Source organism: Spirosoma knui (genome assembly GCF_054780635.1).
Genome location: NZ_BAAGVY010000004.1, coordinates 230,687 through 409,693, shown reverse-complemented (window position 1 = coordinate 409,693; position 179,007 = coordinate 230,687). Strand labels below are relative to the sequence as shown.

The 179,007-nt window shown below is 50.5% G+C and carries 144 protein-coding genes and 2 rRNA genes (1 of these 146 running past the window's edge); 86 read left to right on the top strand and 60 right to left on the bottom strand.

What is annotated here, in order from left to right; all coding sequences use genetic code 11:
- The 4 genes from ACYVIY_RS12340 to ACYVIY_RS12325 all read left to right on the top strand — a co-directional run.
- A 23S ribosomal RNA gene (locus ACYVIY_RS12340) occupies positions 1-108 on the top strand; the annotation flags it as partial.
- A gap of 124 nt (positions 109-232) precedes the next feature.
- Positions 233-343, top strand: a 5S ribosomal RNA gene (gene rrf, locus ACYVIY_RS12335).
- Positions 344-484: 141 nt separating this feature from the next.
- Positions 485-970, top strand: coding sequence for a (2Fe-2S)-binding protein (locus ACYVIY_RS12330; protein ID WP_460976658.1), 486 nt, complete (start codon positions 485-487; stop codon positions 968-970).
- Between the two features lie 2 nt (positions 971-972).
- Complete coding sequence (locus ACYVIY_RS12325) at positions 973-3,129, top strand: xanthine dehydrogenase family protein molybdopterin-binding subunit (protein WP_460976657.1); 2,157 nt, start codon at positions 973-975, stop codon at positions 3,127-3,129.
- 83 nt (positions 3,130-3,212) lie between these two features.
- On the opposite strand, the gene ACYVIY_RS12320 is transcribed toward ACYVIY_RS12325, so the two are convergent.
- Entirely contained in the window at positions 3,213-3,587 is a 375-nt protein-coding gene (locus ACYVIY_RS12320) for a hypothetical protein (RefSeq protein WP_460976656.1), read from the bottom strand.
- A 241-nt stretch (positions 3,588-3,828) separates the two neighbouring features.
- Here ACYVIY_RS12320 and ACYVIY_RS12315 point away from each other — a divergent pair, with 241 nt between their 5' ends.
- Positions 3,829-4,362 carry a GNAT family N-acetyltransferase gene (locus ACYVIY_RS12315; protein WP_460976655.1) on the top strand — a complete coding sequence of 178 codons (534 nt, stop codon included), beginning with the start codon at positions 3,829-3,831 and terminating at the stop codon, positions 4,360-4,362.
- 52 nt (positions 4,363-4,414) lie between these two features.
- Positions 4,415-4,936 (top strand): RidA family protein, encoded by a 522-nt coding sequence (locus ACYVIY_RS12310; protein ID WP_460976654.1) that lies wholly within the window; start codon positions 4,415-4,417, stop codon positions 4,934-4,936.
- Between the two features lie 100 nt (positions 4,937-5,036).
- Here the strand turns inward: ACYVIY_RS12310 and ACYVIY_RS12305 are convergent, their stop codons facing one another.
- Together ACYVIY_RS12305 and ACYVIY_RS12300 are read right to left on the bottom strand one after the other, a co-directional pair.
- Complete coding sequence (locus ACYVIY_RS12305; protein WP_460976653.1) at positions 5,037-5,357, bottom strand: 2Fe-2S iron-sulfur cluster-binding protein; 321 nt, start codon at positions 5,355-5,357, stop codon at positions 5,037-5,039.
- Positions 5,358-5,418: 61 nt separating this feature from the next.
- Positions 5,419-6,423 carry an NAD(P)/FAD-dependent oxidoreductase gene (locus ACYVIY_RS12300; RefSeq protein ID WP_460976652.1) on the bottom strand — a complete coding sequence of 335 codons (1,005 nt, stop codon included), beginning with the start codon at positions 6,421-6,423 and terminating at the stop codon, positions 5,419-5,421.
- A gap of 475 nt (positions 6,424-6,898) precedes the next feature.
- Between ACYVIY_RS12300 and ACYVIY_RS12295 the strand changes: the two genes are divergently transcribed.
- On the top strand, positions 6,899-7,663 hold the full coding sequence (locus tag ACYVIY_RS12295) for a cupin (RefSeq protein WP_460976651.1): 765 nt from the start codon (positions 6,899-6,901) through the stop codon (positions 7,661-7,663).
- A gap of 19 nt (positions 7,664-7,682) precedes the next feature.
- On the opposite strand, the gene ACYVIY_RS12290 is transcribed toward ACYVIY_RS12295, so the two are convergent.
- Together ACYVIY_RS12290 and ACYVIY_RS12285 are read right to left on the bottom strand one after the other, a co-directional pair.
- Entirely contained in the window at positions 7,683-8,828 is a 1,146-nt protein-coding gene (locus tag ACYVIY_RS12290; protein WP_460976650.1) for a glycoside hydrolase family 5 protein, read from the bottom strand.
- 72 nt (positions 8,829-8,900) lie between these two features.
- Positions 8,901-11,036 (bottom strand): alpha-amylase family protein, encoded by a 2,136-nt coding sequence (locus ACYVIY_RS12285; RefSeq protein ID WP_460976649.1) that lies wholly within the window; start codon positions 11,034-11,036, stop codon positions 8,901-8,903.
- A gap of 298 nt (positions 11,037-11,334) precedes the next feature.
- On the opposite strand from ACYVIY_RS12285, the gene ACYVIY_RS12280 reads away from it, so the two are divergent.
- Positions 11,335-12,702 carry a PQQ-dependent sugar dehydrogenase gene (locus ACYVIY_RS12280; protein ID WP_460976648.1) on the top strand — a complete coding sequence of 456 codons (1,368 nt, stop codon included), beginning with the start codon at positions 11,335-11,337 and terminating at the stop codon, positions 12,700-12,702.
- Positions 12,703-12,786: 84 nt separating this feature from the next.
- Here ACYVIY_RS12280 and ACYVIY_RS12275 read toward each other — a convergent pair whose 3' ends face one another.
- Positions 12,787-13,431 carry an HAD hydrolase-like protein gene (locus ACYVIY_RS12275; protein ID WP_460976647.1) on the bottom strand — a complete coding sequence of 215 codons (645 nt, stop codon included), beginning with the start codon at positions 13,429-13,431 and terminating at the stop codon, positions 12,787-12,789.
- Between the two features lie 424 nt (positions 13,432-13,855).
- On the opposite strand from ACYVIY_RS12275, the gene ACYVIY_RS12270 reads away from it, so the two are divergent.
- Both ACYVIY_RS12270 and ACYVIY_RS12265 read left to right on the top strand, forming a co-directional pair.
- Positions 13,856-14,233, top strand: a complete 378-nt coding sequence (locus ACYVIY_RS12270; RefSeq protein ID WP_460976646.1) for a T9SS type A sorting domain-containing protein — start codon at positions 13,856-13,858, stop codon at positions 14,231-14,233.
- A 276-nt stretch (positions 14,234-14,509) separates the two neighbouring features.
- Positions 14,510-14,761 (top strand): hypothetical protein, encoded by a 252-nt coding sequence (locus ACYVIY_RS12265; RefSeq protein ID WP_460976645.1) that lies wholly within the window; start codon positions 14,510-14,512, stop codon positions 14,759-14,761.
- Positions 14,762-14,828: 67 nt separating this feature from the next.
- Here ACYVIY_RS12265 and ACYVIY_RS12260 read toward each other — a convergent pair whose 3' ends face one another.
- The gene (locus ACYVIY_RS12260) at positions 14,829-15,239 is read right to left on the bottom strand and encodes a DoxX family protein (RefSeq protein ID WP_460976644.1); all 411 of its coding nucleotides are present in this window, start codon (positions 15,237-15,239) and stop codon (positions 14,829-14,831) included.
- A gap of 225 nt (positions 15,240-15,464) precedes the next feature.
- Between ACYVIY_RS12260 and ACYVIY_RS12255 the strand changes: the two genes are divergently transcribed.
- The 12 genes from ACYVIY_RS12255 (at position 15,465) to ACYVIY_RS12200 (ending at position 29,360) form a co-directional block, all read left to right on the top strand.
- Positions 15,465-15,920 carry a GNAT family N-acetyltransferase gene (locus tag ACYVIY_RS12255; RefSeq protein WP_460976643.1) on the top strand — a complete coding sequence of 152 codons (456 nt, stop codon included), beginning with the start codon at positions 15,465-15,467 and terminating at the stop codon, positions 15,918-15,920.
- A 270-nt stretch (positions 15,921-16,190) separates the two neighbouring features.
- The gene (locus ACYVIY_RS12250) at positions 16,191-16,511 is read left to right on the top strand and encodes a hypothetical protein (protein ID WP_460976642.1); all 321 of its coding nucleotides are present in this window, start codon (positions 16,191-16,193) and stop codon (positions 16,509-16,511) included.
- A 176-nt stretch (positions 16,512-16,687) separates the two neighbouring features.
- On the top strand, positions 16,688-17,500 hold the full coding sequence (locus ACYVIY_RS12245; RefSeq protein WP_460976641.1) for an alpha/beta fold hydrolase: 813 nt from the start codon (positions 16,688-16,690) through the stop codon (positions 17,498-17,500).
- Positions 17,501-17,521: 21 nt separating this feature from the next.
- Entirely contained in the window at positions 17,522-19,858 is a 2,337-nt protein-coding gene (locus ACYVIY_RS12240) for a PAS domain-containing sensor histidine kinase (protein ID WP_460976640.1), read from the top strand.
- A 109-nt stretch (positions 19,859-19,967) separates the two neighbouring features.
- Entirely contained in the window at positions 19,968-21,566 is a 1,599-nt protein-coding gene (locus ACYVIY_RS12235; RefSeq protein ID WP_460976639.1) for a serine hydrolase domain-containing protein, read from the top strand.
- Between the two features lie 197 nt (positions 21,567-21,763).
- A complete protein-coding gene (locus ACYVIY_RS12230; RefSeq protein ID WP_460976660.1) occupies positions 21,764-22,969 on the top strand; it encodes an aminotransferase class V-fold PLP-dependent enzyme in 1,206 nt (401 codons plus the stop codon).
- Positions 22,970-23,054: 85 nt separating this feature from the next.
- Positions 23,055-23,609 (top strand): GreA/GreB family elongation factor, encoded by a 555-nt coding sequence (locus ACYVIY_RS12225; protein WP_460976638.1) that lies wholly within the window; start codon positions 23,055-23,057, stop codon positions 23,607-23,609.
- A gap of 74 nt (positions 23,610-23,683) precedes the next feature.
- On the top strand, positions 23,684-25,207 hold the full coding sequence (locus ACYVIY_RS12220) for a T9SS type B sorting domain-containing protein (RefSeq protein ID WP_460976637.1): 1,524 nt from the start codon (positions 23,684-23,686) through the stop codon (positions 25,205-25,207).
- 97 nt (positions 25,208-25,304) lie between these two features.
- Positions 25,305-26,627 (top strand): PQQ-dependent sugar dehydrogenase, encoded by a 1,323-nt coding sequence (locus tag ACYVIY_RS12215; RefSeq protein ID WP_460976636.1) that lies wholly within the window; start codon positions 25,305-25,307, stop codon positions 26,625-26,627.
- A gap of 126 nt (positions 26,628-26,753) precedes the next feature.
- Entirely contained in the window at positions 26,754-27,833 is a 1,080-nt protein-coding gene (locus ACYVIY_RS12210) for a Gfo/Idh/MocA family protein (protein WP_460976635.1), read from the top strand.
- A gap of 118 nt (positions 27,834-27,951) precedes the next feature.
- Positions 27,952-28,950: a phosphotransferase enzyme family protein gene (locus ACYVIY_RS12205; protein ID WP_460976634.1), complete on the top strand. Its 999-nt coding sequence runs from the start codon at positions 27,952-27,954 to the stop codon at positions 28,948-28,950.
- Positions 28,951-29,216: 266 nt separating this feature from the next.
- Complete coding sequence (locus tag ACYVIY_RS12200; protein WP_460976633.1) at positions 29,217-29,360, top strand: hypothetical protein; 144 nt, start codon at positions 29,217-29,219, stop codon at positions 29,358-29,360.
- Between the two features lie 51 nt (positions 29,361-29,411).
- Here the strand turns inward: ACYVIY_RS12200 and ACYVIY_RS12195 are convergent, their stop codons facing one another.
- Positions 29,412-30,074: a Rossmann-fold NAD(P)-binding domain-containing protein gene (locus tag ACYVIY_RS12195; protein WP_460976632.1), complete on the bottom strand. Its 663-nt coding sequence runs from the start codon at positions 30,072-30,074 to the stop codon at positions 29,412-29,414.
- 221 nt (positions 30,075-30,295) lie between these two features.
- The gene (locus ACYVIY_RS12190; RefSeq protein WP_460976631.1) at positions 30,296-30,652 is read right to left on the bottom strand and encodes an MmcQ/YjbR family DNA-binding protein; all 357 of its coding nucleotides are present in this window, start codon (positions 30,650-30,652) and stop codon (positions 30,296-30,298) included.
- 261 nt (positions 30,653-30,913) lie between these two features.
- Here ACYVIY_RS12190 and ACYVIY_RS12185 point away from each other — a divergent pair, with 261 nt between their 5' ends.
- The gene (locus tag ACYVIY_RS12185) at positions 30,914-32,911 is read left to right on the top strand and encodes a S9 family peptidase (RefSeq protein WP_460976630.1); all 1,998 of its coding nucleotides are present in this window, start codon (positions 30,914-30,916) and stop codon (positions 32,909-32,911) included.
- Between the two features lie 89 nt (positions 32,912-33,000).
- Here ACYVIY_RS12185 and aac(6') read toward each other — a convergent pair whose 3' ends face one another.
- From aac(6') to ACYVIY_RS12165, 4 genes are read right to left on the bottom strand one after another with little or no spacing between them, the layout of a single operon-like run.
- Entirely contained in the window at positions 33,001-33,444 is a 444-nt protein-coding gene (gene aac(6'), locus ACYVIY_RS12180; protein ID WP_460976629.1) for an aminoglycoside 6'-N-acetyltransferase, read from the bottom strand.
- A 50-nt stretch (positions 33,445-33,494) separates the two neighbouring features.
- Entirely contained in the window at positions 33,495-34,745 is a 1,251-nt protein-coding gene (locus ACYVIY_RS12175) for an RNA polymerase sigma factor (protein WP_460976628.1), read from the bottom strand.
- A 57-nt stretch (positions 34,746-34,802) separates the two neighbouring features.
- Positions 34,803-35,135, bottom strand: coding sequence for a YciI family protein (locus ACYVIY_RS12170; protein ID WP_460976627.1), 333 nt, complete (start codon positions 35,133-35,135; stop codon positions 34,803-34,805).
- 30 nt (positions 35,136-35,165) lie between these two features.
- The gene (locus ACYVIY_RS12165; RefSeq protein WP_460976626.1) at positions 35,166-35,594 is read right to left on the bottom strand and encodes a DoxX family protein; all 429 of its coding nucleotides are present in this window, start codon (positions 35,592-35,594) and stop codon (positions 35,166-35,168) included.
- A gap of 262 nt (positions 35,595-35,856) precedes the next feature.
- Here ACYVIY_RS12165 and ACYVIY_RS12160 point away from each other — a divergent pair, with 262 nt between their 5' ends.
- The 11 genes from ACYVIY_RS12160 to ACYVIY_RS12110 all read left to right on the top strand — a co-directional run bounded on the left by ACYVIY_RS12160 (position 35,857) and on the right by ACYVIY_RS12110 (position 56,450).
- Positions 35,857-37,299 (top strand): Gfo/Idh/MocA family protein, encoded by a 1,443-nt coding sequence (locus ACYVIY_RS12160; RefSeq protein ID WP_460976625.1) that lies wholly within the window; start codon positions 35,857-35,859, stop codon positions 37,297-37,299.
- A gap of 385 nt (positions 37,300-37,684) precedes the next feature.
- A complete protein-coding gene (locus ACYVIY_RS12155; protein ID WP_460976624.1) occupies positions 37,685-38,656 on the top strand; it encodes a methylenetetrahydrofolate reductase in 972 nt (323 codons plus the stop codon).
- Between the two features lie 400 nt (positions 38,657-39,056).
- Entirely contained in the window at positions 39,057-40,418 is a 1,362-nt protein-coding gene (locus ACYVIY_RS12150) for an amidohydrolase family protein (RefSeq protein ID WP_460976623.1), read from the top strand.
- Between the two features lie 236 nt (positions 40,419-40,654).
- The gene (locus ACYVIY_RS12145) at positions 40,655-41,917 is read left to right on the top strand and encodes an MFS transporter (protein WP_460976622.1); all 1,263 of its coding nucleotides are present in this window, start codon (positions 40,655-40,657) and stop codon (positions 41,915-41,917) included.
- 135 nt (positions 41,918-42,052) lie between these two features.
- Positions 42,053-43,555, top strand: coding sequence for an L-fucose/L-arabinose isomerase family protein (locus ACYVIY_RS12140; RefSeq protein WP_460976621.1), 1,503 nt, complete (start codon positions 42,053-42,055; stop codon positions 43,553-43,555).
- 34 nt (positions 43,556-43,589) lie between these two features.
- Complete coding sequence (locus ACYVIY_RS12135) at positions 43,590-46,790, top strand: SusC/RagA family TonB-linked outer membrane protein (protein ID WP_460976620.1); 3,201 nt, start codon at positions 43,590-43,592, stop codon at positions 46,788-46,790.
- Between the two features lie 12 nt (positions 46,791-46,802).
- Complete coding sequence (locus ACYVIY_RS12130) at positions 46,803-48,239, top strand: RagB/SusD family nutrient uptake outer membrane protein (RefSeq protein WP_460976619.1); 1,437 nt, start codon at positions 46,803-46,805, stop codon at positions 48,237-48,239.
- Positions 48,240-48,265: 26 nt separating this feature from the next.
- Positions 48,266-49,501: a GDSL-type esterase/lipase family protein gene (locus tag ACYVIY_RS12125; RefSeq protein ID WP_460976618.1), complete on the top strand. Its 1,236-nt coding sequence runs from the start codon at positions 48,266-48,268 to the stop codon at positions 49,499-49,501.
- 9 nt (positions 49,502-49,510) lie between these two features.
- Positions 49,511-52,996, top strand: a complete 3,486-nt coding sequence (locus ACYVIY_RS12120; RefSeq protein ID WP_460976617.1) for a PVC-type heme-binding CxxCH protein — start codon at positions 49,511-49,513, stop codon at positions 52,994-52,996.
- A 99-nt stretch (positions 52,997-53,095) separates the two neighbouring features.
- Positions 53,096-55,636: a hypothetical protein gene (locus ACYVIY_RS12115; RefSeq protein WP_460976616.1), complete on the top strand. Its 2,541-nt coding sequence runs from the start codon at positions 53,096-53,098 to the stop codon at positions 55,634-55,636.
- 103 nt (positions 55,637-55,739) lie between these two features.
- A complete protein-coding gene (locus ACYVIY_RS12110) occupies positions 55,740-56,450 on the top strand; it encodes an SGNH/GDSL hydrolase family protein (protein ID WP_460976615.1) in 711 nt (236 codons plus the stop codon).
- A gap of 21 nt (positions 56,451-56,471) precedes the next feature.
- Here the strand turns inward: ACYVIY_RS12110 and ACYVIY_RS12105 are convergent, their stop codons facing one another.
- The gene (locus ACYVIY_RS12105) at positions 56,472-57,275 is read right to left on the bottom strand and encodes a GntR family transcriptional regulator (protein WP_460976614.1); all 804 of its coding nucleotides are present in this window, start codon (positions 57,273-57,275) and stop codon (positions 56,472-56,474) included.
- Positions 57,276-57,509: 234 nt separating this feature from the next.
- Between ACYVIY_RS12105 and ACYVIY_RS12100 the strand changes: the two genes are divergently transcribed.
- A complete protein-coding gene (locus ACYVIY_RS12100; protein WP_460976613.1) occupies positions 57,510-58,238 on the top strand; it encodes a membrane or secreted protein in 729 nt (242 codons plus the stop codon).
- 141 nt (positions 58,239-58,379) lie between these two features.
- On the top strand, positions 58,380-59,210 hold the full coding sequence (locus ACYVIY_RS12095) for an arylamine N-acetyltransferase family protein (protein ID WP_460976612.1): 831 nt from the start codon (positions 58,380-58,382) through the stop codon (positions 59,208-59,210).
- Positions 59,211-59,341: 131 nt separating this feature from the next.
- Here ACYVIY_RS12095 and ACYVIY_RS12090 read toward each other — a convergent pair whose 3' ends face one another.
- The 3 genes from ACYVIY_RS12090 to ACYVIY_RS12080 all read right to left on the bottom strand — a co-directional run bounded on the left by ACYVIY_RS12090 (position 59,342) and on the right by ACYVIY_RS12080 (position 61,945).
- A complete protein-coding gene (locus ACYVIY_RS12090; RefSeq protein ID WP_460976611.1) occupies positions 59,342-59,716 on the bottom strand; it encodes a hypothetical protein in 375 nt (124 codons plus the stop codon).
- A gap of 401 nt (positions 59,717-60,117) precedes the next feature.
- Positions 60,118-60,573 (bottom strand): hypothetical protein, encoded by a 456-nt coding sequence (locus ACYVIY_RS12085; protein WP_460976610.1) that lies wholly within the window; start codon positions 60,571-60,573, stop codon positions 60,118-60,120.
- 136 nt (positions 60,574-60,709) lie between these two features.
- Positions 60,710-61,945 (bottom strand): multidrug effflux MFS transporter, encoded by a 1,236-nt coding sequence (locus tag ACYVIY_RS12080; RefSeq protein WP_460976609.1) that lies wholly within the window; start codon positions 61,943-61,945, stop codon positions 60,710-60,712.
- A gap of 239 nt (positions 61,946-62,184) precedes the next feature.
- Between ACYVIY_RS12080 and ACYVIY_RS12075 the strand changes: the two genes are divergently transcribed.
- Entirely contained in the window at positions 62,185-62,976 is a 792-nt protein-coding gene (locus tag ACYVIY_RS12075; RefSeq protein ID WP_460976608.1) for a 3-keto-disaccharide hydrolase, read from the top strand.
- A gap of 61 nt (positions 62,977-63,037) precedes the next feature.
- Here the strand turns inward: ACYVIY_RS12075 and ACYVIY_RS12070 are convergent, their stop codons facing one another.
- Complete coding sequence (locus ACYVIY_RS12070; protein WP_460976607.1) at positions 63,038-63,253, bottom strand: DUF4926 domain-containing protein; 216 nt, start codon at positions 63,251-63,253, stop codon at positions 63,038-63,040.
- Positions 63,254-63,263: 10 nt separating this feature from the next.
- Positions 63,264-63,602, bottom strand: a complete 339-nt coding sequence (locus ACYVIY_RS12065) for a DUF6883 domain-containing protein (RefSeq protein WP_460976606.1) — start codon at positions 63,600-63,602, stop codon at positions 63,264-63,266.
- 126 nt (positions 63,603-63,728) lie between these two features.
- Between ACYVIY_RS12065 and ACYVIY_RS12060 the strand changes: the two genes are divergently transcribed.
- The 3 genes from ACYVIY_RS12060 to ACYVIY_RS12050 all read left to right on the top strand — a co-directional run bounded on the left by ACYVIY_RS12060 (position 63,729) and on the right by ACYVIY_RS12050 (position 65,363).
- Entirely contained in the window at positions 63,729-64,466 is a 738-nt protein-coding gene (locus ACYVIY_RS12060; protein WP_460976605.1) for a glycoside hydrolase family 5 protein, read from the top strand.
- An 87-nt stretch (positions 64,467-64,553) separates the two neighbouring features.
- Positions 64,554-64,742, top strand: coding sequence for a hypothetical protein (locus ACYVIY_RS12055; protein WP_460976604.1), 189 nt, complete (start codon positions 64,554-64,556; stop codon positions 64,740-64,742).
- Positions 64,743-64,892: 150 nt separating this feature from the next.
- The gene (locus ACYVIY_RS12050) at positions 64,893-65,363 is read left to right on the top strand and encodes a VOC family protein (protein WP_460976603.1); all 471 of its coding nucleotides are present in this window, start codon (positions 64,893-64,895) and stop codon (positions 65,361-65,363) included.
- Between the two features lie 129 nt (positions 65,364-65,492).
- On the opposite strand, the gene ACYVIY_RS12045 is transcribed toward ACYVIY_RS12050, so the two are convergent.
- The 6 genes from ACYVIY_RS12045 to ACYVIY_RS12020 form a co-directional block, all read right to left on the bottom strand.
- Positions 65,493-65,705, bottom strand: a complete 213-nt coding sequence (locus ACYVIY_RS12045; RefSeq protein WP_460976659.1) for a helix-turn-helix domain-containing protein — start codon at positions 65,703-65,705, stop codon at positions 65,493-65,495.
- Positions 65,706-66,065: 360 nt separating this feature from the next.
- Complete coding sequence (locus ACYVIY_RS12040) at positions 66,066-68,516, bottom strand: TonB-dependent receptor domain-containing protein (protein ID WP_460976602.1); 2,451 nt, start codon at positions 68,514-68,516, stop codon at positions 66,066-66,068.
- A gap of 194 nt (positions 68,517-68,710) precedes the next feature.
- Complete coding sequence (locus tag ACYVIY_RS12035) at positions 68,711-69,163, bottom strand: OsmC family protein (RefSeq protein WP_460976601.1); 453 nt, start codon at positions 69,161-69,163, stop codon at positions 68,711-68,713.
- A gap of 640 nt (positions 69,164-69,803) precedes the next feature.
- Positions 69,804-70,082 (bottom strand): hypothetical protein, encoded by a 279-nt coding sequence (locus tag ACYVIY_RS12030; protein ID WP_460976600.1) that lies wholly within the window; start codon positions 70,080-70,082, stop codon positions 69,804-69,806.
- A gap of 323 nt (positions 70,083-70,405) precedes the next feature.
- Positions 70,406-71,713 carry an NAD(P)/FAD-dependent oxidoreductase gene (locus tag ACYVIY_RS12025; protein ID WP_460976599.1) on the bottom strand — a complete coding sequence of 436 codons (1,308 nt, stop codon included), beginning with the start codon at positions 71,711-71,713 and terminating at the stop codon, positions 70,406-70,408.
- 11 nt (positions 71,714-71,724) lie between these two features.
- Positions 71,725-72,813, bottom strand: a complete 1,089-nt coding sequence (locus tag ACYVIY_RS12020) for a polysaccharide biosynthesis protein (protein WP_460976598.1) — start codon at positions 72,811-72,813, stop codon at positions 71,725-71,727.
- Positions 72,814-73,219: 406 nt separating this feature from the next.
- Between ACYVIY_RS12020 and ACYVIY_RS12015 the strand changes: the two genes are divergently transcribed.
- Together ACYVIY_RS12015 and add are read left to right on the top strand one after the other, a co-directional pair.
- Positions 73,220-74,608 (top strand): vanadium-dependent haloperoxidase, encoded by a 1,389-nt coding sequence (locus ACYVIY_RS12015; protein ID WP_460976597.1) that lies wholly within the window; start codon positions 73,220-73,222, stop codon positions 74,606-74,608.
- Positions 74,609-74,756: 148 nt separating this feature from the next.
- Positions 74,757-75,809, top strand: coding sequence for an adenosine deaminase (gene add / locus ACYVIY_RS12010; protein ID WP_460976596.1), 1,053 nt, complete (start codon positions 74,757-74,759; stop codon positions 75,807-75,809).
- Between the two features lie 289 nt (positions 75,810-76,098).
- On the opposite strand, the gene ACYVIY_RS12005 is transcribed toward add, so the two are convergent.
- The 3 genes from ACYVIY_RS12005 to ACYVIY_RS11995 all read right to left on the bottom strand — a co-directional run bounded on the left by ACYVIY_RS12005 (position 76,099) and on the right by ACYVIY_RS11995 (position 79,646).
- A complete protein-coding gene (locus tag ACYVIY_RS12005; protein WP_460976595.1) occupies positions 76,099-76,782 on the bottom strand; it encodes a helix-turn-helix transcriptional regulator in 684 nt (227 codons plus the stop codon).
- A gap of 456 nt (positions 76,783-77,238) precedes the next feature.
- Positions 77,239-78,372, bottom strand: coding sequence for an FAD-dependent monooxygenase (locus tag ACYVIY_RS12000; RefSeq protein ID WP_460976594.1), 1,134 nt, complete (start codon positions 78,370-78,372; stop codon positions 77,239-77,241).
- Between the two features lie 299 nt (positions 78,373-78,671).
- Positions 78,672-79,646, bottom strand: a complete 975-nt coding sequence (locus tag ACYVIY_RS11995) for a helix-turn-helix transcriptional regulator (protein WP_460976593.1) — start codon at positions 79,644-79,646, stop codon at positions 78,672-78,674.
- 105 nt (positions 79,647-79,751) lie between these two features.
- On the opposite strand from ACYVIY_RS11995, the gene ACYVIY_RS11990 reads away from it, so the two are divergent.
- Positions 79,752-80,516, top strand: a complete 765-nt coding sequence (locus ACYVIY_RS11990; RefSeq protein ID WP_460976592.1) for a cupin domain-containing protein — start codon at positions 79,752-79,754, stop codon at positions 80,514-80,516.
- Between the two features lie 66 nt (positions 80,517-80,582).
- Here ACYVIY_RS11990 and ACYVIY_RS11985 read toward each other — a convergent pair whose 3' ends face one another.
- Positions 80,583-81,722, bottom strand: a complete 1,140-nt coding sequence (locus ACYVIY_RS11985) for an acetamidase/formamidase family protein (RefSeq protein ID WP_460976591.1) — start codon at positions 81,720-81,722, stop codon at positions 80,583-80,585.
- Between the two features lie 239 nt (positions 81,723-81,961).
- Between ACYVIY_RS11985 and ACYVIY_RS11980 the strand changes: the two genes are divergently transcribed.
- The 4 genes from ACYVIY_RS11980 to ACYVIY_RS11965 all read left to right on the top strand — a co-directional run bounded on the left by ACYVIY_RS11980 (position 81,962) and on the right by ACYVIY_RS11965 (position 86,379).
- Complete coding sequence (locus ACYVIY_RS11980; protein ID WP_460976590.1) at positions 81,962-83,071, top strand: alpha/beta hydrolase; 1,110 nt, start codon at positions 81,962-81,964, stop codon at positions 83,069-83,071.
- 155 nt (positions 83,072-83,226) lie between these two features.
- On the top strand, positions 83,227-83,730 hold the full coding sequence (locus tag ACYVIY_RS11975) for a hypothetical protein (RefSeq protein WP_460976589.1): 504 nt from the start codon (positions 83,227-83,229) through the stop codon (positions 83,728-83,730).
- Positions 83,731-83,896: 166 nt separating this feature from the next.
- A complete protein-coding gene (locus tag ACYVIY_RS11970) occupies positions 83,897-84,349 on the top strand; it encodes a DoxX family protein (protein WP_460976588.1) in 453 nt (150 codons plus the stop codon).
- A 404-nt stretch (positions 84,350-84,753) separates the two neighbouring features.
- Positions 84,754-86,379: an ABC-F family ATP-binding cassette domain-containing protein gene (locus ACYVIY_RS11965; RefSeq protein ID WP_460976587.1), complete on the top strand. Its 1,626-nt coding sequence runs from the start codon at positions 84,754-84,756 to the stop codon at positions 86,377-86,379.
- A gap of 59 nt (positions 86,380-86,438) precedes the next feature.
- Here the strand turns inward: ACYVIY_RS11965 and ACYVIY_RS11960 are convergent, their stop codons facing one another.
- Together ACYVIY_RS11960 and ACYVIY_RS11955 are read right to left on the bottom strand one after the other, a co-directional pair.
- On the bottom strand, positions 86,439-86,831 hold the full coding sequence (locus ACYVIY_RS11960; RefSeq protein WP_460976586.1) for a DUF5991 domain-containing protein: 393 nt from the start codon (positions 86,829-86,831) through the stop codon (positions 86,439-86,441).
- A gap of 40 nt (positions 86,832-86,871) precedes the next feature.
- Entirely contained in the window at positions 86,872-87,132 is a 261-nt protein-coding gene (locus ACYVIY_RS11955; RefSeq protein WP_460976585.1) for a hypothetical protein, read from the bottom strand.
- 310 nt (positions 87,133-87,442) lie between these two features.
- Between ACYVIY_RS11955 and ACYVIY_RS11950 the strand changes: the two genes are divergently transcribed.
- Positions 87,443-88,084: an FISUMP domain-containing protein gene (locus ACYVIY_RS11950; protein ID WP_460976584.1), complete on the top strand. Its 642-nt coding sequence runs from the start codon at positions 87,443-87,445 to the stop codon at positions 88,082-88,084.
- A gap of 461 nt (positions 88,085-88,545) precedes the next feature.
- Positions 88,546-91,110, top strand: a complete 2,565-nt coding sequence (locus ACYVIY_RS11945) for a family 20 glycosylhydrolase (RefSeq protein ID WP_460976583.1) — start codon at positions 88,546-88,548, stop codon at positions 91,108-91,110.
- Between the two features lie 212 nt (positions 91,111-91,322).
- On the opposite strand, the gene ACYVIY_RS11940 is transcribed toward ACYVIY_RS11945, so the two are convergent.
- Together ACYVIY_RS11940 and ACYVIY_RS11935 are read right to left on the bottom strand one after the other, a co-directional pair.
- Positions 91,323-92,249, bottom strand: coding sequence for an SGNH/GDSL hydrolase family protein (locus ACYVIY_RS11940; protein WP_460976582.1), 927 nt, complete (start codon positions 92,247-92,249; stop codon positions 91,323-91,325).
- 29 nt (positions 92,250-92,278) lie between these two features.
- Entirely contained in the window at positions 92,279-93,106 is an 828-nt protein-coding gene (locus tag ACYVIY_RS11935) for an alpha/beta hydrolase (RefSeq protein WP_460976581.1), read from the bottom strand.
- Positions 93,107-93,377: 271 nt separating this feature from the next.
- Between ACYVIY_RS11935 and ACYVIY_RS11930 the strand changes: the two genes are divergently transcribed.
- The gene (locus ACYVIY_RS11930) at positions 93,378-95,540 is read left to right on the top strand and encodes a beta strand repeat-containing protein (protein WP_460976580.1); all 2,163 of its coding nucleotides are present in this window, start codon (positions 93,378-93,380) and stop codon (positions 95,538-95,540) included.
- A gap of 749 nt (positions 95,541-96,289) precedes the next feature.
- On the opposite strand, the gene ACYVIY_RS11925 is transcribed toward ACYVIY_RS11930, so the two are convergent.
- On the bottom strand, positions 96,290-96,634 hold the full coding sequence (locus ACYVIY_RS11925) for a winged helix-turn-helix transcriptional regulator (protein ID WP_460976579.1): 345 nt from the start codon (positions 96,632-96,634) through the stop codon (positions 96,290-96,292).
- Positions 96,635-96,771: 137 nt separating this feature from the next.
- Between ACYVIY_RS11925 and ACYVIY_RS11920 the strand changes: the two genes are divergently transcribed.
- The 21 genes from ACYVIY_RS11920 to ACYVIY_RS11820 all read left to right on the top strand — a co-directional run bounded on the left by ACYVIY_RS11920 (position 96,772) and on the right by ACYVIY_RS11820 (position 125,679).
- The gene (locus tag ACYVIY_RS11920; protein WP_460976578.1) at positions 96,772-97,401 is read left to right on the top strand and encodes a nitroreductase family protein; all 630 of its coding nucleotides are present in this window, start codon (positions 96,772-96,774) and stop codon (positions 97,399-97,401) included.
- A 1,429-nt stretch (positions 97,402-98,830) separates the two neighbouring features.
- On the top strand, positions 98,831-99,559 hold the full coding sequence (locus ACYVIY_RS11915; protein ID WP_460976577.1) for an acetylxylan esterase: 729 nt from the start codon (positions 98,831-98,833) through the stop codon (positions 99,557-99,559).
- A 53-nt stretch (positions 99,560-99,612) separates the two neighbouring features.
- A complete protein-coding gene (locus ACYVIY_RS11910) occupies positions 99,613-101,061 on the top strand; it encodes a family 43 glycosylhydrolase (protein ID WP_460976576.1) in 1,449 nt (482 codons plus the stop codon).
- Positions 101,062-101,082: 21 nt separating this feature from the next.
- Positions 101,083-101,541 carry a hypothetical protein gene (locus tag ACYVIY_RS11905; protein ID WP_460976575.1) on the top strand — a complete coding sequence of 153 codons (459 nt, stop codon included), beginning with the start codon at positions 101,083-101,085 and terminating at the stop codon, positions 101,539-101,541.
- Between the two features lie 345 nt (positions 101,542-101,886).
- Positions 101,887-104,415, top strand: a complete 2,529-nt coding sequence (locus tag ACYVIY_RS11900) for a glycoside hydrolase family 9 protein (protein WP_460976574.1) — start codon at positions 101,887-101,889, stop codon at positions 104,413-104,415.
- A 1,588-nt stretch (positions 104,416-106,003) separates the two neighbouring features.
- Complete coding sequence (locus ACYVIY_RS11895) at positions 106,004-108,421, top strand: ATP-binding protein (protein WP_460976573.1); 2,418 nt, start codon at positions 106,004-106,006, stop codon at positions 108,419-108,421.
- A 56-nt stretch (positions 108,422-108,477) separates the two neighbouring features.
- A complete protein-coding gene (locus tag ACYVIY_RS11890) occupies positions 108,478-110,424 on the top strand; it encodes a response regulator (protein ID WP_460976572.1) in 1,947 nt (648 codons plus the stop codon).
- Positions 110,425-110,935: 511 nt separating this feature from the next.
- The gene (locus ACYVIY_RS11885; RefSeq protein ID WP_460976571.1) at positions 110,936-111,433 is read left to right on the top strand and encodes a Cif family virulence factor; all 498 of its coding nucleotides are present in this window, start codon (positions 110,936-110,938) and stop codon (positions 111,431-111,433) included.
- 127 nt (positions 111,434-111,560) lie between these two features.
- Positions 111,561-112,124 (top strand): hypothetical protein, encoded by a 564-nt coding sequence (locus ACYVIY_RS11880; protein WP_460976570.1) that lies wholly within the window; start codon positions 111,561-111,563, stop codon positions 112,122-112,124.
- Between the two features lie 17 nt (positions 112,125-112,141).
- Positions 112,142-112,693: a hypothetical protein gene (locus ACYVIY_RS11875; RefSeq protein ID WP_460976569.1), complete on the top strand. Its 552-nt coding sequence runs from the start codon at positions 112,142-112,144 to the stop codon at positions 112,691-112,693.
- Positions 112,690-113,622 (top strand): alpha/beta hydrolase, encoded by a 933-nt coding sequence (locus ACYVIY_RS11870; RefSeq protein WP_460976568.1) that lies wholly within the window; start codon positions 112,690-112,692, stop codon positions 113,620-113,622. Before ACYVIY_RS11875 ends, ACYVIY_RS11870 begins: the two co-directional genes overlap by 4 nt.
- A 46-nt stretch (positions 113,623-113,668) precedes the next feature.
- Complete coding sequence (locus ACYVIY_RS11865) at positions 113,669-114,328, top strand: hypothetical protein (RefSeq protein ID WP_460976567.1); 660 nt, start codon at positions 113,669-113,671, stop codon at positions 114,326-114,328.
- 6 nt (positions 114,329-114,334) lie between these two features.
- Complete coding sequence (locus tag ACYVIY_RS11860; RefSeq protein WP_460976566.1) at positions 114,335-114,499, top strand: hypothetical protein; 165 nt, start codon at positions 114,335-114,337, stop codon at positions 114,497-114,499.
- A gap of 74 nt (positions 114,500-114,573) precedes the next feature.
- Positions 114,574-115,290, top strand: a complete 717-nt coding sequence (locus tag ACYVIY_RS11855; RefSeq protein ID WP_460976565.1) for a hypothetical protein — start codon at positions 114,574-114,576, stop codon at positions 115,288-115,290.
- Between the two features lie 12 nt (positions 115,291-115,302).
- Positions 115,303-115,932, top strand: a complete 630-nt coding sequence (locus ACYVIY_RS11850) for a hypothetical protein (RefSeq protein WP_460976564.1) — start codon at positions 115,303-115,305, stop codon at positions 115,930-115,932.
- Between the two features lie 213 nt (positions 115,933-116,145).
- Positions 116,146-117,114: an alpha/beta fold hydrolase gene (locus ACYVIY_RS11845; RefSeq protein ID WP_460976563.1), complete on the top strand. Its 969-nt coding sequence runs from the start codon at positions 116,146-116,148 to the stop codon at positions 117,112-117,114.
- Positions 117,115-117,150: 36 nt separating this feature from the next.
- Positions 117,151-120,150: a hybrid sensor histidine kinase/response regulator transcription factor gene (locus tag ACYVIY_RS11840; RefSeq protein WP_460976562.1), complete on the top strand. Its 3,000-nt coding sequence runs from the start codon at positions 117,151-117,153 to the stop codon at positions 120,148-120,150.
- A gap of 113 nt (positions 120,151-120,263) precedes the next feature.
- The gene (locus ACYVIY_RS11835; RefSeq protein WP_460976561.1) at positions 120,264-120,641 is read left to right on the top strand and encodes a hypothetical protein; all 378 of its coding nucleotides are present in this window, start codon (positions 120,264-120,266) and stop codon (positions 120,639-120,641) included.
- A complete protein-coding gene (locus ACYVIY_RS11830) occupies positions 120,638-121,612 on the top strand; it encodes a cytochrome-c peroxidase (protein WP_460976560.1) in 975 nt (324 codons plus the stop codon). Before ACYVIY_RS11835 ends, ACYVIY_RS11830 begins: the two co-directional genes overlap by 4 nt.
- Positions 121,613-121,636: 24 nt before the next feature.
- Positions 121,637-124,588, top strand: coding sequence for a hybrid sensor histidine kinase/response regulator transcription factor (locus ACYVIY_RS11825; protein ID WP_460976559.1), 2,952 nt, complete (start codon positions 121,637-121,639; stop codon positions 124,586-124,588).
- Positions 124,589-124,773: 185 nt separating this feature from the next.
- The gene (locus tag ACYVIY_RS11820; RefSeq protein WP_460976558.1) at positions 124,774-125,679 is read left to right on the top strand and encodes an alpha/beta hydrolase; all 906 of its coding nucleotides are present in this window, start codon (positions 124,774-124,776) and stop codon (positions 125,677-125,679) included.
- A 494-nt stretch (positions 125,680-126,173) separates the two neighbouring features.
- On the opposite strand, the gene ACYVIY_RS11815 is transcribed toward ACYVIY_RS11820, so the two are convergent.
- A complete protein-coding gene (locus tag ACYVIY_RS11815) occupies positions 126,174-126,875 on the bottom strand; it encodes a hypothetical protein (protein ID WP_460976557.1) in 702 nt (233 codons plus the stop codon).
- Between the two features lie 367 nt (positions 126,876-127,242).
- On the opposite strand from ACYVIY_RS11815, the gene ACYVIY_RS11810 reads away from it, so the two are divergent.
- Positions 127,243-128,214 (top strand): aldo/keto reductase, encoded by a 972-nt coding sequence (locus ACYVIY_RS11810; protein WP_460976556.1) that lies wholly within the window; start codon positions 127,243-127,245, stop codon positions 128,212-128,214.
- On the top strand, positions 128,215-129,042 hold the full coding sequence (locus ACYVIY_RS11805) for a helix-turn-helix domain-containing protein (protein ID WP_460976555.1): 828 nt from the start codon (positions 128,215-128,217) through the stop codon (positions 129,040-129,042).
- Positions 129,043-129,155: 113 nt separating this feature from the next.
- On the opposite strand, the gene ACYVIY_RS11800 is transcribed toward ACYVIY_RS11805, so the two are convergent.
- Positions 129,156-131,003, bottom strand: a complete 1,848-nt coding sequence (locus tag ACYVIY_RS11800) for an outer membrane protein assembly factor BamB family protein (RefSeq protein ID WP_460976554.1) — start codon at positions 131,001-131,003, stop codon at positions 129,156-129,158.
- Between the two features lie 422 nt (positions 131,004-131,425).
- Between ACYVIY_RS11800 and ACYVIY_RS11795 the strand changes: the two genes are divergently transcribed.
- Positions 131,426-132,232: a DUF2490 domain-containing protein gene (locus ACYVIY_RS11795; RefSeq protein ID WP_460976553.1), complete on the top strand. Its 807-nt coding sequence runs from the start codon at positions 131,426-131,428 to the stop codon at positions 132,230-132,232.
- 8 nt (positions 132,233-132,240) lie between these two features.
- Here ACYVIY_RS11795 and ACYVIY_RS11790 read toward each other — a convergent pair whose 3' ends face one another.
- Positions 132,241-132,957, bottom strand: a complete 717-nt coding sequence (locus ACYVIY_RS11790) for a DUF5020 family protein (RefSeq protein WP_460976552.1) — start codon at positions 132,955-132,957, stop codon at positions 132,241-132,243.
- A gap of 149 nt (positions 132,958-133,106) precedes the next feature.
- Here ACYVIY_RS11790 and ACYVIY_RS11785 point away from each other — a divergent pair, with 149 nt between their 5' ends.
- On the top strand, positions 133,107-134,279 hold the full coding sequence (locus ACYVIY_RS11785) for a hypothetical protein (RefSeq protein ID WP_460976551.1): 1,173 nt from the start codon (positions 133,107-133,109) through the stop codon (positions 134,277-134,279).
- Positions 134,280-134,381: 102 nt separating this feature from the next.
- Here ACYVIY_RS11785 and ACYVIY_RS11780 read toward each other — a convergent pair whose 3' ends face one another.
- Both ACYVIY_RS11780 and ACYVIY_RS11775 read right to left on the bottom strand, forming a co-directional pair.
- On the bottom strand, positions 134,382-135,497 hold the full coding sequence (locus ACYVIY_RS11780; RefSeq protein WP_460976550.1) for a glycoside hydrolase family 18 protein: 1,116 nt from the start codon (positions 135,495-135,497) through the stop codon (positions 134,382-134,384).
- An 89-nt stretch (positions 135,498-135,586) separates the two neighbouring features.
- Positions 135,587-136,327 carry an SDR family oxidoreductase gene (locus ACYVIY_RS11775; protein WP_460976549.1) on the bottom strand — a complete coding sequence of 247 codons (741 nt, stop codon included), beginning with the start codon at positions 136,325-136,327 and terminating at the stop codon, positions 135,587-135,589.
- A gap of 283 nt (positions 136,328-136,610) precedes the next feature.
- On the opposite strand from ACYVIY_RS11775, the gene ACYVIY_RS11770 reads away from it, so the two are divergent.
- Together ACYVIY_RS11770 and ACYVIY_RS11765 are read left to right on the top strand one after the other, a co-directional pair.
- Positions 136,611-137,042, top strand: a complete 432-nt coding sequence (locus ACYVIY_RS11770; RefSeq protein ID WP_460976548.1) for a VOC family protein — start codon at positions 136,611-136,613, stop codon at positions 137,040-137,042.
- Positions 137,043-137,401: 359 nt separating this feature from the next.
- Positions 137,402-139,171 carry an arylsulfatase gene (locus tag ACYVIY_RS11765; protein WP_460976547.1) on the top strand — a complete coding sequence of 590 codons (1,770 nt, stop codon included), beginning with the start codon at positions 137,402-137,404 and terminating at the stop codon, positions 139,169-139,171.
- Between the two features lie 215 nt (positions 139,172-139,386).
- On the opposite strand, the gene ACYVIY_RS11760 is transcribed toward ACYVIY_RS11765, so the two are convergent.
- From ACYVIY_RS11760 to ACYVIY_RS11750, 3 genes are all read right to left on the bottom strand, one after another.
- Complete coding sequence (locus ACYVIY_RS11760; RefSeq protein WP_460976546.1) at positions 139,387-139,971, bottom strand: hypothetical protein; 585 nt, start codon at positions 139,969-139,971, stop codon at positions 139,387-139,389.
- 9 nt (positions 139,972-139,980) lie between these two features.
- Positions 139,981-140,343, bottom strand: a complete 363-nt coding sequence (locus tag ACYVIY_RS11755; protein ID WP_460976545.1) for a hypothetical protein — start codon at positions 140,341-140,343, stop codon at positions 139,981-139,983.
- 90 nt (positions 140,344-140,433) lie between these two features.
- Positions 140,434-140,847 carry a DUF805 domain-containing protein gene (locus ACYVIY_RS11750; RefSeq protein ID WP_460976544.1) on the bottom strand — a complete coding sequence of 138 codons (414 nt, stop codon included), beginning with the start codon at positions 140,845-140,847 and terminating at the stop codon, positions 140,434-140,436.
- A 458-nt stretch (positions 140,848-141,305) separates the two neighbouring features.
- Between ACYVIY_RS11750 and ACYVIY_RS11745 the strand changes: the two genes are divergently transcribed.
- Entirely contained in the window at positions 141,306-141,752 is a 447-nt protein-coding gene (locus ACYVIY_RS11745) for a DUF3592 domain-containing protein (protein ID WP_460976543.1), read from the top strand.
- Here ACYVIY_RS11745 and ACYVIY_RS11740 read toward each other — a convergent pair.
- The 3 genes from ACYVIY_RS11740 to nhaD form a co-directional block, all read right to left on the bottom strand.
- Positions 141,749-142,453, bottom strand: coding sequence for an NAD(P)H-binding protein (locus ACYVIY_RS11740; RefSeq protein WP_460976541.1), 705 nt, complete (start codon positions 142,451-142,453; stop codon positions 141,749-141,751). The two genes, ACYVIY_RS11745 and ACYVIY_RS11740, sit on opposite strands and share 4 nt — an antisense overlap.
- 259 nt (positions 142,454-142,712) lie before the next feature.
- A complete protein-coding gene (locus tag ACYVIY_RS11735) occupies positions 142,713-143,687 on the bottom strand; it encodes a hypothetical protein (protein ID WP_460976540.1) in 975 nt (324 codons plus the stop codon).
- A 167-nt stretch (positions 143,688-143,854) separates the two neighbouring features.
- Entirely contained in the window at positions 143,855-145,147 is a 1,293-nt protein-coding gene (gene nhaD / locus ACYVIY_RS11730) for a sodium:proton antiporter NhaD (protein WP_460976539.1), read from the bottom strand.
- 33 nt (positions 145,148-145,180) lie between these two features.
- Here nhaD and ACYVIY_RS11725 point away from each other — a divergent pair, with 33 nt between their 5' ends.
- The gene (locus ACYVIY_RS11725) at positions 145,181-145,513 is read left to right on the top strand and encodes a hypothetical protein (RefSeq protein ID WP_460976538.1); all 333 of its coding nucleotides are present in this window, start codon (positions 145,181-145,183) and stop codon (positions 145,511-145,513) included.
- Positions 145,514-145,522: 9 nt separating this feature from the next.
- Here ACYVIY_RS11725 and ACYVIY_RS11720 read toward each other — a convergent pair whose 3' ends face one another.
- Positions 145,523-146,701: a cation:proton antiporter gene (locus ACYVIY_RS11720; RefSeq protein WP_460976537.1), complete on the bottom strand. Its 1,179-nt coding sequence runs from the start codon at positions 146,699-146,701 to the stop codon at positions 145,523-145,525.
- Positions 146,702-147,016: 315 nt separating this feature from the next.
- Between ACYVIY_RS11720 and ACYVIY_RS11715 the strand changes: the two genes are divergently transcribed.
- Entirely contained in the window at positions 147,017-148,891 is a 1,875-nt protein-coding gene (locus ACYVIY_RS11715; RefSeq protein ID WP_460976536.1) for a M1 family metallopeptidase, read from the top strand.
- Positions 148,892-149,277: 386 nt separating this feature from the next.
- On the top strand, positions 149,278-149,466 hold the full coding sequence (locus ACYVIY_RS11710; RefSeq protein WP_460976535.1) for a hypothetical protein: 189 nt from the start codon (positions 149,278-149,280) through the stop codon (positions 149,464-149,466).
- A 43-nt stretch (positions 149,467-149,509) separates the two neighbouring features.
- Here the strand turns inward: ACYVIY_RS11710 and ACYVIY_RS11705 are convergent, their stop codons facing one another.
- The 7 genes from ACYVIY_RS11705 to ACYVIY_RS11675 all read right to left on the bottom strand — a co-directional run bounded on the left by ACYVIY_RS11705 (position 149,510) and on the right by ACYVIY_RS11675 (position 161,885).
- The gene (locus tag ACYVIY_RS11705; protein ID WP_460976534.1) at positions 149,510-152,266 is read right to left on the bottom strand and encodes a vWA domain-containing protein; all 2,757 of its coding nucleotides are present in this window, start codon (positions 152,264-152,266) and stop codon (positions 149,510-149,512) included.
- Positions 152,267-152,492: 226 nt separating this feature from the next.
- Complete coding sequence (locus ACYVIY_RS11700) at positions 152,493-154,925, bottom strand: hypothetical protein (protein ID WP_460976533.1); 2,433 nt, start codon at positions 154,923-154,925, stop codon at positions 152,493-152,495.
- Positions 154,888-155,964 (bottom strand): hypothetical protein, encoded by a 1,077-nt coding sequence (locus ACYVIY_RS11695; RefSeq protein WP_460976532.1) that lies wholly within the window; start codon positions 155,962-155,964, stop codon positions 154,888-154,890. Before ACYVIY_RS11695 ends, ACYVIY_RS11700 begins: the two co-directional genes overlap by 38 nt.
- A gap of 438 nt (positions 155,965-156,402) precedes the next feature.
- Positions 156,403-158,499, bottom strand: coding sequence for an acylase (locus ACYVIY_RS11690; RefSeq protein ID WP_460976531.1), 2,097 nt, complete (start codon positions 158,497-158,499; stop codon positions 156,403-156,405).
- 62 nt (positions 158,500-158,561) lie between these two features.
- On the bottom strand, positions 158,562-160,961 hold the full coding sequence (locus ACYVIY_RS11685) for an ABC transporter permease (protein WP_460976530.1): 2,400 nt from the start codon (positions 160,959-160,961) through the stop codon (positions 158,562-158,564).
- A gap of 53 nt (positions 160,962-161,014) precedes the next feature.
- Entirely contained in the window at positions 161,015-161,515 is a 501-nt protein-coding gene (locus tag ACYVIY_RS11680) for a hypothetical protein (RefSeq protein WP_460976529.1), read from the bottom strand.
- Between the two features lie 10 nt (positions 161,516-161,525).
- On the bottom strand, positions 161,526-161,885 hold the full coding sequence (locus ACYVIY_RS11675; RefSeq protein WP_460976528.1) for a PadR family transcriptional regulator: 360 nt from the start codon (positions 161,883-161,885) through the stop codon (positions 161,526-161,528).
- A gap of 464 nt (positions 161,886-162,349) precedes the next feature.
- Between ACYVIY_RS11675 and ACYVIY_RS11670 the strand changes: the two genes are divergently transcribed.
- Genes ACYVIY_RS11670 through ACYVIY_RS11660 form a run of 3 tightly spaced genes read left to right on the top strand, consistent with a single transcriptional unit; the run spans position 162,350 to position 166,596 of the window.
- On the top strand, positions 162,350-163,849 hold the full coding sequence (locus ACYVIY_RS11670) for an ankyrin repeat domain-containing protein (RefSeq protein WP_460976527.1): 1,500 nt from the start codon (positions 162,350-162,352) through the stop codon (positions 163,847-163,849).
- A gap of 3 nt (positions 163,850-163,852) precedes the next feature.
- Positions 163,853-164,356 (top strand): DUF2271 domain-containing protein, encoded by a 504-nt coding sequence (locus ACYVIY_RS11665; protein ID WP_460976526.1) that lies wholly within the window; start codon positions 163,853-163,855, stop codon positions 164,354-164,356.
- A 44-nt stretch (positions 164,357-164,400) separates the two neighbouring features.
- On the top strand, positions 164,401-166,596 hold the full coding sequence (locus ACYVIY_RS11660; protein ID WP_460976525.1) for a PepSY domain-containing protein: 2,196 nt from the start codon (positions 164,401-164,403) through the stop codon (positions 166,594-166,596).
- A gap of 9 nt (positions 166,597-166,605) precedes the next feature.
- Here ACYVIY_RS11660 and ACYVIY_RS11655 read toward each other — a convergent pair whose 3' ends face one another.
- Positions 166,606-167,592 carry an FAD:protein FMN transferase gene (locus ACYVIY_RS11655; RefSeq protein WP_460976524.1) on the bottom strand — a complete coding sequence of 329 codons (987 nt, stop codon included), beginning with the start codon at positions 167,590-167,592 and terminating at the stop codon, positions 166,606-166,608.
- 369 nt (positions 167,593-167,961) lie between these two features.
- On the opposite strand from ACYVIY_RS11655, the gene ACYVIY_RS11650 reads away from it, so the two are divergent.
- Positions 167,962-168,993, top strand: coding sequence for a phosphotransferase (locus tag ACYVIY_RS11650; RefSeq protein WP_460976523.1), 1,032 nt, complete (start codon positions 167,962-167,964; stop codon positions 168,991-168,993).
- 16 nt (positions 168,994-169,009) lie between these two features.
- On the opposite strand, the gene ACYVIY_RS11645 is transcribed toward ACYVIY_RS11650, so the two are convergent.
- The 3 genes from ACYVIY_RS11645 to ACYVIY_RS11635 all read right to left on the bottom strand — a co-directional run bounded on the left by ACYVIY_RS11645 (position 169,010) and on the right by ACYVIY_RS11635 (position 174,040).
- The gene (locus ACYVIY_RS11645; protein ID WP_460976522.1) at positions 169,010-169,993 is read right to left on the bottom strand and encodes a nucleoside hydrolase; all 984 of its coding nucleotides are present in this window, start codon (positions 169,991-169,993) and stop codon (positions 169,010-169,012) included.
- A gap of 125 nt (positions 169,994-170,118) precedes the next feature.
- On the bottom strand, positions 170,119-173,142 hold the full coding sequence (locus tag ACYVIY_RS11640) for a TonB-dependent receptor (RefSeq protein WP_460976521.1): 3,024 nt from the start codon (positions 173,140-173,142) through the stop codon (positions 170,119-170,121).
- A gap of 217 nt (positions 173,143-173,359) precedes the next feature.
- Positions 173,360-174,040, bottom strand: coding sequence for a DUF2064 domain-containing protein (locus tag ACYVIY_RS11635; RefSeq protein WP_460976520.1), 681 nt, complete (start codon positions 174,038-174,040; stop codon positions 173,360-173,362).
- Positions 174,041-174,237: 197 nt separating this feature from the next.
- On the opposite strand from ACYVIY_RS11635, the gene ACYVIY_RS11630 reads away from it, so the two are divergent.
- Positions 174,238-175,242, top strand: a complete 1,005-nt coding sequence (locus tag ACYVIY_RS11630) for a glycoside hydrolase family 113 (RefSeq protein ID WP_460976519.1) — start codon at positions 174,238-174,240, stop codon at positions 175,240-175,242.
- A gap of 163 nt (positions 175,243-175,405) precedes the next feature.
- Here the strand turns inward: ACYVIY_RS11630 and ACYVIY_RS11625 are convergent, their stop codons facing one another.
- The 3 genes in view from ACYVIY_RS11625 to ACYVIY_RS11615 are tightly spaced (at most 22 nt apart) and all read right to left on the bottom strand, a layout consistent with a single transcriptional unit that may run on beyond the window.
- Positions 175,406-176,971: a 4Fe-4S binding protein gene (locus ACYVIY_RS11625; RefSeq protein WP_460976518.1), complete on the bottom strand. Its 1,566-nt coding sequence runs from the start codon at positions 176,969-176,971 to the stop codon at positions 175,406-175,408.
- A gap of 12 nt (positions 176,972-176,983) precedes the next feature.
- On the bottom strand, positions 176,984-178,342 hold the full coding sequence (locus tag ACYVIY_RS11620) for an NAD(P)/FAD-dependent oxidoreductase (protein ID WP_460976517.1): 1,359 nt from the start codon (positions 178,340-178,342) through the stop codon (positions 176,984-176,986).
- Positions 178,343-178,364: 22 nt separating this feature from the next.
- A protein-coding gene (locus ACYVIY_RS11615) for a DUF547 domain-containing protein (RefSeq protein WP_460976516.1) crosses the window boundary here: on the bottom strand, positions 178,365-179,007 show its 3' portion. It continues 116 nt past the right edge of the window; 643 of the gene's 759 nt are visible here — the last part of the coding sequence; its start codon lies beyond the right edge, outside the window — the gene reads right to left on this strand; the stop codon is at positions 178,365-178,367.

The window sequence follows — 179,007 nt, the reverse complement described above, 5'->3', positions numbered from 1 at the left end:
AGTCATCTACGAAAGGGTTGTGCGAGACGAGCACGTGGATAGGCGGCAGGTGCAGGGGCAGAGATGTCTAGAGCTGAGCCGTACTAATGAGCCCGGGCGCGAGTTTATTGTTTATGGGTACGACTTGAGCGAGTCGAGTACAGAAGTGAATCACCAGGTCTTTCTCTGTGGGGCAAACGACAAAGGATCTTGTTGGCTGGGGTAAGACCTAGCTGACGAAGGGAACATACAGGTTGGTGCTGGTAAGGCGGGTGAACACCTCTTCCATTCCGAACAGAGCCGTTAAGCCCCGTACTGCCGATGGTACTGCTGTCACAAGCGGGAGAGTAGGAAGGTGCCACCTGATGTCATTGAGCGAGTGAGAGCTCACCCTAGCGGGTGGGCTCTTCTCGTTTATAGGGGTTTTGCGGAGAAACCGAGTGTATGTATACAGGCAATTTTATCATTTTTTGTATCTTGCTTCATATTAAACCCTGTCAGACTGATGGCTCTTTTTAAACTGCAAGTAAACGGTAAAAGCTATCAAGCCGATGTTGAGCCTGATACACCACTTCTATGGGTACTTCGTGATCATTTTGGACTTGTTGGTACTAAATATGGATGTGGCATTGCCCAATGCGGAGCTTGTACAGTGCATCTAAATGGAGAAGCTACTCGTTCCTGTGTGCTACCAGTATCTGCAGTAGGTACTGGTAAAGTCACTACAATTGAAGGTTTGTCAAAAAATGGTGATCATCCTGTGCAACTTGCCTGGGATAAGGTCGACGTGCCCCAATGCGGGTATTGCCAGGCTGGCCAGATTATGACGGCCGCTGCTTTGTTAAAACGTACTCCTAAACCAACGACTGAGCAGATTGATGCGACAATGACGGGTAACTTATGCCGGTGTGGTACGTATCACCGCATTCGGGAAGCCGTTAAAGTAGCTGCAGCGTCCACAGCAAAAACGAAAACCTCAAAATCCAAATAGCAATGGCAACCCTTTCTAATCCAGGCCGAAGAAATTTTTTGAAGCTTGCGGCAGCAGCCGGGGGCGGTCTGTTTATTGGATTTAACTGGCTTGAATCCGAAGCCGCTACGTCGGCGGTGCTACGTGGTGGAGGAGTGGCCGCAGGTACTGATTTCAACAGCTATCTTTCTATAAATCCCCAGGGTATTATCACGATTTTGTCGCCTAACCCGGAAGTGGGACAGGGTATCAAAACCGCATTCCCAATTATTGTTGCGGAAGAGTTAGATGCTGACTGGACGAAGGTAGTTGTAGAGCAGGCTCCTTTAGATACGAAAAAGTTTGAACGTCAGGTTGCCGGGGGAAGTGGCTCTATACCGCATTCCTGGGAACGACTGCGCAAAGCGGGTGCTACGGCTCGATTGATGTTGATGGAAGCGGCCGCTAAGCGATGGAATGTGCCTGCCTCGGAATGTTCAACGGATAAAGGATTTGTACTACATGCGTCGAGTAATCGTAAGCTGAGCTACGGTGAGTTGGCAACAGAAGCTTCTCAAGTAGCCGTACCGATTAATGTGAAACTGAAAGATACGAAGGACTTTAAGCTGATAGGTAGTACGATAAAGAACGTAGATAATCCGAAAATCATAACGGGTAAGCCTTTATTCGGATTAGACGTTTACCGCGATGGAATGCTGTTTGCCATGATTCAGCGGCCTGGGTTCGGTTATAAACTCAAATCTGTTGACTCGAAAGCTGCCAAAGCAATGTCTGGTGTTGTCGATGTTGTTACGTTCGACAATAACGTTGCGGTTGTTGGTAAATCCACCTGGCAGGTGAAAAAAGCCAAAGACGCGCTGAAAATAGAGTGGGAGAAAGCCGATAATCTGGAAAGCACGGCTGATCATAATCGATTGTTTAAAGAACTACTCGATAGTAGAGAAGCCACCGTTCGACGTAAAGACGGAGATGTTGATGCTGCCTTTAAAAGTGCAGCCAAGGTAGTCACGGCTGAATATCAGTGCCCCTTCTTACCTCATAACCCGCTGGAGCCCATGAACTTTTTTGCTCATGTGCGACCCGATGGAGTAGAACTCATTGGCCCAACGCAGACACCTGAACTGGCTCGCAATGAAACGGCCAAGTTGTTAGGTATATCACCTGATAAAGTAACCGTTGAGCTAACGCGAATGGGCGGTGGATTTGGACGTCGGTTAAAGGCGGATTACGTTATTGAAGCCGTACAGGTATCGAAGTTAGTAAAGGCACCGGTAAAACTGATCTGGACGCGCGAAGACGACATGACCGGCGGTAGCTACCGACCAGCTGTTCGGTATCGCTTTGAGGCTGCTCTGGACGCACAAGGCAATATGATCGGCTATAAGCTGCGGGGGGTAAGCATCAACGCGGGTAACTCGACGCGCGAAGATAACTTCCCCTCGGGAGCGGTTGACAATCTGCTAATCGATAGCGTTGACCATAAATCACCAATTACAACAGGTCCCTGGCGGGCTCCAATCACAAATTTCTTAGCCTTCGCTGAGCAATCGTTCATTGATGAAGTTGCCCAGGCTGCTGGCAAAGATCCGGTGCAATTCCGGTTAGAATTGCTCGACAAGGCCAAGCAAAAGCCAGTCGGCGCTATTAAATACGACATCGACCGGATGAAAGGGGTTATTCAGCTAGCCGCTGAAAAATCTGGCTGGGGTAAGAAAAAGAATTCGGACGGTCGGCCCGTGTCACAAGGCTTCAGCGTCTACTTTTCGCACCGTTCCTACGTAGCGCAGGTGGGCGAAGTGGTGATGGAAAAAGGAAAACCGGTTCTGCAAAAAGTGTATTCAGTCGCTGATTGCGGTGTCGTCGTCAATCAGAGCGGAGCCCGGCAACAAGTCGCGGGTTGTATCGTCGACGGAATTGGCCATGCTATGTACGGTAACATTACGTTCAAAGACGGAATCCCCGAGCAGAAGAATTTCAACGAATTTCGCCTGATCCGGCTCAATGAAATCCCCGATGTAGAAGTTCACTTTGTGGATAACGGAATTGAGCCTACTGGCTTAGGCGAACCGTCGCTGCCCCCAGCGGGCGGAGCCGTTGCTAATGCAATTTTTAAAGCAACGGGTAAGCGGTTACGCAGTCAGCCTTTCGTTGAGGAAACTATATTCAAAGGCGTATCATAAAAAATTGCCTAATGCGAAAACGAAGAGCGCCAGGAAATCTTTCCTGGCGCTCTTCGTTTTCGCATTACGTACAGATGGTACGTTTACTGAATCGCAACCAGGCGGGCGGTCTCCTGAACGGGAGCCGTCGCTATTTTTAGTTGTTTACGTATGCTTCCCTCGGCGGATTTCACCTCAATCTCGTATTCGCCGTCGGTCAGGTCGTTTAAGTGGAAGAGGATTGCGTAGTTTTCATGCTTTTTGCCGAGCTTCTGTTGGTACAATACCTCGTTTTGTTGATTGCGAAGCAGAATAACAACGGGCGTATCGACTGCCTTGGTGACAGAAAGACGGATTTGATTATTAACGGTTACAAAAGCACTGGTATTAAAAGACAGCGCCTTTGGGTTGGTTGGGTTCATCAACGTAGCCGCGCTTAAAAGGATTGAACCAATTAGTGTAGTGAATGTCGGGAACATGATCGTGTAGTGTTTAAAGTCTAGAGATGTTTGGTTGTTTACTGTTCGTTTAGGATGAGCCAAACGTTGTGCCAGTTAAATAAGGCACTGATTATCAAAGTATTGTTATTGTGCCAGTTCACTACAGTTGTACGTATACGGACAAGAGCTGTTCACTTGCGGACAAACAGGCGGACATTTCAACGCTATCTTTTCCATCGTATTTACGATTGTGCCGGACTAGCGAATATCTTTGCCCGCTATGAACACTGAATTGATTAAAGCTTCTACTGAACAGGATATTCCGGCCTTAAATGACTTGGTAAACAGTGCGTATCGGGGAGATAGCTCCCGTAAAGGCTGGACTACCGAAGCTGATTTACTCGGCGGCATTCGAACCGATGAAGATGGGTTGCGAACTATGTTACAAAACCCTGGGGCCACCATTCTTAAATATGAAGAGGATGGTCAACTGCTCGGATGCGTGTATCTGGAGAAAAAAGGAGAAGAACTTTATTTAGGTATGCTGACTGTTTCACCCGAAGCGCAGGCCAACGGTATTGGTAAACACTTGCTGTCGGCGGCCGAACAGGTAGCATTAGCGCAAGGTTGCCAGCGCATGACAATGACCGTTATCTCCCAACGACACGAGCTGATCAGCTGGTACGAACGACGAGGGTATGAGCGAACGGGCGAAGTTCAACCGTTTCCGATGGACGACCCCCGCTTTGGCTTACCCAAGCAACCTCTGGAGTTTATAGTGATGAAAAAAAGTTTGATTAACGGAGCTATCTAGATTATTCTCCTACGTCGTTAACAACCTCATTTAATTATCTTATTCATTTATAATGCTTCTTATACGTAGTATTCTGTTGTTTGTCTTGTTTTTGTTGGGGCAGACAACCATGGCGCAAACAGCCGAACAAAATCTAAAAAGCCAGGGTATTACGTTGTACCCGCCCAGTAAGCCGTTAGCCAATTATGTAAAAGCTGTGCGAACGGGGAATCTTGTGTTCCTGGCCGGACACGTATCCACTCGGGCTGATGGCTCAGGGATTACGGGGAAGCTAGGAAAAGATGTAACTGTTGAACAAGGATATGAAGCCGCCAAAATTGCGACTATAGGATTACTGTCGACGCTGAAGGCTGAAGTTGGTGATCTTAACCGGGTTAAGCGGATCGTTAAAGTGACTGGGTTCGTAAACTCCACGCCTGATTTTGGCGATCAGCCAAAGGTAATTAACGGGTGTTCTGATCTGCTGGTAGCGGTATTCGGCGAAAAAGGCAAACATGCCCGTTCGGCGGTGGGTATGGGATCGCTTCCCTCCAATTATGCTGTAGAAATTGAGCTGATCGTAGAAGTTGAGTAAGCTCTACGATACGTAACAATGGAATGAATACGTACCTGTAACTCATGAAAAAGGAGGTCGTTTATGACCTCCTTTTTTAATCCTTCGATGGGATAAACGCTTATTGTTCTTCGCCCCGAATTCGGAATATACCACCCTCCAGCGATTCATCGACCCGAATCTGGCACGCAAGTCGGCTGTCAAATCCAGCGTCGGGGAGGGTGTCAAGCATATCTAACTCGGCATCCTGAGCAGCGGGTAAAGCGTCGAATCCTTCCAGTACCTGAACGTGGCAGGTCGCGCAAAGTGCCATGCCCCCGCACGTTGCCAGGATGTTGTATTCCGACGCTTTCAGCACTTCCATCAGGCTCAGATTAATGCCTTCCGGAATCTCTAGCGGCTGGCGTTCGCCGTTACGATCTTCTACTATGAAATTTATCATGTCATTGCTTGCCGTCAGGTAGTCATGCATTGTAAATGATACATGATTACCTGATGAGTAGTTAGAATGTTGGTACGCCGTTGACGGTCGTGTATTTAAAGCTCAATTTCTGATTTGGATACACGTATCTAAAGGCGCTCTGGCACATCAGGGCAGCCTCATGGAATCCACATAAAATTAGCTTGAGCTTGCCGGGATACGTATTGATGTCGCCGATGGCGTAGATCCGCTCGACATTGGTAGAGTAATCAGTCGTATCGACGGTAATCGCTGCCTTGTCAATGTTTAGCCCCCAGTCCGCAATGGGGCCCAGCTTTGGCGTAAGGCCAAACAAGGGAATCAGGTTATCGGCGGGGAGGGTCGTTACGGTTTTGTCTTTCGCCGTAATGCTAACCTCCTGCAAGTGCCCGTTGCCATGGATGCTGGTGATGTTCGATTGCAAAACCAGGTTGATTTTTCCTTCCTTAGCCAGTTCGAACACCTTCTCGGCCGAATCAGGAGCACCCCGGAACGTATCGCTCCGGTGAACGAGGGTAACTTCCTGCGCTACGTTGGCTAAGAAAACCGTCCAGTCGAGAGCGGAGTCGCCACCGCCCGCCAGTACGACCCGACGATCGCGCAACTGTTCCGGATTTTTAACCATATACGCTACGCCCTTACCTTCAAATTGTTCCAAGTTTTCGATTTCTGGTTTGCGAGGCTCAAAGCAGCCCAGGCCACCGGCGATGACAACGACTTGGCAATGCACGGCCGTTCCGTCGTTTGTTGTGATGATAAAGGACTCGTCGGGCTGGCGTTCCAGCGTTTCTACCCGTTCGCCTAACGTAAAGGTTGGATGGAACGGCTCAATCTGCTCCATCAGGTTGTCGACCAGCATCTGCGCATTGATGGACGGATAGCCCGGGATATCGTAGATCGGTTTTTGCGGATAGATCTCGGAAAGCTGACCGCCCACCTGTGGTAATGCGTCGATCAGATGGCAGCGCATTTTTAACAAACCCGCTTCAAAAACGGCAAACAGACCGACCGGGCCCGCGCCAATGATGCAAATATCTGTAGTAATCATGTTGTTTACGAAGTTCAACCACGGAGCCTATAACACTTCTTTGAAAGCCGTTATCAGATAAGCCCCACAGTATAGAACGAGCTAGTGACGTGAATAATTCGAGGGCAAAGCTAGAGCTGAAGCCGCTTCTAAGGATATGATAAATCGTGATGAGGGATAACTGGAGGGAATGGTTGGAGGAGCCAACGCAAAGCCGGGCACTCAAACAAATGCCCGAGCAGCTATAGTATGCACTTCCACCTATCCTGTTCTATGACGAAAATTATTATGAAAAATAGCATGAGTTCCATTTCATCATGCACAATGAAAGCTCAGACGAAGCGTTTTAATTCTGTTATGCTTCTCGTGCCTCAGCGGATCAACTGCTGAGGCTTTTTTATGCCTTGCTTTCAAGGTGTGGTCAATGAGTAATTTGCTGTTCATTAGGTTAAGGAGCGTAATTGCTTTCTCTATAAATCACGCTTCTCCGACGCTTATGAAACCCGCCCTGCTGTTCTGGATATTCGTTTTGATGGGACGTTCTGCTTTCGCGCAGGTCGTTGTCTCAACGGTATATACCTGGGGTAAGGCACCGGTCGAAAACCAGGCGGGTTATGCCGAGCGGACGTTACTGGAGGGAACGGCAAAGGGGTTTTCGGCTATAAGCTTACAGGCGGTAACGCTGCCCGCCAATCAGCCCGCGCAGCCTGCCCAACAGCTTGATGAGGAGGCTCTGCTGATAGTTAAGGAAGGCGAACTAACCTTGACTATCGAGCAGACGAGAAAAACGCTCGGGCCAGGCAGCGTGGTCATTATAATGCCGGGTGACTTTTTCCGGCTAGACAACAAAAGTCTGCAACCGCTTACGTACTACTTCCTCAGGTCTACCTCGAACGAAGTGCCTGATCTGGATTTGTACCGGCTGGCGGGTGGTTCGTTCTGGGTTGACGGGCGTGAGGAATCTCCCGGTTCCCTTAGTCAAAGCCGTATTCGCCCACTCTTCGAAGGGGGGACCATAATGGCCAAACGCCTTAAGATCGAAAGGGCAACGCTTGCTCCGGGGGCATCTGACAACACGTCTCCATCCAAGTCCGCAATAAAAATGCTGGTTATGCTGGAAAATGCGGCTCTGGCTACAATTGATGGCGTAGCGCACAAGGCGCAGTCGGGTGATGTTGTGTTTGTGGGAGCCGACGTAGCGTATTCGGTCCAGAATGCTAGCCAGGCCCCCTGCACGTATTTATCGCTCGAATTCGAATAGCCCCTGCTAGACTGAATGCTCAGTATTTTAGTAGCAAGTTCAGCAGCTTACGGTCTAGTTTATGGCCGTACCAGTCTTCGTACGCTACGTCGGTGCGTTTGGAGTCCAGAATACCGAAGTCGCCGATATACTCCCAGAGCGCAAAGCCAATGCCATTGCTCGACAGAATATCAAGCACATCGCCAAACCAGGCCAGAAATACGTCGTGGGGCGTTTTGTTCCAGCTGCCACATTCGCCACAGTGAACGCCAACCCCTTGTTTAACTAAATCGATCCAGGGCTTGTAATACGTTTCGAGCATCTGTCGGCTCAGGTACTGATCGCCAACCTGCCCTGGCCATTTAGGTGTCGGCAAATTATCCGGGTCTTTGTTAGCCCAGGGCGCTTTATAGTGGGAAATAATGCCCGGATGATACCCCCGGCAGCTCTGCGCGATATTCAGATCCGTGATTTCTGGAATGACCGAATTCCCGACATTATTCCCGTCGGCGATGATCAGATGATTCGGGTTTTCTTTCCGAATCGCCTGAGAAGCTGCCAGCGCCAGCTTTCGATAGGCGTCGCCGGGTACCGAGCTGCGCTTCGAATGCTGGTCGTTCATGTCGGCCCGCATACTCGGCTCGTTGAGGAGGTCGAAGCTAATCTTGTCGGAGGAAACGTTTTTATACCGTTTCGCCCACATATTCCAGTGAAAACAGAAGGCGTCCAGCGCTGATTGGTCGGTCCACAGGTTATAGGGCTCATTGAATCCGGCATTGATGCAATAACCAGGAGCGCGGTGGAGGTTCAGACTGACGTGTAGCTTTTGCTGATGCGCCAGTTCGACTAACGTAGCGATACGGTCGACAGCCCGCTCGTCAATGTGGTACACCTCGTCGGGTGTAATATTTCGACGACGATCAAAATTGAGGTAGTACGGGTAAGCGATGGGGATGCGGACGAAATCGAAACCCCAGTCACTCATCCACTGCAACTGTTCTTTGGTCGTAGGCGTACGTGTAGAGGCTGGGTTGGGCGAAAAGAAATCCAGCAGGTTAAAGCCTTTCCACTTGGGCAGCTTGTTTTTGCTGACCTGCTGAAACGGTAATGCGTGCAGATCAGTAAACGGTGCACTTAAGGCAGTGGCCAGAGCGCCCGAGGTTTTTAAGAATGTTCTTCGTTGCATGTTGACGACAAATTAGCAGGAGAAAAATAGGCTTTAACCGCAAGGATACGTAGCGTATACTGGATGAAACGATCAGCGATCCATCACCAGGCCATCGAAGCGATCTAGCTTTTTCAACGTAAACTTCACCAAACCCTTTTCCCACGTAAACTTGATCGGTTGACCCGTAGCCATCGAAAACACCTTAGAGGGGTTGAAGTCGCTGCGTACCTGAAACGTAAGATCGTAGAGCGGTAACGGCGCGAAGTACGTATTACCACTAAAACCGGTGAGATTGACCAGGTGCAGAATCAGTCCGTCGGTTGTTGGTTTAGCTAACGCGCCCGGCACATTTTTGCGATACTCCTGCAAAATCACTTCGACCCGTTCGGGTGCGCTGGTCGTTACCAGCGAATGGGCATCGGGCAAAACGAGGTCAATGGCGTCCAGGAGCAGATTTTTGTGTTCCTGATAGCCGTGCATGTAATACAGTCGGCCGAGATTAATGGGCAGGATAAGGTTCTTGCTTGGACCGTACTGCTTTAAGGCCATGGCCTGATAACCGGTTGGGTCGTGACCGCCAATGATCTCCGGCGGTCCGGGTCGGCCTTTCGCCAGAATGGGCAGATACGTAGCGTCCGCTCCTTTGAAGTCATACAAGCCCAGATTAAACTTCCAGAAAAGCATCTTTTGCTGCTTGAATCGCTTGAACACCGCCTTGTTATCCGGGTTGAGATAAAACCCAGTACCATCGTGATCTTTATTCACGACTTTGGCCCCGAACAATTCAGCCAGCACTTCGGGCTGGTCGAAGAGCGTCCGGTTGGTAGCAATCAGGCTCGTTCCCTGGCGACTGGCTTCTTTGAGCACCCGAACCGATTCGGCGTTGAGGTACGTAATCTCCGGTAAGATCAGCAGCTTGTATTTTTTTAGTTGCTGAGTCAGGTTCCCAAGCTGAGCATCTTCGATAATGTCGAATGGAATGTGCGCTTCTTTTAGCATCAACTGGATGCCCCGGTACTCCTGCATCGGCTCTCCACTGGGCCAGGAGCCTGGCGCGATCACGGCGATGTTCGCCACGGACGTATAGCGGCCAAAATACGGCTCATGCTTTTTGTGGTAGGCGTAAATCTGCCGGATGATGTCGTAATTCCGTTCGTCTTCGTAGCCGCGCATATCGCCCATCATACTCATATCGAGACCCGAGCCATTGGCAATATTCTCGTAGAGCCGTATGGCCACTTCTTCGGGCTCAACCGCGTTGTAGCGCGACTGAAACGAAATCTGCTGAATGCTGGCGTTGCTGATTACGTGATCGGGAAAGGAGTGTACCGCATTGTTGACGTTATCCGAAGCGGTATAAGGCCAGTAAGGCAGGCTCGTGTTCGACTGGGATTCGTGCCGGATAATGTCGACGTACTTGTCGGAGTAGGTACAGATGGCAATCTGATTGCTCTTCGAGTGGACCAGTTCATGGAGCCGTTTTGACCACTCTTCGGTCGTAAACTTTTTGAACGCCTGATATTTCTGAAAGACCGGGTCGGCTTTATTTTCTTCAATGGGTAACGTCAGCCCACTACTGTACTCGGCGAAGCGTTTTTTATCATACTCGTTCTGATCGATACCGTGGTATTTGCCTTCGTACGGGTTATTGACCTGATAGCCGGGCATATTCAAGAAAATACCGTCGATTGGGTACCGGTTCATCACTTCTTCGATGATGCGGAATGCCCGATCCTGTACGTACGGCGCGTTGATCGACACAACGTACATATCCGTATTGATGATCCGCTCGCCTTTGGGCGATACGTAACACCAGTCGGGATGTGCCTTGAAAATGCTTTCGTGGACGCGACTGAAGTCAAACCGTACGATTACCCGAATCCCGTTCTGGTGGCATTTGCTGATAACGTCGCCCAGCATGTTGGGCTTCATGTGCGGATTGGTGTAGTGAAAGTCGAGCTGAGTCGGGAAAAAGGCCATAATGCCGCCCGCGTTGATCAGCAACGTATTGGCCGAAGCCTTCTTAAGATCGTCCAGCAGCGAATCCGGATTCAGAGTAGCAGCTTCGTAGGCGGGCAGATTGGTTTGAATAACGCGCAGGTTGTTTTGCTTCCACCAGGGCGCATTCGTCGATTTTTTGGTTGCCGGGTTCGTTTTCTGCTGGCCAATCGTGGGGATATTGAGAGACAGTAGAAAAGAGAGATAAATAAAGAAGTATTTATACATAGCGGGTTCGGGAAAGGGGTGAAATTAAGGCTATGTCCTCCCGAAAACAAAGTAGCCTCCCCATACACAGCCGCGATTGGCCAGATTTGAACCAGCAAACCCAACTTCATTCTGTCATTAGCAATGGATAATGTAATATGAATTGGCGGAGCAGTATAACTCTGATTGGGGCAGTAGATAACTATTGATTGGATATCTTTTTGAGGTTTCGTAAACTTAAGCGTAGCCGAAACCGCTAAGTGTAGCCGAATCGAACGAAATTTTGACACGGATTAGGCAGAAAATTTTACTCCTGGTTATGAAAACTAGTTACGTCCGTACACCGTGGGCGATCCGTCCACACAAATCCGTTTTAGAGCGATTCGGCTGGTTACCGGGTCTGTTCGTCGCCTTGCTTATACTAGCTCGGGTTAGCCATGCACAAACCCTGCCCGCCAATTTCAGCCAGGTAGCGGTGGCGAGTGGCCTGGGCGCACCAACCGTCATTGCCTTTGCTCCCGATGGACGCCTGTTTATCGCGCAGCAGAATGGCGTACTACGCGTCGTTAAAAATGGTACGCTACTTCCCACTCCATTCCTTCAGCTTCCGGTTGAGGTTAATGGCGAACGGGGCCTGCTGGGGATTGCCTTCGATCCCGATTTTGCCACCAACAAGTTTATCTACCTGTATTACACCGTCCCGGCGGGGGCGGTAGCGGTTCATAATCGAATCAGTCGGTTCACGGCTAACGGCGACGTAGCGTTAGCGGGCAGCGAGTCAATCATTCTGGAACTGAACTCCCTCAGTAGGGCCACAAATCATAATGGCGGCTCGATGGTGTTCGGAGCCGATAAGAAGCTATACGTGGGTGTTGGTGAAAATGCGTACCCGCCCCACGCCCAGGACCTCACTAATTATCTGGGCAAAGTATTACGGATTAATCCGGATGGGAGTGTACCGGCGGGTAATCCATTTACGGACGGCAATGAAGCTAAGCAACGGATCTGGGCGTATGGGTTGCGAAACCCCTACACGCTGGCGGTGCAACCCGGAACGGGCCGACTTTTCGTGAACGATGTGGGGCAGGAAGTCTGGGAAGAAATCAACGACGCCACGACCGCCGGAGCCAATTTCGGCTGGCCTTCGGCGGAGGGCGTCAGCACGAATCCAGCGTTTAAAAACCCGGTCTACGCCTATACGCACGGCGGGGGCGACGGAACCGGTTGCGCCATCACGGGCGGAGTGTTTTTCAATCCTGCGTCCACTACGTATCCCGCCAGCTACATCGGTACGTATTTCTTTCAGGATTTTTGCAGCAACTGGATCAACGTACTCGATTTGTCGGGGCCGACACCCGTCCGCTCTTCGTTTGCCACCAATGTGCCCGGCAACGCCCTCAGCGTTACGGTTGGCCCCGACGGAAATCTGTATTACGCGAGCCGCATCGCTGGTAGCGTTTTTAAAGTAATTTATACGGGTACCACCTGCCAGACTATTAAGGACGGCAACTGGCACGACGCTACGGTATGGTCCTGTGGGCGGATTCCGACGTTAAATGATAAAGCTACCGTTCGGCACGCACTGACCATTGGCTCGAGTACAGTTGGGCAGGCGCATCAGGTGCAATATGAAGCCGGTGGGCGGTTGGCGTTTGCAACTGGTGCTCAGCTTACACTCGGTAAGTAAGGTACGTAGCGTATTAATCTTCGGGAACGTACCAAACCAGGCGTTCAGCAAAAAATAGCGAAGAATCAGCTCGTATTGATTCGCTTAGTTCTTCCCCGAGTCACCAAGCACCGTCGACAGAATTTCGTCTACTGTGGCAAAAAACAGCGTATTCGACTGCGCTTGCAGAATGTCGGCCCGCGTGTACCCCCAGGCAACTCCGCCAAAGGTTAACGATGCTTTACTGGCGGCTTCAATATCTCGGAGTTCATCGCCAATGCAAAGCGTTTCGGCCGACGTAACGCCACTTTTCGTTACTACTCTTTTGAATTTGCGCGGTTTGCCGAATAAGGCCGAACCACATTCATAATGATTGATGAGGGCAGCATGACGGGGGCCTAATACCCGACGAACATTTTCGGCAGAGTTCGAACTCACGATCGCCAGTTGGACGCCCTGCGCTGACAGTTGCTCTAATAAAGCCGGAATGTCCGCAAACAACGTAATCTGGTCAATATCCTGGGCCATCAGCCGAATAAACGACCGGGCCACAAACGGAATCTTCCAGGCAGGAAGCTTACTGTGCTTCATCATCTGACGCGCATCAAGTCCACGTAACTGGTCGACCTGGTCCAACTCAATCTGTTCAAAATTGTATTGTCTAGCCAATACATTCACGGTGCGCAGGAAATAAGGAAACGAGTCGGCCAACGTACCATCGAAATCGAAAATTACTAGTTTGTAATTCATTGTAGTGTTCACTTGTAATGTCGTAAAAACGTCTTGAAAGAGGGTAGATAAACTGGCTAACAGGATTGGGCAATACCGCCGTGATGGGCTGAATTAAACCGGGAATACTCAGCTCGACGTAAGGTACCAGTTTACTATGACAGGATTGAACGGCCACAAAATTATTGGGTTTTCTTAGACCGAGATGGCTTAACGCGGCCCTATACCAGCGGCAATTATTAAACGGTTTTGTCCGTCCAACGCCCTAAACAGTTCAAGTGCCAAAAACAACCACTCTTCACGTGAAAGGTCGGATTCAACCGATATCCGTAGCACGTGCCGGTAGCCCGCTATAGTTTTGACTCATCAATCAGGGACAACTAATCGACTCTGAACTGATCTAAAACTAAATCTGCCACAAGGCCAACCTTTAACAACAATCACTATGAAAACGCTATTCGCTTCCTTACTTATTGCTTTGACTACCAACGCCTTCGCTACGCCTGACGATAAGGCTACGGCTCCAGCTTCGTTCCAATCCTCCGTATACGTATCGACAACCAACGGCATCCGCGTAGCGGTAGATAAAGAGAAAGGTCAGACCGTGCAGATTCGATTAGTTGATGAAAAAGGCCGCGTAGTTGCGACCGAATCGATCGCCAAAAAGCAAAGCCAGTTCCGGGGCCGTTTCGACGTAAACAAATTGCCAGACGGCCATTACACGCTGGAAATTACTGATGGTTCGGCCGTTGAGACGCGTGGCATTGATGTAGTGACGAACGCGCCAACACCAAGTGCTAACCGGGTTATATCGCTCCTGTAACGGTCGGGCCCATTGTTCCGCAATCGCCAACACTCGGCGTACCAATCAGATATAGTAAGCAGACAGCTACATGAACAAACGCCAGGTAGAGCCAAAACTCTTTACCTGGCGTTTCTTATGAAAAAGCAGATAGTTCGAAAGAAATTGAAACGGGTATGCTACGTAATGCTTCGGAACGTTAGTAAACAAAAGAAGTTTATGCCGCTTATCAGGCTCCACCTTTTAGCGGGTTTCTTCGCATATGCTTAGCTTTGCTGCAATCGATACACTTTATTTATGATTACTAAAGTATTACGTTTTGGCGTGCTCGTCCTGATGATCGGTTGTAAGAAAGATGATGTATGTTATGAATGCGTTACAACCACATCCCGATACGTATCAGCGACTAGTCCTAATGCGATTACGCGGGATACGGTCATCCAGTGCGGTAAGTCGAACATGGAACAATACGTGAGAGCAAACTCGCTGTCAACGCCCGGTGGAGGATCGACTGTTTCCAAAACGGTTGACTGCTCCCAAAAGCCATAGCGCTGAACGGATTCTTTACGTAGTGTGAACGTTTGGTAAGAATCCGTCCAGGCTGTTCCTGCTTGTCTTACTGCACCCCCGCCATCCTGACGGATTGGGGGATGTTTACATCGGCTGACCGGGCTAGTTTGTGGTAATAGACATAGGAGCTTATTACCAGAACTACCAGGATCAGAAGCGGCAGGCCCATAGTGAGTCCGGCGCCGACCGAAACATGCGAGTAAATAGCCCCAATCAGGTCGAACAGTAAACCAGCGTAGGCCCATTCTTTGAGTCGTTGATAACCCGGAATCAGAATAGCCACAATGCCCAGTAGTTTCGCTACGCCCAGAAACGGAACCAAGTAGGCGGGATAACCCAACTGCGTTACGTGTGCAACGGCCTCGGGTGCCGACATGGCATCGAAAATAGAGCCCAAGCCCAGCACGGCTGCCATTAATCCGGTTAATATCCAGTACACTACTTTCGTCGTTTTCATGATTCTTATGTTTAGTTTTATGAAGCTAAGGTAGCCTCATTTCTGCCCGAATAGGGGGTACGATTCCGGCAATATAGCGGGGTAATTGCGACACTAAAAAATAGAGGAATGCACGGTCAAAACAGGCCGAACGTGCGCGGTCTGGCAGGTCAAACGAAAGTATTTTGTTAAGAGCTTCAGACGAAACGAATTGGTATGAGAGTCATGTAATACGTGTCGTAAAGTATGGAACTAACCTATAGATTGGCCCTAGAGTCGGACCTGGCGGACATTGTCAGTATGCTGGCCGATGATCCCTTAGGAGCGCAACGCGAAGCCGTTAATACGTCGTTACTGGATGCCTACCGGCAGGCGTTTCGAATCATTGCCAGCGACAGGCAACAGGAGTTGACCGTTGTTGAAGTCGATCAGGAAATCGTTGCGACATTTCAGCTTAGCTTCATTCAGTACTTAACGTATCAGGGGGGCATACGAGCACAGATAGAAGCTGTTCGTGTCAAAGCAACGTACCGAGGGCAGGGGATAGGAACCCAACTTTTTCAGTACGCCATTCAACGGGCAAAAGAAAAAGGCGCCCACCTGGTTCAGCTAACGACCGATAAGAAACGACCTGAAGCGAAGCGATTTTATGAGTCATTGGGCTTTATTGCCTCACACGAAGGGATGAAACTTCACGTGTAGGTTCTCTTGACGTACAGTGTGTGAAATGCGTTCGAATGGCGAATGAGTAAAAGTGAGTACTGCTGGAAATTGAAAGCAAACGTATGGGCTACGATGGCGTGGTACGTTAGAAATCAGACGACGGCAAATGCATATGTACAGACCGCTGACCAAAGGCCAGTAAATCAGATTCTGCGTTTCACAGAAGACCATCCATATAGTTACAATATATTTAGGTCCTGCACCGAATACCTTCTTAAGGTCTGTTTACGTTGTTCAGTTCTTTTCGTTATGGAAACATCTGCCAGTCGGCCTATGCTCTATTTTGCGGTAAGTGAGCCTTTACCGTCCCCGTTAAACACCAAAATGCCAGCCGGAGCCAGTTGGCGGTATGGTTCGCACAAGGTACGTAACCTGAACCATGCTCTCGAATTCTTAAGTGCTTTTAAATCGCTGAACTGGTTGATTCACCAGGCCTGGGTAATCGATACCGATGGGTTCAAGCTGACCATTCCTCCGGAACATATTGATGAACGACTGGTTAATCAAGTGAATAATCTACCTGATTTTCAGGATAATATTAGTAATATTGTTTTTCATACGTTATATTAAAATACCGTCCCGTTCAACGGATCCAGTATATTGATTGTTAAAACTAATTCAGGCTTTTAATGACGGGCCTGGTGATTGGGTGTTGCCTGGAACGGCTGTTACTCAATCGACTACATAATCTCACGGGTTGCTCACCGTGTTAATCTGGTTTACGCGACCCGCCACTTAGAAAGCCTATGAATCAGCACGTAATGACCCGCAACAATGTAAACGTTTCGGGTAAAGGCACGCAGCCTATGCTGCTGGCGCATGGGTTTGGGTGTGATCAGCACATGTGGCAGTATATAACCCCCGCTTTTGAAGACGACTACCGGCTGATTCTTTTCGATTACGTTGGTTCGGGGGGCTCTGATCTTAATTCGTATAGCCTTGAGCGTTACAGCAGCCTGAACGGATACGCGCAGGATGTTCTCGACATCTGCGAGGCTCTGGATTTACGGAACATCATCTTCGTGGGGCATTCCGTTAGCAGTATGATTGGGGCGTTGGCGGCTATCCAGCAGCCCGATCGCTTCGAGCGACTAATCATGATTGGACCTTCTCCCCGTTACATCAATGATACCGGGTATATAGGTGGGTTTGAACGGGCCGACATCGAAGAACTGCTGACGCTGATGGACCACAACTATATTGGCTGGGCGCATACGCTGGCCCCCGCCATTATGGGCAATCCTGATCGTCCGGCACTGGGCCAGGAGTTAACGGATGGTTTCTGTTCCACCGATCCGATCATTGCCCGCCAGTTCGCCCGCATTACGTTTCTGTCCGACAACCGCACGGATCTGTCGGCATTACAGGTGAATTCGCTCATTATGCAATGCGACGACGACCTGATTGCGCCTGTATCCGTTGGTGAATATACTCATCAGCAATTGGCGAACAGTTCAATACGTTACCTGAAGGCTACGGGGCATTGCCCCCACGTAAGCGCTCCGGCCGAAACGATTGCCATTATGAAGGAGTACCTTCAGGAGGCCCAGCCAGCCTAACGGTAGTTTTTAGCACTTACCATGGATGACTTAATCAATCAAGTGCCGTGCGGAATCTTTTCGTTCTCCGATCAGGGCATATTGGTAACCATAAATACTACTGCCAGCCAGCACGTAGGGTATCCGGCTGATGCGTTGATTGGTCAGCCGCTCAATCGGATACTGACCCTGGCCAGCCGGTTGTTTTATCAGACGCATCTGGCCCCGATGATCAACCTGCACGGACGGGTGGATGAAATATCATTAATGCTGTTGACCGCTGACGGTACGTCTATGCCGGTCCTGCTTAACGCCGTTCGGCTGGAGAACGAAGGCGAATGGGTTACGAACTGCGCGTATTTGCCCGTACGGCAGCGTCACGAATACGAATCTGAACTCATCAAAGCACGGAAAGCTACGCAGGAAAGCGAAGCCCGTTTCCGGAACATGATTGCCCAGGCACCCGTAGCGATTGGAGTTCTGGAAGGCGAGGAGCTGGTTGTCGAATCGGCTAATGAGCAATTGCTGCGGTTATGGGGCAAATCAATCACCGTACTCGGATTGCCTTTGCTCGAAGCCTTGCCCGAAGTGAAAGATCAGGGCTTCGTCGACCTGTTACTGGGCGTCTATCGAACCGGAGGGTCCTATTACGGGTTCGAAGAACTGGCTCGTCTGCACCGGAACGGTCAACTGGAAGACGCTTATTTCAACTTCGTCTACGCACCAGTACGTAACGACGACCTAACCATCCGGGGCGTTATGGTTGTGGCGACCGAAGTAACCGCGCAGGTCAAAGCGAAAAAAGAGTTGAAAGTCAGCGAGAAACGCTTTCGGAACCTGATCGACGAGGCACCAATGGCTACCGCGCTTTACGTCGGTCGCGACCTGGTTATTGAACTGGCCAACGCACCCATGATTACCATGTGGGGAAAAGATACTTCCGTAATCGGGCGTACCCTGCCCCAGGCACTGCCTGAACTAGAAGGGCAGCCTTTTCTGCATCTGCTGGACGAGGTTTATACAACCGGCATTGCCTACCAGACCGATGAACAAAAGATGGATCTGGTCGTGGATGGTCGGCTACAGTCGTTTTACGTCAACTTCATGTACAAGCCCCTGCTCAATGCGCAGGGCCAGGTGTATGCCATCCTGAATATGGCCGTCGATATTTCGAACATGGTGCTGGCCCGGCAGAAGTTAAAAGAAGCCGAGCAAAACCTGTGGCAGGCGGTCGATCTGGCGGAGTTGGGTACGTTCGTTATTGATCCGGCTGCGAACCGCATTGAGATGTCGCCCCGCTTCAGAACCTGGTTGGGTTATAAGCCACAAGACGAACCTTCGCTCACGGAAGCACTACGTACCATCATCGATCAGGGACCAGTTGAAGCCGCCATTCAGGAAGCGTTCAGGCGCGGCATCAACGCGACCATCGACATCGAGCACCGCCTGAAGAACCCTCAGACAAACCGGGTAGGAGTATACCACACTCAGGCGCGGGTAATTACCGACACCGACGAAAAAAGGCCGGTAATGATCGGTACCTCGCAGGATATTACGGTTCGGAAACAGGTTGAGCAGGAGCTGGAACGGCAGGTTGCCGAACGGACGCAGTTGCTTCAGGAGGCCAATCGGGATCTGAAACGGTCTAACGACAACCTGCAACAGTTCGCCTACGTAGCCAGCCACGATTTGCAGGAGCCGCTCCGTAAAATTCAGTCGTTCGGCGATCTGCTCATGGCCAACTACAGCGACCAACTGGGCAGCGGGACCGATTATCTACAGCGGATGCAGACGGCCGCCCGGCGCATGTCAGGGCTGATTAAAGATTTGCTGGCCTTTTCGCGTATTACGACGCAGCAGGAAACCACCGAGCCGGTATCGCTGGCAGAAACTGTGGCCAGGGTTGAGGAGGATCTGGATATGGCCATTCGGGAGTCGAACGCACGTATCGACACGGCGGAACTGCCAACCATCCGGGGCGATGAGTCGCAACTGCGGCAGCTGTTTCAGAATCTGTTGAGTAACGCCATCAAATTTCGCAGTACCGATACGTCGGGAAACCCGGTACATCCGATTATCCGCATCGATTATCACCGGAAGGCAGCTACCGATCTACCGGTATCGGTTAAACCAGCCCGACAAGCCCAATTCTATCATTCCATCAGCGTAGCCGACAACGGCATTGGCTTCGACGATAAATACGTTGACCGCATCTTTCAGGTCTTTCAGCGGCTCCATGGACGTAGTGAATACACGGGTACAGGGATTGGCCTGGCCATCTGCCAGAAAGTAGTGGCCAATCACGGCGGAGCCATCACCGCCACCAGTCAGCCGGGGAAGGGGACCACCTTTTACGTGTACCTGCCAATAGAGGAGTAATCGATCAAAGCCAGGGATTCGCCACGTAGTCCGTTTAAGTTAATCGGTTTGGCCGCCAGGCGCGTCTTTAGGCGACAATCGCTTATCTTGGCCTTTATTCTCTCAGGCCATGATCAAACGAATACTTCCTCTCAGTTTCCTCCTGTTTGCTACGTTGGGCAGCTACGCCCAAACCAAATCTGCCGGTGGCCGTGCGCCCTCCCGGACGGTTACGTCGGTCAATACGTATCAGCCACCCGTGTTTGCCGATGCCGACCGGCTGAAGAAAATTGAAGCCGCTTTTCCCGTTGTTGACAAACTCTTCAAGGATCACGCGGCCCGGCGCAATTTTCCGGGGTTAGCCTACGGCATTGTGGTCGATGGAAAGCTGGTGTATGCTGGCAGTACGGGTTATACCGACGTAGCGAAAAAGACACCGGCTACGCCTAAGTCGCTGTTTCGGATTGCTTCCATGACCAAGAGCCTGACGGCTATGGCTATTCTGCACCTGCGCGATCAGGGAAAACTGCGGCTCGACGATCCAGTTGAACAGTACATTCCTGCCATGAAGCAGATGACGTACCTCACCGCCGATTCGCCGTTGATAACGATCCGTAACCTGATGACACATTCGGCCGGTTTCCCCGAAGATAACCCGTGGGGAGATCGTCAGCTTGCCGATTCCGACGCCGAGCTGATTAACCTCATTAAAGGTGGCCTAACGAACTCCAACGCGCCGAGCGTAGCGTATGAGTACAGCAACCTGGGTTTTGCCATGCTGGGCAACATCATCACGAACGTATCGGGTAAGCCCTACCAGCAGTACATCACCGAAACCATCCTGAAGCCATTAGGTATGAACCAGACCGTTTGGGAGTACACAAAAGCTCCTGCCGATCTGCTGGCGCATGGGTACCGGTATGTTGACGGTAATTGGGTTGAGGAAGCGCTTTTGCACGATGGCTCCTGGGGCGCAATGGGTGGTCTGATTACGTCGATTGAGGATTTTAGTAAGTACGTTGCCCTACATCTGGCCGCATGGCCACCCCGTAGCGACGTTGATAACGGCCGTAGCGACGGACCGCCCGTTAAACGTAGTTCGGTGCGCGAAATGCAGCAGCCGTGGATGTTCTCAGGCCTGTATCCGGAAGCTAAAACGCCGTCGGGTACGATTTGTGCCACAACGACGGCCTACGGATACGGACTAGGCTGGGGGAAGAACTGCGAAGGCAAAGTAAACGTCGGCCACAGTGGCGGTTTGCCGGGTTTTGGCAGCCAATGGCGCATTTTGCCCGATTACGGAATCGGGGTTATTTCGTACGCCAACCTGACCTATGCCGGAACCGGGGGTGTCAATACCGCTGTGCTCGATACGCTGGTGTCTATAGCTGGGTTAAAACCGCGTCAGTTGCCTGTCTCGCCTATTTTGAACCAACGCAAAGCTGAGCTAGTAAAGCTGCTGCCTGATTGGACAAACGCCGAAAAGAGCGGCATCTTCGCCGAGAACTTCTTTCCCGACCAGTCGGCGGAACGGCGTCGAAAAACGGTTCAGGAACTCTATACGAAGGCCGGATCGATTAAGAAGGTAGGGGAGCTGATTCCCGAAAATCAGCTACGTGGCCATTTTCTGCTGGAGGGCGAAAAAGCGAATATTGACGTATTTTTTACCCTGACACCCGAAAATCCAGCGTTAATCCAACAGCTCGACTTCCGCGAGGTAAAGCCGTAATGTTTTCTTTTTTGTCATCTCAACGCCCGGAGAGACCCTCTGTATTTAAATAGTTGCCGTGAGAAGATCTCTCCTGGCGTCGAGATGACAAAAAGGAGCTCCTCTCAAAACCTCACCACATCATTACTATGTCGAACCTATCAAAGCGCCAATTCTTGAAAACAATCGCTGGGACAACCGGTTTGTCGGCGCTGCCCATGCTGGGTTGGGAGAAAGCCTTTGCGGCAGTAGCCAATCTGTCGCCTACAGAATTAGCCGGAAAGAATGACTTCTGGGAGGAGATTCGGGACGCTTATCCTGTCACGAAAGACTTTATTCAACTCGAGAATGGCTATTACTCGTTGGCCGCGCAGGAGGTACTTGACAGCTACCAGAAGCACATCAAGCGAATCAATACAGTGTCGTCGTACTACATGCGGACGCGGCAGCTCGACGATAAGTTGGAATCGCGTAAGCAGTTAGCTGAGTTGCTGGGCTGCTCACCCGAAGAGGTAATTATTACCCGAAACACCACAGAATCGCTGGATACGGTCATCGCGGGTATTGACTGGAAAGCGGGCGACGAAGCGGTGATGGCCGAGCAGGACTACGGCGCTATGCTCGACATGTTTAAATTACAGGCACGCCGGTATGGCATGGTTAACCGGGTCATTTCGTTACCAAACCATCCTAAGTCGGATGAGGAGATTGTACAAGTATACGAGAACGCCATTACGTCTAAAACGCGTATGCTGATGGTCTGTCATCTGGTGAATATTACGGGGCAGATTATGCCCGTTCGTAAGATTGTCGAGATGGCGCACCGGCATAAGGTTGAGGTGCTTGTGGATGGGGCTCATGCGTTTGGTCATCTGGATTTCCAAATTACTGACCTGGGCGGTTGTGATTACTACGGGAGTAGTCTACATAAATGGTTGGGAACACCGTTGGGCGCGGGCCTGCTCTATGTGCGCAAAGACAAGATCAATCCACTCTGGCCGATGTTCGGTGATTCGAGCGTGGCGGACGATGATATCCGGAAGCTCAATCATACGGGTACGCATCCCCTAGCAACCGACCTGGCTATTCAGGATGCCATTCGGTTTCATAAACGAATTGGTATTGCCCGCAAAGAAGCTCGCTTGCGCTACCTGCAACGTTACTGGACCGATCAGGTCCGCAAACACCCCGCCATTGTGCTGAATACCCCCGGAGATGCGGCTCGTTCCTGCGCTATTGCCAACGTCGGAGTGCAGGGTAAAAAGCCGGGTGAGTTAGCTAAGCTGCTGTTCGATCGGTATAAAATTTTTACCGTCGCCATTGACTATGCGGGTGTGCATGGCGTTCGGGTTACGCCACATCTGTACACGACAACACAAGAGCTGGATACATTCATAAAGGCGCTACAGGAGATAGCTGGCTGACTTGGTATCAGCTTTATAGCGTTACGGGAGTGGCTCAGTAAACAACCGCTTGCTGGCATCGTTTTAAAAGAAAGCGAACCCAAGTATGAGCAGGGCATTCTTAAAAAACGAAACGGCTGATGACCCGGTTGTGATTCCAGCGCGGTCACCCTTGCCGCCCGGTGTTCCAAACTACGTAACGTCCCGTGGTCTTGTCCTGTTGCGGACCGAGCTGAGCGAGCTCGAGACAGAACGTGCCCATTTGCAGGCCGGTGATAGAGACGACAGCGACCGAACCCGGCAGCTGGCCGAAGTGAATGGACGTATCGGTGCCCTCAACCAACGTATCGCCAGTGCCAAGCTTGTCGACGCGCACACGCAGCCGCACGATGAAGTCCGGTTTGGGGCAAGCGTTACGTTGCGAACCCGTCAGGTCGGCACATCGGGCACAACCGCTACCGACCCAGAACGTCAGATTACTATTGTCGGCGTTGACGAGGCTGATGCTGCGCAGGGGCGAGTTGCATTCACGGCCCCCATTGCCCGTGCGATGCAGGGAAAGCGGGTCGGTGATGAGGTCGCGTTACGTACCGGACGTGGCGAACAACTCATGGAAGTAATTGCCATATCTTATCTTGAATCAGACCATAGTTCGCTATAAATCATGTAATTTAGAGGCTTCGCTGCTCAACAGAGTTACATACTATCGGAACGCAGAGCTGCAAATCTCCTACTATGTCAGGAACGCTGATTCGGACGATTTTTTGGCTGTTCGCGCTTCTCCCCGGCGTGGCGATGAGTCAGGAGTTTATCCCGAACGGAAGCTTTGAAACCTACGACAACTGCCCCCGTCAGGACAATTTGCTCAGCGAAGCCGCTCCCTGGTACAACCCCAATCAGGCGACTCCCGATTTTTACCACCGCTGTTTCCCCACAACACAGATTGAGGTGCCACCCCGAACTGGTCAAGGGTTAGGTCGTTTTTTTTTCGATCAAGGATGGGCCGAGTATATGGCAACCCCGCTAACCAAGCCGCTGGAAGCCGGAGAGTGCTATTTTTTTCGGATGTACGTCGCTTCAAAAACGCCAAATCAGTACCTCCCTCAAACCCTCGGCGCTTACTTTTCGGATAAGCCCGTTACCCGAGTTGATAAAGGGTTATTGGGCGTTAAGCCCCAGATTGTGGATGCCTCGGCTAAGACAGTTACGAAAGCGTCTCAATGGGAAGCCATAACGGGCTACATCAGAGCTAGTGGAACTGAGCGTTACGTTACCATCGGCAGCTTTAATCAACTGCCCGCTTTCCTGGGCTTTTATTACGTATTTATTGACGATATATCGCTGGTGCCGATCAAGCTTGAGTTGGGAAAAGACACGACATTGTGCGGCCGGAAAAGTACGTATTTGTTGAACGGAGAAACGCCCGGCGCTACCGAATATCGTTGGCAGGATGGCAGCCGGTCGTCTACATTTTTAGTGACCCGACCCGGTAAATACTGGGTTACCGCCACTACGCCATGTAAGGTTGTCTCTGATACGATTAACGTCGAATATAGCCTTGATTTTGACCTGGGGGCCGATACCACCCTCTGCAATGAACAGTCCATTACGCTCAACGTGCCGCCCGGAGCCGATACGTACCGCTGGCAGGATGGGTCGTCGCAAAACACGTATCAGGTCAATCAGTCGGGGCGGTATAACGTACAGGTAACGCAGGCGAGTTGTGTGGTGAAAGACACAATTCAGGTTCGGTTCATTCGTCGTCCTCAGTTGGAGCTTGGTCCGAACAAGGAGCTGTGCGGAGCGGAGGTCTTTACCATCAACCCCACTTATGCCGAGGGGACGTTTAGCTGGCAGGATGGTGTTACGTCGGTCGAGCGGGTGGTGAAAAGTTCGGGGGTTTACCGGGCGAGTGTGCGTAACGACTGCGCTACCGTTACCGATTCGGTTGAGGTCGGCTATGGCGACTGTGATTGCGTAATTTACGCACCCAACAGCTTCACCCCGAATGCCGACGGCATGAACGACATTTTTTTGCCGTATGGCTGTGGCGACATTACGATTACGTCCCTGGCGATTTTCAACCGCTGGGGCGAGGTTATTTTTCAGACCAGTACCGAGCCGTTCCGCTGGGACGGCCTGTATCAGAATCTGCTTTGCCCGAGTGGGGTCTATGCCTGGCGGGTAAATTATGACTTGCGACAGCGTAACACCGTGAGTCACAAACAACAGCAGGGAGCTATCACGCTCGTTCGTTAGTTTTCGCGGCTACCCGCTAGTATTTTCCACCCCAAAATCGCTTACTAAGGGTGACGTAAACTCCCTCGCAGCTTGCTGTGCCCAATCAAACCGATGTATGAATAAACCTTCGTTAACGCTCACCTGCCTGCTGGCGGGTCTGACCGCTTTGAGCAGTCTGGGCGCTACGCATACCGGCAAACATCCTCGTCCGGTACCTACCAAAAAGAACGCAATCGCGGCTGCCGATCTGAAATTGCCCGCTGGTTTTGCCGCCACGATTGTGGCCGAAGACTTAGGCGCTACGCGGCACATCGCCGTTACTAAATCCGGCGATATCTACGTAAAGCTGGGAAAGCTGAAAGATGGCAAAGGCATTTACCGTTTGCGGGATACCGACAAAGACGGGGTTATCGACGAACGCGTTGGCTTTGGCGATTACCCCGGCACCGGAATCTATATTAAAAACGGCTACCTCTACGCATCGTCGAACTCAGGTATTTATCGGTATAAACTGAACGACAAAGGCGAGGTTAGCAATCCCGATCAACCCGAGTTGCTGGTATCCGGGCTGCGCGTGAAAACCCGGGATCAGTCGAAGTCAATTGCCATTGACGATAAAGACAATATCTATGTAAACATTGCGTCGGATAACGATGCGTGCCGCGAAGCCGGAACCGGCAAAGGAATGATGCCCTGTCCGCTGCTCGATTCGGCGGCTGGTATCTGGCAGTTCAAAGCCAACAAACCGAATCAGGCCTTTTCCGACGGGGTTCGCTACGCAACCGGCTTAAAGAATGTAGTGGGCCTTGATTGGAATCCCAAAACCAATTCGCTGTTTGTCGTACAGCACGGGCGGGGCCAATTCCATGACTTCTACCCGCAGTACTACACGGCGAAGCAAAGTGCTGAACTACCCGCCGAAACGATGTACGAAGTGCACAAGGGCGACGATGCTGGCTGGCCGTACATCTACTACGATCACATTCAGAAAAAGAAAATTGTAGCCCCTGAATACGGCGGAGACGGTAAGAAAACGGGTGGCGAAAAGACCATCAATCCAGTGGCTGCTTTTCCGGCGCACTTAGGGCCAAACGGGCTGCTGTTTTACACAGGTACGGCGTTCCCCGAGAAATACCGGAATGGTGCATTTGTCGCTTTCCACAGCCAGTCAGCCGAGTTGCACAAAGGGTATATGGTGGCGTTTGTTCCCTTCAAAAACGGGAAGCCGTCGGGCAACTGGGAGATTTTTGCCGATAACTTCGCCGGAACGGACCTCGTTAAGCCAACCGGCCCGGTTCAGCACCGCCCCTGTGGACTGGCGCAAGGCCCCGACGGCTCGCTATACATAACGGACGATATGAACGGAACACTGTTCCGGATTGCTTACAAAGGACCGGTCGCCAGTTCGAAAGCATCGGCCGCGTCGAACAAAAAATAAACCCGCTAACCAGTACCTGGCGATAGTAAACCATCAACCCCGAACGGAGGTATAGTGCCTCTGTTCGGGGTGTTGCTTATTTTTGTCCATCAGCATTCTTTAATTTGCGAGTCAAATTTGAATTTCATGTCAAGTACAACCCCAATTCGGGTCCTTGTTGTCGGTTGCGGTAACATGGGCGCATCGCACGCACAGGCGTATCAATTGCTGGACGGTTTCCAGATTTGTGGAATCGTATCCACCGGAAAAAGTAAAGAAGTGCTCAACGAAAAGCTGGGGGGCGGTTATCCCTTGTTCAGCGATTACGCCACAGCCCTGGCCGAAACGAAGCCTGATGCCGTTTGCATTTCAACGTATCCCGATACGCACGAAGCGTTCGCCATCATGGCCTTTGAACAAGGTTGCCATGTATTTATCGAAAAACCCGTTGCCGATACGGTTGAAGGGGCTAAGCGTGTTTTGGAAGCCGCCAATAAGGCCGGTAAAAAACTGGTTGTTGGCTATATCCTCCGCCATCATCCATCCTGGGAAAAGTTTGTTGAAGTGGCCCAGAGCCTTGGTAAGCCGCTGGTGATGCGGATGAACCTCAACCAGCAAAGCCACGGAACCATGTGGACCGTTCACCGCAACCTGATGAAATCACTGAGCCCAATCGTTGACTGTGGTGTGCACTACATCGACGTAATGTGCCAGATGACCCGCTCAAAACCGCTGCAGGTAAATGCGATCGGGGCCCGCTTAACCAACGACATTCCAGCCGACAACTACAATTACGGCCAGTTGCAGATTCGCTTTGAAGACGGTTCGGTCGGCTGGTACGAAGCGGGTTGGGGACCGATGATGAGCGAAACCGCCTTTTTCGTGAAAGACGTAATTGGACCGGATGGCTGTGTGTCGATTGTGGCTAAAAACGCTGGGGCCGCTGGTAAATCGGACAATGTTGATTCACACACGAAGACGGAATCGCTGCGGGTACACCGCGCTAAATTGAATCCGGACGATCAGTTTGCCGAAGCTGATACCTGGATTGATATGCAGGACGAACCCGATCACCAGGAGTTGTGCAACCGCGAACAACGCTATTTCCTGAAAGCCATTCAGGAAGATATTGACCTGACCGATCATATGCAGGATGCCGTAAACAGTCTGCAAATCGCTTTCGCCTGTGACGAATCAGTGCGAACTGGCCAACCAGTTATGTTATAACTGAGAGAGTAGCGTCAGCAACTACTATTTAACTGTTCATAAAACAGTACAGTACAAATAAGCCTCCGGTCAATAACGGCCGGAGGCTTGTTGCTTATCACCACCTCACTATTTTAATATGCAACTGTTTCCTACTCAATACTCTACCTTGTCAGCTTCTGCCTTACGAGACAGTCTGGAGAACAGCTATGGACTTCGTGATATGCATTGCCGACTGCTCCTCCGGGGCGTTAGCGATACGTATATTCTGGAAGGGGCTGAAAGCAAATACATTTTCAAGGTGTACCGCGATGCGCACCGGCGTCTGAATGAGATAAAAGGGGAGGTAGAGCTGCTGAACGTACTGAAAGAAAGAGGAGCGAACGTATCACACCCGATTCGAGACTTGAATGGCGAACAAATTCAAGCGTTTAATGCTGCTGAAGGCGTGCGACATGGTGTTTTGTTTAGCTACGCCATTGGGAAAAATGTATATGATCTGTCGGATAATCAATTACACATTGTGGGCCGGGAAATGGCCTTTAACCACAACATCACGTCGCAGATTGACTTACAGCACGAACGTAAACCATACACCACTGAGACTACACTTACTCGGCCACTAAAACTCATTGAACCGGCTTTTTCCGATTACCAGGAGGGATATGCGTACCTCGCCGAAGTTGCTCAGCAGGTAATGAAGAAAATGGAGTCGTTCGATACGTCTAGATTTAGCGTTGGCTATTGCCACTACGACTATCTTCCTAAAAACTTCCATTTCGATCAGGATGATACGTTCACCTTGTTCGACTTCGATTTTGCGGGTAAGGGCTTTCTGATGAATGACTTGGTCTCATTCCTGGTTCACTTCTTCTTCCACTCGATTTATGGTAAAATCAGCAAAGAGGAAGCCGACCGTCAGTTTAACGTGTTTCTCGATGCCTATAAAGACGTAAGGCCGTTGTCGGACGAAGAGATTGAATCCATTCCGTACCTGGGCATCATGTTCTGGGTCTTCTACCTAGGCTTTGCTTACGAGAACTTTGATGATTGGTCGAACACCTTTTTCGGACCGCGGTACCTACGCGATCGGGTAGGGATTATCAAACGATTTGCCGAGCTGTATTGCCGATTTTAATGATTGCTTATTTCACTAAGGGGCTGATAATCTTATTGGTTTGGTGTTTATCTTTAGCTTACTTTATAAATTTTACCGACTTATATTTTCCTCACCTCTAATCCATTTCGAATATGTTCGCACGTGTCATCCAAGTTTCGTTGAAGCCTGACACTATCAACGAGGCTACCCGTTATTTCCGAGATTCTGTTGGGCCAGCGCTCAAGCAGATCGATGGTTTTAAGAATAGTCGTTTCCTCACAAACCCATCGACCAACAAATGTCTAATGGTAACACTGTGGGAATCGGAACAGCATCGACAAGACGCCGAAACCAGCGGCTTTCTACAGGATGTGCTTAAGAATATGGGCCAGTATTTTGCCGGTTCGCCAACCGTCGATTATTACGAGGTCGGCGTTCAGGTCATGTAAGCCGGGCGTTGGGCATGGCCTGTGTCAGTTGTTTCACAGGCCATGACTATTTTACGCTTTTGCGAGCTGGACAATGTCTTTCACTTCAAGGATTGGCTTTTTATACCCTTTCGTTACGGTGTTGATCATGGCTCGTCCAAGTTCTTGTAACGTAGAGAAACCCGTCGGGTATACCGCTCGGCCAATGGGGTAAATCCATTCTAGAAACCGGTAATAGCCCTTCACGTTTTTGGCTCCCTTGGAGGCTTTCAGAAACCCTGGGCGGAAGTTGTACACGTTTTTGAACGGCAGCCGCATCAGGTCGTTTTCGGTTTTGCCTTTCACCCTGGCCCATCTAAGCGAGCCCTGCTCGGTGCTGTCGGTGCCCGCTCCTGATACGTAGCAGAACGTCATATCAGTATTGAGTCTTGAGAGAGTTTGGGCGACGTGCAGGGTTAAATCATACGTCAGACGGTAATACTCGGACTCTTTCATGCCCACCGACGATACGCCCAGGCAGAAAAAACAGGCATTGTAGCCGGTTAGCTGACTCTCGATGGGGGAGAGGTCAAAAAAATTAGCATGAACTATTTCTTTTAACTTCGGATGCGATACGCCCCCCGGTTTTCGGTTAATAATCAACACCTGCTCAACATCGGGATGCCGAAGACATTCCTGTAATACGCCCTCACCAACCATGCCGGTTGTACCGGTAATTATTGCTCTAATCTTCATAGCCGCGTATTAAAATAGTTGCGTAAGTCACTCGGCCTAAACAGGTAGACGAGACTTTTTAGGTCGATTTACTCTGTAACGTGATTTGTGGATTAATGGCTAACGTAGCACTTCTTTTACCTGCCAGTCAGTTACCCCGGCAAGGATTTATAACGTACCGAAATGCCAGCCTATGAACTCCTTGTTGTACGCTTTGTTTTTGGGCCTGCTTCGGTGAACTCTTAGAGTTGTTCGTCTTCACCGGTTCGGATGAGAGCCGCCAGCTTTTTAGGCGCGACCTCACAGTAAGCAGCTTTTAAAGCGTCGAGCAGCGTTTCTTCAGGAACCTTCGGCAGACTTACGAGTGTCCAACCCGATTTGCCCCATTTATTCGGAACGGGGTAGATAACGGTTTTATCAAACGCGCAGAAAAGATCCTGATCTATTGAAGATAGCTTCAGACAGGCCCGTTGCTCGTTCGCGTTGAGGGTTGCTACAACCTTCTTCGCCACTTTGAAGGACGTAATGCCCGCATGGGGCTGTTCTGTAATCTGGGGCAGCGACAAAACCAGTTGCCGAAACGTATCAATGTCAACCATATTAAAAGGGGGTTGGGAAGAACCGGTGAAGCAGCTAGCCGCACATAAGCAGGGACAGCGACGCATGCCAACCGGCGGTAAGCCTGCTTCGACGGGAAGATAAGCCGGAAAACGCGAACGGCCTAGCAACGGATACGTAGTGTAACACCCTATAAATAGTAGCCTGCGGAACTTCAACTCAGGAGAATACCAGACGGAGGAGTACTTGAAATTTACGTCGAGGTTGTATATTTAAAGCTTAATCTCGTCTTACGCAGTTACATGAAACGACTTTTTCTGCTCTTATTAGCAGCCGGTCCGGTTCTGGCGCAGTCGCCAGCCAAACGTCCGATCAACTCCTCGGATGTGTATCGTTTGCAGACCATCAGCGATCCGCAGGTGTCGCCCGAAGGCGATTGGGTAGCATTTGTTCAATCGTCGGTCGACAAAGAGAAAGACAAGCGCAATGCTGACATCTGGATGATTAGCTGGGATGGTAAGCAGTCGGTGCAGCTAACCAGCAGCCCCGATGGTGAATCGTCACCCCGCTGGAGTCCGGATGGCCGATACCTGTCGTTCATTTCGGGAAGAAACGGCGAGAAGAATGCACAGCTCTGGCTGATGGATCGGCGCGGTGGTGAAGGTAAAAAGCTAACCGACCTTAAAGGCGATCTGGAAGGCTACGAATGGGCACCCGACGGCAAAAAAATAGCCCTGGTCATTCGTGACAAAGACTATTCCGATTCGGCGAAAAGTAAGGTACGGACGCCGTTTGTGATCGATCGTTATAAGTTCAAGGAAGACATGAAAGGCTACCTTGATCGGCGGGCCGCGCACCTGTACCTGTTCGATGTAGCAACTAAAACGCTGGATACGCTGACTAAGGGGCAATACAATGAGGCCACGCCGGTCTGGAGTCCCGATGGACAGCGCATTGCGTTCACCAGCAACCGCACCCCCGATCCGGACCGGAATGAAAACACCGACATCTGGGTCATCGACGCCAAACGGAACGCAACTCCAAAGCAGTTGACTAATTGGCCGGGACGTGACAATCAGCCCGTTTGGAGTCCTGATGGACAGCGCATTGCGTACGTACGGTCGACGGCATCTACTAATTTCATCATGTACGATCAGCCAATTCTGGCGGTGGTATCGAGTCAGGGAGGAGAGCCAACATTGCTGTCGACGTCATTGGACCGTCCGGTACGTAACCCGCACTGGACCGCTGATGGGCAGGCGATTGGAGTGCTGGTTGACGACGACCGCCGGACGTATCTGGGAACGTACTCGCTGGATGGCAAACTAACCAAACTTGGCGTTGGCGACCGGGCCTTCTCCGATCTGGAAGCGCACCCAAAAGGCGGCTGGGCTACCCTGATGAGCGAGCCGCAACTACCAACCGAATTATATGCACTCGAAAACGGAAATATCCGTCGGCTGACGGCCATTCAGGATGCATTTGTCGCGCCTTTGGCTCTGGCGTCGGTGGAAGGGTTTACGTCGAAAAGCAAAGACGGTACGCAGGTGTCGAACCTGTTGTTCCGCCCGGCCAATGCCTCGGCTGGTCAGAAACTAGCGACAATACTGTTTATCCATGGTGGACCCGTAGCGCAAGATAATTTTGCCTTTGACCTGACTCGCCAGATACTGGCATCGGGCGGTTATGCGGTCGCTGCCGTTAACTATCGGGGCAGCAACGGTCGCGGACTGGCGTATTGCAAAGCGATTTATGGTGACTGGGGAAACAAAGAAGTAGCCGATATTCTGGGGGCTGCCGATCACCTCGTTGCTAAAAACATTGCGGATCCAACGAAACTCGGCATTGGTGGCTGGAGCTACGGCGGTATTCTGACTAATTACACGATTGCGACTGACCCACGTTTTAAAGCAGCAGCCAGCGGAGCTGGTAGTTCGTTGCAGACGACGATGTATGGCTCCGATCAATACGTGAATCAGTACGAGAACGAATTAGGTTTACCATGGAAGAACGCTGAGAAGTGGGTTAACCTGTCGTATCCGTTCTTTAAAGCGGATCGCATCAAAACACCGACGTTGTTTATGGGTGGCGAGAAGGATTTTAACGTACCGGTGGCCGGTAGCGAGCAAATGTATCAGGCGCTTAAAACGCAGGGCGTATCGACCCAGCTTATCATTTACCCCGGTCAGTACCATGGTATTACGGTGCCAAGCTACCAGAAAGACCGGTTCGATCGGTATTTGCAGTGGTTTGATCAGTACCTGAAAGCGCCAGTTGCAGCATTGCATACCCAGAAATAGGAGTCGCGTGTAGGAAAGCACGCGTTTATGTTAAATGCTTCGCGTCAAGTACCCCTCCCAACCTCTGCTAGAAGGTTGGGAGGGGTATTTTACTGTAATGGCTTAATAAAGAAAATGGTACGTTCCTCTTCCCGAAAGCCGACTTTGCTATGGAACTCGGCGCTGGCGGTGTTGTCGATTAAGGCATCGGAAGCCAGCTCCCGACAGCCCTGCTCCTGCGCCCACTGTTCGGCCCGTTCAATTAACTGCCGACCGATGCCTTGTTGCTGGTACGCTGGGCGAACGTATAGGCCTTCTACATAAGCCACCGGTTTTTGGGTAGCCCCCGGTACGTAGTCGTAGCGAAGCGACAGATTCATAAAACCGATGGCTGTTCCTGACTCATCGTGAACAATAAACGCCGTCTCCCTGGGTGATTGAGCAATGGCATGTGTTACGTCTGCCATCTCTTCGGGTTCGTAGTCTGGCCATAACTCAAGAGCCAATTGGTGCCAAACATTGAAATCGCTTTCCGTTACGGGTAGAATCGTCATAATCAATTATCTAAGAATTGGTCTATTTAGCCGGTTAAGATAATGCATGCTTAACGTAGCTCATCTAGTTTTTGCTGAATGGTCTGCCGATCGGTGTGGGTTTTCGCCAATGCATAGGCCTGCTGAAAATGAATCTTTGCCTGCGATGGCTCCGCTTCCCGGTATAACTCACCTAACAAGACATGGTAGAGGTGGTTCGTTTCGAGGTGTAAGTGTTTGGCCGCCCCCAGGGCAACAACTCGTCCCTTTACCTTATAAAGCGCATACATTCGGTTAAGGGCGACGCTGGGCGAGTTGTTAATCAACAAAAGCTGGTCATATAGCTCTAAAATGGACGTCCACTTTTCGGGCGTATCCTCCTTGAAACAGTGCCAGGAGGCTATGCGGGCTTCTAAATGGTACGTGCTCAACTCATCGCCCTGAAACGACTTTTCGAGATAAACGAACCCCTGCCGAATCAATGCCGTATCCCACAAGCTATCATCCTGCTGTTCATACAAAACCAGCGAATCGTCATTTATTTGTCCATCATGGATACGACGGGCTTCAAAGCGGGAGGCATGGAAGCACATGAGGGCGAGTAATGCGTTAGTTTTAGGGCTATCGGTTTGTTCATACTCGGTTAGCATAACGGCCAGGCGCATCGCTTCCAGGCACACATCTTTCTGCAAAGCCCGTTTTTGCGTCTTTGAGTAATAGCCTTCGTTGAATAGCAAGTAGATGACGTGTAACACCCGATCTAATCGACGAACCAATTCGCTTGCAGCAGGTAACTCCATCGTGACATTAGCTGCGCGCAGTTTTTCTTTGGCTCGAAACAGACGTTTATTTATAGTCTCTTTGTTCGACAAAAAGGCTTCGGCAATTTTGTCAATGCCAAAGCCGCACAAAATCCGCAGGGCTAAACCGATCTGCGCTTCACCGGCAATTAAGGGTGTGCAAATGGCGAACAACATTTGCAACTGGCTATCGCGAATGGTTTGCGCAGACAGCGTTAACGAGTCCCAGTCGTCATCAGTGCTCTCGCTCGCTGTTAACTGAGGCAATACCTTTTCTTCCAATAGCTTATGCCGTCTGAAGTGATACAGCGTTTTTTGTTTGGCGACCACATAAAGCCAGGCTGTTGGATTAGCTGGTAGGCCTTGAATACCCCAGGTCTCGGCCGCCAACAGAAACGTTTCGCTAACGATGTCTTCGGCCAGTTCGATATGCTCCAGACCAAACCGACGGCTAATAACGGCTACCAGCTTTGTGAACTCCTGTTGAAACAGCTGCTTAAGCGATTCCTGTGCGTTCTCCATACTCGTTATTGCCCTATTCCGTGTGTATCGGAACAGGGCAATGAATTTTACCGACTGTTATAGCATTCGCCTGATTTCGACGCTACCCTGCGCATCCAGAGCTGGACAGCCGTGTGCCAGGGCAGCAGCTGCTGCCAGGCTCTCGGCTTTGACAATCATATAACTGCCTAGGCGCTCTTTTACTTCAACGAACGGACCATCGGTGACTAGCCCATCAGCCCTTACTACTTTACCTTCGGTAGCTAGACGCGCTCCTGTACTGACCAAGCCCTGATCTACCAAGCCTCCCACCCATGTCTGCCACCGCTTGGCAAGAGCCTGGAATTCGCTGGGTGAAAGCTGGCTGGTATCATAGCTTGGTTGACGAAACAATAACATGAACTCACTCATAATCAATTAACGGTTTGGTATTGGCGCGCGTTAAGCGTGTTCTAAAATAGGCTTCTTATCAAAGCTAACGTTTATTCGGCGATTAGCGGGCCGGAGATACCATGATACAACGGTCAGCACCGCAAAGGTGAAAGCACCTGAGGTTTGTAGTACGTCGTCGCCAGAAAAAATATGGGACATAACACCTCCGGTCAACAGGAAAAAAAAGCCAGCATACGCCCACTCTTTTAATAGACGGTAGCCGGGTAGCAACAAAATGGGCGCTCCTACCATTTTCCAGGCGCCAATAATATACATCGTGTACAAGGGGTACCCCAGACGAATGAAACCGTCTGTGTTAAACTTAGCGTGTATGAATTGCGCAAAGCCACCCGCAAACATGCCCAGGGCTAATAAGACGGTCGTTATCCAATACCCAATGTGTTTTTCTGAGTTCGTTTTACTCCTTTCAGTTGCCATATTGTTAGGTTGTTTTGGTTTACACCCTTACAATGACTGACTCATCCGGAATTGGACATTGTAGCCCTTAATTTTTTACATCAATTACATCTTTGTCTGTAGTTGAGCTTCACCAGTGCCCAATTGGGGTTGGCAGCGAGCAGAAAATAGGTAGCAGGGGGTAGGTCGGCGGGAAATATTTAGTTATTTTGGGACGTCTTTTGGCGCAACCTTAGACCTGACGGTTGTGACTTAACTTGATTATCCCAAACCGAATACCTTAATGAAAAACAAGGAACAGGAGACCTCCGGTAACGCGGATAAATCGCAGGGCGCGGGGGCATCTCGGCGGTCGTTTCTCAAAGCTATTGGTATTGCCGGTACTGCGGCAGCCACTGCTCCGGCTGCACTGGCCGAGACAAAGGCTTCAGCCCCTCAGTATTTAAATCTGATAAAAAGCCACGCCAGCACGGCTGCCAATGAGAAGGTACGTATTGCCCTCATCGGTACGGGGGGAATGGGCATTGGCGACACGCAGACGGCGCTGCTGGTGAATGGTGTTGAGATGGTGGCGGCCTGCGATCTGTACGATGGTCGTTTGCGCCGGGCGAAAGAGCTTTGGGGCGATGGCCTGACCGTTACCCGCGACTACCGCGAACTACTGGACCGGAAAGACATTGATGCCGTTATCAACGCCACAACGGACCACTGGCATGAGAAAATCTCGTCCGACGCCATGCGCAAAGGCAAGCACGTCTACTGCGAAAAGCCGATGGTGCAGAAGTTCGAAGACGGCCATACCCTGATTAAAGTGTCGAAGGAAACGGGCAAGGTGTTTCAGGTGGGTAGCCAGTTCGCCAGTTCGATCATTGTGGCGAAAGCTAAAGAACTGCTGAAAGCGGGCGATATTGGTGAACTGGTGTTTGCCGAAGCGCAGTACGACCGCCATAGTGCAATGGGAGCCTGGCAATACTCGATTCCGCCTGATGCGTCTCCGCAAACGGTCGATTGGGAAACGTACCTGGGCTCTGCCCCGAAACGCCCCTGGGATCCGCTCCGATTCTTCCGCTGGCGGAATTATCAGGATTATGGGACGGGTATCGCCGGAGACTTGTATGTACACCTACTTACAACCCTGCATACCATTACGGGCTCGAAAGGGCCAAATCGTGTGTATTCCAGTGGGGGAACGCGCTACTGGAAAGACGGCCGCGACGTACCCGATATCCAACTGAGCATTTACGACTATCCCAAAACGGCCGAGCACCCAGAGTTTAATCTCACTACGCGCTCTAACTTCGTGGACGGTGGGGGCGGTGGCTACCTGGTTCGTCTGGTCGGTACGGAAGGGGATCTGTCGCTGGGCTGGGATAGCCTGACAGTACGTAAGAACAAGTTTCCGAAAGCTCCGGGCATGTCGGTCGATAATTTCCCGAAAGACCAGAAAGAACTGTTCATTGCTGAATACAACAAAATGTATCCGCAGCATTCCGAAATGGAAGGACCGAAAGAGTTCAAGTATACGGTACCTAAAGATTACAAAGGCGACCGATACGAGCACTTTGTCAACTTCTTTAATTCGGTGCGCGATAACAAGCCGAACATCGAAGATGCTACGTTCGGCCTCCGTGCCTGCGGACCAACGCAGTGCGGTAACATGAGCTTTGCCCAAAAGAAAGTGGTGAGCTGGGACCCCGTCAGCATGAAGATTGGAAACGCGGTTTAACCCAAGTCAATACGAACGAACAGCGCCTTGTGAATCTCACAAGGCGCTGTTCGCTTTATAAATAGATAGGCTAGCAGCATCCATCTAAAATTTCAAGTGTTCGTTCCTAGACCGTGTCTTATTTACTCAGGTGTAGATGCAACACGACAACTGCGGTACTCTGTGAAACAGCGATGCGGGACATGATTTAGTGCGGCTTACTAACAGAAGTGAGCGTCCGAAACCTGTCATTTTCAGCAAACGAATCGTTCGTGAATGTGGATTGGGTTTGATAAAAAGCTACCGCTGTAGCTATTTTTGTTTTTTTACTCATCAGCGAAGTGCTACGTGTACTTCTTCTACCATCTGACGCTGACCCAAGCTTACCGAAGACAAACGCCTGACAATGTTTCTAGAGAAGATTAAATCCGCAGAATCAGGTGTGATGCTATACGGCATCACACCACCCAAAGACAGTACGCCACCTGAACGAGTCGCTGAGATCGCTCAAAAAACCGTTGAACGACTCGCCAGCTTGGATATTGATGCACTTGTGGTGTATGATGTACAGGATGAATCAGCCCGGACGACAGAAGAAAGGCCTTTTCCGTTTTTAACAGCGCTTGATCCGCTCGGTTTTGCCTCCGGCTATCTAGGGGCTTTATCCATTCCTAAAATAATCTATCGCCCTGCTGGTAAATTTACGAACGAAGAACTAACGGATTGGCTGGAAGCGATTCACGAGCGTAACTTCTATCCTGTTTTTGTTGGGGTGCCAGCACCAGACTTTCCCGTAAAAACCAGCCTTGCGCAAGCGTACGAGATCTGGCGTAAGCACCAGGATACGTCCGTTATCGGTGCAGTAACGATTCCTGAACGGCATAACCTGCTGAACGACGAGGATGTCAGAATACTCGATAAGATGAGTTGTGGGGTATCGTACTTCATTTCGCAATGTGTGTTTAATCTTGATTATGCCAAACAGGTTGTTGAAGACCTGTCTGTCCGCTGTAGCCGACAGCAGACCCTACCACCGACAATCATTTTCACGCTTACCGCCTGCGGATCGGTAAAAACGCTCCACTTTATGGAATGGTTAGGTATTCACGTACCGGATGAATTGAAGGAAGAGCTAAAGGTGTCGGAGGATATTCTTGAAAAATCGGTCAAGTTATGCTTTGATATTGCCTCTGCGCTGACCACGTTCTGTATCGAACGGGCTATCCCTTTCGGCTTTAACATCGAAAGTGTTTCTATTCGGAAAGCCGAAATTGAAGCTTCTATTGATCTGGCAAATCGAATAGGGCAGATGCTTAAGGATAAAGGCGTCAGGAAGTCGGCTGGAGAGCGTGAAGTAGCGAATGCCAATCCATTATAATGGCCGTAGTGTTGAGATGACAGGCTATGTCATAATAGAGAAATAAGGAGAGAAGCAGGACTAACTTTTCATTAAAAGCTATAAAGGGGATTTGAAAGCCAGAACCCATTTGTAGCTTTTTGCATATACAGTTCCTTCTATATTCAAAGCGCTTTGAGGTCTCCTTACATATAGTTACAAAGGCACCAGATCACCACTATTCGTAAGAACGACTGGATGACTCGCTTTGTAAAGGGGAGCTAACTTGCTAGTTTACAAGGAAAATCAGTTGTTTACCAACCGAATAATTTGTAGTTAAGGAATTCCGATGTGGAACAGGCCAGCGTTAGTACCGTTTCGTTAGATTTGCTTCCTCTCCGTGCGGGATGCTCAGATTTGTTCCTTAAACCTTTGGTAGCTAATGCGTAATTTCCTCTTCTTGCTGCTCATAGCACTAACCTCTACTGCCTTTGCGCAGGAGTTGATTAGTAATCGCCAGCGCGACATTATCTTTCGGGGCGTCAATGTAATACCGATGGATCGGGAGCGGGTAATCGAAAATCAGACCGTTGTCGTCCGAGATGGGAAGATTACCGCTATGGGTGATGCGAAAAGCGTGAAGGTGGCTAACAACGCATTTGTTATCGATGCCAAGGGTAAGTACCTGACACCCGGCTGGGCCGAGATGCACGCCCACGTACCGCCAATCGACGAGATTGAGCCCATGAAAGAGGTGCTTATCCTGTACCTCACCAACGGTATCACCACCATTCGGGGTATGCTGGGCCACCCCAGGCACCTCGAACTACGTCGTAAAATTAACAGCGGGGAGATACTCGGCCCACACTTCTACGCAACAGGACCGTCATTTAACGGGCAAACGGTGAAAACAGCGGAGCGTGGTGCCGAAATGGTACGTGAGCAAAAAGCGGCTGGGTACGATTTCCTAAAACTGCATCCAGGACTAACCAAAGAGACCTTCCCGGCCATTGCCAAAACTGCGCACGAGGTAGGCATTCCCTTTGTCGGGCATGTCTCGTTTAATGTTGGTGTCTGGCGGGCTATCGACGCGAAGTACTCGTCTATTGATCATTTAGACGGTTTTATTGAAGCCATTACGCCCGGTGTTGATACGCTGGCTGAGCAGGAAACCGGTTTGTTTGGGTCGTGGATCGCCTACCGGGCCGACGCGTCTCAGATTCCAAAATTGGTAAAGGGATTGCGCGAAAAACAGATTCGGGTAGTGCCCACGCAGGCGCTGGCCGAGCGTTGGCTCTCGCTCTTACCGGCTGACGCGTTTGCCAATGATCCGGAGATGAAGTACATGAAACCCCAGCAGGTACAAAGCTGGATGAAGGCCAAGAATGACTATAACAACAATCCCAACTTCTCGAAGGACCACGCCGAAAAGCTGATACAAATTCGCCGGAAACTGATTTTAGCATGCCAGAAAAATGGCGTTGAACTGCTGTTGGGCTCCGATGCTCCACAGGTGATGAACGTGCCGGGTTTCTCCATTCATAACGAAATGAAATACATGGTCGACGCCGGTTTAACGCCCTATGAAACCTTGCGAACCGGCACCGTTAACGTAGCAAACTACCTGAACAAGCCTGACCGTGGCGTCATCAAAACAGGGAACGTATCGGATCTGGTGCTGCTGAGTGGCAATCCCTTGAAAGACATCAGTCAAACCCGAAACATCGAGGGCGTGATGATGGAGACAAACTGGCTCTCGAAGGCATACATCCAGAGTGAGTTAAAGAAGCTGGAAAAAAAGTAAGCGCGCGGTCACTACGTATGCTCAGCTTTTGACGACTTAATCAACTAATACTTATTCCAGGTCCATCCACGGTTCCTTCAACGAACCCATGCAAGCAAGTCAGGAATAGCTGCATACGCTACGTGGTGTGTCTTGTAAGGGTTTATTTCTATTTGATTGAAAAATAATACCATCCTATTGATTTTTAACTTTCTGTAGTTATATCTTTGTGTACGCTTACTTAGTGCGTTAAGGTTATGCGGAGAAACATACGTTGGTTAATCGTCGGTCTGCTCTTTATTGCAACCGGGCTGAGCTTTCTGGATCGGCAGGTTTTGTCCATTGCCATCATTAAGATCCAGAAAGAGCTGCAAATCACGGATGTTCAGTATGGTATGGTCAATACCAGTTTTCTGATCAGCTATGCGCTCATGTTCACGCTCGGCGGCTGGCTCATTGACCGTCTTGGCGGCAAGCTAGGCTTAGCGCTTTCGGTAGGCGTATGGTCAATTGCGAATAGTTTACACGCAGTCGTTACTAGTTTTTCTCAACTGGTGACCTTTCGTTTTTTCCTGGGTGCGGGCGAAGGTGGCTGCTTTCCGGGGGCCGCCTGGACGGTTTACCGCTGGTTCGACAAGAAAGAGCGCGCCTTAGCAAATGGCATTGCTATTGGCGGGTCAGCCATTGGGGCGGTGGTTGCTCCCCCGCTGACCATCTGGCTGTCGTCGCATTACGGGTGGCGCGGTGGCTTTCTTATTCCCGGCCTGATCGGCATTGCCTGGGTAATCGTTTGGTTACTGATTCCCTGGAAGAAAGAGAACATGGCGGCTCTGACCGACAGCGAACCTGTACAAACAAAGCATACGGTTTCTTTCCTGACCTTACTTTCCAAGCGGCCTACCTGGGTGTTCATCGTGATTCGGTTCTTGCTAGACCCCGTTTTTTACTTCATGATGTTCTGGATTCCGAAATACCTGAGTTCGGTACGTAACGTCTCCTTTGAGCAGATTGGTAATTTGTTCTGGATTCCGTTTCTGGCGCTGGGAGTCGCCAATATAATAGGTGGCTGGTTCTCTGGTCAGCTTATCGCCAGACGGTATTCGATCAACAAAGCCCGAAAAACGGTGATGGGGCTGGCGGCATTACTGACCTTATTAACACCAGCTATTGAATGGGTCGGGTCAGTTGAGGTTGCCATTGGGCTGATGGCCGTGTTTATGTTTGCCCACGGATTCTGGATTACAAACTACATCACGGCAATCTCCGATATGTTCGGTCAGCAGGCTACGTCTACCGTGGTGGGTTTGTCTGGAACAGCCGGAGCCGTTTCGGGGCTGCTGTTAAATCCGCTGATGGGCGTCATTATTCAGCAGTATTCCTATCGTCCGCTCTGGATTGCCTCGGGTCTGCTTTATCCTTTCGCGTTCATTTTGCTGATTGTTCTGATTCCTACCATCAAAGCCTTACCGTTGAACGAGAAGCAGGATGAGATCATCTCCAGCCCAGCCCCATCGATGTAGGCCAAACAGGTTGAGTATTTAACAAAAGAACCGCCGTATAGGACATCAACTCGCTCCTGCTGCTGAGGTAGATAACTTGTCTAAAATTTAACTTAGTGCACTAACTAGTTTAGGTGAAGGCACAAATACCACTATATGGAAAAATATACACTCAATGATGTCGTGTCTGCACCGCAGCCTCAGGCAGGCTTTGTAAAGCGAACGCCAACCCAGGCTCGGATTGGCGTATTCGGCGTAGGCTATTTTAAATACTGGGCACAGTTTGAAGGGCTGCTGGACGATCTGCTGAAAAAGCAGGACGTATTTATCGAGCGAATTGCGTCGATGAGCCCGGCACAAATCATTGACTTTGGCCTGGTCGACGACGTAACGAAAGCTTATGAACTGGTGCCGAAGCTTAATGCCGCTAACCTGGACCTGATTTTCTGCGATATGCTCACCTACGCTACGTCCAGTACGTTCGGGGCCATCATCAAAAGCATTGAGGTGCCGATTGTGCTGGTCGCCCTTCAGCCCGACAAGGCAATGGACTATAGCCGGGCGTCTACGTATATGCAACTGTACAACGACGATATCTGCGCCTTACCTGAGTTTGCGGGCGTCGCGGTCCGAATGGGTAAGAAAGTACCCCAAATGATCATCGGTACGTTGTACGATGACCCGGCCGCTGATGCTGAGATCGCCGAATACTGCCGGATTGCCGCCGTGCTGCATGATCTGAAAACGGCCAGGATTGGTCATATCGGTCACCCCATCGAAGCCATGCTCGACATGCATTCCGATTCGACGATGCTAACGGCTCACTTTGGAGCGCACATTGTGCAGTGCGAAGCCCACGAAATCGTTACGCATTACCACCAGGCTACGGATGCTGAGATAAAGGCCGTTAAAGTGCGTATTCTTGATTTTTTTGATACGCCCGATCCCGTTTCAGACCCTATATCCGAAAAGCTGCGGGAGTCCGATCTGCACATTGCGGCTCAGGTGGCCGTTGCCCTGGAGAAATTCGTTAAGGCGAAGAAGCTGGATGGTTTAGCCTATTATTATGATGGGCCGGATAATAGCGATACCCGGACGGTAATGTCGAACCTGATTGTCGGTAACTCGCTGCTTCAGGGGGCCGGATTCCCGATGTGTGGCGAGTCGGATCTCAAAACCTGTATCGCCATGCTGATCATGGAACGACTGGGCATTGGCGGCAGTTTCGCCGAGTTCCATCCGGTCGATTTCAAAGAGGATTTCGTGCTGGTCGGCCACGATGGGCCGCATAACATCGCCATTGCCGAAGGGCAACCGGTGCTGCGCAGCTTAAAGAAATACCACGGCAAACCCGGCTTTGGGGCGGGGGTCGAGTTCAAGATCAAAGAAGGACCGATCACCATGCTAAGCATCAACTCGACCTACGAAGGCAAAATGAAATTCATTATTGCCGAAGGTGAGTCGATTGTCGGACCGATTCCGCCAACGGGCAATACCAATACCCGCGGCTTTTTTAAGCCCGATGTCCGAACGTTTCTGAAACGCTGGATCAGCGAAGGACCAACGCATCACTTCGCGCTGGGGGTAGGGCATCATGCCCAAACGATCCAGAAGATTGCCGACTACCTCAAGGTCGAATCGGTGATCATCAATGGGTGAAATTCGGAACCTCTTAAACCTTAATCTTTTACGCATGAACAATTTTTTATTTTGTCGCCTGCGTCTCCTTGTTATCGGGAGTATGCTCAGTGTGTTGGCAGCGGTTACCGTCGTATCTGCTCAATCGGCCAAAGGGTTGGTGAGCGGTAAAATCACAGCGGCTGAAGATGGCGAAGCCCTGGTTGGCGCAACGGTTACGGAAAAAGGAACCACGAACGGCACGACCTCCGACGTCAACGGTACGTTTCGACTGAACGTTGCCGCCAATGCAACGCTGGTTGTCAGTTTTATTGGCTATGCTCCGCAGGAACTGACCGTTAATGGCCGCTCGACGATCAACGTATCGTTAAAAACGGATCAACAGCAACTCCAGGATGTGGTTGTGGTCGGTTACGGAACGCAGCGTAAGAAAGATTTGACGGGCTCGATTGTGAATCTGACCAGCAAAGACCTGGTTCCGGTTCCATCTGCCACGAGCGTCGACCAGATGTTGCAGGGTAAAGTGGCAGGCGTGCAGATTACGCAAACGTCGGGTGCGCCAGGCGGTAATGTCAACGTAGTGGTGCGGGGCATCAGCTCGATTACGGGCGGTAACTCACCTTTGTACGTAGTGGATGGATACGCGATTGGAACCGGTGGGGGAGGCTCTGATCTCAGCACATTCGCGTCGAACTCGTACTCGGCGAGCGGCATTGCCAATAGCAGCAGCACCAACCGGATCAATCCGTTAAGTACCATAAATCCGGCGGATATTGAATCGATTCAGGTTTTGAAAGATGCATCGGCAACGGCTATTTATGGATCGCGGGGCGCTAATGGCGTCGTGATTATTACAACCAAGCGGGGCAAGCTGGGCAAACCGACGATTAGCTTTGAGCACTCGACTGGGATTCAGGAGTTAGCCAAAAAGCTAAAGTTGTTGTCACCCCGTCAGTACGCTGAGTACGTTGCCGAGGGCCGGGATAATGCCTGGGTTTTCTCGGGTGGGAAGGCAACGGACCCTAATAACGTACGTAGTACCGCTACGCAGGTAAAGCCCGAGTTTCGGAACTTAGATCAACTTGCCAACACGGGCTACGGTACCGACTGGCAGGATGTGATCTTTCAGCAGGGACTCGTGCAGAACTATCAGCTGTCGGCCAGTGGCACCAGTAAAGATGTGGGGTACTACGTATCGGGTGGTTTTTTCGATCAGAAAGGCATCATTATCGGATCGAATTTTAAGAAGTTCACCCTACGTACCAACATCGATGCCCATCTGACCGAACGCCTGAAGTTAGGCGCTTCGTTTTCGGGTGCGCATTCCTACGGCGATTTTGCCAGAGCCGAAGGGCACCTGCAACATCGGGGACTGATTTCCGCTGCCCTGGCCAGCGATCCGACGATTCCGGTCTACAATCCCGATGGTACGCCCTATTCCGAGTTTTCGAGCCCAACGGGCATTCCGGTGGAAAATCCGGTGGTTATTGCGGCCGAGTTTTCCGATAAACGCAATAACTCCAACGTATTTACGAACAACTATCTACAATACGAATTTGCGCCCGGCCTGGTGTTCAAAACGTCGGTCGGCGTCAACTATTCCAATAACATAACCCGCTTATGGAAATCATCGAAGGTTGGTTTGGCGACCAGCCGGACGGGGGCCGCCACGGCTGGCGTTACGGAGATTAAAAGCCTGAACTGGCTGAACGAGAATACCCTGAACTACCGGCATAAGTACGGCGATAAGCACGATCTCGATGCGTTGGTTGGGTTCACGGTCCAGAAGAACACAGACGAGATTTTGCAGGCGGGGGCCACCGATTTTCCAACCGACGACGTACCGTATTTAGCCGCCGGTGCCGTTACGTCTGGCACGAATTACAAAAGTGAATGGTCGATGATGTCGTGGCTGGCGCGGGTCAACTATACGTTGGCGGGTAAATACCTGTTTACAGCCACGATTCGTGCCGACGGTAGCTCACGCTTTGGTTCTCAGAACCGCTGGGGTACATTCCCGTCATTCTCGGCTGCCTATCGCCTGTCTGATGAATCGTTTATGAAGTCGGTCGCCTTTATCAGCGATCTGAAACTTCGGGCCAGCTACGGTATATCCGGCAATAACCTGATTCCCAATTATGCCAGTCAGGGCCTGCTGGGTATCCAACGAAATGTGCAGAACGGGCAGGTCGTATCGGGCGTTGTTCCGACGAGTTTAGCCAACAATGTACTCACCTGGGAGCAGTCGGTTCAAACGAACGTTGGCCTAGATCTGTCGCTATTCCAGAATCGCCTGTCATTTGTTGTGGATGCCTACCGCTCGTATAAAAAGAATCTCTTGCTGAACGTAATTCTACCGGCTGCGTCGGGCTTTTCGAGTTCGGTTCAGAACATCGGACAGGTTGAGAATAAGGGCCTTGAGCTCACCATCAACTCCCAGAATATCAACAAAGGTCCGTTTCAGTGGAGCACCGATTTTAACATCAGCTGGAACCGCAACAAAGTGCTGGCCCTAAATTCAGAAACGGCTCGTATTCAAACGTCCGACTATCAGGTTGCGCAGGTTGGTTACCCAATTTCCAGCTTCCGGTTGCTCAACATTCTGGGCGTGTTTCAGAGTCAGGAAGAAGTCAATAACAGTCCGAAACAGCACCCACGCGTGCAGCCGGGCGACTATCGCTACCAGGATGCGAACGGTGACGGAACCATCACGGCCGCTGACCGGACCATCGTCGGCAATCCCTGGCCCGATTTTACGTGGGGGTTCGGCAACCGGCTCTCGTATAAGAACCTAAGCCTGAACATCAACGTAAATGGCTCGCAGGGCAACGAAATCTACTTCCAGGGTGGTGAGGTGTCGCTGAACGGTGCCGGGGTGCAAAACCAGCTGGCGAGCATGAACGACCGCTGGCGTTCGGTGGAAAGTCCCGGTGCGGGGCTGTACTCGCGGGCGATACGTAATGACTACGCCTTTGGGTTCAGTGCGGCCACCACCAAGTACTTGTTCGATGGTTCGTTTGTCCGGATTCGGAATGTGAATCTGGCGTATGCCTTTCCGCAGCCGCTGACCACGAAACTCAAACTACAGGCCTTTTCGGTCTATGCCGATGTAACGAACCTGTTCACCTTCACGAAGTACCCCGGCTATGACCCCGAAGGCAGCACAACCGGCGACAATGTTGCCCGCAGCGGTATCGACTTCTTCGCCTACCCGAACCCACGCACCTACACTCTTGGCCTTCGTATCACGCTATAAGCCTATCTGGTTATGAGAAAGAAACTAATCCTCCTCCTGCTCCTGGCGACGTCGACGTTCTCCTGCAAAGATTTTCTGGCCCTAACGCCGGAATATCAGATCAGCGATCAAACGTTTTACAAAAACCAGAACGATTTTGCGACGGCGCTGACGGGTGTTTACAGTACGTTCCGGGGCATGTTCAGCAGCAGTGTCCTGTATATGACGGAGCTGACAACCGACAATACCGAGATCCAGTGGTCGTCGCCCTCGACGGATGAGATGCAGATGGACCAGAACGCCGTTACGGCAACCAATACGTATGTACAGAGCGTCTGGAATACCTGTCTATACACCATCTCCCGGAGCAATGCCATTCTGAATCGCATCGACGGCGTTAATTTTGATCAGGCTGCCAAAGACCAGATTAAGGGTGAAGCCAGATTTTTACGGGCGTATGCGTACTTCTATCTGGTCCGGTTGTATGGAAATGCGCCGATCATCACGCAGACATTCAGCAGCCCGGCTCAGGTAGCGTCAGCCGATCTGGCCCTGAAACCCCGCGACGAAGTGTATAAAGTGATACTGGCCGATCTGGCGGAAGCTGAAACGTTGCTCCCCGCTACGCTCAATACCGATAAGACCAGAGCTTCCCGAATGACGGTGAAATCGCTGCTGGGTAAAGTGCACCTGACCCTGAAAAATTACGATCAGGCAGCCACGAAGCTCAAAGAAGTAGTTGATGCGAAGTCGTACTCACTGGTGCCGAACTATCAGGCCCTGTTCACCAACGGCAACAACAACCTGGCCGAGTCGATTTTTGAAATTCAATACGTATCGGGCCGGAGTATGGGAAATAACTATTCGGCGATTTTTACGCCCGCCATTACCAGTATGGCTATTTTTTCGAACAACCTACAAGGGGCGGGCCGGATTACGCCTACGCTGGACCTGTTCAAAGCCTACGAGGCTGGTGATGCCCGTAAGACTGTATCCGTAAATGACTCCGTTACGTTGATCGGCGGTAAAAAGTCGTACAGTCGCTATGGGCTTAAATTCGTTGATTTCAAAGCCATCGACCTGTCAGACGGTAGCGTTACGTTTATTCCGCTCCGCTATGCCGATGTGGTATTAATGTATGCTGAAGTGCTCAACGAACAGGGTAAAACCGCCGATGCGCTGCCTTATATTAATTTGGTGAGAACGCGGGCAAAACTCCCTAATCTGGCCAGCACCAGCCAGGCCGATGTACGATTGGCGCTCGAAAAAGAGCGACAGGTAGAGTTTCTCTACGAAGGTCATCGCTGGTTCGATCTGGTTCGGACCGGAAGAGCGCAAACGGTCATGAATGCGCATTACGCGAACCTGAAGCTCTCGTTCAGGCTGGATGATTTTGAACTTGTTTTCCCGATTCCGCAAAACGAGGTTGACCTCAACCCAACCGTAGTAAAGCAAAACCCCGGCTATTAAACCAACAGCACACAAGCGAATTACCTATGCGAAAACCGACCAAATCAGGCTTACTTTTCTTTTTGCTGATAAGTGTTTTAAGTAGATTAGGCTTCAGCCAGACCACCGAAGCATTTGAGCTGAAATCGGGCGACCGGGGCACGCCTGACCGGGTGGTTTTTCTGGGTAATTCGCTGATGGAAGATGACGTACAGTTTGGCTATCTCGAACTGGCCTTAACGACGCGTTTCCCGAATCGGAACGTAACGTTTCGAAACATTGGCTGGTCGGGAGATAACGTATTTGGCGAAGCGCGTAGCTACGTAACGACTCCGCCCTCGCCTTACGAACTGCTCATTCAGCAACTCACCAATGCCAAACCCACGGTGGTGTTTCTGGCCTATGGTGGGGTTGAAGCGCAGGATGGTGAAGCCGGGTTAGGGCGGTTCAAACAAGGGCTGAATCGATTGATGGATAAGATAGATTCGCTGGGAGCCAGAACGGTGCTGGTATCGCCGATTCCGGTGTTGTTGCCCATGTCGGATAACGTAACGCAACGGAACGCGGCTTTGGAAAGCTATGCATCGGCTATTGCACAAACGGCGGCTGAACGGAAAAAACGCTACGTTGATCTGTTCAAACCAATTCAGGAAGCAGGCAAACAGGCGGTAATTACCGACGATGGTATCCACCTCAACGAAACGGGCTACTATTATCTGGCTACGGCGTTGGAGAAAGGCCTGGGGCTACCAGCACGTAACCCCGGAATTACCATCGACGTAGCGAAAAAATCGGTCGAATCGGCCACGCCGACGAAGCTGCTGAACGTCGATAAGTCGGGGGCAAACGTACGCTTTACTGTTGATGAATCGTACCTGCCGCTGCCGGCACCGAAGCAGGATGGAAAAGCTATAGCCGTTGATAACGGACAGAAACTGACGATAACGGGTTTGAAAAAGGGATTTTATACACTGACCGTCGATAACGACGAGGTAATTACCGCTTCAGCTAAGCAATGGGCCGAGGGGGTTACGCTCAGGCAGGGGCCTTCGTTTACGCGGTCAGCCGAATTGCAGACGCTCATCCAGAAAAAGAATGAACTGCATTTCTTCCAGTATCGCCCCCTGAATCAGACGTACATTATTGGGTTCCGTTCTTACGAGCAGGGCCGTCATAAAAAAGGGCTGGAAGAGCAGAGCTATATTATTACCTGGCTTGAAGGGCAGCTAGCTGCCACGAACCAACCCAACCCCGCAACGTATCAACTTACCCAGCTAAAGTAACCCGCCACCATGCTACGTATTCGTTCCGTACGACCCTTAGCTTTACTTCGTAAAAGCCTGATTATCCCGGCGCTCGTGCTGACAACGGCATTAGTCAATCAGGATAAAAACGCCGACGTGCCTGATGCCGACGTTCAGAAAGAACTCGAATCGTTCAAGATTGCCGATGGGTTTGAGGTGACGTTGTTTGCCGCCGAACCGCTGGTTGCCAAGCCGATTCAAATGAACTGGGATGCCGAAGGCCGGTTGTGGGTGGTGAGCAGTACGGCCTATCCGCACCTGAAAACGGGCGAACAGGCCAATGATAAGATTTTTGTGCTGGAAGATACCAACGGCGACGGTAAGGCGGATAAGTCAACCATTTTTGCCGAAGGCCTGCTCACGCCAACGGGAATTCTGCCCGGCGATGGCGGGGTGTACGTAGCCAACTCGACCGAAATTCTACATTTCGCCGATACCGACGGCGATGGTAAAGCCGACAAAAAACGTCGGGTTCTAAGCGGTTTTGGTACCGCCGATACCCACCACCTGATTCATACGTTTCGCTGGGGGCTAGAAGGAAGTTTGTATTTTAACCAGTCGATTTACATCTACAGCCACGTCGAAACGCCGTCGGGTATCAAACGGCTCGAAGGTGGTGGCGTCTGGCAATTACGTCCCAACGAGCGCGAACTCGATGTGTACGCCAAAGGGCTGATTAATCCGTGGGGCTTGCAGTTTTCGCGCTGGGGCAATTCTTTCCTGACGGATGGGGCTGGAGGTGAGGGGATTAACTATGCCTTTCCCGGTGCTACCTTCGTAACAGCACCCGGTGCCGAGCGTATTTTGCGTGGACTGAACCCCGGCCAGCCGAAACACAGCGGACTGGATATTATCACCGGAAAGCACATGCCGGATGCCTGGCAGGAACGTTTGATTACGAACGACTTTCGGGCCAACCGCATTAATAGTTTTAAACTTGAAGAACAGGGCAGTGGCTTCGTATCGAAACAACAGGACGATCTGCTCTGGACCAACCACGTAGCGTTTCGTCCGGTCGATATTTCGATGGGTCCCGATGGAGCGATCTACGTAGCGGACTGGTACAACCCGATTATTCAGCACGGTGAAGTCGATTTTCACGACCCGCGTCGCGACCAGCAGCACGGACGTATCTGGCGGATTGTGGCGAAAAACCGACCGCTGGTAAAGAAGCCGGATCTGGCAAAAGCATCCGTTACTGAACTGCTCGATGCGCTACGTCAGCCGGAGGACTGGACGCGCTTGCAGGCTAAACAAACGCTGAAACGTCGGCCCTGGCAGGAAGTTATTCCGGCGCTGGATAAATGGGTGAGCGAATTAGACAAAAACGCGGCTGATTACGAACACGTATTGCTCGAAGGGCTCTGGACGTATCAAACGCTTAACGCCGTCAATGAGTCAATACTACGTTCGCTGCTCAACGCTAAAGATCACAATGCGCGGGCCGCTGCATTACGGGCTTTTCAGTTGTGGCATGGCAAACTGAAGGATGAAGCTGCCTTACTATCGAAAGCCGTTCAGGATCCGCACCCGCGCGTTCGGCTCGAAGCGGTGGTGGCGCTGCGGAAAGTCAATTCGGCTGATGCGGCCCGTTCGGCTCTTACAGCACTCGACCAGCCCATGGACGAATTTCTGGATTTTGCTCTCTGGCAAACCGTTCGTGAACTCGAACCGAAGTGGGCCAGCAAGTTAAAGAGCGAACCAAACTTTTTGGGCGATGGCAAAAAAACAGTATTTGCGCTGAAATCGGTAAGCAGTGCCGAAGCCATTGCGCAGCTGACGCAGCTTTATCAGAAAGGTCAGGTACCCGAAGCATATCAGAAGGATGTGCTGGCATCGATTGCGAAATGGGGCAAGGTGGCTGAACTGAATACGGTATTCGACATGGCCGTTCAAAACGCGCAGGATAAACAAACTGCCGCTCGATTGAGTGCGTTGGCTGATGCCGCCCGTCAACGGAACCTGAAACCATCGAACGAGCTAAACCGCATTGCTAATTTTCTAACTAGCAGCGATCAGGAGGTTACTACCAACGCAATTCGGCTGGTGGGTCTGTGGCGGATGGAAGCGCTAAGCGACCGACTTGTTACGTTAATTCGGCAAGGAGAAAAGCCGATCAAAAAAGTGGCTTTGGGCGCACTGGCAACCATCGGAACCGACAAAACGCGCAAGCTTCTTACCGATATGAGCGGCCCGAAAAATCCCGCCGACTTACGGATGCTGGCAACGGCCCAACTGGTGTGGTCAGATCCAACAGAAGCAGCACATATTGGCAGTGATTTGCTACGTACGCTGCCTGCCGAAACCGATGCAACCGAATTGTTTCAGGCGTTTTTTGCGTCGAAAAACGGTACCCAGGCCTTGGCCGATGCCATAGCCGCCAAAAAGATTTCGGAGTCGTTTGCCAAAACCGGCCGTCAACTGATGGTGCGGGGAATGCCCTGGAATCGGCAGAAAACCGACGAGACATTAGCTCTGCAAAAAGCACTCGAAAACTCCGGTGGTACGTTGCCCATGGAGCAAATGCCGCAGGAACTGAACGAGCAGGAAATCACGTCACTGGCTACTCAGGTTCGGCAATCGGCCGATCCGATGCTGGGCGAGAAAGTGTTTCGGAAGCAGGAATTGCTTTGCCAGACCTGCCACGCGCTGGGCGGAGCGGGCGGACGTATCGGTCCGGATTTGAGCAGTTTAGGTACCAGCTCACCCATCGAAACCATTATCCGGTCGGTGCTGTACCCCACGGTGTCCATTAAGGAAGGCTACGAATTGCAACGTATCGTGAAGAAAGACGGTACGGAAATGATGGCGTATCTGGTCAGTAATGGTACGTCGGAAGTAGTGGTGCGCGACGTATCGGGTACGGAAATCGCCATCCCGAAAAATCAGATTATAACCGTCGAAAAGACGCCCGGTTCCCTGATGCCTCCCGGCTTAACGGCTGGCCTGGACAGGCAGGAGTTTGTTAACCTGATTGGCTTCCTGTCGAAAATTGGCGAGTCGGGGCAGTTCCGCGTTCCGACAACCCGGTTCGTCCGGCGTTGGAATACCCTTTCGGATAGTAAGGATCTGGCCCGGAAAGTAGCGCAGGATGCGGGCTACGTAGCGAAAGACAACGGTAAACTAGCTGCTATGCCCATTTACAGCAATGTGTCGGGCGGATTGCCCGTCGATGAGCTTCCGGTCGTGGAGGTGAGCCCGGGCAAACGCTACAGCTTTGTCCGGTTCGATATGGAAGTGGTCAGCAAAGGAAACGTCGATATGGATTTCAGTTCAACCGCCGGGATAACGGCTTGGGCTGGACAGAAACCGTTGAAGGTGAACGCGAAAGGCGTAACGGCAGACCTGCCACAAGGCATGCAGACCATTACGCTGGCCATCGACAGAGCGCAGTTTAAAGACGGGAAACTGGCTATTCAGCTTCAAGATGCCCAGCAATCGCCCGCCCAAATTCGACTCACTATGGGACGCTAGAAGCCGCTATTCTTAACTAGTTTTTGAGCCTGATTTTTACCTGCCGAAAGCCTTGGTTTTCGGCAGGACAGGAACGTTTTTGTCTAAACTTTTTGACGTATGCGTACGCAAATCATCGGTTTTGTGAGTGCCCTGAGTATTGCCATTTTCGGCTTTACGACCAGTATCGATACGCCTAATCTGGACAACTCGACGTTACGGGGTAAAAACTTCAATAACGTAACGCTCGAACTGTCGCTCAAGCCGTTCAAAAAGAACGACAAAGCCTACATTCAGCAGGTAGCTACGGAATTGTTCACGCAATGGGCGTCGCTGCTGCGGCATACCGATACGGTGTCGGTGATGATGTGGACGTCCGACGGTTCAGAAATCCTGGATTATACCGGCAAGATGAATCAGCCGCTCGAATGGGCCAGGTACATGGGCAATCCCAACACCAACCACGAAGTGGGTTCGAGCCCAGCCGATCTGTCGCTGCACCAGCGCGCGCTGCTGTACATGGACAATCCGCCTGCCTATACGTACGGCGATCTGAAATTCATTGTGCAGGCATTGAAAGAAGCCGGGCAACGCATAACCGGAAAACCGGTACGTATCGGCGCTACGTTCGATCCGGGGCCGGAGTTTGCCAGATCGGACTTTAAGTATAAAAAGCATCCCGAAATTCTGGGCGGCAATGCCATGGGTCACAAAACCATGGTGAGTTGCTACGCTACGTTGAATGCCGACAGTCAGCCGTATGCGGGTTTCCCGAAAGGTATTCCGGCCAACACGCCATTCGGTACGTTTTTGGGCCGCCAAAGTCAGCATTTTCTGACCGATATGGGATACGATTTTATTTGGCTCAGCAATGGGTTTGGGTTTGGGGTAGAAGGCTGGTCATCAACGGGTGCTATTTTCAACGGGAAAGAATTTGCCGCCGAAAAGCTGGCGAATACGCGTGAGCTGATCGCGGGTTTCTGGAATCTGTTTCGAAAAGAATGCCCTGGTTTTCAAATTCAGACGCGCGGAACAAACCTGTCGACCGGAGCGGATCTGGCCCGTGATGGCGTTGATTTAAAACAGATTTACGGCGGGAAATACAACATGCTGCCACCGCCCAATTCTCCCTGGGCCGCGCTCGACGGCGACTTCGGACTGGAAATGGTCGGCTATATGTCGCGGATGGCCGAGCTACCCGACGAGCGGTATCTGTTCCGGTATTACACGCATGACCCATGGTGGGTAAACAGCCCCTGGCTCGACCGTTACGGACAGGAGCCGCACGACATTTACCTGCCGATGGCAGTGGCACGGATCAACGCAAAGGGCGAAATCAAACTGCCGACGCACCTGAATTTCCTGACTGCCGACAATACGTACGGCGAAATGCCCGCGCAGGTGCCCGATGAAGTGACGCCCCACATTTTGAAAGCCCGCTACGATTCGCCAACCGCACCGGGGCCGCTGGTTTGGGTGTACCCGTTTGAGGAATACCATACGTGGGCTTACAAAGACGGCAAACGCCTGCCCGAGATTTACTACGGTGACTGGCTTATTCGTCAGGCCATCAACAACGGTTTCCCGCTGAACACAATCATATCGACCAGCTCGTTCCAGAAAGTTGTTACGTCGAAACCCACATTTTTCAATGAATCCGTGCTCGTGAGCATCGTACCGGATGCGGGTTCGTCGCTTGAAAAATCACTAATCGATTTCGTACAGAACGGAGGTAAACTGCTCGTCTACGGTCCTGCCGATCATGCTGGTCCCGCGTTTCTGAATCTGCTGAATTTGCAGAATGGAACGGCGCTGGAAGGCGATTTTCAGGTCAATTCTCGAATTACGTTCGACAAGCTGACGAAAGCGTATCCCAGCAAAATCACGCATCAGGCGTTGTTTTCGGGCGGTGGCGTTGCTACGTCGGTGAAGGACAAAGCTGACAAATCGACCAATGTACTGACGAAAATGACGCAGGGCAGCAACAGCCGCGACGTCGTCTGGACACGTAGCAAATCCGAGTGGAAAGGCGGTAAAGTAGCGTACGTGCGTGGCACCAACTCCAGCAAATTTACGGGTGGCAAACTCCTGACTCCCGATAATCCCGACGAACTATTTACCGGGCCGCTGCTGATGCGTTACGTACTGAACGAGTTTGGTCTGGATTACCGAATCGACAAACGAAATCCGTCGGTCAAAAATCCGGTACTGACCATTTCACGTAGCAGCAATGGCTTTTTCTTCTCCGGCTATTGCCCGAACACGACCATTACGCATCGGTTCAAAATGCCGCAGGGTGCGCCTATACTGACGGGCTACGAAACCGAGCTGGCCGATGGCTATTCGGTGTATAACCTGCCTAAAGCGTGGCATCGGGAAAGCCGGTTCTTTATTGATCAGACGGACGGAATAATCTCGTGTCAGGAAATGACGTCGGGTGTGCAGCACATGAAACGTTGTGTAAAGCTGACGGGCCTGAAAAACGCGACGGTACGTATCTATCCCGATGAGGGCGTTACCGACAAGGGACTGAATGTCTATACGAACACGGGCTATCCGTGGGGGAAAAAGCCGCAGGCTGCGTTTAAGCCCGGCGATAAAAAGTTGGGTAATCATTACGTTGTCGAAAACGCAACGGGTGATCTGGTGGTGTTCTGGTAAACGATGGGCTACAAAGGTACCCCCTGGAAACAGGTGCCGCTTATTGAATCCGGCTTACTGGGGCTCGTTACGATCCAGTTGGTGAAACAACGAAAGATGCTCCATGACAACTAGACTATCTGTATTCATAACCGTTCTGCTGATCGGCCTGTCGTCCGGATTGCAGGCGCAGCAGGCGGACTCTGCTACGTATCTAGCCGCTGTGAAAAACGAGTTGAACGCCGTTTGGCCAAAGAACCGGACAATTAATCTGGTATTTCACGGACACTCCGTACCGGCCGGGTACTGGCATGACCATGAGGTCCATACGCTGGAGTCGTACCCTAACTTGCTCCTGAAAAAGCTTAAAGAGCAATATCCCTACGCTGTTATCAACGTAATTGTTACGGCCATTGGCGGGGAAAATTCGATAAAAGGGCAGGCCAGGTTTGAGCAGGAGGTACTGGTGCATAAGCCCGACGTTCTGTTCATTGATTACGCCCTGAACGACCAGTCGGCCGGGCTTGAAAAAGCGAAAGAAGCCTGGGAGAAAATGATTCAGGCCGCTCTCGCGAAAAACATAAAAATCATTCTGCTGACCCCGTCGCCTGATCAGCGGGTCGATATAGTAGCTGCGGGCAATCGGCTGGAACTACACACGAACCAGATCCTGAAGCTGGCCGAAACGCATCATGTTGGCATCGGCAATCCGTACGCTCAGTTCAGAAAAGTGGCGGTGCGTGGCGAGTTGCCAGCTTATATGTCGCATGTAAATCACCCGAACCAGAAAGGGCACGAGCTCATTGCCACTGAGTTGCTAAAATGGTTCAGGTAGCGTGTGTAATCTGTTGCTTATCTACGACTCTACTTGTGCGGTGATTGGGTTTGCCGGGCGGTAATCCTTTTCGGGGTTGGCGATGATGGCAAATTTGTATTTATCGCCGTGATAATACGACTGCTCAATTTCCACGACTTTCTCTCCCGTACATATAACCGCACTGTCTAAGACGAAAACGGGCGTTGGCTTACTTAATTCAAAATTAGTGGTGTTAGGTTCGAGAATTTTTACGCCCAGCGTTTGCTGTACTTCTGTGATTTTTAAGTGATAATTCGTCTCGTAGACTTTAAAATAGGAGGCTTCCGTTGGTATTTTATTGATCTTCGGGCAAAGCGTCAAGGAGATATAGCGCACTTCATCTTTGATGAGCAACTCATCGGCGTAGCGAAGTTGGTGAAGTTTAAGTACCGGCCCCTCGATAATGAAATGGCGATTGTTGATCTCCGACGAAATACCATCGGGCAATACGGTCTTTTCGAGAACGATGTTTTTGGGGGTAAACCCTTCGGCAATCAGACTGTCGTGAAACCCCCGCCGGGTTGCGTAAATAGAGCCGAGCGTACGTAACAGGTGGTGATCTTCAGTCCGGTTCAGGACAAAGGTTCCTTTGCCTTTAATTCGGCGGGCCCAGCCTTTCGACTCGATTTCGAGCAGGGTTTTGCGGGCGGTTGTGTTGCTTATGTTAAAGGTCTTGATCAGTTCATTTTCCGACGGAATCTGGTCTCCTGGCTTCAATTCTCCCGTTCTTATCTTTTCGATAATAGTTTCGCTAAGCGCGATAAACTTCGCTTTTCCTGCCGCTACGAGATTATTCTTTTCCATCCAGTTTTAGTCACCAACGGAAGCAAATTTAATAAGTTAATGGGTGCTTCTGTTTCGCGGGGTCGTTTTAAGAGTTACCGGTAGCTAAAAGTAACGAATACTGGTTTTAAACACTTCTGAGTAAAGATCAAACTATCCGAAGTGCGCACATAGCTGAATCCGAACATCTCATTTTGAGTAGTCGATCTAAGCTTTGTGCCTTTGAGATAAACAACGAACTAAACTTGATAAACTATGAAAGCACAGTTGACACTGGCGTTGTTGTTCATACTGGGGATAGGTGCATCGTTCAAGCCGGTTAAGACGGACGTAGACGGTGCCTGGCGAACGACTGACGCAGCCGGAAAAACCGTGATGCTGACAATCATCGATAACTACCTCATGCAGACAACCTATGAACCGACTCGCTTTATCGGTACGCGCGGAGGAGTGTGCCAACGTAATGGGGATGCCTTGACGCTAACCGTTGAATTCGATTCGCAGGATAGCAGCCGGGTCGGGCAGGCAGAATCGTATAAAATGGGTCTGCAAAACGGGAAACTTACCGTAACGGGTAAGGCCGGTTCGCAAACGTTTACGCGCGTTGACGAGCCTTCAGCGCAGACACCCCTGGCGGGCCTGTGGCGGATTACGGGTCGGGCAAATGAGAGCGGACAAATCACGGCTATGCAGCGAGGTGCCCGAAAAACGATCAAACTGCTTACGGGGAGCCGTTTTCAATGGGCGGCCATCAATCCACAAACGAAACAGTTCTCCGGGACCGGTGGCGGTACGTATACATTCACGAATGGGCAGTATACCGAAACCATTGATTTCTTCTCCCGCGATAACAGCCGGGTTGGGCGTTCGCTTACTTTCACCGACAAGGTAACTGGCAGCGAATGGACCCACACAGGCCAGAGTTCGACCGGTGGCCAGGTAAATGAAATCTGGACGCGTGAACCAACCGGGAATGCCCGCTGATCAAGTACTAAACTAAAGCGTTAACACAGTTTGACCTGGGGCTACCCGGTGACAATTCAGGTGGTAGGATTGTCAGTTTACCAGTTAGTTGGCACAGTTCAGCAGAACAGTTCTAGACGTTTGTAAGGTTTTATTCCAATTTTGGCCGGAATTAATGAAAAAATAGCGGCCATGAACGTCAGTGCTTATCTCGAACGGCTTCATTATACCGATGGGTTAGATACAACACTGGAAACTTTGCAGAAACTGCATTACCAGCACTTGTTAACGATACCCCTCGAAAATCTGGATATTCACTACGGTCAACCGATTGAGCTGGATCGTGACGCGCTGTTCGATAAACTGATTACGCGGAAACGGGGCGGCTTCTGCTATGAACTCAACGGCCTTTTCTTCGAACTACTCCGAACGATTGGGTTTCAGGTAAAGCGGGTATCAGGTCGTATTTATGAACCGGGCAAAGGTTATAACCCTGAATTCGACCACCTGGCGATTATCGCGCACATCGAGGGTACCGACTGGCTGGTTGACGTTGGACTTGGTCGCCGGTTTCCCTTGTACCCGCTGGCGGTAACGTGCGACGTGCCTCAGTCCGACAGAACCGGCTGTTACGTACTCACAAAACACGATGATCAGTACCTGGCCGTTCGCCAAAAGGACGAAGCCGGAAACTGGATCACCGCGTATATCTTTTCATTGACGCCACGGGATATTCACGAGTTTGACGCGATGTGTATTTATCATCAAACTTCGGAGCACTCGTATTTCACGCAGAACATGCTCTGCACGGTTGTTACGTCGCAGGGCCGCATTACGTTAACGGATAATCGGCTGACGATTACCGAAAGCGGACGGATCATCCGGAAGGATGTGATAAACCGTCATGCCTTTGAGTACCTGCTGGAGACGTATTTCCACATTCGGTTTGATTCCGAAGCTTGCCGGTTGGAGGGAGTAGCGTTGAAAAGGTAATGGTGCTACGTTGCCTGGGCTAGAGACTATATGAGCGTACTTACATAACCTTATAAAACAGGCAGCCCGGACGTACGGTACGTCCGGGCTGCGCAATTCAGGTGTGGTATTCAGAAGCTGTCTGACAAAGGTTATTCAGCCTGCATGGTGATCAGGCGCTGTGGCTGCTGTGAGGTCATCAGCTTCACCTGCTTGCGGATGCTGCCTTGAGCTGAGCGGATTTCGATTTCGTACTGACCGTCGGCGAGTTCGTCAACGTTGAACAGAATTGCGGGTTTGCTTTCGTATCTCGGAATATATTTTTCGTACAGAACATGGTTCTTTTCATCCCGTAAAACCACGGTAAGCGGCTCGGTGGTTGGCTTCACAACCGATAACCGGATTTGGTTTTTAGCGGTAACAAATGCGCTGGCGTCGAACGACAAACCCTTTGGATTGGTAGGGTTGCTCAGGGCGGCTGCTGATACTAAAATAGCGCCGATCAGATTACTCATTACTGTGAACATGATGGTAGTGTTTTTAAGGTTGTATTTGTTGTGTTTGATAGATGCAGTCAATCAACTGCTCAATGTCAGTGAGCCAAACGTTGTGCCAGTTTAATTGTACTTTGACAATCAGGTAGTTAGCTTTTTGGTCTTGTGCCAAACTTGTACGAAACCGGACAGGCGTTGTTCACTTGTGGACAAAATTAGCGGACACTCGACTGTAGCGAAAAGTAGATAAGTACGAGTCGCCAGAAATAGGAGATGAAGCGTAGGAAAGCAGCGCTGACTTGAAAAGTAGCTTGCTTGCCCAGCGGAACGCGCTAGTAATCAAGTATTTATATTTGAAAGCTTTGTCTATAAATAATGCAAAAGCCGCCCAGACGAATCTAGGCGGCTTTTGTGAGATACTTGGATAACGAGCACTACTTGTTTGCAATGAAAGCGATCTCCTGCGATGCGCTGGTGGCCGGATCGGTTGCTGAATAATTGAAGATGATCAGGCTGCCTTCTACATCCGCAATACGTACGCCCTCAGAGTAAAGGCCATATTCTCCACCTTCCTGTTTAATGGCCAGATCGTCGAGCGAGAACGTAACGTCCTCGTTGCCCTGGGTCTTTAAGAGAAATGCCAGGTTGAGTGCTGCATCACCCGATTTACTGAGTTTAACCGTACCGGACGCCACCGTTTGGCCGTTATTGACCATCGGTAGCGTGGGTAAGTCGACCTTGATGTCTCCGCTGGTGTAGCGAAACGAACTGAGTTTGTACGTGCCTGTAAATTTATCGGCAAGGGCAGTTGACTGGGGTTGAACGTCGGTGTCTTTCTTACAAGCCGCAACTGACACTACAACGAAGAGGAGTACGAACAGTTTTTTCATGGCAATCGTGTATTTGTTTTTACGATTGCAAACATAGCCCAACCCGTTTGGCAGGCTAAGGACAACCCGGCTCAGTTGTCGATTTTACGGGTTCAGTCGTTCATAGAAGTCGCCGGGTCGGTGACGCGAGTCAATGCTAAAGCACCACTTCGGCCGAAGGCTCTTCGGTTTCCAATCGCTTGCTCCGATACTGGATGGCTCGTTCGCCAATCAGCAGCACCAACAGGCCGCTGATTACGCAGGCCGTCATAACACCGACCATCGGAAGGGCTGTATTGTTGTGGAGCAAGCTGACTGCACCCGACACTAAAGCTCCGAACGCCATCCGAAAGCTACCCATCAGGGCCGCGGCACTGCCCGCGTGCCGTACGAATGGAGCCAGCGAAAGCGCCGACGCATTCGGGTTGCTCAGTCCCTGACCGCATAGAAACAGAAACAGCATTCCAATTAACCCATACAAGCCATACCAGCCTGCCCACACACCAACAATCAGCAGTATGCCCACCGCCGACTGATACAGCAAAACCGCGTGGACGATCTGCTCGCTGGTATACCGCTTCAGCAGAAAGTGGTTCAACTGAGTCGGGCCAATGATACCCACTGCCAGAAAGGCGAAAATCCAGCCATACTGCTGCTCACTAACCCGGTAAATCGTCATGAACACATCGGGCGAGCCGGATATGTACGCGAACGGAGCCGAGGTCGCCAGCCCACCCGCTAAGGCATACGTCAGAAACTGCGGCTGTTTGAGCACCATCAGGAAATTGCCTAACACGGCCTGCGGTTTGAGTGACAGCGACGGATCGGCTCGTCGACCATCGGGCAAGAGGTAATAAATGGCTACCAGGATGATGGCCGTAATCGCGGCCAGAATGATGAATATGGAATGCCAGCCAAAGGCGACCGTAGCGTAACCACCCACCGTTGGTGCAATCATCGGCGAAACCGCAACAACCAGCGTGAGCAGCGAAAAAACCTGGGCCGTTTTGTCGACGGGAAACAGATCACGAACTAGGGCCTGAGCAGCAACTAAACCAACGCATCCGCCCAGGGCCTGAAGCAACCGCATCAAAATCAGGGTTTCGATAGAGGCCGTTGACGCACACCCAATTGACGCGACCAGATAAACCACCAGACCAGCATAGAGCGGCAGCTTCCGGCCGTAGCGGTCGAGTAGGGGACCGTATAGAAGCTGGCCCGCCGAAATACCAGCCAGATAAGCCGTTAACGATAACTGAACCTGGGCGATGGACGTATTGAGACTTTGCGCAATGGCCGGAAAGCCCGGCAAATACATGTCGATGGAAAACGGACTGATGGTAGAGAGTGTCCCTAAAATCAGGATGATGACAAAATGCTGCCGACGCGTCATGAACTACAAAAGAGGTACGTACTCGTATAGACGCTCAACCAAAAGCGATTGTTCCTGACTAGCCCGAATGATTCACTTACTGAGTATACGGCTAATGGGCGGTTGCCTGACTAACTCCCAGCATGCTTATTTCAGCGAATAGAGCGGTAGATGTTCGCCATGAAGTGCTTACTTTTAATGTCGCGACCAAGTTTTGGTCTGTCTATACGCAGGCACCTAACTAACCCCCATATACGCTCATGAAGCCATTTACCCGTACAGCTATTTATACACTTGCCACGTCGACACTGCTGGCTGTTAGCCTAGCAATGATGCCCGAAGTGAAAGAGCCAGTCGGCATTGGCGTGAAACCGCCGAAAAGCGCTGAGGTTCTGTTCGACGGCTCCCGCAAGATGCTTGACGAGAAATGGACGTACTGGCAAGGTCCTCGGCTGGCCGCTACGTTGCCCATCAAGTGGGAAGTCCAGAAAGACCCGGCGGGTGATGGTATGGTTTTAAATACCAATGACCCGGCAGCCGCCGGTGGAAAATACGGAGCCGCCGACATTGTAACCAAAAAGCCCTACCGCGATTTTCGGTTGCACGTTGAATTTTACATCAGCAAAGCGGGCGGCAATAGTGGGGTTTATCTGCAAAATCGCTACGAGATCCAGGTCGTCGATGGCGACACAACTTCGCACGGCATGGGGGCTGTTATCAACGAATCACCATCGCCGTATTACGCCTACAACGGCATTGGCAAATGGAATGCTTACGACATCCAGTTCCGGGCGGCTCGTTTTCAGGATGGCAAACGTACTGAACCCGCTATGGTATCGATGTATTTCAATGGCAAGAAAGTGCATACCAACCAACGTATCAGTCAGGTATGGGGTGGTCCAAACTCCGGCATCGATGGCGGTAATGACGGCGGCAAAGGCGTTACCGATACGCCCGGCGGCCTAAAGCTACAAGCCGAAGGGCACGATGTCTTGTACCGCAACATCTGGATCAAAGAGATGGACTTTAAAAAGGCCGATACGGATTTTTAGGTAAAATCAAGAATGCTTGAGCAACCCGCTTATGGTGTATGTTCACAAGAGCACAGGCAAGTTACTCTACTATATCAGCGTGCAGATAGACTTTCATGATATCGTTTACTGAGACAGTGGGCGTTGCATAGGGTATACCATTGCGGCCGGAAAACTCTACTAAATACTGATCCCGGGGGCCTACATCAACAATAACACCAATTTCACCCCGGCGAAGATTGAATTCTGGTAGCGGCTTTATAAGTGCGATTGTGTCGTGCAGTTTTAGAATGTCCATGTCAGCAGTATCAGTAATTAATTATGTAACAACTTGTCAGCCGGGGAAAGTTTTCATTATCATGGATAATCCAACTCGTGCGTACAGTAGCCGTTTTGCTATTATATGTCATAACGAAATCAACAGCGTATAATTTGCCGTAGCTGTTACGACCTCCGTATTCCGCAGGATTTAACAAAACGGCATTTAAAACAGCTGTTTTAAGAGCTTCCCAGTTCGCTAACGTTATACCTAAGGCTACATAAAATACTTTGGCTTTATGCTTACCATATGGGTGATTTGGATTTAAGCAGTAACCTGTAAATTTAGAATCATCGGCATAAGCACGTTCAGCAAACGGTAGGAGCATATTGCAAAATAGTTGATTTGCTTGAATCGTTCGTATTCAACTGTCGAAAGAAAGGCTCACACTGATTGAGAAAGTATAACTTTGAAGTTGCTGACAACTTAACTATCGCCCTTGCATATACACTTAATGAAACCCTCGTCACTTTCTTTATTCCTCTTACTCTCCTTATTCACTAGTCAATCTCCGGCGCAGACAGTCGCTAAGCTCAGTCAAATACGCGTTGAGGGAAATAAGTTAGTTACGGCCGATGGCAAGACGCTTGTTTTTCGCGGACTGAACGCCAGCGATCCTGATAAGCTGGAAAAGAGCGGCCATTGGGACAAGTCATACTTCGAGGAGATGAAACGCTGGGGCGCAACCCTCGTCCGGTTTCCGGTACATCCTGCCGCGTGGCGTAACCGCGGGAAAGCCCAATACCTTCAACTGCTGGATAAAGGCGTGAACTGGGCTAGCGAACTGGGTTTATACGTCATCATTGACTGGCACAGCATTGGGAATCTGAAAAATGAGATGTATCAGAACCCCATGTACGAAACCACACAGAAAGAGACGTTTGAGTTCTGGCGCACGGTAGCCGATCATTACAAAGACAATACGACCGTTGCCTTCTTCGAGCTATTCAACGAACCAACGGTGATGGGTGGCAAACTGGGCACCTGTAGCTGGGATGAGTGGAAAAAACTCATGGAAGAAACCATCACCATCATCCGGGCAAACGGAGCCAAAGCTATCCCGCTGGTAGCTGGTTTCAACTGGGCGTATGACCTGAAAGACGTAGCGAAGAACCCGATTAATGCCGAAGGGATCGCCTACGTGAGCCATCCGTACCCCATGAAACGCGAAAAACCTTGGGAAGACAAATAGACGGCCGACTGGGGATACGTAGCGAAAAAGTATCCAGTCGTATTAACGGAAATAGGTTTCTGCGGTCCGGATGACAGAGGGGCTCACGTGCCGGTAATTAGTGATGAGTCGTACGGCGATGCCATCACGAAATACTGCGACACCAACGGCATTTCGTACGTAGTATGGGTATTCGACCCGCAGTGGGCACCCATGCTGTTTACGGATTGGAACTACACGCCGACCCGTCAGGGAAAGTATTTCAAGAAGGTAATGCAGAAAAGTAACGGTCGTTAGTTCAAAATCATCAGGTCATCGACAGTCAACAACCGGTTTATGCTGGCTAGATAATACTTGTCGCAATACACCCATTTATTGGCGTGTATAGCCTCCTATGCATACTGTTGTAGCTGGTATCTTTGTTTAGTCATCAGATCAGTAAACAACATGCAAAAGATCACAACATGCCTGGCGTTCAACGATCGGGCCGAGGAGGCTGTCAATTTTTATACCTCCATTTTTTCAAACTCAAAAATCACACGGGTTACGCATTACGGAGCTGGAGCACCGATGCCACAAGGAAGCGTTATGGCCATTACGTTTCAACTTGAGGGGCAGGAAATCATGGCGATGAATGGTGGGTCGTATTTCACTTTTTCCGAAGGAATATCACTCTTTGTTGACTGTAAAAGTCAGCAGGAAATAGATACGTACTGGGAGAGGCTGTCTGAGGGTGGACAAAAAGGGCCCTGCGGTTGGCTTAAAGACAAATTTGGTGTATCGTGGCAAGTGGCACCGTCTGCGATGGACAATATGCTACAGGACGAAGATCCAGAGAAAGCGCAGCGCGTAATGGCGGCTATGTTGAAAATGACTAAAATTGACATCAAGCAACTAGAAGAGGCATACGCAGCTTAATAGCAAATGGACACAGGCGGCTGGCTAAGGATTTTCAATCTTAGCCAGCCGCCTTTATGTCATATCCATGGTCTGTGTCCTCACGGACCCTTATACAAGCTGACCATAAAATGATAGCACGACGGGTAGCTACCGGCTGGGAGAGTAACCGAACCGTTTCTTGAACTCAGCCGAAAAGCTGCTGACGTTGCTATAGCCAATGTAATCGGCGGTTTCTGAAACGTTCATGACTTTCTCGGCCAGAAGCTGCCGGGCTTTCTGCATGCGCAGCTGATGAATGTGGCCGAAAACGGTGGTATTGAACAGTTCTTTGTACCCTTTCTTCAATTTGAACTCGTTCAGGCAAAACTAATGGGTGGTTTGATGACATGGTCAACCAGGCGGATTTGAAAGTCGGCCTTGCAGCGGGTGAATTCAATTATTTCTTCAGACAGGCGCGCTTCCAGGACAATGTAGGTTTGCGAATGCTTGGTACGTATTGCGTCCAGCACCTCCTGTAACTTCCTGGTAATTTTTGTCCCTAGTCGATAATTGTGCTAGTCAATTTTTACTAAGCGCCCCGCAATCTCCACAAGCAAATTCGTTTCTATGTGGTAGTGCTCAAGGCTCAGTTGATTAGCGCGTAAATGCCGGTACGTCGGAGCCGCCCCGTTAGAAGTAGACCACTCACCAGGCGAATTTTACTATCAACAGCTTGCTGACTTAATGAACCCGGCTCGTTTCCTCCTCAATGCCTAGTCTCCGGTTTAGAGGTGAAGAGCTGTTAGAACGACCAAATTGATAGGTAAAGGCCGCGGTAAAAACCGTATTATCCCCGCGAAATGTTGAGGAGACATCGATGGTCTCGTAGCGGGTTAGCTTACGCGTTCGGTCGGTTTTAAATACGTCCGATACCAGGATGCGAAAGGTGGCTTTCCTGGCCCAAACGGTTTTCGTTGCCCCCACCGACATCATCCCGATGGGGGCCTGCACCCCAATCCCGGAAGCCATGGCCGAGCGGTACGAACCCGTCAACTCGACGCTAAATTGTTTTGGCAGGCTAAGCGTCTGGGTGGTGCTGGCCGACCAGGTAGTCAGCCGGTTGGTTAGCTGACTGCTTAGGTAGTCGCTCTGGTATCGGTTATAGCGCAGACTCGCCCGCCCACTGATGGTCCACCAGCGGGCGGGCGACACATTGATAGTAGCCGACAAGCCGTAGCTGTTCAGCGCCTGAAGGTTAGCGGTGGTACTCAGGGTGATGCGCCGAGCGGCATCCTGTTGAAGCACCTCACTCATCACGTCTGTGGTTCGACTGTAGCTTAAAGTTGTCATCAGGACATTGTCCTTCCAACGGTGGGTCACGTCAATGGCCTGCGTGAATTGGGGTTGTAGGCCTGGATTGCCCACATGAAAGGTGTATGGATCCAGAATAAAGGCGAAGGGATTGAGAGATGCGTAAGAAGGCCGGTCGATACGGCGGCTGTATTGCAATCCCAGGGCGTGCTGATCTGACAGGGTGTAGCTGAGAAGAGCACTGGGAAACAGCCGCAGGTAATGCCGCCTGAAGCTACTGGCCGAGCTGAGCTGACGACCAAGCGAACCGGTTTGTTCGGCCCGCATACCGACTTGCAGGCGTAGCTTTCCGAAGACCCGGTTGAGCTGACCATACCCAGACAGAATTGACTCCTCGTAGATGAAGTAGTTACTCCGCTCAGTATCGAGTACATCGACCTGTTCCCGGGATATAAAAAATTGGGCATTATTATGGGTCGTTACCGAGCTGACTTTAAGGCCAGCTTCCACGGTTACCCACTTACCTGCCGGGTGGACATAATCCACATTGGCCGTCCAGATTCGGATCAGCGATGGGGATTCGACCCGCAGTGGAGGGGCCTGATGGGTTGGTCGTTGCTGAGCATCGGAGTATTGGGTAGTAAATAACTGGGTGTTAGTCTGGTCATAGTACGCATAGTTTACATTGGCGGTTAGTTCCCTTCCCGCCGTATCGATTGAAAGCTTGCCATGCAGATTTGCTGTCATTGTCCGTCCACCCATGACGGTGTGGTCCGTCGTTACCAGGCCTGAATCCAGTCGGCCCATTCCGTCCAGAATCCGGGTCGCATTGCGTCCTATGTTCAATTCACGGCTGTCTACTCCATCCAGCGACGCCCCAATAGTTAGTCGACGATTGGGCGAATAGGCAAGGCGCCCTTTGGCCGTGTGCGTGTGGGATGGAGCCTGATACAAGGCGTATTGTTCAAACACAGACAGTAGTCCACTTTTTTGCTGACCAAACCGACGCCTTTGGATAAATTCATAGTAATTTTTATTGTAGCCGTAATCATAGCTCAGGGCTACTTCCCAATTCCCCTGCCGAAGACTGAGACTTCCTCCGCTGTTGTGCTTGGCGTATCGACCCTGCCCATAACTGAGGTTGAGTACGCCGTTGAGGCCGGTACGCTGCTCTTTTTTAAGTCGGATGTCAATCACTCCTGCGCTGCCAGCTGCATCGTATTTGGCCGACGGATTAGCCAGCAGCTCAAGGCGAGCCAACTGGCTTGAAGGCATCGTCTTGAGCAATTGATACAGTTGAGCCGCTGACAAATAACTGGTTTGACCATCAATCAGAACCAGCACAGGACTTTTCCCATTAAAGCTAAGGGTACCATTCTCATCGACCGACACCCCAGGTGCCCGTTTCAGTACCTCGATAGCCGTTGTGCCAGACCCGGCAGGGCTGTTCTCCACATGAACAATCGTGCGGTCAAGGGTTTGTTCGATGAAGGGCTTCTGACCCCGAACTTGAACCTCAGCCAAGGCTTGTACGGCTTCCTTAATCTGCACATTCAGTTCAACAGGGGTTGACACAATCCGAACGGTCATATAGCTTACTGGCTCCATACCTACCTGAGTAACGATAAGTTGATACGTACCGGGCGAGTCAATTACCAGTTTGTAAGCTCCTGTATCGTCTGCCAGTGTGCTTTGCGTAAGGTTTTTGCTGGGTAAGGCAACCAGCGTAACTGTTGCAAAAGGAACAGGTTGACCGTTGGGCGTTTTAACGACTCCAAAGAGACTAAGCGAATTCGTCTGAGCCACTGTTGATAAAGGACGTAGCAGTAGAAGGATAAGGCCGACGAACCGGCAAACACGGGGAAAATAAAGGGTATGCACTGGGGAAGTTGCTGCAATTAGGGCGAAATCAATTGTTTACTAATGGAAAGCACTTAGCTCCTTTAAACAAGACCAAACCGATACTCTCAAAAATACTCACCCCCGATCAACTGCTTGATAACCTACGTTTAGAAGCTAATCAGGCAAAGTAATCAGGAGGTGAGTTTACTGAGAGTAGACTGTTCAGGGTGCCTTTAAGCCGTCGCTACTAGCTTAGTCTCTAATGTGATGGGTACTGTTGAAAGGGCATTGGACATTGGGCATATCTGTTTGGCTTCGGTAGCCAACTGAGCGAACTGCTGAGCTGAAATGTTATTGACCTGGCCTTCTAGCGAAAGGGTAATCCCCGAAATCTTGAACCCAGCCCCTTCTTCAGCTAGCTCGACAGTAGCCGTCGTTTGTAAAGCCGTTGGCGCAAACCCCGCCCCGGTTAACAGGAAGCTCAGCTGCATAGCGTAACAACCCGCGTGTGCAGCCGCTAACAATTCTTCGGGATTGGTCCCGGCTTTGCCGTCTTCGTTTTGGAAACGGGCTTTGAATGAATAAGGTGTCTGATTCAGCGCGGTACTAGTTGAGGATAGTGTGCCACTGCCTTCTAATCCGGTGCCTTGCCAAACGGCTTGGGCTATACGTTTGATTGCTGCCATAATTGATTAATGAATTACTTGAATGTTTACGCAGCAAATGTCGTAGGGGTTGAGTTTGATGACTAAGGGGAGTCAATAACGGGTGCTCTTAAGTGAATAACAGACGTAAAAGAGGGGCTAATCAACCCTCAATCTGGCGTTAAGGGTCGCTGGCAAGGCCAGGTGACACGTTAAAGCTAGGTCGCACTACCGTACGATTCGGTAGTGCGACCTAGCTTTAATTTGATTCAAATTGCCGTTGCGTCAGCGAATTTATTTGCTATCGTTGCTCAGAACAGCCCTGCTTAATTGACCTTTTAGAGCAGGGTCAGTCATAGGGTTGTTGACCAAAGGGGTAGTGCTTCACTCTTGTAGAGACTCCAGTGATAGCAGCAAAGCGGACGTTTCGTAACTGATTGAGCGGAGCTTATTCTGCTCTTCCTTATTGTCCGACTCGTATATCGTTTTAATTAAGTAGTTAGCAAACAAATCCAAGCGATCAATCAAATTGGGTATTTCTTCTTTTGTGAAACCGGCCATGAGTGTTGAGAGTCAAGTTATCGTAACAGCGAATTTTTGAGTTTACAAGTTTACGTATTCAGTCACTCGGATAAACCGTATAAGTGCCGGACGGCCCTCTAGGTTTGATTTCATTCAGCCATCATTCATGAATGAGTAGAACGTAAAATATGACAAGCAGTACGGTGAGCAGCGGCAGGCAGCCTACCCCCCCAATCACCCGATCCACGGTAGAAAGCACAGTCCACTGCCGGTAAAGCAATATTGTCAGCGCTGCTGACCAAGCGGCCCCAATCAGGAAGAGTAAACTACCTCCAATGCCCGCCCCACCTTCAAACTTAGAAGCGAATTGGGCTACTAAAAGTCCACCAATACTGAACAGAAGAGCTAGAGACGACAAACCATACAAGGCGAAAAGCATACCAAGTAGAAAATAGATTAAAATTATAAATTCGTGTAACGAGCAGGAAACTATGACTCGATCAGGGTGTACACTTATTTGATCGGTAAGAGATAGTAATTAGCTACTACTTAATGATTTTAAGGGTATAACGGTCAACTTACGCGCCTGACTCAATCTAGTGAATGCACCTTGTCTACAGCGTAGGTTATGAACCAGAGCTGACAGTTATTAGCAACGGCTAATTGCTTCCAGCCCGCTTGAAGGTTACCTTGAAATATCATCATGACACCAACGTAAAGGCACATAATTGTGTACCATTTCCTACCTCCTGACAAGTATATTTAGACTTGAATGCTGACTGACGTTGTCTGCCGATTAATCCGTTCTAATCCTTTTCGCTTTCTCCGAACCAGCAAGAACATCCAGTCGCCCACGGCCCGAATCATTGTTCTGCGGGACGGCATAAAATAGTTGAAAAAGAACCAGCGCATCAGCCAAGCAATCCCGCCGGTGAACTGAAGGCCATACAATTCGGTAATTCCTTTACCTAGCCCCAAGCTAGCGGATTGTCCCAGACCATTGTAGGTAAACGGCTTTAATGATTTCCCTTTTATAGCCCGGGCGATATTCTTACCGACGTACTCACCATGTTTAATGGCCCACAGCGCATTAGCGGGACAGGCTTCTCCAGTTTTGTGGTGTTTAACATGGCAGGCATCTCCGCCCCCCCAAATGTTCGGATAGTCGACAACCTGCTGGTATGGGTTTGTGAGGAGCCGTTGCAGCTCGTCCCGCTCCATGGACTGGGTTCCTTTCAACGTTCCCCGGCGCTGTCCGATCGTCGAAATGGTTAGGCTGCTGCTTATGAATGAATCGTTATCCAGAAAAACACCCGTGTCAGTCACCTTGGTGATGCGACAATTATTGAACACCTCAATCCCATATACATCCAACTGCTGCTCGGCATAGCGAATGAGCCGTTTGTAAGAAGGTTGCATCGCCGATAAAACACTACGGCCACTGTTGATGAGTTGGATCGTGGGTTGAACGGTTTGCAGGGAAGGATACTGTTTCTTGACCACCTGTAGGTACTCGGCTAAATTAGTCGCCAGTTCGACCCCCGTGAACCCGCCCCCCGCCACCGTGAAACGTAACAACTGGCTTGCCATAGGCGCATCCTCGTTTGCGGCCATTTGTACCAGTTGCTGAATCTTGTTTCTGGTGCGGTGAAACGCATCAGGTGATTTTACCTGATATCCATACTCCTGGATACCGTCAATGGCGTCATTATCATAGGCGCCGGTACCAATCAGCAAATGATCGTAGCGGACCATTTGCTGATTACCGTCCTGAAGATGGACATGAATCGTATGGCTGTCTGTTTCTATAGCTTCGGCCGTACCTCTCACAAAATGAGCCAGTGGCATCACTTCCGAAAGGGAACTGGTCTGGTGCTTGTCTTGCAGAACACCCGTCAATGTTTCGGCCGTCCAGCCATGAAACACGTGGTGCGTGTTAGGGCAAATAACCGTGATCTTTACCTGGTCCTGCATTAATTCTGACCGGAGCTGTTTAGCCAACGACCGATACGCCCAGACCGATACGTATCCCCCGCCCAGCATGACTATGTGTATTGGTGTGTGAGTCATTATCAAGAGGGTTAAGCGGTTGGCTCCAGCACGAGGGACTGCGCAGTCGATAAAACAGGTGCTTTTCTGGTTATTAGTTTACCAAAACTGTGATCAGGCGCTAAACCAAAGCCTAAGTGAGCGAAATCTTTAGCCGCGCTACTGATGTACTCAGCTTGCTCCAGCGTTGGGTTTCCAATGCTAAAGTGCCCTTCGTGACCAGCTTTAGCCAAGAGCATTGTTTCGGCCAGGCAAGCGTACGACAAACCAGCGGGCAGGCCAATGTTGCTAGTCAGCTTCAGGTGAGGCATTGACACCAGTCCACCATCAATAATTGTTACGTCGGGCCGTTGGGTGAGTATATCCGGGTGGGTGTTGCGGGGTTGCGTATCATCGAGCACAACCGCCCCAGCTTTTAAATGCTCGGCGTGCAGAATAGAGTCGGCCGCACTCGTTAGCAATACAACAATATCGGCCTGTTTTACGTCCGTAATCTGCTGCGAGACAATAGGTCTCACTCGTGCATTGAGGGCACCCATCTCGCTAGCCAACTGAGAAAGTTTACGTTCATTACGGGCCATCAGCATATAATCAGCTTCAGGCTGATAGGTTGCCAACAGTTTACTCACTAAACTACCCACACTGCCTGTAGCGCCTACTAATGCGACTACTGGGAAAGGATTGGGAGATTGCCGAATAAGCTGAGCCACTTTCTGCCACGTAATAACAGCCGTGTAAGCATTACCATTCGTAATGGATAGATAAGGATTGTTCGTCACCAGCTTGCCGCCTAGTGTAATCGGGGATGTTAGTGCTCCCAGACCTAAGACGTCGGCCCCAGCATTGGCGGCTAACTTAAGCGCTCTCTCGACATACGGCATCATTGCTTTCTGCTGTTCCAGGAGTTGATGACCGCTATAGGGCAGCATAATTACGTAACCTTCAGGTTCTGTGGCACCCGGGGTAAGCGTCACTTTACTCCAGATGAATGGAGGCAGCGGGCGATTCCGTAACGCATATCGGTATATCGAATCGGGAATCCAGCCCAGTGGGGCCGCCCATTTTTTTAGATCGTCTTGGTAGCTTGTGCGAACATGGACGAGAAATGCGAACTTTTTCATGAGGTTGTTTCTAAAGTTGTCATTACTATTTGTTGTGGCCGGCAGATGGGGTATTTACGGACTAGCTGTTACCCGTTTGCCTTGGACAGCAAAGGTAGACTGGGTACAAAACATCCTCCTAATGAAGAGGGTATACCAAACGTGTACGATGCCCAAAGGCTAGGTAGACAAAAAGTAAACAGCCACAAAAAAGCCTCTCCTGCTATCGGGAAGGGCTTTTTTGTGGCTGTTTACTTTTTGTCTACTTCCGTTTCAAGATTTGCTCACCTTTCGTATACGTGCTAAACTATGAAGCCATTCAGGTGCCCCTTTACCTTTGTTTCGTCGTTCTAACGGGCTCCTGGCTAGCTTTCACATAGCTCGTTTGAACGACGAAATCAACCCTCTTTTAAAACAACCAAATACAATGAAACACAATGTTTATGCTGCATTTAAACGTATGGTTTGGGTGCCCCTTAGCATAGGGCTTATGTCCTTACAGGCTTGTCATGAGAATATATCAAACGAGCCCACTCCCCAGCAGCCGCAGGTAAAAACGGCGGATCAGTACAGTTCAGAGGTAGCCGTTAAGTGGTCTGATATGAGTCTTTATCTGGTTCGAAACAGCGCCGGCTTTACGCCACCTGTTGCCGCCCGTGCATTGGGCTACGCAGGCTTAACAATGTATGAAGCGGTAGTAAATGGTATGCCCGAGCATCATTCGCTGGCCGGCAAACTACAAGGATTAAGCAGCTTACCAAAAACAGAGATCACCCAGAATTACAATTGGGCACTAAGCGCCAATGCTGCGCAGGCAGTGGTGTTGAAGTCCCTATTTGCCAATACTTCCGATGCCAACAAGGCCAAAATTGACTCCCTTGAAAAGCAACTGCACAGTCAATACAAAGAGACCGACCAGGCCATTAACGAACGATCAATTGCTTATGGACGTAATCTTGCGGCTGCTATTGTCGAGTGGTCAAAGTCGGACGGTGGGCACGAAGGGTATAAACGTAACTTCCCCACTGATTTTACGCTGCCGGTTTTTCCCGGCTCCTGGCAACCCACCGAGAACGGCCAGAAAGTTCCTCTGCAACCTTACTGGGGAAAGAACCGGATGTTTCTAGCGTCAAACTCTGCCATTGATCTGCCCGAACCATTACTGATCTCGACCGACGTTAACTCGTCCTATTACAAGCAATATGCGGAAGTTTATGCCAGGAACAAGGCACTCACCCAAGAGGAAAAAGAAATATCGGTCTGGTGGGCCGATGATCCAAGCGAAACCTTTACGCCCCCCGGCCACTCCTATAACCTCGCCAAAATCGTTGTGAATACTTCAAAGGCGAATTTAGGTAAAGCAGCCGAAACGTTCGCACGGGTAGGCATTACGGTGGCTGATGCCTTTATCCTCTGCTGGAAGTGTAAGTTTATCTTCAATAACGAGCGGCCGTACACCTTTGTCCGCCGGACAATTGACCCCAATTGGGTACCGTTCTGGCCTGCTCCGCCTTTTCCGGGCTACACATCAGGCCATGCTACGCAGTCGGCCGCAACAGCTACGGTACTGGCTGATCTATACGGCGACAACTTTGCCTTCACGGATGATACTCACGTTGGGCGTATCCGTGATACTAAACGTAATGTTGACTTTAAAGCGCGTTCGTTTAAAACCTTCTGGGAAAGCGCTGAGGAATCTGCTCTATCACGTTTCTTAGGTGGCATTCACACCCGTCAGGACAACGAGCTCGGCTTGATGGAAGGCCGTAAAGTAGGGCAGAATATCAATGCTCTTGCCTGGAAAAAAGCGCTGTAAGCTAAGGGGAATTAGTTCACACAAAAGACTGGCTCATAAGACGGAAAGTCCGATTAATGAGCCAGTCTTTTTGAGCCTATCATAGTGGAAGGTTCATTTGTTATGGCTGATTTAATAATCTTTCTTCAATAATTTACCCAACCGAGTTATGACTAAATCCACTACGTTGCAAGCCGAACCGGTTCAGGACCTGTTGTATTTGCGAAACATGCCCAAAGTAGAACTGCATGTGCATCTGGAGGGCTCCATTCCGCCTGGAACCCTATTGAAACTAGCCCGTAAATACAACCATCCGATTGGGAGTTGGACAGAAAGTAAACTCATTGATTGGTTTATGTTTCGGGACTTTCCGCATTTCGCCAACTCTTACATGACGATTTGCGAATGCATACGAACCCCAGAAGACATTGAACTCTTAACCTATGAGTTTCTGCAGGGACAGGCCCAACAGAACATAGTACATACTGAGTTCACCTTTACCGCTTGGATTTATTATAAGAACAGGCAGATTCCGTATCCCGAACAGTTCGCAGCTATTTATCAGGGACGTTTGCGGGCCGAGCGCGATTTTGGCACCAAAAGTTTAGTAATTGTAGATATACCTCGCGGATTTGCCACGGCCGAAGAGGGCTTAGTTATGACGGAACAGGTTGTGCAGGCCCGTAACTTTGGCATAGTCGCTTTAGGACTGGGGGGATATGAGGTCGGTAATCCGGTGGCCGTCTACAAAGAATCGTTCGACCTGGCTCGGTCGGTCAACTTTCCCTGTATTTTACATGCCGGCGAAACGGAAGGAGCGGCCAGCATTTGGGAAGCGCTCCTTACCGGCAACAGTATTCGAATCGGCCATGGCGTTCGGTGCCTGGAAGATCCAGCGCTGGTAACGTACCTGCGTGAGCATCGGATTCCGCTCGAAGTGTGCCCGACGAGCAATGTTTGCCTGAACGTAGTGGACCAGTATAATGTACACCCATTACCTGAATTGATTCGGCAAGGACTGATGGTGACACTAAACAGTGATGATCCGGCGCTTTTTTCAACCACACTAACCGACGGGTACATTAAAAGCCATCTGGAGTTAGGTTTGTCGATTGATACGTTAACCCAGCTGGTTCACAATGCAGTAACGGTTTCAATGATGGAGCCTGACGAAAAACAGACCTTGCATCGCCTGATAGCAGATATTGCTGTAGGTTCATGAGCAACGAGAATATGCACTATTTGCCTTATCAAAAGATCCGGTTTGCGCCCTAAATCGAAGTAAAAACTCCTCCTTATTCCTCTTCTTATTACTGAATTCGAGATACGTATCTAACGGATTAAACACGGCTCTCTAGCCAGCGTGAAAGACAGTCGCCAGTGAGGCAGCAATGCGGACAAGAGCGTCAGGAGGGAGAGTGAACAGGCGGGGTCATTAAATTTTTTGTTAACATATTGTATGTCTACGATGAGGGTTAACGCATCACTCTACTATGGGAGAGGATGATTGATCAACATGTTAACAAATAATCGGTCAGGGTTTGCTCTTCAGGAATACGTAACTTTTTACGGAGCCGATAGCGGGCTGTTTTAACACTGTCAGGCGAAATTTTAAGGATGGTTGCTGACTCTTTTAAACTCAGGTTCAGTTTCACTAAAGCGCAGAGTCGTAATTCTCCTGCTGTGAGATCCGGGCAGATTTCTTTTAGCTTAACAAAAAAGCTTTGATGCACCTGTTCGAAATAAATTCTGAAGTCCTCCCATTCTTTGTCTAGACTGAAGCTGTAATCGATCAACTTAATCAGGCGGGTATAACACACGCCATTGGGGCGAGGTGAGCCTGCCGACGTTTTTAGCATATCGGCGATCAGCTCCCGAACCTCTTCCATTATGGCATTTTTTTGCAAAAGATTAAGCGTCTGCGTGGTTAGCTCGCGACTGCGCAAGTCCAGTTCTTCGGTAAGATTACTCTTGTCAGCTTGTGCTTCAATCAATTGCTTCTCCAGTTGATTACAACGTAGTAAAAGGTCATTGTGATTCGTTTGATCGGGTTGCCTTTTCTTGGGGGGCAGCGGATGATTAAAACGCCACAAGCCTAATCCTAATGTGCCCATTATTCCGCTTACACCACACCAGGCCGGTTTTATGTATTCCGCTGGCAGGCTAATCAATTGCATCAAAGACATCGTGTTCAAATAGACAGAGAGTTTGTGAGCGAACGTAAACATGGCATGAATAAGACTTAATAATTTCACTTGCAATTCCGAACCGAAATTGGCGGCTGGGGGCTGGGTAGAGAAAAAAAAAGCTGTGAATAGTCAGTAACAGACCTGCAACTGTATTCGATGCACTACGAACCGTTCGCTAAAAGTCTTTGTAGTTACTGACGTATTAGCCTATAAACAGCGACTTAAAAGGGTTTCCTGGCTTTGTAGCCGCTGAGCCATCAGTTAGGCTGTTATGGCTTACAGGCGACCGGTCGGCTCGCTCCCAGGCCTGGTTAGGGTCTTACAGCCTAACCAGGCGCATCGACAAAGGGATATGAGCGGTTGAAGTAGTCCCCTTATAAAGAAATACGGTACAATACGGACTCACCAATCTGTTCAATTCCTCTTTGTAAACTAATCTCAGTGGCATACCCACTATCTAGCTCAAATTGAAAGCTGGGTTACATCATAATTGAAATATTTATCCAATATGCGGAAGCTAGCTTTCTGCGATTGTAGAGAAAAAAATAAATTCCTGAAGCGGGTTGCAACAGGATGTTGCCATTGACCAATCTGGCCTAATAACAAACTACTTTTGACGATATCGCTGGTCCGGGGATAATGAATGTCTTCATAGACACTAAAGGCTCGCTTTGTAAAGCCGTATTTATAGAGACACTGGGATAATAAAAAGGCGCCCTCTATGGCAACACAAGCACCCTGCCCTAAATTAGGAGTGGTGGGATGGGCGGCATCCCCTATTAACACTGCATTGCTCTTGCTCCAACCTCTGACAGGTATTCTATCGAGTAAACTATTCTTAATAATCAAAGGAGTATGGTCGACTAGTTGGGGTATAGGAGGATGCCAGCCACTAAAGATTCTTTTCAACTTGTTTCGCGTACCTTCGGGTTCATCCGTTTGGTTTAACGGCTCATTAGCCGTTGCCCACCAGCCAAACCGTCCCGCCTGAATGGGTACGATTCCCACCCGGTTACCGCTGCCCAGGGTTTCGCTCGCGTAACCCTGGTTAAAGTCGAGTTCTGCAATCCCTCTCCAAATGTTGTACCCCCTGTATAGTGGACTCCCATCACCAATAACCTTTTGACGAACCAAGGAATGGATACCGTCAGCCCCAATCAGCAAGTTACTGCTCGTTTCTTCGCCGTTGGTAAATCGAATGGATACGGTATGGTCATCAGGCTGATAAAAATCTTGTAGTTCATAGCCCGAATGGAGATTTTCAGCTGGTACCTGCTTAAGCAAAATAGCCAGTAAATCGGCGCGATGCATGCAGACGGCAGGTAAATCATACGCTGGACGGCTATGGGTTAAAATCTTGCCGGCACTGGTTTTTACGTAAGCATCTTTTACCTCGCCACATTTTTCCAGCACTTCATCTAAGATACCCAGTTGGCGAAATACGCGCAAGGCGTTTGGCCACACACTGATAGCGGCCCCTACTTCTTTGAATACAGGGGTTCTTTCGTAGACATCGCAGTCAAATCCTTTGCTTCGTAGGAATATAGCCGCAGTCAGGCCACCAATACCTCCACCGATAATACTAATTTTCTGCATAGAAAAGCCATGTTTATAAACAGTGTAACTATGCCGTAAATGTATCAGTGGGCTATTGGGCGAGCTAAGATGAGTAAATAACAGGCCTAATTAAGAGAATGGTCAACGTCGAAAAGTTTATAAATAACAATTCATCCTCGCTACGAGTCGGCCGTTACGCTCAAGGGGTTGACGTTCACTCAGCCTTTAAGCAGTACAATATCGGGGAGGGAGGGCTTCAGAGTATCGAATACCAGGTCTTTGTTAGCCACAGTTGCTGACGCGATGTGGTTTGTGTCCCCTATGGATGAGACGGGTAGCTACCGGCTGGGAGAGTAACCGAACCGTTTCTTGAACTCAGCCGAAAAGCTGCTGACGTTGCTATAGCCAATGTAATCGGCGGTTTCCGATACGTTCATGACTTTCTCGGCCAGAAGCTGCCGGGCTTTCTGCATGCGCAGCTGATGGATGTGACCGAAAACGGTGGTATTGAACAGTTCTTTGTACCCTTTCTTCAATTTGAACTCGTTCAGACCGAACTGGTGGGGGATCTGAGCCAGGGTAAGCGGTTCCAGGTACTTGACCTCGATAAAGTCCCGTACTGCGTTTAGTTTTTCTTTGTCGGCCCGGCTCCATTGAGCCTTTACCGGAAGCTGGCTCGCTTGGGCTATGTGGTCAACCTGCAACGCAAATAATTCCAGAAGTTTAGCTTCAATAAACAAGTATCGGGTGAAGCCCTGGAACAGACAGTTTCTAATGGCGTAAATGATTTCGGCCATCCTCGGCTGCACAGCCAGTTGGTCGGGTGAGGCAAAATAGACGTCTTTACGTTCCATACTATCTACCACTCGGTCTAACGCTTTCAGCTCGGAGGAGCCAATCAGATTTTTGAAAAAGGAAAGATTGTACGAAATCTGAAATGCGTCGAAGCAGCCCGAATGAATGATGTGGTCAGCCTGAAAATGGGGATTGTACTGGAGTCCGTGCCGGTTCCGCTTGAAGTCGACATGATCTCTGATATTGGCGAAACGGGACTCGATACCACCACTCAGAATGTACGCCGAGTTTACGTCCTCAACCGACTGCGTATCGCACAAAATCACCGGTCGTTCAGAGTGAACAGACACCTGCATGAGCGTCATGTTCGGCGTTACGACCTGCCCAATACTGCCGACTGCCAGATTCGGCTCTTCAAACGTCATAACGGCTTCGGTATACCGGTCACTGGTATGGACCAGCCGCTGATCCACACGACTGAAAAGGCTATCCCAGTTGTCAGTAACAAGTTTATCCATTTACCCTAAATCGTTATCCGTTTTCCCTAAACTGCTAAGACTTAGAGAAGGACAACTTTGCATAAACAAAGAACAACAAATTCGAACAAAACAAAAACAGATTTTATGCAAGCGTTAATGACTTCCTCGCCAAAGCAAAATGCACTCATCCACGTACTGTCTTTCGTGTTTTATCCGACCGGGGTCTACCGGGTCTGGACAAGAGATCACGCCCTTTGGTTACGGTTATTATACACGTTAGTCGGTTTACCTGTGTTTCTGGTCGTGTTTACTTTTCTGGGCATCATCACGTTTGCCCTGTTTTTGCCCGACCTGGACATGAGTATGGGCGACCGAAAGGACCGAACCATCGTTAATAAAGAAGGAAATTACGCCAGTACCTTTCTGAAAACGGCCTACGACACAAAAGGAGCGTATGAACTGGTGCGGGTTGAAGTGGAGCCGCATGGCGGCAACGGCTGGCATTACCACAAAACCTTCGATGAATTTTTTATGGTTGAGAAAGGGGAAATGACCATCGGCCTGGAAGGGAAAGAAATCAAACTACATGCGGGAGAGAAGGCCTCGGCTAAGAAAACGCAGCTACACTTCTTCATGAACCAGACGGATGAAAAGGCTATTCTGATTGTGAAAACAACCCCAGCGCGAGGTCTTGAGAAATCGGTACGTATCGCCTATGGCCTGGGAAATGATGGGCAATTCAACGGGGAGCTACCCAATAATCCCTGGCACATGGCCTTGCTTTTGGGGTATAGCGAAACCTATCTGGATGGTATCCCGTCTTTCATTCAGGAGCCGATGGTGAAAAGCCTGGCCAAGATTGCCCAATGGAAGGGTGAGGATAAAGACCTCAAAAAGTATTTTGAGTAGTAGCAATGATTTTGCTGACGCGCGGTCCGTCGTTACGAGGCCGCGCGTCAGCCTTCTTTTGAAATACTACGTCCAGTAGCTGAATTTGCGCTTGGTGAATATGGCTTTCGGAATCATGGCGTGAACGCCCAGCGTTTGGTCGACAACCTGGCTTACTTCAAAATCAACGCCCGTGCTGGCAATCGACAGGGCTTCGTTGAACGTAAAGCCCAGCTCATCTTTAATAAACGTAGTCGCTTCCGTAAGCGCGTTCTTCATGGCTTTGTTTAGGTCCTTATCGAGGCCGACGGCTATGAAATGCGTAGGCGTTTCGGCACGGGGCATTTTCAGCGCCTTGCCTTTGTGAACGATGAACTTCGCCGTAAGCGTTAGAGCCGTTTCGATCGCAACACCGCTAACTTCGCCATTGCCCTGCGCGCCGTGACCATCACCCGTGGTGAACAGGCCGCCCGGTACCGAAACGGGCAGGAATAACGTACTACCCTTGGTAAGGTGCTTGATATCTAAGTTGCCACCAAAGAAAGCCGGAGGAATCGAACTGACCCGGCCGGTTTCAGCCGGTGGCGATAAGGCCATAACCCCCATGAACGGCTTAAGCGGTATCTCGACGCCCTCTTTCAACAACGCCACTTTCCGTTTGGCGTCGTAGCGGTACACAAACGTTTCCCGGGACGTAACGGCATCCGGTATACCACCGCCACCGGGCCATACGCTGTTCACGCCAAAATCCGCTGGGAACGTTAAGTCTAGAATCCGAATCTCTAACGTATCGCCGGGCTGTGCGCCATCAATGTAAACCGGACCCGTCAGCATGTGTCCGCGTATGCCCGACGGTTCGGGTTTTACGTTCTTCATAATGGCAATCACCTCCTGGGCGTGCGCATCAATCGGTAACCTATTTTTCTGATAGAACTCTTCCGGATTAGTCCGGCTAACCCCCGACGGATTAACGGTTTGAATTTCGACAACGTCGCCATCTTTGACTTTATAGACGGGTGGTACATCGGCCCCAAAGTAACCGTACACCATGTTCTCAGGCAGCGACCGAACGACATGATCCGGCTTAATACGTATACCCGCAGTCAATGCTGAGTTGGGTTCGCTGGTCAGTAAATCAGATGCGTTGGCTGCCAGGCCACCCAGTGACAGTGTCGCCAAGCTGCTTGCCGCTGTTTTGTGTAAAAATTTGCGTCGAGATGTTTTCATCAGGTTGTATTGATTTCGCTTAGGTAGAAGCGTCTAAGATAAAAAATCGACGCCTAACGCGAAAAGGTAAGCTTCTGCTCCCGACGCTGTACCCCTCCCGACCTCCCCTAGCAGGGGAGGAGTTGAAACTAGGCGCTTGTAAAAGTTCCTCCCCTGCTAGGGGAGGTCAGGAGGGGTACAGTGTCGGATAAGCTAAAGCAATGAGTAGTAAAAATGGGTATAAGTTTTCTTCTACCTCCATGAATCATAGTACTACGTATCGTCGGGTGCGGCAGCTTGCCCGTACCGTTTATTCGCTGTTTCTGCTGAGTGCAGTAGGACTGATAGCCACCACTCCAGCTTATAGTCAGGGTAAGACCGGAAAGGTTGAACGGATAAAAGTGCACGGTAAGGGCCTGGAAGGAAATCTGGCGGGCGATTCGCCCGATCGGAACGTATCAATCTATCTGCCGCCGAGCTATGGAACCGATAAGAACCGCCGGTACCCTGTCATCTACTTCCTGCATGGGTTTACCGACAGTGACGATAAATGGTACGGCTTAACTAAGCATTGGATTAACCTGCCCGCCGTGGTCGACAAAGCGCTGGCTGAGGGTAAATCAAAAGAGTTTATCATCGTGACGCCCAATGCCTACAACCGGTTTTTCGGCAGTATGTATTCGAACTCGGTCACGATTGGCAACTGGGAAGACTACGTGGCCAATGAATTAGTCGCCTTTATCGACAAAAACTACCGCACGATTCCACAAGCCGCCAGCCGTGGATTGGCAGGGCACTCGATGGGAGGCTATGGCACAATCCGCATTGGGCAAAAACACCCCGAAATCTTTTCGAGCCTGTATCTGCTGAGCCCCTGTTGCATGATACCGGCTTCGAACGGGACGAGTAACGCCGATATGGCCGCCAAGATGGAAGGTATTAAGACGCAGGCCGACTTAGAGAAAGCCGATTTCTTTACGAAAGCCATGTTTGCGTCGTCGGCATCATGGTCACCAAATCCAAATAACGGGCCCTTTTACGTCGACCTGCCCACAAAGGACGGCCAACCCCAGCAAATGGTGATCGCGAAATGGACGGCCAACGCCCCGCTGGCAACTCTTGATCAATACATCGGCAATATTAAACAACTGCATGCCTTAGCCTTCGACGCGGGTAACAAAGACGTGAGCATTGCGGCCAACAACAAAATATTAGATAGCATGCTGAACGAGTACAAGATTCCGCACACCTACGAAGAATACGAAGGTGATCACATCAACCGCATTGGTGAACGCATCGAACAGAAAATGCTCCCGTTCTTCACGAGTAATTTATCGTTTGAGCAGGCAAAGGGGTCTAAGAAGCGATAAGAAAAGTCGGGCATTATGTTTATGCGCTCAGTCAGGTTCATAGCCAGTTTGCGTATAGTAGGCTTTTCAAAAGAGAGCTTATCAAGCAGATGGGATAGAGGTTTGTGTTTCGGAAAGCGACTTCACTATTACCTATACGACCTTTATGCACAACTATGATACCGCTTTTTCCTTACTGGAGATTTACTATCCATTCATCGATAAGTCTTCAGGAGGCAATTAACCGATTGGACAAGGCCGTTACTCCGTTCCAACTACGCCTTAGTTATGTATGGGATAAGCCACAAGTATTCATGGGGACCGTTTCGGGAAATGAATTCCGTGTTGAGCGCATCATTCAGTATAGGAATTCATTTGTACCCACTATCTACGGTCGTTTCCTTCCTGCAGAAACAGGCTTGCAGGTTCGTATCGTAATGCTGCTAAGTCCGATCGTACTAATGCTTGGCATTGTATTGGGTTTGGGCGCACTGCCCGTTTTAGCTTCAATTGTATATCGATTTATGATGATTGGCCATTTTGATCAATCACTCAAAGTCCCTACTCTTCTGGTTGTTCTTCTGTATTTGATGTTTACGGGCGGCTTCAGCTATGAAGCTGTTAAAGCTCGTCGATTGTTGAACCGCCTGTTTGAAGCTGAGCTAAGAATAGGCGGTTGAGGGAAAGTTAGAGTTAAGAATAAATACATTGAATGACATAGCGTACCGTTAATAAACACACCCAAAGAACCAATTAGCTGGCGAATTTAGCCGTGATGTTACAAGACTTTGATACATCGACACTGTTTTAGGTTTTTAAATCTAATTGACAACAACTTCAGCGGCTATGGCGTTTTTCGCGGGTTTGGTATTGATTGCAGCGCTGCTGTATGGCGTTGGCTGGGTCACACAGTTCAATTATCTATTGTCTGTTCGGAATGATATGCTGTTGGCAGCTATGGTTATGTTTGTCATGATCGGGATAAGCCATTTGCGCAAACTCGAACAAATGATGTACATGGTGCCAAAGTTCATGCCTAGTGCGCACATGATGGTGTTGCTGTCGGGCGTGGCCGAAATTGGTCTAGGTATCGGTTTGTTGTTTGCCCAAACGCGTACGCTAGCCGCTTGGGGCCTTATCCTGTTGCTGATTGCCATTTTTCCGGCCAACATCAACGTGGCTGTTCATAACTTACCGCCACCGGGTGGCTTACCGGCCAAACCGTGGTACATCTGGTCGCGATTGCTGTTTCAGCCGGTTTATATTCTTTGGATTGTGTACGCCGTCTGGGGTATGTAAGTAGTTATCAACGGTTGTTATGCTGATAGGGAGCTGTTGTTACGTAACAGCGTCCTGCTTGCATCCTAAAGCGGTTACGCTTTATCTTTGTGGCGTCAACGAGAATTCTTCTTTTCCATGTGAGATTTAAGTAAGCAGGATGGGTACCAACCATCGCCCGTTCCGACTTCATAGAACGGTTTGGCAATCTTTCTTGTCAGCTCATCACGTATACGCATAGGCGTGTCGTGACTGCTACTTAATCATCATGTAAGCCATTTCATCTCTCCAGCGAGCAATCAGCTTGCTCCATACACCAGATCGCCATTTCTGTCAGGGCTACTCGATGCGGGCCGCGCCTTGTGGGCTTATTGCTATCTGCGTCTCTCTTCTTCATTTTTCATCCTCTTTCTAGTAGTACAATCATGAGTATTGTCGCTAAGTCACTCGCCTATATCCATCCCGATCGCGAAGTACTGTTTCAGCATATCGACCTGATTATACCAACGGGTACCAAGGCTGCCTTGGTCGGGAATAACGGCTCCGGGAAATCAACCGTATTGCAACTGTTAGCCGGGCGTCTGCAACCCGCCGAAGGAGAAATCAGTCTGTCAGGCACCGTATACTACGTACCGCAGCACCTGGGACAGTACGATACCTACACTGTCGCGCAGGCATTAGGTGTACAGGAAAAGCTGAACGCATTGCATGCCATTCTCGGCGGAGATGCGTCTCCGGAGTATTTCACCAATCTCAACGACGATTGGGACATTGAGGAGCGGGTACAAACCGCCTTTTTCTATTGGCATCTAAAGCACATCGATCTCGCCCAGCGTATGGACTCGTTGAGTGGGGGAGAGAAAACAAAGGTGTTTCTGGCCGGGATAGCCATTCACGAGCCGGCTATTGTCCTGCTGGATGAACCGTCTAACCATCTGGATTCGGCAAGTCGTGATTTACTGTATACGTTCATTACACAGCGTAAAGAAACCATGCTGGTGGTCAGTCACGACCGAGCCCTGCTGAACCAGCTGGACATGACATTGGAACTGAGCAAAAGCGGCATTGAGGTATACGGCGGAAACTATGATTTCTACCAGGCGCAGAAAGAAGGTAAACTGGCGGCCTTGCACGATCAACTGGACGAGCAGGCGAAAACCCTCAAACAGGCCCGGCAAAAAGCCAGGGACGTAGCTGAGCAGCGACAGAAACAGGAGATACGCGGTAAGGCGCATGGCCTGAAACAAGGACTGCCGCGCATTGTTGCCGGTGGACTTCAGCGCAAAGCCGAGCAGAGTACCGCTAAACTGAAGGACGTGCAAACCGATAAAATTAATGATATAGCCGACCATCTTCAGCAGATCCGGTCGCAGATTCAGGAGCACCTCGTGCTGGCGCTCGAATTTCGGAAGTCTGATTTACACAAGGGAAAAGTGCTGGTCGAGGCTAAGGCGATCAATTTCGCATACGGTGTGCATGCCCTCTGGCTTGCCTCACTAAGCTTCCAGATTCGCTCGGGCGACCGAATCCGAATCGCCGGGAACAATGGGTCCGGCAAGACGACACTGTTAAAGTTAATAATCGGCGCGTTGCAGCCGTCGGAAGGAGGGCTTTTCCGGGCGGATTTTCAGCCGGTGTATATCGATCAGGAGTATTCGTTGATCAACAACCAGCGTTCCGTGCTTGAGCAGGTCGAAGCGTTTAACTCGCGTCTATTGCCGGAGCATGAGTTGAAAACGCTGTTGGTGCAGCACCAGTTTTCTCGCGAAAGCTGGGACCGGCTCTGTGCAGGGCTTAGTGGTGGCGAAAAAATGAAGCTTCTGCTTTGCTGTCTGGCTGTCAGCACGGCCGCCCCCGACGTACTCATCCTCGACGAACCCACCAACAACCTGGATGTGCTGAGTCAGCAGATACTCACCAAAGCGATAAAAAGCTTCAACGGCACGGTCCTCGTCATTTCGCACGATCAATACTTTGTCAACGAAATCGATTCGACGATCGAGTTGTACCCTCACCCCCGACCCCTCTCCCCAACGGGAGAGGGGAGATAAAAAACTGGTCGTTCAATCCCCCTCACCCTTTTGGGCTAGGGGTGAGGGGAAACGTATAGCTACTTCGCTTTATGCACAACAATGCCTCCGCTAAATATCTGTTTCCACTGCCAAACGACTTTGCCTTTGTCACGCTTTAAGCTGAAAAGCGGTTTGTTAATATCGACTCGGTCTTTGGCGTAGAAAGCGCCATCAGTAGCGGAGCGGTAATACACATCTAAGGTTGTCGGTGTACCGGTAGCTACACACTCCAGGGTATAGAACGTCTGGATTCCCTCTGCATGAACTTCGCATACATTCATGCCCCTGTACTTGTCTTTTACCCGAATGGTATAGGTTACCCCTTCTTTGTGCTCCCCGGTCCATTTTCCCATCCACCCGTCGGTTCGCTGGAAGCCAATAAACACCATGGCCAGTAGCAGTAAGCCTATAACAGAAACTAACTTAGTCATATCAAAAACGTGTTTATAGATCGCGTCGCGGAATACGCAATCAGGACCGCAAAAAGACATACACCATAAAGCCGACCAGAATGGATTCGATGATCCAAACCGATAGTGTATTGTTGTGGGTCATTCGCCTGACTACCCAATGAAGGCCGAGCGCACCAGCCATGATGGGGATACCAAACATAAATTGCAGGATGTTATTGTCTTGCTTGGGGTTAACGAACCCGTATCCGATCATAATAGCGCCCATAACCGCCAGACCGATCAATGGCGTCAGCAGATTGAAGAACTTTGAAATATCCATCTGTACGAGAAGTAGTTGAGTAGAAGGATACGCATAAGGCTCTGTTTAATAGCGGTCTAAGGTTGAACGGGTATCTATTTTCAACAGCAAACAATTGCTATATGTTTTGAGCAGATCGCTTCCCGGCTGGTTATGGGCTTGCTCTGTTGACAACTCAAACGGCTTTTTTACCAGTTGGGTAAGCTTGTCTTTCCGTAGAAGGTCGTTACTGATTTGGTTTGCGGTGTCTTCTATCGAGAAGGCGTAACCGCGCTGCCTTGAGGTACCACGCGAGGGGAGCGGTTAAGGGATTCCACTTAACACGACGTTTATGTTTACGAAACAAACCGCATCATTTTTGGCTCTTCTTTTTTCACTGGTACTGATGGGAGCCGTTACGTCCTGTAAGAAGGATGAGCAGAACCAGCCCGAGCCAATGCCACAAATTGGTACGATCCTCATCAACGGTAAAGAGTATGCTACCGTTACGGTCGGTAATCAGATTTGGACGGCAACGAATTACGAGGGTACGGGTGGTGTAGCCTACAGAGCTACGAACGAGAAACCCGAATATGGGCGTTATTATACCTACGAAGAAGTAAAAGCGATTACGTTGCCCAGCGGATGGCGGCTACCAACCGTACAGGATTACAAACGGCTTGCCGAAAGTCAGGGATTAATCTTTTCGGGCGATCGGGCTACGGCTCAGGAAGCCAGTAAGAAACTGGTGTCAAAAACCAACTGGCGGACAGTACCCGGTACAAACGCATCGGGTTTCAATGCTTATCCGGCGGGTTACATGTTCAGAGGGGCCGATCCGATCGATGGCGACATCAGCGAGTTCTGGACGGTTGATGGCCATACCTTCAGTATTTTAGAGAGTGCCAACGGTAAAGCCCACAACATTACGTTCTACAAGAACAGCGACGATCCTGAATACCGCTTCAATGTACGGTTCATAAAAACGAACTAGTCTATCAGTGACACCTTAAGTACCAGTCTGCCATTAGTCATAATCGCAGACTGGTACGATGAGATGAGGAGGTTATCCGTACAGTTCAAACACCTATAGGTTTCGCTCCAACGCTTTTCTACGTAATACGTCCTCTGTTAAGTTCATAAAAGCCATTGACTGCAGCGAAACGAAAGAGAACTCAGAAAAGGTCCACTGAGCTAATGAAAAGAGAGGAGTGAAAAAAAGTGAAAAATTAGCTCCGAATTGATTCAGGGTGCACAATAAAACGTAGCAACACCCGTTTATAGATTAATTGATTTGGCGAAAGCCTCATGGTTCTCAACCGTGAGGCTTTTTTTGTGGCAAGTTTGATCGCCTGCCTGATTTCAATTTAGTTTGTTGCGCAATGACCGCTATCTGAAACGTGCTGATTGTGCTCCGGTTACGTTATATCTAGCGTTCTTCTCCCTTTACCCATTATGAAAACCTGTTACCTTGCTGTCTTCGCGTTTTGCTTGTCTTTCTTTGTTAGCTGCTCCCAGACTTCTAAGAATGAAACCACAACGTCAGAGTCGTCGGTCGCTGAGGCCGAGTCGAAACCACTGAAAATAGCGCTGGAGCTTACCGATAATAATTATCAGAATCAAGGCCGTTCGCGCTCGGTGCTAACCCTGACCAACACGGGTGATGAAGACCTGCCCGCTACGGGCTGGAAGCTCTTTTTCAACGGGGGGAATCCAGCCAGCTTCGATTCAACGGTAGCCCGCGTAACCCATTTCAACGGTGATCTCCATTACATCAGCCCCGGCCCTAAGTTTGCGGCTTTGTCGCCCGGCAAATCAACAACGATTGAGGTGTTAGGGGGGCGGCTTCGGAACAAAACTGATTTTCCGGCTGGCTTTTATCTGGTGCTGGATAAGGACCCGAAGCAGGCGTTTCCGGTAGCGGTGACCATCGAGTCCGGCAAAATATTTGAGAAGTCGGATCGGAGTTTGGCCGAACGGACTTACGACGAAAATGCGGCCATAAAGTCTATTCCGGATAACCAGTTGCCCCCCGTATTTCCAACCCCTGCTACGTATCAGGCGCAGGGCGCTCCCTTTGTGCTGGATGATCAGGTCATTATTGTAGCGGAGCAGGCGTTTACCCCAGAAGCTCAATTCCTGGCCCGTAACCTGTCGACTGCATTAGGAAAGGAGCCCACCATTCAGACCCAGGGCTCCGGAAAAACGATTACCCTTCGTAAAAATCCGGCAATCGCGCCAGAAGGCTATGAACTCAGTGTGAGCCAGAGTGGAATAAACGTATCGGCCTCTACCCGCGCGGGTATTTTCTACGGAGTTCAGTCATTGTATACGATGCTTCCGGCAACGGCTCTCTCCGGAAAAGCGGGACCGATCAGCTTGCCCGGCGTTGTGGTGAAAGATGCGCCCCGGTTTGCCTATCGGGCACTTATGGTCGATGTCGCCCGGAATTTCCAGCCGAAGTCAGAAATTCTCAAGGTGCTGGACGTAATGGCGTTGTATAAGCTGAACACCTTCCATTTTCACTTTAGTGACGATGAAGGCTGGCGGGTCGAAATGCCTTCCTTGCCCGAGTTAACCACTGTAGGGTCAAAGCGGGCGCACACCGTCGATGAGCAGGAAAGCATCGTTCCGTCCTACGGATCGGGGCCTACTACGGATAACCGCGCGGGTACCGGTTTCTTCAGCAAGGCCGATTTCGTCGAAATTCTAAAGTACGCACTGGACCGGCATATTGAGGTGATTCCGGAGATTGAATCGCCGGGACATGCTCGGGCGGCCATCAAAGCGATGGATGTCCGCTACAACCGACTTTCGAAAGCGGGAAACAAGACCGATGCCGAACGCTATCTGCTGCGTGATCTGAACGATAAGTCGATTTATCGATCAGTGCAAGGCTGGAACGACAATGTAATTGACGTATCGCTGCCGTCGACCTATACATTCATGGAGCGCGTGGTCGATGATTTGCGGAACATGTACAAAGAAGCCGGTGCACCGCTGAAAACGATTCACTTTGGGGGCGATGAAGTGCCGGAAGGCGTTTGGGCAAAGTCGCCGTCTGTACAGAAGCTGATCGCCGGGAATTCTGCGGTTAAGAACACCGATGATCTGTGGTATTATTATTTTGGTAAGATAGACCAGTTGCTCAAATCCCGTGGGTTGTTTTTGTCGGGCTGGGAAGAGATTGGTCTGAAGAAGGTCACTCAGAATGGCAGGGTCGTCTGGGTGCCGAACGAAGCGTTTGCGTCAAAAAACTTCCGGGTCAATGTCTGGAAAAACAGTCCAGGCTCGGGTGCCGAAGACTTGGCTTATCGCATGGCCAACGCGGGTTATAAAGTGATTCTTACAGGCGTTACGCATCTGTACTTAGATCTGGCTTATACGCAGTCCTCGCAGGAGCCCGGTCAGTACTGGGGTGGGTACGTAGATATCGACAAGCCATTTTACTTCATTCCCTACGATTACCTGCGAAACCTGAAAGATGATGCTACTGGCAAACGGATTAGTCCGTCGATGATTAAAAGCCGGGAAGCTATAACGGAAAAAGGCAAGGCGAATCTGGTGGGTATTGAGTCTCCCCTCTGGGCGGAAACGAACCGAACACCGGAGCAGTTCGAGTACAAGTTGCTGCCCAAACTGTTAGCCGTGGCGGAACGGGCGTGGGCGAAAGACCCTGCCTGGGCAACCGAGAAAAACGAGGCTAAGAGTGGTCAGCTCTACAACCAGGCGTGGTCAACATTTATCAATACCGTCGGCAAGCGCGAGTTGCCCCGCTTAGCTGTCTCTGCAGGCGGATTCCAGTACCGTATACCCGCACCAGGCGTAAAAGTTATGGGCGGAAACGTAGCGGCCAATGTGCAGTTTCCCGGCATGACCATTCGGTACACGACCGATGGAACGGAGCCGACGGTGAAAAGCGCGGTGTACAGCAAACCTATTGCTGCGAATGGTACCCTTAAATTTAAAGCGTTTACTGCTTCAGGTCGATCTGGTCAAACGGTGACGATTGCTGAGTAAGCAGACACGTAGCTTCTTGTCCCATTCACTCTATTGAAAGAGTGAATGGGACATCTTATTTGCTATTGCGATATAGTTTCAATGCCGGACAGCTTGGTATTTATTACGTTAAAAGCTGACGGGCCGTCGTAGCGGGGCTGTGCGTGTCTATGAATTTGATAATATAAATGCGCGGTGTACAGCTTCTCCACGAACTAAAAACATCGAGACCGCTATTTTTTTAATACGGCCTGTATCTGTTGGTCAATGGTGTTATAAATACGTCGCGCTTCGGTCATCGGTACGCCGGTAGCCATTTCGGGGCGTTTGTGTCCGGTAGCGGTAAGCCAGGCGTTTTTCATTACGTTCTGCCGCTGGTTGACCAGGTTCAGAATCTCGTTGCCATGTGGTTTGTCGGCTAATGCTTCCTGAATCGACTCGGCTGTGTCGACCTTTTCGCCGAGGTACAGTAGAACAGGTTTGGCCATTAGCCAATGGCCTTGTTCTCCCGGATGCACACCGTCCTTAGCTAGCTTAAACGTTGGGTCGGTTTTGCGTTTATCGTCCAGAAAGCGGGTCATAGGGAAATGAATATCTGCCACTTCCCATTTAAGCGTGTCTCGCTGAGCTAGCAACCAGTGCGCATAAGCATCTAACGTCCGGTTGTAGCCCTGTGTGCCCAGCTTCGGATCGTCGTGCACGGGTGGCGTCAGGAAAACGATCTGCTTCGCGTTGGTTTTCTCCAGTTCGGCGTGCAGCCATTTCATTCCATTCTGGTAGGCGTTGAAGCGCTCTTCATCCAGCGGCATATAAATGCCATCGTTCATGCCGTAGCAGGCAAACACTACGTCCGGATTTGTCTGCGCCAGTACCCGGCTGAGCCGTTCGTGCAGATCGGGCCGGGGGAATCGACCATCGGCGTGATTGGGTTCGCTCAAACCCGAAACTGTCTCGCTGGGCAGGCCGACGTTGATAAATTCGTACGACTGCTTCGGATAGTGAGTAATCAGATAAGCCTCGATAGCCGACACATACGTACCGGCATAAGTAATGCTGTTGCCCAGGAAAAGGACCCGTTTGGTTCGTTTAGGAAACGGGTTGGCCTGCACCCAGACACTCGCACAAAGCAGAACGAAAACAAGGAGACTTACCGTTCTCATCACGATTGGAGGTTGATACGATACGTCGATTAACCTTGTTTCGGCTTATTGAAAAACTGCCGCATAAAGAGCAATTGGTACGTAATGGCATTGTTCCAGTACGCCCAGTTGTGGCCACCCGGACGGGTAATGTAGTCGTGGGCGATGTTACGTTCCAGCAGCTTGTCGTGTAGGTTGTTATTGACTCGAAAGAAAAAATCCTCAGTGCCGCAGTCGACTAGCAATGCTAACGAACCCGGCGTCAGCAGGTGAAGCAGATTGATGACCGTGTTCTGCTCCCAGCGGTCAGGATTCTGCGCGTAGGTGCCTAAGCGTTTGGCGATGTCCCAGTTGTTGGGAAACGGCCGAATATCAACCCCGCCACTCATGCTGCCCGCTGCGCCAAATACGTCCTGATGCCGAAAGGCTAGGTATAAGGCCCCATGTCCGCCCATGCTCAAGCCCGTGATGGCACGGCCCTGCCGACTTTTGATGGTCTTGTAGTGGCTATCCACCCACGATACCAGCTCATTGGCTACGTAGGTTTCATACCGGAACGACGGATCGGCGGGACTGTCGTAGTACCAGCTGCCAAAGTTTCCATCGGGGCAAACCACAATGACGTTGTTGGCATCAACGGTCTTGTTCAAAGCGGGGGCTTTTTTTGCCCAGTCAGCATAGTTGCCGCTGTAACCATGCAACAGGTACACCACCGGAAACTCGCTGCCATTGGTATATGAATCGGGCGTAATGACTACCGCTTTGATGGTTTTTTTCATCGACGCACTATACGTATCAACGGTATCCACTTTGGCCGCCTGTACACGGCCGATTATAAATAGGAAGCTAAGCAGGAGTAAGGCACGTTTAAGAATCATTTCATTACAATTTTAATCGTTGGTAAAGTAAACGGTTGAGCCTCTGTTTTTAAAACCACCGGCCACAAAATTGAGACTGCAAAGGCACTCACGTGATTAGTCGCTTCGTCGCCACCAGATAAACTGAAGTAGTGTTAACCGCGCTTCCAGTAGAATTTCCTCGGCTTCTGTTGAGTTTTACCCCGGTTCGGTTGAATAAATTTTCGGCTGTGTCACTGGTGCGCTACGTTTGGCCACGTTGACTTTTTGATACACCATTAATCATCCGTCCGTGAAAAAACTAATCTTTACTGGTGCTGCTTTGATCGCACTGGCAATTTCTGCCTATGCCCAGGTTATCAATCAACAGGGGCAGCAACAGTTTGCCCAGCACAATCAATTTGGCCAGAACCAGACCAGCATCATTAACCAGGTGCAAGCGCCAAATGACCCCAACCGCACCAACTACGGCAACTACGCCATCACCTTTCAGGGGACCCCAGCTAATACGGGTGCCAATAGTTTGCTCATCAATCAGAATGACGGTTCTCAGGGAAACCGGGCCGGTATTACGCAAAGCGGAGGACCTGGCAACGAGGCTGGAATCGACCAGAGCGGTGGTCCCGATGGGCTGAGTGGCGGAGGGGTCTCAGTCTCAGCCACGGTTGGCTCGCGGGGTGAAGACGGTAACTTCGCCGGTATATTACAGGTCGGATCGGGTAATATTGCCCTTATTGAAGAGAACAATAATAGTCGCCGAAATACGGCCGAAGCCTATCAGAACGGCAACACTAACCAGGCTGGAATCAGGCAGTCCAACAATTCGATTGGCAACACGGCCTTCGTTAGACAGGGCTTTAGCGAGCAGAACGTGCCTGGTACGCCCGTTAGCGGAGCGCAGGCCATCGTTGTTCAGGGAAAAGAGCTGGCGACAGATGTTAGTTTCGGACCTGCCGTGTCAGAAGCAGTTGGCAATACGGCAAGCATCATCCAGACGGCGAGCGATGTGCAGGCTCAAATTTCGCAGGGAAGTATATTTTATCCAGATCCTTCATTTGGCAGTGGCCGGGCCGAAGGTTCAGAAGCCCAGATTACCCAAACCGCAACCCAGACAGGAGCACTTATCTTCCAGGGGGTGGGCTCAGGCGAGTCCATCGGCAGTAAGGCGAGCGTTACGCAGTCGGCACCGGCTAATATCGGTATTATCATCCAAGGTATTGGGCTAGGAACGGACTACCAAAGTACTGCCACCATTGTTCAGAATGGGGCAGGGAATACGGTACCCAATTCCGCTTTTATCGTGCAGGGCTTGTTGGGAGCCAGTGAATATAATCAGGCCACCATCATCCAGTCGAGTAATGCGGCTAACTCAGCTGCTCAAATATTGCAGGGAAATGACAACATCAGTAGTTTGGAGGGTGGCTCTTTTTCGAGTGGGGATATAGCTCATATTACTCAGAACGGGCAGGGAACGGCGGCTACAATCAATCAGAATACACTTACGACCGGCATTGCTGGGTTCGGCCAAAGCAAAGGCCGGGATAATAAAGCGTTTATTACGCAGGGGGCGGGGGTAGTTGGTAACGGAGATATAAACATTGCAGACGAAGGAAGCTTTACGACCAACCCTGGTGCTACTGGTGTCGCTTTGATTGATCAGGGCGTAAATACGCAGGGCGTTGTGCTTCAGACAAGTCGCAACACGGCAATCATCGATCAGGTGACGGGTTCGGGCCTTAGAGCACACATTGCCCAAGGTTTAGTAGGCACAGATTTCGGCGATGCTGCTGGTAATGTTCTGGGGGCGACTAGCCTTACCGGTACATCTGTGGTTCTGCTTGGATTTACTTCTAGTGACAATGCCGCCAGCATTACCCAGCTTTCGGGTGACAATCACAATGCGAATATCTTCCAGACGGGCCTCTTCAACAAGGCCTCCGTGAGTCAGGCTAATGGTAATGCACATCAGGCCCTGATCGTACAGGCCCAAAGCTCTAACCGGGCGCGGGCCGAGATCAACCAACGCTCAACGGGTAGCAACAACGTAGCCACGATCCTGCAGTTCACCGGCTCCAACGCCGATGGTGTGGGTAGCTTTGGCAATGAAGCGATTATCAACCAGATCGCCGGTTCCAATAACGTGGCCTTTCTCCAGCAGGGGCAGACTGGAGCGGTCTCGTCGTCTAATGATAACTTCATTCTACTGACCCAGAACGGTTCGGGCAACGTAACATATTTCCTACAGACGGGCAACAACAACTTTGCTGACATCGCCCAGAACGGCAATAACAATATCGTGAAGGGGGTGGGGGCTGGTAACGACGTTGCTTTGCAGAACGGCTACAACAACCGGTTGACCTTGGTGCAGAACGGCAACTCGTCGTCTAATCTGGTTTATGAGTACAGCCAGGTGGGCAACAACAACACTCAGGTGGTCACGCAGAACGCTAACTAACGTGAGTTATGAATAAAATGCTAACGCCGGGCGGGCCACAGCGCCAGCAATATATTGCACATAAGCCGATTAACTTAAAAAGGACCCATAATTCATGTTAACTTTAGAAGCTGTTTAGGGTAACATAGAAGACTTTCATGAAGGGATGAAATTTGTGTTTCGCAGCTCAAATTTCATCCCTTCATGGAATTCTTGGATAAAGGAACAGTTGAAAATGGATACTGCCTTACCTAAGTGTAGATCAACAAGGGAAAGAGGGTAAAGTGGAAATGCACGTATTGGTCGATGCCATTTTACACAAGCTAAAAATGGGTTGCCAGTGGCGATAACTATCTGTAAAGCAATTATTTGATAAACAAAGGCTGTAAACTGGCCACAAAGAAAATCCCCAATTGTCACCTCTCCAAGGTTGGCATACTTTGGTCGCTATGCGCCTGCATCGGCCAAAATAGCAGGGCTAATGCACTGCTTGCTACCAGGAAGCTCGACACGCCAGCGGCTTTTAACCAGATGTTTTTCCCGGCGCGTGTAAGAGTCGAAGCACGATAAAAACAGCAGTTGTCAAAAGGGTGTCTGTCGGGTATGGAATACCGAATTTTGTGCCAGTAGAATAGTGTCTGATAAACAAACACTTACAAAAAAGAAAATGCGATTATCGATGCGATACAGCACAAATTGTGTGAAATCGCACCGATTTAATCACGAGCATGCCTGCAACTTTCTTGCATCATTATCTCCAAGACAAGCTTTTAGTGTACTACAGATACCTCATCGTATGAAATTTCCAACGGCTCTTGCAGAATGATCTCCCGGTGCCGTTCTCCCCAGTCAGCGAGTACGCCAATGATTTCTTTAGTCGAATCGCCATACTCAGTCAACTCATAGATCACTGTGATTGGCTTGTCATTCTTGACCGACCTTTTGACCAACCGGTTCATTTCCATCTCCTTCAATTCCCGGCTGAGGACCTTTCCTGATATCCCGCATACATCCCGCAGAAGGTCCGAATACCGCTTAGGACCATATAGTAAGCCTGCGATGATACGTATCTTCCATTTACCTCCTAACACATACATCGCATCATGGATACTCATGATCGCTCTTTTACAATCGTGCGTTGGGGTTGGTGTTATTTTTAACATGGTTACCTTTTTGTCACTATTACTTTTTGCCAGTTAGTGACAAAAGTAAACTAATAGTGCTGAATTTTGCTGAAACAAATGACAGAAAAATGAAGGTTATAGAAAATCTGGAATGGCGTTATGCCACCAAAAAATTCAGCAAAGAAAAAGTCTCGGCAGAAGATCTTGCAAAAATTCTTGAAGCCACAAACCTTTCGGCTTCGTCTACTGGTCTTCAGCCATACCGCGTCTATGTCATAGAAAACGATGCACTTCGGAAGGAACTTGGGGAAGGTTCGTTCAATGCTCAGATTTCGGAGTCGTCGCATCTGTTGGTATTTGCGGCTTTTGATAAAGTAACAGCAGAGCACATTAGTGCCTACATGGCTCATATCGCAAGTGAACGAGGCATTCCTGTAGAGACATTAGCTGACTTTAAGGCGGCATTGATAAGAGGACTTCTGTCGAGATCTGATGAGGAAAATTCGGCATGGGCGGGTAGACAAGCCTATATTGCTTTAGGAACAGCATTGATCGCTGCTGCCGAATTGAAAATCGATTCAACGCCTATGGAAGGTTTTGACGCGACCAAATTTGACGCACTACTAGGCTTACAAGAGAAAGGTCTAAAGTCGGTCGTTGCGCTTGCAATCGGCTATCGTGATCAGGATAATGACCACTTTGCTACGTTGAAAAAAGTCAGACTCCCGCTTGCTGATTTCGCTACTTTCCTTAATTAAAGAGCGGTCGTAATTGATTTTGCTCGTCAGATACGAAATATGATAACTCGTTGTTGAAGGTGACGGATGTGCTGATTTTCAACAACGGGTTATTTAGGTTTTAGCGGGTTACTGATTTTTGATTTGCTGAAATTATACGAAGGTTTTCGAGAATTTAGATCCTTGCCAGTTTGCATTGAAGTGAAAGACTGGTTAAATCGTATCAAATAAAGCCTTTAGTTAATCAGAAAGTCACTTACACATACAGAAAAAGAATACAAGATTCGTTTTAGAACGTGTTGGGGAATTATATTTCGTAATGCGGTTAGAGCCGCTGGAGCATCAGTCGAATTTTAGCCAAATACAACCGACTTACCGAAGATAATAGCCTATACTTGTATTCTTTGGCGATCCGGCGAACGAGATTTGTCCAAGAAATAATGCCGCACTGGCGGACCGGTTCAACTACCCAACGTTTAGCAACGGGCACAAAACCTCGATCTGATTCTGGCCGGGATGCTTTCTCAAACCGGGTCGCCGGAGCGATTGCAGCCCATTGAGGGCCGCCGGGCCGTCGGAGTGGTCAGTGGTTTCCACTGAGAGGTCATGACTCTGTAGTTTGGCGACCACAAAGTTGGCACGACTCCCAACCTTTCTCAATTTCCCAAGTCGCCTATAAACCCTTTCCAAAGCATGAAAATTTGGTAAACCCCGCCTAAGCATCAAACATTATTATTTTGCACATTAACAGATGAACCTCCCTCGCTACGTATAGTAGGTTTCCATAATCTACGCTTTCTTTAGCTGTACAAATCATTACAGGAGAAATAGGTTATGAGCAGAAAACAACTACGTACTGCCGATTATAAAATTCACCATTTTATCCGGATTACAACTAGTTGGCGTCACTGCTTTTGCTTAGGGACCAAGTCCAGGATAACGAATACCTCTCCCTCCCATACTTATAAAAGGTGATACGACACATACTTTATCCAGACACTCCACGATAGCTTCTACTTCGGAAAAAGCACCGGATGAAAAGGGGATTATTCACGCTGACTCGTGCTGGAGCCTGTGAAGAAAAATAGCGTCAGGAATAATATATTCATGGACAACTACTGCGCCTGATTCTGCCGGGTATTCAGGCGGTTTCTATTATAAAATTGTTCTGGCCGGAACCGATAAGGCCTTAGCGACAACGGCCGATGCCGAAGTCGTAATCGTACCGCCCTTTAGCAGCTCATCCGAACAGCTATAACGAATCGAAAAGTTAATCGACGGTACCTATCGGATTATGCCAAAGGCCGCTCTCGACTCCGGAAAAAGCTGGCGCTGGTAGCCTCCGACGAGAGCACATCGGCCCTGGCCGAGTTACATTTTAGGGGTATCATTTTAACGCAAACGAATAATTCAGTTTAAACAAATCACCTTATAAGAATCACCTCTGAATATGAACCGAGAAAAATTGGCGTTGGCAGCCGGGGTCGTCCTATTTGCAGGACTAGCGTTACAAGGCTGTTCCACTACCTCAAAGAGTCAAACCAAAAGTGCTGCTAAAACTGACACCACCCGAAGTATCGCTCCGTATTTCACGCAGGCTACAAAAGCCAAAAAGACGCCGGATGCAGATGGCTTCATTCAACGCTGGCTACTGTTGGAGCCAATCAATAAGCCGAATCGTACCAACACTGTTTTTACGGACAGCTATCTCCGGACGGCCTTTACCACCGACTATTTCCCAAATCAATTTACGACTCTTCCCAAAGGTGGCGATAAAGTAAAAGTAGGCGATCAGGAACTGACCTGGCACGCCCTGGAAAGTACAAATTACAATGTCAAGCTGTTTCGGTTTGCCTATGGACTACGAAAGCCAGTTTATGGTGTTCTATTCTGGGCAGTAACGGTAATCAACAGTCCACAGGAACTGAAAAATGTCAGAATGGCGGTTGGGTCAAATTCCGCATCCATGTGGTGGCTGAACGGCAAGGAAGCTGTCCTCCTTTCTGGCGATCGGCGTATGGTAATGGATGATTGTGTTTCGACTCGGTTGACCCTGAATCAAGGGAAGAATATCATTCGGGGAGCCGTTATCAATGGCCCCGGCATGAGTGATTTCTGTGTTCGCTTCCTGGACGAAAACGGAAAGCCGGTAAAGAACCTCACGATTAGTTACGAGTAAACCCATTCAGCAACCTGTCATAAACGTTCGACTCTTCAGACATTGACATTACCATGAACTTTAGTACTAAGCTATTGGGCGCCATAGCCCTATTTTCCCTGTGCTCAACCGGCACCCTATTGGCACAAGTCGGAAAACCGTTTATCCATGACCCATCAACCATCACTGAATGCGAAGGAAAATTTTACACGTTTGGCACCGGTAGAGGTGGGTTGATATCCAAAGATGGCTGGACCTGGAACGGTGGCGCCGAAAGACCAGGGGGCGGGGCCGCGCCGGACGTAGTAAAAATTGGGGATCGTTACCTGGTCGTCTATGGGGCAACCGGTGGCGGTTTGGGGGGCGGACACAATGGCCGAATCCTGACCATGTGGAACAAAACCCTGGACCCCAAATCGCCTGATTTTAAATATTCGGAAGCGATTGTCGTGGCCTCGTCCGATGGGGTTGAAGATAATGATGCCATTGACCCAGGACTACTTCTTGATCCAACCGATGGTCGTTTGTGGGTGTCGTATGGTACGTATTTCGGGTTCATCCGCCTGATCGAGCTTGACCCCAAAACCGGGAAACGGGTCGAAGGAAACAAAGCCATCAATATCGCTATTGACTGCGAAGCCACTGATCTACTGTATCGGGATGGCTGGTATTATCTCCTTGGCACCCACGGAACCTGCTGCGACGGCGCCAACTCAACCTATAACATTGTGGTTGGCCGCTCCCGAAAAATTACCGGTCCGTACCTGGATAATATGGGAAGAGACATGCTGAAAGGCGGTGGGAAAATGGTGCTTGCTGCTGGCGAACGACTGATGGGCCCCGGGCATTTCGGCCGTTACGTGCTTGAGGATGGGGTTGAAAAAATGTCCTGCCATTACGAAGCCGATTTAGACCAAAGCGGTCGTAGTGTGTTGGGCATCCGTCCGTTGCTATGGAAAAATGGATGGCCGGTTGCGGGTGATAACTTCAAAGAAGGAACGTACGAGATCGAGTCGGAACGAAGAGGCTACGCGCTGGAACTGATTGTTGACTTCACCAGAATGCCTGTTGCCCCTCGCGGCTCTCGCAATAATGATGAGCCCATAAAACCTGTACCGTCGCAGGAATTAGCCGATGTACAAAAAACGTGGCCAACTGGGAATATTGGGGTGCGAATCGGTGATTATATGGTTCGTCCGCATCAACGATGGACGATTAAGGCTGCTCCTGACGCAGGCGGGTATCTGGGGGGGCCTTACTATAAAATCGTCATTGCGGGAACCGAGCGAGCCCTGGCAGCAACGGCCGACGCTGAATTAACCACGGTGCCAGCCTTTACCGGCGCCCCCGAACAGTTGTGGCGAATCGACCAGTTGACGGACGGCACCTACCGAATCATGCCGAAGGTCGTTCCCAACTCAGGTAAAAAGTTGGCGCTGGTATCGTCGGGTGACAGCACACCGACCCTGGCCGAATTTGATTTTAACAGCGATAATTCGAAGTGGAATTTTAAGGCACATTAAATTCACCCTCACCTGCTTACCATGAAAACGCTCATTGAAAGACCCGAGATTTCAACTGATCAAAAAACAGCCTCGGCTTACAAACAGCTTGGCGACCTACTGAATGAGCTAGGGAAAAGAACTTTAGCCCCCAAAGTCGTTGCGTTGATTGATGAGGTAATTGACCATGTCAATTACGCCACCGACACGGGCAAAGGGTTCGCCAAAACAGTGAAGACTGCGGAGAGCAAAATCGTAAAAGTCGTTGAGAAGGAGCTAAAAATCGTTCCGAAAAACTATTACAAAAAATTCTGGGCGATCTTCGGCTTTACTAGTTTTGGGGTGCCGATAGGCGTCGCTATTGGCTTATCGGCCGGAAACATTGGTTTGTTGGGGGTTGGACTACCCATTGGAATGGCCATTGGTCTATTGGTGGGTACCATTCTTGACAAAAAGGCAATGGAAGAAGGACGACAGTTAGACTTTGAAGCTAAAGGCTAACTATAGGAAATGCAGCATGCTGGTTATTAGTAGTTAGTTAAGCGCTATGTTATCGAGATAGGATTTTCTAACAAAACAAAATGGCTGGCGCAGGGCTGTGCGTCAGCCTATTAGATTAGGGTAAATCTCATAGTTCGCGTTAAAGAGTAAGCTTCCACCTTCCTGCATCGGCAGACTGGTCGAAATGCCAAAGACTATGCTTTGTAACAAAAGTTTAGACAGGCTTTTTATGTACAAAAAAGTATAAACAGAATAGAAAATAAATACAGCACATAAAGGGTATAAAGTATAGATAAAGTCATATTAAAATAAGTGAATTCCTGTGAAGAACCCTTTTTTGCGAACATGAAAAAAATAACTTTTTTATCAGTAATCCTACTAGTACTTGGGGCATACCAGTATGCTTCGAGTCAGGATTTAAAACTCAACAACCTTGAGTATTTCGAGACACAGGGCGTCAACGTACTCGTGTACAACAACCTGTTTACGGGAGGTTTCAACGATGAGAAGAACGCCGGTATCGAACTGATTCATCACGGTGTCCGAACCGCGCAGGGCGGTGCCGTACGGCTTTCCAATACCCCGGAGCAGTGGGATCTTGTGCCGGACATTTCCAACCGGAAGGTAGACCGTGCGTCGAATACGATTGAGGCTACCCTGCGGTATAAAGACTACGATTTTGAATCAAGAGTCGTCGTAACGCCAAAGGGCAAAGGGGTAGAAATCGCGGTTTATCTCGACAAACCTGTTCCTAAAGCTCTGGAAAGTGCTGCCGGATTCAACCTTGAGTTTTTGCCTTCTCAGTATTGGGGTAAGGCTTATCTGATGGATGGGCGTTACAATCGGTTTCCGCGCTATGTGGTGGGTAATAGCATGACTAAGCCTAACAGCGAAAAACCAAAGCAATTCAAGGGGTATAACACATCGGACGACCGCGGAACCGGCCGGTTTGTCGATCCGCTGCCGCTGGAAAAAGGACGTACCTTCCTGCTGGCACCCGACGAGCCTTCACGCCTGATTAAAATCACATCACAGGATGCCGACCTCATGCTGTATGACGGCCGTGTGCTGGCTCAAAACGGCTGGTTCGTCGTCCGCAGCATGTTGCCTGCGGGAAAAACCGGTAAGGTCTTGACCTGGACCGTCGAGCCCAATGCGATCAAAGGCTGGGTACGTGAACCCAATATCGGTTTTTCGCAGGTTGGCTATCTTCCTGCACAGCAAAAAGTGGCTGTCATCGAGCTCGACAAGAAAGATAAGCCACAGGCAACGGCCTCGCTTTATAAGATTGGGGCCGACGGAAATCCCGCTTCGGTATACAGTGGTAAAATACAGCCCTGGGGTGACTATTATAAGTACCACTACGTGAAGTTCGATTTTACGTCGGTCAAAGAACCTGGTATCTACTATATCAAGTACGGTAATTTCCAGACGAATAACTTCCTGATCGAAAACAGCGTCTACGACAAGATCACCGATGCCACCAGCGACATCTGGATTCCGATCCACATGAACCACATGACGGTTAACGAGGCATACCGGGTATGGCATGGCGAGCCGTTCAAAGAAGGCTATCGGCAAGCCCCACCCAACACCGACCACTTCGACCTGCACGCACAAGGACCAACCACCGACACTAAATACAAAGCGCTCGAGCCGATCCCTGGCCTGAACGTAGGTGGCTTCTTCGACGCCGGTGATTTTGACATCGAGACCGGGGCCAATATTGGGGTCGTGCAAAATTTCGTACGGACGTGGGAATATTTTAAGCCGCAGCGCGACCAAACGTTTGTCAGCCAGAAGCAGCGTTACGTTGACCTTCACCGGCCCGATGGCACGCCCGACGTATTGCAGTTCATCGAGCACGGCACCCTGAATCTGGTAGCGCAGGCTGAGAATATCGGCCACATGTCGCAAACGCTCTCGAACGCTGTGCTGGACAATTATCACCACCTTGGCGACGCAGCCTCGCTGACCGATGGCCTGCCGTATAACCCGAACCTTGCCCCTTATGAAGTGGCGCCGGATGGCCGGTCGAGCGGGGTTAAGGATGATCTTTGGGCGTTTACCACCCGTAATCCCGGCCTTGATATGAGCGCTGCCACGATGCTGGCAGCCGCTAGCCGGGCCTTGAAGGGCTACAACGATGACCTGTCGGCGAGGGCGTTGCAACAGTCGAAACGACTGCTCAAAGAAGCAACCGAACTCATAGCCAACCTCCCGCAGGACAGCTTTGCCAGACGGTTTGGCTCAAGCGCTTCGTCTAACCTTCAGTTGTACATCTCAACCGGGGAGAAACAGTACCTCGATAAGTTTCAGGAGCTTCTGTGGCCCGCGCTCGACCGTAACGTGAATTTTACTTTGTTGACGGCCCTGGACGCGATCCCGCACATGGATGCAGCCTATAAGGAAAAGTTGCGGCCGTATGTAGTCAAGTATAATGACTATATCAAAGGGCTTGAGAAGAACAATCCCTACGGTGTGCCAATTGGCCTTGGTAACTGGGCTGGTAGTGGCGAAGTCATCAACTTTGGCACCACGGTTTGTTTTGCCAGCAAGTATTTCCCGGATGTTGTTGACGCCAGCCATGCGTATAAGGTGAGCAATTACCTGTTTGGCTGCCATCCGTATCATAACTATTCGTTGGTAGCCACGGTGGGGGCCACGCGTCCTAAAGCCGTCTTCTACGGAAATAACCGGGCGGATTTCTCGTTCATTCCGGGCAATGTGGCTCCTGGTTTGTTGTTCAGAAAACCCGACCACTTTGAAAACTACGACGACTGGCCGTTCTTCTGGGGACAGAACGAAGGCACGATTGCCGGCAACACCAGCTATCTGATCTTCGGATCAGCCTTCAGGAATCTAGTTAAGTAAGTAGATTCAACAAAAACAGGTTTAGCGCAAGTAATAGGCCCACTAGTTTGGCGCTTGTCACTTGCGCTATTTTGTAGTGCATAATGGTGATTTGAAAAACGTATGCTACGAATAGTACCGTGATGGCGTACCACCGCGGCTGCAACCCCACAAACCTAAAGGCGGAGTTGTTAGGAGGAGCGTTCCTGAGCGTCGATGATCACGCACCGAACTCTTCGATTATATTGAGGCATATTATAACCTAGAGAGAAAGCCCAGCGACGACCGGGCTGTCGTCGCTGGGCTACAAAAACCTCAACAGTTTGAACAGGAGTATTACGCAAATCTGACAAATTCAGCGTGCCGCTAAACCGGGCCACCTCACACAACGTTCCTAATAAATGAGGAGGTGAAGTCGTTTTTATTCATGACTCAGTAACTATATACTCAAGGGTGCAATTCCAAACGCAACAGGCTGTGAACAGGAATTTTTTTATAGGATCACTCTGGATCATACTGGTTAGCTTACTAGTAAGCTACCTGACTATTGCTTCGGTAAGTGGCGACTGGAACATATTTGAATGGAAAACCTCATTAGTAGAGAACGGGAAATTTATAGGTGAAGTCGTTATAATCATACTTTTTATACTATTTCGTAAAAAGCTTAAGGGGTGATTAAGGCTGGGCTACTCGTGGCAATCTTGTTATTTAATTGCACAAGGTAAACGCGTTTTTATAGGTCCAACAATTCTGTCAGGGTCACTATGCTATACACTTAGTTACCCGTGATAATCTGAATTAACCACGAGAAGGCTTAGCTAAATGTTTGCTTGTCATAGGTCTGGGAGACAGTACGACCTTTGTTAAAACCCAAAAGCGTTTACGGGATAGACTTTTCATTATAAGAGGGATAGAACAGTAGCGAATGCATTCAACTTACTATCTTATTCTCACCCATTAGTTTAATAACCTGACGTATCAACTGACTTTCTTAATTTCGGTTGCACTCAGGGTAATTATGAATTCACGCTGTTGACTGTTCCAGCAGTGTACCCGCTGTCCATATTGGCTGATGACCGGGACAGGCCAGTCAATGTCAGCATTAGAAGCTCCAAACTCTGCAGCCTTCGGGTTTATTAGCGTGACTAAGTCGTTCAGCTTGAACTCGTAGTTTGTCTTCATAAGCTAGTCAATCGCCTTCTCAAATAGCGCACTTGCGATAATCTGTTTCTGTGGATGAATTGAGGGCCTCCCAAATAGTGGACTGCTTGAAGATTGAGGATCGGACGGTTATGAGGTCTTGTATCAACACCGGTTGGTTTTGAAGCGCACCAACGCCTGTTTGGATGGCTACTAAGGCGTTGTTTGTGCGCTTCAAAACCAAAGCCAGCAACTGGCTAGTCCTACATTGGCTGGCATTTTGTAGTCTGCTGCTACGATACTTTAAACTTTAAACAGCTTCATGGTATGAAAGTTACAGAATTGGTGTCAAAAGTACTAGTCGGCTTGCCGTAACGTGGCCATCTTTGTCCCTGTCACCAAGAAAGCCGGGAGCTCAAACGAACTCATTACCAGCGTCCTCTGAGCGCTCTGCAAATGATAGATAATCATGAAAACCCTTATCCACACATTTGTTCTTTCCGTTGGTCTGCTAGTTTGCGCTTTGCCCTCGAAAGCCCAGACAACGCTAATTGACTCCCTGCAAAGGGTATTGACTACTCAAAAGCAGGATACCAATCGTGTCAACACCCTGCTGAGTATCAGTAGAGAGGCCGGGAAAATGAATGATTTTCCCACGGCCATACGGTATGCGAATGAAGCTTTAGCACTGGCTCAGAAAATTAATTCTAAGGAAAAACAAGCGCCATCCTACGCCCGACTTGGCAACATTTATCTTTTCGATCTGAAAAAGTATGCTGAAGCCAGGCAAAATATTCTAAAATCGCAAGCCATACGAAAAGAAATAGGAGACAAACGGTTTGTAGCCTACGAGCATTCCCTAATCGCCAAAACGTATGTGGGGGAGTCTAACTCTGCTGAAGCAATTAACTATGCTAACCAAATGTTGCTTTCTGCTCAACAGGCGGGCGATAAACTGGAAGAAGCCAACGCCTATAGGCTGCTTGGAGTTATTTATTTAGAAGATTTGAAAAAGTATCCTGAAGCCAGAGAAAATATCCTGAAGTCACACGCGATAAGAGCGAAACTGGGAGACAAAAAAGACGAAGAATATGAGTACTCATTACTCTCTCAATCGTATTATTATCAATTTAACTATCCGGGTACGCTCAAATATTTATACCTGATTTTACAGTCGGCGCAAAAGGCGGGAAGGCGAATGGATGAAGCGGATGCGCTCCAGCGCATAGGGGCTATCTTTCGTGAGCAAAAAGACGACATAGAAGCCCTGAAAAATTATCAGTATTCATTAGACATTCGGAAAGCCATTAATCATAAGTCGGGTATAGCGCAAACTCTTATGTCGATGGCCGCTATCTATTCAAGTCAAGGGAAGCATACGAAAGCTATACAGAATTCGCTAGCTGCGCTGAAAATCGTTAGAGACCCCGAATACGACGGGCCCGAATGGCTTATACCGTTCACGCACACGGGTTTAGGAAACACCTATGAGCATCAGGGGGATTCAGCCGTGGCGGCTGGAAACAATCGCCTGGCGATGATTAACTACAGAGAAGCCATGGCTAATAAAGTCAAAGCGTTAGCATTATGGCGAAAAATGGATGCTAATGAAGCCATCGCGGAAACCTATACAATGTTGGGAAGTCTTTACCGAAAACAAAATCAACTACCTATTGCTAAAGACTATTTAGAGAAAGGATTGCGGGAATCGCTAAAATATGGCAGGGTTGATAATCTGGAATTAACGTATAGCCACCTTGCCAAATTAGATAGTATGCAAGGCGACTATAAGCAAGCTTACCAACACTACAAGTTGTATACCCTGTATCGGGATAGCCTTTCGAATACGGCTAAAACCAAGGAGTTATTACAAGTAAAAGCGCAGTATGAATCAGAGAAGCAAAACTTATTGGAACAACGCGCTAAAAACCGGCAATTGTATCTTATCGCTTCACTAATATTTCTGGTGCTAGTGTTTGTACTAATCGCTTTTATTCAGTGGCGCAATAACCAGCAGAAGCAACGGACCAACGCCCTGCTTGCCCAGCAAAAGCAGGAGATCGAACAAACCCTGAACGATCTAAAAAAAACCCAGACTCAGCTCATCCACAAGGAGAAGATGGCTTCCCTGGGTGAGCTGACGGCAGGCATCGCCCATGAGATCCAGAACCCCTTGAACTTCGTCAATAACTTCTCTGAGCTAAGCGCTGAACTGGTCGAAGAGTTGGAAGAAGAACAACAGAAACCCCAGCCTGATTCGAGTTTAGAGGTTGAACTGTTGACTGATCTGAAAGACAACCTGACCAAGATTCTGCATCACGGTAACCGGGCTTCCAACATCGTCAAAGGCATGCTCGATCATGCACGTAGTGCCAGCAGCGAAGTCAGGCCTGTTCATCTGAACGAACTGGTGGAGGAGTATCTGCGGCTAGCTTATCATGGCTGGCGGGCCAAAAACAATAGCTTCAACTGCGAACTGGTCACTACGTTCGATCCGGCTGTAGGCGAGGTAGCCCTGATGTCGCAAGAAATTGGGCGGGTACTGCTCAACCTGTTTAACAACGCTTTCTATGCGGTCCGCCATCAGCAACAGCAAACTCAGGATGTTACGTATCAGCCGACAGTACGGGTGGCCACCCAGCGAGTTGGCAGGGAGGTCATGCTTGCCATCGGAGATAACGGCATGGGTATGAGTGATGCGGTGAAAGCTAAGATCTTCCAGCCTTTCTTCACCACCAAGCCAACGGGGGAGGGCACCGGCCTGGGTCTGTCACTGAGTTATGACATCATCACCAAGGGGCACGGAGGCAGCATGCGAGTGAGCAGTCAGCCGGGCGAAGGAACCGAGTTCACCCTCACCTTACCGACCGCTTCGTCCGCTGGCTAAATCGCTGCTGGCCGGATGCGATAAAATCGTAAGTTTCCCTACCACACCCCAGACTTATGAAAACGAAGATTCTGCTTGTTGATGATGAAGCAGATTTAGCGGCCCTGTTTAAAAAGTGGTTCCGTCCCCAAATTCGCGCCGGCACCTATGAATTTGTGTTCGCTTACGACGGTCAAGAAGCGCTGGGCTTGCTGGAGCAACAACCCGACATTGACCTGGTGCTAAGCGATATTAACATGCCCGGCATGGACGGACTCACCTTGTTGGGTAAAGTAACGGAGGTTAACCCCATGGTTCGCACGGTGATGGTAACAGCCTACGGCGATATGGCCAACATTCGCCTGGCGATGAACCGAGGGGCCTTCGATTTTATTACCAAGCCCATCAACTTTGATGACCTGGAGGTCACAATTGCGAAGGCAAAGCAGGCTGTGCAGCAGGTGCGGGAAGCGGCCGAGCTAAAAGCCATGGACGCTATGAAAACCCGCTTCTTCGCCAACATTACCCATGAACTGCGTACCCCCTTGTCGTTAATCGTTACGCCAGTCGATAAACTGCTGGAAACTGATGATTTACCCGTACCCTACCAGCAACAGCTGACGACCGTTCGTCGAAACGCCCGACAATTACTTCGACTCATTAACCAGCTCCTGGACATTAACAAACTGGAAGCTCGGCAGATGGACCTGGTGCACGAAGTGGGTAACCTCCCGGATTTTATCCGTCAGATCGTTGACCTGTTTCGCCCTTCGGCAGACATAAAAAATCTTTCGCTGATTTACCAGACGGATCTATCCACCGGAAATTACCTGTTCGATGCCGGAAAATGGGAGAAGATCCTCTACAACCTGGTAGCCAATGCCATTAAATACACGGCTACCGGCAGTATAACTGTAGGGCTCTTCCAGACGCCTACCGGAGTCCGCTTAACCGTGCAGGACACGGGCGTAGGAATTTCTACCGAAAAACTGCCCTATATTTTCGACCGCTATTACCAGGCTAATCCCGTTCGCCATTCGCTCTACGAAGGCACGGGTATCGGGTTAGCCCTGGTGTATGAGCTGGTTACCCGTCTGGACGGACAGATTCAGGTCGAAAGCGGCATTGAGGGCCTGGAACGGGGCACCCGGTTTAGTCTGGATCTGCCGGTGCAGCGCGTGAGCGATATCGTGGAGGCTCAGTCAATTCTCACACCGGTATTAACCGTCGAGCCCCCACCCGTCAGCCAGCTCCCTTCCGGGAACGGGATCAGCGACAAACCGCTGATTCTAATTGTAGAAGACGACGCTGAACTGCGGGAATTTATCGTTTCGGAACTGGCCATGACGTACCGGATTCGGGTGGCTGCCAACGGTCACGACGGTTGGATTCTGGCCAAAGAAGAGTTGCCGGATGTCATTATCACCGATTTGATGATGCCCCGCATGAACGGCTACGACCTGATCGAACGGCTTAAAACCGACGCCAGTACGGATCACATTGCCGTTATTTTACTGACGGCCCAATTAGAATATGAAAGTCGGTTTCGAGGATATGAATACGGGGCCGATGATTACCTGACCAAGCCGTTTCACATCGGTGAATTGGGCTTACGGCTCAGGAATTTACTGGACCGCCAGCAGAAACTACGCCACCATTATCGGCAGCAATTAGCACAGACCGATTCAGTATCCCCATTGCCCACCTTGACCGATCAGTTCCTGCGTCGCTTATACGTACTACTCGAGCAGCGGCTGGACGATTCTTCGTTATCGGTAGAGTGGCTGGCCGAACAACTGGCCATGAGTCGAAAAGCGCTTAATCAGAAGCTCCAGACTCTAACCAACCTCACCCCCCTCGAAATCATTCGTCAATACCGGCTTCGAAAAGCCATTGAACTTTTACGATTAGGCCATAATGCCTCCGAAACGGCGTATATGGTTGGTTTTGAATCCCCTTCCTATTTCACCCGCGTCTTCCGCGAATATTACCAGCAAACCCCAACGGACTTCCTGAAACGATAGAGCAGGCTGGCCATTCTTCGTCTGGCTAATCGATTCAGGCCTGTACGGAGGTGGGTGGCTTAACCGTTCCGGCAATAGCTTGTCGGCCGCATAACAGACGCCTACGGTCAGTTGAGTCGATCCATTTTTCTGTCGGAACATTTTCAAAGGCTTTTGCAACATTTCCAAATGCCTGTTTGCTGGTCACTGGATTGTTTTGTGAGCAAGAACAGGTAAGCGGATCAGCTGTGTGACTACGTACTGCTGTTTCCTGACCGGCTGCGCTGAGGGCGAAAAGTTACTAGGATTGGTAACAAAAGTACTACTGCTCGTCGGGCGTTCTGCCAAACTTTGTCAAGGATTCAGATGGGTCTATAAACTAAGCTATTTACCACTCATTCTCTTGCCAAACATGGACATCAGACTACCCATTATCTCGCTCGTCTCATCCCGGAAAACGTTGACCTGGATTTTGGTCAACTATTTAAGAACAGGACACTTTTTCTTTCCACATAAACCAGTTTCTACGCTCATGAAAAATCTATTCATTGCCCTTTGCTTCGCTGGTATGGTCGGTTCTGTCCAGGCGCAGACAACATTGGCCGCTACGAACGGCGGTGGGGATGCGAGTACCTATGCCGTCGACGAAGCCGCCATCCGGAACGTCATTGCCGACGAAAGCGACGCCTTTTTTACGAAAAATCGCGAGAAGTGGGCTAGCCACTGGGCACACGAACCCTATGTTAGCTGGACGGCACAAGGCGGAGCGACCAGCATCCTGACGCAGGCTGGCTGGGATGCCTACAGCCGCATGTTTGAGGGCTATTTTACCGATCCAACGCCGAGTCCGGCCACGACGTTCAAGCGGGAGAATATGCAGGTGACAATCGTGGATAAAGCCGCAACGGCCACATTCCTACAAACCCGACAACGCGCCAACGGTACTCTGAAAAGTCGGGAGGTACGGGTGCTGGAGAAACAGGGTACCGACTGGAAGTTGGTGTCGGTATACAGTCGGAATGTGCAATAGTGATCGCACCTGCTGCCCCATACTTACGTAACATATCGACATACAGCAACTATACCAGATCGTTCCTGGCGTCATGATCGCTTTATCCGAATCAGCCTAAACAACATCCACACGAATCACCTGAGCCATGAAAAATCTTACCGTTCTGTTCCTTCTGCTGGTGGGGCTGGCCACCGGCTGTACTAAAAACGAAGACAGCCCCGCTCCGGCTACTAACAACGTCATTACATTCGGCGGAACCGACTGGCAGGCCTATCCCGCTGATTTCGGTGAACCTAACCCGAACAGCTATCTGAACAACCGTACAACGGCAGGTAACTCTTATTCACTACCCCTTTCGGCAACGGCGATTAAAGACACCAGTACGTTTAGTTATTGGGTAGCTGGTTTTCAACCCGGCAACGAATTAACGATAGGTAAAACGCTGACCCTGCGGGCGAAAGTGCGTTTGGACAACGTGCAGGGTACGGGGATCTCGCTAGCGCTACGGGGTGATACGCGCGTACAGACAGCGGCTTTGTTTGCCAGTACGCAGACGCAAAAAGTGATCCGGGGAACGGCCGATTTTACGGAATACACGCTGACATTACCTTACACCAAATCGGTTGATTTGGTGAGCGTGTACCTGTTACTCTTACCTAAAACAACGGGTACCGTCACCTTCAGCGACGTATCGGTGGAAGTCAACTAACCCGGCCCTTTACTTCCATGAGAACAACCTTCCTCTTTGTTTGCTTACTCGCCCTGCTGATTCCTGATACGTTGTTTGGCCAGCGGCAATTGGACGTAGGCATCCGGCTTCAGAAAAGCATCGGCCTCTATACCGAAAACGGCCTTACTGCGCAGTACACGCGTCCGAACTGGAGCAATAGCCGCCTGTACGTTGGGGCCAGCTACGTAACGTCGCGTTTGGGAACGGCGCTCGGGTCAAACGCCATCAAACAAGATAACATCACGCTCTTTGCCGCCTATTATTTCCGCCCACAGTGGCTTATTCAGCCGTTGGTCAAGGCAAATATCGGCTATTTCAGGGCGGATTATGGTCTGCCTCTGTTCGACGACTTACCGCGTAGTTCACCGTTGGCCTCTCCGGAAATAGGGCTTTGTTTCTGCCCCAGAATGCCCTTGAAGGTTAGCGGCTCAATCGGCTATAATCTACTGACGGGCAATGGCGTATCGGGGCCTGGAACCCTGTATCCGGTATTTGTACAGACGAGTATTACCTGGAATCTGTTGAACGCATCCACTAACCACCCATGAAAACGTTACTCAGCTTAGTACTGCTGGCCGTTCTGGCGCTGGCCTGTGCCAAAGAGCCTGCCATCACCCCGGCCATGCTGGATGGGGGTAACCGGTTCGATCCATCCCTGTACAAACCCGAAAACTACCTCATCTCGAAAGCGATTCCCCAACCTTCTCCCGAGCAGGCGCGACGACCGGTGCTGATTGCCTGCCACGGCTATTCGGCTACGACGTTTGAATGGGACGAATTTCGTGCGTTTCTGGGCAGCCGTACCGACGTCTATTTGTCGCAGGTATTGCTGGGCGGCCATGGTCGTAGTTACGATGACTTTAAGAATTCATCCTGGCGGGATTGGCAGGCCGCTATTACTGCCGAGTACGATGCCCTGCTTAAAGCCGGTTATCAAAACATTGGTCTGGTCGGGTCTTCAACGAGTGGGGCGCTATTGCTGGAACTCTTGGCTTCGGGCTACTTTGCCAATCGCCCCGCTCCGCGTAACCTGCTGCTGGTAGACCCCATTGTGATTCCCTCCGACAAGTCACTCTCGCTCATTGGCGTAGTAGGCCCCATGTTGGGTTACGTTGAAGCTGATCAACCCGCGACGGAAGATAAGGTGTACTATCACTTTCGGCCACAGGAAACCCTACAGCAACTGCAAACTCTGCTAACCATAGTCCGGAACGAGCTGGAGCAGGGCATTACGTTACCGATGAACTGCCAATTGAAGGTGTACAAGTCGAAAAAAGACCCAACCGCTGATCCCGTCAGTGCCGTCCTGATTTATCGGGGTGTCCGGCTGGCTGATGAGAGGCCTGTTAGCGTCGAACTGATTAATTCCGACTTACATGTATACACCCGGCTCGCGCTACGGGAGGGCGTCACGGCGAACGATCAGAGGAATCAAACGACTACGTTCGCCGACATCGTTACCCTTGCCCTACGCTAAACATCCACCTGTACGACTTACTCTTGTCCATACCATCCAAAAGACCATGCGAACCCGTCTGATTTTATCACTACTACTGGCTTCGTTCCTGTTGAGTTGCCAACGTGATGATTACTTACCGAAGGCCACTTCGACTACTTCCAGCGGAAACCCCAGCCTTCCATCGGCTGGCAATGTCATCCCACTAACGGCTACTGACTGGCGTTTTTACGTAGAAAAGGAGGGCAACCAAAGCAATGTTACTAATTATCAACAAACCTTTTATACCCGAAGCACCGCGACGACCTCACCTACCGGGGGAACGGGATTGGTCGGACTCTCTACCAAAGCAGCTTCATTTACGCTGGGCATGAGCACATCGGCGCTTATCGACACGGCCACGTACTGCTACTGGGCTTACAGCTTTTTTCCGCCCACAAGTTTGCGCGTGGGGCGCTCCCTAACCCTGAAAGCCAACGTGCGGCTGGACCAGGTACAGGGTAAGGGTGTTTCGCTCGTGCTGCGGGGCGACCGCAAAGGGCAAGCCGCCGTGCTAATTGCATCTACCGAAGGGCAGATACCGATGAAAGGCACTGCCGATTTTGCCGAATACTCCGTTACGCTGCCGTATACGACGGGTGTTGAGTCGCTGATTATCTATTTGCTGATGATGCCGAATACCACCGGCGCAATCACGTTTACCGATGTATCGCTATCGGTAAAGTAAAGTCTCATGAATTCCATCGCATACCTCGTATCCATCACCTTAATCGTAATTACTGAATTGGGCAAACGCGTGTATCGGTTCGGGGTACCTACCAACGCCAGCAAACAGATCATTGCCAGGAAGGGAGTCTGTTTTAATAAAGCAAATTACCCCGATTCTCAAGACGAATAGCAACGGCTACCTAACCGAATCAACGGCCAGCGATGCGTCTGTCAGCTAAGACAACGTTATCGCCACCACCACCTATGCCTACGTCAACTGTCGGTAGTTTGATAAGGCTATTCATGAACCCGTACTGCTGCCCCAGCCTGCTATCTGCTCAGGTTGGGGGTGGGCGTAAAAACAAGCTGCTTCTGATGCAACACCGAACAACCAATTGGCTACTGCCGACCGTTATCGCTATCGGCATCTTTATCTCCACGGCTGCTGTGGCCCAGGACTCCACGCGGCAGTACCTACGCCCGGCCTTGGTTAAGACCAACCTAACGGGGCCGTACTCGCTGTTGATAGAGGTGCCTACTGGCAACCAGCAGAGCCTGCAACTTGGTGTCAAGGCGCTTACCTGGGGTCTCTTTGGCAAGTCTACTTTTTTTAACCTCACTCCGGAGTACCGATTTTACGTATCGAAACAACTACCTTCAGCGCATCGCCCGGCTCCGAAAGGATTTTACGTAAGTCCATATCTCCGATACCAATCCGTAGTCGAAGAACACATTGGGATACTGGGGAGCCAGAAATACGGCACCGTGTTCTACTCCATGTTCGGAGGAGGAGCCGTAGTCGGTACTCAGTTCATCAGCCGGGGTGGATTTGTGCTGGATGCTTTTCTGGGAGCGGGCTATTTTCCGTGGATGCAATACCGGATAACCACCGAGCGCACTACCTACTACCCGCCCGAGGCAAAACCCGAGGACTACCGCTTCGATCTCCGCCTGGGTTTGTGCATTGGGCTAGCGTTCTAACTGATCTACCTCGTGAAAAAATCTCTACTTGTTGTCCTGTTACTAAACGCGCTAAATACGCTTTCTGCCCAATCTGTATCGGATTCGGTAGTCGTCCGAAAAAATATGCTGAAGATCAGCCCGCTAAGTTTGCTTGTCGGCGATGTGTCTATCTTTTATGAACGGGTCTTAACCAAGCGTACGTCGCTGGTTGGCGGAGTGGGTTTTGGTTCCGATCGGTTTGATTACCAAAACAACAAAGCCAATGTACCCTCACCGGGTACGTTTCATTACGAGCGGGTGACGCTGGAATATCGGCATTACTTTAGTCGACGCCATGCCGCTCCGGTTGGCTTCTACGCCGGCGTGTACGGGCGCTTCGCCCGTCTCACCCTCGACGATTATCAGTTCGACAGCCAGGGCGAATTTATTCGGGATCAGAACGGAACCTTAGTCAAAGCCGTCCGGCAGCTATACGTTTGGATACCTGGTGGTATGGTTGGCTTGCAGGCGACGCCGAAGCGCCTGGTCATTGATTTGTTTTTCGGGCTTCAATATCAACTACCGACCAGCCGGCCACCACTACGGTCAATCACGCCGGAGCTAATGAGTAGAGAAGCCCTGGGTCCCCGCTATGGCTTTACGGTCGGTTATCGGTTTTGATGGTGCTCGAGTTGGATCGGCTACCCCTCTAGCAACGTGTGCAAAAAAAGAGGCACGTAAGAAGGTGGGTGAACATTTTCAAATGCTTTTAGGAAATATGCAAACGTGACTGTCGGGCCGGTTGACTTGTTTTGCCTAACGCTGCTGCCCCTCCGCATAGTAGCGAATGCAGCGCGGACATATCAATCAATAAACCGTTAAAACCTTTGACTCATGCGCGAATTTCCACACCATCTCACTGTATTGTTTGGGCTGACTATGTTTCTTCCAGTAGTCGCCACCGCCCAGGCGGACCTCCGAACCGCCCTCGCCGTGAAAACGGATTCAATCGTCCTTGATAGCGCTGTTCTATATTATCATACCTATGGCTCGGGTACGCCTATTGTGATACTCAGCGGTGGGCCCGGTCTTAGTGCGGGTCAGGAATCCAATGTAGCTGAGGAACTAGGCAAAACGTATCGGGCGGTCCTGTTCGAGCAGCGCGGTACAGGTCGGTCATGGACCAAACCACTGGATAAAACCACCATCAACGTACCCGCGGCAGTGGCTGATCTGGAGTTACTGCGTCAACGATTAGGGGTGAAGAAACTGAACCTGTGCGGTCATTCCTGGGGGGCTACCTTAAGTTTATGTTATGCGGCTACGCATCCCGACCGGGTAGGACTGTTAGTTTTAGCTGGCCACGCTGAGATGGACCGAACGTATTACGAAATTGTTGACGTCAGCTTGCAGCAGCGTCGAGCGCAATTCGCCGACAGTTTACGCTACTGGTCTGATTCGGTGATTATTAAACGCGACCCGCAAAAAGCCCTGTTGGAGCGACGGAAGCTGAACCGCTATCCCTACATTTATGACCGGAGCCTGATCGATACATACAGCACTCAGATTGTAAAAGGGGTCTTAAACCCAACCGTGTTTGGGCTTATCTGGCAAAGCATGGCCCAGCAGGCCGATGAAGGGCCTGGCTTACCCAAACGACTCCGGGCTTACAAGGGTCCCGCACTAGCTGTTTTTGGGTGGCAGGATCCAATAGCAGTTCCCACGATTTACCCCCTCACGCAGGCGCTACCCCAGGTGGAAATACAGGGAATTAATCGGTGTGGCCACATGGCTAGCATTGAGCAACCCGACCAGTTTTTCGGCATTGTCAACCGGTTCCTACGTCAATATCTACCGAGATAAACGTTTTCACACCTACCTATCCAGCCATATACCTTCATGAAACGACTTCTTTTCTGTATTCTTTTCGGCTGTATGAGTGTTACTTTAAGTAGGGCACAGATTCAAACACCATCCTTATTGTTAACACGCGATAGTCTATTAAAATACCCCTGTTGCGGTTACTCGCTACATCGAGTACCAGCCTGGAAATTTCACCCAGGACATAATGCTCAGTGGGCCAATCCGACCTTCGATGACCGAACCTGGCTATCCTACCGCAGTGCGTTTGATTTGCCGGATATCCCGCCCGGCTGGAACGGCGTCGGCTGGTTCAGACGGCGTTTTCAGGTTGATTCGAGTATAGTAGGGCTTGAATTAGCCATGCGCGTTGTCCAGCGAAGTGCATCGGAAATTTATCTGGACGGGCAAAAAATTGGTGGTTTTGGAAAAATCGGTGCCACGCTGGCTACCAACACCGACGTTCAGGTTCAGTATGATCTACTCCCTTTCCGCTTTACCCGGCCCGGTGACCATGTACTGGCCGTTCGACTCTCTGCCCGACAGCCTTATAATTCCCGAACCATGTGGAATGAGCAGGGATTCAGGATGCAGATCGGGCTGCATGAAACGCTGACCGATCTGGTTGTTAGGCTGTCCAGAATCTTTACATTTCCACTGGCATTAGCCTTTGCCACCGGGCTATTTGCTCTGCTGCACCTAATCCTGTTTGTGAGCTATCCAAGCCGCGTCTCCAATTTGTACTACAGCGGCTGGTTAATCCTGTCCACAATAGACTCCGTTTGCGCCTATCTGGATTATACCCTTCGTGACCCTAGCTGGCAGGACGCGGTTGGTTACGTGGCTATGATCGCCAATTTTGCGCTGGCTATCACCTCCGTAGCCTTTATTTACTCGGTGGGTTATGGCCGACAACTCCGATCAATCTGGGCATTTATCGGGCTGGCCGTCGGGCTTATTACCTATGGGCTGCTGAATCCGTCAGTACCCCTTTTTCTTCTATTATTTGGATTTCTGTTCGTGTGTACGCTGGAGGTGTTCCGGGTGGTTTTGCTAGCCATTCATCGCCGACAGCCCGGGGTGTGGCTAATCGGTGTCGGCATAATCACGGTAGCCATCGTATTTTTCGCCGGGCCAGCCGACCTGTTTGGTCTTTGGCATACGATTAATAGGGTGAATGATTTGTATAATTCGACCCTGTTTACAACATTTGGCTATCTGGTTTTACCGCTGTGTACGTCGATTTATCTGGCTCAGGATGTCGCCCGCACCAACCGAAATCTGGCCACACAACTCCGGCAGGTTCAGGACTTATCGGCCAAAACCCTGGCTCAGGAAACCGAGAAACGGGAGTTGATAGCCCAGCAGAATGAGCAATTGGAACAGACGGTTCACGAGCGCACCGAACAACTCCAGCAACAGGCTGACAAACTGCGCGAGATGGACCGGGTGAAATCTCGTTTTTTCACTAACCTGACCCATGAATTCCGCACACCCCTGACCCTGATGCTGGGCCCCGCCGAACAGGTGCTGGCCCAAACCAAGGAAGAAGCTACCAAGCAGCAGGTTGGTCTATTGCAACGTAACGCCCAGCGACTGCTACGGCTCATTAATCAACTCCTGGAACTGAGCAAGCTGGAAGCCGGTAAAGCCGAATTGGCGCTTGCTCCCGGCGATTTGGTGATGTTAGTCCAGGGGACGCTCCACTCGTTTGAGTCGCTGGCTCGTCAACGACGGATTAGCCTGCATTTTACGTCAAACCGCGATCAACTGGTGATTGCCATGGACCGTGCTAAGTTGGAAAATATTCTATATAATTTGTTTTCCAACGCTCTGAAATTTACCCCTGTCGATGGCAACGTATCAGTTAATTTAACGTATCAAAACGAGCAGAATCAGGACTGGGTCGAACTACGGATTGCTGACACGGGCATCGGTATTAGAGCCGAAAAACTTCCTTACGTATTTGATCGCTTTTATCAGGTCGATGCCTCGGACACCCGCGAACAGGAAGGCACCGGCATCGGGTTGGCCCTCACCAAAGAACTGGTCGAGCTGCACGGCGGTACCATTCAAATTACTAGCCAGGAAGGTATGGGTACAAGCGTCATCGTTCGATTGCCAGTACGTCAAGAACAAGCAATTGCGAAGCTAGAAATACCCCTGAAACCACCTGTTATTACATCCCCTGATTTTATATTGACGGCTTTGGTAGATTCGGAAACTAAACAGTCAGAATGGAGTGAATCGGCTACCGAGAAACCTACGGTGTTACTGATCGAGGACAATGAAGAGGTACGCGGATTTATCCGTTATTCGCTGGGAGATGCGTACCGTATTTTAGAAGCAGGCAACGGCGAGGAAGGTATCCAACTGGCGTGGGAGTACGTACCCGATCTGGTCATCACGGACTTAATGATGCCTCGTCTGGACGGCTATAAGGTGTGTACTATTCTTAAGCAGGACGAACGTACTAGCCATATTCCCATCATTATGCTGACAGCTCGGGCCGATTTAGAGAGTAAGATAGAAGGCCTTCAAACCGGTGCCGACAGTTATTTGGCCAAACCTTTCCACCAACGGGAATTACTGGCACAGATCACCAATCTCCTGACCCTACGCCGACAATTGCGGGAACACTACAGTCGGGTTACAATGAGTAAGCAAACACCTTGGCCGTCGGAAACCAGTCCGCTACCTTCCATGGAGCAAGCCTTTTTAAATCGGGTACGTATAGCACTGGAAACCCATCTGGATGATGAACAGTACAGTGTGGATCGTCTGTGTGAAGAGGTCGGTTTAGGACGTACTCAGCTTCATCGCAAACTCAAGGCCCTCATCAATCAGACGCCCGGCGATTTACTCCGTATCTTGCGGCTTCAGCGCGCTCATGATCTGTTACGGGGAAATGTGGGTACGATAGCCGAAGTGGCCTACAGCGTAGGGTATGGCAATCCGGCTAATTTCTCAACCAGCTTCTCCCGCCACTTCGGTTATCCGCCCAGTGAGGTGAAAAAATCAGCGAATTCCTCCCAGTAGGGGGCTGTCTGACTTTGGTGTAACGTAATCAAACGCCTTTGCAACGCCCGCAAATTTGAAAGTAGACCGCAATGACGTGGTTTGTAGGGTCGAACCAAAACCCTATTACGATCATGAAAAAAGTCGTTTGTTTTTCGCTGGTTAGCCTGGCAGTAGCAGCCGTTTCGTTCATTCAGCCCCCCGACCTACTAGTAGGCCGCTGGCAATTGAAATCACCGGATGGTAGTTCGGTCGTAACGGTCTTTCGGGCTGATGGCACCAACGATATCTTTGTCAATGGCAAAACGTTTGTCAGCGGTAAGTACTCCGTTCGGCAGGACACACTGCTGTATGCCGACCCCATTTGCAATGTGGCTTATTATGGCACATATAAATTAGACTTCTTCACTCAGGATTCTGTACGGTTAACCGTCCTTGCTGATACGTGCGGAGGACGACGTAGAGGTTTTGATAAGATAACTTTAGGCCGGATAATAGCAGCAAAACCATGAAAGCGTCTACCTGTGTGCTACTGGTAATGGTGACCATTAGCCTAGTTGGAGCTGCGTTCACCGTGGAGGAGCCGACTGACAAAGCAACCCTAGGCAAGCGGCTATTTTTCGATCCTATTCTATCTCGAAACCGCACTATTAGTTGCGCCAGTTGCCACCATGAAGAGTTTGCCTTTGCCGATACGTCGGCAGTAAGCCTTGGTGTATTTGGCCGCAAGGGTAAACGGAACACCCCTTCCGCCATGAACGTACTATTACAAACGAGCTTCTTCTGGGATGGCAGGGCTGCTACCTTGGAAGAGCAGGCATTGATACCCATTGCCAATCCTGATGAAATGGATTTGCCCATCGATATAGCGGTAAAACGCATGAATAAGAACAAGATGTACCGGGCTTACTTCAAGCAGGCATTTGGCGAGTTACCGACTGAACAGAATTTGGCTAAAGCCCTGGCTGAATTTCAACAAACGCTGGAAACACCGGAGACGCCGTTTGATGACTGGCGCATGAATGACAACGAAGCCGCCATGAATGAATCGGCTAAGCGCGGCTTTGCCCTCTTCAATGGGAAAGCAAATTGCGTGCAATGTCATTTTGGGGCCAATTTTAATAATTCGGAGTTTCGAAACATCGGTTTGTTCGATGGTAAGGCTCTGACCGATAGCGGTCGGGCCGAAATCACTAAGAAAGCCGCAGATCTGGGTAAATTTAAAATCGGTCCGCTTCGAAACGTTGCCTTGACGGCACCCTACATGCACAATGGGATGTTTAAAACGCTGGCTCAGGTCATTGAGTATTACAATGACCCCGACAAGGTTGTCCCTAACTCCATCAATCGGGACCCGCTACTGACCAAGCCGCTGGGGCTAACGGATCAGGAAAAGAAAGATTTGGAAGCTTTTCTATATTCCTTAACGGATAAACGCTTCAGGAACAGCGAGAACCGAGAAAAACTGTCGAATCGGCAGTAGTCTATAAATTCGCTATCTTCCACCATGAAACGGATTGGCATCCTGACAATTGGATTGATTCTTAGCAGTCTGCTCATCCAGGCGCAGCCTCAGCCCTTGCGCCTAATACTAGATAGCCTGGATCAGGCTTTTGGGGGATACGCCTTGCAACCGCACCGCTGGCAGTTTCACGCGGGCGACGATCGGCGCTGGGCCAGCCCTGCCTTCGACGATCGGGACTGGACACCTTATGGCACCGACTTTGATTCAAGCAACCCGCCGTCCGGCTGGAAAGGCATTGGATGGTTTCGATTACATTTCAGCCTCGATTCGCTGCCTGCCGACAGTTTGCTGGCCATACGGATCGATCAACTGGGTGCATCGGAGGTCTTTTTGGATGGACAACGAATCGGCAGATTTGGCACCATCGGCCAGTCGCCCAAGACCGGAGCCGATTACTGTCCCAGTTTTGAACCGATTACCTTTCAGCTCGACCGGGCCGGTCAGCACCTGTTAGTGGTACGAATGGCCACGTTTCGACCCTACGTAACCCGCTGGGCGCGTTACCGGCAGGGTTTTGCCAGTTGGCTGTCCTCCGACGACCATATGACTGCCTACGTCGTTGGCATGATGCAAATATGGAGCATCAATTTAGTATCGGTATTTACCCCCAGCCTGTTTGGTCTGTTGCATTTGTTCCTGTTTTTGGTTTACCCTACCCGTCGGTCCAACCTCTATTACAGCTTGTGGCTGGGAACATTTGCGTGCGCGTCGACCTGTGTCTATTTCGACCGGCTGATTGCTAACCCCGTCGTCATTCAAGAGCTTACCTACGGATTCTGGCTGGCCAACGTCGGCATGGCACTCTCGTCGGTGGTATTTATTTACTCGGTCTGTTATCCCTATTTTCCCCGGCGGGTCTGGGGTTTTTACGCCCTCGCACTATTGCTGGTTGTAATAGTGCTGTTGATTCGAGAGGTTAATCCTGTGACCTGGGTGTTTGGCTTCGAGTTGCTTTGTCTGATCGAAGTGATGCGTGTAGTGGTAGGGGCCATGCTGGGTCGGCAACCAGGCGTTTGGCTAATTGGGGTGGGCTTGCTGGCGGTGGGCATTGCCATATTTATAGGTGCCAGCGATGTGTTGCATATCTGGCCCGACAATTCCTTGGCGCAGAATATGTTTCTAACCGTTGGCTTTCTGACGCTCCCCTTGTGTACGTCGCTGTATTTGGCGCGGGATTTTGGGCAAACCAGCCGAAACCTAGAACGTCAGCTTCAGCAGGTAGAGAAACTCTCGGCTCAAACGAGGGCGCAGGAAGCTGAAAAGTTGAAACTAATTGCCGGGCAGAATGAGCAATTGGAGCAAACCGTGCGGGAACGTACCGAGCAGCTTCAACGACAAACCGACAAATTTCAGGAATTAGATGCGTTTAAATCCCGCTTTTTTACCAACCTCACCCACGAATTTCGAACGCCCCTCACGCTGATTCTCGGTCCCGCTGAGCAGCTATTGACGCAAGCCCAAGATCCGCAAATCAGGGAGAAGGTTAATCTTATCCAACGAAACGGAAGCCGACTGCTGCGGCTCATCAACCAACTCCTCGACCTGACTAAACTCGAAGCGCGCAAGATGAGCTTAAGCACCACAGCGGGTGATCTGGTCAGACTGGTACGCAGTACGTTGCAATCGTTCGAGTCGATGGCCAATCAGAAAGGTGTTATCCTACAGTTTCAGGCCACTCAGGAACGATTGCCGATGCATTTTGACCGGGACAAACTGGAAAAAATTCTGTACAACTTACTATCTAACGCTATCAAGTTCACATCAGCCAGTGGCACTGTATCGGTATCGCTTACAAACGGAGAACCCATTCCCGAAGGCTGGATACAGCTAACAGTTGAAGATACAGGCGCTGGCATTCCCCTGACCAAACAACCCTATATCTTCGACCGGTTCTACCAGGCGGATGCCTCGGATACCCGCGAGCAGGAAGGAACCGGTATCGGTCTAGCGCTCACCAAAGAGCTGGTGGAGTTGCACGGAGGTACTATTCAACTTAGCAGCCAGGAAGGCATCGGTACGCTGGTCACGGTCCGTCTACCGATGCAGGCCGCATTGTCAATCGAAGACGTTAGTGAACAACTAAATTTGCCCGACCAAACCACAACCTTTTCTACAGGTATAGCTTCTGAATCAGAAGATGCCCCATTGATACTCATCATTGAGGATAATGACGATGTACGGGCATTTATTCGATCCTCATTGAGTGGGATAGACCCTTACCGCATTATCGAAGCAGCAAACGGGGAGACTGGACTTCAACTGGCGCAGCAGCAGGTGCCCGATCTGATTATTACGGATTTAATGATGCCGAAAATGGATGGGTATGCCGTCTGCAAACGAATTAAACAGGATGAACGGACCAGCCACATTCCAGTGATCATGTTGACGGCCCGCGCTGATGTGGATAGTAAATTAGAGGGCCTGGAAACCGGGGCTGACACGTATCTATCCAAGCCATTCAGTCAGCGTGAATTAGTAGCTCACCTAACCAACCTGATTGCATTACGTCGGCAGTTGCAGCAGCGGTATAGTCAGACCACGCTTGGACAGGCCATGCATAATCAATACAAGGGTTGGCCAACTAGCTACCCTTCATTACCCTCTATGGAGCAGGTGTTTCTAGACCGCGTACGGACGGCCATTGACGAACACCTGGATGATGAAGGCTACAGCGTCGAACGACTGAGTGATGACATCGGCCTGAGCCGAACGCAGCTCCACCGTAAACTTAAAGCGCTGACAAACGAAGCTCCCGGCGATCTGATTCGCCTGCTTCGATTACAACGCGCACACGAGTTGTTAAGCGCGAGTGTAGGTACTGTGGCTGAGGTGGCCTACAGCGTTGGCTTCGGTAATCCGGCCAATTTCTCGACGAGTTTTTCCCGTCATTTCGGATACGCGCCTAGTGAAGTACGCAGTAAAATGGTGAATTAGGAGCTAGTGAACATTTTCAAACACATTTGACTGAAACGCAAACGGGGTTTGAGGGACTGTCGACTTGTTTTGCCTATTGCTTCTGAATCGCTTAATAGGATTCAGTTTGCAGTTAGTTAGACCAATTCACAACCCTTCAACACATCTGCTTTATGTGTTCAATATTCTGTTTTTTCTCTTACTCAGTGAACCGCTTATTCACCATTCTACTGCCTATGCTACTGGTTGGGCCGCTTCCCGTTTTGGCCCAGCAGGGGCTCCCAACTGCTGAGCAACTGCGAGCTCGTATGTTAAAAAACAATCCCGTCCATGAGCCCTTACCGGACGTATTTAAAACCGAGGTCCGAACGATCTGGACAGGGACCGATTCAATCCGCATTCAGATTTATTACCCGAGTGCCGAGAAAAATCTGCCCATCTTGTATAGTATTCACGGGGGTGCGTTTATTCTAAGTGCATTGGATGGTCCGGCTGCTCGGGTTCTTTGTAATCGAACAAAGTCTATCGTCGTTTCGGTCGATTATCGGGTGGCTCCTGAACACCCGTTCCCCACTTCCATTAATGACTGTTATGCGGCTTGGAATTGGGTCGTTGATCATGCACAGGCATTGGGCGGGAATCCGCAAAAGATCAGCCTGATCGGCGATAGTGCGGGAGGTTTGTTTGTAGGCTCCCTGCAAGTAAAACGACAGCAGCAGGGGCGTCCTGCTAAACCCTTATCCCTAGTATTTGTCAATCCGGGCATCGATTTGCGGCCCACCGCGGCCGGTTTAGAGGAATACGGCTTAGTCAGTAGCTGGTATCGCAACGGGGCCGATCCGACCAACCCGTTAGTCTCCCCGATTTTGAACGAGCACTTCACTGAATACCCCCCAAGCCTCATTATTACCAGTGAGAAGGACGTTCTTAAACCGCATGGTCAGCAGCTGGCCGATAAGCTAAAGGCCGCTGGGGTACCCACCCAGCAACTGGATTTACCGGATACCGATCATTTGGCGTGGTATTGGGGCAGTAGCCATCCCAAAGCACAGCCCGCTATGGAAGCAGTCGTCAGCTTTCTGAACGATGCTAATGCTAAGATGAGCAAGTAGGGTACTGTGAAGAGTACGGTAACCCGCATGATTCATCCTACATTGTCCATTATTCTTTTTTCTTCAATAACGTAATCAAACGTCTTTGCAACGCAGGCAAACATGAAAATAGATCGTAGTAGCTGCCAACGGATTTGGTCTCTTGCCCTTGAACGCTCCTAACGAGTGGGGTGAAAATGACTCTTGGAAGCGAGTTTGACTCAATTTCGGATGGTACGTTCATCGATTGTTGCCATTCGGCATCTGGGGAGTACTAAGGCTCTCTAGATGCTGAATGGCAACAGTACGCTTTAACTCATCTCGCTCATCTGGGCCTCGTCTTTATAAATAACCAATGTCATTTATACGTAACGCTGGCTTTTTGTAAGGCTGTTGTTTACTTAGGTCAAAACCGATGCGGATTCACTCCGGGGAGTCGTCCTTCGCATTCAGGCGTTAATCTAGATGTGACTTACTGCCTAGTTGTTTGCCTTGATCCAGTCGGATGTATTAGACTAGTTATTTGGCTCGGCGGAATAGACCTCAATAATCCGGGGCGTCATCGACACGATCCGAATACCACCGTATCGGTTCTGATTGGTCAGTTTGAAGAGGTAGATGTCTCCTTTCTGGTAGTTTTCAATTTCCGTATCGGTATCGACAGTATCCTGCCAGTAGGTCTTAAAATGTTCGGGCCGCCCTTTCACCCACGTTTCGATGGTAGCGGCCGAAAATTTGCTCTTGTTAAACCGGACATCTTCTAGCTTATCCGTGTTACCCAGCACGTGAGTAAGTTGCTCCCACATATGATAGACCGATGCTAGTTTATTGGCATGGTATAGATTGAACGTAGTCTTATAGGTATTTGCCGCTGCCGTATTGTTCAGGAAATTAAAGCTGTGGGGTGTCCCGGTTGTGATTGAAAACATCGTTGGAATCAGGTTGGGATTGGTACCTGCCGGGTAGGTTGGCCACGTAATCCGCCAGGCTCGACAACGGGTGTCGGCAAACCACTCATTAGCTGGAATATAAGTCTGCTCAATAATGGTCGGGGCGGGTAAAGATGGTCCGTTGATGATCGTGCCTTCTAGTGCTGATTGTCTGGCATTAGCCGCGCTCGGATTAGTTGCCGTTGAGGGCTCCTGACGCATGATTGACTGGGGTTCGCAGCTACAAAGGGTAATCAGAAGAAGAGAAAATGCGGTTAACTGTTTCATTGTTTTTAAGTCTGTACTGATTAAAAAATTGTTTTGTTTGATGCCACAAAGGTGGTGGATGGAGCAGGGGCAAATCCATACAAACATGTTTGTATTTCTGGTAGAAGGCCGTCTTTTCACAGGCCAATTAGTTAGCAGCAGGAAACGTACTGATTGCGTATACATTTTCTTTTGCTGACGGGTATAGGTAAGTTCCTGTTAATCTAGTCCCGGCCGTATGCAGGGATAATTCTATCTACTTTGACGCTGATGGGGTTTGTGCTACATAATTGGTACTTCTTAAACTCAACGGGAAATGAGCCGTACGGGCAAAATAGTTGAGCCGTAGAAGAAACTGTTCCGTGTTTTGCCGCCCGATCTTTGTGCCATGAAAAACAGCACAAAAATTCAGTTGGGTCAAAACGGCCCGCTCGTCTCAAAACTTGGTTTAGGCTGTATGCGCATGTCTTCGATCTGGGGCGGTTCTACACCCGACGAAACCGAAAGCATAGCTACAATCCACGAAGCCCTGGATCGTGGTATCAATTTTTTGAACACCGGCGACTTTTACGGGGCTGGCCATAATGAACTGCTGATCGGTAGAGCCATTAAAGGCAGACGCGACGATGCTTTCATCAGCGTAAAATTCGGCGCCATCTTTCACAATGGACAGCCGATCGGAATGGATCTGCGCCCGATCGCCATCAAGAATTTTATCAACTACTCGCTGACCCGTCTGGGTATCGACACCATTGACCTCTACCAACCTTGCCGAATGGATAACAGCGTGCCGGTGGAAGACATCATTGGAACGGTCGTTGATCTGATTCAGGAAGGGAAAGTGCGTTACGTTGGCGTATCAGAAATTACAGCTGACCAGCTTCGTCAAGCCAACGACATTTACCCCATAAGCGCGTTAGAAATTGGCTATTCGCTGGCCGACCGTCAGATCGAAAGCGAACTGCTGCCAACAGCAAAGGAATTAGGCATTGCTGTAGTGGCCTTCGCCAATACGGCCGAAGGTTTGCTGACCGGTGAACTGAAAGCCCCACTCGCCCAGAACGATTACCGAAACCATTTTTCCCGTTTTCAAGGCGAAAACTTACTGCATAACCTGGCAAAAGTTGACGTATTAAAGCAATTGGCCAGCAGCAAAGGCTGTACGCCAACTCAGATAGCAATCGCCTGGGTGAAAGAGCAAGGCGATCAGATTATGCCGTTAGTCAGCATGAGTCGACGGGCGCGGTTGCCAGAAAACGTAGCAGCGATGGATATTGTCTTGACAGAAGATGAAATGAACACGTTGAATGCTACGTTTGCAATTGGCGCTATACTTGGCGGCACTTACTTACACCGTTAAATGACCAGTCCAGCCGAAATTCTTCCGGGCGTGATCTTTTATTCCTACCTCTCCGCTGAGCGGAAGGAGAAAGTCTGTTTCTGGAACCACCACACCTTGATATTGCAGGCTTCGGGACAGTTCACCCTGGAAACCGCCGAGCAGAAAATTTCGATGGCCGGGGGAGGGATGCTGCTGATTGGTAAAAACCAGCTGGGTACGCTCACTAAAACACCGCTGCCCGGCGGAAATTATGAAACCATTGTGATATCCCTGCAGGAAGACCTGCTGCGCAAAATCGCCTTAGAGGAAAAGCTCGAAGCAGACCAGAAATATGTCGGGCCGCCCAATCGGTTGATTCCTTCCAACGAATTCCTGCAGGGGTATTTTCAATCTATTGTTCCCTACGCCCGCAGTTCAGGCGCGACAATGACAGACGAAATGGGCATTCTGAAAGTGAAAGAAGGCGTTAAATTATTACTCCTTGCCTTGCCGGAGCTTCGCAACTTCTTATTCGACTTTTCGGAACCGCACAAGATCGACCTGGAAAGGTTTATGCTGACTAACTTTCATTTCAACGTTCCTATTGAAAAATTCGCGCAACTGACCGGCCGCAGCCTGGCGGGATTCAAACGCGATTTTGTAAAAACATTCGGTGCTCCGCCCCGTCATTGGCTGCAGGACAAGCGGCTGACGGAAGCAAAGCACCTTATCGAAACCAAACATCAAAAACCTTCGGCTATTTACCTCGACCTGGGGTTCGAAAGCCTGTCGCACTTCTCCTATTCCTTCAAGAAAAAGTTCGGCGTGGCGCCTACTGCCCTAGCCTATGCTCATTCGACAAAATGATCTGCCTGTTTCCTAGAACGCCCCTCTTCAGCGACGAGAGCTAACTGGACTGCATAACTGCAGCTTGAGTCGAGCTTGAATAGGTAATACAGCGCTGAACTTTGCAGGAGCGATTATTTCTCTACTTCGAACGCGAGCAAGACGTTACCGGGTAGTTCGCCAAAGCTGCCGTAGCCCGAATTAACGAATAACATTCCGTCGGCCACTACCGGCGACGGTCCATCAATCGACCCGCCTTTTCCTGGGATACCATTAGCGGGTTGGTATTCTTTCACCGTATCGTAGTCCCAAAGGATAGTGCCATCCGTTGTTGAATAGGCCCGGATGTGGCCATCCAGCGCACCGGCAAACACAACGCCCGGAATAACGGTTGGGGCCGCCGAATTGGCTTCGATACAGCTTTTCTTGTCGCCACACGAAGGTGTCGCCGATTTCCAGACAACCCTACCCGTTCCAACCTCAAGAGCAAACATACCCGGCGAAGGCTGCACGAGCGAATCAAGCTTGGGGTTGATGCCGTATTTATTGTCGGCATTTGCCGCATAGACCAGCTTACCGTCGGTGGCCATACCCCAGTGAATACCCCCCAGCGCTCCTCCTTTACCAATTCGGGTTTGCCAGATAACTTTTCCATGTTCAGGTGACAAGCCATAGACAATACCCGACTTCTGGCCTACAACCAGTAGGTCATTGCCTGTCGGCTGTTTAACCAGGATTGGAGCCATGCCAAAATCAAAGTCAGGACCAACTTTCTCAGGACAGTTCGGGCTGTAGGGACAGGCCAGATTCCAGGTGTCGCCCTGCGTCGCCTGGAAGGACCAGATCAGCTTACCCGTTTTAAGATCCAGCGCCTGAATGGCGTCGCTGGTGGTCGTGGCAGGGGCCGTGTAGTTCTCGCCCGTTCCGTAGTAGAGTAGTCCGCGTTTGGCATCGACCGTTGGACTACTCCACACGATAGCGCCCGATGGTCCATAGAATGGCTGTCCATTTTTCTTTTTGCCCATGACTTTTGTCTCATCCGTAATAACCCGATGCCGCCATACGATTTTACCGGAACGAGCATCCAGTGCGACGATTTCGCCCGACGACGAGCAGCAGGGGTAGGAGGGATCTAACACCGAGGCAACTTCAATGGAGGTCAGTGGTACATAAACCCTATTGTTGTGCACCGCTACCGAACCCGTAACACCGGACTGCGGGTGCTGACCGGCTTTGCTTTCCCAGAGTAATTTGCCCGTTCTGACGTCAAGCGCATACGTATTTGTGTTGTTGTCGGCAAAGAAGGCCTGTAACGTATTGCCCTGTTCAACGACCGAAATCGCCCCGCGAATGGCCGCTTTCGCGCTAAACTGCCAGCCTATTTTGCCGGTATTTTTATTCAGACAGTACACATCACCAAACTGGCTACCCACAATTAGCCAGTCACCCACAATGGCCGGTTTGCTACGTACCTGATTGGCTCCGGGAAAAGCGAAGGCCCACTTAAGGTTAAGCTTACCTACTGTCGACGCCGAAATGCCAGCCTGTTGCGCTGTGCGATAGCCGGTTCCTTCCAGATTGCCGCCCCAGCCGGAATGACGAACGAGGCCGCCTTTTCCGGATGGCAGGCTAAATGAGCTGTATGCTTCTTTGGGCAAGGTTGTTTCGGTCACCTGCTTACCCGTCAGCCACCGAACGACTGCTCTTCGCTCATCTTCCGTCATGTCTTTGGCTTGCACTCGCATTTTGCCCGTTTCTAACGCGGCTAAAATCGCTCGGGGCGGCATCTGGGCCAGCACCAGGTAACCCGGTGCGCCGACACCCGCGTCCGCTTTGTGGCAATTGTTGCAAGTCGACATATACAGTTTCTGCCCGTCTACTTGTTGGGCGAGGCTCAGCGGAGACGCCAGCAGCGAAAACCAGGCGGCTACGTAGACGCGCTTAAACCATACATACGGGGAAGATGAACTGGATAATGCCATTTTATGCGTAGTTAAGTTAAGGATTTGGGTAGTCAGCCGAGCAGCCGTGTCACCCCGCATCGGTTGAATAAAGGTAGACTCCCCAGGGTAGAGGCCTCCAGACTTTATGATGAACAACGGATTGGCCGGAGTGAAACAAGGAATATCAAGGACAAACGGAGAAATGAACTGACCTAATAGACATGCTTTAGGTTAGCCATCTTAAACTGATAGACAACACGTTAACCTGCCGTCAGACCACTTAGCAACGTACTACGTAGGGCTTGGGAACCGCTGGCAGGCGTATTCGTGAGGTGTTTCCTATGTTAAGTAAATATTACCAGACCTGGCCCCTGCATTATGGATTTGTTAAGATTGATCAGGCTAAAATTATCTTTCCATGACCGCTCTTAGCTTTGTATAACTAAAACGAAAGGTTGCTGGTGTTTCCTGATTTTTCTGCCCCCAAAAAGCTTCTCTCCGGCCTGTTTATCCTGTTATGTACCGTAAATTTTGTACTGGCGCAGACATCACTGACCTCCCCAACGCCCGAAGGGTCGTGGCTGATCGGAACCGTAGTCTTACCGGGTGGATCGGACAAATGGGGTGGCTTCGCCGAAGTACAGGCACGGAGCAACTCGCTGTTTCATGAGTATTTTTACAGAGAGCTGAAGGGCGGGGTAAGCTACGATGTGGGTCGCAACTTCACCTTTACGCTGGCGGGTGGTCATTACGCTACGTATGATTACCAGGATTTGTCGGCCGGACCGCTGAACACGGAGCGACGGCTATGGCAGCAACTGGTTATTAATCAATATCTGTCCCGAATTAAATTCGAACACCGCTACCGCATTGAGCAACGGTGGTTTACCTACCGCGATGGCTCACATCCGTATCGGAACCGTATTCGCTACCGCCTGAACACATTCCTGCCGATCAATAACAAGACGATCACCGAGAAGACCTTCTTCCTGTCGGCCTACGACGAACTGTTTCTCAATCCGAAAGGCCCTACATTCGAGCGTAACCGGCTGTACGCTGGCGTTGGGTACCAACTCGACAAAAACTGGATTTTGCAGGCGGGCTGGGTGAATCAAACCAACTACAATCCCGCTACATTCGAACGAGGAGTGTTTACACCGCAGTCGGCGTCTGGTAAAAACAACGTAGTGCTGCAATTGACGTACCGAATCGGGCGTCGGAACAACGCAGCCGCGCCTGCGGAAAAATTGCCGTCGCAGCCCGACTAAGCCAAGCACTAAAACTGATTTTTCAAGGCCAGGGTTGGGTAGACCTGCACCCGGTTTTCGGTCGTCAGGGTGTGGTAGTATACGTTGATTCTTGATCCCACGGACAGCGTTTTCGATACGTTGAGCCAGACTTGCGGATCGCCGAAGAACGCGATTTTTTTGCCCTGCTGCCCCGCCGTAAAATCTGTGCCCTGATTCCGGTTTTCGCTCCATCCAACCAGACTTCCTGCTACCAAAAGCTTGTAATGAAAAAAGCCTTTTCCAAAGTAAAACGTAAGTTGTGCGTCATGACTTGGCTTGGGAAAGGCATTGTACCGATACACAACGCTGGTACTAAACCAGGCTCCCTTCCATTGAAAGGGATAGGCAACGCCAGCACCAAATGAATTGGTGAGATAATAGCCGTACGAAGGCGGGGCAACCCCCAGGCCACCACTGTAGGTCAGCGACAGGTAAACGGGCGGTCGCCAATAGCGTAGATTTTTAGAAACCTGCAAAAAGAGCTGACCGATATTGCTATTTTCGCCACTAAAGTCGGTTTGCATCTTCAGCAAGAATGAGCCTGTAGAGTCGTTACTTTTGAAATATTCGTAAGCGAGCGATGCGAAGTTTCGTCGGTTCAGACTCGGGTCAATTGAATGCCTGAAATCGTAATGAAGCTGGAGTTGCTGGGCCTGAACAGACAAAGCGCCAACGAGTGAGCAAAGCAGTAATGCCGTTTTCATAAGATGGATTGCCGAAGCGACAAATGTTTCGACAAAGCTTCATCGGCTAGCTTTTCCGGGGCGGAATTGGAGCAGAAACGTTACGGAAATCACGTTTCTGAGCCTGTAAGCCAGTTCGGCAAGCCAAATAGATAGATGACATTTGCGATATGGACGAGTTAGACCGACGGGCGTTCGCCACTTTGTTTACCGCCGTAGTTGAGAAATGCTTCGGTCATCCGCTGGATAGTCCGCTCTCGGAAGCCGAAAGCAGACTCCTCAGCAATGCGATTGACGAAAATACAGGGTTGGTTATCGGTTGGCGAAGTATTAAGAACTACGCCATCTATCTGCTCAATCCAGATTCCGGACGACAGGAAAACCCTTCAATAGCCACCCTCGATACGTTGGCCCGTTACGTAGTCGGGGCTCCAGTTACGACAGAAGCAGAGCGGAAACGAAATGAAGATCATTATCCGTACTGGTTCCGGTATCGCGAGCAGGCGACTCCGCTGGCCAAGCCGGAACCCGTCGAAACGAAAAGGCAGGATAAGGTGCCGGTTGGGTGGGTGATTGGCTTGGTTGGGTTGGCCGTAGCTGCTCTCTTTTTCGTGTTCCGGAAACCAGCGCTGGAGCAGTTCACCGACGATTTTCACGCCGTCGACGAGTCGTCACTACAGGAGAACGGCTGGTCTGTACACGCCCGAAACGAAGCGTTCTGGCGTAGGCGAGGGGAAACGTCGAAGCGGCTGACGCTGTTTACGCTCAAAGGAGATAACTGGCATAAAACGGGTGAAGCGCCCCAGATTCAGAACCTGTTGGTTCGGCGCGTTCAAAACGACTGTTTCCGAACCGAAGTACACATTACGGACTTTGTGCCCAGCGCCAACTGGCAACAAGCGGGTATCGTGTTACTGGAAGACACAACCTTCACCGGAAAAAGTATCCGCATATCGCTTTCCTATAATGATTTCTTTGGCGGCTACGTCAAACCGGGCGAAATTCTGGTTCAGGCGGTCGCTTCGTATGGCAAAGGGTACGCTAATCTGGAAGAGATTACTCACCAACCTTTGTTTTCGTTAACTAATCCCGGCGACCGACGTCTGGCAGTGACTAACCTGAAAAACTTCGCTTTACGGGTTGAAAAACAGGGGCAAAAGTTTCGGTTTCTGTACTCAGCCAGCCCGGTTGAGGACTACTCATTCAAAGAAGTAGCCCGGTATGAATTTAACATTACACCAAAATACGTCGGCGTATTCGCCCTGAAAGGCTTCGTTGATACTACTGCCGTGATGCCGGTAGCCGTAAAGTTCTTTCGATTGGACGGTGTGACATGCGAATAGGCGCTGCTTTACTGCTGACTAATCAGTCATTGTAGTTGCTAATGCCTATCCCCATAACGACAACTATTTCAATCCCTTACAAAAGAGTTAATAGGCGGCTTCTTACTGAAACTGCCGGTTGATCTCGCTGAGGAGGTAGGTTTTCGGGTCGCTGAAATATTCCCAGAACATCACACCCGCCAGACCGTGCTTCTGTACGTAGCGACACTTGGCTTTAACGGATTCTTCGTCATCGTAGGAAACAAACCGCTTCAGGTCGGCATTATAGAGATAGGGAGCTTTGGCACGTTTGTCCCAGTAGCGTTTGTACGAAGGATTAGTCAGTAGGCTGTCTTTAATAAAACTATATCCCCCGCCCCGTTCCACTTTCGCAATGGTACGTGGTTGAGCCTTGGGGTCGTTGTTTTGTAACTGCCACGCCCGGCCGTAGAACGCGATGCCGAGTATAAGCTTTTCGGCAGGCACCCCGGCCTTCTTGTACAGCTTTACGGCACGATCACCCGATGACTCGTTATCGGCTTTACCCGATGGGTAAAGGTTGGTATGATGCCCGGCCAGCGGACCGCCCGTGTAATGGTCGTAGGACATGACGTTGATATAATCGAGGTACTGCTGCGCCTGCCCCATGTCGGTATGCGTGAAGATTTCGTTGAAACCAGGCATGGCCGTTGTCACCAGATAGTCTTTACCGGTTTGCTGCTTGAGCCCATTCAACTGCTCGCGCATTGCTTTGAACATCAGCGTGAAATTCTCTTTGTCTTCGGGACGAAAGACGTTGTCTTCGCCTTTCATGCCGGGATACTCCCAGTCAATGTCGATACCGTCTAGCTGATACTGCCGGACAATATCGACTGCTGACGCCACAAAAGCTGTGCGCGACGTATCGCTCAGCACGGCATCAGAAAAGTTTTCGCTCCAGGCCCAGCCACCGATTGATATCAGAATTTTCAGATCCGGATTGCGGAGTTTAAGGTTGTTGAGCCGTCGGAAGTTGATGGAATCCGTAGCCAGGTTGTGCAGCCACGCCCGATTCTTTTTGATGTCGACAAAGGCATAATTGATATGCGTCAGCTTTTCGGCGGCAATCTGATCAACGTCGACCAGACCGCGATACCCGCCGACGTAAGCGAGCACAACGGGTTTGGGCTTTGGTTTAAATCCAAGGCTAAGCAGGGCCGCAGCCGACAGAATGGCGAGTATACGTAACGATCGAAACATAGAATGGAGGTAAGTTAATCGGTTTAGGTAGTGAATACGCTGACGGATGAGTATAGGCTGATCTGGTTTTGTCGGGCGAAATTTAGCTTTTAGAAACGGCTGTTCATCTGTTTAAAGATTTCGTCGCTCTCCTGCCGCGAAGCCATACGGTTCCGCTCCGACGTACCGTAACCAACTTCTAAAGCACCCGCTTCAAGACCGTTCATCATAGCATCCGCAAAATCCCCGACTGGTACGCCAAAGGTATGCAAACCCGTGCCGCCCAGATCGGTGTTGACCGCAGGCGGTACCAACTCGATAACCTCAATGGATGTCCCGCTCAACTGGTGGCGCAGCGACATGGTGAACGAATGCAGGGCTGCTTTGGTCGCACTGTAGATGGGGGCAAAGGCGCCGGGCACAAACGCCAGGCCAGACGTTACGTTAATAATTGCGGCTTTAGGTTGATGGAGAAAATGCGGAATGAACAGAGTCGACAAATGCAGCGGAGCTTCCAGGTTGATGGCAATTTCATGCTGACTCTGGCTCCAGTCCTCCTGGTTTTCAGCCAGATTCATTCTTCGCTGAATTCCCGCATTGTTGATCAATACGTTGACCTGTGGACACTCACTACGTACCCAATCGAGCAGCGCTACCCGCTCGGAAGCCTGCCCTACGTCGCACTGCCGAATCTTGAGTTGAGGGTACTGCTGCTGGGCTTCCTGCAATTTGTCGATCCGGCGTCCGCAGATCACTACGTCACTACCGGCCCGGAGAAATCGTTCGGCCAGTGCCCAGCCAATGCCGGAGGCTCCACCCGTAATCAAAACGCTGCTTGCTGTACTATCCATAAAATTTAGCGACTACTCCTTAGTAGACTCTCAACCGTTTTACTTTGTTCGCTAAACCAGCAAGATTGTTTTTATCATCTGTTTTCGGGCCTGGTTTCTCTGGCTATTGCTCATTGTTGTACGTTCCTGGTCGCGTTTATCCACGGTTTTAACCTGAAAACTATCCGGCGTTTACTCCCCCAAAACTGCTGTCGCAAACCACCCGTTTATTGTCGCAATTATACGCCTGCGTGTCGGTGAATAGCCGGTACCTTTGCTATGTAAACCTTAAACAACAACGCTCATGGCAACCAAAATCTTTGTAAATCTGCCCGTTAAAGACCTTAACCGCTCCGTCGAATTCTTCACCCAACTTGGCTACTCGTTTAACGCTCAGTTTACCGACGAAAACGCTACGTGCATGGTTATCAGCGAAGACATATACGTCATGCTGCTGGTCGAGAAGTTCTTCAAAACCTTTATCAAGAAAGAGATTGCCGATGCGACGAAAGTGACGGAGTCCATTATTTGTCTGTCGGCCGAAAACCGTGAGCAGGTTGACGAACTGGTTGATAAGGCTTTGGCCGCTGGCGCAACTCAATCGAACGAAACGCAGGATCAGGGTTTTATGTACTACCGCAGTTTTCAGGATTTAGACGGCCACCTTTGGGAGATCATGTTCATGGACCCAAGTGCCGTTCAGCAGCCTCAGGAAGAAGCGGAGGCTGTTGCCTGAATGCAACCTGAAACGACATGATCAAAACGCCCGGCGTTCCGTATACTCTCGGAACGCCGGGCGTTTTTTCTGAAAAAATAGAAACGCGTTACTTGTCGCTAAAGAACGAGCTAACCAATCTTAGCAAGCTGCTCCATTCTTGGAATAACCTCACTCCACAAAACTAAAGGCTGAAGCGGTCGCTTGAATATGGAATTGCTGGAAGTCGAAGTATCCTTTGGATAGGTCCTGTCTGGGGTTCCACAGACGATTAACTGAAAATTGTTCAGTAGGGAAAGGGCCTCGTCACTTTTGGTATCTGTTACCCCTGAACTTTTGAGCCTTCAAGGACCAATTTAAATTGACCAATTACTTTAGCCATGAAACTTCCTTTTTGGTTAGGTCTAGCTGCGCTGGTCACCGGCGCATGGATCGCATTAGGATTGAATACTAGCCTACCAACAGTCGCTACCAGGCCCAACGTTGTGTTTATCCTGACTGACGACCAGGGCTGGGGTGACCTGAGTCTACACGGCAACCGGTTTGTCGAAACGCCCAACATCGACCGTCTGGCCCGCAGTGGTGCTCAGTTCGACCGCTTTTTCGTGAGCCCGCTTTGCGCGCCCACCCGCGCCAGCCTGCTCACGGGGCGCTATCACCTCCGCACGGGCACGGTTTCGGTAACGCAGGGCTGGGAACGCATGCGTAGCGCTGAACTCACCCTGGCCGAAGTGTTCCGCCAGAACGGCTATGCCACCGGCTGTTTTGGCAAATGGCATAACGGCGAACACGCACCGGAAGACCCGAATGGACAGGGATTCGACGAGTTTCTGGGCTTTTGTGCAGGCCATTGGAATAACTACTTCGATACCGACTTGCAGCAGAACGACCGCATGGTACCCACGAAAGGATTTATCACCGACGTACTGACGGATGCCGCTTTGAACTTTATCAGTAAGCACAAAGCCCAGCCTTTCTTCTGTTACGTACCGTTCAACGCACCCCACACCCCCCACCAGGTGCCCGACCGGTATTTTGACAAGTATAAGGCCAAGGGTCTGGACGATGAACAGGCCAGCATCTATGGTATGGTTGAAAACATAGATGATAACGTAAAGCGACTGTTGGCAAGACTGGACCAACTGGGCTTGGCCCAAAACACGATTGTTATATTCGCGACCGACAACGGTCCCAACGGCCACCGGTTCAATGGCCAAATGAAGGGCATCAAAGGGTCTGTCGACGAAGGGGGCGTGCGCGTACCGCTATTCATGCGCTGGCCGGCAAGGATACGGCCTCAAACCCGGATTCGACCCAATACGGCCCATATTGATTTACTGCCGACGCTGGTTGACTTGTGTGGGCTGCGCTTCAAGCCCACCAACTCGATCGATGGCCGAAGCTTGGCAAACCTGGTGTTGGGCAAGGTCGATACGCTGCCTGACCGCCTGCTGTTCACCCACGTGGCCGGGATGAGCGCGGGCCAACTGCCTGCACAGCCAGGGGCAGTTCGCACGGCTCGATACCGGCTGGTACGCCAAAAGGAGCAGACCCAATTGTACGATATGCTGGGCGATCCGTCGCAATCGACTGATTTAGCGGCTATTCAGCCCCAGCGGGTGCAGGTTCTGCAAGCAGCCTACGACCGCTGGTTCGAGGACGTTTCTCAAAGGATAAACCCGTCCCGGCCGGTGCCAGTGGCAGGCCGACGGGTGTTGTTGCAGGCACCGGAGGCTCATTTTTCGGGTAATGTACGCTACAAACAGGGCAATGGCTGGGCCAATGACTGGCTGGTAAACTGGCGGTCACCCGCCGATTCAATTTGGTGGGACGTGGAGGTAGAGCGGCCGGGTGTATATCAATTGAGCCTGCAGTACACGGCTGGAGATGCCGCTCTCGGAACGCTATTAACTCTTGCTGCAGAAAATCAGACGCTGCAACAAACCATCCAAACCAGTTTCGACCCGCCCCTGAAGCCCAGCCCTGACCGAATCCCCCGGAAAGAAGTGTACGAAAAGCCCTGGGCCTGGCTGGCGTTGGGAAAACTTACCTTGTCTAGGGGGAATCACCGGATTCTGCTACAGGCGGCATCGGTCCCGAATGGGCAGGTTGCAGAATTAAAAGCGCTATCACTGGTCGGCTCAGAGTGATTCGCTTTCTGAAACCTGAGCTGGATTCTTGTACTGACAGTCTCTTCATTGAGTCATGTAACGGCCGCCCGGTCGTGCCTCAGGATGACAAAGATTGAACGTGCAATCTATTGAATTAAGTTATTGAAGATGACGAGATTGATAGTGTTTCGTTAAATTGAAAGCGGTTAATGCGACCAGGCATTAACCGCTTTCCGTTCATCTTTAGCTGTCTGTTATTCATCACTAAGGTTCAGTATTTCGTCGATCAGCCAATGGTTGTCACGACGTACAAGCCGGAACTCGTACGTAATAAAGAGCGTACAGGTTACCGTTGCCTGATTTTTTGCGATCGCTACGTCGTTAATGGTAAGCCGGTTCAGCGAGTCCATCTGCTCGTCGACATCTTGATTCAGCATTACCAGATCATAGTCGAACCCGGTAGGTGGGCCTTCGTTCTGACGCGTTAACCGGAATCCTTCGTCGCGTTCCTTGAAATACGTCCGCCAGTCGTTGAGGTAGCGCTCGGTGAGCCCGTTGCTCTTTTTCAGGTAAGCCAGATACTGCTCGCTATTTTTGAAATTAACGGAATAGCCCCTAACCTCATCCTGATTAACCAGATCAATTCGGCTGACCGCCCCGAGGTTCTTTTTGTACCACTGTAGAAACGTAACCACCGCTTGGGCCGCCTGAGCCGAGTCACTTGCCGGTGTTCGTGCAGCGACTTGGTTTTCGCTGACATCGGCGGCTAATCGGCTTTCGCAGCGGACGTTCGTCAAAACGATAGTGAGCAGCACGAGCGTGTGCAGGAGATTTCTCATGACTACTTGCTACACCTCGAACGGTAATTCGTACTCTTTGGCGATGATCTTCGAGCTGCGTGTTTTTACCTCTACTTTCACTTTAAGCGGTGAGTCCAGCACCAGGTAATTTTTTACAAACTGATCATCGTGTACCATCCAGGAGTAGTCTTCCAACAGGTATTCACGAACGCCTTTTTTTGAGGCCTGATACGCCCAACGCTCGGTGATGAGAGGTTCGTAGTTGATGGTGTTACCCATGTATAGCACCTGAATGCCAGGGAGCGATTGATTACCTAACTCGGTGCAGCCCAGGACTGTGATACGTAATGAAGAGCCATCTTCAAGGTCTTTGACGGCCCATTCGTCGATCGTCGTTTTTTCGTTTGCCATGGTGAACAGAAAGGATAAAGCGCTGGCAAACAAGTCTATTTTTACCAGCGCTTTGTAGATTGATTACTAAAAGAGGAAGGATAGAAACGCTTAAGCCACTGATTTAACAACGTCGACCGTCGATTCCGCTTTTGGGTCGGGGCCGTACTGGTTAGGACCTTTGGTACCTTCGCTGATGGCCAGAATGAAGTTGTAGATCGGGATCAGTGCATACCACCACTCTTTGTCGAGGTCGTGCATACGCCGTACGCAAACGGCAATAGCGGGTACCAGAATGGCTAACGTATATAGTGTATTCGCGTAGGCGGCAGCCGTTTGAGAAAAGAGACCGAGGGAGAAGCCGATGGCGAATGACACTCCCATGTTTACCAGTACAAAGTACCAATATTCGCTCCGGCGGGCGCGGCCTTTGAAGTCAGCGTATTTCTTCAGGACGGTCAGGTAGTGGGTAATCGGGTTAGGGGAGGTGGCCGGAGCCGAAGCGGAATTTGGGAACGTGTTCATTGGTATTGTTTGGTTGTTTAAGGCCAACTGCGTTTGTTGGCAGCGGCTGGGTTGTTTAATGAGTCAAAGTTGCAGTGGAGGAGGAGGGAGATCAAAAAATAAAGCAGCGAATGGTGGCCAACGCCGGATGAAAGGCCACGAATAGCGATACGAATCGTACAGGATTAGTCAGGCCGATCGGCGATGCACCAGAACGACGTTGCCAACTGAAAACAGGTCGGGAAAACGTCTGTGGAGATGAACCGCTAAACCGATTTGCCGAATACTCAAAAGTCTGGATGGGAGCTACTAAAAAACGGTACGTTTGGTGCTTTTGGAACGGCTATATGACATTGGTTAGCCGTCTTGATTTGCCGTAAATTATGAATCACTCATTAATAAGCTGATCGACAGTTATAGAGTTGAAGAGCTAGGTGCCAGCCTTTTATACATAATTCATCGTAATACGTACTGTTATCATGGAAGCGAAACGTGTACTTGGGATGGCCTTGGTTGGCCTGTTTGCGTTTGTCGGCACAATCTTCCTGGTTGTTGCGTATTACACCTGGCAGTCGACGCAGCAGATCATGAAAGCCGGGGTCAAAACACAGGGCGTGGTCGTGGATACCCGCTACAACAAGTCTAGCTCTGGACGTACTACGTCGACCCAGGCCCCGGTCGTGCAGTTTACGACGGCTGCGGGAAAGCCCGTTACGTACTATTCGCAGACCTATACCTCGCCCCCAAGTTTTGAGATCGGAGAGACCGTAACGTTATGGTACCTGCCTAACGACCCGCAGACGGTCACGCTGGAAGGATTAGATGGGTTGATATTCCCACTAGTTTTTGGCTTTTTAGGAGGTATATTTTCGCTTATTGGGTACCCGCTGCTGATCGGCTCGGTCGTGAAAGGATTCAAACGTTAATCGGCTTCTTGAGCGAATCGGTTCAATTGTTCGGACACCGATAGGCCATCGCCACCCCAGATAGCGCTGATTGTCCGGTTACGCGCGGCCTCTTCCTGAGCGAACTGAATGAGTAAATCGGCTGTATCGGCGCGGCCAATCTGGGTCGACAACGTAATTGGAATGTCGTGGGGAAATAATTGAATGGGTTTGCGGCCTCCGGGCTGATCGCGCAGAACCCCCGCCCGCACAATCGTGTAAGCTAACCCGCTTTGCACGACGGCCTTTTCGGCTTCCTGCCGCAAATGAATTACGTTGGTTTTTATCAAGTTGAGCAGGCGGATGAACCACGTCCGGTGCTGAAGGCCAATCGTGCTCATGTACACGAAACGTCCCTGGAAATTTGCCTTTCGGGCAGCATCCAGTGCCGCCACAAGCCCTCCATAATCGACCGCTCGTAGTTTGGCTTCACTGGCCAAACCGGGTGGAACGGCAGCGGTAAATAGAATGACATCGACACCCTGAAACGCCCGGTAAAAAGCCTCGTTGGGCTCAGTCAAATCACAGATAATGAGTTCGGCGCTAGTCTGACCAAACAACTTCCGGGCCTTTTCCGGATTGCGGGCAATGACACGGATGGGTTGATTGACGGACAGAAGTTTTTGCGCGGCTTCGTAGCCCGTTCCTGCCGTTGCACCGAGGAGTAAGGTAATGCCAGTCATGAGCAATTCGTTGTCTGAACAAACTTACGCTCCTGAAGAACAGAAACATAAGTTTACGCTAAGGTAAACGGTTTCGATGCTCAATGAGAATGACGTTAGTAACCGTACTCACAAGGTTGATTGTGTATAGCCAGCTTAGATACCAAATTCATTCTGTTACCCAAAGCTTATCATCTCTGCGTCAGAACCGAACCGTAGTCGGGGTGATAAGCTTTGGGTGGTATGAAGCGCTTAAATACAGCCCTTTGTTTCAACTCCGCTAGGGGTTGGCGCAGGTAGCCTGATTAGCGCTGAAAAGCGCTTTGAATTCTGTCTCCATTCGAGCGTCCGGCACTACGTAGGGTACCTTCGGCTTGATGTGGTTCCACCAGCCGTAAGCCATGAGTTCGACTCGGGCAAACGCCAGTTGGTTAGGAGAGCCAAATTTTACGCTAAACTCTTTTTCCAACTGATCCGGCAGGCCGCTTTGTTTTTTCTGTTCGTTATGTAGCTGCTGCCAGGCTTGTAGTAAGGCGGTTGAATCGTCAGTAATCAGGGCGTCAACGTAAGGAGCACCGGCTGGATCGTACGCCGTTTGACGTAACAACTGGGGATGCGCATAGGCGCTGATGGCGACCTGCTTAAGCGCATATTCGGACTCTAGTGCCTTTAATCTCCGCTGTTTTAGCTGATGCCAGTACGGCGAGTCAACGATTGGCAGGTCTTTGAGCAGTTTCTCGATTTGCTCGTAGTCCCGCCTGAGCGTTGCTGCGTTGAGCCGTTGAATTTCTTCGGGCGTGGCCGCTACCGCCGGGGCTTCCAGATACCAGTTGTCCAGCCAAAGCGCGTGGGTATTTGTCAACTGCTCCTTTGTATACTGAGTGGGATTATAAGTGCTCTGGTAGTCGCACAGGTCCGTTGCCCAGTTGAAGGTAGCCGAAGCTGTAGCTGCGTGACGCACGCCGGGATTAGGAACGGAATCTGTTTGTTTACCGCCGGAGCATCCCCACAAAACCGGCACGAGTAAAAGGCTAATCTTAATAAATACCCCGGCCAACGTACTACGTACTGACCGCAACAGGCGGGTGAACGAAATCGTAATGCCCCCCAATGAGACGTACCCGCTTCGATTGTTGAGCCGTTCGTCTGCCGTTAACGTAGCGGGCCGGGCACTTTTAACAGGACTAGTAAGCCAGCTAGATAACGGTAGCCAGCTGAGCAGCAGAATAAATGAAAGTGGTGCCAGAATGAGCATACGTGTCTGAATGGATCAGGATGTGTTGATGATCCAAAATTGATCTGCTCTATTCTGATACCCAAAGATTTCAAACCCAATGACGCAGTGCAGGCAACGAACCGCTGGAATCGGAAGTTTGATGGTTTGCTTGCGAACCGTGAAGAAATGGCCGCTCGCCCGTGGCACTACAGCAGCCAGAACTCAGCCAGGTAGACCAGTGCCCCAGCTACGTAACCCAGGAAGGCGAGCCAGCTGATCCGGCGCAGGTACCAGCCAAACTCCAGGCGCTCCATGCCCATTACAGCCACACCAGCCGCAGAGCCGATCACCAGAATGCTGCCGCCCGTTCCGGCGCAATAGGCCAGAAATTCCCACAGCTTCGCGTCAGTGGGGTAGGTTTGCAGGTCGTACATACCCATTGCTGCGGCTACAATCGGCACGTTGTCAACTACCGCCGAGGCTAAGCCGATCAGCAAAATAATTACGTCCAGATTACCGATGGAATCGTTGAGTGACTGAGCCAGACTACGTAACACGCCCGTTGCTTCGAGCGTGCCAACGGCCAGCAGTATCCCCAGAAAGAACAGGATACTGGGCGTGTCGATTTTGCTGAGCGCATAAGCCGCTGAATAGCGCTGCCGATCGGCTTCGTCTTTGTCCCTATGAATCAACTCCGAAACTACCCAGATGAAGCCAAGGGCCATCATCATGCCCATGTAGGGCGGCAGGTGCGTTACGGTCTTAAAAATGGGCACCCACAGCAGGCCACCCAACCCGACTGCCAGCATTAATTGTCGATCGCGCCGAGCTTTGGGCGTTACGTAGGGGCGGCTGATGCCTTTCTTCGCCGTGGCAACGGAGGCTTCGGTTTGCGCTTTATACATGACGGTCAGAATCGATAACGGAACCAGCAGCGATACTAAGCTCGGAATGAACAGGGTTTTGATAATATTGATGGTCGTTACCTGTCCACCAATCCAAAGCATGGTCGTCGTTACGTCGCCGATGGGTGACCAGGCACCACCGGAGTTAGCGGCAATAATCACCATGCCCGCCATCACTTTCCGCTGATCGGCATCGCGCACCAGCTTACGCAGCACCGACACCATCACAATCGACGCGGTAAGGTTATCTAGTACCGCCGACAGGAAGAAGGCCAGAAAACTAATAATCCATAACAATACCCGGGTGTTGCGACTGGCAATTCGATCGGTAATAATCGTAAAGCCATCATGCGCATCGATCAGCTCCACAATGGTCATGGCCCCGATCAGGAAGAACAGAATTTCGGCAATCTCGCCCAGGTGTTCGCTTAACTGGAGACCAACTTCCTCAATATTATGATCCGTTAGGGCGTAAACTGTCCAGCAAATGACACCTGTTAATAAGGCCGTTGCGGCTTTATTAATGCCAATCGAATGTTCAATTGTAATGAGTATATAACCAATGGCAAATAAGAGAATTAAGGTTAGCGTCATGGTTTAAAGAACTGGTTTAGACTCAAATTTGTCATGAAGAAGATGACAAAGAACCGGTTTATTATCCAGATCTCCTCGCTCGGCCCCGACGGGATGGCTCTGTTTCCGTTCATTCTGGTCCGTCAGCCCAACCCTTCGCCAACCTTAATAAACCACGAACAGATTCACCTGAGGCAACAGGCTGAACTGGGTATTCTGCCCTTTTATGTGTGGTACGTACTGGAGTATCTCGTTCGTCGACTCCAATACCGCGACCATTACACGGCGTACCGGAACATTAGTTTTGAGCGCGAAGCCTTCGCGAATGATCGTGATCTTACGTATCTGCAAAATCGTCGACTGTGGGCGTTCTGGCGGTATGTATAAGTTTGAGCTTTAGTCTTCGGGCTCCGCTTTGTAGCCGACTACTCCGGCCATGACCAGCAGCGACGACAGCACAACAATCAGCATCGGAATGCCTGCCCGAAAACCCAGCAGCCTCAGGTCTTCCGGAATATTCAGGTACAGCAGAATCGTGGTCAGTCCGCGGGGAGCGATCCACAACAGCGGCCTCGACGGTCCGCGATAGGTTGCTTGTAGGGTAACCCAGCGCCAGGCAATAATGATGGCGATGAAGATACCGCTAACGATCAGGGCATCGACGTCAATGAGTTCTCTGGGCACGGCAGCGTACCCGAAAATGAGGAAGAAGAATGTCCGTACGACAAACGCTCCTTCGGCAGTCAGATTCTTGAGCTGTTCCAGCTCTTTCTCGAACAGATCATTTTTAAGAATCTCACTCAGGCGCCCCCGGATAAACAGTTCGGTGTTGTTCAGAAATAAGCCGAAAATCAGGATCAGCAGCAGCGACGACAGATGGTAAATCTCCGCCAGTGCGTAGACCAGAAATAAGACAGAGATAATGGGCAGGAATTTAATCCGGTGATTGATCCGCCCGATCAGATACAGCAGGAGGAAGCAGCAACCCAGCGAAATGAATGCCATTGCTACGGTATCACGCGTGAACGACAAAACCGCCCCAAAGACCGAATCGCGGCTCAACAGCAGAAAATTGTAAGCCATTACGCCTAGGATGCTGGCAAACGCTGACTCGTATACGACAAACTCGCGCTGCCTGAACGACAGGTTAGATACGCTCGGAATGGCTACCGCACTACTAATTATGGAAAACGGCAGCGCGGCAATTAAACAATGGTAAAACGAATCATTCAGAAGCAAATACAGAACGCCCGCCATCAACAAGGTACCGCCAATAATCGAAAGCAACGACGCCAGCAGCGTTCGGCGCAGCACCCCGAGTTTCTCCGCGTGAAGTTCCAGATCCAGTCCCCCTTCCAGCACAATCAGAATAAGGCCCAGCGTCCCCAGCGTCGGCAATATGGCGTTGATGAACGGAAGCTGAACGTCAAAATAGTTCGTTGCCTGGCGCGTCAGCATACCTAGTACCAGCAGCAGCAGGACCGATGGTGTCTTGAAGCGGCTACTAAATAAGTCGAACGCATATGAAATCAGTACTGACAAGCTCAGTACAATGATTAAAATCGAGGAATCCATGCGGCAAGTTAAACATTATCGCCAGCACCCGACAGAGACACAGGACGTAATCAGCGTAGTGAATGGCGTAAATTTACTGTGCTGTACGTCGCGTCCAATGCGTCCAGAACCGGAGCCACGGCCAACGTCGTGAATTATTCGTCGGGCTTGTCAGGGATCAGGCAAGAAGACGGTTTAAGCGATTCGGTTTACCGTTGAACACCGTATGGCATCGCTCATCCGCTTCAATGTCCACTTTTCTGACGAAGCGCTTATCTTGCCACTTCCGATAATTCATCGTATTGCTGCAACTTTGTTGACTAATTTCAGAACTTCATGAGACATTCCACGCTCACTTTCTTTATGGCGTTACTTGTCGGTGCCGTACAGGCCCAGACGCTGTATATGCCACGTAATATCAAAAAGGCGTACCAGAACGGAACCCGCTCGATGGATGGCAGACCGGGAAAAAAATACTGGCAGAATACGGCCCGCTACAACATCACTGTCACAGCGACCCCGCCAAACCGAACCATTCAGGGAAGTGAAGAGATTACGTATATCAACAACAGCCCTGATACGTTGCGGGCACTCGTTTTTAAGCTGTTTCTGAATAGCCATAAGCCCGGTGCTGTTCGGCAAAATCCGGTCTCCGATAACTACATGACTTCCGGGATTCATATCGATACGTATACCGAAAATGGCAGTCGGAAAACCTGGCAGGACGCGGGCAATGCTACGGCAAAAGGCGTTCGGCTGAGTAAACCGTTGCTTCCCCGCGATTCGGTCAAGCTATCGTTCGACTGGCATTACGATGTATCGGTAGAGACGAACCGCGAGGGGGCGCTCGATTCAACGACCTTCTTCCTGGCTTACTTCTATCCGCGGGTGGCTGTTTACGATGATTACTACGGCTGGGACCAAACGACTTTTACCGAGGCCCAAGAGTTTTACAGCGACTTCAACGACTATACGGTGAACGTAAACGTGCCGAAGAACTACATTGTCTGGAGCACCGGCGACCTGCAAAACGCAGATGAGGTGCTGCAACCGACGTACGCCCAACGCCTACGGGAGTCAATGCGCGCAGACTCTATACTGCACGTAGCAACCCTTCAGGAGGTAACGGCCGGGAACGTAACGCGGCAGCAGAACATGAATACCTGGCGCTGGAAAGCCAGCAACATTGCGGATATTGCCTTATGTCTCAGCAATCATTACGTATGGGACGCGTCGAGTGTGGTGGTCGACAAAAGGACCGGTCGACGGGCGAGTGTTCAGGCTGCTTTCCTGGACAACGCCCAGGATTTTCACCAGATGGTCCGCTTCGGTCGGCACGCGCTGGACTGGTTCTCGAACAACTGGCCGGGTGTTCCGTACCCCTATCCGAAAACAACCCTGGTGCAGGGTTTCGCCGATATGGAATACCCGATGATGGTCAACGACTCCCCGACCAATGACCTTAACTTCTCGCGCTTCGTAGCCGAGCATGAGATTGCGCACACCTGGTTTCCGTTCTACATGGGCATCAACGAAACGCGCTACGGGTTCATGGACGAAGGCTGGGTGACGGCGCTTGAGTACCTGATTAGTCAGAACAACCTGGGTACCGAAACAGCTACGCGAAATTTTCAGCAGTTTCGGGTGGCCTACTGGAGTTCGGACCCATCGGCCGAAGAGGATTTGCCGATCATAACCCCGGCTAACGTATTGAGTGGTGCTGCTCTGGGTAATAACGAATACGGAAAAGCCGCTATCGGGTATTTAGCCCTGAAAGAGCTGCTGGGCGATGCTCTGTTTAAAAAAGCCCTGCACGAGTTCATGAACCGCTGGAATGGGAAGCACCCAACGCCTTGGGACATGTTCTACAGCTTTAACGATGCGTCGGGCAAGAATCTAAACTGGTTCTGGAATAATTGGTTTTTTAGCAACAATTACATTGATCTGGCCATTCAGCAGGTAACACCTTCGGCAACGCAGAGTACCATTATCATTCAAAATATTGGCGGCTACGTAGCGCCTGTCGATGTGGTTGTGCAGTATGCCGATGGCACGAAAGAAACCTTCCATCAGACACCCGCTATCTGGCAAAGCAACCAGAGCCAGGCCGTAGTGAAGGTTCCTACCAAAAAGAAGGTGCAGTCTGTTAATCTGGAAGGCGGCATATTTATGGACGCTGACCTAACTAACAACACCTGGAAAGCGAAGTAAGGAGTTATTGCTTTTCCAAAATGTAAACTCCCAGACAGAGTTACCACATCTGGGGGTTTACATTTTGCCTTGATTTAACGAGTACTATGAAGGGCTATGCGCCAGCAAATTCAGTAAATAGTATAAGCAGCCTACATTAGCTCAGCACTACGTTAGGGTCGTCTTCGTAGGCCGATCCGATTAGGCTGCGCTTCGATCAACGCACGAATCTTCGGGTTGGCAAACAACAGTTAAAGCGTACTCCCGTCGTTTCTCTGAATGATGAATTGTTGGTCGGATTCAGGATACCCAGCTCTACGTCATGCCTACCAAGGCACTTACCGGTTCCGCTAAAGAAGCCGTTTGGGTATATTTCGAACCAAAAGCCATTCTTAATTGCCAAGTATATGGAAACGCCAACTAGTCTATCGTTACCCGACGATGAACCATCCGATGCGCAACGCCGGTTGGAGGCCGCCAACGATTTTCTCGAAACCTGTGACCGAATCAACACGGGCTACGAAAGTGGATTTTACTGGGAAGACACGCAGCGGGCGCTACGTATAGCCGCTGGCCTGGAGAAGTGGCCTGCTTAGTGACGTAGTGTCCGTTTCTCGAAACGGACACTACGTCACTGGCTTACGGCAATTTTCTGGCTTGCGCTTCGAGGACTAGGCGCAGGTCGGCGGTTTCCTGCGTTACGTGGGCAAACGTACCTTTTCCCAGCTGCGTTAGTTTTTTCAAACTCTGGGCGGTTTGTGCATTCCGACCGAACGTAAAGACCGTCAGAGAGATGTCCTGCTGTGCGTTTTCACCAATCAGCTCCAGCACTTCATTACTTACCGGAAACTCGCCATCGGTAGCCAGCACAATGCGGTTGTTGCCCGCCCGGATGTAGTTTTTGTTGGCCACTTTATACGCCAGCCGAATGCCTTCGTTGCCGTCGGTATCACCCGTCGACTGAAGCTGATCAATCACCCGGGCAATCTCGTCGGCGTTCGCACCTGAGGTCGGCTTTAAGGCGACCTTGGCTTTACCCGAATATACGACAACCGAAATCTGGTCTTCCGGACGAAGCAACCTCAGCAACGATTTAATCGATCGCTTGAGCAAGGGTAGCTTAAACGGCGAATCCATCGAAGCCGATACGTCCAGCAGCAGGACCATGTTATTGGCCGCAAACCCGTTTAAGGTCGGGCTTACATCCCGCAGATTTGCGCGATCTACGTACACGGTGTCCGTTCGCGTCCGCTCTACATACACCGTATCGTGCTGAACTGACTTGCCATTGGTCGGTGGTATCGCTGGCTTACGATCGAGTAGGGGGGTAGGCGTCTCGGACGTAACATTCACCACAGCAGGAAGTCTGGTTGTGGCCAGTGGTTGCTCTTGTCGTTCAACCTTAGCCGCGGTCGATGGTGTTGATTGACGGAAAACGAAAAGGTCAGGTTGCGTAACCGCTTTCAGCAGGCCTACTTTAGCCAGTTCGCTGAAGTTGTTGTATTGGTAAACCAACTGGTTGTTGTAGAAGTAATAAAACTCCTCGTACGGATGCCGCTGTTGCGTAGCGGCCACAAAAGCCGGTTTCACCTTCTGCGCCATATCGGCAAACCGCAACGAATTTTCGGCCAGGTCTTCGTAGGGCGTATACGGACATAAGCCGTTGTTACGTCCGTATCGTTGCAGCCCTTTCAGATTTTGATATTCATTCGCAATCAATGCCCGGGCATCGACTTGTACCTTGTCGACTGCGGGTAACTGAGCGGCTTCATTTTTCAAATACGCCTTGATACCAAACAGGATCTCTTTGTTTTCGTCCAGGGTTTTCAGCAATGCCTTACCGGCTACAGACCACGAACTGCTGGGGTTAGGCGCGGGGTAGCTTTCATAAATACGCCGAACATCGGTGTACAGTCGTTCCTTTTTCTGGTCGAACGTATCGAATAGATACAGGTATCGGTCCAGAATTGCATCCGAGCGTTGCAGGTGATCGTCAAGGTATTGTTTTTCGCTCGTATACCGGATTAGCTCGATGCTCAGATTATCCATTTCGTTCAGCATCGCTAACAACACTCCGGCCAGGCCATTGATCGAAGCTCGATACGGTTGCGGAATGTGCTGGCTGGCACTTAGGAGCAACTGGTATTCTGACTTAGGCACTTTAAAGTCTTCGTGCGAATACGTTAGGTTCGCTCGGCGCCGGCCGCTGGCCGGATCGCGGTAATGTTCCGCCGACCACTGGTAATTCCGCAGGGTCAATTGCAGAAGGTGCATCTGCCGCAGCGACTCGTTAATGAACTCGACGTAGTCGTTTAGGGCTTTAATCGTAGCGACAGGAGCTGGTGCGTCAGCGGGTTTGATGGTAAATGCCACCGGACGAACGTCTTTAAACGGCTCGGTCTGAGCTGATTTCTGGGCCGTAGGGGTAGGCGACTCCAATGCGAACACCGGGCAAAACTTTGGGTAATTCAGCAGCCGTTTGGCCGGGGCGCTATAACCAACAAACGACTGATACGTAGCCAGTAAATCATTGTTATAATAATTGATTAGCGAGAGATACACCTCATTACCATGCCGCGACGACTGTTGAGCGGCAAAGGTATGATCGTCGACTGCCCGGCGCTTAACGTCCTGGAGTGACTGCAAAGCCGATTTAAAGGATCCGATCATATCCGACGCCGGGTACTCAACCGCTGTTTTAGCTTTTCCCAACTCGGCCAGTGCTTTTTCATCCGCCAGCATACTCTGCTGGACAAGCTCAACCGGCCATTGCGTCTTTATGTCTTCGTCCAGGTAGAACGTTAACGTATCCAGCAGTTGTTTTTGGCCCGTCAGCACCTGCTCCATCTCTTTTTCGCTGTACAGATAGCCGTTGGTTGGCAGGTAAGGCTGATACCGACGGTAGACCCGCTGAACCTGTTTATAAAACCCTTCTTTTTCGCTGCGGAATTGGCCGAAGAGCGCCTGCATTTCCCGCATCAAGGCATCTGACTGCTTAAAGTTATCGCGCTGATAATCGTTGAGACGAACGTAGGTTTCCAGCGCCTTACCCGTCTGATCAATTTTGTTGATCAGTTGCCAAAGCGACTGCGTACTAGCCGTCAGCCGTTGTTTTTCGGCCGGTGTCAGTCCACTGACAGCTAACGCTTTCTTGTAATAATACTCCTCGAGCGGCCCCGACGAAGGCAGCCGAAGCCGGTAGTCGCTCCGCTTTTTGTATTGTTTAACCTCGTCCTGGTACGTCTGAAGCATCTTGAATCGGCTGAGCAGCTCATCAACCGATTGGTTCATGAACGCTACGTACTGGTTCAGCGACTCCTGAGGGGATTCCTGAAGCGAATTAGCCGCTACGAACACGGAGGAAGCCAGGAGTAAGCAACAAAAAAAGGTCTGCATGGCCGAAGTAACAAAATCAGATTCAACTCATAAGGAAGCTATTTAGCCAGCGGTTTACGGCGTAATCAGCGTGCCAAACACTTCGGGCTGCTGTTTTGGCCAAGAGCCAAGACAGCAGCCCGAAAGTCGCTTGTCCGAACGGATTGACCAACGAAACTTACGTAAGCCGTAGCTTACAGTCGATCAGTGGTTCGTTTCGAATGATTAACCGTTCGAAGTAAGCTTCTTAGCGTTGCGATACAAAATCGCCGTAGGTAGCACACTCGCGGTGCATTTCAGCCTCGAACTTCGTTTGTTTGTAGTCGGTCGACAGTTTTGTAAAGTAATGACCGTACTCATCGCGTCTTAGCTTCTCGACCAGAGTCTCCCAACCGGCTTTATCCAGATCAATAAATCCCCGTTTCACTTCCTCAACCGCCAGACGGGTTGTCAGCTCGCTCTGTTCACACTGAGCGGCCATAAAACACGCTTTAGCGGCCAGTTCCGATTGGCGGGCCGATTTCATAGCTTTTTCAAAAAATGCTTTGGCCGGAGTTGTTGAGTAATACGAATTACGCATCAATTTCTGGCCCGTCCGATCCAGTTCGCCCGGTTTATTATTCGCATTATACAGCGTTGACAGCAATTCGACCGAACTCCACGAGCGTTTAACGAGTACCCACGAGTTACCAAACCAGCTTAGGTTGTAGGCTCCGCAGCCCAACTCATAATATGCTTTAGCCGCTTCGTCGCCGGACAGATGCGTTACCTGCTCATTCAATTGCGCCATTCGCTGAGCGAACTGAACGGGATTATAGACATTCGTCCCGGGCTTCTGGCGTTTACTGGTCGGAACCTCGAACGGGTTATGGGTGAAATAACTCACGAACGGCTCCTCTTTCCACGTTTTAGGATTCACCTTACCGAAGGCCGCAGCAGCGCCTGCGTAGCGATGTTCAGCCAGCAGTCGGCGGCCCAGTAAGGTATACAGATAGTCTGGCGTAAAGCCCGTCAGCTTTAGCAACCGTTTGTCGAAATCAGTAGCCGTAGGCGCTTCCGCGAACGTAACCACCTGTTGCACCGTATTCGCCGACGATGAGTCTTCGATCACAAGCTGGTCGGTATTGATATCGACGTAACCACCGCTCCGATTTAATTCTGAGGAGGTCAGCATCGTCAGTAAATACGACTTGGCCAGGGCTGCATCCGTTGCCGAACCGGCTTTTGGCCGGCTACATCCAGATAACCAGCCACCTGATTTCGTCTGGCTGGCTTCCCCCAGGTATTTTTGGGCAAACTGTTGACAGACGGTTACGAACGCGTTGCCGAACCGGAAATTTTCGGAGTTGCCAAATTCTTCCAGATAACCGATCAGCTTCGTTTCTGTATCGGGCGTAATCTGCTCAGTCTGTGCGGCTAGCAAAAGCATGCGTTGTAAGGCGATCTGTTTTTTCAAGGTAGAATTCGTCGTCGGGGCCTGAGTGGCTTTATCCAGCGTTTTGGCTGACTCATCGAAGTCTTTGCTTAAATAGGCAATGTAGGCAGCGGCTGTGTACCAGAACGCTGGGTCATTCAATTCCTTGTTCGTGGCCGCTTCCATCGCAAACTCCCGTAGTTGATCGCCGTAGGTTTGCGATAGTTTCTTTCGATCTTCAAATTTTAATGAATCCCGGTCGCTGGCATCATCATAACCGTATATGGGGTTCGACTCCGACAGAAAGAAATATTCGTTCCGGTTGATTTCCCGCGCCATAATGAGCTCGATAAGCGGATTTTTGGGCGTCAACTTCACCACTTCTTTCAGTAGCGGCAGCGCATCCTGTTTGGGTTGAATTGCACACAAGGCATAAATAGCCGCCTTCTCCTGATCGTTCCGGGCGTGTTGAAGCGCTCCTTCCTGAAAACGAACCCCGTAGATTCGTAAGCTGGCTTCGGCTTGTGGCCGTCGCGATGGGCAGCGGTCAAACACCTGCGCAAACTCATAAATAGCCCGCGCGGTATCACCGGTTGAGAACGTAGCACCCGCATGGCGACACAAGGCCCAATCGCTGATGAATGTCTTTTTCGGCAGGGACACAACTAGTTGATCGTACAGGGTTCGGCACTGATCATAATCGCCAATCTGATCGGCCAGTTTTACCGCTTGAAACGCATACCGTTCTTTCAAAAACGGGTCGGAGGCTGATTCGTAGCCAGCCCGAGCCTCACCAAGCAGTTGCGTTAATCGGGCCGTGTCCGCCGGTATTGGCGTCCATTGATCTCCTCTGGGACTTGCCTGATCTGCGTTACGCGCCAGTTTCAGGTAATCCAGCGCCGGTGCCTGGGCTTGTTGTAGGGCCGCGTTAAAGGCGTTGTCGGCGGTATCGTCAGCTTTATACAGTGCTTTAGCGACCGCAGCCATCGGTACTTTTTCTCCGGCATAAGCCGCCCAGGCCCGCACATTCTCATCAATCAGAAGCGTATCGTCACCTTCCCGGTTTAGCTCATTCGTGTAGTCGTAAAGCTGTGGCGTAAAGAAATATAGCCGGTCCTGCGGCTGTGCGTTGCTGCTCTCGGGTTGAAAAAAACTTAGGAATTCATTCTCGTCGAATAAGCCGGGTCCGCAGGCGAAGGCCAGGAGAATGCCGACGGATAAAACAGCCTTACGGAGTCGGCCGGAAAAGGGTCTGAAGGTAGTCATGGGGATAAGCTGAAAGAACAGTACTATCGAGGTGGTATAAAGCGAACGTAAGCGTTTGATTCCGGATTCTGGATAACAGTTGTGCCTTTGCTTCACGTAATTGTTGTTGGGTACAGGCTTCGGCGCGAAACAGATCACCGGCCCGCACCGATAAGCCAAAGGCTGTTGTATCACGAACGGCAACGTAGCGGTTTGGGTCAGGCTGTTGTTTAAGGAAGGTTTTCTTTACCAGTTGATCCTGCCGAACGCCATTCAGAATCGTCAGAAAACGGCCGTTTCGATACACAATCGTCCAGTTAAACAAGGGCAGTACAACATCCAGCGGTAACGGGTATTTTTCCAGAAACCCTGTGTAGCGACTGGCGACATCCAGATCAAGAATCGAATTACGAGTGTTCGGGTCTTTCCAGTCGGCCACGTTATAAAACATCAGCATACCTCGCTCAACGGGCGGCACACCCGTCTGGTCGGCATATTTGACCTGATGCAGCCGGATTGTGGCCGATAGAGGTACCCGTAGTTGCTGCTTCACCGCACGTAATAAGGCAAAATACCGATCACGACTTTTCGGCGACCAATCGCAATCGAGCTGCACTTCACGGATGACGATCTTGTTCTGATGGGCAATCTGCTCAATCTTCCGGGCTATGTTTCGGCCAAGCGCGGGCACATCCTGGTCAGGTAGGTTCAGCAGCGTTCGATTGGTGATGAATACGACTGGGACCACCGTTAATCCCGTGGGCCGCTCACCAAAGCGTACCACGGACTTTGGCAGCGGTTGGCGATTACCGGCGTCCCAGTCGACATCGAAGAAGCGAAGGTATAGCTGATGAACGCCAAGCCGAAATAGAACTTTTTTTGCGGTCAACTTTGATTCGTAAACGGCTTTCCAGTGGTAGAAGGCAGGGATTAGCTGCTTGGGCGCCTTCGGCTCCGAGCAGGCCGTACATACACAACTCATGGCAAACAGAACGAGCCAGACAAACGGCTTAAGCGTCAGTCTATCCGGTCTATTGCCTGTTTGGCTTTGCTTCCTCACGCTACGTATGCATTCATTTGTTTATGAATCTCGACAACTTGCTGGCCAACGACTCCGCATGACGTTATGACGTCAGGAAGCTAATTAGGCTCTTTCAGGATAGATAGTACAGACTTTGTATGCCCCCTTCTCCAACCTCCCCTTGTAGGAGAAGCCGGGAGGGGGATACAGCGCAATACGTATCGGAAACCGGTATTACGCCGACAATACCCATCCCTTGTTGCAAAGCAAACCAAGTCTGCTGGCGGATTAAAAAAGAAACGTATCAGTAGTTGTAATTAGCGTTTGGATTGGGGCAAATCAATCGCCAACCGTTCCTTACGCCAAATGCCCAAAGCCGCGTTCTCGACGGAAAACGCAGCTTTGGGCATTCGTTACTAATTTTCGGTAAAAACCGATGTTTACTAAATCAGCTTTACTGGTGCAGGACAAATGAAGTTACTGTCCTGAGTTAACCGTTACTTCTTCCCGCCGTTCGAGTTGCTTCAGTACGTCCTGTCGGTCCAGTAACGCGGGGCGAAGCTTTTTTTCTGACATGCGGTTCCACTGATCGCCACGGTGCTTGTTGCCCGGCTGGCTCGCATTGCCGTAACTTAACGATACCTGCGCCCGCACTTTATCGCCAAATTCGGTAATGGCAACGTAGGTGTCGCCGGCTACGGCTCGATTTTTACCCTTTTGCTGGCGATCGGCCATAAAGTGAATGGTTCGATAAATTCCGTATTGCTCGGAACCGCCATTTGCCGGAACATCCTGCCCAGCCGACCCGAACCGGTTTACCTCACCCCATTCAATATCCAGTCGACCGTACTGCTGGCGAACCTGACCGGCCGCTTTAATGAGTAGTTCAACCGCCTGCTGAGGATTTTTCAGCCCGTCGGGTGTACTGACCGGCCGCTGTGGGTCCCAGCCGACCGCTGCCATACCAGGATTAAACTGGTCGAACCAGGCCGCGAACAATACAGCTCCTTTGCTGTTCGCATTGGTGGTTCGGTCCCAGGCTTTAAGTACCGAGGCCGCTTCTTTGGCAACCGGATCCGCCTGTTGATCCACGGCCGTCAGCAAATCATCCAGAAAGCGGTCGGCGGCTTCCATACCCGTGTTCAGTTTATAGCCGACTAATTCCTCAAACGTAACTGATTTGTCGTCTTTCAGCAGATTGATGGATCGTTGAGGCCGCAGACGTAACGGAAACCCCACCGGCGACATATAGCCTGGAAACGATTTGGGGTCCAGCACGGCCGGGAACGTACAACTCCAGGGAGCATCGTTGGCGTTCTGCACGAATCCGGCGGGCGGATTAAACACCTTGGGCAAATCAGCGTACGGGTGCGTCTCGGTCCAGATGAACTTCGATGCTGCCCCATCGACGGTACCCTGCCAGAAACGCCAGTCGCCTTCGCTACGTTTTGGTACGTTCCCGCCGAACAAATACAGGATGTTACCCGCCTTGTCGGCATAGACAACGTTAAACATAGGCAACTGCATACGCTTCAGAGCCGCTTCAAACTCTGCCCAATTGTGGGCCTGAGCCATGGCATGGTGCTGAGCCGCCATAGATGGATTTTCTAAACCCGCGAAGCGTAACGCGTACGTTTTCCCATCCTGACTGGTCATCACCGGCCCGTGCTTGCTGTAGCGATAGGTCAGGGGCTGTTCCTTAAGCTGCCCGTCGGGCTGCCTGACCTTCAGCGTGACACGTTTCTGCTTGAAGGCCTGCTTGACTCCGTCCAGTACGTACCCATCCTCCTGTACGGTGAGCAAGTAACGGTCAGCGGCATCGATGGTATTGACCGTATGCGTCCAGCCGAGATTATTCGTAAACGCAATGTTGAGCACCGGCTGACCCACCAGTGAGGCCCCATACGCCATAAAATCTGGTCCGTTGAGATGCGCTTCGAAAAAGAGAAAGAAGCCCTCCCACGGTAAATGCGGATTCGCCATCAGCAGGGCTTTGTTCGAAGCCGATTTCGACGGAGCAATGGCGTACGCATTCGAGCCAGGTGGCATTAACCGAGCGGCCCCGGCTTCATTCCCCCCGATGAATTCCAGACAAATTACCCGGCTTATGTGGGCCAGTACGTCTGGCCCCGTAATGGGCAGTACTTGTTTATAGTCCGCTCCGATGGCCTCCGGGTGCGCCTTCGCGTAGGCGTTCAACCCCTGAACAAAACTATCCAGACACCGCCGGTAGTCGGTCTCCTGCTGTTGATAGTGCTTCTGCGCTCGTTCGGGGGTCTCAAAGAGCGTCACAATTTTGTCGGAGTCAAGGTATTCGGCTCCCCAGTACTCAGCCGCCCGGCCCCGTGCCTGCCCGTAGAGCTGCAGGAGCAGGTTGGCGTGATTGTGCATTTGGGCGTAACCGAAGCCGTAATACATCGATTCGAGCGTTTGCCCATAAATGTGTGGGACTCCATCTTTATCCCACAGGATTTCGACCTTAGCGTCGGCTGATTGAGAAGCCACCGGACGAGCGGATTGAGCCCGCGCCGGGACCAGACTCAGTAGTAACAGACAAGCAACAATCAATTTCATCAGGTAGGGAATCGAAAATGGTACGTTGTGAGTAAGGGAAACTGGTCGTATTCAGAACAGAATTATTTCGTCTCTAGATACCGAATTGGACTGGAAGCAGCCGCTTTGAGGGCTTGACGCAACACGGTTAGACTCGTAATTATTACAGTCAGTCCCGCAGTAGCGACCAGCACCCAGCCGTTCAGGTGAATACGGTGGGCGTATGACTGTAACCAACTCGACAGCAGCCACCAGCCCAGCGGAGCGGCTAGGAGGAATCCCAGCGTCAGTAGCTTACCGAACTCGCGGCCAAACAACCACAGCAGTTGTCGGGTTCGGGCACCCAGCACCCGCCGAACGCCTATTTCCTTGGCCTTGCTCTCAGCCATGAACGTTACGAGTCCGTACAAACCCAGACAACTCATGCCAATGGCAATGCAGGCGAACACCTGCACCAAAGTCGTCCCTAGTCGCTCGGTTTCTGAAAACGTCACGAACAAATCACTCAGCCAGTCTGCGCGGTACACCTGATCGGGCAGAACTTCATCCCACACCCGTTGGATCGCCTTTAGGCTCGTGGTCGATTGATTTGGTGCCAGTGTCAGTATGGCCATCCGGCTATGGGGTAAATCGTGAATGAGCGTAACGGGCAGCACCGGGCTGTGTAAATTCCCACTGCGAAAATCCTGAACCACCCCGACGATTGTGCGATCAGCATCTTTTACCCGCATTCGTTTTCCCACAATTGCCTGCACCGTGGTACCTAATTGCTTGACCAGCGTTTGATTGACCAGCACTTCTCCGCCAGTGGTGTCCGTTACGTGGAAGTTTCGCCCAGCCAATAGCGTAAGACCGAATACGGACAAATACTGATCATCGGCGGCCCGGACGCGGGTCTCAAACGGTCCGGGTTCGGTTGCCGTATGGTAGCTGAATGGGCTGGGGCGGTTGTATGGCGAAGCGGGCGGATCACTTCCGAAGCTCACCTGTTCAACGCCCGGTAGACTCAGCCAACGGGCTCTCAACTGGCTGAGTGGAACGGCCCCTTGCTGGGGAAGCCAGACGGAGAACCTGTTGTCATACTGGAATCCCCACGGAACGGTTTGCATGTACCGAAGCTGCGCCGTCATCCCCATCGCTCCCATTAAAAACAACTGAGCGACTACGTATTGACTTACAACTAGCCCCTGTCTTACCGGAAAAGGTTTACCCGGCCGGGTAATCAGCCGACCCGCCAAAGCCCACGAGGGCGTAACACCGGATAAGACCAGCGCCGGATACAGCCCCGCCAGCATAATAACGCCCACGATCAGACTCACAAACCAGAGCATTGCCTTCGGCTGAACTAAATCCTTGAGTGAAATATCCGGGCTAAGCATCTCGATTTGACTTGCCAGTGTCTGGTTAATGAGTGGCAATGTCAGTTGAGTTAGCAGCAATGCCAGCAGCACCGCGATCAACGTAATCTGAGCCGTTTCTAACAGCAGTTGCCCGACTAACTGTCGACGGGTACCACCGACTGCTTTTCGAACTCCTATTTCGTGGGAGCGTTTCACCATCCGGGCAGTAGCCACATTCACATAATTGAGGCAACCGGCGATGACCAGCAGCACCCCTATGCCGATCAATACGTATAGAATTGGGCGCGGAGCCGTTCCGCTCCGTTCGTGGTTAAGGTCTTCAAGAGGGAGTGCGTGATACGTAAAATGAGCGACTTCGTCGGCAGGCAGATGTTTCCGGCCAATAGCGGGCAACACGTGTTGCAACTGCTGGGCGGCTGCGTCCTTCTGTAAACGAACAAAACACATCGCTTGCAGTCCCTGCCAATCCTGCAAAGCAGTTGGCCCCTCCAGTACGGGAATCGTAGCGTATGATACCAGCGCATCGTAACGTAGCTGGGTGTTGGCGGGGGGATTTTTCATAATGCCCGTTACCGTCAGATTCGTCCGGTTATCCAACCGCAGTGTTCGCCCCAGCGGCCGTTCCGTACCGAAGTACTTCTGAGCGTATCGCTCACTGAGGACAATTGTATTCGGGGCGCTCAGCGATGTTTTCTGATCACCGCTTACCCATTCAATACCGAATAAGTCAAAATAAGAAGGTTCGGCAAAGCAGATAGTGCGGGCTTCGCCGAACTTCTTCGCCCAGCCTCCTTTGCCGTCAGGTACGCTAATGGTACGTCCGAAAAAGGTCTCTAACCGGACGGCATGTTCTACAAACGGATAATCACGCCGGAGTACCTCGGCCAGCGGACGGGGCGCGGCATCCGTCGGCATCACCTGTTCACGGTTCACATCGGTAACAATCCAGTATGACCGGTCCATATGCGGGTGATACCGGTCAAAGCTGAACAGGTAGTTGACAACCAAAAAAATGATCAGTCCACTAGCCAGACTGACTGCCAGGCCACTAATGCTAATCAGATTCAGGGAGCGGTTTTGCCACAGGTGACGCCAGCTCAACCTCAGGTAGTGCGCAAGCATGAGAGAAGAAGTAAACTGCGTGAGCGGATCGATCAGAAAACGGCACAAGCCGCTTAAGCCCAGTGCGGACGAACTCGGCGGGGTCGACGCCGAAATAACCAGCGAGCACTGATTGCTCCGAATACACTCGCCAAGCCAACAAGCCATACGGTTCCAAACGCCTGTAACGGCACTGCAAACACCTGACACACCCACATCAGGCAAATCATTAACGTCACAAAGGCAAGGACACTGGCTTGCTGCCATTGCTGGTATTGACCGGGTCTCGACCGGCGCTTAGCATATCGTTTGGGAGCGAATCGGTTGAGCAAGGTAGGTAGGGGAACGAGATGGAGAACCTGCTGGTAAGTTTGTTTTAAGTGTTCAAGCGCCTGGGGGTTAGCTTCCTGCAATACCCGCTGCAAGGCAACTTCGTACGACTCGCCACCAGCCATCAGGTATTCGATATCAATGGCTAAGTGGTCCATCAGTTCGGCATGTAAAGCCTGCTGCAGGCGATTACGGCGCAGGGCCTGATCCAGTTGATGAAGTTGTGTTTTGGATAGCTTTTTCATGGTTAACGGGCTAATTAGGAATAGAATTTAATACCAGACGGTGATTCAACGAGTAGCGTAGCAAACGTATATGAGTAATGAACCGCTTCAAAGGATTTGCCTTCTCAGAAGCCGAATCACTGCCGGATGGCGTCAGCGTATAATATGTACGGAGTCGACCGTCAGTTTCTTCGATCTGGGTCGTCAATAGCCCCTCGTGCGCAAGCTTGTGAAGCACGGGATAGAGCGCACCGAAAGTAAGACTTATCTGGTCTTTACTGGATGCTTTTACGCCCTGAGTGATCTCGTATCCATACATCCGTCCGCGTTGCGCCAACAAATTAAGCACCATTAGTCTGAGTACATCCCGAACGACATCAGCTGAATCCATCACGGTTAACCAGTTAAGTGAATATGCAGCAAAGATATATAAGAAAACTATATATACAAGTATTGCCCAAATTTTTGATTGACGAGCGAAGTTGAATGCTACAGTGCTGGGCTTCTGTTTCCGATAAGGGGGAATGAGTCATGGCATGGGGCGCTCTTAATATGTCTTCTAAGCGGCTGATTTTATAGATTGATGATAGTTAGACGGCCATGTAAGTGACAGAGTTGATATTACACCCCGTAACGTTTAATTCTTCAGCGGGTGAATCATATAGAACGCTCGACCAACTGGCGGATTGATTTAAAGTGACCTGGCTCATCACAAAAAATAAGAACGAGTTATGAAAAGTCATTAAAAATGACATTGCGCGTCTTATTTAGACTAAATCTTAGTAATTTGCAGGCCATTAAGCGATTGTAGGTATCTGGTCGTCTAATGACCTACGTATTCTCTGTATTGACCCTATGAAAAAACTAGTGAGTGCCATTCTGATCAGTCTTGCTTTCTCAGCTCAGGCGCAGAAAAACACGCTGCTTGACCAGTCATTCTGGCAAAATAAGCCGGACGTAAATCAGGTTAAGGCAGAGGTTGAAAAAGGCAGTAACCCGTCGCAGCTTAATCCGGCAGGGTTTGATCCCGTCGTGATGGCTATCAACGCTGGGGCACCCAACGAAACGGTACAATACCTGCTGGCGCAGCCGGGTAACGAGCTGTCCAAGCTGACGCACGACGGTCGTATCTATATTCACTGGGCGGCCAACCGGGGCAACGTCGAACTGATGGAACACCTGCTTAGCAAAGGATCGAAGGCCAACCTGGAAGACAATCACGGCATGACCCCACTGAATTTTGCCGCGGCTAACGGTCAGTCCAACACGCAGGTGTATGACCTCTGCCTGAAAAACGGGGCCAACCTTAAAAAAGACCTCAACCACGACGGAGCCAACGCCCTGCTGATTGCCATCGCTAATGACAAGGACTTGAAACTGACCGACTATTTCGTATCGAAGGGGCTGGACCTGAAAAGTACGGATGCGGCCGGCAACAACGCCTTCAGCTACGCGGCCCGGGGCGGTAATATAGCGACCATGAAAGCCTTGCTCGAAAAAGGTGTACCGGCGCAGGATAACGCATTTATTATGGCCAGCCAGGGTTCACGGCGGGGACCCAACTCGCCGGAGGTGTTCCAGTACCTGGAAAGTCTGAAACTGAAACCGACCGTTACCAACAAAAATGGCGAAAACGCGCTGCACGCCATTGTTCGTCGGCCCCGCCAGAACGAACTGATTCAGTACTTCCTGAGCAAAGGCGTTGATGTAAATCAAGCCAATGAAGAAGGTAATACGGTATTTATGAACGCGGCTGCATCCAACCGGGACATGGCGGTGCTGGAACTATTGCTGCCGAAGGTGAAAGACATTAATCAGGCTAATCAGAAAGGCGTAACGGCATTGGCGATGGCCGTAAAAGGCAACTCCCCCGAAGCAGTAAGCTTCCTAATCAACAAAGGGGCCGATGTTAAAGCAATCGACAAAAACGGCGATAACCTGGCGGCTTACCTGATACAGTCGAACCCGGCCGCGGGTAGCGCGCGTGGCGAAGGCGGCCCCAGTACGGATGAGTTTACGACGAAACTGCAACTGCTTCAGGACAAAGGACTGGACGTAAAAGCCCCGCAGAAAAACGGCAATACGCTTTACCACCTGGCCGTTGCCAAAAACGACCTGTCGCTGCTGAAAAAGCTGGAACCACTCCAGCTTGACGTGAACGCCCGCAACAAGGAAGGCATTACCGCCCTGCATAAAGCAGCCATGGTTGCCAAAGACGATGCCATGCTGAAGTACCTGCTGTCGATTGGCGCGAAGAAAGAAATTCCCACCAGCTTTAAAGAAACTGCCTACGATCTAGCCAGCGAGAATGAATCGCTGTCGAAAGGCAATGTATCGCTTACTTTTCTGAAATAAGGTATGTCTCGTTTGCATAAAATTGGCCTGCTGGCACTGACTCTGTTCGCGGGGAGTTCATCGGCTTCGCTGGCGCAACAGTCGGGTACGTCGCAGTATAAGTGCATGATTCAGATGACCAACTACATGGGCGAAGGGGCCTACGTTGTGGTGTCGCTCATCAACGGAAAAGGCGCTTACGAAAAAACGCTGTACGTGCTCGGTTCCGACAAAAAATGGTATCCCGACCTGAAAGAATGGCACAAGGCGCTGGGCAAAAAAACGCCCAACATCAGCGCCATTACCGGAGCCTCGGTGGCCGGGGGCGACCGGAGCGTGACGGTGCTGGACATCGACAATTCGAAACTCAATAAGGATTACAAACTGCGGTTCGAGAGTGCAGTGGAAGACAAGAAGTACCACGTAAAAGATCTGGAGATTCCGCTGACCACGGAGGCTCTTTCGGCCAAGACCGAAGGCACCGGCTACATCCGTTACGTGCGCTTCAGCCCCAACACCGCCAACTAAGTTGCTCTAGCGGAGCTACCCCGAATTAACCGGAGTCACATCGTATGACTATTTCTGTGTGGAGATACAGCCATTTAGCCCTGGCTGTATCTTCTTTTCTTTTATTGGCCCTGGCATCCATCACGGGCATTATTCTGGCGTTCGAGCCGGTCTCGCAGAAGATGCAGCCCTACCGGGTGGCTAATTTTTCGGAGCTTACACTGGCCCAGACGCTGCCCGTTCTCAAACAGAGTGGGCAGGAGATCAATGAGTTGAGTGTGGATGCCAATGGGTTCGTGCAGGTCAAAGGCAGCGATGTCGACGGCAAAAACCTGACCGCCTACATTGACCCGCAAACGGGCAAGGTTTTAGGTAAACCTACCGGGCAGAGCGAGTTTTTTCAGTGGGTAACGGCCCTGCACCGTTCGTTGTTTCTGAAAGAAATTGGCCGGTTCTTTATTGGGCTGACAGCCTTTCTGCTGCTACTCATTACCGTCTCGGGCACTATGCTGATTATTCAGCGGCAGCGGGGCGTGAAGCGGTTCTTTACCCGCATCGTGCGCGATAACTTTGCCCAGTATTACCACGTAGTGCTCGGTCGGCTCTCGCTCATTCCCATCTTCATTATTGCCCTGTCGGGTACGTACCTGTCGCTGGAACGGTTTGAGCTGATCAAGTCCGAAAAAGTTTCGGCCACCATCGACTTCGACGCCATTCGGTCAACGCCGGAACGGAAGCTGGCCGATTTTGCTGTATTCAAGAACACCCGCCTGTCAGAGGTGCAGAGCGTCGAGTTTCCTTTTTCGGAGGATGTGGAGGATTATTACACGCTTAAACTCAAAGACCGCGAACTGACGGTCAACCAGCTCACGGGCGATATTCTGAACGAAAACCGCTACCCAACCGCCGTGCTGCTGACCAACCTGAGCCTGAACCTGCACACCGGCCGAACAAGTGCGATCTGGGCCGTTATTCTGGCCATTGCCTCCACCAACATTCTTTTCTTTATCTATTCCGGGTTTGCTATCACCCTAAAACGGCGGGCCAACCGGGTCAAAAATAAGTTCGGGGCCGACGAGAGCCGGTTCATTATTCTGGTCGGTTCGGAGAACGGCAGTACGTTCCGGTTTGGTCAGTTCATTCACCAGCAATTGCTGAAGCAGGGCGAAAAAGCGTACCTGACTGAGTTTAACAAGTACACGGTTTTTCCCAAAGCCGAGCACCTAATTGCGCTCACGGCTACCTACGGGCTGGGCGACGCACCAACGAACGCGACCCGGTTCAGGGCTTTGGTTGAACAACAGCCGCAGTCGCAACTGGTTCGGTATTCGGTGGTTGGGTTCGGCTCCCACGCCTATCCCGACTTCTGCAAGTTTGCGTTCGAAGTAAATCAGCTGCTTACGCGGCAGTCGTGGGCTGTGCCGCTGGTCGATATTCATACCGTCAATGACCGGTCGCCGGATGAGTTTGGTCTCTGGGCCGAGGCCTGGTCGCAGCAAACCGGGCTGGTCATGCCGGTAGCGTCGGACCTGCTGAAAACGCCCGCTATTAAGCTGGATACGTTGACGGTAACGGATAACACCCGCACTTCGCAGCCCGACGGTACGTTTCTGGTTCGGCTGCAGGCTGACCGCCGAAGTCGCGTTACGTCGGGCGACCTGCTGGCGATCTACCCCGCTAACGATCATCGTGAACGACTTTATTCAATTGGTATGCTCGACAACGAGCTTCAGTTGAGCGTACGACTACATCCGAATGGGCTGGGGTCAAGCTTTTTGCACGAGTTAAGGCCTGGCCAGACGATTCAGGCCCGGATTGTCAATAACGATCATTTTCATTTTCCGAAAGAAGCCCCTGTTGTTGTCATGATTGCCAATGGTACCGGTATCGCTCCGTTTTTGGGGATGATCAACCAGAACAAACAGCGGGTGCCCTGTCACCTGTACTGCGGTTTCCGGGCAAGTGCGTCCTTTACGCTCTACCAGGATTTTTTGGAAGTGAGCCAATCGGGGAAGCAGTTGAGCCGCTTACACGTGGCTTATTCGCGGGAGGGAAACAAACAATACGTCAGTGATCTGCTCAGCCGCGACACGGACTTCATGGCTAACGTACTGTCTCAGAAAGGTGTCGTGATGATCTGCGGATCGCTGGCCATGCAGAAGGACGTACTTGCTCTGCTCGACACCATCTGCCAGAACAAGCTGGGGCAGTCTGTCAGCTTCTACCAGTCGCACGGCCAGATTCTGATGGATTGTTATTAAACAATCGTTTTACAAATTATGCTGCTTCAGGCCTAAGCCTAGTGAAGCGAAAATCTGGCCTTTATCGGTAATCAGGATATAGCTGTATTCTGGATAGTTTCGGATCAGTTTCAAACCGGCCTCTTTACCCAGCACCATCATCGACGTACTAAATCCATTTGCGGTTTCGGCGCTGGGGCCAAAGACCGTTACGCTGCTCACGCCGGTTGTCGGGTAGCCCGTTTTGGGGTTGATGATATGGGCATACCGCTTGCCGTTGAAGGTCACAAACTTTTCGTAGCTTCCCGACGTGACCACGGCTGGTTTTTTCAGCGGCACAATGGCAAAAATCGTGTCTCTGTGCAGAGGATTCGTGATGCCAATTGCCCAATCGCTGCCGTCGGGCTGTTTTCCCCACGCACTCATATCGCCCGATCCGTTCACAATCCCGGCTTTTATACCTCGCGCCAGCATCATAGCGCGACAGCGGTCGGCTGCATAACCTTCGCCCAGCGCTCCGAAGCCAATTTTCATTCCTTTCTTACGCAGGAAAATCGTTAAGTGTTCGCGGTCGAGGACGATGTTCTGATAGCCCACGTTCCGAACCGAATTTTTGATGGCCGCAGGACTGGGCATCTGGGTCATCGAACCGTCGAATTTCCAGATGCGGTCCATGGCGGCAAAGCTGATATCAAAAGCGCCGTTGGTGATGCGGGAGAAGTGAAGCGCCCGCTCAGTCAGAGCGAACACTTCGGGATCGACACGTACCGGGGCAATGCCCGCGTTTTGATTGATCCTTGAAATCTGCGTATCCGTTTTCCAGTCCGAAATCAGATTTTCAATACGTGTCACTTCGGCAATGACGGTATCAATGTTTTGTTCGGCCGTCAGGGAGTCGTTCGTGACGATGGTTATATCGAACCGACTGCCCATCAGCTTAACCGTACGTTTACGTAGCACTTGAGCAGAACTGCTAAACCCGGTTAGAAGCAGCAGTAAAAAAAACACGTTATTCATGCTACAAAAATCGGGAATCTACGCCTGATCGCCAGCTGTTTTGTGCGTAAGGACTGGCCTTATTAAGTTGAATAGAGCATTAGGCTGTTAACCAGAAATCTTTCTTTCATTTCCTCAATGGCTGTTGAGGGGAAATCTCTGCTAGACTATTGCAGGTCTAGCGGACCTTTGCCTGAATCGGTCATGATTTCTGGATGAAAATAATTAATCGTATTCCAGCCATCAACCGTCTGCGATCCGATGGTTTTACATTTTTATTCGCAAATCAACTGAGTAAGGCAGCACCGTATTTATTGCCTTACTCAATTGGGCTGTTAAAATCATTAGTTTAGCATTTCTATACTGGTTTAGTACCTGAAACATAAGTTCATGAATCCTAATTCGCCGTTTGCCGATCAGTTTTCGAAGGCGTTTTTTTTAGAAGAAAAGCCTAGTCCGGTCTTCACTCAGCTGCTAATTGCAAATCGTTGGATAAGTCCGGATGAGGAAGTCCGTTCGGTTCTCAAACCGGGTGAAGGCAATATGAACGTAGTAGTCCGGGTAGCGACAGACCGTCAGACGTTCATTGTCAAACAGGCCCGACCATGGGTGCAGAAATACCCGCAGGTACCCGCCCCTATGGAGCGCATCGAAGTGGAAGCCCGGTTCTATGAGCAGATTGCCGGTGATGCTACGTTAGGCAAGTTTTCGCCAAAATTAATCGGGTTCGATGCCGACAATTACCTACTGGCGCTGGAGGATTTGGGGTCAGGAACCGACTTTACGTTTGCCTATCAGCCTGGGCTGACCATCAGTTCCAACGACCTAGCATCGTTAATGGAGTTTCTTTCGGCCCTCCATGCTATTCGTATGAGCGACGAAGCAACGACTTTCCCAGAGAACAAAGCTATGCGCTCGCTGAACCACGAGCATATATTCAGTTTTCCGTTCAGACAGGATACGGGCTTCGATTTGGATAGCGTTGAGTCAGGCTTGCAGGCTCTTTCGTTACCGTACAAAACCAATCCGGCGTTGACCGGCAAGGTTACCCAACTGGGACAGATTTACTTACAGCCAGGCGCTACGTTGATACATGGCGATTATTATCCGGGTAGTTGGCTCAAAACTACATCGGGCACGCGCGTCATAGATCCTGAGTTTGGCTTCTTAGGTCGGCCTGAGTTTGATTTAGGGGTAATGCTGGCCCACCTGAAACTAGCCCGGCAGGATGAGTCTCTGGCAAAACAGGCCCTTAATCAGTACCGGCCAACGGGTGATTTAGAGCCTGCCTTGCTGCAAGGGTTCATGGGCGTTGAAATCCTGCGCCGGCTTATCGGACTAGCCCAACTTCCACTCTCCCTCGATTTGACCCAGAAAAAAATGTTACTCGATGAAGCCGCTGACATGGTGTTGAGTGCTTAGAAATGCACCCGACTAACTAACGGGCGTTTTTCAGTGATTCGAGGAGAATTTCCTCGAAACCGGGTAAGGTTTTATAGGCATACGTAGCACGCCATTTGGTGTCTTTGTAATCGTAGGAAACTTCCAGAAAGGGTTTTTCTTTTCCATTGGCGAGAGTCCCCACCGTAGCATCGTTCGGCTTGCGATTGATACGTACCGGAATGTCTTGATAGTATTTAAAATACTCCGGATGGGTCAGGTAGCCGAGGGGAGTCGCGTCGTAGGGAATGAATCCCTCTACCCCAAACAATTTTTTGGCGCGTTCCTGCCACGGCCGTAGTTGTGCATACACCCACTTGTCGCCTTCGTTGGTAGAGTTAGCCATGAAGTCGATGTCCGTTTTCCCCAGCAGGGTATAGGCGCTGCATTCAAATCCTGATAAAACGATACGTATTCCCGCGTCGAACAGCACGCGGAAAGCTTCGGGGTCGCGTTCGAAGTTGTAATCACCGACGGTGATTTTCTCCAGCCCGGGCCGGAATGGGAATCCGGAGGTTCGACCAGCACACACAACCACTTCCTCAATCCGGGAAGCTAATTCCGGGTGATTTTTTACAACCGTCGCTACGTTGGTTACCGGGCCAATCGCCAGCATAGTCAGTTTTTCTTTCCGTAGTGCATCCGCCATGGCTTTGGTAGCTTCGTTCTCCACGCCGGTATCCTGGCCCGAATCAGAGCCTTTGTAGACAGGAATGTCTTTACCGGTCTTGTTGTACCAACCCAGCAGCTTTTTGGCCGTATCATAGCCGTAATCGACGTAGGTGATCGTACTAATGCCCACCAGTTCAACTTTATCAGCCTGACGCAGCGCCATCATCAACGTAACACCATCGTCAACCTCGCGGGGTGCCCGTTCGGGCAGGCCAATCATGAGGTCAGTATCGAACCAGATACGTCGGGGTTTGGTGGGTGACTGCGCCAGCGTGGTCGTGACGAGTAAGCAGAAAAAGAGAATTTTCATGTAAATAAAGAAATTGATTGTGGTTAATGTGAGTGCCCTTAAGATCACCTTTACCCCTAAATCCCCTGAGGGGGACTTGGCTCACTTGCAGATAAAGTCCCCTTCAGGGATTTAGAGGTGTTTGGTTAAAAAACGTAACGGGCACCAAACTGAAACTGGCGCGGTGGAGCCGCCGAACGTACCGTAATGCCCGACCCGCGCGGGCCAAGCTGAAACTGATTCGAAGAGCCCCGCACTACGTTAAAACCCGAAATATTCTGCGTATTCAGCAAGTTGTAGATATCCGCCGATAGTTCGAGCCGGGGTCGGCCAAATAAGGGCACGGTGTATTTAATGGACAAATCGACGGTTTTAGCCCACGGCAGTCGGTCATTGTTGCGGGTTTCGCCGGGTTGAATATCGGAAGGCAGACTATAACTTTCGCTGTCACCATTCAAATCCGTGACGCCCCCATATTGCTTTGCATCGGCCACGCGGGTAATGGGCAGGCCACTTTGCAGCAGTACGGTAGGCGTGATAACCAGATTTCGGAACGGGTAATAATAGAAAATACCCGAAAACACGTGCCGCCGGTCGTTGTCGTCGAAGACATACTCGGCTTCGTAATTGTTTGAATCCTGCGCCCGTGTATTAATGCCCGTTGTGTTGCTTCGGATAACCGACAGATTATATCCCAATCGGTAGGCGTATTTGTCGGAGCCCTTTAGTTTTTGAAACACGAAATTGGCTGCCCAGTAGCGGGCGTATCCATCCGTGCGCGTCACGAACACATTCCGGGCAATACCACGTAGCGTATCTGTACCATTTACAACCGCATACGCCCCTCTCCTGTCCTGTCGGATAGGAACTGGCCGCGTCAGGTCGGCTTGGGCAACAGTACGTACTTTTGCGTCGGTCGGGTTTACGTCGCTGAGTGGATACGGTGCCGCTGCGTTGAGGTTGTAGATATAAAATAAATCGTTGGTGGCAACGTGGACTAAATCGATTGAGAACAGCGTGTTGGTTGTAGGTTTGTGCTGAAACCCAAGCGAAAACTGATGAGAATACGGGCTTTTAAACCCATCTGGATTCATGATGCGGAAATTGTTACTGAATTGCTGGTCGCGCCGAGGCTGAAGTTGGGCAGACGTTGGCCCATTCAAATACGTGACGGGCGTTGTGGCGCGGGCGTTCAGGTTACCTGCGAACGTAATCTTATCCAGGTCTGCCGATTGAGGCAGCAATCCCAATCGTTTCAACTCATTCAGTTGTTTCTTGAAATCGGCCCCGTTGTTGCTGAATTGCAGGTTATCGCTATAGACCGAATACTTGATTTTGTCGTAGAACATGCCATAACCACCCCGAATCACCGTCTGGTCGTTCAATTGGTAGTTAAAGGCCACACGCGGGGCAATGTTGTTATAATCGCCTTTTGTGCCGCCCCCTTTGGTCAGGTTGTCATAGTCGTAGCGCAGGCCAAACGTGAGGTTTAGGTTCGGCTTGGCGGCCCAGAGGTCTTCGGCATATACACTCACTACGTTCTGGCGCGTTCCGAACGTAGTAGGGCGCAGTTCAACATCGTAGGTGCGCACCTGCACATCGCGTGGGATGTCCCCTACGTCTAAGGCAGAACCTACATTTTTCGCTTTTAACGCATCAAGTTGCGCCTGCGTTAGCTGCACGTCATACGTACCATAGGAATTAGCACCGCCCAGCAGCGCATAGTCAGACGTAATGAATTCGGCCCCGGCCTTCAGGGTATGATTACCTCTTCGTAGCGTAAACTTCTGCTGAATCTGGTCGGTATTTTCGATGTCGTCAAAAATGGCTCCGCTCTGCCCGATGGTAGCAATCGGAACACCGTCTGGGCCCCGTACTGTTGCCGAGGGGTTGGTCAGGTTGACGGGCTCCCGGTAATTCCAGCGGTAACGCGAATGTTGGTAGTTGGTTTCGCCCGTAATTTCATTACCGATGACGTAGGCATTTTTCAATGCAATCAGATACGTCCGGTTTTTCTGCGCCGAAGCGGCTGAGGGAAACAGGATACCACCTTCAAGTCCACCACCCTGACGGTCGATGTCGAACGAACCGATGTTGGCACGCAGCGTCGATTTAAACCGATTGTTCCAGACGTGATCGAGCTTGCCCGATACGTAGGAGAAATAATTATGACCCGTTACGATTTCGTTGATGCCCAGCGTCGGTACAACCAGCCGATTGTCTTTCTTGTCGTACGTCTGCTCCACATTGATGTAGAAAAACGTTTTATCTTTCTTCAGGGCACCACCCAGCCCGAACCCAAGCTGGTGACGCTGGAAACCGTCTTTCACCGAATTGCCCGACAAATCGGCCGTTGCATAACTCGATGGACTGTCGATAACCGAGCCGGGTCGGGTCAGGTAAAAGACTTCGCCGGTGAGTTGATTTGAACCAGAACGAGTCGTTACGTTGATTACGCCATTGCTGGTATTCCCAAACTCAACTGAGTAGTTATTAGTATACACCGTAATGCCTTCAGCAAAACCCACGGGCGTATTAAACTTCATATTTCCTAGAAACCGCTCGTTGTTGTCCATGCCGTCGATGAGGTAGTTCGTATAGACGCCATTTAGGCCATTTATCGCTACGTTGGGGGCCTCGGCATAGCCCTGAGTTGCCAGCGTGAGGTTAGGAAGCCGGTACAGCGAACGGGTTATATCGCGGCCTTCGAGCGGCAATGCCTGTAGTTCCCGCTTCGACACCAGGGCCGACACTTCGGCATTCTGGTTATTGAGCCTGGCTAGGCGTCGGTCGTTAATAACTACTTCCTGAAGGGTACCTTCACGTCGAAGAGGAAGTTCGAGCGTTACGCTGGTGAGACCGCCGGATTTGATAGGAATATCCGATACTTCTTCGTCGGTATACGTAACGCCGGGGCGAGTGAAGACCCGGTATCGACCTGTTGACGATAGATTGCCAAATGCTGCTTTTCCCTGCTCGTTGGTTTGAACAGAATCTAAGGTTCCGCCAGTTTTATTTTGAAGATACACCATCGTTCCGCCCACAGGTCGGCGAAGCAGCAGATCGGTTACGGTTACTTCGAGCTGGTTTTGTCCCGCCTTATTTTGCCCATACACCTGCGGTACAAGCAATACACAATTTAGAAAAAAGACAAGTAAGAGGTATTTCATGAAAAATCAGGTTGATATTAAACTAGGCGAAAAGCGAACAAATGCCCTGAATAAGAGCAATTTAACGGTGATAACAAATGATGTCCTTCGTAGGTATACCTCGGAACTCAAAACCCCCTAAATTCCCTGAAGGAGACTTCGTTCAAATGCCAGCTAAGTCCCCTACCGGGGATTTAAGGGTATTCGAACGAACTACGAAATAGTTTTCAGACAGCGTTTAGGCGAATGGAGGAGAACGGCCGGAAAGACGGCAGGGGATGATAGAATCAGGTTCGGCGATAAGGAAGGCTAGCGAGAACGTAATACTGGGGAGTAGGGCCTCCCGGATGATCATCAGCAGGCGACTTACTGCCTGCCCCGACCACTGCACAGACGTAGCGTCGATACGTTGGTTTAGATCAGAACGGGTAGGTAACTGAGTAATCAGACTGGAGTGTACGATGAGATAGCTGCGTAGTGCGTCGGCTAGCTGTTCGGTTTGCCAGGGCAGTTGTTCCAGGGCTTGAACATCGAATTGACTCCGCGTTATACCAAACAGGTAGACCCCACCCCGCCGGTCGAAACCGATAGGCAGTTGGTTAGTCGACAAACTGATGGCGGCCCTACGTAAATCGGAAATGGCTAAATCGGGGCAGTCATTGCCAATACAAATTACCTGCTCATATCCTTGTGCAAAGGCGGCTGCTAATGCAGCACTGATTTGTTCGCCAAACGCGCCCTGATGGGGAATAAGCTGGTGCGATTGTAACAAGGGCAATCCACTTGTGCGAACTTTCGCCTGAGTCAGTCGGCGCAATGCCCGCCAGATGGTGGCTGAACGACGCGATACCGTTTTACGGTCCGATTCAATGGCATCGGGCAAAGCAAAAAGTAATACGGCGGTCGTTGAGCAGGACATAGAGCGTCAAAAAACTTGACTATTGATTATATACGCGTTGTCGGTAAATAAAGTTTTTACGTCTATCAGAGAAGAAAAGCCATTTACCGACCTATATTCTGATTCGGTTCTATCGACAAAAATGATAGCAAGATAAATGGCTAGTGGGTGAGTAGTGCAATAAAAAGGTATCTTGTACAAGGTTTAGCCACTATTTTATGCCGCTGTTTGGTCTTTTCTGGTTACTGTACGCAATGGTCGGATCAGCGATAGAGCCGACTTCTAAAATCAATGGGGTGAATTTTGTGGCCCCCGTCAAAGCTGTGCCTGAATCCTGTCTGAAACCACTCCAGACCATCAATGCAGAATGGGTAGCCCTTAATCCGTATGCCTTTTGCCGGAAAGGGCAGCCCGATGTGACGTACAATGTTGGGCGTCAGTGGTGGGGTGAGCGGCCAGAGGGCATAAAAGCCTGCGTTGAGTACGCACATAAGCAGGGAATAAAGGTACTCATCAAACCACACGTCTGGGTAGAAGGTCAGGGATGGGCGGGCGATTTTGAGCCCGATACCGAAGCCGACTGGCAACGCTGGGAACAGACATACACTCAGTATATCCTGACCCTGGCCGATTTAGCCAAATCCACCAAGGCAGATATGTTTTGTATAGGCACTGAATATCGACGCGCCACCCAGAAACGCCCTGCGTTCTGGAAGCGGCTTATTCAACAGGTACGTAGCCGGTACCATGGGCCACTGATCTATGCCGCCAACTGGGATGAGTATGAAGCTGTATCCTTTTGGCCGCTGCTTGATTATATCGGCGTCGATGCGTATTTTCCTTTGTCTGATAGTCCAACCCCGACAGTTACCGAACTCGTTACGGCCTGGAAAAAACCGGCCCGGCAACTGCAAGCGCTGTCCCTCCGCTACCACAAACCCATTCTGTTTACAGAATACGGGTATCGAAGTGTGGACCGTACCGCTGGCAAACAATGGGAATTACCCGATAGCTGGAAATCAAAAGGAACGCCCAATATGCTGGCCCAGCAGAACGCCTATTCGGCGCTGTACCAGACGGTATGGCAGCAACCGTGGTTCGCGGGTGGGTTTCTCTGGAAATGGTTCGACGACCATGCCAAGGCCGGTGGCCCGGAAAACGATGATTATACTCCTCAACGCAAACCCGTAGAAGACGTAATTCGACAACAGTACAGGCTCTGACCGACCTTATCAGCTGACAGGCCGGACCCTGGAAATCCCGGCGATTTCCATGCTGTACTTTTGGTTCGGGCGGTATCGACTGGGGTAGTTTGTCCATAGCCAGCCAATGTCATCGGCACCATCAACCCCAGACTGACGAGTACAGTTTGAAAATGGCCTACGTTCATGGTTGAATGCGAAAACTATTGTTTCCAAGCAAAATGGGGCCTGGATTGGTTTGTCGCGATGATTCCGAATCGTTTTCAAGGTTTAAGACACCCCGCGGGCAAACGGCCGAACAAATCCCGCAACCAACGCAGGACGAACGCACAATGTCCTGGCCGCGTTGGGCGTACCAGCGCACGTCGATGCCCATCTCGCAATACGTTGAGCAGTTGCCGCAGGAAATACACTGACCCCCGTTTGTAGTGATTCGGAACCGGGACTTGAATCGTTGAACCAGTCCCAGATAAGCCGCCAGCGGGCAGCCGAACCGGCACCAGACCCGGCTTCCCAGAATGGGATAGAAACCCGTTCCTACCACCCCCGCAAAAATAGCCCCAATAGCGAATCCGTATACCGAACGGATGCTGTAGGCGTCCAGAAAACCAAATAGCGACGCCTGTCCGCTCAGATACGTATACAGCACGAGCGCAGTCATCACAACAGCAAATACCAGTACCGAATGCACCACAATACGTTCCAGTTTCCAGGCTCCCAGCCGTTTGTCAGACAATTGCCGGTAGGGGTCACCCAGCGTTTCGGCCAGGCCACCGCAGCCGCATACCCACGAACAGTACCAGCGTTTGCCGAAAAAGTAGGTCAGTATTGGCACGCCAATCATCCAGAGCGCCGTTCCCCAGATAAGCAGAAAGGCCCCAAACGTACCCGCCTTAATTTTTTCGTCGATGCGGTAATCGAAGTAAAAACTGTAGTCCAGCGGCCATATATTCTTCAAATCCTGCGCGGGCTGATGAAACAGGGCCAGCAGTTCAGGAATCAGAAACGCAAAGGCGGTCTGAAAAAACATGACCGAAACGGTACGTAGCTGCTGGTAGCGACTATGCCGGTATTTAATCAGCATCCGCACACCCATCACCAAAATCACCAGCGTGTACAACGTACCATACACGAACCACTGACTGGCGGGGCCACCGTTCAGAAACCGGCTCAACGGGTCGAACATCAAGACCCAATTGGTTATGTGTTCGGGGAAGAAATACAGCAGTACGTAGAATCCAATCAGGAAGGTGCCTGTAATGATGCCAATCCAACCCCGATTTGTGGCTGGGTCGTGATAAATGCCCCCATTTTTTATGCCGGGCAACTGCCGTCGGGTGGGGAGAATGTAAAGGAGCGCTCCGCCAACGCACAGCAGCACACTCAGCCAGAAAAACAGTTGACTGTTATGGGGGAAAAAACCAACGCTAGCCGCTTTCGTGACCGGAAATGCATAGTCTGGAATTTGGCGATTAGTTTCGTTACCGCTCTGGCCTGCTGATTCTTTATACTCTTCGTTAAGCCGGGCGATAGCAGCCCGATAATCTCCGACAAACCCGAACGATGAAGCATACACTTTTCCCTGCATCTCCTTCGTGGCCGAACGGACTGCTGCCAACTGCTCGTTGCTGACCGTTTCGCGCAATACTTCGTCCGTCAGCACGTATTGACTTAGCGAGAGGGTGCCAATGAACAGGGCGAACCCAATCAGGAATGCCGTTAGGCCAATACGTTGCCAGGTGGTTAGCATAGTGATAATAAGTTAAAGCGGATCGGACCGCCGACCGGCCGAAAATAACCGAGTAATCCAGCCTTTCCGCTGGTCCGCCGGTCCGGCAGGTGCGTGACCGGTCAGTTGGTCGGTATAGGATTCTGAAAATTCTGGATTGAAATCGGCCTGACGAAACTGGCTCAATACGTTCTCGATAGGCGTCCGCTGCTGAATCCAGCGTTCGCAAACGGCGTGACGCAGACGAAGCCCGAGCGCATGAATGCCAACGACGGACTGGTCAGTTTTCCGGTAGTTGATACGTAGACACTGTTCGCCCGACGGGTGCTCCCAGTAATACGTCTGCTCGTCGTCGGTACGTTGGGCGTTCAGGGTGCCGTACGTCTGGTATTCGATGTCGAAAAACTTGGCTGAGTTGAAAAACACACCCGGTCGGTAAGCCGTTCGAGTACCACAGAGCGTTCGGGCGAGCGTTTCGCCGTGCATTCGACCTGTATACCAGATTTGTTCGATGGGTTTGCGCAGGGCTCCGTCTGTACCCGCTATGGGTTGCCGGAATTCGTTGCAATCGCCAATTGCGTACACGTCCGCTACGTTAGTTTCGAAATACTCATTGACCAAAACCCCTTTCCCCAGTTCAATACCCGAGTTTTTCAGGAATGCTACGTTCGGCGTAACACCGATACCCAGCCCCAAAAACTGGCAGCGGATTTCTTCGCCTGCTTTCGTAACTACTGCTCGCACCCGCCCAGACGTATCAGCTAGCACTTCTTTTAATTCAGTTTCAAGCCGGAGGTCGACACCGTGCCGGAGCAAATGACGACCGATTAGCTTACCTTCTTCGGCGGGCAACGTAGAACTCCAGTAGTGTGAATCGCGAACCAGCATCGTTACGGCTATATGTCGTGAACGTAGCATTTCAGCCAATTCAACGCCAATAAGTCCACCGCCGACCACCACCGCCCGGTCGATGTTTTTGGTGAATTGCTCCATCTGTTCCAGATCGGGCAGGCCGTATAATCCCTGCACACCAGCGGCTGTCAGGCCGGGCCAGTCGAACGTAGTGGATACCGAACCGGTAGCCAGCACCAGTACGTCGTAATCGAGCCATTGCCCACCGGCCAGCCGGATTCGTTTCGCCGACGTGTCGACCTGTTCGACATAGCCATGTAGCAGTTCGATGCGATTTTTGGCCCAGAACCAGTCCTCATAAGGCTTCGTATGCGCGTAGGTCATGTGCCCCATGAAGATGTACATAAGGGCTGTGCGCGAATAAAAGTGCTCGGACTCGGCCGAAATGACCGTGATACGTACCCCCGAATCCTGCTGACGAACGTGTCGGGCAGTCGTGATGCCGGCAATGCCGTTCCCGATAATAACAAGGTGCTTCATGGCTGCCGGGTTTAGCAGCGAACTACTGCTCGTTGAGATTCCAGTTATAATCCAGGAATTCGATCTCGGTCTTATCCGAAATTTTCGTGTTGGAATATTTATTAACCCACTTCTCCACCGATTGTCCGTTGCTGTTCCAGTCGCCTTTATACCAGTCGAAGTATTTTGAGAGCTGGGATTTGTCTTTACCTACTTTATTCTTGGCCGGATTATTCAGAAAGTCGCGGCCCTGGTCGTCCATCTGCGCATCCAGTTTGTCGGCCATATACGCTTCATTCCGTAGGCGGGGGCACGATATGGACGCGCAAACAAGGGTAAAGTGAATGCGGGGGTCATTGTATTTTTTCCGCAGCGTACCGTGCTCAATGTTATCGAGACTCATCTTTTCGCCACCAATCGTAAAAAACTTGGCGGCCCAGGGCGTAGTCACGAACGGGATCTTGATTTTTGAGCCGATGTCTTTGATGCTCTTCACCGGATAATGGTCCAGAATGAGCCGGATGGTGTAGGCGTTATAGGCATTAATCCAGTAAGCCATCTGCTCATTCTTGCTCCACGAAGCAGCCGGTGCATTTTTGCTGAGCATAGCCAGGTAGTCATTAAAGACCTTCTCCTCTGATTTGAAGCCTTTATAGTTGACCAGCCCTTTATCGTTGACGTATTTC

Coding starts and splice junctions, on each gene's coding strand:
- ACYVIY_RS11925 (WP_460976579.1), bottom strand. CDS start 96,634: ATGAGTATCCATGATGCGATGTATGTGTTAGGAGGTAAATGGAAGATA.
- ACYVIY_RS12305 (WP_460976653.1), bottom strand. CDS start 5,357: ATGATAAATTTCATAGTAGAAGATCGTAACGGCGAACGCCAGCCGCTA.
- ACYVIY_RS12285 (WP_460976649.1), bottom strand. CDS start 11,036: ATGTATAAATACTTCTTTATTTATCTCTCTTTTCTACTGTCTCTCAAT.
- ACYVIY_RS11645 (WP_460976522.1), bottom strand. CDS start 169,993: ATGAAAATTCTCTTTTTCTGCTTACTCGTCACGACCACGCTGGCGCAG.
- ACYVIY_RS11790 (WP_460976552.1), bottom strand. CDS start 132,957: ATGAAAACGGCATTACTGCTTTGCTCACTCGTTGGCGCTTTGTCTGTT.
- ACYVIY_RS11760 (WP_460976546.1), bottom strand. CDS start 139,971: ATGAGAAATCTCCTGCACACGCTCGTGCTGCTCACTATCGTTTTGACG.
- ACYVIY_RS11780 (WP_460976550.1), bottom strand. CDS start 135,497: ATGTTTCGATCGTTACGTATACTCGCCATTCTGTCGGCTGCGGCCCTG.
- ACYVIY_RS12125 (WP_460976618.1), top strand. CDS start 48,266: ATGCGAAAACCGACCAAATCAGGCTTACTTTTCTTTTTGCTGATAAGT.
- ACYVIY_RS12275 (WP_460976647.1), bottom strand. CDS start 13,431: ATGAATTACAAACTAGTAATTTTCGATTTCGATGGTACGTTGGCCGAC.
- ACYVIY_RS12085 (WP_460976610.1), bottom strand. CDS start 60,573: ATGAAAAAACTGTTCGTACTCCTCTTCGTTGTAGTGTCAGTTGCGGCT.
- ACYVIY_RS11745 (WP_460976543.1), top strand. CDS start 141,306: ATGGAAGCGAAACGTGTACTTGGGATGGCCTTGGTTGGCCTGTTTGCG.
- ACYVIY_RS11860 (WP_460976566.1), top strand. CDS start 114,335: ATGAATTCCATCGCATACCTCGTATCCATCACCTTAATCGTAATTACT.
- ACYVIY_RS12225 (WP_460976638.1), top strand. CDS start 23,055: ATGAGCAGGGCATTCTTAAAAAACGAAACGGCTGATGACCCGGTTGTG.
- ACYVIY_RS11895 (WP_460976573.1), top strand. CDS start 106,004: ATGAAAACCCTTATCCACACATTTGTTCTTTCCGTTGGTCTGCTAGTT.
- ACYVIY_RS11825 (WP_460976559.1), top strand. CDS start 121,637: ATGAAACGGATTGGCATCCTGACAATTGGATTGATTCTTAGCAGTCTG.
- ACYVIY_RS12025 (WP_460976599.1), bottom strand. CDS start 71,713: ATGACTCACACACCAATACACATAGTCATGCTGGGCGGGGGATACGTA.
- ACYVIY_RS12060 (WP_460976605.1), top strand. CDS start 63,729: ATGAAACCCTCGTCACTTTCTTTATTCCTCTTACTCTCCTTATTCACT.
- ACYVIY_RS11705 (WP_460976534.1), bottom strand. CDS start 152,266: ATGCAGACCTTTTTTTGTTGCTTACTCCTGGCTTCCTCCGTGTTCGTA.
- ACYVIY_RS11835 (WP_460976561.1), top strand. CDS start 120,264: ATGAAAAAAGTCGTTTGTTTTTCGCTGGTTAGCCTGGCAGTAGCAGCC.
- ACYVIY_RS11785 (WP_460976551.1), top strand. CDS start 133,107: ATGGACGAGTTAGACCGACGGGCGTTCGCCACTTTGTTTACCGCCGTA.
- ACYVIY_RS12330 (WP_460976658.1), top strand. CDS start 485: ATGGCTCTTTTTAAACTGCAAGTAAACGGTAAAAGCTATCAAGCCGAT.
- ACYVIY_RS12195 (WP_460976632.1), bottom strand. CDS start 30,074: ATGAAGATTAGAGCAATAATTACCGGTACAACCGGCATGGTTGGTGAG.
- ACYVIY_RS11980 (WP_460976590.1), top strand. CDS start 81,962: ATGAATCATAGTACTACGTATCGTCGGGTGCGGCAGCTTGCCCGTACC.
- ACYVIY_RS11710 (WP_460976535.1), top strand. CDS start 149,278: ATGGAAACGCCAACTAGTCTATCGTTACCCGACGATGAACCATCCGAT.
- ACYVIY_RS11900 (WP_460976574.1), top strand. CDS start 101,887: ATGAAAAAAATAACTTTTTTATCAGTAATCCTACTAGTACTTGGGGCA.
- ACYVIY_RS11740 (WP_460976541.1), bottom strand. CDS start 142,453: ATGACTGGCATTACCTTACTCCTCGGTGCAACGGCAGGAACGGGCTAC.
- ACYVIY_RS12030 (WP_460976600.1), bottom strand. CDS start 70,082: ATGCTTTTCGCCTTGTATGGTTTGTCGTCTCTAGCTCTTCTGTTCAGT.
- ACYVIY_RS12215 (WP_460976636.1), top strand. CDS start 25,305: ATGAATAAACCTTCGTTAACGCTCACCTGCCTGCTGGCGGGTCTGACC.
- ACYVIY_RS12310 (WP_460976654.1), top strand. CDS start 4,415: ATGCTTCTTATACGTAGTATTCTGTTGTTTGTCTTGTTTTTGTTGGGG.
- ACYVIY_RS11865 (WP_460976567.1), top strand. CDS start 113,669: ATGCGAACCCGTCTGATTTTATCACTACTACTGGCTTCGTTCCTGTTG.
- ACYVIY_RS12300 (WP_460976652.1), bottom strand. CDS start 6,423: ATGATTACTACAGATATTTGCATCATTGGCGCGGGCCCGGTCGGTCTG.
- ACYVIY_RS12255 (WP_460976643.1), top strand. CDS start 15,465: ATGGAACTAACCTATAGATTGGCCCTAGAGTCGGACCTGGCGGACATT.
- ACYVIY_RS11955 (WP_460976585.1), bottom strand. CDS start 87,132: ATGGATATTTCAAAGTTCTTCAATCTGCTGACGCCATTGATCGGTCTG.
- ACYVIY_RS12035 (WP_460976601.1), bottom strand. CDS start 69,163: ATGGCAGCAATCAAACGTATAGCCCAAGCCGTTTGGCAAGGCACCGGA.
- ACYVIY_RS11670 (WP_460976527.1), top strand. CDS start 162,350: ATGAAAAAACTAGTGAGTGCCATTCTGATCAGTCTTGCTTTCTCAGCT.
- ACYVIY_RS11650 (WP_460976523.1), top strand. CDS start 167,962: ATGAATCCTAATTCGCCGTTTGCCGATCAGTTTTCGAAGGCGTTTTTT.
- ACYVIY_RS12270 (WP_460976646.1), top strand. CDS start 13,856: ATGAAAACGCTATTCGCTTCCTTACTTATTGCTTTGACTACCAACGCC.
- ACYVIY_RS12315 (WP_460976655.1), top strand. CDS start 3,829: ATGAACACTGAATTGATTAAAGCTTCTACTGAACAGGATATTCCGGCC.
- ACYVIY_RS12200 (WP_460976633.1), top strand. CDS start 29,217: ATGGTAACACTGTGGGAATCGGAACAGCATCGACAAGACGCCGAAACC.
- ACYVIY_RS11830 (WP_460976560.1), top strand. CDS start 120,638: ATGAAAGCGTCTACCTGTGTGCTACTGGTAATGGTGACCATTAGCCTA.
- ACYVIY_RS11770 (WP_460976548.1), top strand. CDS start 136,611: ATGGCAACCAAAATCTTTGTAAATCTGCCCGTTAAAGACCTTAACCGC.
- ACYVIY_RS12020 (WP_460976598.1), bottom strand. CDS start 72,813: ATGAAAAAGTTCGCATTTCTCGTCCATGTTCGCACAAGCTACCAAGAC.
- ACYVIY_RS12260 (WP_460976644.1), bottom strand. CDS start 15,239: ATGAAAACGACGAAAGTAGTGTACTGGATATTAACCGGATTAATGGCA.
- ACYVIY_RS12145 (WP_460976622.1), top strand. CDS start 40,655: ATGCGGAGAAACATACGTTGGTTAATCGTCGGTCTGCTCTTTATTGCA.
- ACYVIY_RS12175 (WP_460976628.1), bottom strand. CDS start 34,745: ATGGAGAACGCACAGGAATCGCTTAAGCAGCTGTTTCAACAGGAGTTC.
- ACYVIY_RS12265 (WP_460976645.1), top strand. CDS start 14,510: ATGATTACTAAAGTATTACGTTTTGGCGTGCTCGTCCTGATGATCGGT.
- ACYVIY_RS12185 (WP_460976630.1), top strand. CDS start 30,914: ATGAAACGACTTTTTCTGCTCTTATTAGCAGCCGGTCCGGTTCTGGCG.
- ACYVIY_RS12090 (WP_460976611.1), bottom strand. CDS start 59,716: ATGTTCACAGTAATGAGTAATCTGATCGGCGCTATTTTAGTATCAGCA.
- ACYVIY_RS11915 (WP_460976577.1), top strand. CDS start 98,831: ATGAACCGAGAAAAATTGGCGTTGGCAGCCGGGGTCGTCCTATTTGCA.
- ACYVIY_RS11620 (WP_460976517.1), bottom strand. CDS start 178,342: ATGAAGCACCTTGTTATTATCGGGAACGGCATTGCCGGCATCACGACT.
- ACYVIY_RS11935 (WP_460976581.1), bottom strand. CDS start 93,106: ATGATTCTTAAACGTGCCTTACTCCTGCTTAGCTTCCTATTTATAATC.
- ACYVIY_RS11715 (WP_460976536.1), top strand. CDS start 147,017: ATGAGACATTCCACGCTCACTTTCTTTATGGCGTTACTTGTCGGTGCC.
- ACYVIY_RS11950 (WP_460976584.1), top strand. CDS start 87,443: ATGTTTACGAAACAAACCGCATCATTTTTGGCTCTTCTTTTTTCACTG.
- ACYVIY_RS11970 (WP_460976588.1), top strand. CDS start 83,897: ATGGCGTTTTTCGCGGGTTTGGTATTGATTGCAGCGCTGCTGTATGGC.
- ACYVIY_RS11675 (WP_460976528.1), bottom strand. CDS start 161,885: ATGGATTCAGCTGATGTCGTTCGGGATGTACTCAGACTAATGGTGCTT.
- ACYVIY_RS12165 (WP_460976626.1), bottom strand. CDS start 35,594: ATGGCAACTGAAAGGAGTAAAACGAACTCAGAAAAACACATTGGGTAT.
- ACYVIY_RS11750 (WP_460976544.1), bottom strand. CDS start 140,847: ATGAACACGTTCCCAAATTCCGCTTCGGCTCCGGCCACCTCCCCTAAC.
- ACYVIY_RS12075 (WP_460976608.1), top strand. CDS start 62,185: ATGAAGCCATTTACCCGTACAGCTATTTATACACTTGCCACGTCGACA.
- ACYVIY_RS12170 (WP_460976627.1), bottom strand. CDS start 35,135: ATGAGTGAGTTCATGTTATTGTTTCGTCAACCAAGCTATGATACCAGC.
- ACYVIY_RS11840 (WP_460976562.1), top strand. CDS start 117,151: ATGAAACGACTTCTTTTCTGTATTCTTTTCGGCTGTATGAGTGTTACT.
- ACYVIY_RS11975 (WP_460976589.1), top strand. CDS start 83,227: ATGATACCGCTTTTTCCTTACTGGAGATTTACTATCCATTCATCGATA.
- ACYVIY_RS12140 (WP_460976621.1), top strand. CDS start 42,053: ATGGAAAAATATACACTCAATGATGTCGTGTCTGCACCGCAGCCTCAG.
- ACYVIY_RS12210 (WP_460976635.1), top strand. CDS start 26,754: ATGTCAAGTACAACCCCAATTCGGGTCCTTGTTGTCGGTTGCGGTAAC.
- ACYVIY_RS11890 (WP_460976572.1), top strand. CDS start 108,478: ATGAAAACGAAGATTCTGCTTGTTGATGATGAAGCAGATTTAGCGGCC.
- ACYVIY_RS12105 (WP_460976614.1), bottom strand. CDS start 57,275: ATGGAAAAGAATAATCTCGTAGCGGCAGGAAAAGCGAAGTTTATCGCG.
- ACYVIY_RS11775 (WP_460976549.1), bottom strand. CDS start 136,327: ATGGATAGTACAGCAAGCAGCGTTTTGATTACGGGTGGAGCCTCCGGC.
- ACYVIY_RS12080 (WP_460976609.1), bottom strand. CDS start 61,945: ATGACGCGTCGGCAGCATTTTGTCATCATCCTGATTTTAGGGACACTC.
- ACYVIY_RS11995 (WP_460976593.1), bottom strand. CDS start 79,646: ATGGATAAACTTGTTACTGACAACTGGGATAGCCTTTTCAGTCGTGTG.
- ACYVIY_RS11630 (WP_460976519.1), top strand. CDS start 174,238: ATGCCGCTGTTTGGTCTTTTCTGGTTACTGTACGCAATGGTCGGATCA.
- ACYVIY_RS11725 (WP_460976538.1), top strand. CDS start 145,181: ATGAAGAAGATGACAAAGAACCGGTTTATTATCCAGATCTCCTCGCTC.
- ACYVIY_RS11640 (WP_460976521.1), bottom strand. CDS start 173,142: ATGAAATACCTCTTACTTGTCTTTTTTCTAAATTGTGTATTGCTTGTA.
- ACYVIY_RS11660 (WP_460976525.1), top strand. CDS start 164,401: ATGACTATTTCTGTGTGGAGATACAGCCATTTAGCCCTGGCTGTATCT.
- ACYVIY_RS12015 (WP_460976597.1), top strand. CDS start 73,220: ATGAAACACAATGTTTATGCTGCATTTAAACGTATGGTTTGGGTGCCC.
- ACYVIY_RS11625 (WP_460976518.1), bottom strand. CDS start 176,971: ATGCTAACCACCTGGCAACGTATTGGCCTAACGGCATTCCTGATTGGG.
- ACYVIY_RS12065 (WP_460976606.1), bottom strand. CDS start 63,602: ATGCTCCTACCGTTTGCTGAACGTGCTTATGCCGATGATTCTAAATTT.
- ACYVIY_RS11800 (WP_460976554.1), bottom strand. CDS start 131,003: ATGGCATTATCCAGTTCATCTTCCCCGTATGTATGGTTTAAGCGCGTC.
- ACYVIY_RS11990 (WP_460976592.1), top strand. CDS start 79,752: ATGCAAGCGTTAATGACTTCCTCGCCAAAGCAAAATGCACTCATCCAC.
- ACYVIY_RS11665 (WP_460976526.1), top strand. CDS start 163,853: ATGTCTCGTTTGCATAAAATTGGCCTGCTGGCACTGACTCTGTTCGCG.
- ACYVIY_RS11945 (WP_460976583.1), top strand. CDS start 88,546: ATGAAAACCTGTTACCTTGCTGTCTTCGCGTTTTGCTTGTCTTTCTTT.
- ACYVIY_RS11940 (WP_460976582.1), bottom strand. CDS start 92,249: ATGAGAACGGTAAGTCTCCTTGTTTTCGTTCTGCTTTGTGCGAGTGTC.
- ACYVIY_RS11685 (WP_460976530.1), bottom strand. CDS start 160,961: ATGCTTGCGCACTACCTGAGGTTGAGCTGGCGTCACCTGTGGCAAAAC.
- ACYVIY_RS12000 (WP_460976594.1), bottom strand. CDS start 78,372: ATGCAGAAAATTAGTATTATCGGTGGAGGTATTGGTGGCCTGACTGCG.
- ACYVIY_RS11635 (WP_460976520.1), bottom strand. CDS start 174,040: ATGTCCTGCTCAACGACCGCCGTATTACTTTTTGCTTTGCCCGATGCC.
- ACYVIY_RS11720 (WP_460976537.1), bottom strand. CDS start 146,701: ATGGATTCCTCGATTTTAATCATTGTACTGAGCTTGTCAGTACTGATT.
- ACYVIY_RS12050 (WP_460976603.1), top strand. CDS start 64,893: ATGCAAAAGATCACAACATGCCTGGCGTTCAACGATCGGGCCGAGGAG.
- ACYVIY_RS11905 (WP_460976575.1), top strand. CDS start 101,083: ATGAAAACGCTCATTGAAAGACCCGAGATTTCAACTGATCAAAAAACA.
- nhaD (WP_460976539.1), bottom strand. CDS start 145,147: ATGACGCTAACCTTAATTCTCTTATTTGCCATTGGTTATATACTCATT.
- ACYVIY_RS11880 (WP_460976570.1), top strand. CDS start 111,561: ATGAAAAATCTTACCGTTCTGTTCCTTCTGCTGGTGGGGCTGGCCACC.
- ACYVIY_RS11810 (WP_460976556.1), top strand. CDS start 127,243: ATGAAAAACAGCACAAAAATTCAGTTGGGTCAAAACGGCCCGCTCGTC.
- ACYVIY_RS12070 (WP_460976607.1), bottom strand. CDS start 63,253: ATGGACATTCTAAAACTGCACGACACAATCGCACTTATAAAGCCGCTA.
- ACYVIY_RS12245 (WP_460976641.1), top strand. CDS start 16,688: ATGAATCAGCACGTAATGACCCGCAACAATGTAAACGTTTCGGGTAAA.
- ACYVIY_RS12190 (WP_460976631.1), bottom strand. CDS start 30,652: ATGGTTGACATTGATACGTTTCGGCAACTGGTTTTGTCGCTGCCCCAG.
- ACYVIY_RS12220 (WP_460976637.1), top strand. CDS start 23,684: ATGTCAGGAACGCTGATTCGGACGATTTTTTGGCTGTTCGCGCTTCTC.
- ACYVIY_RS11885 (WP_460976571.1), top strand. CDS start 110,936: ATGAAAAATCTATTCATTGCCCTTTGCTTCGCTGGTATGGTCGGTTCT.
- ACYVIY_RS11960 (WP_460976586.1), bottom strand. CDS start 86,831: ATGACTAAGTTAGTTTCTGTTATAGGCTTACTGCTACTGGCCATGGTG.
- ACYVIY_RS12135 (WP_460976620.1), top strand. CDS start 43,590: ATGAACAATTTTTTATTTTGTCGCCTGCGTCTCCTTGTTATCGGGAGT.
- ACYVIY_RS12235 (WP_460976639.1), top strand. CDS start 19,968: ATGATCAAACGAATACTTCCTCTCAGTTTCCTCCTGTTTGCTACGTTG.
- ACYVIY_RS11755 (WP_460976545.1), bottom strand. CDS start 140,343: ATGGCAAACGAAAAAACGACGATCGACGAATGGGCCGTCAAAGACCTT.
- ACYVIY_RS11815 (WP_460976557.1), bottom strand. CDS start 126,875: ATGAAACAGTTAACCGCATTTTCTCTTCTTCTGATTACCCTTTGTAGC.
- ACYVIY_RS12130 (WP_460976619.1), top strand. CDS start 46,803: ATGAGAAAGAAACTAATCCTCCTCCTGCTCCTGGCGACGTCGACGTTC.
- add (WP_460976596.1), top strand. CDS start 74,757: ATGACTAAATCCACTACGTTGCAAGCCGAACCGGTTCAGGACCTGTTG.
- ACYVIY_RS11765 (WP_460976547.1), top strand. CDS start 137,402: ATGAAACTTCCTTTTTGGTTAGGTCTAGCTGCGCTGGTCACCGGCGCA.
- ACYVIY_RS11700 (WP_460976533.1), bottom strand. CDS start 154,925: ATGACTACCTTCAGACCCTTTTCCGGCCGACTCCGTAAGGCTGTTTTA.
- ACYVIY_RS12230 (WP_460976660.1), top strand. CDS start 21,764: ATGCTGGGTTGGGAGAAAGCCTTTGCGGCAGTAGCCAATCTGTCGCCT.
- ACYVIY_RS12250 (WP_460976642.1), top strand. CDS start 16,191: ATGGAAACATCTGCCAGTCGGCCTATGCTCTATTTTGCGGTAAGTGAG.
- ACYVIY_RS12150 (WP_460976623.1), top strand. CDS start 39,057: ATGCGTAATTTCCTCTTCTTGCTGCTCATAGCACTAACCTCTACTGCC.
- ACYVIY_RS11965 (WP_460976587.1), top strand. CDS start 84,754: ATGAGTATTGTCGCTAAGTCACTCGCCTATATCCATCCCGATCGCGAA.
- ACYVIY_RS11855 (WP_460976565.1), top strand. CDS start 114,574: ATGCCTACGTCAACTGTCGGTAGTTTGATAAGGCTATTCATGAACCCG.
- ACYVIY_RS12155 (WP_460976624.1), top strand. CDS start 37,685: ATGTTTCTAGAGAAGATTAAATCCGCAGAATCAGGTGTGATGCTATAC.
- ACYVIY_RS11910 (WP_460976576.1), top strand. CDS start 99,613: ATGAACTTTAGTACTAAGCTATTGGGCGCCATAGCCCTATTTTCCCTG.
- ACYVIY_RS11690 (WP_460976531.1), bottom strand. CDS start 158,499: ATGAAATTGATTGTTGCTTGTCTGTTACTACTGAGTCTGGTCCCGGCG.
- ACYVIY_RS11875 (WP_460976569.1), top strand. CDS start 112,142: ATGAGAACAACCTTCCTCTTTGTTTGCTTACTCGCCCTGCTGATTCCT.
- ACYVIY_RS12280 (WP_460976648.1), top strand. CDS start 11,335: ATGAAAACTAGTTACGTCCGTACACCGTGGGCGATCCGTCCACACAAA.
- ACYVIY_RS11680 (WP_460976529.1), bottom strand. CDS start 161,515: ATGAAAAAGCTATCCAAAACACAACTTCATCAACTGGATCAGGCCCTG.
- ACYVIY_RS11805 (WP_460976555.1), top strand. CDS start 128,215: ATGACCAGTCCAGCCGAAATTCTTCCGGGCGTGATCTTTTATTCCTAC.
- ACYVIY_RS12205 (WP_460976634.1), top strand. CDS start 27,952: ATGCAACTGTTTCCTACTCAATACTCTACCTTGTCAGCTTCTGCCTTA.
- ACYVIY_RS12115 (WP_460976616.1), top strand. CDS start 53,096: ATGCGTACGCAAATCATCGGTTTTGTGAGTGCCCTGAGTATTGCCATT.
- ACYVIY_RS11655 (WP_460976524.1), bottom strand. CDS start 167,592: ATGAATAACGTGTTTTTTTTACTGCTGCTTCTAACCGGGTTTAGCAGT.
- ACYVIY_RS12290 (WP_460976650.1), bottom strand. CDS start 8,828: ATGCAACGAAGAACATTCTTAAAAACCTCGGGCGCTCTGGCCACTGCC.
- ACYVIY_RS12160 (WP_460976625.1), top strand. CDS start 35,857: ATGAAAAACAAGGAACAGGAGACCTCCGGTAACGCGGATAAATCGCAG.
- ACYVIY_RS11735 (WP_460976540.1), bottom strand. CDS start 143,687: ATGCTCATTCTGGCACCACTTTCATTTATTCTGCTGCTCAGCTGGCTA.
- ACYVIY_RS11870 (WP_460976568.1), top strand. CDS start 112,690: ATGAAAACGTTACTCAGCTTAGTACTGCTGGCCGTTCTGGCGCTGGCC.
- ACYVIY_RS12110 (WP_460976615.1), top strand. CDS start 55,740: ATGACAACTAGACTATCTGTATTCATAACCGTTCTGCTGATCGGCCTG.
- ACYVIY_RS12240 (WP_460976640.1), top strand. CDS start 17,522: ATGGATGACTTAATCAATCAAGTGCCGTGCGGAATCTTTTCGTTCTCC.
- ACYVIY_RS12100 (WP_460976613.1), top strand. CDS start 57,510: ATGAAAGCACAGTTGACACTGGCGTTGTTGTTCATACTGGGGATAGGT.
- ACYVIY_RS11985 (WP_460976591.1), bottom strand. CDS start 81,722: ATGAAAACATCTCGACGCAAATTTTTACACAAAACAGCGGCAAGCAGC.
- ACYVIY_RS11845 (WP_460976563.1), top strand. CDS start 116,146: ATGCGCGAATTTCCACACCATCTCACTGTATTGTTTGGGCTGACTATG.
- ACYVIY_RS12320 (WP_460976656.1), bottom strand. CDS start 3,587: ATGTTCCCGACATTCACTACACTAATTGGTTCAATCCTTTTAAGCGCG.
- ACYVIY_RS11920 (WP_460976578.1), top strand. CDS start 96,772: ATGAAGGTTATAGAAAATCTGGAATGGCGTTATGCCACCAAAAAATTC.
- ACYVIY_RS12295 (WP_460976651.1), top strand. CDS start 6,899: ATGAAACCCGCCCTGCTGTTCTGGATATTCGTTTTGATGGGACGTTCT.
- ACYVIY_RS12120 (WP_460976617.1), top strand. CDS start 49,511: ATGCTACGTATTCGTTCCGTACGACCCTTAGCTTTACTTCGTAAAAGC.
- ACYVIY_RS12325 (WP_460976657.1), top strand. CDS start 973: ATGGCAACCCTTTCTAATCCAGGCCGAAGAAATTTTTTGAAGCTTGCG.